Source organism: Streptomyces sp. NPDC007901 (assembly GCF_042959465.1).
GTDB lineage: Bacteria > Actinomycetota > Actinomycetes > Streptomycetales > Streptomycetaceae > Streptomyces.
This window is the reverse complement of sequence record NZ_JBIBKW010000015.1, coordinates 1-230,686: the sequence shown is the minus strand read 5'-3', so window position 1 is coordinate 230,686 and position 230,686 is coordinate 1. Positions and strand designations below refer to the sequence as shown.

Annotated in this window: 185 protein-coding genes, 8 pseudogenes and 1 riboswitch (1 of these 194 cut by a window edge); of the genes and pseudogenes, 130 read left to right on the top strand and 63 right to left on the bottom strand. The window is 70.2% G+C overall.

What is annotated here, in order from left to right:
• The 5 genes from rimO to ACFZDK_RS38530 all read left to right on the top strand — a co-directional run.
• Window positions 1-1,366, top strand: the 3' portion of a protein-coding gene (rimO, locus tag ACFZDK_RS38550) for a 30S ribosomal protein S12 methylthiotransferase RimO (protein WP_390979502.1). It extends 107 nt beyond the left edge of the window; the window shows 1,366 of its 1,473 coding nt (coding positions 108-1,473); the start codon falls outside the window, past its left edge; its stop codon occupies window positions 1,364-1,366.
• Entirely contained in the window at window positions 1,363-2,121 is a 759-nt protein-coding gene (gene pgsA, locus ACFZDK_RS38545) for a CDP-diacylglycerol--glycerol-3-phosphate 3-phosphatidyltransferase (protein WP_359223967.1), read from the top strand. Before rimO ends, pgsA begins: the two co-directional genes overlap by 4 nt.
• Complete coding sequence (locus tag ACFZDK_RS38540; RefSeq protein ID WP_390979500.1) at window positions 2,118-2,663, top strand: nicotinamide-nucleotide amidohydrolase family protein; 546 nt, start codon at window positions 2,118-2,120, stop codon at window positions 2,661-2,663. Before pgsA ends, ACFZDK_RS38540 begins: the two co-directional genes overlap by 4 nt.
• Before the next feature lie 109 nt (window positions 2,664-2,772).
• On the top strand, window positions 2,773-3,147 hold the full coding sequence (locus ACFZDK_RS38535; RefSeq protein ID WP_132894382.1) for a helix-turn-helix transcriptional regulator: 375 nt from the start codon (window positions 2,773-2,775) through the stop codon (window positions 3,145-3,147).
• A gap of 208 nt (window positions 3,148-3,355) precedes the next feature.
• Window positions 3,356-3,826, top strand: coding sequence for a ferritin-like domain-containing protein (locus ACFZDK_RS38530; RefSeq protein ID WP_390979497.1), 471 nt, complete (start codon window positions 3,356-3,358; stop codon window positions 3,824-3,826).
• Between the two features lie 327 nt (window positions 3,827-4,153).
• Here ACFZDK_RS38530 and ACFZDK_RS38525 read toward each other — a convergent pair whose 3' ends face one another.
• Genes ACFZDK_RS38525 through ACFZDK_RS38515 form a run of 3 tightly spaced genes read right to left on the bottom strand, consistent with a single transcriptional unit; the run spans window position 4,154 to window position 10,806 of the window.
• The gene (locus ACFZDK_RS38525; RefSeq protein WP_390979495.1) at window positions 4,154-4,918 is read right to left on the bottom strand and encodes an SDR family oxidoreductase; all 765 of its coding nucleotides are present in this window, start codon (window positions 4,916-4,918) and stop codon (window positions 4,154-4,156) included.
• A 32-nt stretch (window positions 4,919-4,950) separates the two neighbouring features.
• Window positions 4,951-5,787, bottom strand: a complete 837-nt coding sequence (locus tag ACFZDK_RS38520; protein WP_390979493.1) for a DNA-formamidopyrimidine glycosylase family protein — start codon at window positions 5,785-5,787, stop codon at window positions 4,951-4,953.
• A 48-nt stretch (window positions 5,788-5,835) separates the two neighbouring features.
• Window positions 5,836-10,806 carry an ATP-dependent helicase gene (locus ACFZDK_RS38515; RefSeq protein ID WP_390979491.1) on the bottom strand — a complete coding sequence of 1,657 codons (4,971 nt, stop codon included), beginning with the start codon at window positions 10,804-10,806 and terminating at the stop codon, window positions 5,836-5,838.
• 257 nt (window positions 10,807-11,063) lie between these two features.
• On the opposite strand from ACFZDK_RS38515, the pseudogene ACFZDK_RS38510 reads away from it, so the two are divergent.
• The 3 genes and pseudogenes from ACFZDK_RS38510 to ACFZDK_RS38500 all read left to right on the top strand — a co-directional run.
• Window positions 11,064-11,897 (top strand): annotated as a pseudogene (locus tag ACFZDK_RS38510) (AraC family transcriptional regulator); the annotation flags it as partial.
• Between the two features lie 28 nt (window positions 11,898-11,925).
• Window positions 11,926-12,765, top strand: a complete 840-nt coding sequence (locus ACFZDK_RS38505) for an AzlC family ABC transporter permease (protein WP_390979489.1) — start codon at window positions 11,926-11,928, stop codon at window positions 12,763-12,765.
• Window positions 12,765-13,073: an AzlD domain-containing protein gene (locus tag ACFZDK_RS38500; protein ID WP_390979487.1), complete on the top strand. Its 309-nt coding sequence runs from the start codon at window positions 12,765-12,767 to the stop codon at window positions 13,071-13,073. Before ACFZDK_RS38505 ends, ACFZDK_RS38500 begins: the two co-directional genes overlap by 1 nt.
• Before the next feature lie 8 nt (window positions 13,074-13,081).
• On the opposite strand, the gene ACFZDK_RS38495 is transcribed toward ACFZDK_RS38500, so the two are convergent.
• Window positions 13,082-14,026 carry a hypothetical protein gene (locus tag ACFZDK_RS38495; RefSeq protein ID WP_390979485.1) on the bottom strand — a complete coding sequence of 315 codons (945 nt, stop codon included), beginning with the start codon at window positions 14,024-14,026 and terminating at the stop codon, window positions 13,082-13,084.
• Between the two features lie 80 nt (window positions 14,027-14,106).
• Between ACFZDK_RS38495 and ACFZDK_RS38490 the strand changes: the two genes are divergently transcribed.
• Both ACFZDK_RS38490 and ACFZDK_RS38485 read left to right on the top strand, forming a co-directional pair.
• Window positions 14,107-14,301 (top strand): DUF3046 domain-containing protein, encoded by a 195-nt coding sequence (locus tag ACFZDK_RS38490; RefSeq protein ID WP_355721338.1) that lies wholly within the window; start codon window positions 14,107-14,109, stop codon window positions 14,299-14,301.
• A 60-nt stretch (window positions 14,302-14,361) separates the two neighbouring features.
• The gene (locus tag ACFZDK_RS38485; protein ID WP_390979482.1) at window positions 14,362-15,618 is read left to right on the top strand and encodes an AI-2E family transporter; all 1,257 of its coding nucleotides are present in this window, start codon (window positions 14,362-14,364) and stop codon (window positions 15,616-15,618) included.
• 23 nt (window positions 15,619-15,641) lie between these two features.
• On the opposite strand, the gene ACFZDK_RS38480 is transcribed toward ACFZDK_RS38485, so the two are convergent.
• The 4 genes from ACFZDK_RS38480 to ACFZDK_RS38465 all read right to left on the bottom strand — a co-directional run bounded on the left by ACFZDK_RS38480 (window position 15,642) and on the right by ACFZDK_RS38465 (window position 19,055).
• Window positions 15,642-16,433: a hypothetical protein gene (locus ACFZDK_RS38480; RefSeq protein WP_390979480.1), complete on the bottom strand. Its 792-nt coding sequence runs from the start codon at window positions 16,431-16,433 to the stop codon at window positions 15,642-15,644.
• A 90-nt stretch (window positions 16,434-16,523) separates the two neighbouring features.
• The gene (locus tag ACFZDK_RS38475) at window positions 16,524-17,684 is read right to left on the bottom strand and encodes an oxygenase MpaB family protein (RefSeq protein WP_390979478.1); all 1,161 of its coding nucleotides are present in this window, start codon (window positions 17,682-17,684) and stop codon (window positions 16,524-16,526) included.
• A 50-nt stretch (window positions 17,685-17,734) separates the two neighbouring features.
• Window positions 17,735-18,787 carry a polyprenyl synthetase family protein gene (locus ACFZDK_RS38470; RefSeq protein WP_390979476.1) on the bottom strand — a complete coding sequence of 351 codons (1,053 nt, stop codon included), beginning with the start codon at window positions 18,785-18,787 and terminating at the stop codon, window positions 17,735-17,737.
• Window positions 18,780-19,055: a polyprenyl synthetase gene (locus ACFZDK_RS38465; RefSeq protein ID WP_390979474.1), complete on the bottom strand. Its 276-nt coding sequence runs from the start codon at window positions 19,053-19,055 to the stop codon at window positions 18,780-18,782. Before ACFZDK_RS38465 ends, ACFZDK_RS38470 begins: the two co-directional genes overlap by 8 nt.
• A gap of 449 nt (window positions 19,056-19,504) precedes the next feature.
• Between ACFZDK_RS38465 and recA the strand changes: the two genes are divergently transcribed.
• The 3 genes from recA (at window position 19,505) to ACFZDK_RS38450 (ending at window position 24,203) form a co-directional block, all read left to right on the top strand.
• Window positions 19,505-20,635 carry a recombinase RecA gene (gene recA / locus ACFZDK_RS38460; RefSeq protein ID WP_390979472.1) on the top strand — a complete coding sequence of 377 codons (1,131 nt, stop codon included), beginning with the start codon at window positions 19,505-19,507 and terminating at the stop codon, window positions 20,633-20,635.
• A gap of 4 nt (window positions 20,636-20,639) precedes the next feature.
• Complete coding sequence (recX, locus tag ACFZDK_RS38455) at window positions 20,640-21,569, top strand: recombination regulator RecX (RefSeq protein WP_390979470.1); 930 nt, start codon at window positions 20,640-20,642, stop codon at window positions 21,567-21,569.
• Window positions 21,570-21,674: 105 nt separating this feature from the next.
• Window positions 21,675-24,203 (top strand): FtsX-like permease family protein, encoded by a 2,529-nt coding sequence (locus tag ACFZDK_RS38450; RefSeq protein ID WP_390979532.1) that lies wholly within the window; start codon window positions 21,675-21,677, stop codon window positions 24,201-24,203.
• Between the two features lie 15 nt (window positions 24,204-24,218).
• Here ACFZDK_RS38450 and ACFZDK_RS38445 read toward each other — a convergent pair whose 3' ends face one another.
• The gene (locus ACFZDK_RS38445; RefSeq protein ID WP_359223999.1) at window positions 24,219-24,608 is read right to left on the bottom strand and encodes a VOC family protein; all 390 of its coding nucleotides are present in this window, start codon (window positions 24,606-24,608) and stop codon (window positions 24,219-24,221) included.
• A gap of 100 nt (window positions 24,609-24,708) precedes the next feature.
• Between ACFZDK_RS38445 and ACFZDK_RS38440 the strand changes: the two genes are divergently transcribed.
• Window positions 24,709-25,494 carry a TetR/AcrR family transcriptional regulator C-terminal domain-containing protein gene (locus ACFZDK_RS38440; protein WP_390979468.1) on the top strand — a complete coding sequence of 262 codons (786 nt, stop codon included), beginning with the start codon at window positions 24,709-24,711 and terminating at the stop codon, window positions 25,492-25,494.
• Between the two features lie 56 nt (window positions 25,495-25,550).
• Here ACFZDK_RS38440 and ACFZDK_RS38435 read toward each other — a convergent pair whose 3' ends face one another.
• The 7 genes from ACFZDK_RS38435 to ACFZDK_RS38405 form a co-directional block, all read right to left on the bottom strand.
• Window positions 25,551-25,967, bottom strand: a complete 417-nt coding sequence (locus ACFZDK_RS38435; RefSeq protein ID WP_390979530.1) for a rhodanese-like domain-containing protein — start codon at window positions 25,965-25,967, stop codon at window positions 25,551-25,553.
• Window positions 25,958-26,509: a cysteine dioxygenase gene (locus tag ACFZDK_RS38430; protein ID WP_390979466.1), complete on the bottom strand. Its 552-nt coding sequence runs from the start codon at window positions 26,507-26,509 to the stop codon at window positions 25,958-25,960. The genes ACFZDK_RS38435 and ACFZDK_RS38430 overlap by 10 nt, the downstream gene beginning before the upstream one ends.
• A 230-nt stretch (window positions 26,510-26,739) precedes the next feature.
• Complete coding sequence (locus tag ACFZDK_RS38425) at window positions 26,740-28,356, bottom strand: FAD-dependent monooxygenase (RefSeq protein ID WP_390979528.1); 1,617 nt, start codon at window positions 28,354-28,356, stop codon at window positions 26,740-26,742.
• A gap of 234 nt (window positions 28,357-28,590) precedes the next feature.
• Window positions 28,591-29,499, bottom strand: a complete 909-nt coding sequence (locus tag ACFZDK_RS38420) for an ABC transporter permease subunit (protein WP_390979464.1) — start codon at window positions 29,497-29,499, stop codon at window positions 28,591-28,593.
• Window positions 29,496-30,161 (bottom strand): ABC transporter permease subunit, encoded by a 666-nt coding sequence (locus ACFZDK_RS38415; protein ID WP_390979462.1) that lies wholly within the window; start codon window positions 30,159-30,161, stop codon window positions 29,496-29,498. The genes ACFZDK_RS38420 and ACFZDK_RS38415 overlap by 4 nt, the downstream gene beginning before the upstream one ends.
• 75 nt (window positions 30,162-30,236) lie before the next feature.
• Window positions 30,237-31,073 carry a glutamate ABC transporter substrate-binding protein gene (locus ACFZDK_RS38410; RefSeq protein ID WP_355721301.1) on the bottom strand — a complete coding sequence of 279 codons (837 nt, stop codon included), beginning with the start codon at window positions 31,071-31,073 and terminating at the stop codon, window positions 30,237-30,239.
• Between the two features lie 47 nt (window positions 31,074-31,120).
• On the bottom strand, window positions 31,121-31,897 hold the full coding sequence (locus tag ACFZDK_RS38405) for an ATP-binding cassette domain-containing protein (protein ID WP_390979459.1): 777 nt from the start codon (window positions 31,895-31,897) through the stop codon (window positions 31,121-31,123).
• A gap of 266 nt (window positions 31,898-32,163) precedes the next feature.
• On the opposite strand from ACFZDK_RS38405, the gene ACFZDK_RS38400 reads away from it, so the two are divergent.
• Both ACFZDK_RS38400 and ACFZDK_RS38395 read left to right on the top strand, forming a co-directional pair.
• Complete coding sequence (locus tag ACFZDK_RS38400) at window positions 32,164-32,850, top strand: response regulator (protein WP_390979457.1); 687 nt, start codon at window positions 32,164-32,166, stop codon at window positions 32,848-32,850.
• Between the two features lie 9 nt (window positions 32,851-32,859).
• Window positions 32,860-34,266 carry an ATP-binding protein gene (locus ACFZDK_RS38395; RefSeq protein WP_390979455.1) on the top strand — a complete coding sequence of 469 codons (1,407 nt, stop codon included), beginning with the start codon at window positions 32,860-32,862 and terminating at the stop codon, window positions 34,264-34,266.
• A gap of 106 nt (window positions 34,267-34,372) precedes the next feature.
• Here ACFZDK_RS38395 and ACFZDK_RS38390 read toward each other — a convergent pair whose 3' ends face one another.
• Entirely contained in the window at window positions 34,373-35,371 is a 999-nt protein-coding gene (locus ACFZDK_RS38390) for a TAXI family TRAP transporter solute-binding subunit (protein WP_390979453.1), read from the bottom strand.
• A 94-nt stretch (window positions 35,372-35,465) separates the two neighbouring features.
• On the opposite strand from ACFZDK_RS38390, the gene ACFZDK_RS38385 reads away from it, so the two are divergent.
• Window positions 35,466-35,924 carry a MazG nucleotide pyrophosphohydrolase domain-containing protein gene (locus tag ACFZDK_RS38385; protein WP_390979451.1) on the top strand — a complete coding sequence of 153 codons (459 nt, stop codon included), beginning with the start codon at window positions 35,466-35,468 and terminating at the stop codon, window positions 35,922-35,924.
• 7 nt (window positions 35,925-35,931) lie between these two features.
• On the opposite strand, the gene ACFZDK_RS38380 is transcribed toward ACFZDK_RS38385, so the two are convergent.
• The 4 genes from ACFZDK_RS38380 to metE all read right to left on the bottom strand — a co-directional run bounded on the left by ACFZDK_RS38380 (window position 35,932) and on the right by metE (window position 39,643).
• The gene (locus tag ACFZDK_RS38380) at window positions 35,932-37,374 is read right to left on the bottom strand and encodes a hypothetical protein (protein WP_390979449.1); all 1,443 of its coding nucleotides are present in this window, start codon (window positions 37,372-37,374) and stop codon (window positions 35,932-35,934) included.
• A gap of 193 nt (window positions 37,375-37,567) precedes the next feature.
• The gene (locus ACFZDK_RS38375; protein WP_390979447.1) at window positions 37,568-37,927 is read right to left on the bottom strand and encodes a DUF6204 family protein; all 360 of its coding nucleotides are present in this window, start codon (window positions 37,925-37,927) and stop codon (window positions 37,568-37,570) included.
• An 85-nt stretch (window positions 37,928-38,012) separates the two neighbouring features.
• Window positions 38,013-38,564, bottom strand: a complete 552-nt coding sequence (locus ACFZDK_RS38370; RefSeq protein WP_390979445.1) for a histidine phosphatase family protein — start codon at window positions 38,562-38,564, stop codon at window positions 38,013-38,015.
• An 86-nt stretch (window positions 38,565-38,650) separates the two neighbouring features.
• Window positions 38,651-39,643 (bottom strand): 5-methyltetrahydropteroyltriglutamate--homocysteine S-methyltransferase, encoded by a 993-nt coding sequence (gene metE / locus ACFZDK_RS38365; protein WP_390979443.1) that lies wholly within the window; start codon window positions 39,641-39,643, stop codon window positions 38,651-38,653.
• 2 nt (window positions 39,644-39,645) lie between these two features.
• Here metE and ACFZDK_RS38360 point away from each other — a divergent pair.
• The 3 genes and pseudogenes from ACFZDK_RS38360 to ACFZDK_RS38350 all read left to right on the top strand — a co-directional run.
• Window positions 39,646-39,855, top strand: a pseudogene (locus ACFZDK_RS38360) (acetaldehyde dehydrogenase (acetylating)); the annotation flags it as partial.
• The gene (gene dmpG / locus ACFZDK_RS38355) at window positions 39,852-40,862 is read left to right on the top strand and encodes a 4-hydroxy-2-oxovalerate aldolase (RefSeq protein WP_390979441.1); all 1,011 of its coding nucleotides are present in this window, start codon (window positions 39,852-39,854) and stop codon (window positions 40,860-40,862) included. The pseudogene ACFZDK_RS38360 and the gene dmpG, both read left to right, overlap by 4 nt.
• Window positions 40,863-40,899: 37 nt before the next feature.
• Window positions 40,900-41,733 (top strand): isocitrate lyase/phosphoenolpyruvate mutase family protein, encoded by an 834-nt coding sequence (locus ACFZDK_RS38350; protein WP_390979439.1) that lies wholly within the window; start codon window positions 40,900-40,902, stop codon window positions 41,731-41,733.
• An 18-nt stretch (window positions 41,734-41,751) separates the two neighbouring features.
• On the opposite strand, the gene ACFZDK_RS38345 is transcribed toward ACFZDK_RS38350, so the two are convergent.
• Window positions 41,752-42,978 (bottom strand): hypothetical protein, encoded by a 1,227-nt coding sequence (locus ACFZDK_RS38345; RefSeq protein ID WP_390979437.1) that lies wholly within the window; start codon window positions 42,976-42,978, stop codon window positions 41,752-41,754.
• Window positions 42,979-43,360: 382 nt separating this feature from the next.
• On the opposite strand from ACFZDK_RS38345, the gene ACFZDK_RS38340 reads away from it, so the two are divergent.
• Genes ACFZDK_RS38340 through ACFZDK_RS38330 form a run of 3 tightly spaced genes read left to right on the top strand, consistent with a single transcriptional unit; the run spans window position 43,361 to window position 47,132 of the window.
• Window positions 43,361-44,245 (top strand): FAD binding domain-containing protein, encoded by an 885-nt coding sequence (locus tag ACFZDK_RS38340; protein WP_390979435.1) that lies wholly within the window; start codon window positions 43,361-43,363, stop codon window positions 44,243-44,245.
• Window positions 44,242-44,745 carry a 2Fe-2S iron-sulfur cluster-binding protein gene (locus ACFZDK_RS38335; RefSeq protein WP_390979433.1) on the top strand — a complete coding sequence of 168 codons (504 nt, stop codon included), beginning with the start codon at window positions 44,242-44,244 and terminating at the stop codon, window positions 44,743-44,745. The genes ACFZDK_RS38340 and ACFZDK_RS38335 overlap by 4 nt, the downstream gene beginning before the upstream one ends.
• The gene (locus ACFZDK_RS38330; RefSeq protein WP_390979431.1) at window positions 44,742-47,132 is read left to right on the top strand and encodes a molybdopterin cofactor-binding domain-containing protein; all 2,391 of its coding nucleotides are present in this window, start codon (window positions 44,742-44,744) and stop codon (window positions 47,130-47,132) included. Before ACFZDK_RS38335 ends, ACFZDK_RS38330 begins: the two co-directional genes overlap by 4 nt.
• A 4-nt stretch (window positions 47,133-47,136) precedes the next feature.
• Here ACFZDK_RS38330 and ACFZDK_RS38325 read toward each other — a convergent pair whose 3' ends face one another.
• Complete coding sequence (locus ACFZDK_RS38325) at window positions 47,137-50,007, bottom strand: SpoIIE family protein phosphatase (protein WP_390979429.1); 2,871 nt, start codon at window positions 50,005-50,007, stop codon at window positions 47,137-47,139.
• Between the two features lie 257 nt (window positions 50,008-50,264).
• On the opposite strand from ACFZDK_RS38325, the gene miaB reads away from it, so the two are divergent.
• The 3 genes from miaB (at window position 50,265) to ACFZDK_RS38310 (ending at window position 52,873) form a co-directional block, all read left to right on the top strand.
• The gene (miaB, locus tag ACFZDK_RS38320) at window positions 50,265-51,791 is read left to right on the top strand and encodes a tRNA (N6-isopentenyl adenosine(37)-C2)-methylthiotransferase MiaB (RefSeq protein ID WP_390979427.1); all 1,527 of its coding nucleotides are present in this window, start codon (window positions 50,265-50,267) and stop codon (window positions 51,789-51,791) included.
• A gap of 73 nt (window positions 51,792-51,864) precedes the next feature.
• Window positions 51,865-52,155, top strand: coding sequence for a hypothetical protein (locus ACFZDK_RS38315; protein ID WP_390979425.1), 291 nt, complete (start codon window positions 51,865-51,867; stop codon window positions 52,153-52,155).
• A 10-nt stretch (window positions 52,156-52,165) separates the two neighbouring features.
• Entirely contained in the window at window positions 52,166-52,873 is a 708-nt protein-coding gene (locus tag ACFZDK_RS38310; RefSeq protein WP_390979423.1) for a class III extradiol dioxygenase subunit B-like domain-containing protein, read from the top strand.
• Between the two features lie 127 nt (window positions 52,874-53,000).
• Here the strand turns inward: ACFZDK_RS38310 and ACFZDK_RS38305 are convergent, their stop codons facing one another.
• Window positions 53,001-53,288, bottom strand: coding sequence for an antitoxin (locus ACFZDK_RS38305; RefSeq protein WP_365686299.1), 288 nt, complete (start codon window positions 53,286-53,288; stop codon window positions 53,001-53,003).
• Window positions 53,289-53,321: 33 nt separating this feature from the next.
• A complete protein-coding gene (locus tag ACFZDK_RS38300; RefSeq protein WP_390979420.1) occupies window positions 53,322-53,618 on the bottom strand; it encodes a hypothetical protein in 297 nt (98 codons plus the stop codon).
• Window positions 53,619-53,797: 179 nt separating this feature from the next.
• Between ACFZDK_RS38300 and miaA the strand changes: the two genes are divergently transcribed.
• From miaA to hflX, 6 genes are all read left to right on the top strand, one after another.
• On the top strand, window positions 53,798-54,736 hold the full coding sequence (gene miaA / locus ACFZDK_RS38295; RefSeq protein ID WP_390979418.1) for a tRNA (adenosine(37)-N6)-dimethylallyltransferase MiaA: 939 nt from the start codon (window positions 53,798-53,800) through the stop codon (window positions 54,734-54,736).
• 107 nt (window positions 54,737-54,843) lie between these two features.
• Window positions 54,844-55,350 (top strand): hypothetical protein, encoded by a 507-nt coding sequence (locus ACFZDK_RS38290; protein WP_390979526.1) that lies wholly within the window; start codon window positions 54,844-54,846, stop codon window positions 55,348-55,350.
• A 109-nt stretch (window positions 55,351-55,459) separates the two neighbouring features.
• Window positions 55,460-56,323 (top strand): diaminopimelate epimerase, encoded by an 864-nt coding sequence (dapF, locus tag ACFZDK_RS38285; protein ID WP_390979416.1) that lies wholly within the window; start codon window positions 55,460-55,462, stop codon window positions 56,321-56,323.
• Window positions 56,324-56,609: 286 nt separating this feature from the next.
• Entirely contained in the window at window positions 56,610-58,739 is a 2,130-nt protein-coding gene (locus ACFZDK_RS38280; RefSeq protein WP_390979414.1) for an HD domain-containing protein, read from the top strand.
• Window positions 58,740-58,808: 69 nt separating this feature from the next.
• Entirely contained in the window at window positions 58,809-60,338 is a 1,530-nt protein-coding gene (locus tag ACFZDK_RS38275; protein WP_390979412.1) for a M1 family aminopeptidase, read from the top strand.
• Window positions 60,339-60,519: 181 nt separating this feature from the next.
• Window positions 60,520-62,013: a GTPase HflX gene (gene hflX / locus ACFZDK_RS38270; RefSeq protein WP_390979410.1), complete on the top strand. Its 1,494-nt coding sequence runs from the start codon at window positions 60,520-60,522 to the stop codon at window positions 62,011-62,013.
• Between the two features lie 148 nt (window positions 62,014-62,161).
• Here the strand turns inward: hflX and ACFZDK_RS38265 are convergent, their stop codons facing one another.
• Together ACFZDK_RS38265 and ACFZDK_RS38260 are read right to left on the bottom strand one after the other, a co-directional pair.
• Window positions 62,162-63,385, bottom strand: coding sequence for a trypsin-like serine peptidase (locus ACFZDK_RS38265; protein ID WP_390979408.1), 1,224 nt, complete (start codon window positions 63,383-63,385; stop codon window positions 62,162-62,164).
• A 99-nt stretch (window positions 63,386-63,484) separates the two neighbouring features.
• Window positions 63,485-64,744: an enolase C-terminal domain-like protein gene (locus tag ACFZDK_RS38260; RefSeq protein WP_390979406.1), complete on the bottom strand. Its 1,260-nt coding sequence runs from the start codon at window positions 64,742-64,744 to the stop codon at window positions 63,485-63,487.
• Between the two features lie 341 nt (window positions 64,745-65,085).
• On the opposite strand from ACFZDK_RS38260, the gene ACFZDK_RS38255 reads away from it, so the two are divergent.
• The 4 genes from ACFZDK_RS38255 to ACFZDK_RS38240 all read left to right on the top strand — a co-directional run bounded on the left by ACFZDK_RS38255 (window position 65,086) and on the right by ACFZDK_RS38240 (window position 72,345).
• A complete protein-coding gene (locus tag ACFZDK_RS38255; RefSeq protein WP_390979404.1) occupies window positions 65,086-66,711 on the top strand; it encodes a diaminobutyrate--2-oxoglutarate transaminase family protein in 1,626 nt (541 codons plus the stop codon).
• A 407-nt stretch (window positions 66,712-67,118) separates the two neighbouring features.
• Complete coding sequence (locus ACFZDK_RS38250) at window positions 67,119-69,122, top strand: IucA/IucC family protein (RefSeq protein ID WP_390979402.1); 2,004 nt, start codon at window positions 67,119-67,121, stop codon at window positions 69,120-69,122.
• Between the two features lie 173 nt (window positions 69,123-69,295).
• Window positions 69,296-70,165, top strand: a complete 870-nt coding sequence (locus ACFZDK_RS38245; protein WP_390979400.1) for a GNAT family N-acetyltransferase — start codon at window positions 69,296-69,298, stop codon at window positions 70,163-70,165.
• A gap of 203 nt (window positions 70,166-70,368) precedes the next feature.
• The gene (locus ACFZDK_RS38240) at window positions 70,369-72,345 is read left to right on the top strand and encodes a helicase C-terminal domain-containing protein (RefSeq protein WP_390979397.1); all 1,977 of its coding nucleotides are present in this window, start codon (window positions 70,369-70,371) and stop codon (window positions 72,343-72,345) included.
• 150 nt (window positions 72,346-72,495) lie between these two features.
• Here the strand turns inward: ACFZDK_RS38240 and lexA are convergent, their stop codons facing one another.
• Window positions 72,496-73,275: a transcriptional repressor LexA gene (lexA, locus tag ACFZDK_RS38235; protein WP_133028126.1), complete on the bottom strand. Its 780-nt coding sequence runs from the start codon at window positions 73,273-73,275 to the stop codon at window positions 72,496-72,498.
• A 504-nt stretch (window positions 73,276-73,779) separates the two neighbouring features.
• Here lexA and nrdR point away from each other — a divergent pair.
• Both nrdR and ACFZDK_RS38225 read left to right on the top strand, forming a co-directional pair.
• Complete coding sequence (gene nrdR, locus ACFZDK_RS38230) at window positions 73,780-74,331, top strand: transcriptional regulator NrdR (protein ID WP_359210730.1); 552 nt, start codon at window positions 73,780-73,782, stop codon at window positions 74,329-74,331.
• A gap of 163 nt (window positions 74,332-74,494) precedes the next feature.
• Window positions 74,495-77,383 (top strand): vitamin B12-dependent ribonucleotide reductase, encoded by a 2,889-nt coding sequence (locus ACFZDK_RS38225; protein WP_390979394.1) that lies wholly within the window; start codon window positions 74,495-74,497, stop codon window positions 77,381-77,383.
• Between the two features lie 75 nt (window positions 77,384-77,458).
• On the opposite strand, the gene ACFZDK_RS38220 is transcribed toward ACFZDK_RS38225, so the two are convergent.
• On the bottom strand, window positions 77,459-77,992 hold the full coding sequence (locus ACFZDK_RS38220; RefSeq protein ID WP_390979392.1) for a TerD family protein: 534 nt from the start codon (window positions 77,990-77,992) through the stop codon (window positions 77,459-77,461).
• A gap of 151 nt (window positions 77,993-78,143) precedes the next feature.
• Between ACFZDK_RS38220 and ACFZDK_RS38215 the strand changes: the two genes are divergently transcribed.
• From ACFZDK_RS38215 to ACFZDK_RS38205, 3 genes are all read left to right on the top strand, one after another.
• Window positions 78,144-78,749: a YdbC family protein gene (locus ACFZDK_RS38215; protein ID WP_355726427.1), complete on the top strand. Its 606-nt coding sequence runs from the start codon at window positions 78,144-78,146 to the stop codon at window positions 78,747-78,749.
• Between the two features lie 86 nt (window positions 78,750-78,835).
• A complete protein-coding gene (locus ACFZDK_RS38210) occupies window positions 78,836-79,495 on the top strand; it encodes a histidine phosphatase family protein (RefSeq protein WP_355726429.1) in 660 nt (219 codons plus the stop codon).
• Between the two features lie 10 nt (window positions 79,496-79,505).
• On the top strand, window positions 79,506-80,435 hold the full coding sequence (locus tag ACFZDK_RS38205; RefSeq protein ID WP_390979389.1) for an ADP-ribosylglycohydrolase family protein: 930 nt from the start codon (window positions 79,506-79,508) through the stop codon (window positions 80,433-80,435).
• A 341-nt stretch (window positions 80,436-80,776) separates the two neighbouring features.
• Here the strand turns inward: ACFZDK_RS38205 and ACFZDK_RS38200 are convergent, their stop codons facing one another.
• Window positions 80,777-82,324 (bottom strand): DHA2 family efflux MFS transporter permease subunit, encoded by a 1,548-nt coding sequence (locus ACFZDK_RS38200; RefSeq protein WP_390979387.1) that lies wholly within the window; start codon window positions 82,322-82,324, stop codon window positions 80,777-80,779.
• Between the two features lie 184 nt (window positions 82,325-82,508).
• On the opposite strand from ACFZDK_RS38200, the gene ACFZDK_RS38195 reads away from it, so the two are divergent.
• The 3 genes from ACFZDK_RS38195 to ACFZDK_RS38185 all read left to right on the top strand — a co-directional run bounded on the left by ACFZDK_RS38195 (window position 82,509) and on the right by ACFZDK_RS38185 (window position 84,611).
• The gene (locus tag ACFZDK_RS38195) at window positions 82,509-83,132 is read left to right on the top strand and encodes a TetR/AcrR family transcriptional regulator C-terminal ligand-binding domain-containing protein (protein WP_390979385.1); all 624 of its coding nucleotides are present in this window, start codon (window positions 82,509-82,511) and stop codon (window positions 83,130-83,132) included.
• A gap of 82 nt (window positions 83,133-83,214) precedes the next feature.
• Window positions 83,215-83,916, top strand: coding sequence for a ribonuclease HII (locus ACFZDK_RS38190; RefSeq protein WP_390979383.1), 702 nt, complete (start codon window positions 83,215-83,217; stop codon window positions 83,914-83,916).
• A gap of 68 nt (window positions 83,917-83,984) precedes the next feature.
• Entirely contained in the window at window positions 83,985-84,611 is a 627-nt protein-coding gene (locus ACFZDK_RS38185; protein WP_390979381.1) for a hypothetical protein, read from the top strand.
• Between the two features lie 368 nt (window positions 84,612-84,979).
• On the opposite strand, the gene ACFZDK_RS38180 is transcribed toward ACFZDK_RS38185, so the two are convergent.
• Together ACFZDK_RS38180 and ACFZDK_RS38175 are read right to left on the bottom strand one after the other, a co-directional pair.
• The gene (locus ACFZDK_RS38180; protein ID WP_355726446.1) at window positions 84,980-85,600 is read right to left on the bottom strand and encodes a hypothetical protein; all 621 of its coding nucleotides are present in this window, start codon (window positions 85,598-85,600) and stop codon (window positions 84,980-84,982) included.
• Between the two features lie 287 nt (window positions 85,601-85,887).
• On the bottom strand, window positions 85,888-88,053 hold the full coding sequence (locus ACFZDK_RS38175) for a RecQ family ATP-dependent DNA helicase (protein ID WP_390979378.1): 2,166 nt from the start codon (window positions 88,051-88,053) through the stop codon (window positions 85,888-85,890).
• Between the two features lie 131 nt (window positions 88,054-88,184).
• Here ACFZDK_RS38175 and ACFZDK_RS38170 point away from each other — a divergent pair, with 131 nt between their 5' ends.
• The 7 genes from ACFZDK_RS38170 to ACFZDK_RS38140 all read left to right on the top strand — a co-directional run bounded on the left by ACFZDK_RS38170 (window position 88,185) and on the right by ACFZDK_RS38140 (window position 99,967).
• The gene (locus tag ACFZDK_RS38170; RefSeq protein ID WP_390979376.1) at window positions 88,185-89,696 is read left to right on the top strand and encodes a DUF4192 family protein; all 1,512 of its coding nucleotides are present in this window, start codon (window positions 88,185-88,187) and stop codon (window positions 89,694-89,696) included.
• 375 nt (window positions 89,697-90,071) lie between these two features.
• Entirely contained in the window at window positions 90,072-92,183 is a 2,112-nt protein-coding gene (locus ACFZDK_RS38165) for a glycogen debranching N-terminal domain-containing protein (protein ID WP_390979374.1), read from the top strand.
• A gap of 199 nt (window positions 92,184-92,382) precedes the next feature.
• On the top strand, window positions 92,383-93,141 hold the full coding sequence (locus ACFZDK_RS38160; protein ID WP_355726456.1) for an NUDIX hydrolase: 759 nt from the start codon (window positions 92,383-92,385) through the stop codon (window positions 93,139-93,141).
• 80 nt (window positions 93,142-93,221) lie between these two features.
• Window positions 93,222-95,915: an ATP-binding cassette domain-containing protein gene (locus ACFZDK_RS38155; RefSeq protein ID WP_390979371.1), complete on the top strand. Its 2,694-nt coding sequence runs from the start codon at window positions 93,222-93,224 to the stop codon at window positions 95,913-95,915.
• 162 nt (window positions 95,916-96,077) lie between these two features.
• A complete protein-coding gene (locus tag ACFZDK_RS38150) occupies window positions 96,078-96,965 on the top strand; it encodes an FCD domain-containing protein (protein WP_390979369.1) in 888 nt (295 codons plus the stop codon).
• Between the two features lie 457 nt (window positions 96,966-97,422).
• On the top strand, window positions 97,423-98,967 hold the full coding sequence (locus ACFZDK_RS38145) for an RNA polymerase sigma factor (protein ID WP_390979367.1): 1,545 nt from the start codon (window positions 97,423-97,425) through the stop codon (window positions 98,965-98,967).
• Between the two features lie 130 nt (window positions 98,968-99,097).
• Window positions 99,098-99,967, top strand: a complete 870-nt coding sequence (locus ACFZDK_RS38140; protein ID WP_390979365.1) for a trypsin-like serine protease — start codon at window positions 99,098-99,100, stop codon at window positions 99,965-99,967.
• A 99-nt stretch (window positions 99,968-100,066) separates the two neighbouring features.
• On the opposite strand, the gene ACFZDK_RS38135 is transcribed toward ACFZDK_RS38140, so the two are convergent.
• Complete coding sequence (locus ACFZDK_RS38135) at window positions 100,067-100,297, bottom strand: hypothetical protein (protein ID WP_123973563.1); 231 nt, start codon at window positions 100,295-100,297, stop codon at window positions 100,067-100,069.
• Window positions 100,298-100,738: 441 nt separating this feature from the next.
• Between ACFZDK_RS38135 and ACFZDK_RS38130 the strand changes: the two genes are divergently transcribed.
• The 6 genes from ACFZDK_RS38130 (at window position 100,739) to ACFZDK_RS38105 (ending at window position 107,717) form a co-directional block, all read left to right on the top strand.
• Window positions 100,739-102,862: a DNA gyrase subunit B gene (locus ACFZDK_RS38130; RefSeq protein WP_390979362.1), complete on the top strand. Its 2,124-nt coding sequence runs from the start codon at window positions 100,739-100,741 to the stop codon at window positions 102,860-102,862.
• A gap of 283 nt (window positions 102,863-103,145) precedes the next feature.
• Window positions 103,146-103,679 (top strand): CcdC protein domain-containing protein, encoded by a 534-nt coding sequence (locus tag ACFZDK_RS38125; RefSeq protein WP_390979360.1) that lies wholly within the window; start codon window positions 103,146-103,148, stop codon window positions 103,677-103,679.
• Window positions 103,676-104,827, top strand: a complete 1,152-nt coding sequence (locus tag ACFZDK_RS38120; RefSeq protein WP_390979358.1) for a histidine kinase — start codon at window positions 103,676-103,678, stop codon at window positions 104,825-104,827. Before ACFZDK_RS38125 ends, ACFZDK_RS38120 begins: the two co-directional genes overlap by 4 nt.
• Complete coding sequence (locus ACFZDK_RS38115; protein WP_390979356.1) at window positions 104,824-105,501, top strand: response regulator; 678 nt, start codon at window positions 104,824-104,826, stop codon at window positions 105,499-105,501. The genes ACFZDK_RS38120 and ACFZDK_RS38115 overlap by 4 nt, the downstream gene beginning before the upstream one ends.
• Before the next feature lie 69 nt (window positions 105,502-105,570).
• Window positions 105,571-106,128: a DUF485 domain-containing protein gene (locus ACFZDK_RS38110; protein ID WP_390979354.1), complete on the top strand. Its 558-nt coding sequence runs from the start codon at window positions 105,571-105,573 to the stop codon at window positions 106,126-106,128.
• The gene (locus ACFZDK_RS38105) at window positions 106,125-107,717 is read left to right on the top strand and encodes a cation acetate symporter (protein WP_390979352.1); all 1,593 of its coding nucleotides are present in this window, start codon (window positions 106,125-106,127) and stop codon (window positions 107,715-107,717) included. The genes ACFZDK_RS38110 and ACFZDK_RS38105 overlap by 4 nt, the downstream gene beginning before the upstream one ends.
• A gap of 13 nt (window positions 107,718-107,730) precedes the next feature.
• Here ACFZDK_RS38105 and ACFZDK_RS38100 read toward each other — a convergent pair whose 3' ends face one another.
• The gene (locus ACFZDK_RS38100; RefSeq protein ID WP_390979350.1) at window positions 107,731-108,423 is read right to left on the bottom strand and encodes a response regulator; all 693 of its coding nucleotides are present in this window, start codon (window positions 108,421-108,423) and stop codon (window positions 107,731-107,733) included.
• A 158-nt stretch (window positions 108,424-108,581) separates the two neighbouring features.
• Here ACFZDK_RS38100 and ACFZDK_RS38095 point away from each other — a divergent pair, with 158 nt between their 5' ends.
• The 3 genes from ACFZDK_RS38095 to ACFZDK_RS38085 are packed head-to-tail and all read left to right on the top strand — an operon-like array spanning window position 108,582 to window position 111,365.
• Entirely contained in the window at window positions 108,582-109,397 is an 816-nt protein-coding gene (locus ACFZDK_RS38095) for an ATP-binding cassette domain-containing protein (protein ID WP_390979348.1), read from the top strand.
• Window positions 109,387-110,250, top strand: coding sequence for an ABC transporter permease subunit (locus ACFZDK_RS38090; RefSeq protein WP_390979346.1), 864 nt, complete (start codon window positions 109,387-109,389; stop codon window positions 110,248-110,250). Before ACFZDK_RS38095 ends, ACFZDK_RS38090 begins: the two co-directional genes overlap by 11 nt.
• A gap of 56 nt (window positions 110,251-110,306) precedes the next feature.
• Window positions 110,307-111,365, top strand: coding sequence for an ABC transporter substrate-binding protein (locus ACFZDK_RS38085; RefSeq protein ID WP_390979344.1), 1,059 nt, complete (start codon window positions 110,307-110,309; stop codon window positions 111,363-111,365).
• 17 nt (window positions 111,366-111,382) lie between these two features.
• Here ACFZDK_RS38085 and ACFZDK_RS38080 read toward each other — a convergent pair whose 3' ends face one another.
• From ACFZDK_RS38080 to ACFZDK_RS38065, 4 genes are all read right to left on the bottom strand, one after another.
• Entirely contained in the window at window positions 111,383-112,063 is a 681-nt protein-coding gene (locus ACFZDK_RS38080) for a response regulator (RefSeq protein ID WP_390979342.1), read from the bottom strand.
• Window positions 112,060-113,721, bottom strand: a complete 1,662-nt coding sequence (locus tag ACFZDK_RS38075) for an ATP-binding protein (protein WP_390979340.1) — start codon at window positions 113,719-113,721, stop codon at window positions 112,060-112,062. The genes ACFZDK_RS38080 and ACFZDK_RS38075 overlap by 4 nt, the downstream gene beginning before the upstream one ends.
• Before the next feature lie 113 nt (window positions 113,722-113,834).
• Complete coding sequence (locus tag ACFZDK_RS38070) at window positions 113,835-114,779, bottom strand: sucrase ferredoxin (protein WP_390979338.1); 945 nt, start codon at window positions 114,777-114,779, stop codon at window positions 113,835-113,837.
• Between the two features lie 90 nt (window positions 114,780-114,869).
• On the bottom strand, window positions 114,870-116,126 hold the full coding sequence (locus ACFZDK_RS38065; protein WP_390979336.1) for a citrate/2-methylcitrate synthase: 1,257 nt from the start codon (window positions 116,124-116,126) through the stop codon (window positions 114,870-114,872).
• A 120-nt stretch (window positions 116,127-116,246) separates the two neighbouring features.
• On the opposite strand from ACFZDK_RS38065, the gene ACFZDK_RS38060 reads away from it, so the two are divergent.
• On the top strand, window positions 116,247-117,413 hold the full coding sequence (locus ACFZDK_RS38060) for a citrate synthase (protein ID WP_390979334.1): 1,167 nt from the start codon (window positions 116,247-116,249) through the stop codon (window positions 117,411-117,413).
• A gap of 33 nt (window positions 117,414-117,446) precedes the next feature.
• Here ACFZDK_RS38060 and ACFZDK_RS38055 read toward each other — a convergent pair whose 3' ends face one another.
• Complete coding sequence (locus tag ACFZDK_RS38055; RefSeq protein WP_390979332.1) at window positions 117,447-118,094, bottom strand: DUF6082 family protein; 648 nt, start codon at window positions 118,092-118,094, stop codon at window positions 117,447-117,449.
• A gap of 87 nt (window positions 118,095-118,181) precedes the next feature.
• On the bottom strand, window positions 118,182-118,418 hold the full coding sequence (locus tag ACFZDK_RS38050; protein ID WP_390979524.1) for a hypothetical protein: 237 nt from the start codon (window positions 118,416-118,418) through the stop codon (window positions 118,182-118,184).
• Window positions 118,419-119,009: 591 nt separating this feature from the next.
• On the opposite strand from ACFZDK_RS38050, the gene ACFZDK_RS38045 reads away from it, so the two are divergent.
• Entirely contained in the window at window positions 119,010-120,074 is a 1,065-nt protein-coding gene (locus ACFZDK_RS38045; protein ID WP_390979330.1) for a GTP-binding protein, read from the top strand.
• On the opposite strand, the gene ACFZDK_RS38040 is transcribed toward ACFZDK_RS38045, so the two are convergent.
• On the bottom strand, window positions 120,071-122,527 hold the full coding sequence (locus ACFZDK_RS38040; protein WP_390979328.1) for a DNA topoisomerase (ATP-hydrolyzing): 2,457 nt from the start codon (window positions 122,525-122,527) through the stop codon (window positions 120,071-120,073). The genes ACFZDK_RS38045 and ACFZDK_RS38040 overlap by 4 nt on opposite strands.
• A 266-nt stretch (window positions 122,528-122,793) precedes the next feature.
• On the opposite strand from ACFZDK_RS38040, the gene ACFZDK_RS38035 reads away from it, so the two are divergent.
• The 4 genes from ACFZDK_RS38035 to ACFZDK_RS38020 all read left to right on the top strand — a co-directional run bounded on the left by ACFZDK_RS38035 (window position 122,794) and on the right by ACFZDK_RS38020 (window position 127,609).
• Complete coding sequence (locus tag ACFZDK_RS38035; protein ID WP_390979326.1) at window positions 122,794-124,197, top strand: insulinase family protein; 1,404 nt, start codon at window positions 122,794-122,796, stop codon at window positions 124,195-124,197.
• Window positions 124,194-125,582 carry an insulinase family protein gene (locus tag ACFZDK_RS38030; RefSeq protein ID WP_390979324.1) on the top strand — a complete coding sequence of 463 codons (1,389 nt, stop codon included), beginning with the start codon at window positions 124,194-124,196 and terminating at the stop codon, window positions 125,580-125,582. The genes ACFZDK_RS38035 and ACFZDK_RS38030 overlap by 4 nt, the downstream gene beginning before the upstream one ends.
• Before the next feature lie 202 nt (window positions 125,583-125,784).
• Window positions 125,785-125,948: riboswitch (cyclic di-AMP (ydaO/yuaA leader) on the top strand.
• 12 nt (window positions 125,949-125,960) lie between these two features.
• The gene (locus ACFZDK_RS38025) at window positions 125,961-126,716 is read left to right on the top strand and encodes a peptidoglycan DD-metalloendopeptidase family protein (protein ID WP_390979322.1); all 756 of its coding nucleotides are present in this window, start codon (window positions 125,961-125,963) and stop codon (window positions 126,714-126,716) included.
• Window positions 126,717-126,913: 197 nt separating this feature from the next.
• A complete protein-coding gene (locus ACFZDK_RS38020; RefSeq protein ID WP_390979320.1) occupies window positions 126,914-127,609 on the top strand; it encodes an FCD domain-containing protein in 696 nt (231 codons plus the stop codon).
• Between the two features lie 275 nt (window positions 127,610-127,884).
• Here ACFZDK_RS38020 and ACFZDK_RS38015 read toward each other — a convergent pair whose 3' ends face one another.
• Window positions 127,885-128,166, bottom strand: coding sequence for an HPr family phosphocarrier protein (locus tag ACFZDK_RS38015; protein WP_073492738.1), 282 nt, complete (start codon window positions 128,164-128,166; stop codon window positions 127,885-127,887).
• 177 nt (window positions 128,167-128,343) lie between these two features.
• On the opposite strand from ACFZDK_RS38015, the gene ACFZDK_RS38010 reads away from it, so the two are divergent.
• From ACFZDK_RS38010 to ACFZDK_RS37990, 5 genes are all read left to right on the top strand, one after another.
• Window positions 128,344-131,193, top strand: coding sequence for a GNAT family N-acetyltransferase (locus ACFZDK_RS38010; protein ID WP_390979317.1), 2,850 nt, complete (start codon window positions 128,344-128,346; stop codon window positions 131,191-131,193).
• Window positions 131,194-131,283: 90 nt separating this feature from the next.
• Window positions 131,284-131,871, top strand: coding sequence for a DUF5998 family protein (locus tag ACFZDK_RS38005; protein ID WP_390979315.1), 588 nt, complete (start codon window positions 131,284-131,286; stop codon window positions 131,869-131,871).
• Window positions 131,871-133,064 (top strand): alkaline phosphatase family protein, encoded by a 1,194-nt coding sequence (locus ACFZDK_RS38000; protein ID WP_390979313.1) that lies wholly within the window; start codon window positions 131,871-131,873, stop codon window positions 133,062-133,064. The genes ACFZDK_RS38005 and ACFZDK_RS38000 overlap by 1 nt, the downstream gene beginning before the upstream one ends.
• 48 nt (window positions 133,065-133,112) lie before the next feature.
• Entirely contained in the window at window positions 133,113-133,757 is a 645-nt protein-coding gene (locus tag ACFZDK_RS37995) for a thymidine kinase (protein WP_390979311.1), read from the top strand.
• 220 nt (window positions 133,758-133,977) lie between these two features.
• On the top strand, window positions 133,978-136,389 hold the full coding sequence (locus ACFZDK_RS37990) for an endonuclease/exonuclease/phosphatase family protein (RefSeq protein ID WP_390979309.1): 2,412 nt from the start codon (window positions 133,978-133,980) through the stop codon (window positions 136,387-136,389).
• An 87-nt stretch (window positions 136,390-136,476) separates the two neighbouring features.
• On the opposite strand, the gene ACFZDK_RS37985 is transcribed toward ACFZDK_RS37990, so the two are convergent.
• The gene (locus tag ACFZDK_RS37985) at window positions 136,477-137,280 is read right to left on the bottom strand and encodes a VOC family protein (RefSeq protein ID WP_390979307.1); all 804 of its coding nucleotides are present in this window, start codon (window positions 137,278-137,280) and stop codon (window positions 136,477-136,479) included.
• 314 nt (window positions 137,281-137,594) lie between these two features.
• On the opposite strand from ACFZDK_RS37985, the gene ACFZDK_RS37980 reads away from it, so the two are divergent.
• Window positions 137,595-138,437, top strand: a complete 843-nt coding sequence (locus ACFZDK_RS37980; RefSeq protein ID WP_390979305.1) for a rhodanese-like domain-containing protein — start codon at window positions 137,595-137,597, stop codon at window positions 138,435-138,437.
• A 65-nt stretch (window positions 138,438-138,502) separates the two neighbouring features.
• On the opposite strand, the gene sepH is transcribed toward ACFZDK_RS37980, so the two are convergent.
• The 3 genes from sepH to ACFZDK_RS37965 form a co-directional block, all read right to left on the bottom strand.
• Window positions 138,503-139,549 carry a septation protein SepH gene (gene sepH, locus ACFZDK_RS37975; protein WP_390979303.1) on the bottom strand — a complete coding sequence of 349 codons (1,047 nt, stop codon included), beginning with the start codon at window positions 139,547-139,549 and terminating at the stop codon, window positions 138,503-138,505.
• A 510-nt stretch (window positions 139,550-140,059) separates the two neighbouring features.
• Window positions 140,060-141,388 (bottom strand): D-arabinono-1,4-lactone oxidase, encoded by a 1,329-nt coding sequence (locus ACFZDK_RS37970; RefSeq protein ID WP_390979301.1) that lies wholly within the window; start codon window positions 141,386-141,388, stop codon window positions 140,060-140,062.
• A complete protein-coding gene (locus ACFZDK_RS37965) occupies window positions 141,348-142,586 on the bottom strand; it encodes an MFS transporter (protein WP_390979299.1) in 1,239 nt (412 codons plus the stop codon). Before ACFZDK_RS37965 ends, ACFZDK_RS37970 begins: the two co-directional genes overlap by 41 nt.
• A 166-nt stretch (window positions 142,587-142,752) precedes the next feature.
• On the opposite strand from ACFZDK_RS37965, the gene ACFZDK_RS37960 reads away from it, so the two are divergent.
• Both ACFZDK_RS37960 and ACFZDK_RS37955 read left to right on the top strand, forming a co-directional pair.
• Entirely contained in the window at window positions 142,753-143,880 is a 1,128-nt protein-coding gene (locus ACFZDK_RS37960; protein ID WP_390979297.1) for a ferrochelatase, read from the top strand.
• Between the two features lie 8 nt (window positions 143,881-143,888).
• On the top strand, window positions 143,889-144,704 hold the full coding sequence (locus ACFZDK_RS37955) for an inositol monophosphatase family protein (protein WP_390979295.1): 816 nt from the start codon (window positions 143,889-143,891) through the stop codon (window positions 144,702-144,704).
• 133 nt (window positions 144,705-144,837) lie between these two features.
• On the opposite strand, the gene ACFZDK_RS37950 is transcribed toward ACFZDK_RS37955, so the two are convergent.
• Window positions 144,838-145,011: a hypothetical protein gene (locus ACFZDK_RS37950; protein ID WP_165939545.1), complete on the bottom strand. Its 174-nt coding sequence runs from the start codon at window positions 145,009-145,011 to the stop codon at window positions 144,838-144,840.
• A gap of 419 nt (window positions 145,012-145,430) precedes the next feature.
• Here ACFZDK_RS37950 and ACFZDK_RS37945 point away from each other — a divergent pair, with 419 nt between their 5' ends.
• From ACFZDK_RS37945 to ACFZDK_RS37930, 4 genes are all read left to right on the top strand, one after another.
• Window positions 145,431-146,084: a response regulator transcription factor gene (locus tag ACFZDK_RS37945; protein ID WP_003993508.1), complete on the top strand. Its 654-nt coding sequence runs from the start codon at window positions 145,431-145,433 to the stop codon at window positions 146,082-146,084.
• Window positions 146,085-146,089: 5 nt separating this feature from the next.
• A complete protein-coding gene (locus tag ACFZDK_RS37940; protein ID WP_390979522.1) occupies window positions 146,090-147,340 on the top strand; it encodes an ATP-binding protein in 1,251 nt (416 codons plus the stop codon).
• A gap of 401 nt (window positions 147,341-147,741) precedes the next feature.
• Window positions 147,742-148,038 (top strand): DUF4193 domain-containing protein, encoded by a 297-nt coding sequence (locus tag ACFZDK_RS37935; RefSeq protein WP_005481602.1) that lies wholly within the window; start codon window positions 147,742-147,744, stop codon window positions 148,036-148,038.
• 13 nt (window positions 148,039-148,051) lie between these two features.
• Window positions 148,052-148,969: a hypothetical protein gene (locus ACFZDK_RS37930; RefSeq protein ID WP_390979292.1), complete on the top strand. Its 918-nt coding sequence runs from the start codon at window positions 148,052-148,054 to the stop codon at window positions 148,967-148,969.
• Between the two features lie 57 nt (window positions 148,970-149,026).
• On the opposite strand, the gene ACFZDK_RS37925 is transcribed toward ACFZDK_RS37930, so the two are convergent.
• Window positions 149,027-149,497, bottom strand: coding sequence for a DUF3093 family protein (locus tag ACFZDK_RS37925; RefSeq protein ID WP_390979290.1), 471 nt, complete (start codon window positions 149,495-149,497; stop codon window positions 149,027-149,029).
• Between the two features lie 58 nt (window positions 149,498-149,555).
• Between ACFZDK_RS37925 and ACFZDK_RS37920 the strand changes: the two genes are divergently transcribed.
• From ACFZDK_RS37920 to ACFZDK_RS37885, 8 genes are all read left to right on the top strand, one after another.
• The gene (locus ACFZDK_RS37920; RefSeq protein WP_390979288.1) at window positions 149,556-150,140 is read left to right on the top strand and encodes a hotdog domain-containing protein; all 585 of its coding nucleotides are present in this window, start codon (window positions 149,556-149,558) and stop codon (window positions 150,138-150,140) included.
• Between the two features lie 77 nt (window positions 150,141-150,217).
• Entirely contained in the window at window positions 150,218-150,763 is a 546-nt protein-coding gene (dut, locus tag ACFZDK_RS37915) for a dUTP diphosphatase (protein WP_390979286.1), read from the top strand.
• Between the two features lies 1 nt (window position 150,764).
• Window positions 150,765-151,526: a DUF3710 domain-containing protein gene (locus ACFZDK_RS37910; protein ID WP_390979284.1), complete on the top strand. Its 762-nt coding sequence runs from the start codon at window positions 150,765-150,767 to the stop codon at window positions 151,524-151,526.
• Between the two features lie 198 nt (window positions 151,527-151,724).
• Window positions 151,725-152,894, top strand: coding sequence for an alginate lyase family protein (locus ACFZDK_RS37905; protein WP_390979282.1), 1,170 nt, complete (start codon window positions 151,725-151,727; stop codon window positions 152,892-152,894).
• A gap of 150 nt (window positions 152,895-153,044) precedes the next feature.
• Window positions 153,045-155,588, top strand: a complete 2,544-nt coding sequence (locus tag ACFZDK_RS37900) for an ATP-binding protein (protein ID WP_390979280.1) — start codon at window positions 153,045-153,047, stop codon at window positions 155,586-155,588.
• Window positions 155,585-156,271, top strand: coding sequence for a response regulator (locus tag ACFZDK_RS37895; protein ID WP_359210871.1), 687 nt, complete (start codon window positions 155,585-155,587; stop codon window positions 156,269-156,271). The genes ACFZDK_RS37900 and ACFZDK_RS37895 overlap by 4 nt, the downstream gene beginning before the upstream one ends.
• A gap of 60 nt (window positions 156,272-156,331) precedes the next feature.
• Complete coding sequence (locus ACFZDK_RS37890; protein WP_390979278.1) at window positions 156,332-156,730, top strand: OB-fold nucleic acid binding domain-containing protein; 399 nt, start codon at window positions 156,332-156,334, stop codon at window positions 156,728-156,730.
• Window positions 156,731-156,733: 3 nt separating this feature from the next.
• Window positions 156,734-157,489 carry a DUF3159 domain-containing protein gene (locus tag ACFZDK_RS37885; protein ID WP_390979276.1) on the top strand — a complete coding sequence of 252 codons (756 nt, stop codon included), beginning with the start codon at window positions 156,734-156,736 and terminating at the stop codon, window positions 157,487-157,489.
• 63 nt (window positions 157,490-157,552) lie between these two features.
• On the opposite strand, the gene ACFZDK_RS37880 is transcribed toward ACFZDK_RS37885, so the two are convergent.
• Together ACFZDK_RS37880 and ACFZDK_RS37875 are read right to left on the bottom strand one after the other, a co-directional pair.
• A complete protein-coding gene (locus tag ACFZDK_RS37880; protein WP_390979274.1) occupies window positions 157,553-158,224 on the bottom strand; it encodes an NAD-binding protein in 672 nt (223 codons plus the stop codon).
• Entirely contained in the window at window positions 158,224-158,895 is a 672-nt protein-coding gene (locus tag ACFZDK_RS37875) for a TrkA family potassium uptake protein (protein ID WP_355709980.1), read from the bottom strand. Before ACFZDK_RS37875 ends, ACFZDK_RS37880 begins: the two co-directional genes overlap by 1 nt.
• A 363-nt stretch (window positions 158,896-159,258) precedes the next feature.
• Here ACFZDK_RS37875 and ACFZDK_RS37870 point away from each other — a divergent pair, with 363 nt between their 5' ends.
• The 3 genes and pseudogenes from ACFZDK_RS37870 to ACFZDK_RS37860 all read left to right on the top strand — a co-directional run.
• On the top strand, window positions 159,259-161,304 hold the full coding sequence (locus ACFZDK_RS37870; protein ID WP_390979271.1) for an amino acid permease: 2,046 nt from the start codon (window positions 159,259-159,261) through the stop codon (window positions 161,302-161,304).
• A gap of 200 nt (window positions 161,305-161,504) precedes the next feature.
• Window positions 161,505-162,833, top strand: coding sequence for a TRAM domain-containing protein (locus ACFZDK_RS37865; protein ID WP_390979269.1), 1,329 nt, complete (start codon window positions 161,505-161,507; stop codon window positions 162,831-162,833).
• Between the two features lie 122 nt (window positions 162,834-162,955).
• Window positions 162,956-163,454, top strand: a pseudogene (locus ACFZDK_RS37860) (IS5 family transposase); the annotation flags it as partial.
• A gap of 54 nt (window positions 163,455-163,508) precedes the next feature.
• On the opposite strand, the pseudogene ACFZDK_RS37855 reads toward ACFZDK_RS37860, so the two are convergent.
• Window positions 163,509-164,714 (bottom strand): annotated as a pseudogene (locus ACFZDK_RS37855) (IS110 family transposase).
• 324 nt (window positions 164,715-165,038) lie between these two features.
• Here ACFZDK_RS37855 and ACFZDK_RS37850 point away from each other — a divergent pair.
• Window positions 165,039-165,527: pseudogene (locus tag ACFZDK_RS37850) on the top strand (IS110 family transposase); the annotation flags it as partial.
• Window positions 165,528-165,570: 43 nt separating this feature from the next.
• On the opposite strand, the gene ACFZDK_RS37845 reads toward ACFZDK_RS37850, so the two are convergent.
• The 4 genes and pseudogenes from ACFZDK_RS37845 to ACFZDK_RS37830 all read right to left on the bottom strand — a co-directional run bounded on the left by ACFZDK_RS37845 (window position 165,571) and on the right by ACFZDK_RS37830 (window position 168,924).
• Window positions 165,571-165,843 (bottom strand): hypothetical protein, encoded by a 273-nt coding sequence (locus ACFZDK_RS37845; RefSeq protein WP_390979536.1) that lies wholly within the window; start codon window positions 165,841-165,843, stop codon window positions 165,571-165,573.
• Window positions 165,844-166,422: 579 nt separating this feature from the next.
• A complete protein-coding gene (locus tag ACFZDK_RS37840) occupies window positions 166,423-167,295 on the bottom strand; it encodes a helix-turn-helix domain-containing protein (protein WP_390979267.1) in 873 nt (290 codons plus the stop codon).
• Window positions 167,296-167,432: 137 nt separating this feature from the next.
• Window positions 167,433-167,712, bottom strand: a pseudogene (locus ACFZDK_RS37835) (integrase core domain-containing protein); the annotation flags it as partial.
• Window positions 167,713-167,724: 12 nt separating this feature from the next.
• Window positions 167,725-168,924, bottom strand: a complete 1,200-nt coding sequence (locus ACFZDK_RS37830) for an IS30 family transposase (protein WP_390979520.1) — start codon at window positions 168,922-168,924, stop codon at window positions 167,725-167,727.
• A gap of 362 nt (window positions 168,925-169,286) precedes the next feature.
• Here ACFZDK_RS37830 and ACFZDK_RS37825 point away from each other — a divergent pair.
• The 13 genes and pseudogenes from ACFZDK_RS37825 to ACFZDK_RS37765 form a co-directional block, all read left to right on the top strand.
• Window positions 169,287-169,769: pseudogene (locus ACFZDK_RS37825) on the top strand (transposase family protein); the annotation flags it as partial.
• Between the two features lie 384 nt (window positions 169,770-170,153).
• Entirely contained in the window at window positions 170,154-171,503 is a 1,350-nt protein-coding gene (locus ACFZDK_RS37820) for an ATP-grasp domain-containing protein (protein ID WP_390979265.1), read from the top strand.
• Window positions 171,500-172,789 (top strand): type III PLP-dependent enzyme, encoded by a 1,290-nt coding sequence (locus ACFZDK_RS37815; protein WP_390979264.1) that lies wholly within the window; start codon window positions 171,500-171,502, stop codon window positions 172,787-172,789. The genes ACFZDK_RS37820 and ACFZDK_RS37815 overlap by 4 nt, the downstream gene beginning before the upstream one ends.
• Complete coding sequence (locus ACFZDK_RS37810) at window positions 172,786-173,046, top strand: acyl carrier protein (RefSeq protein WP_020122423.1); 261 nt, start codon at window positions 172,786-172,788, stop codon at window positions 173,044-173,046. Before ACFZDK_RS37815 ends, ACFZDK_RS37810 begins: the two co-directional genes overlap by 4 nt.
• A 103-nt stretch (window positions 173,047-173,149) precedes the next feature.
• Window positions 173,150-173,560, top strand: a complete 411-nt coding sequence (acpS, locus tag ACFZDK_RS37805) for a holo-ACP synthase (RefSeq protein ID WP_390979261.1) — start codon at window positions 173,150-173,152, stop codon at window positions 173,558-173,560.
• Window positions 173,561-173,660: 100 nt separating this feature from the next.
• Window positions 173,661-174,521 carry a cupin-like domain-containing protein gene (locus ACFZDK_RS37800; protein ID WP_390979259.1) on the top strand — a complete coding sequence of 287 codons (861 nt, stop codon included), beginning with the start codon at window positions 173,661-173,663 and terminating at the stop codon, window positions 174,519-174,521.
• 47 nt (window positions 174,522-174,568) lie between these two features.
• A complete protein-coding gene (locus ACFZDK_RS37795; RefSeq protein WP_390979257.1) occupies window positions 174,569-175,510 on the top strand; it encodes a TauD/TfdA family dioxygenase in 942 nt (313 codons plus the stop codon).
• A gap of 733 nt (window positions 175,511-176,243) precedes the next feature.
• Complete coding sequence (locus ACFZDK_RS37790) at window positions 176,244-177,008, top strand: hypothetical protein (protein ID WP_390979518.1); 765 nt, start codon at window positions 176,244-176,246, stop codon at window positions 177,006-177,008.
• Window positions 177,009-177,085: 77 nt separating this feature from the next.
• Complete coding sequence (locus ACFZDK_RS37785; RefSeq protein WP_028808459.1) at window positions 177,086-177,853, top strand: endonuclease/exonuclease/phosphatase family protein; 768 nt, start codon at window positions 177,086-177,088, stop codon at window positions 177,851-177,853.
• Between the two features lie 66 nt (window positions 177,854-177,919).
• Window positions 177,920-178,642, top strand: a complete 723-nt coding sequence (locus ACFZDK_RS37780; RefSeq protein ID WP_390979254.1) for an FAD/NAD(P)-binding protein — start codon at window positions 177,920-177,922, stop codon at window positions 178,640-178,642.
• Between the two features lie 49 nt (window positions 178,643-178,691).
• Window positions 178,692-179,624: a sulfate adenylyltransferase subunit CysD gene (cysD, locus tag ACFZDK_RS37775; RefSeq protein ID WP_390979252.1), complete on the top strand. Its 933-nt coding sequence runs from the start codon at window positions 178,692-178,694 to the stop codon at window positions 179,622-179,624.
• A 131-nt stretch (window positions 179,625-179,755) separates the two neighbouring features.
• Window positions 179,756-180,940, top strand: coding sequence for an ATP-grasp domain-containing protein (locus ACFZDK_RS37770; RefSeq protein WP_390979250.1), 1,185 nt, complete (start codon window positions 179,756-179,758; stop codon window positions 180,938-180,940).
• Between the two features lie 128 nt (window positions 180,941-181,068).
• On the top strand, window positions 181,069-182,403 hold the full coding sequence (locus ACFZDK_RS37765; protein WP_390979248.1) for a GTP-binding protein: 1,335 nt from the start codon (window positions 181,069-181,071) through the stop codon (window positions 182,401-182,403).
• 158 nt (window positions 182,404-182,561) lie between these two features.
• Here ACFZDK_RS37765 and ACFZDK_RS37760 read toward each other — a convergent pair whose 3' ends face one another.
• The 3 genes from ACFZDK_RS37760 to ACFZDK_RS37750 form a co-directional block, all read right to left on the bottom strand.
• Complete coding sequence (locus tag ACFZDK_RS37760) at window positions 182,562-183,158, bottom strand: alpha/beta hydrolase (protein ID WP_390979246.1); 597 nt, start codon at window positions 183,156-183,158, stop codon at window positions 182,562-182,564.
• A gap of 50 nt (window positions 183,159-183,208) precedes the next feature.
• Window positions 183,209-184,282: a hypothetical protein gene (locus ACFZDK_RS37755; RefSeq protein WP_390979244.1), complete on the bottom strand. Its 1,074-nt coding sequence runs from the start codon at window positions 184,280-184,282 to the stop codon at window positions 183,209-183,211.
• A gap of 225 nt (window positions 184,283-184,507) precedes the next feature.
• Window positions 184,508-185,191 (bottom strand): sulfotransferase, encoded by a 684-nt coding sequence (locus ACFZDK_RS37750; RefSeq protein WP_390979242.1) that lies wholly within the window; start codon window positions 185,189-185,191, stop codon window positions 184,508-184,510.
• A gap of 629 nt (window positions 185,192-185,820) precedes the next feature.
• On the opposite strand from ACFZDK_RS37750, the gene ACFZDK_RS37745 reads away from it, so the two are divergent.
• From ACFZDK_RS37745 to ACFZDK_RS37725, 5 genes are all read left to right on the top strand, one after another.
• On the top strand, window positions 185,821-186,081 hold the full coding sequence (locus ACFZDK_RS37745; protein ID WP_390979240.1) for a phosphopantetheine-binding protein: 261 nt from the start codon (window positions 185,821-185,823) through the stop codon (window positions 186,079-186,081).
• A 33-nt stretch (window positions 186,082-186,114) separates the two neighbouring features.
• The gene (locus ACFZDK_RS37740; protein WP_390979238.1) at window positions 186,115-187,392 is read left to right on the top strand and encodes a condensation domain-containing protein; all 1,278 of its coding nucleotides are present in this window, start codon (window positions 186,115-186,117) and stop codon (window positions 187,390-187,392) included.
• Window positions 187,393-188,074: 682 nt separating this feature from the next.
• A complete protein-coding gene (locus tag ACFZDK_RS37735; protein WP_390979236.1) occupies window positions 188,075-189,355 on the top strand; it encodes an aminotransferase class III-fold pyridoxal phosphate-dependent enzyme in 1,281 nt (426 codons plus the stop codon).
• Between the two features lie 71 nt (window positions 189,356-189,426).
• Window positions 189,427-190,236 carry a hypothetical protein gene (locus tag ACFZDK_RS37730; protein WP_390979234.1) on the top strand — a complete coding sequence of 270 codons (810 nt, stop codon included), beginning with the start codon at window positions 189,427-189,429 and terminating at the stop codon, window positions 190,234-190,236.
• Window positions 190,237-190,482: 246 nt separating this feature from the next.
• Window positions 190,483-191,853, top strand: coding sequence for a hypothetical protein (locus ACFZDK_RS37725; protein WP_390979232.1), 1,371 nt, complete (start codon window positions 190,483-190,485; stop codon window positions 191,851-191,853).
• Between the two features lie 199 nt (window positions 191,854-192,052).
• On the opposite strand, the gene ACFZDK_RS37720 is transcribed toward ACFZDK_RS37725, so the two are convergent.
• Window positions 192,053-193,393 carry an FAD-binding protein gene (locus ACFZDK_RS37720; RefSeq protein ID WP_390979231.1) on the bottom strand — a complete coding sequence of 447 codons (1,341 nt, stop codon included), beginning with the start codon at window positions 193,391-193,393 and terminating at the stop codon, window positions 192,053-192,055.
• Between the two features lie 572 nt (window positions 193,394-193,965).
• A complete protein-coding gene (locus ACFZDK_RS37715; protein ID WP_390979229.1) occupies window positions 193,966-194,505 on the bottom strand; it encodes a GNAT family N-acetyltransferase in 540 nt (179 codons plus the stop codon).
• Window positions 194,506-194,807: 302 nt separating this feature from the next.
• On the opposite strand from ACFZDK_RS37715, the gene ACFZDK_RS37710 reads away from it, so the two are divergent.
• From ACFZDK_RS37710 to ACFZDK_RS37665, 10 genes are all read left to right on the top strand, one after another.
• Window positions 194,808-196,331 carry an AMP-binding protein gene (locus ACFZDK_RS37710; protein ID WP_390979227.1) on the top strand — a complete coding sequence of 508 codons (1,524 nt, stop codon included), beginning with the start codon at window positions 194,808-194,810 and terminating at the stop codon, window positions 196,329-196,331.
• A gap of 69 nt (window positions 196,332-196,400) precedes the next feature.
• Window positions 196,401-196,769 carry a cupin domain-containing protein gene (locus ACFZDK_RS37705; protein ID WP_390979226.1) on the top strand — a complete coding sequence of 123 codons (369 nt, stop codon included), beginning with the start codon at window positions 196,401-196,403 and terminating at the stop codon, window positions 196,767-196,769.
• A gap of 269 nt (window positions 196,770-197,038) precedes the next feature.
• Entirely contained in the window at window positions 197,039-197,851 is an 813-nt protein-coding gene (locus ACFZDK_RS37700; RefSeq protein ID WP_390979224.1) for a phenylalanine 4-monooxygenase, read from the top strand.
• Between the two features lie 22 nt (window positions 197,852-197,873).
• Window positions 197,874-198,818, top strand: coding sequence for an alcohol dehydrogenase catalytic domain-containing protein (locus tag ACFZDK_RS37695; RefSeq protein ID WP_390979222.1), 945 nt, complete (start codon window positions 197,874-197,876; stop codon window positions 198,816-198,818).
• Window positions 198,819-199,012: 194 nt separating this feature from the next.
• Window positions 199,013-200,290, top strand: a complete 1,278-nt coding sequence (locus tag ACFZDK_RS37690; RefSeq protein WP_390979221.1) for an aminotransferase class I/II-fold pyridoxal phosphate-dependent enzyme — start codon at window positions 199,013-199,015, stop codon at window positions 200,288-200,290.
• Between the two features lie 106 nt (window positions 200,291-200,396).
• A complete protein-coding gene (gene dpgA, locus ACFZDK_RS37685; RefSeq protein ID WP_390979219.1) occupies window positions 200,397-201,503 on the top strand; it encodes a 3,5-dihydroxyphenylacetyl-CoA synthase DpgA in 1,107 nt (368 codons plus the stop codon).
• Window positions 201,504-201,517: 14 nt separating this feature from the next.
• On the top strand, window positions 201,518-202,177 hold the full coding sequence (gene dpgB, locus ACFZDK_RS37680) for an enoyl-CoA-hydratase DpgB (protein ID WP_390979217.1): 660 nt from the start codon (window positions 201,518-201,520) through the stop codon (window positions 202,175-202,177).
• The gene (dpgC, locus tag ACFZDK_RS37675; protein ID WP_390979215.1) at window positions 202,174-203,481 is read left to right on the top strand and encodes a (3,5-dihydroxyphenyl)acetyl-CoA 1,2-dioxygenase DpgC; all 1,308 of its coding nucleotides are present in this window, start codon (window positions 202,174-202,176) and stop codon (window positions 203,479-203,481) included. The genes dpgB and dpgC overlap by 4 nt, the downstream gene beginning before the upstream one ends.
• Before the next feature lie 512 nt (window positions 203,482-203,993).
• Window positions 203,994-205,235, top strand: a complete 1,242-nt coding sequence (locus tag ACFZDK_RS37670) for an MFS transporter (RefSeq protein ID WP_390979214.1) — start codon at window positions 203,994-203,996, stop codon at window positions 205,233-205,235.
• 385 nt (window positions 205,236-205,620) lie between these two features.
• Complete coding sequence (locus ACFZDK_RS37665; protein WP_390979212.1) at window positions 205,621-206,607, top strand: class I SAM-dependent methyltransferase; 987 nt, start codon at window positions 205,621-205,623, stop codon at window positions 206,605-206,607.
• Window positions 206,608-207,114: 507 nt separating this feature from the next.
• Here the strand turns inward: ACFZDK_RS37665 and ACFZDK_RS37660 are convergent.
• A pseudogene (locus ACFZDK_RS37660) lies at window positions 207,115-207,221 on the bottom strand (transporter); the annotation flags it as partial.
• A 104-nt stretch (window positions 207,222-207,325) separates the two neighbouring features.
• Between ACFZDK_RS37660 and istA the strand changes: the two are divergent.
• On the top strand, window positions 207,326-208,582 hold the full coding sequence (gene istA, locus ACFZDK_RS37655) for an IS21 family transposase (protein WP_390979516.1): 1,257 nt from the start codon (window positions 207,326-207,328) through the stop codon (window positions 208,580-208,582).
• Window positions 208,582-208,758 carry a hypothetical protein gene (locus ACFZDK_RS37650; protein ID WP_390979210.1) on the top strand — a complete coding sequence of 59 codons (177 nt, stop codon included), beginning with the start codon at window positions 208,582-208,584 and terminating at the stop codon, window positions 208,756-208,758. The genes istA and ACFZDK_RS37650 overlap by 1 nt, the downstream gene beginning before the upstream one ends.
• Before the next feature lie 471 nt (window positions 208,759-209,229).
• Here the strand turns inward: ACFZDK_RS37650 and ACFZDK_RS37645 are convergent, their stop codons facing one another.
• Window positions 209,230-211,902: an ATP/GTP-binding protein gene (locus tag ACFZDK_RS37645; RefSeq protein WP_390979208.1), complete on the bottom strand. Its 2,673-nt coding sequence runs from the start codon at window positions 211,900-211,902 to the stop codon at window positions 209,230-209,232.
• 615 nt (window positions 211,903-212,517) lie between these two features.
• On the opposite strand from ACFZDK_RS37645, the gene ACFZDK_RS37640 reads away from it, so the two are divergent.
• Both ACFZDK_RS37640 and ACFZDK_RS37635 read left to right on the top strand, forming a co-directional pair.
• Window positions 212,518-213,996, top strand: coding sequence for a hypothetical protein (locus tag ACFZDK_RS37640; RefSeq protein ID WP_390979206.1), 1,479 nt, complete (start codon window positions 212,518-212,520; stop codon window positions 213,994-213,996).
• Window positions 213,996-214,391, top strand: coding sequence for a hypothetical protein (locus ACFZDK_RS37635; RefSeq protein ID WP_390979204.1), 396 nt, complete (start codon window positions 213,996-213,998; stop codon window positions 214,389-214,391). The genes ACFZDK_RS37640 and ACFZDK_RS37635 overlap by 1 nt, the downstream gene beginning before the upstream one ends.
• A gap of 261 nt (window positions 214,392-214,652) precedes the next feature.
• Here the strand turns inward: ACFZDK_RS37635 and ACFZDK_RS37630 are convergent, their stop codons facing one another.
• Window positions 214,653-217,202 (bottom strand): GH32 C-terminal domain-containing protein, encoded by a 2,550-nt coding sequence (locus ACFZDK_RS37630; RefSeq protein ID WP_390979202.1) that lies wholly within the window; start codon window positions 217,200-217,202, stop codon window positions 214,653-214,655.
• Window positions 217,203-217,493: 291 nt separating this feature from the next.
• Between ACFZDK_RS37630 and ACFZDK_RS37625 the strand changes: the two genes are divergently transcribed.
• From ACFZDK_RS37625 to ACFZDK_RS37590, 8 genes are all read left to right on the top strand, one after another.
• The gene (locus ACFZDK_RS37625; protein ID WP_390979200.1) at window positions 217,494-218,534 is read left to right on the top strand and encodes a substrate-binding domain-containing protein; all 1,041 of its coding nucleotides are present in this window, start codon (window positions 217,494-217,496) and stop codon (window positions 218,532-218,534) included.
• A gap of 212 nt (window positions 218,535-218,746) precedes the next feature.
• On the top strand, window positions 218,747-219,754 hold the full coding sequence (locus ACFZDK_RS37620; RefSeq protein ID WP_390979198.1) for a substrate-binding domain-containing protein: 1,008 nt from the start codon (window positions 218,747-218,749) through the stop codon (window positions 219,752-219,754).
• 493 nt (window positions 219,755-220,247) lie between these two features.
• Window positions 220,248-221,546: an extracellular solute-binding protein gene (locus ACFZDK_RS37615; protein ID WP_390979196.1), complete on the top strand. Its 1,299-nt coding sequence runs from the start codon at window positions 220,248-220,250 to the stop codon at window positions 221,544-221,546.
• 44 nt (window positions 221,547-221,590) lie between these two features.
• Window positions 221,591-222,574, top strand: a complete 984-nt coding sequence (locus ACFZDK_RS37610) for an ABC transporter permease subunit (protein WP_390979194.1) — start codon at window positions 221,591-221,593, stop codon at window positions 222,572-222,574.
• Window positions 222,574-223,467 (top strand): ABC transporter permease subunit, encoded by an 894-nt coding sequence (locus ACFZDK_RS37605; RefSeq protein ID WP_390979192.1) that lies wholly within the window; start codon window positions 222,574-222,576, stop codon window positions 223,465-223,467. Before ACFZDK_RS37610 ends, ACFZDK_RS37605 begins: the two co-directional genes overlap by 1 nt.
• A gap of 61 nt (window positions 223,468-223,528) precedes the next feature.
• Window positions 223,529-225,829: a glycoside hydrolase family 3 N-terminal domain-containing protein gene (locus tag ACFZDK_RS37600; RefSeq protein ID WP_390979514.1), complete on the top strand. Its 2,301-nt coding sequence runs from the start codon at window positions 223,529-223,531 to the stop codon at window positions 225,827-225,829.
• 67 nt (window positions 225,830-225,896) lie between these two features.
• The gene (locus ACFZDK_RS37595) at window positions 225,897-227,387 is read left to right on the top strand and encodes a GH32 C-terminal domain-containing protein (RefSeq protein ID WP_390979190.1); all 1,491 of its coding nucleotides are present in this window, start codon (window positions 225,897-225,899) and stop codon (window positions 227,385-227,387) included.
• Between the two features lie 27 nt (window positions 227,388-227,414).
• Window positions 227,415-230,339: a discoidin domain-containing protein gene (locus ACFZDK_RS37590; RefSeq protein WP_390979188.1), complete on the top strand. Its 2,925-nt coding sequence runs from the start codon at window positions 227,415-227,417 to the stop codon at window positions 230,337-230,339.
• Window positions 230,340-230,686: the final 347 nt, after the last annotated feature.

Here is a 230,686-nt window from a genome sequence, read left to right as displayed (position 1 = left end):
CGAGGACGCATCGGACGCGGATGTCGCCGTCGTCAACACCTGTGGTTTCGTCGAGGCCGCCAAGAAGGACTCCGTCGACGCCCTTCTGGAGGCCAATGACCTCAAGGGGCACGGCAGAACCCAGGCCGTCGTGGCGGTGGGCTGCATGGCCGAGCGGTACGGCAAGGAGCTCGCCGAGGCGCTGCCCGAGGCGGACGGCGTGCTCGGCTTCGACGACTACTCCGACATCTCCGACCGGCTGCAGACCATCCTCAACGGTGGCATCCACGCCTCGCACACCCCGCGCGATCGCCGCAAGCTGCTGCCCATCAGCCCGGCCGAGCGGCAGGACTCGGCCGCGACGGTGGCGCTGCCGGGCCACGGTCCGACCGATCTCCCCGAGGGCGTCGCGCCCGCCTCCGGCCCGCGTGCGCCCCTGCGCCGCCGTCTGGACGGTTCCCCGGTCGCCTCGGTGAAGCTCGCCTCCGGCTGCGACCGCCGCTGCTCCTTCTGCGCCATCCCGTCCTTCCGCGGCTCCTTCATCTCCCGCCGCCCGAGCGACGTGCTGAACGAGACCCGCTGGCTGGCCGAACAGGGGGTGAAGGAGGTCATGCTGGTCTCCGAGAACAACACCTCCTACGGCAAGGACCTGGGTGACATCCGTCTCCTGGAGTCCCTGTTGCCCGACCTCGCCGAGGTCGACGGCATCGAGCGGGTGCGGGTGAGCTACCTCCAGCCCGCCGAGATGCGCCCCGGCCTGATCGACGTCCTGACCTCCACCCCCAAGGTCGTCCCGTACTTCGACCTGTCCTTCCAGCACTCCGCGCCGGGCGTGCTGCGGGCCATGCGCCGCTTCGGCGACACCGACCGCTTCCTGGAGCTGCTCGACACCGTCCGGAGCAAGGCCCCGCAGGCCGGCGTCCGCTCCAACTTCATCGTCGGCTTCCCGGGCGAGTCCGAGTCCGACCTGGGCGAGCTGGAGCGCTTCCTGAACGGCGCCCGCCTCGACGCCATCGGTGTCTTCGGCTACTCCGACGAGGAGGGCACCGAGGCCGCGACGTACGAGAACAAGCTCGACGAGGACGTCGTCGCCGAGCGGCTCGCGCACATCTCCCAGCTCGCCGAGGAACTCGTCTCGCAGCGCGCCGAGGAGCGCGTCGGCGAGACCGTGCACGTCCTCGTGGAGTCGGTCGACGACGAGGACGGTGTCTACGGCCGCGGGGCCCACCAGGCGCCCGAGACGGACGGACAGGTGCTGCTCACGAGCGGCGAAGGGCTGTCCGTCGGTCGTATGGTCGAGGCGAAGGTGGTCGGTACGGAAGGTGTCGACCTGGTGGCCGAGCCGCTGCAGGGCTCGGCCGCATGGAGCGAGGAGGCCGGCAGATGACCGGAGTCCCGGCGTCCGCCGCGGGCGGCCCCTCCGGCGCGCAGGGCGCTCCGGGCTCCGCCGCCACCTCCGGTCCTCAGCGTGGTCCCCAGAGCGAGTCCCAGGCCGGCCCGCAGCACGACGAGAGGCCGCCGCGCGGCGGGAAGATCGCGGCGGCCGCCGTCAACCAGGCCAGCGTCTGGAACGTCGCCAATCTGCTGACCATGCTCCGGCTGGTCCTGGTGCCCGGCTTCGTCGCCCTGATGCTGGCCGGCGGCGGATACGACCCGGCGTGGCGCTCGCTCGCCTGGGCCGCCTTCGCCATCGCCATGATCACCGACCTGTTCGACGGTCATCTGGCGCGCACCTACGACCTCGTCACCGACTTCGGGAAGATCGCCGACCCCATCGCCGACAAGGCGATCATGGGGGCGGCGCTGATCTGTCTGTCCGCGCTGGGTGATCTGCCCTGGTGGGTGACGATCGTGATCCTCGCCCGGGAACTCGGCATCACGCTGATGCGTTTCGTGGTCATCCGCTACGGCGTGATCCCGGCCAGCCGCGGCGGCAAGCTCAAGACCCTCACCCAGGGCGTGGCCGTCGGGATGTACGTGCTGGCACTGACGGGATGGCTGGCGACTCTGAGGTTCTGGGTGATGGCCGCCGCCGTCGTCCTGACGGTCGTCACAGGCCTCGACTATGTGAGACAGGCCATTGTGCTGCGGCGGCAGGGAATCGCCGAGCGCGCGGCAGCGTCGGAGGAGACGGAAGCGTGAATTCCACGGCCGCCGAACTGGTGCGACTACTGACGGTGAGGGGTCAGACCCTCGCTGTCGCCGAGTCGCTGACCGGCGGTCTGGTAGCGGCCGAGATCACCACCGTTCCGGGGGCGTCCAAGGCGTTCCGGGGCTCGGTCACCGCCTACGCCACCGAACTGAAGCACGACCTGCTGGACGTCGACGCCACCCTGCTGGCCCAGCGGGGAGCGGTGGATCCGCAGGTCGCGGCCCAGATGGCGGCCGGAGCGCGGAAGGCGCTGGGCGCCGACTGGGGCCTCGCGACCACCGGAGTCGCCGGCCCGGAACCGCAGGACGGCCGGCCGGTCGGGACGGTCTTCGTGGCCGTGGACGGGCCGTTCGGCCCTGGTTCCGGTTCTGCCGCTGGCGGAAAAGTGGAGGCCCTGCGGTTGAACGGCGACCGCGAGGAAATTCGTAGAGAGAGTGTACGGAGCGTACTCGCACTGCTCCTGAGGGAGCTTGCGAGCGAACAGACCGGGAATGAGCGGACACAGGATACGGAACAGAACGGGGGGTTTTGATGTTTGCAGCCCTGAGTGAACACGACATCGCTCCCCGCACGGCCGCGGCGCAAGGCGGTACGGTGGGGCGTGAAGGATGCGGCTACGCGGTCCGAGGAGGGAGCCACCGATGATTCTGCTCCGTCGCCTGCTGGGTGACGTGCTGCGTCGGCAGCGCCAGCGCCAGGGCCGTACTCTGCGCGAAGTCTCCTCGTCCGCCCGAGTCTCACTCGGCTATCTCTCCGAGGTGGAGCGGGGGCAGAAGGAGGCTTCCTCCGAGCTGCTCTCCGCCATCTGCGACGCGCTGGACGTACGGATGTCCGAGCTCATGCGGGAAGTGAGCGACGAGCTCGCCCTCGCGGAGCTGGCCCAGTCCGCCCAGGCCACCGAGTCCGTTCCCACGCCGGTTCGGCCGATGCTGGGTACCGTCTCGGTGACCGGTGTGCCACCGGAACGGGTGACCATCAAGGCACCCGCCGAGGCAGTGGACGTGGTCGCCGCGTGACGCCTGCGCGAGCGTAGACCGATGCGGCGCCGACCCGGCGTCGAAGAAGTGTACGAGGCCCCGGCCGGGGCCTCTCCAGGGACACCTGGGGAGGTGTGGCCGGGGTCTTCGTGCGTCCGCGGGCGGTGTGCGTCCATTTGCCGGTGTCCGGCGGTGCGGTCATGGTGGGAGGGGCGTGACAGGGGGCCGACCGACCACCGGAGAGAGCATGTACGTCGTGAAGAGCCCGCTGTCCGACGCGGATCTGAAGGCCGTGGCCGAGGCGCTGCAGGGCGCCCTCGTCGATCTGGTGGACCTGGCGCTGGTCGCCAAGCAGATCCACTGGAACGTGGTCGGGCCCCGCTTCCGCTCCGTCCACCTCCAGCTCGACGAGGTCGTGGACACGGCGCGGGCACACTCCGACACGGTCGCGGAGCGCGCCTCGGCGCTCGGCGTCTCACCGGACGGGCGGGCGGCCACGGTGGCCTCCGGCAGCGGTATCGGTACGGCTCCCGGGGGCTGGGCCAAGGACGGGGACGCGGTGGGCACCCTGGTGGACGCGCTGGGCGCGGTGATCACCCGGATGCGCGACCGGGTGATGTCGACCGCGGAGGCGGATCCGGTGTCCCAGGACATCTTCATCGGGATCACGGCGGATCTGGAGAAACATCACTGGATGTTCCAGGCGGAGAACGTGTAGCGGTGGCCGGGGCGGGGCGACGGCCGTTGCATCGGTGAGCCCTCGGTGCGCCTTTCCGGCGGACCGGGCGGCGTTCTAGCGTCCGGCTGGAGGTGGCGGCCATGGTGGGGCGGATAGTGCGCTGGGGGGTTGCCCTCGGGCTGGCGGCGGTGTGGTGGTGGGCCGTGCTGCGGCTCGCGTTCGCCGACGGCGCCGGGGCGCTGGAAGGGACCGTGGCCGCCGGGGGATGGGGACTGAGCCTGCTGCCGGTGAACTGTGTGCCGAGGGTCCGGGCGGCGGGCGCCCTGGGACCGGGACGCTGGCGGACGGCCTGGCGGGCCGAGGAGGCTACCAGGGCATCGCCACCCCTCCGTTCGGGCGCAGGATCTGGCCCGTCGTGAACGAGGAGGCGTCGGAGGCCAGATAGAGCACGGCGTGCGCGATGTCCTCCGCCTCACCGACCCGGCCCAGGGGCGACATCCGGGCCATCCGTTCCTCGGTCTGCCGCTGTTCCTCGCCGTCGTCCCGGGCGGTCATGGGGGTGCGGGTCCAGCCGGGGGCGACCGCGTTGACGCGGATGCCCTGCCGGCCGACCTCGTTGGCGAGCGTTTTGGTCAGCTGGACCACGGCCGCCTTGGCCGCGCCGTAGCAGAGCAGACCGGGACCGCCGGTGTCGATCGCGCCGGACGCCATCGTGATGATGCTGCCCCCGGTCCGCCCGGCCAGCATCAGGCGGGCCGCCTCCTGACAGGCGTGCAGGACGCCCTTGAAGTTGACGTCCAGGACCCGGTCGAGGTCCTCGTCCCTGGTCTCCAGGACCGGGCTGCGGTGCATGATCCCGGCGATCGCCGCCATGACGTCGAGCCGCCCGCAGGACCGGACGGCCTGCCCGAGCCGCGCGCGGTCGGTCACGTCGAGGGTGTGGGTGTGGGCGGTGCCGCCCCGGTCCTTGATCAGCGTGGCGGTCTCGTGCAGGCCGTCCGCGTCCCGGTCGGCACAGTGCACGGTCGCGCCCGCCTCGGCGAGCAGCACGGCGGAGGCCCGGCCGATGCCGCCGGCGGCGCCGGTGACGAATGCGGTGCGTCCGGTGAGGTCGTACGCCTTGAGGGGCATGAGGGGACGGTACGAGTGTTTCTGACGGGTCGTCAATTAGTTGTGCGGGTTCTCCGGGTCCGAGACGGGCCCGCGGCCGGGGCGGGGCCGGTCTGGCAGGCGGGGCACCAGTAGGTGGGGCGCTCGCGGGAGCCGTCGCCCTGGTCGGCGACGCGGATCGGGGTGTGGCAGCGCAGACAGGGGCGGGGCGCGCGGCCGTAGACGAACAGGTCCTGGTCGCGCAGGCCGGTGGTCCGGCGCACCGGGCGGTCGCGGTTGGCCTCCAGGAGCCGCTGGGCGAGGGCGGGGAGCTTGGCGGCGCGGTCGGCGGGGAGCGCGCCGACCGGGAGCCAGGGGGTCGCGCCGATCAGAAAACAGAGCTCGCTCTTGTAGATGTTGCCGATGCCGGCCAGGTTGCGCTGGTCGAGGAGGGCCTCGCCGAGCGCGCGGGCGGGGTCCGCGAGCAGGTTGGCGAGGGCGCGGTCGGGGTTCCAGTCGGGGCCGAGCAGGTCGGGGCCGAGGTGGCCCACGGCGCGTTCCTCCTCGCCGGTGCGCAGGAACTCCAGGACCTGGAGGCGGTAACCGACGGCTGTGCGGTCGGCGGTGCCGAGGATCGCCCGGATCTGGTGCGCCGGGCCGCCCTTCCAGCGCTCGGCACTGCCGTAGACCTTCCACGCGCCCTCCATCCGCAGATGCGTGTGCAGGGTCAGACCGCCCTCGAAGCGGGTGAGCAGGTGCTTGCCGCGCGGGGTGGTGCCGAGGACGGTACGGCCGGTGAGGTCGACGGTGGCGTACTGGGGCACCCGGAAGTCGCTGCGGGTCAGCACCTGGCCGGCGAGCGCGTCGTGCAGGCGCCGCGCGGCCTGCCAGACCGTGTCACCTTCGGGCATGGGTCAAGGGTGACACGAGAGGGTGAGCGGTGCTGTTCTCACCGTGGTTCACGCCCGCAGGCGCAGGCCGCGCGGGGTCGCGATGAAGCCCGCTCCTTCCAGGAGGACGCCCAGGGGCGAGGTCAGGGCGGAGGCGCCGTTGACCCGCTCCACCGTCACCGTGCCGAGAGTGCCCGCGCGGGCGGCGGCCGCAAGAGCCTCGGCGGCCGTACGGAGGCGGGGGTCGTCGGTGGCGGCCGTGTCCGGGGCGGAGGGCCAGGCCAGCAGGGTCTTGCCGCCGCGTTCCATGTAGAGGGTCAGTTCGCCGTCCACCAGGACGACCAGCGAGCCCGCCTTGCGGCCCGGCTTGTGCCCGGCGCCGGTCGGGGGCTCGGGCCAGGAGAGGGCGGCGCCGTAGGCGTTCGCGGGATCGGCGGCGGCGAGGACCACGGCTCTGGGGTCGGGTCCGGCGGGGGTGCGGGTGTGGTGGTTGCCGTAGGTGTAGGGGCTGGCGGGACCGGCTCCGGGGCTGCCGCCTCGGGGGCCGCCGTAGCCGGGGGCCGTGAAGGGGTCGGCGGGGGCGAGGTCCTTGGGGGAGACGTAGTCGCCGGGGGCGGTGCGGGGCTCGGGGGGCCAGGTGAAGTCGTTGTCGAGGTCGGAGAGTTCGGTGAGTTCGGGGAAGTCGGCGCTGTCGAAGGGGCCGAGGGGCGTGAGGGGTGCCTCGGTGTCGAAGGCGGTGGGGGCCGTGGAAGCCGTGGGACGGCCGTTTCCGAAGCCGGTGCCGGGCAGGGACTCGCCGCGGTCGCGGGCGTTGGACACCGCGCGCAGCCGGTCGACCGCGCCGTCCATCGCGAACTGGGCCGCGCCGAGGCCCTCGACGACATAACCCCGGCGGGCCTGGCCGCTCTCCTCGAACGCCGACAGGATGCGGTACACCGCCGAGAAGCCGCCCTCGACGCCCTCCGCGGCGACCGCGCCCCGGGTGACCACGCCGTGCCGGTCGAGAAGGGTGCGGGCCAGGGCGTGGGCGCGCACGGTGGTGTCCGGCTCGCGCTGCGGTAGCAGGGACCAGCGTCCGGCGACGGTCGGCGGACCGGTCCGGGAGGCGGTGCGGGCGGCGGCCGTCAGGGAGCCGTAACGGCCGCGCGGGACGGTCCGCTTGGCGCGGTGGGCCGTGGAGCCCGCCGTCCGGCCCGAGCCCAGCAGGGAGCGCATCGGGGCCAGGGTGTCGTTGGTGAGGCGGCCGGACCAGGCCAGGTCCCAGAGGGCGTCGGCCAGTTGGGGGTCGGTGGCATCCGCGTGGGTGGTGGCACGGACCTGGTCGGCGATCTGGCGGAAGAACAGGCCGTAGCCGCCGGAGAGGGCGTCCAGGACCGACTGGTGGAGTGCGGTCAGTTCCAGGGGGTGCGGGGGCGGGAGGAGCACGGGGGCCGCGTCCGCCAGGTACAGGGAGACCCAGCCGTCCTTGCCGGGCAGGGCGCCCGCACCGGCCCACACGACCTCTCCGGCGGCGGTGAGCTCGTCGAGCATCGAGGGCGTGTAGCCCGCCACGCGGGACGGCAGGACCAGCTTCTCCAGGGCCGAGGCCGGGACCGACGCGCCCTGCAACTGCTCCACGGCGCGCACCAGTCCGTCGACACCGCGCAGCCCGTGCCCCTTGCCGATGTGCTGCCACTGCGGCAGGAACTGGGCGAGCGCGGCCGGTGCCACCGGCTCCAGCTCGTGCCGGAGCGCGGCCAGGGAGCGGCGGCGCAACCTGCGCAGGACCGCCGCGTCGCACCACTCCTGGCCGATGCCCGCCGGATGGAACTCGCCCTGCACGACCCGGCCGCTCGCGCCGAGCCGTTGAAGGGCGCCCTCGGTCACCGCCACCCCGAGGCCGAAGCGGGCGGCAGCGGTGGCCGACGTGAACGGGCCGTGGGTGCGCGCGTACCGGGCGAGGAGGTCGCCGAGCGGGTCCTTCACGGGCTCGGTGAAAGCCTCGGGGACGCCTACCGGCAGGGCGGTGCCGAGGGCGTCGCGCAGCCGGCCCGCGTCCTCGATCGCCGCCCAGTGGTCGGCGCCGGCGATCCGGACCTTGATGGCCCGGCGGGCGCCCGCCAGCTCCTTGGCCCACTGCGGCTCGGCGCCCCGCTCCACCAGCTCGGCGTCCGTGAGCGGCCCGAGCAGCCGCAGCACGTCGGCGACGCCCTCGGGGTCCTTGATCCGCCGGTCCTCGCTGAGCCACTGGAGTTCGCGCTCCAGCTCGGTCAGGACGTCCGCGTCGAGCAGTTCGCGCAGCTCCGCCTGGCCCAGCAGCTCGGCCAGCAGCCGGGAGTCCAGGGAGAGCGCGGCCGCGCGGCGCTCGGCGAGCGGGGAGTCGCCCTCGTACAGGAACTGCGCGACGTAGCCGAAGAGAAGGGAGCGGGCGAAGGGCGACGGCTCCGGGGTGGTGACCTCGACCAGGCGGACCTTGCGGGACTCCAGGTCGCCCATCAGCTCGACGAGGCCCGGGACGTCGAAGACGTCCTGGAGGCACTCGCGGACGGCCTCCAGGACGATCGGGAAGGAGCCGAACTCGCTCGCCACCTGGAGCAGTTGCGCGGCGCGCTGGCGCTGCTGCCACAGCGGGGTGCGCTTGCCGGGGTTGCGGCGCGGCAGCAGCAGCGCGCGGGCGGCGCACTCCCGGAAGCGGGAGGCGAACAGGGCCGAGCCGCCGACCTGGTCGGTGACGATCTGGTCGACCTCGCCCTTGTCGAAGGCGACGTCCGCCGCGCCGACCGGCGCCTGCTCGGCGTCATACTCCGTACCGGCCTTCAGAGGGGCCTGGTCGAGCAGGTCGAGGCCCATCAGGTCGGCGTCCGGCAGCCGCAGCACGATGCCGTCGTCGGCGTGCATGACCTGGGCGTCCATGCCGTACCGCTCGGACAGCCGGGCACCGAGGGCGAGCGCCCAGGGGGCGTGGACCTGGGCGCCGAAGGGGGAGTGGACGACGACCCGCCAGTCACCCAGTTCGTCGCGGAAGCGCTCCACGACGATCGTGCGGTCGTCGGGGACATGGCCGCAGGCCTCGCGCTGTTCGTCGAGGTACGACAGCACGTTGTCCGCCGCCCACGCGTCCAGGCCCGCCGCCAGCAGGCGCAGGCGGGCGTCGTCCTTGGGGAGCGCGCCGACCTCGCGCAGGAACGCGCCGACCGCGCGGCCCAGTTCGAGCGGACGGCCCAGCTGGTCGCCCTTCCAGAAGGGCAGGCGGCCGGGCACGCCGGGGGCGGGGGAGACCAGGACACGGTCCCGGGTGATGTCCTCGATACGCCAGGAACTGGTGCCCAGGGTGAAGACATCGCCCACCCGGGACTCGTACACCATCTCCTCGTCCAGCTCGCCGACCCGGCCGCCGCCCTTCTTGGGGTCGGCGCCGGCGAGGAAGACGCCGAAGAGGCCGCGGTCCGGGATGGTGCCGCCGGAGGTGACGGCGAGGCGCTGGGCGCCAGGGCGGCCGGTGACGGTGCCGGCGACCCGGTCCCAGACCACACGCGGGCGCAGCTCGGCGAACGCGTCCGACGGATAGCGGCCCGCGAGCATGTCGAGGACCGCCGTGAACGCCGACTCCGGGAGCGCGGCGAAGGGGGCCGCGCGGCGGACCATGGCGAGCAGGTCGTCGACCTCCCAGGTGTCCAGTGAGGTCATCGCGACCAGCTGTTGGGCGAGGACGTCCAAGGGGTTGGCCGGGACCCTCAGGGACTCGATGGAGCCGGTGCGCATCCGCTCGGTGACCACGGCCGCCTGCACCAGGTCGCCGCGGTACTTGGGGAAGACCACGCCGGTGGAGACCGCGCCGACCTGGTGTCCCGCGCGGCCGACGCGCTGCAGGCCGGAGGCGACCGAGGGCGGGGACTCGACCTGGACGACCAGGTCCACCGCGCCCATGTCGATGCCCAGTTCGAGGCTGGAGGTGGCCACCACGGCGGGCAGCCGACCGGCCTTCAGGTCCTCCTCGACCAGGGCACGCTGCTCCTTGGAGACCGAGCCGTGGTGCGCGCGGGCGATGACCGGCGGGGCGCCCTGGGCCGCGCCCGAACCGCCCATCAGCTCGGCGGGCGAGTGGTGTTCGTCCAGGGGCTCGCCGGTCACGCGCTCGTAGGCGATCTCGTTGAGCCGGTTGCACAGCCGCTCCGCCAGGCGGCGCGAGTTGGCGAACACGATCGTGGAGCGGTGCGCCTGGACCAGGTCGGCGATCCGCTCCTCCACATGCGGCCAGATCGACGGCTTCTCCGCGCCCTCGCCGCCGTCGGTGGCCGGGGACCCGCCCAGCTCTCCCATGTCCTGCACCGGGACGACGACGGAGAGGTCGAACTCCTTGCCGGACCTGGGCTGGACGATCTCCACCTTGCGGCGCGGTGAGAGATAACGGGCCACCTCGTCGACCGGGCGGACCGTCGCCGACAGGCCGATACGGCGGGCCGGCTTCGGCAGCAGTTCGTCCAGCCGCTCCAGGGAGAGCGCGAGATGCGCGCCGCGCTTGGTGCCGGCGACCGCGTGCACCTCGTCCAGGATCACCGTCTCGATGCCGGTCAGCGCGTCGCGCGTGGCCGACGTCAGCATCAGGAACAGGGACTCGGGGGTGGTGATCAGGATGTCCGGCGGGCGGGTGGACAGGGCGCGGCGCTCGGCGGCCGGGGTGTCGCCGGAGCGGATACCCACCCTGACCTCCGGTTCGGGGAGACCGAGGCGGACGGACTCCTGGCGGATGCCGGTCAGCGGGCTGCGCAGGTTCCGCTCGACGTCGACCGCGAGGGCCTTCAGCGGCGACACGTACAGCACCCGGCAGCGCTTCTTCGGGTCGGCCGGGGGCGGGGTGGAGGCCAACTGGTCCAGGGCGGCGAGGAAGGCGGCCAGCGTCTTGCCGGAGCCGGTCGGGGCGACCACCAGCACGTCCGAGCCCGCGCCGATGGCCTGCCACGCGCCCGCCTGGGCCGCGGTGGGCGCGGAAAACGCCCCCGTGAACCAGCCGCGGGTCGCGGGGGAGAAGCCGTCGAGGGCTCGGTGAGCGGATTTCGCCATGGGTCCATCCTGCACCCGGGCACTGACAATCGGGTCTGACCTGCTGCTTTCCCGCCCGCATCACCTGGGACGGTTGCGTTGTCGGGTGCGGGTGGCCCCTGTGGGGCGGACTGGCCGTCGGCGGTTGCAGGAAGGGGGCGGAGGGGGCTGGCGGCTGCCGGAAGGGGGTGAAGGGGGGACTGGCGGCTGCCGAGAGCCGGACGGGGTGTCGGCCGCGCCGGGCGGTCGGGTGGGGTGGGGCGGCTGACAATGGTCGTATGACCGGATCGGACGAGCGGGCGCGGCACTGGCGATATGAGGCGTTGCCCGGTGTCGATCTGCTGCGGGCCCGGTACATCAGGAAGACGTTCGTGCGGCACACCCACGAGAACTTCGTGATCGCCGCGATAGCGGACGGTGTCGAGGTCTTCCACCACCGGGGCTCCGACGTGTCCGCGGGAGCGGGGGCGCTCGCGCTGGTCAACCCGGACACCCCGCACACCGGGCGGGCCGGGGTGCCCGAGGGCTGGCGGTACGGGGCGGTCTACCCGGCGCCGGACGTCGTGGCGGGGATCGCCGCCGAGACCACCGCGATCCGGGGCACCCCCGGCTTCGTCGGTCCCGTGCTCGACGACCCGTACAGTGGCGCCCTCGTGCACCGGGTGCTGCGCGCCGCCGACGAGGGCAACGCGCTCGCCGCCGACACCCTGCTGCGGGTCGCGGTGACCCGGCTGCTCCGGTTGAACGGCGGCCCGCTGCCGCAGCGGCAGGTCCGCACCGCCGGCGCCCGGCTCGCCGCACGCGCGCGCGCCGTGCTGGAGGAGCGGATGGCCGAGCCGCCGACCCTGGAACGGCTCGCCGGCGACCTCGGCACCAGCCCGTTCGCGCTGCTGCGGGCGTTCCGGGACGCCTACGGCATGCCGCCGCACACTTGGCTGACCGACGCCCGGGTGCGCCGGGCCCGGCTGCTGCTGGACGCCGGCACGGCACCCGCCGAGGCGGCCGTCGCCGTCGGCTTCACCGACCAGCCGCACCTCAACCGGCACTTCGCGCGGATCGTCGGCGTCCCACCGGGCGCCTACCAGCGCGAGCGCAAGAACGTACAAGACGCGCGGGACGCCCGTCCGTAGCGTGCTGGGCGTGGCACAGCAGACAGCACTCGCAGACATACGCGGCGAAGGGGAGCCGAAGCCGGACTCCGCCGTCGTCCGGGACGCCCTCGGGGTCGGGGTCGCCGTGGGACTCTCCGGGTTCGCCTTCGGGGTGACCTCGGCCGGCAGCGGGCTCGGCCTGCTCCAGACCTGCGCGCTCAGCCTCCTGGTGTTCACTGGCGCCTCCCAGTTCGCCCTGGTGGGCGCGCTCGCGGCCGGGGGCAACCCGTTCACCGCGGCGGCCGGTGCCTTCTTCCTCGGGGTGCGCAACGCGTTCTACGGGCTGCGGCTGTCGCAGGTGCTCGCCCTCCCGCGCGCGGTGCGGCCATTGGCCGCCCAGTGGGTGATCGACGAGACCACCGCGGTGACCCTGGCCCAGCCGACGCGGCGCGCCGCGCGGATCGGCTTCACGGTCACCGGGCTCAGCCTGTACGTGCTGTGGAACCTCACCACCCTGCTGGGCGCACTCGGCGCCAAGGCCGTCGGGGACACCGACGCCTGGGGCCTGGACGCGGCCGGACCCGCCGTCTTCCTGGCGCTGCTCGCCCCCATGCTGCGGGGCACGACGGAACGCGCGGTCGCCGCCCTCGCCGTGCTGCTGGGGCTCGGTCTGCTGCCCGTGCTGCCCGCGGGCGTGCCGGTCCTGGTGGCCGCGCTGGCGGCGCCGGTCGCGCTCTTCGTCTCCGGCCGCCGCTCGGGCCGCGGCCGCGACGGCGCACCCGACGACGCGTCCGGCCAGGCACTCGACGACGCATCCGGTCACGCATCCGGCAAGGCATCCGGTCACGCATCCGGCAAGGCACCCGACGACACACCCGAGGAGACCTGATGAACGTCTGGATCGCGGTCGGCGCGACCGCCCTCGGCTGCTATGCCGTCAAGCTCGCCGGACTGCTGGTGCCCGCGGGCGTCCTGGAACGGCCGGTGGTGCGGCGGCTGGCCGCCCTGCTGCCGGTGGCCCTGCTCGCCGCCCTCACGGCCCAGCAGACGTTCGCCGACGGGCACGCGCTCGTACTGGACGCCCGGGCCGCGGGGCTCGGGGCGGCCGCCGTGGCGCTGGTGCTGCGCGCGCCCTTCCTGGTCGTCGTCGGCGTCGCCGTGGTGGTCACGGCGGGCCTGCGCGCCCTCACCGGCTGAGAGGTCCGTCACCCCACGAAACGGCCGTACGCCTTGAGGGTGCGCAGGGCGTCGATCGTCACCATGGGGCGGGCCTCCAGGGCGGCGGCCGGTGCCCACTGCCGCCAGCGGACGGGCCAGCCGCCGTCCGCCGCCTGCTCCGCGGCGAGGAACTCCAGCGAGCGGTCCATCTCCTCGTCGGTGAACCACGCGCGCGCGAGCGAGTTCGGGGTCCTCGCGAAGTCGTGCGGGAAGTGGTGCTCACCGGGCGCGTAGCCGGGCGCGACCGGGTACGCGCCCAGCCGCGCCGGGTCCAGCGCGGCCAGCCGGTGCTCGCGCACCAGGCGGCCCAGCCGGTCGGCGGCCGCCTCCGCGCGCGGCCGGTCGGGTGCCGTGTCCAGGAAGGCGACCGCGGCCTCGACCTCGTAGGGGTGCGACTTCTGAAGGGACTCCACCGCCTCCCAGCAGAAGTCGGTGGCCCGGAACAGCCAGGCGTGCCACACCTCGTTGCGGTGCAGCAGACCCACCACCGGACCGGTGGCCAGGAGCTCGCTGGGCGGGTCGTCGACGATCGGGATGAACGGGGCCGCCGGATAGCCGCGCTGACTCGGATGGATCGCCGGCAGCGCCCCGTCCACCGTGGAGACGGCCGTGAGGTAGCGGCACACGCGCTCCACCCGCTGGCCGCCGCAGCGCCCGATGGCGTCCAGGACGCGCAGCGCGTGCCCGGTGTGCAGCGGCTGGCTCACCGGACCGCGCAGATCGGGCTCCAGCGCGTGACCGTACCCGCCGTCCTCGTTGCGGTAGGCGTCCAGCGCCGTCTCCACCGGATCGGGGCCGCCGTTCAGGAAGTGGTACGAGAAGAGGCGCTGCTCCAGCACGCGTGCGGTGAGCCACATGAACTGCTCGGCGCGGAACAGCGGGGAGTGCGCCGGGGGCGTAGGGGGGAGTGGGGAAGCTCCGGTTTCGGCCATGCGAAAGACCGTAGGGCGGAAAGCGGTCTCGGCAAGCGCTCCCGGGCAGGGCCCACTCTCAGGGGCGGGATACTGGTGTCATGCGGTTGACGGTCTTCTGGCAGCGGATGGCGGAACACTTCGGTTCCGGGTACGCCGACACCTTCGCGCGCGATCATGTGATGACGGAGCTCGGCGGGCTGACGGTGCACGAGGCGCTGGACTCGGGCTGGGAGGCCAAGGACGTGTGGCGCGTGGTCTGCACGGTCATGAACGTTCCGGGGGAGAGGCGCTGACCGTGCACGGAGATCGGATACGGGCCACGCGTTGTCAGTGGCGTGGGCGAGACTTGCACCGTGGCACCCACTGACGACGACGGGCGCACCGCCCAGGACACCTCCCCGGTCGACACGACGCCGCCCGCCGCACCCCCGGCCGCCGGCGCCGCGCTGCCGGGTGCCCGCATGCCGCGCTGGCTGCCGCGCGCCATGGTGCTGGCGCTCGCCCTCGTCGCCGCGTTCCAGCTGGGCAGCTGGGCCTTCCACCAGCTCACCGGTCTGCTGATCAACATCCTCATCGCATTCTTCCTGGCGCTGGCCATCGAGCCCGCGGTGAGCTGGATGGCCTCCCGTGGCATGCGCCGCGGGTTCGCGACCTTCCTGGTCTTCCTCGGCCTGGCGATCGCCGTCGCCGGGTTTGTCACCCTGCTCGGCTCGATGCTGGCCGGCCAGATCATCAAGATCGTCGAAGACTTTCCGGACTACCTGGACTCGGTCATCAACTGGGTCAACCACACCTTCCACACCGAGGTGAAGCGGGTCGACGTCCAGGAAGGCCTGTTGCACTCCGACTGGCTGCGCAAGTACGCGCAGAACAGCGCGGCCGGGGTGCTCGATGTCTCCGGGCAGGTGCTCGGCGGCCTCTTCCAGCTGCTGACGATCACGCTGTTCGCCTTCTACTTCGCCGCCGACGGCCCCCGGCTGCGCCGCACCCTGTGCTCGGTGCTGCCGCCCGCCCGCCAGGCCGAGGTGCTGCGCGCCTGGGAGATCGCCGTCGACAAGACCGGCGGCTATCTGTACTCGCGCGGTGTGATGGCGCTGATCTCCGGCATCGCCCACTACATCCTGCTGGAGGCCCTGGGCGTGCCGTACGCGCCCGTGCTGGGCGTCTGGGTGGGACTGGTTTCGCAGTTCATCCCCACCATCGGCACCTATCTCGCGGGCGCGCTGCCGATGCTGATCGCGTTCACCGTCGACCCGCTGTACGCGGTGTGGGTGCTGGTGTTCGTCGTGATCTACCAGCAGTTCGAGAACTACATGCTCCAGCCCAAGCTGACCTCCAAGTCCGTCGACATCCACCCGGCGGTCGCCTTCGGCTCGGTCATCGCGGGCACCGCGCTCCTCGGCGCCGTCGGCGCGCTGATCGCCATCCCGGCGGTCGCCACGCTCCAGGCGTTCCTGGGCGCCTATGTGAAGCGGTACGACGTCACGGACGACCCCCGGGTACACGGGCACCGCCGTCGTGGCACCGGCAGTCCGGGGCTGCTCACACGCGCGCGACGGCTGATATGGCAGCGGCCCGTCGAGGAGTCCGAGGAGGCGTCCTCCGCCTGACGGCGGTCGTCATCAGGCCGCCGTCAGTACGTGAGCACCGCCCACACCCCGGCCGCGGCGACGGCGGCCGTGTAGCAGCCCACCGCTGTGGCCACGATCCGCCGGCGGACCTGTTCGCTCCATGCGGTGCGGGACAACAGCGAGGCGAGCGCGGGCAGGACCAGCACCGCGTGCAGGCTGACCCCGTGCAGCGGCTTGAGCGGGGCCGTCGAGCCGTAGGCCGCCTCCTGGTGCCCGGTCCGGACGAGCACCACCCCGCGCGCGATCATCGCGGCTCCCGAGACCAGCGCCACCAGCAGGATCGCGAACCCCGACCGCACCGCGAGCGCCATGCCGACGGGACCGGCCGGCCGCCGCCGGAACGATGCGACGGCGAAGACGGTGAGCAGCACCACCAGCACCCCGCCACCCACCGCGAGCGTCATCGACACCGCCGTGTCGAAGGGTGTCTCCATGTCGAGATGCGAGGGCACCCGCCGCCACGCCTGCAGGGTGATCCCGCCGACCTCCACCACGCAGTCGGCGGCGAACACGACGAGCAGCACGGTGCGCAGCCGCTCCCCGATCCTCAGATACGAGGTGACCCAGGTGACCGCGATCAGGGTCAGCCCGAAGGAGAGCCCGAACGTGACGGGCTTGCGCCAGGAGACCGGCCCGTACCAGGGGCCGCCGTCCACCGCGAACACCACCAGGTGCGCCAGGCCGGAGAGGACCAGGAGCGCACCGGTCGCGTGGCAGAGACGCTCGGCGGGACGGACCCCGGTCAGGGCGTTCGGCAGTGGTTCACGGGTCGGCGTCTTCACGGGCGAGGGCATGCGCCCAGCCTCCCGGGAGCAGCCCGCGCGGTCGTCGTCCGGCCGAAGACAGCCGCCGTACGCCTTGAGGAGTACGGGGAGCAGGGGCGATCAGGAGACCGTGGCGGCCGGCGGGGTCCACCGTCGGGTGCGCGGCACCGAGCCCGGGAGGCCGTAGTCCTTCTTGAGGTGTTCGGGGATGGCGTAGTGCATGACACGGCCGCGGGTGAGGCAGGACAGCTCGAGGACGGTGGTGAGGTGGCCGAGGCGGTCCAGGGCCCAGGCGCCCAGCGGGGAGCGGTCCTCGATGGTCTCCAGGACGCCGAGGAGGTGCGGTACGGCCTTGACGGCGGTGTCCCACGGGGTGCGCGGCACCTCCAGCCAGTCCGCGCAGGTGTCGCCGACCAGGTGGCGGATCAGGGCCGAGACGATCGGGTCGAAGAAGGTGCCGGGGGCGACTTCCTCGTAGAGGTCGATGAGCTGCCGGGTCAGGACCGCGCCCTCCTCGGAAGGGCCCATGTACCGGACCATGTACAGGTCGAGGAAGGCGCGCGCCTCGTCGAGGGTCTTCGGGACGGCCTCCTGGTCGACGCCGAGCATGGCGCCGACCGCCCGCCACGCGTAGTAGTACGCCTCCGCGCCCTCCGTGGACAGGTGGATGCCCAGCCGGTGCAGGCTGTCGAGGACCAGCAGCGAGAAGAACATCTGGCCGCCGATCATGTCCTCCTGGCAGATCGGCGTGCCGAGCGCCGCGGTGTCCCAGCGGTTCTCACGTGTGAGGTGATGCCGGATCGAGGCGTGCAGCAGCCGCACCTTCTGGGCGGCCGGGATGAAGCGGCTCCCGGCCTCGAAGGCGTCGGGCCGCATCAGATAGACGGTGAACTGGCCGGTCTCCGCCATCCGCTTGGAGGGGTACTTCAGCCCGTGGGCGGCCGACAGCAGCTTCGCCACGCGCGGGACGACGTAACAGGCGGGCATGGAGGCGAAGGAGAGCGCGGTCGAGATGTGCACGTTGTTGTCGATGAAGAACAGCCGGGCCTTCTCCATCTCGCCCCAGTCCACCCAGGACGGCGGGACCCGGGTGGCTTCCAGGTACTCCCGCGCGACGTCGGGCAGCCCGTCCGGCAGCGGCGCGCCGGCGGTGGAGACGTAGCGCATCAGGGTGTTGAACGTGCCCACCTCCCCGCGCTCGAAGAGGGCGGCGACCGTGGCATCGGCGAGTTCGTCACCGGCGTCCCGCAGGGCGTCCATCGAGGCCTCGGTGTGGATCACGGCAGGGCTCCTTGTCTTCGTCTTCGCGGGCGGGAGAAGGGGCAGCGGCGTCAGGACCGGCGGACCGTGGCCGAGTGGGCCAGCGCGGTCAGGGCGCCGGCGGCCGGGGGCGGCACGTCCAGTTCGTGCAGGGCGTCGAGCGCCGTCGCCACCCGCGCGCCGATCATGGCCTCGATCCGGTCGGGCGCCCCGAGCCGGCACATCACCTCGCGGACCGCGTCCAGGCCGTCCGCGTCCAGATCACGGCTGCCGAGCAGCGCGCCCAGCCGCTCCCGGTCGTCCTCGCGGGCGAGCCGCCAGGTCTCCGCGAGCAGGGCGGTGGGCCGGTGACCGCGCACGTCGTCGGCGTTGGCCTTGCCGGTGTGCTCCGGGGCCCCGAACAGGCCCAGCAGGTCGTCGCGCAGCTGGAACGCCTCGCCCAGCGGCAGCCCGTACGCGGAGTACCCCTCGCGCAGCCGGTCGCCTGCCCCGGCCAGGGCGCCGCCGATCAACAGGGGCTGCTCGACGGTGTACTTGGCGGTCTTGTAGCGGATCACCTTCAGCGAGGCCGTGGTGTCCGGGCCGGCCCCGGTGCGCAGGATCTCCAGGCACTCGCCGGCGATCAGCTCCCGGGCCAGCACCGACCACAGGGGGCGGGCCCGGGCGAGATAGGCGGCGGGCAGCCCGCAGGCCGCGAACAGCTGCCCGGCCAGCGACATCAGCAGATCGCCCACGAGCATCGCCAGCGCCCGCGCGGTGTCGTCGGCGCTCGCGCGGGCGCGTACGGCGGTCCGCAGGGCGATGTGTGCGGTGGGGCGCCCGTGCCGCAGTGGGCTGTCGTCGATGAGGTCGTCGTGTACGACGGCGGCGGCGTGCACGAGTTCCATGGAGGCCGCCGCCCGTACCAGCGCGTCGCTGTCCGGCTGGCCCACGGCACGCCAGCCCCAGTAGCAGAACGCCGCCCGCAGCCGTTTGCCGTCCGCGACCGCCGCCTCCAGCTGCTCGGCCACCGGGCCCAGCAGCGGGTCGACCGCCGCGAACTGGTCGGCCTCCTCGGCGACGAACCGGCGCAGTACCTCGTCGACACGGTTCTTGAAGACGGCCGGATCCCACCGGTCAGCCATCGGCGGAGGTCCGCCGGGCGAGGGCGTGCCGGGCGAGGATCTCCAGATGGGCCGGGGGGACGGTCGCGTACCGGTCCAGGACCAGGCGCCCCCGCGCGGTGAGGTCGTGCTCGGCCTCCGCCGCCAGTGCGGCGGTGTCCGAGCGGCGCAGCAACCCGCGTAACGTCCCGAAGGCGGTGCCCACCGTGCTCACCGCCAGGTCGGCGAGCCCCGCCGCCAGCAGCAGGGCCTGCTCGTCCAGGCCGCGTCGTCCCGTCTCACGTGTCATGCGTTCTCCCCACCCACGGCACACGGCGGCGGCGCCGCTCACCGGCCGCCTCTTCGAGCATCACGGCACGTAGGCCGCGGGCATGCGGAAACTCACGATCGGGTGAATGCCGTTTCGGGCACCGCGGGGCACGTGGCGAGCACACTGCCGTGCCGTGCGCCGTGAGCGCCCGCTCCCGACCCGTGCGCCGGGGGGTGCGCGGTGGGTGTGCGCGGTGCGGGGAAGTACGGGAGTACCGCGTGGTGCGCTTGACACGAAAATCGAACATCCATTCTTATGGAGGCTCCGGCGGAACTCGCGACGGGGATTTCAGCGGTAGTTGGGAACGGTTTCGTCCGTTATATCCCCGAGTTATCCACAGGCCGGACCGGCGGCGGGGCGCATTGTCAGTGGCAGGCGTTAGCGTCTTTGACGTGAAGCGATCGACTCAAGCAAACCGGGTGGAACCCATGGCAGGAACCGACCGCGAGAAGGCGCTCGACGCCGCGCTCGCACAGATTGAACGGCAATTCGGCAAGGGCGCGGTCATGCGCATGGGTGACCGGACGAAGGAGCCCATCGAGGTCATCTCGACCGGGTCGACCGCGCTCGACGTCGCCCTCGGTGTCGGTGGCCTGCCGCGCGGCCGCGTCGTGGAGATCTACGGACCGGAGTCCTCCGGTAAGACAACCCTGACCCTGCACGCCGTGGCCAACGCGCAGAAGGCGGGCGGCCAGGTCGCGTTCGTGGACGCGGAGCACGCCCTCGACCCCGAGTACGCGCAGAAGCTCGGCGTCGACATCGACAACCTGATCCTTTCCCAGCCGGACAACGGCGAGCAGGCCCTGGAGATCGTGGACATGCTGGTCCGCTCCGGCGCCCTCGACCTCATCGTCATCGACTCCGTCGCCGCGCTCGTCCCGCGCGCGGAGATCGAGGGCGAGATGGGCGACAGCCACGTCGGTCTCCAGGCCCGTCTGATGAGCCAGGCGCTGCGGAAGATCACCAGCGCGCTCAACCAGTCCAAGACCACCGCGATCTTCATCAACCAGCTCCGCGAGAAGATCGGCGTGATGTTCGGCTCCCCGGAGACCACGACCGGTGGCCGCGCGCTGAAGTTCTACGCCTCGGTGCGACTCGACATCCGCCGCATCGAGACCCTGAAGGACGGCACGGAGGCGGTCGGCAACCGCACTCGGGTCAAGGTCGTCAAGAACAAGGTCGCACCGCCCTTCAAGCAGGCCGAGTTCGACATCCTCTACGGCCAGGGCATCAGCCGCGAGGGCGGCCTGATCGACATGGGCGTGGAGAACGGCTTCGTCCGCAAGGCCGGCGCCTGGTACACGTACGAGGGCGACCAGCTCGGCCAGGGCAAGGAGAACGCGCGCAACTTCCTCAAGGACAACCCCGACCTGGCCAACGAGATCGAGAAGAAGATCAAGGAGAAGCTGGGCGTCGGTGTCCGCCCGGAGAAGCCCGCCGCCGAGCCGGGCGCGGACGCGGCCACCACCGCCGCGGCCACGGACGACGCGGCGAAGACGGTGCCGGCCCCGGCCGTCGCCAAGGTCACCAAGCCCAAGGCCGCCGCAGCCAAGAGCTGACGCCGTGACACGACGAACCGACTGGGCCGACCACGAGTACACGTCCCCCGGTGCCCCACGGGGGAGGGGCGCCGGGGGCGACCCGGGCTCCGCCGGGGACGGCGGCGAGGTCCATGGCACGGGCGGCGACGGGTACGGACGGGACGGCGTGGCCTACCCGGGGGCGCGCAGGCGCCGCCGCGGTGGTGCCGCACGGGGGAACGAGAGCTCATACGGGCGTGACGGCTCGTACGAGGACGACGGTCTGCCCGCTTCGTACGGCGGAGTGTACGAAGACGGCACGCACGACGGCCCGGACGGGCCCCGCGGACACGGATCACCCGGCCGTGGCCCGCGGAAGTCCGGGACGCGCCGTCGGCGTGGCTTCGGGGAGCCGTCCGGTGAGGACGGGGACTCCTCCTCCTTGTCGAGGGCCGAGCAGGGGGAGCCTCCGGCGGACCCGGCTGAGCGGGCGCGGGCGATCTGTCTGCGCCTGCTCACCGGGACGCCGCGCACTCGGAAGCAGCTCGCGGACGCCCTGCGCAAGCGGGAGATCCCGGACGAGGTCGCCGAGGAGGTGCTGTCGCGGTTCGAGGAGGTCGGGCTGATCAACGACAGCGCGTTCGCGGACGCCTGGGTGGAGTCCCGGCACCACGGCCGGGGACTGGCCCGGCGTGCCCTCGCCCAGGAACTGCGGACCAAGGGCGTCGACCCTTCGCTCATCGACGAGGCCGTCGGGCAGCTCGACTCCGAGCAGGAGGAGGAGACCGCGCGCGAACTCGTCGCCCGCAAACTCCGCTCCACCCGGGGCCTCGATCGGGACCGGCGCATCCGCCGCCTCGCCGGCATGCTCGCCCGCAAGGGATACGCCGAGGGCATGGCGCTCAGGGTCGTCCGGCGGGCCCTGGAGGAAGAGGGCGAGGACACGGAGTTCCTGGAGGGCGGGGACTTCTGACGGGCGGTCAGGCGGTCGGTCACGGCGGGGGTGGGGATAACCCCCTTCCAAGACGCCGGACCACCGCAGTGCCCGGGCACCGGTGGGTGGACGACCGTGTACGCCATGATGCTGCGCTACGCCCTCAAGACCGTCCGCGCCCGCAAGGCCGGGTTCCTCGGCGCCTTTCTCGCCCTGCTGTGCGCGGCCGCGCTGATCTCCGCCTGCGGCACCCTCCTCGACACCGGCCTGCGCGGCACGATCCGCACCGAGCGCTATGCGGCGGCCCCCGTCGTGGTCTCCGCCGACCAGTACGTCCACCGGATCACCGTCAAACACAAGCACGGCAAGACCAAGGTCAAGCACAAGGCGAAACCCATCGCCGAGCGCGCCTGGCTGCCGGCCGGGCTGGAGACCAGACTCGCCCGCACGCCCGGAGTCGCCCGGGTCGTGCCCGAACTGACCTTCCTCGCCCAGCCGTCGACCCCGGCCGGCACCGGCGGCCGTACCGCCTACGGGCACGCCTGGGAGTCCGCCGCGCTCACTCCGTACCGGCTGGTTTCCGGCGCCGCCCCGAGGGCCGCCACCGACCTGGTCGTCGACCGCGACCTCGCCGCGCGCGCCCACCTGGCGCCCGGTGACACGCTCACCGTGCAGTCGACGCGGACCCCGCGCGCCTACCGGATCACCGGGATCGCCGCCCCGGCCACCGGCGTCAGCCACCAGACGTCCCTCTTCTTCTCCGCCGCCGAGGCCCGCAGGCTGGCCGCGCACCCCGGGCAGGTCACCGCGTTCGGCGTGCTGCCCGAGCACGGCACCGACCCGGAGCGGCTGAAGCAGGCCGTGGCGCGAGCGCTGCGCGGCACCACCGCCCAGGTCTCCACCGGCGACGCCCGCGGCCCCGTCGAGTTCCTGGACGCCGCTGCCGCCCGGGTCCGGCTGGTCAGCATGGGCGCGGCCATGGGCGGGACCTCGCTGCTCGTGGCGATCCTGGTGGTCGTCGGCACCTTCGCGCTCACCGTCCAGCAGCGGCACCGCGAACTCGCCCTGCTGCGCGCCCTCGCCGCCACCCCCGGCCAGATCCGTCGGCTGCTCGGCCGTGAGGCGCTGATCGTCGGCGCGGTCGCCGGCACGGCGGGCGCTCTCCTCGGGCTGCCGCTCGGTGCCTGGCTGCACAGCAGGTTCGTCGCCCTGGGCGCCGTACCCGCCACGCTTCAGCACACCACCGGTGTCTTCCCGCCGTTCGCCGCGCTCGCCGCGACCCTGGCCGGTGCCTGGGCCGCCGCCCGGATCGCCTCCCGGCGCATCGCCCGGATCCGGCCGACCGAGGCGCTGGCCGAATCGCGGGTCGAGCCCGCCCGGGTCGCCTGGGGGCGGATCGCCGCCGGTCTGCTGCTGCTCGCCGGTGGGGTCGTGCTCGTCGTGCTGCTCACCTCCCTGCGTACCGAGCCCGCGTCGACCCCCGTCACCTTCCTCGCCGTCGTGGTCCTCTCCACCTCCGTCGCCCTGCTCGGCCCGCTGCTGGTCAGGGCGGCCGTGCTGCTGCTGGCCGGACCGCTGCGGCTCACCGGCCACGGCGGCCGGCTCGCCACCGCCAACCTGCGCGGGAACGCCGCCCGGATGGCCTCCGTCGTCACCCCTCTCACCCTGCTCATCGGCATGACCTGCACCGTGCTGTTCGTCCAGTCGACCCTCGGCGACGCCGCCCGCGCCCAGGCCCGCGCCGGAGTCACCGCCGACTGGGTCGTCGCCGCCCAGGGACCGGGCGTACCGGCCGCGGCGGCACGGCAGTTGCGCACGGACCACGACGCCGTCACCGAAGTGGTCCGCACGACCGTCCGCGTCGGACTCGACAAGTACCCGGCCCAGGGCGTCACCCCCGAGGGCCTCGCCCGCACCTGGGACCCCGAGGTCACCGCCGGCTCCCTGGACCGTCTCACCGACCGCACCGTCGCAGTCAGTGAAATCGCCGCCGATCAGCACCACTTGAAGCCGGGCAGCACCCTGAAGCTCACCCTCGGCGACGGCACGCCCGCCACGCTCACCGTCGCCGCCGTCTACGCCCGCGGTCTGGGCTTCGGCGACCTCACCTTCGCCCACGACCTCGTCGTACACCACGTGGACAACCCGCTCGCCTCCTCCGTCCTCGTCAGCACAGTCCGTACACAAGCACAACTCGCGATTACACTCCGTGAGTTCCCGGGGCTGCGGATTCTTTCGCCGGGCGCCGCCGACTCCCTCCAGGCCGACCGGCAGCAGGACAACGCCGAGGTCAACTACCTGGCCATGGGGCTGGTCCTGGCGTTCACCGCGATCGCCGTCGTCAATACGCTCGCGATGTCGGTCGCCGACCGGGTCCGCGAGTTCGCCCTGCTCAGGCTGGCCGGGGCGACCCGCCGCCAGGTGCTGCGGATGCTGCGCACCGAGGTGCTCTCGGTGCTGACGCTGGCCACGGCCCTCGGCAGCGGTATCGCGCTCGCCGTCCTGACCGCGTTCAGCGTCGGTATGACGGGCCGGGCCGCGCCGACGGTCACGCCCTTGCTGTACGTGACCGTCGTCGCGACCGCCGCACTGCTCGCGCTGGTGGCCGCGGCGCTTCCCGGGCGGCTGGCGCTGCGGGTGCCCGCGGTGACGGTGGCGACGGCGAAGGACTAGCGGCGCACCACCGACTCAGTGGCCGTCGGACGCGTTCCAGTCGACGAGCTGGACGATGACGCCGTTGGGGTCGGTGACCTGGAAGGCGCGTTCGCCCCAGGGCTCCTCGCGCAGCGGCATCGTGATCGTGACCCCCTCGGCGGTCAGGCGGGCCAGTTCGGCTTCGAGGTTGTCGACGACGAAGGCGAGGATCACCCCGTCGGCGTGGTCCTCGCGCTGGTCCTCGGGGAGCGAGGCCAGTCCGCGCCGCAGGTAGACGACGTTCATCCCGGCGTCGTCGCGGGCCAGTGACGCGAACCCGTCGGCGGCCGTCTCCTCGCGGAATCCGAAGTGTTCGGTGAGGAAGGCGCTGGAGGCCACGACGTCGTCGACGTTCAGGGAGACGGCGGAAGCGGTGATCGGCACAGGCACTCCTTGGTCGGGGAAATTACTCTGTACGCAGTACACTGTACTGCGTACAGAGTAATTGGCGAGGGGGCGACGCTTCGTGGGGGAGGATGACGGAATGCCTCTCGACCGCAGCGGTGCCGGTGATCCGGCCCGCTCCCTGGAACTGCTCTGGCGGGTCCCCGCCGCCCCGCGACGCGGACCGCGGCAGCGGCTGGACATCGACACGGTCGTCGACGTCGCCATCGGGCTGGCGGACGCCGAGGGCCTGGACGCGGTCACCATGCGCCGCGTCGCGCAGCAGCTGGGCGTGGTCCCGATGACGCTCTACACCTATGTGCCGGGCAAGGCCGAGCTGCTGGACCTCATGCTGGACACCGCCTACCTGCGGATGTCCCGGGCCGACACCGCCGGCCGGCCGTGGCGGGTCCGGCTGGCCGCCGTCGCGGAAGAGAACAGGGCGCTGTTCGACGCGCACCCCTGGGCCGCGACGGTCTCCACCGGCCGCCCGCCGTTGGGACCGGGGATGATGGCCAAGTACGAGCACGAACTGTCGGCGCTGGACGGACTCGGGCTCGACGACGTCGAGATGGACGCCGCGCTGACCTTTCTGCTCACCTTCGTCCAGGCCAACGCCCGCTCGGCGGCGGAGGCGCGCGCCGCCCGGCAGGACAGCGCGATGGACGACGAGCAGTGGTGGGCGGCCAACGCCCCTCTGCTGGAAAGGGTGCTGGACCCGCGTGCCTACCCCACCGCCGCCCGGGTCGGCACGGCGGCGGGCACCGCCCAGGGCGCCGCGTACAGCCCCCGGCACGCCTGGGAGTTCGGGCTCGACCGGGTGCTCGACGGCCTCGCCGCCCTCATCGACGGCCGCGCGTACCCGACCGGCACCGGAGCGTCGTAGACCCAAAAGCGGCCGGGCGCTCGACGACTCGACGGTGACCGGACGTTTCTCGACGACTAGAGGGCGACCGGCAGCCCTGCCGCCTTCCACGCCTGGAAGCCGCCTATCAGGTCCGTCGCCCGGTGCAGGCCCAGCTGGTGCAGGGAGGCGGCGGCCAGGCTGGACGCGTAGCCCTCGTTGCAGATGACGACGACCTGGAGGTCGTGGCCGGTGGCCTCGGGGGTCCGGTGGCTGCCCTGGGGGTCGAGCCGCCACTCCAGCTCGTTGCGCTCTATGACGAGGGCGCCCGGGATCACCCCGTCCCGCTCGCGCAGTGCCGCGTACCGGATGTCGACCAGCAGGGCGTCCCCGGCCCGCGCCGCCTCGTGCGCCTCCTGCGCCTCGACGCGCCGGTAGCCCGCGCGCACCCGGTCCAGCAACTCGTCGATGCCCACCGGCTGTTGCTCCGCCTGCTCCGTGCCGCTCACTGCCAGTCCTCCGGGCGCTCGACCTGCTCCAGGCGGAGCACCTGGCCGCTGCGGCTGTAGCGGCGGATCCGGGGCAGCGGCGGGTAGTAGGCGTGGACGGAGATCGCGTGGTGCTCGGCGGACTCGTTGAACACCTCGTGGACATGGTCGCGGCCGAAGGATCGGCCCTTTCCGGCGGGCAGCCGGCGCTCGCGGTCGACGCCTTCGGAGAGCTCCAGGGTCTTCCAGCCGTCGGTGGGCAGCCGGGTGGCGAGCGAGTTCTCGTGCAGCTCGCCGGCGGCGGTGAGGAAGGCGCCGACCGACTCCGCGTGGTCGTGCCAGCCGGTACCGGTGCCGGGTGGCCAGCCGATCAGCCAGGCCTCGCTGCCGGCGGGGCCGTCGAGCCGTACCCAGGTGCGGCCCTCGGGGTCGAGCGGGAGCGAGGAGATCAGCTCGGCGTCGGCGGCCGTGTGCCGCACGAAGTCGAGGAGGTCCGCCTGGGTGGGCGCGGCGCCGGGTGCGGAGGCGGAGGGAGAAACGGACGAGGAGAGAGAGGCAGACACGTGCACCGTTCCTGATGAGGGTTCGCAGAAAGGGGGCGCAGACGGCGCCCGCAGGGAGAGGTGAAATGCGAAATCAGCAGGACGGAAGACACACGCAGCCCGCATAGCGGACGAGGTCCACATGGACCTTCCGCCACAGGCGCACAGTGGTGTCGTTCACGATGCGGAGTACACCACGCCGGTCCACACCGGTCAACTCACCGTCAGCATGTGGACCGCGCGACCACCACGAGGGGTCACCGCGCGGTGGAACCGGCCTCCGCCTCCGCCTCCGTCTTCTCCGTGTCCTTCCCGCCCAGCGTCGCCTCGGCCGCCGCGTACAGATCGGCCGGGCGGACCCCGTTGAGCGCGGTGACCAGGTGGCCGTCGGGGCGTACGAGCAGCACGGTGTGCGCCGGTGCGCCCGGGTAGGCCTCGGCGACCAGCAGTTCGGCGCGGTGCGGCAGCGCGGTCACGGCCGCCGTCAGTCGGGGCATGATCCCGGCGGAGACCCAGTGCTTGCGGTCCCACACACCGGTGCCGGGCGCGATGAGGACGACGAGCAGCGCGCCCCGGCCGAGCCGCGAGCGGAGCTGCACGAAGGTGCCGTCCTCCGCGGTGACCCGGACGTCGGTGACCGGGGACCCGGGCGGGGTGTCGACCGGGAGCTCGTGCTCCAGGTGCCGGGGCGCCAGGGGCGAGTCGGCGTACGCCCCCGGCGCACCGAGCTGGCCGTGCCCCAGGTGACCGTCGATGAGGAGCGCGTCGTGCCCCCGTGATGCGCCGGGGACGAAGCCGCGCAGCCCGCCACCGCCGCGCAGCACCGGCAGCACCTGGTCGGCGGCGCGCAGCCGGGCCGCCACCACCGCCCGCCGCTCGGTCTGGTAGCTGTCGAGGAGCGCCTCGTGCGGGCCGTGGTGCCAGGCCGGGGCCAGCTTCCAGGCGAGGTTGTCGACGTCCCGCAGCCCCTCGTCCAGCCCGTGCGTCCCGAGCACACCGAGCAGGTGCGCCGCGTCCCCGGCGACGAAGACCCGGCCCACCCGCCAGCGGCGGGCCAGGCGGTGGTGCACGGTGTGGACTCCGGTGTCGAGCAGGTCGTACGGCGGTGTGGGGCCGCCCGTCCAGCCCGCGAGGGTCTCGCGGATCCGGGCCACCAGGAGCTCGGGCGTGACCAGGTCCTTGCCGGGCGGCAGCAGCCAGTCCAGGCGCCACACGCCGTCCGGGAGGGGGCGGGCGGTCACCTCCCCGGCCGGGGGCCCGGACATCCGCCACGGCGGGGTCCGATGGAGCAACGCCTGACCGGGCCAGGGAAGTTCCGCGCGCAGCGCGGCGACCGCGTGCCGCTCCACCGCCGTACGGCCCGGGAAGCGGATGTCCAGCAGCTTGCGCACGGTCGAGCGCGGGCCGTCGCAGCCCACCAGGTAGCTGCCCCGCCACCAGGTGGCCCGGGGGCCGCGGGTGTGCGCGGTGACGCCGGAGCGCTCCTGCTCGATCGTGTCCAGACGGCTGTCCGTGGCCACCTTGACCAGCGGTTCGTCGGCGATCGCGGCGCGCAGCGCGTTCGTCAGCACGTGCTGCGCGATGTGCAGCGGAGACGGTTCGGCGGCGTCGTCGAAGACGACCTCGCGCATCACCTGCCGGCGCCGCATCGACCGCCAGCCGGTCCAGCGGGCGCCCAGGTCGTCCAGCGGGGCGCCGCTCAGCCGGGTCACCAGGGCGGCGGTGTCCTCGCGCAGCACCACCGTGCGCGCGGGGCGCGGCTCGTCCTTGCCCGGGCCCTCGTCCAGGACGACGGACGGCACCTCCTGGCGGGCCAGCGCCAGGGCGAGCGTGAGCCCGACGGGCCCCGCTCCGACGATGATCACCGGGTCCACGGCGCGGCGCCCCCTGCCCGTACGCAAGTCCCGACGGACATGGATGAACAAGTGGGTGGAGCAGGGTGCACGATCACAGAACGTATGCAACAGACTGGGCGCCACCCGGTCAAGCGGCGCACCCGGGGACACGTCAGCATGGCGGGCGCGCGGACGCCGTGGTGCCGGGAAAACGGCGGAGGCAGCGGCCATACGACCACTGCCTCCGTGCGTGTCGCGCGGGTTGACCGAGGGTCAGGCGGACGCTCCGGTGCCGAAGGAGCCGCCGACCTCGGCCGCGTTGAGCTCGTCGACGTCCTCGGCGCCCAGCACCGCGCCGGTGCTGCGCTTGCTGCGCCGCAGCCGGCTCTCCAGCCAGCTCGCGAAGGTGGTGAGGGTGAAGTTGAGCGCCACGTAGATCACCGCCACGACCGTGAAGCTGGCGATGGTGTTCGCGCCGTAGTACGAGCTCATCGGGGAGACCGAGGCCAGCAGCTCGGGGAAGGTGAGGATGGCGCCGCCGAGCGCCGTGTCCTTCACGATCACGACGAGCTGGCTGACGATCGCCGGGAGCATCGCGGTGACCGCCTGCGGCAGCAGGATCGACGTCATGATCTGGGTCTTGCGCAGGCCGATGGCCTGGGCCGCCTCCGTCTGGCCCTTCGGCAGCGCGAGGATGCCCGCCCGGACGATCTCCGCGAGCACCGAGGCGTTGTACAGGACCAGGCCGGTGACCACCGCGTACAGCGGACGGTCGTCGGAGCTGACACTGGTGTACTCGGCGAACAGGGCGAGCCCGAAGATCATCAGGATCAGCACCGGGATCGCGCGGAAGAACTCCACGACCACGCCGGCCGGTATCCGCACCCAGGCATGGTCGGAAAGGCGTGCGATGCCGAAGACGGCGCCGAGCGGCAGCGCGACGAGCATGGAGAGAGCGGCCGCGATCAGGGTGTTCTTCAGACCGGGCAGGATGTACGTGGTCCAGGCCTCGGAACCGGAGAAGAAGGGCTTCCACTTCTCCCAGTCCAGCTGCCCCTTGTCGTCCAGGCTCCGGTAGACCCACCAGACCACGGCCGCGGCGGCGACCAGGAACACCGCGGTGTAGACGATGTTGCGCCGCTTGGCCCGCGGGCCCTGGGCGTCGTACAGCACGGAGGTCATCGCTTCACCGCCACCTTCTTGCCCACCCAGCCGAGGATCAGACCGGTCGGCAGCGTCAGGCACACGAAACCGAACGCGAAGACCGCGGAGATCAGCAGGAGTTGTGCCTCGTTCTCGATCATCTTCTTCATCAGCAGGGCCGCCTCGGCCACCCCGATCGCGGCGGCCACCGTGGTGTTCTTGGTGAGCGCGATCAGTACGTTGGCGAGCGGGCCGATCACCGAGCGGAACGCCTGCGGCAGCACCACCAGCGTCAGCACCTGGGTGAAGCTCAGCCCGATGGCGCGGGCCGCCTCAGCCTGCCCGACCGGCACCGTGTTGATGCCGGACCGGATCGCCTCGCACACGAACGCCGAGGTGTAGGCGATCAGACCGAGCACGGCGAGCCGGAAGTTGATGGTGTCGAACTTGTCGGCGCCGAGGCTGATGTTGAGCGTCTGGTTCAGGCCCAGTGAGGTGAACAGGATGATCACCGTCAGTGGGATGTTCCGCACCACGTTGACGTAGGCGGTGCCAAAGCCGCGCATCAGCGGCACCGGGCCGACGCGCATGCCGGCCAGCAGGGTGCCCCAGACCAGCGAACCGGCGGCCGAGAGCAGGGTGAGCTGAACCGTCACCCAGAAGGCCCCCAGCAGGTCGTAACCTTCAAGAAAGTCGAACACGATGTCCCGCGCTCCCGCTCGTGGTCGGCCCCGGCGCGCCGCCGTCCGGCGACGGCGCACCCGTCAGGCGCTGCTTCAGCTCTTGACGTCGCCGATCTTCGGCGCGGGCTCGTTCTTGTAGCCGGCCGGACCGAAGTTCTTGTCCACGGCCTTCTGCCAGGAACCGTCCGAGACCATCGACTCCAGGGCGGTGTTGATCTTCGCCTTGAGGTCGCTGCCCTTCTTGACGCCGATGCCGTAGTTCTCGTTGGTCATCTTGAGACCGCCGAGCTTGAACTTGCCCTTGAACTGCGACTGCGAGGCGTAACCGGCGAGGATCGAGTCGTCGGTGGTCAGCGCGTCGATGGCCTTGTTCTGCAGACCGGTCAGACAGGCCGAGTACGTCGGGTACTGCTGCAGGTCCGCCTTGGGCGCCAGCTTGTCCTTGACGTTCTGCGCCGAGGTCGAGCCGGTGACCGAGCACAGCTTCTTGCTGTTGAGGTCCGACGCCGACTTGATGGACGTGTCGTCGGTGCGGATCAGCACGTCCTGGTGGGCCAGCAGGTACGGGCCGGCGAAGTCGACCTTCTGCTGGCGCTCCGGGGTGATCGAGTACGACGCGGCGATGAAGTCCACGTCACCGCGCTGCAGCATGGTCTCGCGGTCGGCGCTCTTGGACTCCTTCCACTCGATCTGGTCCGCGCTGTAACCGAGCTTCTTGGCGACGTACGTGGCGACGTCCACGTCGAAGCCGGAGTAGCCCTGCGGGGTCTTCTGGCCGATGCCGGGCTGGTCGAACTTGATGCCGACGGTGATCTTCTTGCCACCGCCCGACGAACCGCTGTCGTCCTTGTCGTTGCCGCCGCAGGCCGTGGCGGACAGGGCGAGGGCGAGCACGGCGGCCGAGGCGGCGGTGACCTTGCGGAGCTGCATGATGAACATCCTTTGAGTGGTGAAAGGTTGCTGGATCGCCGTGTGGGTCAGTGGTGCAGGATCTTCGACAGGAAGTCCTTGGCCCGGTCGCTGCGCGGGTTGCTGAAGAACTGGTCGGGCGCGGCCTGTTCGACGATCCGGCCGTCGGCCATGAAGACCACCCGGTTCGCGGCCGACCGGGCGAAGCCCATCTCGTGGGTGACGACGATCATCGTCATGCCGTCCCGGGCCAGCTGCTGCATGACCTCCAGGACCTCGTTGATCATCTCGGGGTCGAGGGCCGAGGTCGGCTCGTCGAAGAGCATGACCTTCGGGCCCATCGCCAACGCACGCGCGATCGCGACACGCTGCTGCTGGCCACCGGAGAGCTGCGCGGGGTACTTGTCGGCCTGGGTGCCCACGCCGACCCGGTCCAGCAGCGCGCGGGCCTTCTCCTCGGCCTGCTTCCGCTCCGTCCTGCGGACCTTGAGCTGACCGAGCATCACGTTCTCGAGGACCGTCTTGTGCGCGAAGAGATTGAAGGACTGGAAGACCATGCCGACGTCGGCACGGAGCCGGGCCAGCTCCTTGCCCTCCTGGGGCAGCGGCTTGCCGTCGATCGTGATCGTCCCGGAGTCGACGGTCTCCAGACGGTTGATGGTGCGGCACAGAGTGGACTTGCCGGACCCGGAGGGCCCGATCACCACGACGACCTCGCCGCGGGCGATCGTCAGGTCGATGTCCTGGAGCACGTGCAACGCGCCGAAGTGCTTGTTGACGCTCTTCAGGACGACCAGTTCGCCGGTCGCGGCCACGTCTTCCTTGGCCACCGATACTTCGGTCATCGCTATCGGGCTCCGTCCTCCTCGGTTTCGGAGGAATGTAATGAGAGCCGATGACCTGCGTCATTACATCTGAGGGAGATCTGAGCATCACGATCCGATAGCATTCGGACACGTGTCGTAGCAGTTGCGACCTTGCCCGCATATCGGCCGCGTAACGGAAGTCGGCCCGCTGCCGGAACCCACTTGACGCCGTCGGCGTCCATCAGCGTGACTGCCCTGATGCACGCACGCGCGGGCGTACGACCGCTGAACCGGAGGGGGCCGGAATGAGACTGCTGCTCGTCGAGGACGACAACCACGTCGCCGCCGCACTCTCCGCGGTCCTGGCCCGGCACGGGTTCTCCGTCACCCACGCGCGCAGCGGCGAGGAGGCCCTGCAGGCCCTCGTCCCCGAGAGCGACGCCTACGACGTCGTCCTCCTCGACCTCGGCCTGCCCGACCAGGACGGCTACGAGGTCTGCGGCAAGATCCGCAAGCGCACCAGCACCCCGGTGATCATGGTCACCGCCCGCTCCGACGTCCGCTCCCGCATCCACGGCCTCAACCTCGGCGCCGACGACTACGTGGTGAAGCCGTACGACACCGGGGAGCTGCTCGCCCGGATCCACGCCGTCAGCCGGCGCTCCCTCCACGAGGACGGCCCGGCCGGCGGCGACAGCGCGCTCCGCCTCGGCCCCGTCCGCATCGAACTGCCCACCCGCCAGGTCAGCGTGGACGGCACGGTCGTCCAGCTCACCCGCAAGGAGTTCGACCTGCTGGCGCTGCTCGCCCAGCGGCCCGGCGTGGTCTTCCGCCGCGAACAGATCATCAGCGAGGTCTGGCAGACCAGTTGGGAGGGCACCGGCCGCACCCTGGAGGTGCATGTCGCCTCCCTGCGCGCCAAGCTGCGCATGCCCGCGCTCATCGAGACCGTACGCGGCGTCGGCTACCGCCTCGTCGCCCCGGCCGCGTAGCGGGGACGGGTGCGCACACGTCTCCTTCCGCTGCTCATCGTCCTGATGGCGGCCGTGCTGCTGGCACTCGGCGTCCCGCTCGCCGTCAGCACGGCCGCCGCCCAGCAGCAGAAGGTCGTCGTCGACCGGATCGACGACACCGCGCGGTTCGCGGCCCTCGCCCAGTTCGTCACCGACACACCCACCACCGCGCGGCCGATGCGCACGGACGACCGGCAGGAGACCCTCCGCCGCGAACTCGCCAGCTACTACGGCGTCTACGGCATCCGCGCGGGCGTCTTCTACCGCAACGCCTCCTCCATGGCCAACGCCCCCGACGACTGGGTGCTGCCGAGGACGGGCGAGGTCCGGGACGCCTTCGGCGAGGCGCTCCTCAGCCGCCGCAGCCACGACCCCGCACAGGTGTGGCCCTGGCAGCGCACCCGGCTCGTCGTGGCCTCTCCGGTGATCCGGGACGGTGACGTCGTCGCCGTCGTCGTCACCGACTCGCCCACCGGGCCGATGCGCTCCCGCACCCTGCGCGGCTGGCTGCTCATCGGCGCCGGCGAGATCGCCGCGATGCTGCTCGCCGTCGGCGCGGCGCTGCGACTCACCGGGTGGGTGCTGCGGCCGGTCCGGGTCCTCGACGCCACCACCCACGCGATCGCGAGCGGCCGCCTCAAGTCCCGGGTCGCGGCGGCCGGCGGTCCGCCGGAACTCAGACGGCTGGCCCGGTCGTTCAACGAGATGGCGGACAACGTCGAGGACGTGCTGGAGCAGCAGCGCGCCTTCGTCGCCGACGCCTCCCACCAACTGCGCAATCCGCTCGCCGCGCTGCTGCTGCGCATCGAACTGCTCGCCCTCGAACTCCCCGAGGGCAACGAGGAGATCGCCTCCGTCCGCACCGAGGGCAAGCGGCTCGCGCAGGTCCTCGACGACCTGCTCGACCTCGCGCTGGCCGAGCACGCCGAGGCGGACCTGATGCTGACCGACATCGGGCGGCTGGCGACGGAGCGGATCGCCGCGTGGGCGCCGGCGGCCACGGCGAGGGGGGTCCGGCTGACCGGAGGCTGCCCGCCGGTCACCGGGTGGGCCGATCCGGTCACGCTGTCCAGCGCGTTGGACGCGGTGATCGACAACGCGGTGAAGTTCACGCCGGAGGGCGGCACGGTGGAGGTCTCCGTGGCGGCCGACGGGGATCTGGTGACGGTCGTGGTGACCGACACGGGGCCGGGGCTGACCGACGAGGAGCTCGCGCGGGTGGGGGACCGGTTCTGGCGGAGCGGGCGGCACCAGAACGTGAAGGGGTCGGGGCTGGGGTTGTCGATCACTCGGGCGTTGCTGGCGGCGGGTGGGGGTGCGATTGCTTATGAGCACCATGAGCACGATGGGCAGAGGGGGCTGCGGGTGAGTGTTTCGGTGCCGCGGAGTGGGTGAGGGGAGGGTGAGTGCGGCTGTGTTTCGGGCGCGGGCTGGTGGGGGTTGATCGCGCAGTTCCCCGCCCCCCTGACGGGGCGCTGTGGTCACCGGTGTTTCACAGCTCTCAGGGTTTGACCGAGCGGTAGTAGCGGCGCGCGCCCTCCTGGAGGGGCAGGGGGTCTGTGTAGATGGCTGTGCGCAGGTCCACGAGTTGGGCGGAGTGGACGTGGGCGCCGATGTCGTCGCGGCTCTTGATGACCGTGCGGGTGAGCCACTCCGTGAGGCGTGGGTCCATGTCCTTGCGGGTCATGAGGAGGTTGGAGACGGCGATGGTCGCGACGGTCGTGCCCTGCTGCACGGAGGGGTACGCGGACTCGGGCATGTTGGTCGCCCGGTAGTAGAGCGCGGCCTCGCTCTCGGTGTGCAGCTTCGTGACGAGGCTCCCGTCGATCGGCACGAACGCGAAGCGGAACGTCTTCGCGAGGTCCAGCAGCCCCTTGGTGGGCAGTCCGCCCGACCAGAAGAACGCGTCGATCTTGTCCTGCCGCAGCTGGTCGGGACCGGTGTCTATGCCGTCGGCCACCGGCGTGATGTCCTTCGCGGGGTCTATCCCGGCCGCCCTGAGCACCCGGTTGGCGATGAGCCGCACGCCCGAGTTGGGCAGTCCTATCGCCACCCGCTTGTGCCGCAGCTGCGCGACGCTGGTGATGCCTGAGCTCTGGGGCACGACGAGCTGCACGTAGTCGTCGTAGAGCCGGGCCACCCCGCGCATCCGGTCCGCGCCCGGGCCGTCGTTCAGCTTGTACGTCTCCACCGCGTCGGCCGCCGCGATGGTGAAGTCCACCTTGCCGGTCGCGACCTTCCGCACGTTCTCGTACGACCCCGCGCTCTGGACCAGCTTCACCTTCAGCCCCGGCATGTCCTTGCCCAGCTCGGTGCGCAGCCGCTCGCCGTACTCCTGGTAGACCCCGCGCAGCGTCCCGGTGCTGAAGGTGATCGTCCCGGTCGGCGGCTTCTCGCCCAGCGGCAGCAGCCACCACAGCAGCAGGCCGAACGCGACGAAGCAGGCGGCCGCGCCCTGGAGCGCGCGGCGCCTGCCGATACGGGGGAACACCTTGGACATGCGCGCGATCCTGCCAGCCGGTCACCGTCCTGACCAGGGCGGGGGGCACGGTGGGGGAGCGGGACTGTCAGTGGCGGCCGCTAGAGTCGTTCGCATGACCAGTTCGACCACCGGTTCACCGGCCAGTTCGCCGGCCAGTCCCGAGGACGGGGCCTCGCCCGCCCGTCTCGTCCGGGAGTTCCACCGCGCCTTCGGCCTGGACGCCCGCACCGCGCCGACCGAGGTCTCCGCCGAACTGGCCGCGCACCGGGGGGAGCTGCTCGCCGAGGAGGCCGCGGAGGTCGCCGAGGTGGCGGTCCAGGGGCCCCTCGACCGGCTCGCGCACGAACTGGCCGACGTGGTCTATGTGGCGTACGGCACCGCGCTGGTGCACGGGATCGACCTCGACGCGGTCATCGCCGAGGTCCACCGTTCCAACATGAGCAAGCTGGGGCCCGACGGGCAGGTCGCCCGGCGGGCCGACGGCAAGGTCCTCAAGGGCGAGCACTACCGGGCGCCGGACGTCTCGGCGGAGCTGCGCCGCCAGGGCTGGATACCCGGCGGCGCGGCCTGACCCGGGGTCAGAGCGAGCCGCCCGCCAGCTTCCACTCGCGGTGCAGGGCGCCCAGCGGCACGGTCCGCTCCAGCACCGGTGTGCCGAAGATGGAGAGCTGGAGGCGCAGGGCGCCGGAGAGGTCGACGCCGCCGTAGAGGTTCCAGGTGCCCTGGGCGTCCGCGCCCGGGGTGGCCGAGGTGGCGGTGACCGTGCCGGTGGCCTCGCCGCGCAGATAGGGGGCCAGGTCGGCGGTGACGCCCACGCTGCCGTAGAGGCCGACGGAGGCCTCGGCGCCCAGCGCGGTCCTGACGTTTCCGCTGGTGGTCACCGAGGTGCGCACCGGGGTGCTCGTCATGTCGGAGCTGCTCACCGGCGTCCAGCCCTGGGCCGTGCCGAAGGTTCCGCCCGCCTTGAAGTCGCCCTTGAGACTCTGCTCCACGTCGACGGTGATCTTCCCGTCGCCGCTGACCTGGAGGTAGCAGGTGAGGTCGAGGTTGACGACGACGGGGACCGGGCCGACTTGGAGCACCGGATCGGCGTGCAGCTTGGCGAACGGGATGCGCAGCGGGGTGTCGGTGGCCGCCGCGACCCGGCCCTTGACCGCCCAGCCGGAGTCCCAGTCGCCGGACACGCCCAGGTAGGCGGAGCCGGGCGCGGCGCCGGTGCCCGCGCCGCCGTAGGCGAAGTCGACCTGCGGCGCGACCTGGACGAAGCCCGACACCGAGGCCGAGGCGGCGGCCGGGGCGCCCTCGGCGGTCGGCACCTCGGCGCTGACGTCCAGGCGGAGGCTGCCGAGCGGCACGGTGGCGCCCTCGGGGCCGACGTGCACGTCACCGGACTTGGACCAGGACACCTTGACGTCGGGCAGCAGCTTGTCGACGTCGAAGGCGGCCGGGTCGACCGGCACGGTGCCCTTCGCGGTGTCGTCGCCGAGCAGGGCGTCGAGGGTGGCCGGCTCGGTCTGCACCTCGGTGCCCGCGCCGGTCTCGCCGATCACCTTGGTGACCTTGGCGAGCAGTCCGTCCGGGGCGCCGGGCGCGGGGGCGCTGGCGATGACATCGCCGACGGCGGCCTGATGGGAGGAGGCCGAGGCCGATGGGGTGGGGCTGGGGGAGACGGCCGGGGAAGGGGAGGCCGGTGAAGTGCCCTCGCCCGCCTTGGATATGACGGCGCGACGGGTCTTGCTGTCGTACCTGCTGACGGTGAGCGTGGTGCGGTGGGCGGGCCGGCCCGAGCCCGCCGAACCGGCGGCAGCGGTCGTGGTGGCGGCGGGCGCGGCGGCGACGGCGAGCGCCTGGCCGTCGGTGCGGGCGGCGGCGGTGGTGTCGTCGGAGACCCGGGCGGTCTCCTGGGCGCGGTCCCCGGCGGAGGTCCGGTGCTGTGGTGAGGAGCAGCCGGCGGAGAGGAGGAGGGCGGTCACGGCGAAGGCGGGCAGCAGGGCATGCCCGGGCCTCGTGCGTCTGCGCAAGGTCAGTCCTGGGAGTGGTGGGGGGTGACGAAGAGGCACCGATCATGGCTACCGGCGGGTAGTACTGGCCGGTAACTCGGTGTGGCCCCGAGCATGCCACGCCCGTGGACACCTCTCCTCCACAATTCGGCCACCTCCCGACGTGACCTGAACCACGGCGACTTCAGGCCGCCGTGGCCGTTTCTGTGAGGGGTCAGCCCTGCTGCTGCGTGGCCGCCCTGCGCTGCCGCTTGCTCAGGGGCGCCTGGGAGAGGTCCTCCGCGCTGGACCGGAGGTTCTTGTAGCCGTACCCGCGCTCGTCGAGCCACGCCCGGGCCGCCTCCTCGGCGCGCTCGGTCGCCGCCAGGATGTCCTCCTCGTCCTCCCCGCCGTCCTGGAAGCGGAAGGTGAAGGCCGGGCGGGCGGCGATGTCGTAGCTGAGGTGGCCCTCGGGGGTGAAGGCCGCGTGCAGCACGTCGTGGTCGGCGGCCCGGACCAGCAGTTCGGCGCGCTGTTCGGCGCTGAGTCCGTCGAAGACGCCGCGGACAGTGACGCGGAAGGTGCGGGTGGTCATGGCGCGACCCTAGGCAGGGCGGAGCGTGTCGCTCCACCGCTTTTCCGGCGCCCCGCAGGCATCCCCGACGGAGAGTGCTGGACGGCTACCCGCCGACCTGGCCGAGCCGCAGGTTCCAGCGCCCGGGCCCGCCGGTGACCTCCGTAGCCGCCAGTGGCGGGACGTCCACGCGCCAGAACGCGGTCTCGGGTGCCCCGAGCGCGTGCAGCACCACCGCCCGCACCACCTCCGGCTCCACCACGGCGACCGTCCGACCGGCCGTCCGGCCCGCCGACTCCAGCCACTTGGCGACCCGCGCGCGGAACTCCCGTACCGATTCACCCCCGTGCGGAGCGGCCCCCGGGTCGGACATCCACCGGACCAGCGCCTCGGGCTCGGCGGCACCGACCTCCTCCAGCGTCCGCCCCCGCCAGCGGCCCGCGTCCAGGCCCGCCAGATCCGGCTCCGCCGAGGCGTCGAGGCCCAGCGCCATCGCCGTCTCCCGGCACCGCACGCTGGGCGAGCTGACCGCGCGGCCGGCGGCGGGCAGGTCCAGCGCCACCGCTCCCGGGTTCTCGATCGAGTCGCCGTCGTCGAAGCGGGCCCGCCGCAGCGAGGGGGTCATCGCCGGGGCTATGAGGATGACTCGGCAGGTCACGGGGGAGTTCCTCCTTGGACGTCCGTCGGCGGCGGGTGCCGGACGAGCCCGACAGTACGCGGTCCGGCACCCGCACCAGGATCCGGCTACAGCTCCGCGCGCACCGACCGCGCCGCCGCGACCAGGTTCTCCAGGGCGGCCCGCACCTCGGGCCAGCCGCGGGTCTTCAGACCGCAGTCGGGGTTCACCCACAGCCGTTCGGCGGGGATCGCCCGCAGCCCGGTCCGCACCAGGTCGGCGGCCTCGGCCGCGCTCGGCACCCGGGGCGAGTGGATGTCGTAGACACCGGGGCCGGCCTCGCGCGGATAGCCGTGCGCGGCGAGTTCGCGGGCGATCCGCATGTGCGAGCGGGCCGCCTCCAGGCTGATGACGTCCGCGTCGAGGTCGTCGATGGCCCGGACGATGTCACCGAACGCGGCGTAGCACATGTGCGTGTGGATCTGGGTGTCCGGCCGTACCCCGCCGGTCGTCAGCCGGAACGCCTCGGTCGCCCACGCCAGATATCCGGCCCGGTCGGCGGCCCGCAGCGGCAGGGTCTCGCGCAGCGCGGGCTCGTCCACCTGGATGACCGGGGTCCCGGCCGCCTCCAGGTCGTCCACCTCGTCGCGCAGGGCGAGGGCGACCTGCCGGGCGGTGTCGCCGAGGGGCTGGTCGTCGCGGACGAACGACCAGGCCAGCATGGTCACCGGGCCGGTCAGCATGCCCTTGACCGGACGGTCGGTGAGGGACTGGGCGTACGACGTCCAGCGCACCGTCATCGGCTCGGGGCGGGCGATGTCGCCGGCCAGGATCGGCGGGCGGACGTACCGGGTGCCGTAGGACTGGACCCAGCCGTGCCGGGTGGCGAGGTAACCGGTGAGCCGCTCGGCGAAGTACTGGACCATGTCGTCGCGTTCGGGCTCGCCGTGCACCAGGACGTCCAGGCCGGCCTTCTCCTGGAAGGCGATCACCTCCTGGACCTCGGCCCGCACCCGGTCCTCGTACCCGGCCGTGCCGATCCGCCCGGCCCGCAGGTCCGCCCGCGCGGTGCGCAGTTCGCCGGTCTGCGGGAACGATCCGATGGTGGTCGTGGGCAGCAACGGTGCGGTTCGAACGGGTCGCCACCGACGACCCGCTGGGCACCCTCGCCCCCGGCGGCGACGCCGTGAAGGTGTCCGCCTTCCTGGAGGTGGAGGGCGCCGCCCACTACCTGCCCGCCTACGCCGGCAACCTCGACATCATGACCTCGGCCGCGCTGCGCACCGCGGAGCGCATGGCCGCCCGCATCGCCCCGGAGGTGGCGTCCCGATGACCACCCGTCTGTACGTCCAGGACGTCACCCTGCGGGACGGCATGCACGCCGTCCGCCACCGCTACACCGTCGACCAGGCCCGCACCATCGCCGCCGCCCTCGACACGGCCGGGGTCCGCGCGATCGAAGTGGCCCACGGCGACGGCCTCTCCGGCTCCAGCGTCACCTACGGCGTCGGCACGCACACCGACTGGGAGTGGATCGAGGCGGTCGTCGCCGCTGTACGGCACTCCATCCCCACCACGCTCCTCCTCCCGGGCATCGGCACGGTCCACGACCTCAAGCAGGCCCACTCCCTGGGCATCCGCTCGGTCCGCATCGCCACCCACTGCACCGAGGCCGACATCTCCGCCCAGCACATCGCCGCCGCGCGGGAACTGGGCATGGACGTGGCAGGCTTCCTGATGATGTCCCACCTCGCCGAGCCCGCCGAACTCGCCCGCCAGGCCCGGCTGATGGAGTCCTACGGCGCGCACTGCGTCTACGTCACCGACTCCGGCGGCCGCCTCACCATGGACGGCGTCCGCGACCGCGTCCGCGCCTACCGCGACGTCCTCGACCCCGCCACCGAGCTGGGCATCCACGCCCACCACAACCTCGGCCTGGGCGTGGCCAACTCGGTCGTCGCCGTCGAGAACGGCGTCACCCGCGTCGACGCCTCCCTCGCCGGACAGGGCGCCGGGGCCGGCAACTGCCCGCTGGAGGCGTTCATCGCGGTCGCAGACCTCATGGGCTGGGAGCACGGCTGCGAGCTGTTCCCGCTGATGGACGCGGCCGACGACGTCGTACGACCGCTGCAGGACCGCGAGGTGCGGGTGGACCGCGAGACTCTCACCCTCGGCTACGCGGGCGTGTACTCCAGCTTCCTGCGGCACGCCCAGGCCGCTGCCCGCAGGCACGGCCTGGACACCCGGGCGATCCTGGTCGAGGTGGGCCGCCGCAAGCTGGTCGGCGGCCAGGAGGACATGATCACGGACATCGCCCTGGACCTCGCCGGGAGCCGCTGAGGCCTGGTTGTCAGTGGCGGCTGCCAGACTGGGCGGCGTGGACACAGAACGCCGCGAACTGGCCGCACGCTTCGTCGAACTGCACCAAGAAGGCTGCTTCCTGCTCCCCAACGCCTGGGACGCGGGAAGCGCCCGGATCCTGGAGTCGGCCGGGTTCCCGGCCGTGGCCACCACCAGCGCGGGCGTCGCCTTCTCCCTGGGCCGCCCGGACCACGACTACGGCGGTGACCGGGTCGACCGCGACACCATGGTGGGCCGCGTCGGCGAGATCGCCGGTGCACTACGGATCCCGGTGAGCGCGGACCTGGAGGACGGCTTCGGCGAGGCGCCCGAGACCGTGGCCGAGACGATCGCGCTGACCCTGGGGGCCGGGGCCGCGGGCGGCAACATCGAGGACTTCACCGGCGACCGCTCCCGGCCGCTGTACGAGCCGGAGCTCTCGGCCGACCGGATCCGTGCCGCCCGCCAGGTGGTCGACGCGGCCGGTGAGCCGTTCGTCCTGGTCGGCCGCACCGACGTGCTGCTGACCGGTGGCCCGCTGGCGGAGGCCGTGCGCCGGGCCAACGCCTGTCTCGCGGCGGGCGCGGACTGCGCGTTCGTACCGGGCGCGGCCGACGCGGAGACGATCGGCACCCTGGTGAAGGAGATCGACGGGCCGCTGAACGTGGTGATGGGACTGACGGGCAGTGCCCTGTCCCTGGCCGACCTGCGCGAACTCGGCGTGCGCCGGGTCACGGTGGGCGGCAGCATCGCCCGGGCGATGTACGCGCAGCTGCTGGGCGCGGCACGGGAGCTGGCGGAAAAGGGCACCTTCTCCTACGCCGAGAACCAGATCTCGCAGACGGACCTGAACGAGCTCTTCGGGAGATGACGGAGCTGCCGTCTGCCGTTACGACAGCTTGATCAGCGAGTAGTCGTCGCAGTAACCGGCCGCCGAACCGGAGTTCTTGTAGCAGTAGACGCCGGCGGAGGTGGTGGAGACGCCCGTGGTGAAGAAGATGGGCTGATGGGAGTAGGACGTGGTCGAGCCGCGCAGATACGTCTCCGTACCGCCGAAGCTCTTCACGCACACCGCGACCTCCTCACCGGCGGTGGCGACCTTGGCCCAGCCGACCACCAGGTTGGTGCCGCTGGAGGTGAGACCGCTGACGGTCCGGACGGCACCGCTGGCACTGACCCCGGTCTGGAGCGCGTAGGTGCCGGAGCGGGCGTTGGAGGCGACCACGCTGGACGCCGTACCGGTGGACTGGACCCACGGGGTCAGCGCGCCGGTCTCGTAGCCCGGGTCGGTGACGGCCTTGGCGGCGGAGGACAGGGGCTCCACCGCGAGGTCGTCGCAGTAGCCCGCGCCGCTGCCGCCGACGCCGAGCGGTTCGAGGAGGGCGATCACCCGGCGGGCGTCGTCGACGTCGAAGCCGCCGCGCTGGAAGTCGGCCGAGTTCAGCTTCACCGCGACCGCGAACTCCGGCGGCACCGCGGCCCGTACGGCCCGCACCACGTCCAGCAGCATCCGCGCCCGGTTCTCCAGCGGACCGCCCCACCGGTCGGTGCGCCGGTTGACCAGCGGGGACAGGAACTGCGACAGCAGGTAGCCGTGGGCCGCGTAAATCTGCACCCCGTCGAACCCCGCCCGCGCGGCCCGCTCCGCGGTGACCGCGAACCGCCGCACGGTGGCCTCGATCTGGTCCGGTGTCATGGCGCTCGGGCTGCCGAACCGCTTGCTGTGCCGGCCCATCTCGACGCCGACCGCCGACGGCCCCCACACCACGCCCGGCATCTCGGCCTGGACCTGGCGGCCGGGATGGTTGATCTGCATCCACACGGCCGCGCCCCCGGCCCGGCCGGCCTCGGCCCACGCGACGAACGGCTCCAGCGGGGTGGCCGCGTCGAGGACGACACCGCCCGGGCCGGTCAGCGCCTCGGCGTGCACCATCACCTTGCCGGTGATCAGCAGCCCGGCGCCGCCACCGCCCCAGCGCCGGTACAGGGCCAGGAGACGCTCGTCCGGGAGCTGCCCGGCGCCGGCCATCCCCTCCTCCATGGCCGCCTTCGCGATCCGGTTGGGCAGCACCTGCCCGGAGCGCAGTCGCAGGGGCGAGAACAAGGGGCTGGTCATCCGGGTCTCCTCTCCGGCCGCCGCAGAATGTGCGCGGCGCCAACAATGTGTACGGCGCCTACGAAGTCCGTACCTACGGGTGGTGACTTCCACAAACCCCTAGAGGTGTTCTGACCTCGTCTTTTCGTAGCGGCTTGCTTCCTGGTCCGCAGGTTGTCGGCGGCATCCGAAGGGCCGGCACCGGCCACCCGCCCGGACACTTCGCCGTCATCGTGTCGCGTGTGGTGCACTGGGAGGAGACCGGCCGCGACGCCGAGCCGGTGCGACGCCGGACACCGACTGCGCGATGCAACCTCAGGGCAACCGTCCGCAGCCGACCTCGGCCCAGGGCCCGGGCCCGGTCACCTGCTTCATTCCCGGGAGCCGCAACCTAGGACAGGCGATGAAGCCGCCTCCATTCACGTACTGTGATCCGGAATCCGTCGATGAGGCCGTCGCCCTCAAGAGCGAGTTCGGCGTCGGCGCCCTCGTCCTCGCGGGAGGACAGAGCCTGCTCCCGATGCTCAGCATGCGGCTGGTCAGGCCGCGGGCGCTGATCGACATCAACAAGATCGGTGACCTGCAGAGGATCGAGCACCGGGACGGCGTCCTGGAGGTCGGCGCCGGGGTCCGCCAGTACGAGTTGGAGGACCACACGACGGTCGGCGCGCTGGTCCCGCTGCTGCCGGAGGCCGCAGGCTGCGTCGGCCACATCGAGACCCGCCACCGCGGCACGGTCGGCGGCAGCCTGGCGCACGCCGACCCCGCCGCCGAACTGCCGTGCACGGCGGTCGCGCTCCACGCGGTGCTGGTCGTACAGGGGCGCTCGGGCACCCGCGCCCTCGCGGCCCAGGACTTCTTCCGGGGCCGGCTGACCACGGCCCTGGAGCCCGACGAGGTTCTCGTCGCCGTCCGCTACCCGGTGCCGCCGCCGACCGCGGGCCACGGCTTCGTGGAAGTGGCGCGACGCGCGGGCGACCTCGCGCTCGCCGGCGCCGCCGCGGTGGTGGACCTGGACGGCGACGGTCGTATCGCCGCCGCCTCCGTCGGCGCCCTGGGTATCGCCGACACACCGGTTCGCGCCGCCGAGGTGGAGAACGCACTGATCGGTGAGGCACCGGCCGAGGAGACCATCGCCAGGGCGGCCCAGCGGATCGTGCCCTCGGTGACCTCGCAGGACGACCTGCACGCCACGCTCGCCTACCGCCGCCACCTCGCCCCTGTCGTGGTGCGCCGCGCGGTCGCCGCGGCCGTGGCGCACGCCCGGGAAATGAGGAACGGGACGTGACGACCTTGACCGCCACCCCACACAGGACCGTGACCGTGTCCGTCAACGGGCGGGACGTGACCCGCGAGGTGTCGACGCGCACTACCCTCGCCGACTTCCTGCGCGACGAACTCGACCTGGTCAGCGTGCACCTCGGCTGCGAGCACGGCGAGTGCGGATGCTGCACCGTCCTGTTCGACGGCCACTCCGTGCGCTCCTGCCTGATGCTGGCCGTCCAGGCGGACGGGCACGCGGTCGAGACCGTCGAGAGCCTGTCCGCGAACCCGGCGCGGCTGCACCCGATCCAGGAGGCCTTCACCGAGGAGCACGCGGTGCAGTGCGGCTTCTGCACGCCCGCGATGGTGCTGCGGGCCAAGGAGATCATCGAGACCGGCCGTGAGCTGACCGACGCCGAGGTGCGCCGGGAGATCTCCGGGATCCTGTGCCGCTGCACCGGCTACCAGAACATCGTCCACGCGGTTCAGGCCGCCGGTGCCGAGCAGCGGGGTCGTCAGCGATGAGCTACACGTACATCGGCAAGAACCGCCGGCGGGTCGAGGATCCCAGGATGCTGGTCGGCCGCGGCGGATACATCGCCGACCTCAAAGTGCCGGGCATGCTGCACGCCGCGATCCTGCGCAGCCCCCTGCCGCACGGATGGATCAGGTCCGTCGACGCCACCGAGGCCGTGCAGCTCCCGGGGGTCGTCGCCGTGGTCACCGGAGAGGACTGCAAGACGGAACTGAACCCCTGCATGAGCTTCGGCCCGGTCGGCGTCACGCAGTACCCGCTGGCCGTGGACAAGGTCCGCTACGTCGGCGAGGCCGTGGCGGCCGTCGTCGCGGAGAGCAGGTATCTCGCCGAGGACGGCGTGGACCTGCTGAAGGTCGACTACGAGGAACTCCCGCCGGTCACCGATCCGATGGCGGCCATGGAGCCCGGCGCCGCCCTGCTGCACGAGGAACACGGCAGCAACATCGGCTACGAGCGGACCTTCGAGTTCGGCGACGTGACCGCCGCCTTCGCCAGAGCCGACCTCGTCGTCGAGGACACCCTGCACTGGGGCCGCTCCGCCGGGATGCCGCTGGAGACCACGGGCGCGGTGGCCCGCCCCGGCTTCAACGGCGAACTGGAGATCTACTGCAACTCGCTCAACTTCACCTACTTCGTCTTCCTGATCGCGGCCACCCTGCGCATCCCCTCCAACAAGCTGACGATGAAGCCGGTCCCGGCAGGCGGCAGCTTCGGCAGCAAGCTCGCCGCGCACAAGGTGCCCGCCCTTGCCGGCTTCCTGGCCCTGCGGACGGGGCGCCCGGTGTCGTACATCGAGGACCGCATCGACCACCTGATGAACTCCGACCACCACGGCTGCGACCGCTCCTACGAAGCCCGCATGGGTTTCCGCGCCGACGGCACGATCACCGGTCTCGACATCGACGTCGTCGACGACTACGGCGCCTACATGCAGTTCGGCATCGGGCACCACGGCAACGCCTTCTCCCAGGTCGTCGGCCCGTACCGGTTCCGGGACGTGCGCTACCGATTGCGGGCCGTGCTCACGAACAAGTGCCAGCAGGGCGCCTACCGCGGCTTCGGGTCCGAGGTGCACAACTGGGTGCTGGAACGGCTGGTCGACCAGGGCGCGGCCCGGCTCGGGCTCGCACCGGAGGAGATCCGCCGCCGCAACTTCATCCAGCCCGAGCAGTTCCCGTACAAGATCCCCGGCGGCAACCTCTACGACAGCGGCAACTATCCGGCCGTACTGGACAAGGCCCTGTCGATGATCGACCTGGACCGGTGGCGAGCCGAACAGAAACGGCTGTGGGAGGAGGAAGGCCGCTGCATCGGCATCGGTCTGGCCACGACGCAGGAGCGGAGCGTCTTCAGCGCCACCGAGTTCTGGTTCCTGGTGGACAAGCCCGCCTTCCCGCTCACCTCCAGCCCCGAGAGCGCGACGGTGACGATCGACCCCGCCGGGCAGTTCCAGCTTCTGCTGCACTGCCAGTCGATGTGGGGCAACAGTCCCGAGACGGTGGGCGCCACCGTGCTCGCGGAGGAGTTCGGGATCCCGCCGGAGAGCATCAGCGTCCGGTACGCCGACTCCGCGCACGCGCTGCCCAGCACCGGCCCGGGCGGCAGCCGCTACACCGTGATGGTGGCCGGCGCGATCCGCGGCGCCTCGCTCAAGCTGCGCGAGAAGCTGCTGCGCATCGCCGCGCACACCCTCGCCGTGGACGCGGACGACCTCGAACTCGTCGACGGGCGGGTGCAGCTCAGGGACGCTCCGGAAACCGGGCTGACCCTCGCCGAACTGGCGGGCAGCGCCTACTTCTTCGCGCTCAGCCTGCCCGAGGGGATGACCAGCGGACTGGAGGAGTCCTGCACCTACGACCACCCGTACACGACGCTTCCGGCACCGGACGGCTCCGACCTCGGCGTCTTCTACCCGATCATGGGCCATGCCTGCCACATCGCGGTCGTGGAGGCCGACCCCGACACCGGGATCGTCACCTTCCTCGATTACGTGGCCGTCCACGATGCCGGGACGATCGTCAACCCCCGGACCCTGGGCGGCCATGTCACCGGCGGCGCCACCCAGGGCATCGGGACCGCGCTCTATGAGGAACTGGCCTACGACGCGGACGGCCGGTTCAGGTCCTCGACCCTCAGGGACTATCTGATCCCCACTGCGGTCGAGGCCCCGGTGTTCCGTATCGGGCACGTCCAGACACCGTCGCCGTTCACCGAGTACGGCATCAAGGGCGGTGGCGAGGGCGGCCGCATGGTGGCCCCGGCGGCGGTGTCGGCGGCCGTCGACGACGCCCTGCGGGAATACGGGATGCGGGTACGACGGCTGCCGGTCAAGCCCGCGGACATCGTGGCGGCGGTGCGGGCTGCCGGTGCCTGATGGATCACTCGGCGAGCGGCATCTCCTGCTCGGTCCAGATGCACTTGCCCTCGTCGAGATGGCGGGTGCCCCAACGCTTCGAGAGAGCGGCCACCAGGTGCAGGCCCCGGCCGCTCTCGTCGTTGTACCCGGCACGCCGGATGCGGGGGCTGGTGAGGCTGCCGTCGTAGACCTCACAGATCAGCGACCGGCTGCGCAGCAGGCGCAGGCGGATGGGACCGCCGGCGTGCCGGATCACGTTGCCGACCAGCTCGCTCACCAGGAGTTCAGTGGTCATGACGAGATCGTCAAGACCCCAGACGGCCAGCTGGGTGCGGACGTATTCGCGGGCCTGGCCGGCGGCCCGCGGGTCCTCCGGAAGGCTGCACGAGGCGACGCTGTCGCGGGGCGTGCCGCAGGTGTGGGCCACGAGCAGGACCGCATCGTCATTGGTCTGCTCACAGTCGGGCAGCAACGCCGAGACGACGGCATCGCACAGGTCGTCGAGGCGCCCGGCGTCACCGTGCACGCTGCCGCTCGGGAAGTACGAGGTCCGCGCCACCGCCCCGGCCAGCGTCTGTCTGAGCTGAGCCAGTCCCTGGTCGATGTCCCGGGCATGGGATTCGACGAGACCGTCCGTGCAGAACACCAGAAGACTCTCCTCCGGCAGGTGCAGCTCGTGCGTCTCGAAGGGAGGTTCGGCGGCACCCAGCGGCGGGTCGCCGGCCAGCACCGGGCTCAGGACCGTCCCGTCGGGATGGACGATGGCGGGTGGGAGATGACCGGCCAGGGAGAGCGTGCAGGTACGGGTGACGGGGTCGAACACGGCGTACGAGCAGGTTGCGTACTTGTCCTGGCCGAGGTCGGAGACGAGTTCGTTCAGGTGGCTCATCAGCTCGTCCGGATCCAGGTCGAGGTCGGCGAGGGTGCGCACCGCCGTGCGCAGCTGCCCCATGACGGCGGCTTCGGCGATGCCATGGCCCATGACGTCGCCGATCACGATGGCGACCCGGTCGCCGGACAGCGGAATCAGGTCGTACCAGTCGCCGCCGACCGCTTCCCCTTTGCCCGCGGGCATGTAGCGGGCGGCGGCGCGGACGGCCGGCAGGGCCGGCAGCGTCCTGGGGAGCAGGCCGCGCTGGAGTTCCTGAGCGCGGGTGTGCTCCGCGTCGTACAGCCGGGCCCGTTCCAGTGCCTGCGCGATGAGCCCGCTCAGGGCTATCAGCAGGGTGCGCTCCTCCTCACTGAAGGAGCGGGACCGGGAGAAGGAGACCACACAGCAGCCGATCGCGTATCCGGAGGCGATGAGCGGAAGGAACGCCCAGGCGTTCTTGACCGACGCCGCGACGAACCCCTCGAACTTGGGATAGAGCCGGATGTACTCGGCGCGCGATTCGATGAACCCGGGAGTGCGGGTGCGCAGCGTCTGGGCGATCGCCATGTGGCTCGTGACCGGGATCCCGTCGATCTCGCGCAGGAATTCCTCGGTGTATCCGACGGCTCCGACCGCATGGAGCCAGCCACCCTCCAGCGCGTGGATCACCAGCCCGTCGGCGCCGAAGGGCGGCAGGACCCGGTCGGCGACGGCCTTGACCACGTCGCTCGACGTGACGGCCTCCGCCAGCGCCGCGGTCAGCTCGCTCATCCGGGCGCTCCGCTCGGCGATCCGCCCCCAGCCCTCGGCCGGGAAGACCCCCGCCTCACCACTCTCGTCGGCCGGTCCTTCGGCTCCCTGCGGCCGTATGTCGGTGATGTCGGCGAAGTAGATCGTCAGCCCGCCGCCCGGCACGGGAACCAGCCGGACATGGTAGACGCGCCGGTCGACCGGCCGGTGGAGATCGAAACCGATCGCCTTCCTCTCGGTGGCCGCCCGTCTGCACTGGGCCTCAAGACCGGGGATGCGTCCTGCGGGAATGTCCCAGAGACTGCTGCCCAGCAGCGTGCGGCCGGGGCCGAGGACACGCTCCGCCTCATCGTTGACGAAAGTGATCCGCCAGTCCTCGGCGATCGTCAGGAATCCGTCGCCCATGGTGCGCAGGGTGGCGACGACCGGATCCAACGGTGCTGGTGCCTGAGCCTGGTCCCACAGAGTGCCGGTCATACGGGCAGTGGTACCGCCCTCACCCGGTACGACGAGACCGCGCGCCCGCACCCGCCCGACGGTGCCGTCGGATCGGTGCACTTGGTATTCGGTGTCGTACGTGGTCCGGTTGTCGAACGCCGCACGGATGTCGGCCGTGAAGGTCGGCAGATCCCGAAGCGGCTCGTCGCGCATGTCGAGGACTGGTGGGGCGAAGGTCACGGCACGGGTCGTGGGGTCGTACTCCCAGTGCCTGATCGCGACCATGCGGGACGGCTCCCCGGGCGGTGGGACAGCGTCCGGGTGCGTGTCGGGACTGGTGGAACCGCCGGGATGTTGTTCCAGGCCACCGACCGTCCAGGCCGCCACCGAGCTCAGAAAGGACCGCTGTGCCGGATCCGGCTCGTCGGGGCCCGCCGTGAGAACGGAAAGGACACCGATGACACCGTCGATGCCGAGCAGAGGCACCGCCGCGGTACCGGAAGCGCCGATCCCCAGGCTGTCTCCGGCCACCCAGACGAAAGTACCGCCGCGCATGGCGCGTGCCGGGGCCGCGTTCGCGTCCTCGTGGAGATTCGTCCATGCCGCGGCGGATTCCGGTGCCACCTCGGCGGCCGTCACCATGCGCAACCGGCCGGAACCGGGGGCGCGCCAGTGCACGAAGCCGCCGAGGGCACCCAGGCCGGCGATCGCCTGCCGAAGTGCCACGCTCAGCGTCTCGGCCATCGACAGGCCACGGTGATCCGCACGCAGTCCCGGCAGCATGGCACACGGCTGTTCGGCGCCGTTCGAGAGCCGCGTGTCCCCAGCCGTCATCTCGTCCTCGGAACGTCGCGTATCGAGCCCCGGTCGTGCCATGAACATCACCGGTTACCGTGCGGCACTGCCGCCGTACGCATGGAGAATTCGCTTATCGCAGTAATGCCACTGTATCCCTGACAGACCCGGGTGCGATCAGAGCAGCGGACAACCCGGCAGCGGCCCGCACCGAACACACGCCGGGCCGCCGCCGGCCTTCCCGGCGTATGTGCGCGTGGGGACAGAGCCCGGAGTTCAGCGCCTACCCTTGACCCATGACCATCAGCAGCGACCGGAGCCCCGCAGTGGACGTGACGGCACCCAAGACCTACGAAGTCCGTACCTACGGGTGCCAGATGAACGTCCACGACTCCGAGCGATTGTCCGGGCTGCTGGAGGAGGCCGGCTACGTGCGCGCCCCCGAGGGCTCGGACGGCGACGCGGACGTGGTCGTCTTCAACACGTGCGCGGTCCGGGAGAACGCCGACAACCGGCTGTACGGCAACCTGGGCCGGCTCGCGCCCAGGAAGGCCTCCCGGCCCGGGATGCAGATCGCCGTCGGCGGCTGCCTGGCGCAGAAGGACCAGGACACGATCGTCAAGAAGGCCCCCTGGGTCGACGTCGTCTTCGGCACGCACAACATCGGCAAGCTGCCGGTCCTGCTGGAGCGCGCCCGGGTCCAGGAAGAGGCCCAGGTCGAGATCGCCGAGTCGCTGGAGGCGTTCCCGTCCACGCTGCCCACCCGCCGCGAGAGCGCCTACGCCGCCTGGGTCTCGATCTCCGTCGGCTGCAACAACACCTGCACCTTCTGCATCGTCCCGGCCCTGCGCGGCAAGGAGAAGGACCGCCGCACCGGCGACATCCTCGCCGAGATCGAGGCCCTGGTCGGCGAGGGCGTCTCCGAGATCACCCTGCTCGGGCAGAACGTCAACGCGTACGGCTCCGACATCGGCGACCGCGAGGCCTTCAGCAAGCTGCTGCGGGCGTGCGGGACCATCGAGGGGCTGGAGCGGGTGCGGTTCACGTCCCCGCACCCCCGTGACTTCACCGACGACGTGATCGCGGCCATGGCCGAGACCCCGAACGTGATGCCCCAGCTCCACATGCCGCTCCAGTCCGGCTCGGACACGGTGCTCAAGGCCATGCGCCGCTCCTACCGGCAGGAGCGCTACCTCGGGATCATCGAGAAGGTCCGCGCCGCCATCCCGCACGCGGCCATCACCACCGACATCATCGTGGGCTTCCCCGGCGAGACCGAGGCGGACTTCGAGCAGACGATGCACGTCGTGCGCGAGGCCCGCTTCACGCAGGCCTTCACCTTCCAGTACTCCAAGCGCCCCGGCACCCCCGCCGCGACCATGGAGGGCCAGATCCCCAAGGAGGTCGTCCAGGCGCGCTACGAGCGTCTCGTCGCCCTCCAGGAGGAGATCTCCTGGGAGGAGAACAAGAAGCAGGTCGGCCGCACCCTGGAGCTGATGGTCGCCGAGGGCGAGGGCCGCAAGGACGGCGCCACGCACCGGCTGTCCGGCCGCGCCCCCGACAACCGGCTCGTCCACTTCACCAAGCCCGAGCAGGACGTCCGCCCCGGCGACGTCGTCACCGTGGAGATCACCTACGCCGCCCCGCACCACCTCCTCGCCGAGGGCCAGGTGCTCGGCGTACGGCACACCCGCGCGGGCGACGCCTGGGAGAAGCGGCACGCGACGGAGGCCGCGAAGCCGGCGGGCGTCCTGCTGGGCCTGCCCAAGATCGGCGTGCCGGAACCGCTCCCGGCGGCCACCGGGGGCTGCGCGGCGCACTGAGCGCGCGCCATACTCCTCGCGTCGATCACGGGCGTCGATCACGGGCGCCGATCACGAGTGGGGGCGGCGGATCATGGCGCGGTGGGTGGTGGTCGTGCAGTTCGGCCACGGGGAGCAGTACAAGGTCGAGGAGGTCGTCCGTTTCGAGGCGACCCCCGAGCAGGCCCGGGCCAGTCTGTACGAGATCGCGTGTACCCACCGACCCCGCATGGGCCTGCGCCAGCAGCGCCGCGAGGTGTTCCGGACGGGGGACGGCGACGCGTACTACGTGCACATCGAAGGCATGATGTCCACCCACCGGGTCTTCTACCGCCTGGCGGAACTGGCGTGGAGCAGTGATTCCAGGGGCGGGTACCCGCACTAGGCTGCCGGTCGTGCTTGTCGCCGCCGCAGTCTGCCCCAGCCCGCCGCTCCTCGTCCCCGAGGTCGCCGCCGGCGCCGCCCCCGAGCTGGACGCCGCGCGTGCCGCCTGCACCGACGCGCTCGGGGTGCTCGCCGCCGCCCGGCCCGACCTCCTGGTGGTGGTCGGGCCTGCCGAGCAGCCCGGCCGGGGCGTGTTCCCGCAGGGCAGCCGGGGCTCCTTCCGGGGCTTCGGTGTCGACGTCGACGTACACCTGGGCGACGGCGAGGCGGGGGAGCGGGAACTGCCGACCTCGCTCGCCGTCGGCGCCTGGCTGCTGGAGCGCACCGGCTGGGCCGACGCGCCGATCGAGGGGCTGGGGGTGGGCGAGCCCCTGGAGGCCGAGCGGTGCGTCGAGGCCGGGCGGGAGGTCGCCGGCCGGGCCGCACGCGTGGCCCTGCTGGTGATGGGCGACGCCAGCGCCTGCCGCACGCTCAAGGCGCCCGGCTACCTCGACGAGCGCGCGGCCCCCTTCGACGCCGAGGTCGCCCGGGCGCTCGGCGCGGCCGACGTGTCGGCGATCAAGAACCTCGACGCGGCGCTGGCCCACGACCTCAAGGCCGCCGGCCGCGCCCCCTGGCAGGTCCTGGCCGGCGCGGCCGAGGACGCGGGCCTCGCCGGGGCGCTGCTCCACGAGGACGCCCCGTACGGCGTCTGCTACCTCGTGGCGACCTGGTCCTGAACGCCTCTTTCACACCCTTTTCCGAACGGCGGACCGGTCTCTTTCCGAACGGCGAACCGGAGAAACGGCGGACGGCCGGGAGTCGGGTGACTCTCGGCCGTCCGCCGATCTCCGCGGTCCGCCCCGCTCAGGAAGCCGACGGCGGACCCTCCGGCCGGGTCGGGGTGGTGGGGTCGGCCCCGGTGCCGCCCGTGGCGTCCGGGTGCACGAACCGGTCCATGGCGACCTTGGCCTTGCCCGTACCCGTCTGGATCTTGTCGCTGTACTTGCCCTTGGTCTTCTCGTCGACGACCCGCGCGGCCTTGTCGATGCCGTGCTGAAGCTTGTCGATCTTGTCCTCGTGCTGCTGCGCGAGGTGAGAGGCCTTGTCCTTGGCCGGGGCGAGCTTGGCCTTCAAATTGTCCAAAAGACCCATGGCTACCTTCCCTATGGCTTCCCTCGCGGGCCGTTATGTGCGGGCGCCCTCGCCGGCCTCGTTGTCGGCGGCCTCCTTGGCGGACTGCTGCCGGGGGATCTCGGTGCTCGCGACAGCGGACGCCGCGGCCGGCTCCGGCTCCGTAGCCGCCGCCGTTTCCGCGCTCCCGTCGTCGTCCTCGTCCGTCCCCTGGGCCGCTGTCGCCTCGGCCGCCTCCTCCGCCGCGTTCGCCGCCTCGGACCCGTCCGGCTCGGTGCCGGCCGGCGCCTCGACGTCCGGCTCCTCCGTCGCCTTCGGCTTCCTTCCGAGGAGTCGTGCAAAAACGCCCATATCCACTCCATACGTTACTCGTGTGAGCGAAATCCCGCGTCACCCGGTGCGTCCGATTGCGTCAGAACCGGTCACCGCCTCTCGGCGGCGGCGGGACCTCGCAACGGGCAACGAAGCCGGACACGGACTGTCACGTAACTCGTTCGAGACCCGCTGCCGAGGTTTGCGAGACTGGTGCGGTGAGCAGCGCACCCCCCGCCCCCCGTGTCATCGCCGTCGTCGGCCCCACCGCGGCCGGAAAGTCCGACCTCGGTGTCTTTCTGGCCCAACGGCTCGGCGGTGAGGTCGTCAACGCCGACTCCATGCAGCTGTACCGGGGGATGGACATCGGGACCGCCAAGCTGACGCCCGGGGAGCGCGCCGGTGTCCCGCACCACCTGCTCGACATCTGGGACGTGACCGTCACCGCCTCCGTCGCCGAGTACCAGCGGCTCGCCCGCGCCCGCATCGACGCCCTGCTCGCCGAGGGCCGCTGGCCGATCCTGGTCGGTGGCTCCGGCCTCTACGTCCGCGGTGCCGTCGACAACCTGGAGTTCCCCGGGACCGACCCCGAGGTCAGGGCCCGCCTGGAGGAGGAACTCGCGTTGCGCGGCTCCGGCGCGCTGCACGCGCGGCTGGCTGCCGCCGACCCCGAGGCCGGCCGGGCCATCCTGCCCAGCAATGGCCGTCGTATCGTCCGCGCCCTCGAAGTGATCGAGATCACCGGCCAGCCCTTCACCGCCAACCTCCCGGGCCACGACTCGGTGTACGACACCCTCCAGATCGGCGTCGACGTGGCGCGCCCCGAGCTCGACGAGCGCATCGCGCTGCGCGTCGACCGGATGTGGGAGGCCGGACTCGTCGACGAGGTCCGCGCACTGGAGGCGCACGGGCTGCGCGAGGGCCGCACGGCGTCGCGCGCCCTCGGCTACCAGCAGGTCCTGGCGGCGCTCGCCGGGGAGTGCACCGAAGCGGAAGCACGGACCGAGACCGTCCGTGCCACGAAGCGCTTCGCGCGCCGTCAGGATTCATGGTTCAGGCGCGACCCGCGGGTGCACTGGTTGAGTGGGGCCGCGGCGGACCGCGAGGAACTTCCGCGGCTGGCCCTGGCGTTGGTCGAACGACCGGTCACAGCCTGATCACGTCATGGCATCGGGATGCGCCACCGGTCATCGCGGCCTCCGGTGCCGTGCCATCATCGAGCTTCGATCGCAAGTGGAGTCCTAGGTTGGGAGGGCGCGTGGCGATGGAGGCCGGCCCTCGCGACACCGCACAAGACACCGAGCACGTCGCAGTCGGGCCCAGTGAGGCAGAAGAGGCCGAGGACAGGCTGAGCTCGGACGGTCCGGACGACACGGTGGGCGGCGGTGTGACCGCCGACGGCCCCGAGCCGGAGGAGATGTTCGCGAGCGGCCCCGAGGTCGAGGTCGAACTCCGCCCGCAGCGCCGACTGCGCCTGTGGCAGCTCGCCCCCATCGTCGGCCTGGCCGCGGTCGGCTCCCTGATGTTCGCCTTCCCCCTCGCCTTCGACTTCGGCGACAGCGGCGCGGTGATCGCCATGCTGGGCCTGCTGATCTGCTCCTGCGCGGCCGGCTGGGGCATGATGGCCGCCCGCAAGGTCGGTTACACGTGGCCCGGCCTCCCGCCCCGCGGCGCGGGCCGCCGCCCCGACTGGCGCGTGGTGATCGGCTACGTGGTCCTGGTGGCGATCGTGGTCGTCCTGGCCGTCTGGCGCGTGGCAAGACTGCGCTGAAAGGCGTCCCGAGCTGCGACGCGCCCCTTCAGGGGCGCGGGGAACTGCGCGACCAGCCCCCACCGGCCCGCACCCGAAGCGCCACGCAGCCCTCCATTACCCTCGAAGAATGAGCATCCCCTTCCTCAAGGGCCACGGCACCGAGAACGACTTCGTGATCGTCCCGGACCCCGAGAACACCCTGGACCTCACCCCGGCCGCCGTAGCCGCCCTCTGCGACCGCCGGGCCGGCCTCGGCGCCGACGGCGTGCTGCACGTCGTACGGTCCGCCGCGCACCCCGAGGCCAAGGGGATGGCCACCGACGCCGAGTGGTTCATGGACTACCGCAACGGCGACGGCTCGATCGCCGAGATGTGCGGCAACGGCGTCCGCGTCTTCGCCCGCTACCTCCAGCACGCCGGCCACGCCACGGAAGGCGATCTCACCGTAGCCACCCGCGGCGGCGTCAAGACCGTGCACATCGACAAGGCCGGCGACATCACCGTCGGCATGGGCCGCGCCCGCCTCCCCGAGGGCGACGTGACCGTGAGCGTCGGCGACCGCACCTGGCCCGCGCGGAACGTGAACATGGGCAACCCGCACGCCGTGGCCTTCGTCGCGGACCTCGCCGACGCCGGCGACCTCTACACCCCGCCCCCCTTCAGCCCCGCGTCGGCCTACCCCGAAGGGGTCAACGTCGAGTTCGTCGTCGACCGCGGCCCCCGCCACGTCGCGATGCGCGTGCACGAACGCGGCTCCGGCGAGACCCGCTCCTGCGGCACCGGCGCCTGCGCGGTCGCCGTGGCCACCGCCCGCCGTGACGGCGCCGACCCCGCGGCCACCGGCAACCCGGCCACGTACACCGTGGACGTGCCCGGCGGACGCCTCGTCATCACGGAACGCCCCGACGGCGAGATCGAGATGACCGGTCCTGCGGTGATCGTGGCCGAGGGCGAGATCGACGCCGAATGGCTGGAAAGCGCCGCCCGCTGAACGCGTGATCCCTGCATCCGGGTGCCCGCGAACCCCCGGATGCACGGCCCGCGTTGGCCTCGATGGCCAGAAACATCGGCCACCCCCCGAACAGGTGGCGCAAAATCGTAAACCTCCAAACCGTCGCTCGATTGGGTGATCCGTTTCACGCTCGGCGGGAGCCGGTCAATCGGGCCCGGTGAGCTCGATAGCATCAAGCACCGGCACGGACGGGGGAACGTCGCCAATCCCTGAGCCGCGTATGCCCTGGGGCTCCGTCCGCCGGTCCTGAGCCGGAGGTGTGCCCATGAGTGCGGAGGCCACGAACCCTGCGACGCCCGGTCCTGCAGCGCCCACGGCGGCGGTCCGCAGGAAGGCCCGCCCCCGGATCGACCTGCGCCGTCTCGGCCGCGCGGCGCTGCTCGGGAACGCCGCGCGCGGCAGACTGCCCGACGCCATCGGCCATGTCGTCGAGGCGCACCGCGCCCACTACCCCGACGCCGACCTCGAACCGCTGCGCCGCGCCTATGTGCTGGCCGAGTCCTCGCACCGCGGCCAGATGCGCAAGAGCGGCGAGCCGTACATCACGCATCCCCTCGCGGTCACCCTGATCCTCGCCGAACTCGGCGCCGAGACCACCACGCTGACGGCGTCCCTGCTCCACGACACCGTCGAGGACACCGAGGTGACGCTCGACCAGGTACGGGAACAGTTCGGCGAGGAGGTCCGTTATCTCGTCGACGGGGTGACGAAACTCGAGAAGGTCGACTACGGGGCCGCCGCCGAACCCGAGACGTTCCGGAAGATGCTCGTCGCCACCGGCAGCGACGTCCGGGTGATGTCGATCAAGCTCGCCGACCGGCTGCACAACATGCGCACCCTCGGTGTGATGCGCCGTGAGAAACAGGAGCGCATCGCCAAGGTCACCCGCGACGTCCTCATCCCGCTCGCCGAACGGCTCGGCGTGCAGGCCCTGAAGACCGAGCTGGAGGACCTGGTCTTCGCCATCCTCCACCCCGAGGAGTACGCCCACACCCGGGAGCTGATCGCCGAGAACGCGGCCCGCGGCGACGACCCGCTCGCCGAGATCTCCGACGAGGTGCGCGGGGTGCTGCGCGAGGCCGACATCCCCGCCGAAGTCCTGATCCGGCCCCGGCACTTCGTCTCCGTGCACCGCGTCAGCCGCAAGCGCGGCGAACTGCGCGGCGCCGACTTCGGCCGGCTCCTGGTGCTGGTGGGCGAGGACGCGGACTGTTACGCCGTCCTCGGCGAACTGCACACCTGTCTGACCCCGGTGGTCTCGGAGTTCAAGGACTTCATCGCCGTACCGAAGTTCAACCTGTACCAGTCCCTGCACACGGCGGTCGCCCGCGCCGACGGCCAGGTCGTCGAAGTCCTCATCCGCACCCACCAGATGCACAAGGTCGCCGAGGCCGGAGTCGTCGCCCTGGGCAACCCCTACGCCCCGGCCGCCGACGCCCCCGCGGCGGAGACCGCCGAGGACCCGGCCGACGGCGAGCGCGCCGACCCCACCCGCCCCGGCTGGCTCTCCCGGCTCCTCGACTGGCAGAAGGCCGCGCCCGACACCGACACCTTCTGGTCGACCCTGCGCGAGGACCTCGCCCAGGACCGCGAGATCACCGTCTTCCGCCCCGACGGCGGCGCCCTCGGCCTCCCCGAGGGCGCCACCTGCGTCGACGCCGCCTACGCCCAGTACGGGGAGGACGCGCACGCCTGTATCGGGGCCCGTGTCAACGGCCGCCTCGCCACCCTCAGCACGGTCCTGCGGGACGGCGACACCGTCCAGCTCCTGATGGGCCAGGACCCGGCCTCCGAGCCCTCCCGGGAGTGGCTGGAGCACGCCCACACCCCGGCGGCCCGGATCGCCATCCAGCGCTGGCTCACCACCCACCCGGACGCGGCCGAGGAGCCGCAGGCCCCCGCGGCCGCACCCACCCGGCCCGTCCCGGAGCCCCTGGCCCCCGCCCCCCGCACCGCCAGCGCCGTGGTCGTCGACCGCCCCGGCGCGACCGTACGGCTGGCCGGCTGCTGCACGCCCGTACCGCCCGACGAGGTCACCGGCTTCGCCGTGCGCGGGGGAGTGGTCACCGTGCACCGCGTGGAGTGCGCCGCGGTGGCGCACATGAAGGGCACCGGACGCCCGGAGTCCGCCGTGAGCTGGGGGGACAGCACCGCCTGCCGGGTCACCCTGGTCGCCGAATCGTTCGGCCGCCCCCATCTGCTCGCCGACCTCACCGAGGCGATGGCCCAGGAGGGCGCCGAGATCGTCTCGGCGACCGTGGAACCGCCCAGTCAGCAGCGGGTCCGCCACACCTACACGGTCGAGCTTCCGGACGCGGCCCACCTGCCCGCCCTGATGCGTGCGATGCGCAATGTGGCCGGTGTGTACGACGTGGGCCGGGCGCAACACCAGTGACCTACTCGTTCGAGTGGATCGGTCGCGAGTCGCCGCCGTGAGGTCGGGGTGCGCTGGTAGCGGTGGTTCATGCCGCTCACCCTGCGCACCCGCGCGTCACAGCGACCCGCCCGCCCGTCCGGACGCGGCACCGGCCCGCTCCGTCACCGGCGGGCCGCCGCCCTCCTCGCCTCCGCCGTCTCCGTCGCCGTGCTCGGCGCGAGCGCCCCGCCGGTCCCGCTCGGCCTCGGCGACCGGCTCTTCCCGTACCTCGGCAACCCGGGGTACGACGTGGCGTCGTACGACCTCTCCTTCACCTATCCCGGCAGCAACGACAAGCCGCTGCAGGCCGTCACCACCATCGACGCCTGGACCACCACCGCCCTGGACCGGCTCAACCTGGACTTCGCGCACGGCACGGTGGAGTCCGTCGAGGTCGACGGCCGGCGCGCCGCCTTCGACAGCGCCGGCGAGGACCTGGTCGTCACGCCCGAGAAGCCGCTGGGGCGGGGCAGCTGGACCCGGATCACGGTGCGGCACACCAGCGACCCGGTGTCCGCCAAGGGCCAGGACGGCGGCTGGGTGCGCACCACGGACGGCCTCGCCATGGCCAACCAGGCCGACGCCGCCCACCTGGTCTTCCCGTGCAACGACCACCCGTCCGACAAGGCGATGTTCACCTTCCACGTCACCGCCCCGAACGGCTACACCGTCGTCGCCAACGGACTGCCCACCGAGTCCGCCCGGGTCGGCTCCGCCACCACCTGGACCTACCGCACCCAGCACCCGATGGCCACCGAACTCGCCCAGGTCTCCATCGGACGCTCCGCCGTACTGCACCGCGCGGGGCCGCACGGCCTGCCCGTCCGCGACGTCGTCCCGAGCGCCGACGCCAAGAAGCTCGAACCCTGGCTGGCCAAGACCCCGGACCAGATCGCCTGGCTGGAGAGCAAGGTCGGCACCTTCCCGTTCGAGACGTACGGCGTGCTCATGGCGCAGGCGTCCACGGGCTTCGAGCTGGAGACCCAGACCCTCTCCCTCTTCGAGAAGGGCCTGTTCACCGAGCCCGCGTACCCCAAGTGGTACATCGAGTCGATCATGGTGCACGAGCTGTCCCACCAGTGGTTCGGCGACAGCGTCAGCCCGCGCGTCTGGTCGGACGTCTGGCTGAACGAGGGCCACGCCACCTGGTACGAGGAGCTGTACGCGGAGGAGAAGGGCAAGCAGCCCATGATCAACCGCATGAAGGCCGCGTACGGCGCCTCCGACCGCTGGCGCGCCGCCGGCGGACCGCCCGCCCTGCCCAAGCCCCCCGAGCCCGGCCAGAAGATCAGCATCTTCCGCCCGAACATCTACGACGGCGCCGCCCTCGCCCTCTACGCCCTGCGCCAGGAGATCGGCAAGCCCGTCTTCGAGCGCCTGGAGCGGATCTGGGTCCAGCAGCACAAGGACGCCACGGCGACCACCGCCGACTTCGTCCACCTCGCCTCCGCCGTCGCGAACCGCGACCTGACCGGCTTCTTCGACGCCTGGCTGTACGGCGAGAAGACCCCGCCGATGCCCGGCCACCCGGACTGGAAGCAGGTCCCGGCTCCGGCGAAGCAGAAGGCCCGGAAGTGACGGCGGGGCGGCCCCCGGAACAACGGCCCTCGGAATAACACGGTGCCGGGCCGGGGCGTGCCGTGCGACCATCATGGGGTCGGCGCGGCACGCGGCACGGGTCGCGGGGAATCTCCCGGGGTACTCGTACGTTGAGACAATGAGCGCCGGTTTCGGCATACCCATCGACGTAAAGGACCCAATGACCTCCTCTTCTTCCCCTTCCCAGGACACCAGGCGCCTCGCGCAGGACTACCCCGACGGTCTTCGGGCCGATGCCCTGATGGAAGAGGACGTCGCCTGGAGCCACGAGATCGACGGAGAGCGGGACGGCGACCAGTTCGACCGCTCCGAGCGAGCAGCCCTGCGCCGTGTCGCGGGCCTCTCCACCGAGCTCGAGGACGTCACCGAGGTCGAGTACCGACAGCTCCGCCTGGAGCGGGTCGTGCTCGTCGGGGTCTGGACCTCGGGCACCGTGCAGGACGCGGACAACTCCCTCGCGGAGCTGGCCGCCCTCGCGGAGACCGCGGGCGCGCTCGTGCTCGACGGCGTCATCCAGCGTCGCGACAAGCCCGACCCGGCCACCTACATCGGCTCCGGCAAGGCCCTGGAGCTGCGCGACATCGTCCTCGAAACGGGCGCCGACACCGTCATCTGCGACGGTGAGCTGAGCCCGGGCCAGCTGATCCAGCTGGAGGACGTCGTCAAGGTCAAGGTCATCGACCGGACCGCCCTGATCCTGGACATCTTCGCCCAGCACGCCAAGTCCCGGGAGGGCAAGGCGCAGGTCTCGCTCGCGCAGATGCAGTACATGCTGCCGAGGCTGCGAGGCTGGGGTCAGTCGCTGTCCCGTCAGATGGGCGGCGGCAAGGGCGGCGGCCTCGCCACCCGTGGTCCCGGTGAGACCAAGATCGAGACGGACCGGCGGCGGATCCGCGAGAAGATGGCGAAGATGCGCCGGGAGATCGCGGAGATGAAGACCGGCCGCGAGATCAAGCGCCAGGAACGCCGCCGCAACAAGGTGCCGTCCGTCGCCATCGCGGGCTACACCAACGCCGGCAAGTCCTCCCTGCTCAACCGCCTCACGGGCGCCGGTGTCCTGGTCGAGAACGCCCTGTTCGCGACCCTGGACCCCACGGTCCGCCGCGCGGAGACCCCGAGCGGCCGCCTGTACACCCTGGCGGACACGGTCGGTTTCGTCCGCCACCTGCCCCACCACCTGGTCGAGGCGTTCCGCTCCACCATGGAGGAGGTCGGCGACTCCGACCTGATCCTGCACGTGGTCGACGGCGCGCACCCGACCCCGGAGGAGCAGCTGGCCGCCGTGCGCGAGGTGATCAGGGACGTCGGCGCCACCGGCGTACCGGAGATCGTAGTGATCAACAAGGCGGACGCGGCGGACCCCCTGGTCCTCCAGCGCCTGCTGCGCAACGAGAAGCGCTCGATCGCGGTCTCGGCCCGCACCGGCCTGGGCATCGACGAACTGCTGGCCCTGATCGACAACGACCTGCCCCGCCCGTCGGTCGAGATCGAGGCCCTGATCCCCTACACCCACGGCAAGCTGGTCGCCCGCGCCCACAACGAGGGCGAGGTTCTCTCCGAGGAACACACGGCGGAGGGCACCCTCCTCAAGGTGCGGGTGCACGAGGAACTGGCGGCGGAGCTCGCGCCGTACGTTCCGGCTCCGGCTGCGTGACGCTGGGCGTAAGTGAAGGCCCCGCTCCCTTTCGAGGGAGCGGGGCCTTATGTCTTTTGTCTTTCAGGGGCGCGGGGAACTGCGCGACCAGCCACCGACGACCGTCAGTCGAAACGCGACAGTTCCCCCACGGCGCTGTCAGCCGCCCTCACTGATCAGCGAACTTCTTACTGACCGCCTCGTACACACCCTTCGCCACCGCACCGAACCGCGGCCCGGCCAACCACCCCGAACTCACCGGCCCGATCGACGTGTTGGACACCAGCGCCGCCTTGCCGTCGGCACCCGTCTCCACCCAGCCCCCACCGGACGCCCCGCCGGTCATCGTGCACCCGATCCGGTACATCGTCGGCGCCGACGCGTCGACCGACAGCCGCCCCGGCCTGTCCGCGCACTGGTACAGCAGCGACCCGTCGTACGGCTTGGCCGCCGGATACCCGGTGGCCGTGATGCTCGACACCTTCGGCACCGCGGGCGCGTCGAAGTTCACCGGCAGTGCCGAACCGACCGTCTCCTCAAGGGACTTGCCGCCGTTCCGCTGCTCCGGCGTCACATGGATCACGGCGTAGTCGTACGACGCCCCGTCGCCGCCCGTCTCACCGCCCTGGTCGATCCACTGCTGCGAGGTCTGCGCCCCGTCACCCCACCAGACGCCGTACGGCGCGATCTCCGGCCGGGTCGCCTTCGCCAGCGCCGTACCCGTCAGCCCCTGGTCGTTGTACGACGGCACGAACGCGATGTTCCGGTACCAGCCGCCCTTCTTGCCGGCGTGCACACAGTGCCCCGCCGTCCACACCAGGTTGGACTTGCCCGGGTGCGCGGGGTCCTCGACGACCGTCGCCGAGCAGACCATCGTGCCCTCGGGGGAGTCGAAGAACACCTTCCCGGAGGTGGCCGCGCTGTCGTGGTACGTCGGCCGGACCGCCTTCGCCCGGACCGGATCCGGTGTCGGGTCGGTCACGCCCTGGTCACCGGAGATGTCGTTGTCGTCGACACCCTTGTGCTTGTCCGGGTCGTTGGCGTCCCGCATCCGGTTCGGGTCCCACAGACCCTTGATGATGGGGTTGATGAAGTCGTTGGCCTCGCGCAGCCAGTCGTCCTTGTCCCAGTTCTTCCAGGCGCCGTTCTTCCACTTGTCGATGTCGATCCCGTGCTCTTTGAGCTTGTTCTTGATGTCGTCCGGGATCTTGATCTTGCCGTCACCGGTGTCGGCCGTGGCGGACGCGGACGCCGGGCCGCCCGCGTTGTCGTCGCCGGAGCCGCTGCAGGCGGTGGCGGTCAGCGCCAGCGCCGAGGCGAGGGCGACGGCCGCCAGCGCGCGGCGCGCGCCCCTTCGCCGGCGCGGGGCGGACGACGGCCGGATGGATCGCATGGTGGTGACTCCCCCTGTTGGCAAGGAACTTCAGCGCCACACACTATGCGCTCGCTGTGGGGGTCTTCCCCTGGAAGGGCAACGGTTTCGCTACGGGACTCACCAGCGGGGCAACCGCAGTTCGTAGCTGGGATCCACGCGCCGCATGTAGCCGGTGTCGTCGCGGGTGCGTACACCCGACTCCAGGTACAGCCGGTGCAGCCGGTCCAGCGCCTCGTGATCGAGTTCGACGCCGAGTCCGGGTCCGGTGGGGACCCGGACGGCGCCGTCCGCGAACTCCAGCACCCCGGGCCGGATCACGTCGTCGGCGCTGTTCCACGGGTAGTGCGTGTCGCAGGAGTGGTCCAGGTTCGGGATCGCCGCGGCGACATGGGTCATGGCCGCGAGGCTGATGCCCAGGTGCGAGTTGGAGTGCATGGACAGGGCGAGCCCGAACGCCTCGCAGACGGCGGCGAGTTCACGGGTGCGACGCAGTCCGCCCCAGTAGTGGTGGTCGGTCAGCAGCACCTGGATCGCGTTCTGCTCGATCGCGAGCCTCAGATGCTCCCAGGCGATCACGCACATGTTGGTCGCGAGCGGAAGCGGTGACTCCTTCGCCACGGCCGCCATACCCTCGATGGTCGCGGTCGGGTCCTCCAGGTATTCGAGGACGTCGGCGAGCTCACGCGCCACGTACCCCGACGTCTCCACCGTCCAGGCCACATTGGGATCGAGCCGCAGCGGCTGCCCGGGGAACGCCTCCGCCAGCGCCCGTATCGCCGCGATCTCCTCGTCCGGCGGGAACACGCCCCCCTTCAGCTTGAACGACCGGAAGCCGTACCGCTCCTGCATCAGCCGCGCCTGCTCGACGACCCCGGCCGGGTCCAGCGCCTCCCCCCAGTCGTCGCCGACCGCCGGGCGCCCGTCCAGGGCGGGGTGCTCCGCCCACTTGTAGAAGAGGTACGCGGCGAACGGCACCGAGTCCCGGACCGCGCCGCCGAGCAGGTCGCTGACCGGGCGGCCGAGCAGCTTGCCCTGCGCGTCGAGACAGGCCACCTCCACCGCGCTCGTGGTCCAGCCGCGCTCGTGCGAGCTCGGCACGGTCGGCAGCAGCGCCGCGTCGATCGCCGCCGCGACGGCCGTCGTGTCGAAGACGTCCATGCCCACGACCACCTTCGCGGCCGCTTCGAGCCGCTCCAGACGGGCCGTGCCACCGGGCGACTCGCCGAGCCCGACCGTGCCGTCCGCCAGGACGAGTCGCAGGACGATCCGCAGCGCGAGGGGTTCGTGCACGCCGTTGGAGTTCAGCAGCGGCGGGTCCCGGAAGGCGATGGGGGTGATGACCAGTTCGCGGATCTTCGTGCCCGCGGACGCGTTCATGCGGCGACTGCCTCCAGTCCGTGATCGATGGGTTTTCGGTCATATCCATGAACTGAAATCACGGATCTAAATGCTGAGCCAAGCTACGAATTGCTTTCTCCGCATGTCAAGACATGGCTGGGGGATTTTGTCGGGGGGCGGGCCCTCGTCCGGCGGGCCGAACGACGGGTGGGGCGCGAAGGGCACGGACGTGACAAGGGCGCGGCAAGGACGTGGCAAGGATCTTGAAGCCACCCGTAACCCGCCGGACGGTCCGGGGTTGGTAGCGGTGGGGTGCCCGCTGCCTGTGCCCGGTGCCCGCCGATCAACTCGCCTCTGGACAGCGGGGAGGACAGCGAGCCGTGGCCGTGACGGAGTCGGTGACCGGGGAGACGTCCGGGGGAGCGCACACGGCGCACGAGGGGATCCTGAGACGCCAGTCCGCACGCGAATCGCGCGCCCGCACCTACGCGCGCGCCCTCCCCATCGTGCCGGTGCGGGCCCGCGGCCTGACCATCGAGGGCGCCGACGGCCGCCGTTACCTGGACTGTCTCTCCGGCGCCGGCACCCTCGCGCTCGGGCACAACCACCCCGTCGTGCTGGAGGCCATCCGCAAGGTCCTCGACTCCGGAGCCCCGCTCTCCGTCCTCGACCTGGCGACCCCCGTCAAGGACGCCTTCATCACCGAACTGTTCCGCACCCTGCCACCCGGCCTCGCCGACCGCGCGCGCGTCCAGTTCTGCGGGCCCGCCGGCACCGACGCCGTCGAGGCCGCCTTCACACTCGTCCGGGCCGCGACCGGCCGCACCGGCATCCTCGCCTTCACCGGCGCCTACCACGGGATGACCACAGGCGCCCTGGCGGCCTCCGGCGGAGCCGGTGACGTCCGCGTCGCCCGGCTGCCCTACCCCCAGGACTACCGCTGCCCGTTCGGCGTCGGTGGCCCGCGCGGCGCCGAACTCGCCGCCCGCTGGACCGAGTCCGTCCTCGACGACCCCAAGTCCGGCGTCCCCCTGCCCGCCGGGATGATCCTCGAACCCGTCCAGGGCGAAGGCGGGGTCATCCCCGCACCCGACGACTGGCTCCGCCGGATGCGCCGGCTCACCGCCGACCGGTCCATTCCCCTCATCGCCGACGAGGTCCAGACCGGGGTGGGCAGGACCGGCGCCTTCTGGGCCGTCGAACACAGCGGAGTCACCCCCGACGTGATGGTCCTCTCCAAGGCCATCGGCGGCAGCCTCCCCCTCGCCGTCGTCGTCTACCGCGACGACCTCGACGTCTGGGAACCCGGCGCCCACGCCGGCACCTTCCGGGGCAACCAACTCGCCATGGCCGCCGGCACGGCCACCCTCGCCCACGTCCGCGAGAACGCCCTCGCCGAACGCGCGCGCCTCCTCGGCTCCCGCATGCTCACGCAACTCCGCACCCTCCAGTGCGAGTTCGCCTGCGTGGGGGACGTGCGGGGCCGGGGACTGATGATCGGCGTGGAACTGGTGGATCCCGAGGGAGACGGCCGTACGGGGCGGGGGGCGGCCCCGGGACTCGGCGATTCCGCGGCCGGTCTGACCGGGATGCCGGGTGACGTGGTGTGCGTCGGCCGGCGGGGTGGTGCGGCCGGTTCGGCAGAGACGGCGGGTGACGCGGTGTGCGCCGGCAGCCGGGACAGCGCGGCCGGTTCGGCGGGGAGGCCGGGTGCCGAGGCGAACGCCGCCTGGCCGGACGGTGCGGCCGGATCCGGGCCCCACCCCGCCGCTCCCGAACTGGCCTCCGCCGTGCAGCGCGCCTGCCTGGAACGGGGCCTGATCGTCGAACTCGGCGGCCGCCACGCCGGTGTCGTACGACTCCTGCCGCCGCTGACCATCACCGACGAACAGGCGACCGCCGTCCTGGACCGCCTCGCCGACGCCATCGCCGCAGTGGCCCGCGACCCGGCCGCCCACGGCGTCCGACGCCGACGCCCGGACGGCCGCGAGGAGCCGGCTGGGTAGCCGACGCATCCGGGAACGGCCGACGCCTCCGACGCATCCGGGAAGGTCCGGCCGCCCGACGCGGGTGACGCCTCCGAGGCGGACCGGTCGCCCGGAGCAGCCGGAGGGCCGGGGCGCGCCACAAGCACCGAGAGGCAACCGGCCCGCCGGACGGTCCGGAAGGCACTGGCCATCCGCCGAACACCAGGAGCAGACCGGTGGCCAGCCGCCCCCCCCGCGCCCCAGACCCGCCCTGACCTGACCCGACCCGGGCGAATCGGCCGACTCGCCCCGACCGCCTTCATCCGCATCCCGCCCTCCCCAGATCCTCCGGACCGACTGCACTCCACCCACCTCTCATCTCCCGACCAGCCCCGTTCGCCCGGCACGACGACGAACCCGCACCGCCCGAGCCCCGAGGAACCCCCTTGAACGCCACCCCCACCCCGGACGACCACGGAGACCAAGGCCCACAGGGACGCCCCGTTCCGCTCGCCGAGTCGGTTCCCCAGCAACGCGGCCGTACCTCCTCGTCCGAGAGCCCCCGCGACGACATCGGGGACCTCCTGGAACACCCCGATCCCCACACCGCGGCCCAATCCGCCGCCGTGGAGAACCTGCTCCGCTGCTGGGTACGCGAGACGAACCTCCCCGCGCCCGACACCGGCACCCTCCGCATCCCGCTGGCCGCCAGCGGCGCGGCCCTGCTCACCCCGGTCCGCCACTGGTCCCCGACCGGCTGGCACCGCTTCGGCCCACCCCGCCTGGCCAACGCCCCCCACACCGCACCACCGGTCGACGCCGTCACCCTCGCCGCCCTGCTCACCCGTGAGACGGCGGCCGGAGCCGGGGCCGGGGGCGCCGGAGCCGACGCCAGCCCTGGTCCCGCCGACAGCCCCCCTGGCGTCGCCGAACCCGTCCCCGCCGCCCCCGCCGATGTGATGCCGGCCGCCCGATTCACCGCAGACGACGGCGATCTCGTGGCCCGGGTCGCCGACTCCCTGCGCCGTACGGTCACCTTCGTCGCGGACCGGCGTGCCCACCCCGCCGACGGCCCCGACCGCTTCCTCGCCGCCGAGCAGGCACTCCTCCTCGGGCACCCGCTGCACCCGACCCCGAAGAGCCGCGAGGGACTCACCGACTCCGAAGCCCGGCTCTACTCACCGGAGCTGCGCGGCTCGTTCCGTCTGCACTGGATGGCTGTCGCTTCCTCCCTTCTCGCCACAGACTCGGCCTGGACCGAGCGCGGCCGCCCCGTCCCCGCGCCGGACCTCGTGGAACGCCTGGTCGGCACGGCCCTGCCGCTACCCCTGCCTGACGGCTACGCCGCCGCCCTGCCCCTGCACCCCTGGCAGGCCCGCGAGATCCGCCACCGTGAGGAGACGGCCGCCCTTCTCGACGCCGGGCTCCTCCGGGACCTGGGCCCGCTCGGCGCCCCCTGGCATCCCACCTCCTCCGTCCGAACCGTCCACCGCACCGGCGCCCCCGCCATGCTCAAACTGTCGCTGGGCCTGCGCATCACCAACTCCCGCCGGGAGAACCTCCGCAAGGAACTCCACCGGGGCGTCGAGGTGCACCGCCTGCTCCGCACCGGCCTCGGCAAGCACTGGCAGGCCGCCCACCCAGGCTTCGACATCGTCCGTGACCCCGCCTGGCTGGCCGTCGACGGCCAGGACGGCCGCCCCGTGCCCGGGCTCGACGTGGTGATCCGGCACAACCCGTTCACCCCGGCCGACGACGTGTCCTGCGTCGCCGGGCTGGTCACACCCCGGCCCCTCGACGCCCCGGCGGCGCCCGGCAGGCCCCGGCCGAACCGGTCACGGCTCGCGATGCTGCTCGCCCGGCTGGCCGAACGCACCGGCCGACCCGTCGACGCCGTCGGTGCCGAGTGGTTCCTGCGCTACCTGGAGCAGGTCGTCCGCCCGGTGCTCTGGCTCGACGGCGAGGCCGGCATCGCCCTGGAGGCGCACCAGCAGAACACCCTGCTCCTGCTGGACGCCGAGGGCTGGCCTGCAGGCGGACGCTACCGCGACAACCAGGGCTACTACTTCCGGGAGTCCCGGCGGGCCGACCTCGACGCCCGGCTGCCCGGCATCGGCGAGCACAGCGACACCTTCGTCTCCGACGAGGTCACCGACGAACGCTTCGCCTACTACCTCGGCATCAACAACGTGCTCGGTCTGATCGGCGCGTTCGGCTCCCAACGGCTCGCCGACGAACACCTGCTGCTCGCGGCGTTCCGCCGGTTCCTCACCGACGCGGCCTCCGGTCCCGCCCGGCTGCGCTCCGCCCTGCCCGGCCGCCTGCTCGACTCACCCGTCCTGCGCTGCAAGGCCAACCTGCTGACCCGGCTGCACGGCCTCGACGAACTCGTCGGCCCGGTCGACACCCAGTCCGTCTACGTCACCATCACCAACCCGCTCCACTCCTGACCCTTCCGATCCCACCGACGCCCGGACCGACCCACTCACCACCGGCCCCCTACCGCACTGCCCATCTCGCACCACACTTCCCGCACTGCCTATCTCGCACCGCCCATCCCGCACCGCCCTTCATCCACCGACCGAGGAACATGACTCACCTCGTCTCCTGAGAGGAGCGCACCGTGCCTCCCACCGACGCGAGCGCCGACGCAGGCCCCGTCCCGGTCCACCCCGTGCACCCCGTGCACCCTGTCCATCCCGGCCGCTCCGGCCACCCCGGACCCGCCGAGGACGTCCGGGACGGCGAGGACACCCTGGACCTCCGCCTTCCCTCCGAACTCCGCGCCCTCTTCGCCGGGCAGGCACCCGACGCCGACATCGGTGGGACGGCCGCCCCCGCCACCGAGACCCTCGCCCACCCCCCGATCGGTCCCTTCGACGCACCCGACGCACCCGATACGCCCGGTGCACTCGACACGGTCGACCTGCTCGACCAGGTCGGGACCTGGGGCCCCACCCGGACCCCCGTCGGCCTCTTCCGGCTCCAGCCGGTCCGCATCGAACGCGACCTGCCGGTCATCAGCCGCTGGATGAACGACCCCGCCGTGGCCGCGTTCTGGCAACTGGCCGGCTCACTGACGCAGACCGAGGACCATCTGCGCGCCCAACTCGCGGGAGACGGGCGCAGCGTGCCGTGTCTGGGCCTGCTCGACGGCACCCCGATGAGCTACTGGGAGATCTACCGGGCCGACCTGGACCCGCTCGCCCGCCACTATCCGGCCCGCCCGCACGACACCGGGATCCACCTCCTCATCGGCGATGTCGCCGACCGGCGACGGGGACTGGGATCCGCCCTGCTCAGAGCCGTGGCCGATCTCGTACTCGACCGCCGTCCCGCCTGTGCGCGCGTCGTCGCGGAGCCCGATCTTCACAACACCCCCTCCGTGGCCGCCTTCCTCAACGCCGGCTACCGCTACGCCGCCGAGGTCGACCTGCCCGCCAAACGGGCCGCCCTCATGATCCGAGACCGGTCCCTACGTCATCTGATGTAGCGCTGAGTGATTGTGCGTACACATGTAGTACGAAGCGGCGACCGATCAAGTTCCCGGCCGTCCGGAAGAATTCGGACCGGCCCGGTCTCCGGCCTGCCCTTCTCCCCCTTCGCCCGTCCGCCCAGGAGCCCCGGCGTGATCCCACCCCTCGTCCCCGCCTTGATCGCCCGATTGTCAGTGCCGGGTCGTAGGGTGGTCGCGCTATGACGAAGCCCTCACTCCCTGAACTCCTGCATGCCGCTGTCACAGCTGTCGGCGGTACGGAGCGCCCCGGCCAGGTGACCATGGCCGAATCGGTCGCCGGAGCGATCGACGACGGATCCCATCTGCTGGTCCAGGCCGGCACCGGCACCGGAAAGTCGCTCGGCTATCTGGTGCCCGCGCTCGCCCACGGGGAGCGGGTCGTCGTGGCGACGGCGACCCTCGCCCTGCAGAGACAGCTCGTGGAGCGGGACCTGCCCCGCACCGTCGACGCCCTGCACCCGCTGCTGCGCCGGCGCCCGGAGTTCGCGATGCTCAAGGGCAGGTCGAACTATCTGTGTCTGCACCGCCTGCACGAGGGCGTCCCGCAGGACGAGGAGGAGGGCCTCTTCGACCAGTTCGAGGCGGCCGCGCCCACCAGCAAACTGGGCCAGGACCTGCTGCGGCTGCGGGACTGGGCCGACGAGACCGAGAGCGGCGACCGCGACGACCTCACCCCGGGCGTCTCCGACAAGGCCTGGGCGCAGGTGTCGGTCTCCTCCCGGGAGTGCCTCGGCGCGTCCAAGTGCGCCTACGGCCCGGAGTGCTTCGCCGAGATGGCCCGTGAGCGCGCGAAGCTCGCCGAGGTGGTCGTCACCAACCACGCCCTGCTCGCCATCGATGCCATCGAGGGCGCCCCGGTCCTCCCGCAGCACGAGGTGCTGATCGTGGACGAGGCGCACGAGCTGGTCTCGCGGGTCACCGGTGTCGCCACCGGCGAGCTCACCCCGGGCCAGGTCAACCGCGCCGTCCGGCGCGCCGCCAAGCTGATCGACGAGAAGGCCGCCGATCAGCTCCAGACCGCCGCCGAGGGCTTCGAGCGGCTGATGGAGCTGGCTCTGCCGGGCCGTCTGGAGGAGATCCCGGAGGATCTCGGCTATGCGCTGGCGGCCCTGCGGGACGCCGCCCGCACCGTTATCTCCGCGATCGGCACCACCCGCGACAAGTCCGTCCAGGACGAGGACGCGGTCCGCAAGCAGGCGCTGGCCTCCGTGGAGACCGTGCACGACGTGGCCGAGCGGATCGTGAACGGCTCCGAGTGGGACGTCGTCTGGTACGAGCGTCACGATCGGTTCGGCGCCTCCGTCCGTGTCGCGCCGATGTCCGTGTCGGGCCTGCTCAGGGAGAAGCTCTTCGCGGACCGCTCGGTCGTCCTCACCTCGGCGACCCTCAAGCTCGGCGGCGACTTCAACGGCGTCGGTGCCTCCCTGGGCCTCGCCCCGGAGGGCACGGAGGGCGAGGACCTCCCGCAGTGGAAGGGCGTCGACGTCGGATCCCCCTTCGACTACCCGAAGCAGGGCATCCTCTATGTCGCCAAGCACCTGTCCCGCCCCGCGCGGGACGGCGACCGCGCCGACATGCTCGACGAACTGACCGAACTGATCCAGGCCGCCGGCGGCCGCACCCTCGGTCTCTTCTCCTCGATGCGGGGTGCCCAGCAGGCCGCTGAGGAACTGCGGGTCCGGATCCCCGAGTTCCCGATACTCCTGCAGGGCGAGGAGACCCTCGGTGAGCTGATCAAGAACTTCGCGGCCGACCCGAAGACCTGTCTGTTCGGCACGCTGTCGCTGTGGCAGGGCGTGGATGTCCCCGGCCCCAGCTGCCAACTGGTCGTCATGGACAAGATCCCGTTCCCGCGCCCGGACGACCCGCTGATGAGCGCCCGGCAGAAGGCGGTCGAGGACGCCGGTGGCAACGGCTTCATGGCGGTCGCCGCCACTCATGCCGCGCTGCTGATGGCCCAGGGCGCCGGCCGGCTGGTCCGGGCGTCGGGGGACCGGGGCGTGGTCGCCGTCCTCGATCAGCGGCTGGCCACCGCGCGGTACGGCGGGTATCTCAAGACGTCACTGCCCGACTTCTGGTACACCACGGACCGTAATCAGGTCCGGAAGTCGCTGGCGGCGATCGACGCGGCGGCGCGGCAGGCGGAGGCGCAGTGATCTCGGGTTGGCCTGGCCGACGTCGGCCAGGCCAACCCGAGATCCGTGGCAGGCGGTCTGCGGGGTCCGGACAGTACAAGACCCCGGAACCGGCGCAGGGGTCCCGGGGCCCGATCGGAGGGCGGGCGAGATGATCGCCCGCCGCAGGCGTCACACGCGCCGCAGTACCGCGACGACCTTGCCCAGGATGGTCGCGTCGTCGCCGGGGATCGGCTCGTAGGCCGCGTTGTGAGGAAGGAGCCACACATGGCCGTCCTCGCGCTTGAAACGCTTGACCGTGGCCTCGCCGTCGAGCATGGCGGCGACGATGTCGCCGTTCTCGGCGACCGGCTGGCGGCGGACGGTGACCCAGTCGCCGTCGCAGATCGCGGCCTCGATCATGGAGTCACCGACGACCTTCAGCACGAACAGCTCGCCGTCGCCGACCAGCTGCCGGGGCAGCGGGAAGACGTCCTCGACCGACTCCTCGGCGAGGATCGGCCCACCGGCGGCGATCCGGCCGACCAGCGGGACGTACGACGCGGCGGGCTTGCCGGCGGTGTCCGTGGGCTGCACGGTCACGGCCTGGTCGGAGCCGCGCACCTCGTACGCGCGCGGGCGGTGCGGGTCGCGGCGCAGGAAGCCCTTGCGTTCCAGTGCCATCAGCTGGTGCGCCACGGAGGAAGTGCTCGACAGGCCGACGGCCTGGCCGATCTCCCGCATCGACGGCGGGTAGCCCCGCCGCTGCACCGAATCCCGGATCACCTCGATCACCCGGCGTTGCCGGTCGGTCAGGCCCGAGCTGTCGGCCCGGATGCCTGGAGGTCGGCCCGGTAGGGAGCGCTTGTGTCCCTCGGGATTCACGGCTTCGTTCATGGCATGCACCGGGTCGAGTCGGCCCTGGGAGCGGTCCTGGGCGGTGATGGTGGCACTGTCTGCGGTCGTGGTCACGTCGGCCCCTCTCGATGGTCTCCCTGCTGGACAACGGTAGTTGCTTTCGAAAGGTTGCGCCAAACACACGTTCGAGTGAAAAAACGCGATTCACCGCACGCGATCACATGTCTGGGTGTATGGCTTACGCGGTACCCGGCGGGCAAAAGGGCCCATTGTTGTACTCTTCACCGCCGGGCTGATGGCCTTGTGGGTGTGCCCAGTCTGCCATCCGGACCGCCGTCGACCGGGACTGACGTCCCCATCTGCGCCGGAGTCGCACGCGACCTCCGTGCGGCGCCCACCGTATCTCCGTATCCGCCGTAGCGGTATGTGTGCGACACGCGCAACCTGGCGATGTATCAGCCAATCACCACATCTAGTGGTTGGATTGCTACAGCAGCCCACAAGTTGTGTTCCCCTGGGTCTCTCGGGCTTCTGAGATCGCCTATGCTTGGGGCTGCTTCGAGGGGCCCATGTGGCCCGGCGAAGCCATTGAGTCTGCTGTGAGGAGGGTTGGAGATCATGCACTGCCCCTTCTGCAGGCACCCCGACAGCCGCGTGGTCGACAGTCGTACGACCGACGACGGCACGTCGATCCGCAGGCGCCGCCAGTGTCCGGACTGCTCCCGTCGTTTCACGACCGTGGAGACGTGCTCGCTCATGGTGGTCAAGCGGTCCGGAGTCACCGAGCCATTCAGCCGTACCAAGGTCATCAACGGCGTGCGCAAGGCATGCCAGGGGCGACCTGTCACCGAGGACGCACTCGCCCAGCTCGGCCAGCGGGTCGAGGAGGCGGTGCGGGCCACCGGAAGCGCCGAGCTGACCACCCACGACGTGGGGCTGGCCATACTCGGTCCGTTGCAGGAGCTCGACCTCGTCGCCTACCTGCGATTCGCCTCCGTCTACCGGGCGTTCGACTCGCTCGAGGACTTCGAGGCGGCGATCGCGGAGCTCAGGCAGGCGGCGCAGGACCCCGTCGCGGACGACGAAGACGCGGGAGCGGGGAGCCAGGAGGACGATCACGGGCCGGGCGGAACCACTCGGGTGCCCGCGCCCGTCCATATCGCCGGCTGACAGGCGGACCGGAACCGGGCGGAGGCCCCGGATCCGGTTGTCGGACGGCGATCCAGGACTTGTTGCGGGGGCGGCTCAGCGTGCCCGCGACGCGCAAACAGAACAGCGTGCCACGGGAACATCGTGGCATTTCAGGGCGTTTTTGCCCGTAGAGGGAGGCGGCATGACAGAGACGGCGAGCGGCCCGGCACGGAGTTCCCGCGCGAAGGGAACGAAGGCCACCAAGGGGCTGCGCATCGAGCGCATCCACACCACCCCCGGCGTACACCCGTACGACGAGGTGAGCTGGGAGCGCCGTGACGTCGTCATGACCAACTGGCGCGACGGCTCGATCAACTTCGAGCAGCGTGGCGTCGAGTTCCCCGACTTCTGGTCGGTGAACGCGGTCAACATCGTCACCAGCAAGTACTTCCGCGGTGCCGTCGGCACCCCGCAGCGCGAGACCGGCCTCAAGCAGCTGATCGACCGCATCGTGAAGACGTACCGGAAGGCCGGCGAGGACTACAAGTACTTCGCGACGCCCGCCGACGCCGAGATCTTCGAGCATGAGCTGGCGTACGCCCTCCTGCACCAGATCTTCAGCTTCAACAGCCCCGTGTGGTTCAACGTGGGCACCCCGCAGCCCCAGCAGGTCTCCGCCTGCTTCATCCTGTCCGTCGACGACTCCATGGAGTCGATCCTCGACTGGTACAAGGAAGAGGGCATGATCTTCAAGGGCGGCTCCGGTGCCGGCCTGAACCTCTCCCGGATCCGCTCCTCCAAGGAGCTGCTCTCCTCCGGTGGCAACGCCTCCGGCCCCGTCTCCTTCATGCGCGGCGCCGACGCCTCGGCCGGCACCATCAAGTCCGGCGGTGCCACCCGCCGCGCCGCCAAGATGGTCATCCTCGACGTCGACCACCCCGACATCGAGGACTTCATCGAGACCAAGGTCAAGGAAGAGGAGAAGATCCGCGCGCTGCGCGACGCGGGCTTCGACATGGACCTGGGCGGCGACGACATCACGTCCGTCCAGTACCAGAACGCCAACAACTCGGTCCGCGTGAACGACGAGTTCATGAAGGCGGTCGAGCAGGGCGGACAGTTCGGTCTGCGCGCCCGCATGACCGGCGAGGTCATCGAGGAGATCGGGGCCAAGTCCCTCTTCCGCAAGATGGCCGAGGCCGCCTGGGCCTGCGCCGACCCGGGCATCCAGTACGACGACACGATCAACCACTGGCACACCTGCCCGGAGTCCGGCCGGATCAACGGCTCGAACCCCTGCAGCGAGTACATGCACCTGGACAACACGTCCTGCAACCTCGCCTCGCTGAACCTCATGAAGTTCCTCAAGGACGACGGCAAGGGCCACCAGTCCTTCGAGGTCGAGCGCTTCGCCAAGGTCGTCGAGCTGGTCATCACCGCGATGGACATCTCGATCTGCTTCGCGGACTTCCCGACCCAGAAGATCGGCGAGAACACCCGCGCCTTCCGCCAGCTCGGCATCGGCTACGCCAACCTCGGCGCCCTGCTGATGGCGACCGGCCACGCCTACGACTCCGACGGCGGCCGCGCCCTCGCCGGCGCCATCACCTCCCTGATGACCGGCACGGCGTACAAGCGCTCCTCGGAGCTCGCCGCGGTCGTCGGCCCGTACGACGGCTACGCCCGCAACGCCGACGCCCACAACCGCGTCATGAAGCAGCACGCCGACGCCAACACCACGGCCGTCCGCATGGACGACCTGGACACCCCGGTCTGGGCCGCCGCCACGGAGGCCTGGCAGGACGTGCTCCGCCTCGGTGAGAAGAACGGTTTCCGTAACTCCCAGGCGTCGGTCCTCGCCCCGACCGGCACCATCGGTCTCGCGATGTCCTGCGACACCACCGGCGTCGAGCCGGACCTCGCCCTGGTCAAGTTCAAGAAGCTGGTCGGCGGCGGCTCGATGCAGATCGTCAACGGCACGGTCCCGCAGGCCCTGCGCCGCCTGGGCTACCAGGAGGAGCAGATCGAGGCGATCGTCGCCCACATCGCCGAGAACGGCAACGTGATCGACGCTCCCGGCCTGAAGCAGGAGCACTACGAGGTCTTCGACTGCGCCATGGGCGAGCGCGCCATCTCCCCGATGGGCCACGTCCGCATGATGGCGGCGATCCAGCCGTGGATCTCCGGTGCCATCTCCAAGACGGTCAACATGCCGGAGACGGCGACCGTCGAGGAGGTCGAGGAGATCTACTTCGAGGCCTGGAAGCTCGGCGTCAAGGCGCTCGCGATCTACCGCGACAACTGCAAGGTCGGCCAGCCCCTCTCCGCCAAGACCAAGGAGAAGGAGAAGGAGGAGGTCGCCGAGAAGGCCGAGGCGACCATCCGCGAGACGGTCGAGAAGGTCATCGAGTACCGCCCGGTCCGCAAGCGCCTCCCGAAGGGTCGTCCCGGCATCACCACGTCCTTCACCGTCGGCGGTGCCGAGGGCTACATGACGGCCAACTCCTACCCGGACGACGGCCTGGGCGAGGTCTTCCTGAAGATGTCCAAGCAGGGTTCCACCCTCGCGGGCATGATGGACGCCTTCTCGATCGCGGTCTCCGTCGGCCTCCAGTACGGCGTGCCGCTGGAGACGTACGTCTCGAAGTTCACCAACATGCGTTTCGAGCCGGCCGGTATGACGGACGACCCGGACGTGCGGATGGCGCAGTCGATCGTCGACTACATCTTCCGCCGCCTGGCGCTGGACTTCCTGCCCTTCGAGACGCGCTCCGCGCTCGGCATCCACTCCGCCGAGGAGCGTCAGCGCCACCTGGAGACGGGTTCGTACGAGGCGGCCGAGGACGAGGTCGACGTCGAGGGCCTGGCCCAGTCGGCGCCGCGCGCTCAGGAGCTGAAGGCCGTCGCCATCCCGAAGCCCGAGGTGGTCAAGCCCGCCCCGAAGCAGGCCCACACCAGCGCCGAGCTGGTGGAGATGCAGCTGGGCATCCAGGCCGACGCCCCGCTCTGCTTCTCCTGCGGTACGAAGATGCAGCGGGCCGGTTCCTGCTACATCTGCGAGGGCTGCGGCTCGACCAGCGGCTGCAGCTGACGAGTCGGTGAAGTGAGGTAAGGGGCGCCGGTCCATACCGGCGCCCCTTACCTTTGCGCGTTGTCGTGTTCGCCGTCAGGGGCGGCCGAGGGCGCCCATGGACCGGTGGAAGACGACCGGATCGTCCTCGAAGCCGTGCAGGCCGGGGCGGAAGCTCCAGTCGCCGGCCGCGTCGCGCACGAACTCCGCGATGGCGGCCGCCGTCGCTCCGAGGACCGAGCCGAAGTCGTCCTGGGCCAGCACGTTGTAGCCCTCCCGGACGCGCAGCTCAGGGTTCAGGACATTCACGAACGTCCGGTGCGCGGAGCGCTGTTGGATGACGACTCCGACGACCACGCGCGTGTAGCGGCCGTCGAGGCGGTCGAGTTCGAGCGTCATCACCTCGTCCCAGCCGAAGCCCTTGCCGTCCTGGCTGTCCCGGTTGAGAAAGATGGTGCCGTCGGGCGAGCGGCTGTCGAAGTGCACCAGATAGGCCGGAGTTCCGTACGGGTCGGCCCCCGTGAACGTCCCGGCGACGATGTCGAGATCGGTGGGCGGCTGTCCGGACGGGCTGGGATCCCACTTCACCGCGACCTCGACCTTCCGGATCGCCTTGCTGAAACCGCTCACCACGCGTCCCCTTCCCCCTAGAGGTCCACTGCCCCAACTGTTGGGTTGTCCACGCTCTTTGTCCATCGTGCCACGCGCGCGGGGGCGCATGCGCGGGTGATCTCGGCCGGAGCGTGACCGGCGCCACGCCCCGTGGCCTTACGATGGCGCGGTGCTGGTCAAGTGGATTCGCTGCACCGTGGTGGACCGCCGGGGCTTCGAGCGGGCGCAGCGAAAATGGGCGGGGCTTCTGGGGGAGCCGGGATTTCGGGGACAGGGCGGGGGCTGGAGTCGGCAGCGGCCGGGAGTGGCGCACATCTTCGCCTTCTGGGAGAGCCGTGCCTTCTACGACTCCTTCATGGCGCGTTCGCACGACCGTCTGGCCGCGTCCCAGTCGGGCACCTACAAGGATCAGCAGGTCAAGCTGTTCGAGTACCGTTTCGACGTGAAGACCGGTTTCGAACCGCGGTTCACGGACAGCGACCTGGTCCGGGTGGCCCTCTGTCGCGTGCACGAGGAGCGCGTCGAGCACTTCACGCTGATGCAGGAGAAGGTCTGGAACCCCGCGATGGCCGGCTCGCCCGGCATGATCCGCGGCATGTTCGCGGAGGCTCCCGAGCACGAGTTCATGATCCTCTCGATGTGGCGGTCGGCAGCCGAACACGGCAAGTACCGCACGGAACGGGTGGAGCGGCTGGCACTGCGTGCCCAGACAGAGGCCGACATCGCGGCGCTCACGGGGGACATCGTGGAGCTGGAACCGAGCTGGATCGTTTGAATATCCAACCCGTGATGTATGTGATGTGCGCTGTATGGGGCCCATCCAAGTGCTCGATTTTTCGTCACTCGATCTAGGGTTTTGGCATGGCACGACCACGGCGCATCGTCCTTGTCCGGCACGGCGAGTCAACCGGCAATGTCGACGACTCCGTGTATGAGCGGGAACCCGACCACTCGCTGGCTCTCACCGAGCGGGGCTGGCGGCAGGCCGAGGAGACCGGAAAGCGCATCCGGGAGATCTTCGGCCAGGAGCGCGTCAGCGTGTACGTCTCCCCGTACCGCCGTACGCACGAGACCCTCCGCGCCTTCCACCTCGACCCGGACCTCATACGCGTGCGCGAGGAGCCCCGGCTGCGCGAACAGGACTGGGGAAACTGGCAGGACCGCGACGACGTACGCCTGCAGAAGACGTACCGGGACGCCTACGGGCACTTCTTCTTCCGGTTCCCCCAGGGCGAGTCGGGTGCCGACGTCTACGACCGCGTCGGAGGCTTCCTGGAGAGCCTGTTCCGCAGCTTCGAGGCGCCGGACCATCCGCCCAACGTGCTCCTGGTGACCCACGGCCTGGCAATGCGGCTGTTCTGCATGCGCTGGTTCCACTGGACGGTCGCGGACTTCGAGTCGCTCTCCAATCCCGGGAACGCCGAGATGCGGATGCTCGTTCTCGGGGACGACGGCAAGTACACCCTCGACCAGCCCTTCGACCGCTGGCGGGACCCGGAGCCGAACTGGATGAGCGGCTAGGCTGGCCGCGATGACCTTCTCCTTCGACTCCTCGACCCCCGGGCGCCTGGACCGCGCCCTGGCCAGCCTGCGCGGACTCGCCGTCGGCGACGCGCTGGGCTCGCAGTTCTTCGTACCGGTGAACTACCCGCTGCTGAAGCGGCGCGAGCTGCCACCGGCCCCCTGGCAGTGGACAGACGACACGGAGATGGCCGGCTCCGTCGTCGCCGTCCTCGCCGCCCACCACCGCATCGACCAGGACGCGCTGGCCCGCTCCTTCGCCGCGCACCACGACTTCGACCGGGGCTACGGCCCCGCCGTCAACCGGCTGCTCCGCCTCGTCCGGGAGGGTGGCGACTGGCGCGAGCTGGCCGCCGGGCTCTTCAACGGGCAGGGGTCATGGGGCAACGGCGCGGCGATGCGCATCGCCCCCCTGGGCGCCTGGTACGCGGACGATCCGGAGCAGGCGACCCACCAGGCCGAGATCTCGGCCTACCCCACGCACCAGCACCGTGAGGCGGTGGTCGGTGCCATGGCCGTCGCCGCGGCAGCGGCACTGGCCGCCGCGCCCGGCGGACCCCCGAGCCCCGGAGCCCTCCTCGACGGGGTCGTCTCCCTCGTCCCGAAGAGCGCCGTCGGCCAGGGCCTGCGACGCGCCCGGGACATGCTCGACTACGCCGACGCGGGCACCGTCGCGGCAGTCCTCGGCTGCGGACGGCGTACGACCGCCCATGACACCGTCCCCTTCGCCCTCTGGTCGGCGGCCCGCTCCCTCGGCGACTACGAGACCGCGTTCTGGACGACCGCCCAGGTGGGCGGTGACGTGGACACCACCTGCGCCATCGTGGGCGGCGTACTCGCGGGCGGCAAGGCGGGAGCGCCGCCGGTGGCGTGGCTGGAGCGTACGGAGGCGCTGCCGGAGTGGGTGCCGACGGGGACGGGAACCGCTGTCCGCGGCTGACCTTCGGCCTGGGGTCTTCTCTGGCGCCGGCCCGGTCTGCCTGTCCTGAAGTGCCCCTGGCCGCTTTCGAAACTCTCCGTGTCCGATGGGAACTCTCCGTGACCGTCGGGCGTTTTCCTGGCATCCGCTCCGCGCTCCGTCCGAGTGCGGACGGCGTTGAGACGCGGAGTCGCTGGGGGTGGGTGTCGGTGGTGCGGTTGGGATCGGCTCTTCTGACGGTGGTCGCGGCGCTGAGCGCCGTGCTGCGCGTGGCCGGACCGCTGTCGCTGCCGTTCGCCCCTCGGCGATGGCAGCGGCGGCAGCGGTCCGGCCGTCATCGACTCCGCGGGGATCCGGTCGGGTCAGCCCATGCCGTGGCCGGCCGTGCCGGCGAGCGCTTCGAGGTCGCTCTTGCTGATCTTGATCACCAGCAGGGCGGTGAGCAGACCGACCCCGGCCATCGCGGCGGCGGGCACGAACGCGGTCGCGATGCCGTGCGCGAGCACCTCGTGCCCCCAGGGCGCGGGCAGCTGGTGGGACTTGGCGAACTCCGCCTTCTGCTCCGGCGAACCGTCGGCGAGGAACTTCGGCAGCTGCTTCTTCGCCTCGTCCTTGCTGGCCGAGCCGAAGACCGTGGTCAGGATGGACAGGCCCAGCGCACCACCCACCTGCTGCATGGCGTTCAGCAGCCCGGACGCCGCGCCCGCCTCCTGCGGCGCGACCCCGGAGACCGCCGTACTGGTCACCGTCACGAAGTTCAGGCCCATACCGAAGCCGAAGACCAGCATGGGCCCCAGCACGCCGCCCGCATACGAGCTGTCCGGCTTGATGAAGGTCAGCCAGACCAGTGCCACGATCACGACCGCCGCTCCGGCGATCATGAACGGCTTGGGTCCCAGGGCGGGCAGGAACCGCTGCGACAGCCCGGCGCCGGCGGCGATCGCCACGCTGATGGGGAGAAAGGCCAGCCCGGCCCTGATCGGGCTGTAGCTCAGCACGTTCTGCACGAACAGCACGATGTAGAAGAACATGCCGAACATCGCGGCGGCCAGGCTCAGCATGATCACGTAGGTGCCGGAGCGGTTGCGGTCGGCGAACATCTTCAACGGGGTGATCGGTTCCCTGGCCCGGCGTTCGATGAAGACGAAAGCCAGGAGCAGGACCACCGAGGCGCCGAAGGAGCCGAGGGCCGGACCGTCGTGCCAGCCCTGTTCCGAGACGCGGATGAAGCCGTACACGAGGGATGCCATCCCGGCCGTCGAGGCCAGCGCGCCCGCGATGTCGAACCGCCCCGGCTGCCGCTCGGACTCGTTGATGTACTGCGGGGTGAGCACGGCGATCAGCAGGCCGATCGGCACGTTGACGAAGAACACCGACCGCCAGTCGAGCCAGTCGGTGAGCAGGCCGCCGGAGAGCAGACCGAGAGCGCCGCCGCCCGCGGAGACCGCGGCGAACACACCGAACGCCCGGTTCCGCTCGGGTCCTTCGGGGAAGGTGGTGGTGATCAGCGCCAGCGAGGTCGGCGACGCGATCGCGCCGCCCACGCCCTGGACGGCGCGCGCGGCCAGCAGTTGCCAGGGTTCCTGCGCGAGTCCGCCGAGGAACGAGGCCACGGTGAACAGCAGGATGCCGGTCAGGAAGACCCGGCGGCGGCCGAGGATGTCGCCGGCCCGCGCGCCGAGGAGCAGCAGACCGCCGAAGGTGAGCGTGTAGGCGCTGACCACCCAGGTGAGGTCCGTGGTGCTGAAGTCGAGCGCTTCCTGAATATGGGGGAGGGCGATGTTCACAATCGTCGCGTCGAGTACGACCATGAGCTGACAGGCCGCGATGACGGTGAGCGCGATGCCGGGATGCCCCTCCCGGCGGGCCGCACCGGGTTTCTGATCCTGAGACAGTTGAGAGGTTGTCACTATGGGTCTCCCACAAAGGATTTAGTGAACGGTAGCGTTCACTGCTGCGTCAACCGTAGTGAGCCCTCAGTAGTGAACGCAAGCGTTCACTTTGCCGCGCATCGGATACCGTGCCCCTTGTCGGCGCAACCCGTGCGCCCCGTCCTGGAACGTCCGCCTCCCCTTGCTCGCTGGAGAGACTCAGATGGTGACCTCGCGCCCGACGGCCGGTCCGGTTCAGACGGCAACCCCCCGTCGGCGCGGCGCGGTTCTGGAGCGCGCGATCCTGGACGCCGCCCTGGAGATGCTCAGTACCGTCGGCTGGAGCGGCCTCACCATGGAGGGCGTCGCCGCCGTCGCCCAGACCGGAAAGGCGGCGGTCTACCGCCGCTGGTCCTCCAAGGAGGACCTGGTCGCCGACGCGCTGCAGGCCGGTCTGCCCCGTTTGGAGGAGGCCCCCGACCTCGGGAGCGTGCGCGACGACCTGCTCGCCCTGTGTCGGCAGGCCCGCGACGCGATGTTCTCGCGCCCCGGCTTCGCGTTGCGCTCAGTGATTCACGAATGCGATCACATGCAGGTCGAGCGCTTCCATGGCGTGATCTTCGAGGGGGTCGTCGGCCCGACCACCCGACTGATGAGCCAGGTCGTCACGCGAGGAATAGAGCGGGGAGACGTGCGTGCCGACGCGGCCAACGGCTATGTCCTCGACGCCATTCCGGCGATGATGATGTACCGCTCCAAGATTTCTGCGAGCGAATGGAGCGACGGGGACATCGAAGAGATGGTCGACCAGTTGATGCTTCCGCTGCTGTCCCCGCGAGGGGTCTGAGGCGCCGCCCGTGCACGCCCCTGGTCCGTCCGGGAGACCGGGGTGTCGCTCGGGGATCGGTGCGGCGTACCCTAAGGGCGCCATGCCGTACGAACCGCCTACTCACACCGTCGAGCGCTCCCTTCGCGCCACGACCGGAGCGAAGATCATTGCCGGTGTCGACGAGGTGGGGCGCGGCGCCTGGGCCGGGCCCGTCACCGTCTGTGCCGCGGTCACCGGTCTTCGCCGGCCGCCCGAGGGCCTCACCGACTCCAAGCTGCTGACCGTCAAGCGGCGTACGGAACTTGCCGAGGCGCTGCGGACGTGGGTCACCGCCTACGCCCTGGGCCATGCCTCGCCGGAGGAGATCGACGACCTCGGGATGACGGCCGCGCTGCGGCTCGCGGCGGGCCGCGCGCTGGAGGCCCTGCCGGTCCGGCCCGAGGCGGTCATTCTCGACGGGAAGCACGACTACCTCGGTGCCCCCTGGCAGGTGCGCACGGTCATCAAGGGTGACCGTTCGTGTGTGGTTGTCGCGGCGGCCTCGGTGATCGCCAAAGTTCAGCGCGACAAAATGATGGCCGAACTGGGTATCGACCATGCAGACTTCGGATTTGCGGACAACGCCGGGTACCCGTCGCCCGTGCACAAGGCCGCACTGGAGGAGCGGGGACCCACCCCGTACCACCGGTTGTCGTGGGCGTATCTTGATGCGCTGCCCCAGTGGCGGCATCTCAAGAAGGCCCGCAGCTGGGCGGAGGGAAGCACTTCGGAGATCGAGGGACAGCTCGGCTTCGATTTCTGACCTTCCAGTCGCACTGTTGTGCCACCCGGTTCACCTGACCTGCACCAACGTTTGATAAAAATCAGCTCATGCCTCTCATTCCCGAGGAGCCTCAGATTCACGAGAGTGCCCAGGGTCCCCGCGCCACTCCGGCCAGTGGCCGTACCGCGCCGACCCCCCGTCCCGTACCCGGCCCCCGCCCCGCGGCCCCGCCGCGTCCCGGTCGTCCCGGCCCTCTGCGGCCCACGCCGCCGGTGCAGCGCACACCGCGTGAGGTGGCCAAGCCAGGCCCGTCCGGCCCGGCCGTGTCCGTCGCGGCAGCGGCGGCCCCGCAGATCCAGCTGATCCCGGCCACCGTCGAGAGCGCTCTCGACGCGGCCGAGGAGGCAGTGGACCTGCTCCTCGAGTCGGGCCGGGCCCCGGGTGAGGTGCTGGTGATCACCACCGGCGCGCAGCACCCGTGGGCCGACCACGAACTGTCCTTCGGCGAAGCCGCCTACTGGGCGCAGCACGACGCGGGCGACGACGTCTTCTACACGGACGCCGCCGTCGCCTCCCGTGCCGCGACCCGCCCCGTGGTCGTCGTCGCCGTCAACGGCGGTGCCGACACTGTCGCTGCCACCGCCCTGCCGCTGGCCCTCTCCAGGGCCGGTGCCCTGCTGATCGTCTGCGGCGACCCGCAGCGGATCAACTCGGTGCTGGGCGCGGGCGTCTGAGCCACCTCCGGCGCCTCGGGGACTCCCGGAGGCATCGAAGGAGCCGCGGCGGCGGTACCGGCACGGTGGTGACTTCGGCGTGCCCGCACGCCGGTGGTGGCAGCCGTCCGGCGTGGAGCGGCCGTGGGGCAAACCCTCGGCAGAAGGTCTGCGGACGTTCGGCAGCGGAGGATCCGGAACGCGGGTACCGGGCCGGATCCGGCGGGGTGGCCGCACGGCGGGCCGCCCTCCGCCGTGCCGTGCTGTCGTGCCGTGCGGCCGTGTGGCCGTGCCGACGGGAGACCCCGCCGGGCGCCTCGTACGGCGGTTTCAGGGTGCCGTGCCCGGCGTTGTGCGCCTGGCGGGTGCCCCCTCGCGGGGGCCGGGGTTCAGCGCGCGGCCGCGCGACGCAGCACCTCGGAGACGGCGCCCCCGGTGCGCGGTGACAGCGGCGGGGCCTCCGACAGGGCGAAGGGTTCCGGAGGCGAGTCCGCGTTGGGACGCCGTCCGCCGCGGCCCTCGCCGAGTACCTGCCAGCCGTCGTGCGTCAGCGTGATGTACGCCCCGCAGCGCAGCCCGTGCAGTGTGCAGGCGTCCCGCAGCCCCCACATCCAGGCGCCGTCCTCCTCCGTCCAACGCGCGTCCCCCTCGCGGCAGTAGAGCAGTACGGCGGTCCGCACCGGGGTGCGGCGGCGCAGGTCGTGCGGGATCACCCGGCGCAGCTGGGCCAGCAGCGTGTTGCGGAACATCCAGCCGTCGGCAGGGGCCGAGCGCCGGCCGAAGGACGCGCTGGCACACAGCCGTTCCTCGGGGTCGAGAACGGCCACCACGGCCGTGCCCGGCCGGGGCCGGTGGCGGGTGTGCAGCCCGCTGACGACCTCACGGGGGTTGCGCAGCAGCGGTATTCCGGCGTCGGCCCACTCCGCGGGCTCGAGCAGACGGCTGGCGGAAGCGGCGGACGCGGACGTCGACAACGATGCCGCCGAGGACGGAGCGAATCCGAAGGTCACGTTCCTCCCTTCGGCTACGCGCCCACACTGCGGGCGAGATCGGATTCGGGGGAGCGCGCACCGCAGTAAGGCCCAACCGGATCACGGCCGAGCCGCGCGGGGAGCGGACTCCAATTCTTCCTGTCGAACTGGAATGCGGCAACGAGCAAATGGGGCCACCGACTGTTATCTGGTGGTGCGTGGCTTATATCCCTACCCAGTGAGGCGATCCGGGACCCCTGGGACGTTCGCGTACGACACGTGCGTACGCCGCGCCCGGCGTACGCAGTCGGGCAACACCCAGACGATCAGCCCTGAACGGCCAGGACCAGCGGCAACACCCCCCGCGCTCCGGACCTCCGGAGCAGGCGCGCCGCGACCGCCAGAGTCCAGCCGGTCTCCGTGAAGTCGTCCACCAGCAGCACCGGCCCCTGCGCCTCGGCGAGGGCGGCGGCGAGGGCGGGCGGCACGGTCAGCGCACCGTCGAGGGCCTTCAGGCGTTGGGCACTGTTGCTGCGCGACACCCGGGACGCCTCGCCCGTGTACTCCACGAAACCCAGCAGGGGCAGTCGGCCGATCTCCGCGATGCGGGCGCCCAGGGAGTGGACCAGCAGGGGCCTGGAGCGCGAGGCGACGGTGACGACACCCACCGGGCGCGGCTGCGCGTCGGCCGCGCCCGGGGCCCAGCCGCCGGGGCCCTTCGCCCAGTCGGCCAGTACCTCCACCACGGCTCGGGCCACGTCGTCCGGCACGGGCGCGTCCGGGGTACGGGGCGCGAGCAGCGGTCGTAGCCGATTGCCCCAGCCGATGTCCGACAACCGTCCCAAGGCCCGCCCGGCCGACGCCTGTTCACCGGCCGGAATGCGTCCCTTGAGGTCGATGCCGATGGCCGGCAGGCCGGTCGGCCACATCCGGCGGGGCTCCACCTCGACGCCCGCCCGGCCGAGGTCGACCCGCGCGGCGTCCACCGCGGCCGAGGTGGTGTCCGCCGTGAAGCGCGGACGTGTGCAGTTGTCGCAGCGACCGCAGGGCTTCGCGCCCTCGTCGTCCAACTGGCGCTGCAGGAACTCCATCCGGCAGTCCGCCGTGGCCGTGTACCGGCGCATCGCCTCCTGTTCGGCCTCGCGCTGCCGCGCCACCCAGGCGTACCGCTCGGCGTCGTACGTCCACGGCTGCCCGGTCGCGATCCAACCGCCCTTGACCCGCTTGACCGCGCCGTCCACGTCGAGGACCTTCAGCATGGTCTCCAGCCGGGAGCGGCGCAGCTCCACCAGCGGCTCCAGCGCGGGCAGCGACACGGGGCCGTCGGCCCGGGACAGCACGTCCAACGTGCGGCGCACCAGGTCCTCCGACGGGAAGGCGAGCGAGGCGAAGTAGTTCCAGATCGCCTCGTCCTCCCGGCCCGGCAGCAGCAGGACCTCGGCGTGCTCGACACCGCGCCCGGCACGGCCCACCTGCTGGTAGTAGGCGATGGGGGAGGAGGGCGAACCCAGGTGCACCACGAACCCGAGGTCGGGCTTGTCGAAGCCCATACCGAGGGCCGACGTGGCGATCAGCGCCTTGACCCGGTTGCCGAGCAGGTCGTCCTCGGCCTGCTGCCGGTCGGCGTTCTCCGTCTTCCCCGTGTACGACGCCACGGTGTGCCCGCGTTGCCGCAGGAAGGCCGTGACCTCCTCGGCGGCGGCCACGGTCAGCGTGTAGACGATGCCGGAACCCGGCAGTTCGTCCAGGTGGTCGGCGAGCCACGCCATACGGTGCGCGGCGTCCGGCAGCCGCAGCACACTCAGGCTGAGGCTCTCCCGGTCCAGCGGGCCACGCAGCACCAGCGCGTCCGAGGCGCCACCGGTGCCGAGTTGCTCGGCCACGTCGGCGGTCACGCGCGCGTTGGCCGTTGCGGTGGTCGCCAGCACCGGCACGCCCGGCGGCAGGTCGGCCAGCATGGTGCGCAGCCGCCGGTAGTCGGGCCGGAAGTCGTGACCCCAGTCGGAGATGCAGTGGGCCTCGTCCACGACGAGCAGTCCGGTCGCCGCGGCGAGCTTGGGCAGGACCTGGTCACGGAAGTCGGGGTTGTTGAGGCGCTCCGGGGACACCAGGAGGACATCGACCTCCTCGGCCGCGATCTCCGCCTGGATCACGTCCCAGTCCTCGGTGTTGGAGGAGTTGATGGTGCGGGCGTGGATGCCTGCCCGGGCGGCGGCCTCCACCTGGTTGCGCATGAGCGCGAGCAGCGGGGAGACGATCACCGTCGGGCCGCTGCCGCCGGCGCGCAGCAGCGAGGTCGCCACGAAATACACCGCGGACTTGCCCCACCCCGTGCGCTGGACGACCAGGGCCCGGCGCCGGTCGGCCACCAGCGCCTCGATCGCCCGCCACTGGTCCTCGCGCAGCCGGGCCGTGCCGGTGTCGTCCCCGACCAGACGGGCGAGGACGGCGTCCGCCCGTGCCCGGAGTTCCGCGTTGCTCGTGTGCTCCATGCGTCCCATACAACAGGACGGGACCGACAGCCGGGCGGGCTGTGGACGGCGGAGGACGGCTTTGGCGTGTCCCTGATTCGACTTATCCACAGGCCCAACCGGAATCACAAGATCCGCGAGATCGTCGACGCATGACGAATCACAGCGAAACCACCGAACCCTCTGAAAACGGCGACTTCACGGGAGGCGCGGCGGCCCCCGGCCGGTCCGTCCACGACACCCAGATCACCCTGCGCACCCCGGCCGAACTGGCCGACGCGCTTCCCTACCTGCTCGGGTACCGCCCCGAGGACAGCATGGTGCTGGTCGCCCTGCACGACCGGGGCGGCCGCGGCCGCTTCGGCGGACGGGCCCGGCTCGGCATCCCCGCGAACGAGGACGACTGGGAGTCCGCCGCCCGCCAGCTGGCCCAGGGACTGACGACCGGCGGCGAGCGCCGGGGAACCCGGCCCGAGCAGATGGTCGCCTACGTCTGCCAGGAGCCGGCGCCCGGCGAATCGGGCCAGGACGTCATGCGCAGGCTCTCCTCGCTCGCCCAGCTGCTGCGCACCGAGTGCGGCCGGCTCGACGTGCCCGTGATCGAGGCGCTGTGCGTCTCGGACGGCCGGTTCTGGTCGTACTGCTGCCCGACAGAAGAGTGCTGTCCGCCCGACGGCACTCCCATGGGCCTGCCCGGCACCTCCGTCCTCGCGGCCGCCGCCACCTACGCGGGGATCCAGGTGCGCGGCACCCTGCGCGAACTGCGGGCCAGGCTGCTCCCCTGGGAGACCGGCGCCGCTCCGGAACAGGAGATCGCCCTGGACCGCGCCGGAATGGCACTGGTGCCCCGGATCCTCGACGACACCTTCCGCGCGCAGGTGGCCGAGGAGACCCTCGCCCTCGCCGAGCGGATCATCGGCCGGTACGCAGCCGCCCCACCGGAGCCCGGCAACCACCAGGCGGACCGCCGCGACGACGACCTGCTCACCCACGACGAGGCCGCGACCGTGATCCTCGGCCTGCAGGACCGCACGACCCGCGATCGCGCGGCCGCCTGGATGGAGGGTGACGAGGCCGGACCGGCCCTGCGCCTGTGGCGCGCCCTGGCCCGCCGCTGCGTCGGCCCGTACGGCGAACACGCGGCCGCTCCCCTGACACTGGCCGGCTGGGTCGCCTGGTCGACCGGCGACGACCTGGAGGCGCGGGAAGCCCTGGCGATGGCCCTGGGCGCGGACCCCGACTACCTCTTCGCCCGCCTGCTGCACCAGGCCTGCAACGAAGGACTGGACCCGGAGGCGATCCGCCGCTGCCTGCGTACGGAACGCACGGGCCACGCCGGGGCGAACAGCGCGACGATGGACAGCGCGACGGCCGTCGGCGACACGGGTGGCCGGACCGATCCGGGCGTCGGACGCATGCCACCCGCCTCCTCCGGCCCCCGTCGCAGGCGCGGTCCACGCGCTGGAGGCGGTGCCGACGGCCGACGGCCGCACCCGGAGGGCACCCGCCCGCGACAGACCAGCGGGGAGCACACCCGCCCCGGTTCGTCCAAGCCGAGCGGCGGCACACGCGCGCGGGTCGGGGAGAGCAGGGACGGGCGAGGCGGCCGAGCCGCGCGGGAGGGGACGCGATCCGGGAACGGTCGCGGCGAGGGGGACGAATGAACGAGGGTTCGTCCCTGCGGGGGCGGCCCTGGACAGCCTACGGACGGACCTGGGCCGGCGCTGTGCGCCACTGGGCCCGCAGCCTGGTCGGACGGAAGCGGCGCGGTGCGTGCCCGCCCATCGGTCCGTGGCTGACCGGTCTCTCGGTCCCGGCCGTGCGAAGGCCCGGGCCGGACGGGCCGAAGGACACCGTCCCCTGTCGCCGTTCGGTCGGCTTCGGCGGGTCGGGGCGTGACCAGGAGGAGTCCGTCTCCGTTCACCTGAGTGGCGGAACGCCTGGACGGGCCGTGCCGCCACCCGTCCGCTGTCCCTCCGGGGCTGTCCGTCAGGCGCCCAGCACGTCCCAGGCGCACAGAGCGCAGAAGAAGCCTTCCCATGCATCAGCCGAGTCCGCCCTCCACCGCCGACGACAACCGCCGACTCAGGGACGGCCCGCCCTGGCTCCCGCCCGCGGAGGCCGTCTCGGGGCCGTCACGCGACCGAGCCCCACGGCTCAAGCCCGCACGACCGGCGCCCGGCACCCCGCCCCCGGGCCGCCCCGGCGGGCTGCCGCCCACACACACCGCCCTGATCTGTGTCGCGCTGCCCGGCCTCGCCATCTCCGCGGACCACGGCCAGTTGACCGGCCGTGGTCTGGAGGGCTTCTACCGCGCGGGCCGGCGGCTGCTCGCCCGCTGCCAGGTCCGGGTGGCCGGCCGCGAACCGCTCCCCGTGCAGGCCCGGATGACAGGAGCGGACACTGCCCGCTTCGTCGGCACGCTCCGGGCCTCCCCGGCGGCCGGCCCCGATCCGGACGTGGTCGTGGAACGCACCCGGCACGCCGATGGCACCGAGCGCATCACCCTGCACAGTTCCGCTCCCCACCTCCTGCGCCTGCCGCTGGAGGTGGCCCTCGGCACGGACCTCGCGGACCTGGGCGCCATCGCCTCCGGCACCACGGGCCCCGAACTCCCGGCCAGCGTCCACGACTCCGGCCTGCGCTGGGCCACCCCGACCGGCAACGCGTCGATCACCGCGGACCCGCCACCCGCGGACGCGCTGGCCTCCGCCGGCCTGCTGCGCTGGGAGTTCGACCTGCCACCGGGTGGAACGGCGAGCGTGGAGCTGCGGGTACGCGCGGACGGCGCGGCTCCCCTGCGAGCCGTGGGACGCGCCGCGACCAGTCCCCTGGCGCCGGCCAGGGCCGCAGGCGACGACCCGAGGGTTCCGGCACTGCTCAGAACGAGCATCGACGACCTCCAGGCGCTGCTGCTCCGCGACCCGGCGCACCCCTCCGACACCTATGTCGCGGCCGGGGCACCCTGGCGCTGCGGCCTGGCCCCGGCCGAGGCCCTCGCCGCCGCCCGGATGACCCTGCCCCTGGGCACCCGGCTCGCCGCCGGCACCCTGCGCGCCCTGGCCCGCACCCAACTCCGCGGCCCGGGACCGCGGACCGGCATGATCCCCGGACCGCGCCGCGACGCCGGAGCACATCTGCCACCGGGCTGCACCGGGACGGAGGCCACCCTGCTCTTCCCCGCCCTGCTGGCGGAGGCCCGCCGCTGGGGGCTCCCGGAACAGGAGACACGGGAACTGCTCCCGGCCGCCGAGCGCTGCCTCACCTGGCTTCGCACCACGGTGGGCGGGCACACCTACCTCCGCGACCCGCAGCCCGGCGGCCCCGCGCGCGGCGAGACCCAGGCCCACGCCCACCGGGCCGCGCTGCTCGGCGCCGACCTCCTCGACGCGTACGACCGGCCCGGCGGTGCCGGACTGCGGCAGTGGGCGGGGGAGCTGAGGACGGCGTTCCGGGCGGACTTCTGGGTCGAGGACCGGAGCGGTGGGCGTCCGGCGGCGGCTCTGACCCCGGACGGCCGCCCCCTGACCCACCTCGGCTCCACCGCCGTCCACCTGCTCGACACCGGTCTGCTCGGCGCGGGCGCACTGGCCGTCGGTCTGCTCGACAAGGCGCAGACCGGGCAACTCGCCCGGCTGCTGGGCGGCCCGGCCATGGACTCCGGTTGGGGGCTGCGCGGGCTGGGGGCGAAGGAGGCGGGACACAACCCGTTCGGTCACCGTGCCGGAGCCGTCCGGGTGCAGGAGACGGCGCTCGCCGTCGCCGGGCTGGCCGCCGCGGGATACGAGAAGGAGGCCGGCGGGCTGCTGCGCGGCCTGCTGGCGGCGTCCGAGCACTTCGGTCACCGGCTCCCCGAGATGTTCGCCGGCGCGCAGCGCTCCGACGGGAGCGCTCCTCTTGCGCATCCGGCGGCCTGCCGTCCGGCGGCCACGGCCGCCGCCTCCGGGGTCCTGCTCCTCACCGCGCTCGCGGGCATCCGCCCCGATTCCCCGGCCCGGACCGTCACCCTCCGTCCGGTCCACAGCGCACCCCTCGGCGAACTCGGTCTGACCGGACTGCGGGTCGCCGGTGCGCCGTTCTCGGTGCGCGTCAGCCGGCTCGGTGTGGCCATGGTCGAGGAGGCGGCGGACGGCCTGCAGTTGGGGGCGTGACCCCGCGGCCCGGGGACGGTGATCCGGTACGGCGTGACGGCCGGACGAAGGGGCGGCCGGCTGCCGGACGCCTACCGGCACGAGTCGCGGGGTGCATACCGGAGCGAAGTGGATCAGCCCTGGAAGCGCGTATGGATCAGTCCTCGAAGCGAGTGACGAAGGGAGTGTTTATCGTCAGGCAGACGACTATGATCACCGCATGCCCTACGACCCGTCAGCCTTTCCGCCCTTCGCCGTCACCGTGGACCTGGTCGTGCTGACCGTGCGCCGCCACGCCCTGTGCGCGCTGGCGGTCCGCAGAGGCGAGGCGCCGTTCCAGGGGCGCTGGGCGCTGCCGGGCGGCTTCGTACGGGCCGACGAGGATCTTTCGCAGGCGGCGGCGCGGGAACTGGCGGAGGAGACCGGGCTGCGCGCCCACGACCCCGACGCCCCCGCCCAGGACGGCGGGGCCCACCTGGAGCAGCTGGCGACCTACGGCGACCCCAAGCGGGACCCGCGGATGCGTGTGGTCAGCGTCGCCCACCTCGCCCTCGCCCCCGACCTCCCCGCACCGCGGGCGGGCGGCGACGCGAGCAACGCGCGCTGGGCCCCGGTCGAGGAACTGCTCGCACAGGGCGGCTACGGCCGGGACGGCGAGCCGGTCGCGCCGCTCGCCTTCGACCACGCCCAGATTCTGTCCGACGGCGTGGAGCGGGCCCGCTCCAAGATCGAGTACTCCTCCCTGGCCACGGCGTTCTGCACGCCCGAGTTCACCGTCGGTGAACTGCGCCGGGTCTACGAGGCGGTGTGGGGTGTGGCGCTCGACCCGCGCAACTTCCACCGCAAGGTGACCGGGACCCCCGGCTTCCTCGTCCCCACCGGTGGTACGACCACCCGCCAGGGCGGCCGTCCGGCCCAGCTCTTCCGCGCCGGCGGAGCGACCCTGCTCAACCCGCCGATGCTGCGACCCGAGGTCTGAAGGTCCGACAGCGCGAACCCGGACAAGGTTAAAACCTTCTATACCCGGAAAAACGGTCATTCCGCGCTATCTTCCCTAAGGTGATCGAGGCCTTCGGACTGACCAGCAATCCCCGCAAGGCGCACCCGCCCGCCGTCGACGACGTGACCTTCGAGGCGCACGCGGGCCGCGTCACCGCACTCCTCGGCGAGGCGCACGCGGGCAAGACCACCGTGCTCAGACTGATGCTCGAGCTCCAACAGGGCCGCGGACTCACCTACTTCAGAGGCCGCCCGCTGCATCGCATCGCCCATCCCGCGCGCGAGATCGGCGTCCTCCTCGGCGACGTCCCCGGTCATCCGTCCCGCTCGGTCCGCGGCCATCTGCGCATGCTGTGCGCGGCCACCGGAGTCCCGGCCCGGCGCGCCGACGAGGTTCTCGAAGCCGTCGGCCTCGTCAGTCTGCGCGAGGAACGCCTGGGCACGCTGTCGCGCGGCATGGACCGCAGGCTCGGCCTGGCCTGTGCCCTGCTCCCCGACCCGCACACCCTCGTCCTGGACGAACCCGCGAACGGTCTCCCCGCCCGTGAGGTCCACTGGCTGCACCGGATGCTCCGGGCGCACGCGGAGCAGGGCGGCACGGTGCTCTTCACCACCGCCGATCCCAAGGAGGCCGTCCGCGCCGCCGACCGGGTCGTCACCCTGCAGGGCGGCAGGCTCGTCGCGGACCAGGAGGCCACCGAGTTCGCCCGGACCCGGCTGCGCCCGCGCGTGGCCGTCCGCAGCCCCCACGCCGCCCGGCTCGCCGACCTCCTCACCAAGGAGGCCCGCGCCGACCATCGCTCCGTGGAGGTCGTACGAGAAGGTGGCAACCGCCTCTCGGTGTACGGCAGCACGACCGCCGAGGTCGGTGACGCCGCGTTCCGGCACGGCATCCTCGTCCACCAACTCGCGGACGAGACCGGCGACATGGGACCGGGCGCCGGGACGGAGCCACTGGCGGACGAGGAGCCGGAGACGGTACGGCAGCAGCCGGACCACGGTGAGCCGGCCCCGGCGGCCGGGGCTCGGCCGGCGCACGAGCGGCGACTCGGTGAGAGCGAGGACAGGAGTACCGAGGCGGACGCCGACCGGCCCGCCTCCTCGCAGGGAACCGTGGAAGAGGTGCCTGCCGCCGGACGGCCTGAAGCGCTCCGCGCGGAGCGGCGCCAAGGCGCGGGCGCGGCCCCGGTGACCCCCCAGCCGCGGGCGGAGTCGGGATGGCCTCGGCCGACGACCGCGCCGACGCCCGCCGATGTGACCGAACCGCCGCACCCCGCCTCGGCCGCAGGGCTCACCGGCAACCCGCCGCCCGCGTCTCAGTCTTCGCCCCAGAACGCGGAGCCCGTCACCCACGCGCGTCCCGCCGAGCCGGGCCCGGCCCCGGTCAGGCCGTCGACCGCCCCCGCCGTCGGCAACCCCTCGGCCGCCCCTGTCCCTGCCACCCCGTCGGCGGCCATCGAGTCCCCCGAGCCCTCCGGCCACGCCACGTCCACCAGGACAGCGGCCGCCGTACCTGCCCAGCCGCCCGCCGCCGCATCCGTCCAGCCGGTGACCGCGGCCGTATCCGCGCAGTCGTCCGCGCGGCCCGCGCCCGCGCATCCGTCGGCCCCCGCCGCCTCGCCTCAGCCGCCGACCCGAGCGTCGGCCGCCGAAGCCTCCGACGCTCAGTCGTCTCCCCGCGCCGTACCCGACGAAGCCCCCGCACCTCAGCCCCCCATCCACTCCGTAGCGGCCGAAAACCCCGCCGTCGAACGCCTCACTACCGAGCACCCCGCCGTTGAGCTCCCCGTCACCGAGCGCCCCACCGCCGAGGCCCCCGCCAAGCAGCCTCAGCAGCAGCCACAGCCGAAGTCACAGCCCCGCAAACCCACCACCGCGCCAGATGGCGGGCCCGTCCCGTCCCTGGCCGGTCGCGTGCACCGCGCCGAAGCCGCCGCCCTGGACACCATGTCCCCGCTGCCGCCTCCCATCTCCGTCCGCTCGGCCCCCAGCCCGCTCCGTCCGCTGCGCTACGAACTGCGTCGGGCCGCCGGGATCGGGGCGGGCTTTCTCACCTGCGGCGCCGTTCTGCTGGTGTCCGCGCTCACCGCCGTCCTGCTCGCCCGGCTCGGGCACACCCCACAGGCCCGGCTGTTCGCGGCCTGGCCGCGGGAGCTGCCGCTGCCCCCGGCGGCGCTCGGCGCGGGGCTGCTCGGGGCGCTGTCCTTCGGAGACGAGTTCCGTCACCCCGCGCTGGCGGCGGACCGCGGCACCGTGCCCCGCCGGCTGGGGCTGCTCACCGCGAAGCTGCTGGTATCCGGAGCCACCGCGGTCCTGCTCTCGTTCCTCACCCTGGGCTGCGACGCCGAAGTGCTCTATCTCGTCTACGGACGGGAGCTCGCACAGGTTCCCGGCGACTGGATTCCGCTGACCGCGAGTTGGTTCGGGCTGGTCGTCGGCTGCGCCTGGGCCGGTGTGCTGGCGGCGGGAGTCTTCCGGTCCACCACGGCCGGACTGGCCGCGGTGCTCGCCGTACCCGTGGTCGTCGTACCCGTCGTACACAAGGCACTGGAGGGATCGAGTGTGCGGATGGCCGCCGGACTCCCCGTGCGGATGCGGGAGCTGTTCCTGCTGCGGTGGCCCTTCGGAGGGGAGCGCTATCTGGTCGGAGCGGCCCGGGTGCTCGCCCAACCCGTGGGCGGGGCACTGGCGTTGTCACTGACCGCGCTGCTCTGCGCGTATGTGTTCACCACACTGCGAACCAGGCTCCGGTGACCACGGACCGGGCGCTTCCGATCCTCCAGTGCCCACAACTCCCTGAAGTACGCCCATTTCTTTCCGATAAGGCGTCAATTGCGACGAGGTGAGCGATCACCCTTTCGTGTGCTTTTCACCAAAGACCTCAAGGGAGTTGGAGGCAACGCCGACAAAGGATCCGTGAGTACCCTTGCGCACACCATGATGACCGCCGCCCGCTCCGCAGACTCTGGTCTGGTCGGCCCGGGCGAACTCGACCGCTACCCCTACGCGGAGGCCTCCGCCGTCGATCGCGTCGGCGCGCCCTCCTGGGAGGGCGCGGATCCGGAGCTGGGCCGTGTGGGACGGCGCGCCGCGGGCAGCCGCGGCCGCGGACTGCACGGTCAACTCGTCCAGCAGCTGGGTCAGATGATCGTCTCCGGCGACCTGGGCGCGGACCGCCCGCTGGTCCCCGAGGAGATCGGCCAGCGATTCGAGGTCTCCCGCACCGTCGTCCGTGAGTCCCTCCGGGTCCTGGAGGCCAAGGGCCTGGTCAGCGCCCGCCCGAACGTCGGCACGCGCGTGCGTCCCGTCAGTGACTGGAACCTGCTCGATCCGGACATCATCGAGTGGCGGGCCTTCGGGCCGCAGCGCGACGACCAGCGCCGTGAGCTCAGCGAGCTGCGCTGGACGATCGAGCCGCTCGCCGCCCGCCTCGCCGCCGGGCACGGCCGCGAGGACGTCCAGCAGCGTCTGAGCGACATGGTCGAGATCATGAGCCACGCGATGGCGCAGGGCGACGCGCTGACGTTCTCGCGCGCGGACGCCGAGTTCCACTCGCTGCTCATCCAGATCGCGGGCAACCGCATGCTGGAGCATCTCTCCGGCATCGTGTCGGCCGCCCTCCAGGTCTCCGGTGGCCCGGTCACCGGCTGTGAGCGGCCCAACGAGACCTCCCTGGCCCAGCACGCGCGGATCGTCGACGCGCTGGGCACCGGTGACAGCACGGCGGCCGAGTCGGCGATGCGCCAGCTGCTCACCATCCATCCCGAGGTCGAGCGCGTGGTGCCCGCCCCGCGCGAGCACTGACCGCGCCCAGAGAGTGCGCTCGGTCAGTGCCGCGTGCTCGGGGCACCGCAGGCCCGGGACCCGCTTCCGCCGGACCCCGCCGGATCCCTCGGGGCTCCGGCGGGGTCCGGCGGCGCGGCGGTGGTGCGCGGCGGGGTGCCCGGGGCGGTCGCACGACGTGCTGAGGGCGGTCCGGACGGTCGCGGAGATCGCTGACGACAATATCTGCCCACGTCTGACCGTTTTTGAGTGCTTACGGGGTGTGACTCGGGCCACGTAGATTGGGCGTAACGCTCTTGCGAACAACGCGATGACCTAAGAGGTGACAGTCGCGGAGGGAATACGGACGCCATTCATGGCGCTGTGCCTCTTCCCGGCCCCCCGCCCGCGCCGTCGGCCCATCCCCAAGCCGGCGGTCGGCTCCAGTCCTTCCCGGACGGGGCCGGAAGCCGTTTTCCAACGTTCCGAGAGGTTGTTCGTGTCGGCCAGCACATCCCGTACGCTCCCGCCGGAGATCGCCGAGTCCGTCTCTGTCATGGCTCTCATTGAGCGGGGAAAGGCTGAGGGGCAGATCGCCGGCGACGATGTGCGTCGGGCCTTCGAAGCTGACCAGATTCCGGCCACTCAGTGGAAGAACGTACTGCGCAGCCTCAACCAGATCCTTGAGGAAGAGGGTGTGACGCTGATGGTCAGTGCCGCGGAGCCCAAGCGCACCCGAAAGAGCGTCGCAGCGAAGAGTCCGGCCAAGCGCACCGCCACCAAGACGGTCGCGGCCAAGACGGTGACCACCAGGAAGGCCACCGCGACGGCAGCCCCCGCCGTATCGCCCGCCGTGGCCGACGATCCGGCCGAAGAGGCATCCGCCAAGAAGGCCGTCGCCAAGAAGGCCCCCGCCGCGAAGAAGGCGGTCGCGAAGAAGACCGCGACCGCGGCCAAGAAGACGGTGGCCAAGAAGACCGCCGGCAAGAAAGACGACGCCGAGATCATCGAGGACGAGGTCCTCGAGGAGGCCAAGGCCGGTACCGAGGAACCCGAGGGCACCGAGAGCGCGGGCTTCGTCCTGTCCGACGAGGACGAGGACGACGCGCCGGCGCAGCAGGTCGCCGCCGCCGGTGCCACCGCCGACCCGGTCAAGGACTACCTCAAGCAGATCGGCAAGGTCCCCCTGCTCAACGCCGAGCAGGAGGTCGAGCTCGCCAAGCGCATCGAGGCGGGTCTCTTCGCCGAGGACAAGCTGGCCAACGCCGACAAGCTGGCCCCGAAGCTCAAGCGCGAGCTGGAGATCATCGCCGAGGACGGCCGCCGCGCCAAGAACCACCTCCTGGAGGCCAACCTCCGTCTGGTGGTCTCCCTGGCCAAGCGCTACACCGGCCGCGGCATGCTCTTCCTGGACCTCATCCAGGAGGGCAACCTCGGTCTGATCCGCGCGGTCGAGAAGTTCGACTACACCAAGGGCTACAAGTTCTCCACGTACGCCACCTGGTGGATCCGCCAGGCGATCACCCGCGCCATGGCCGACCAGGCCCGCACCATCCGTATCCCGGTGCACATGGTCGAGGTCATCAACAAGCTCGCGCGCGTGCAGCGCCAGATGCTCCAGGACCTGGGCCGTGAGCCCACCCCGGAGGAGCTGGCCAAGGAACTCGACATGACCCCCGAGAAGGTCATCGAGGTCCAGAAGTACGGCCGTGAGCCCATCTCCCTGCACACCCCGCTGGGCGAGGACGGCGACAGCGAGTTCGGTGACCTCATCGAGGACTCCGAGGCCGTCGTCCCGGCCGACGCCGTCAGCTTCACCCTCCTCCAGGAGCAGCTGCACTCGGTGCTGGACACCCTGTCCGAGCGCGAGGCCGGCGTCGTCTCCATGCGTTTCGGTCTCACCGACGGTCAGCCGAAGACCCTCGACGAGATCGGCAAGGTCTACGGGGTGACGCGTGAGCGCATCCGCCAGATCGAGTCCAAGACCATGTCGAAGCTGCGCCACCCGTCGCGCTCCCAGGTGCTGCGCGACTACCTCGACTAGGTCGCGGCGCGTCGCACGCCTGACGTCGAAGGCCCGGTCTCCCCGCGGGGAGACCGGGCCTCCGTGCTGCGGGTCGCGGTCCGCTGGATGACTCTGGGTTTCCCGATACCACCCAGAGTGAGGAGGGTGCATGCGTCGTCCTGTTGCCCCGGTCCTGATCAGGTCGCTGATCCTGGCGGCCGTCGCCACCGCCATACCGCTGACCACCACGTCTACCGTCGCCGCGGACAGTGTCGTCGTCGGCGGCTTTCCCGTTGATGTCTCCCAGACCCCCTGGACGGTCGCGCTGTCCAGCCGTGACCGGTTCGGGGGTACGCGGGCCGGTCAGTTCTGCGGGGGAGTGGCGATCGGCCGGACCACGGTGCTGACCGCCGCCCACTGCATGGCCGACGAGGTGATCGGGGGGCCGTCCGACCGGGTGCGCGACCTCAAGGTCATCGCGGGCCGCACGGATCTGCTCTCGACGCAGGGCCAGGAGATCCCCGTGACCGCCGTCCGCGTCAATCCGCGCTACGACGCGGCCGCGAACACCGGCGACTTCGCCGTCCTCACCCTCGCCCAGCCCGTGCCGGCCGAAGCGGTCGTCAAGATGGCCGCCAAGGCCGACACCGCCTACACGCCCGGTACCGCCGCCCTGGTCTCCGGTTGGGGCGACATCACGGGCGGCGGAGACTACACGCGGCGGCTGTACGCGGCGAACGTCCGTGTGCTGCCCGACGAGATGTGCGAGCAGGCCTATCCCGGCGGCGCCGCCGACGGCACCTACCGGGCCGGCTCCATGGTGTGCGCCGGAGAGGCCCTGGGCGGCCCTGACGCCTGCCAGGGCGACAGCGGAGGGCCCCTGGTCGCAAAGGGACGGCTGATCGGGCTCGTGTCGTGGGGCAGCGGCTGCGGACGCCCGGGCAGCCCCGGCGTCTACACGCGCGTCTCCGAGGTCGTGCGGGCCCTGGGCCGGGGCGATGCCCCCAGCGGCGCACGCCGGCCTCACAAGGCCTCCTGAGGGCCGTTACGGGGATACGACGAAGGGCGGCCGCTCCCTGGAGAAGCGGCCGCCCTTCACCGGCCTGTGCCGGAGCTGGCTCGTCGTGGATGCGAGAGGTCAGCGCTCATCTTCGGAGGCGGTGGCAGGAGCGGTCGTCAGCCGCTCCGTCTCGTCCTGTATCTCAGCGGCGATCTTCTTGAGTTCCGGCTCGAACTTGCGACCGTGGTGGGCGCAGAAGAGCAGTTCTCCGCCGCTGAGCAGCACGACGCGCAGGTATGCCTGGGCGCCGCAGCGGTCGCAGCGATCGGCGGCCGTCAGGTGGCTCGCGGGGGTCAGAACAGTAGTCACGTCGCCTCTTCTCTAGCTCGACGAGCTGTCGTACCAGGGTCAACATCCAACCAGCCTGAAAACGTTCCCGCTCTGGGCTTCTCCTCGAAAAAAATCTTTCGAGGTGGCTGTCTGCTGCCGGTTGGCGGCGAATGTGCCGTATTGCGTCGTCTTCGGTGCTTACGGGTTCGCGCGGTTCATCGGTCTCATCCTCCCGGCCGGGTTGCCGGTTGTTTGTGAGGACGTGCCCGGAGCCTAAATGGTTCATGCCTCGAAGGGAACGTGATATGTACTTCACTCCATCGAGGGATCGAACACGCATGCGACGCTGGACTAGTGTGAGTTCTCGACGAGGGTGGCGTTACAACGGCTCTACCAGGCCTCGGTACCCTCTGAGCGGCGACCGAAGCCGGCCCCTTACCCAAAAGGGGCTCCACTGAAATTCAGCGAGGAGCGAACCGCGTGACCGCCGATACGTCCGTGCCGTCCACTGCGCTGCTGGCAGGAGCAGACCGGGACGGCTCCAACTACACCGCGCGGCACCTGCTCGTCCTTGAGGGCCTCGAAGCCGTGCGCAAGCGCCCCGGCATGTACATCGGATCGACCGACAGTCGCGGTCTGATGCACTGCCTGTGGGAGATCATCGACAACGCCGTGGACGAGGCCCTCGGGGGCTACTGCGACCACATCGACGTCATCCTCCACGACGACGGATCCGTCGAGGTCCGGGACAACGGCCGTGGCATCCCGGTGGACGTCGAGCCCAAGACCGGCCTGTCCGGCGTCGAGGTCGTCATGACCAAGCTGCACGCCGGCGGCAAGTTCGGCGGCGGCTCCTACGCGGCCTCCGGCGGTCTGCACGGCGTCGGCGCCTCCGTGGTCAACGCGCTCTCCGCGCGTCTCGACGTCGAGGTCGACCGCGGTGGCAGTGTGCACGCCATCAGCTTCCGCCGCGGTGTGCCGGGAGCCTTCACCGGCACCGGTCCGGACGGCAAGTTCGAGGCCGGGAGCGGGCTGCGCAAGACCAAGCGGGTACCCAAGACCCGCACTGGCACGCGCGTGCGCTACTGGGCCGACCGCCAGATCTTCCTCAAGGACGCCAAGCTCTCCCTGGACACGCTCCACCAGCGTGCCCGCCAGACCGCGTTCCTGGTGCCGGGTCTGACCATCGTCGTCCGTGACGAGTACGGCCTCGGCGAGGGCGGCAGCAAGGGCGAGGAGTCGTTCCGCTTCGACGGTGGCATCAGCGAGTTCTGCGAGTACCTCGCCACCGACAAGCCGGTCTGCGACGTCCTCCGCTTCTCCGGGCAGGGCACCTTCAAGGAGACCGTTCCGGTCCTGGACGAGCATGGCCAGATGACCCCCACCGAGGTCACCCGTGAACTCGGCGTCGACGTCGCGATGCGCTGGGGCACCGGTTACGACGCGAACCTGAAGTCGTTCGTCAACATCATCGCCACCCCCAAGGGCGGCACCCATGTGGCCGGCTTCGAGCAGGCCGTCCGCGAGACCCTCAACGAGGTGCTGCGGGCCAAGAAGCTGCTGCGCGTCGCCGAGGACGACATCGTCAAGGACGACGCCCTGGAGGGGCTCACCGCCGTCGTCACCGTCCGGCTCGCCGAACCGCAGTTCGAGGGCCAGACCAAGGAGGTCCTCGGCACCTCGGCGGCCCGCCGGATCGTGAACAACGTGATCTCCAAGGAGCTGAAGGGGTTCCTGACCTCCACCAAGCGCGACGCGGCCGCCCAGGCCCGTGTGGTCATGGAGAAGGTGGTCGCCGCCGCGCGGACCCGCATCGCGGCCCGCCAGCACAAGGACGCGCAGCGCCGGAAGACGGCTCTGGAGTCCTCGTCCCTGCCGGCTAAGCTCGCCGACTGCCGCAGCGACGACGTCGAGCGCAGCGAGCTCTTCATCGTCGAGGGAGACTCCGCGCTCGGTACCGCGAAGCTGGCCCGGAACTCCGAGTTCCAAGCCCTGCTGCCGATCCGCGGCAAGATCCTCAACGTGCAGCGGTCCTCGGTCACGGACATGCTCAAGAACGCCGAGTGCGGTGCGATCATCCAGGTCATAGGGGCGGGCTCCGGCCGCACCTTCGACATCGACGCGGCCCGCTACGGCAAGATCATCATGATGACCGACGCCGATGTCGACGGCTCCCACATCCGCTGCCTGCTGCTGACGCTGTTCCAGCGCTACATGCGGCCGATGGTGGAGGCCGGCCGGGTCTTCGCCGCGGTGCCGCCGCTGCACCGCATCGAGATCGTCCAGCCCAAGAAGGGCCAGGACAAGTACGTGTACACGTACTCGGACCGGGAGCTGCGCGACAAGCTCATGGAATTCCAGAGCAAGGGTGTCCGGTACAAGGACTCCATCCAGCGCTACAAGGGTCTCGGCGAGATGGACGCCGACCAGCTGGCCGAGACGACGATGGACCCGCGCCACCGCACCCTGCGCCGCATCAACCTCTCCGACCTGGAGGCGGCGGAGCAGGTCTTCGACCTCCTGATGGGGAACGACGTGGCTCCCCGCAAGGAGTTCATCTCCGGCTCGGCGGCGACCCTGGACCGGTCGCGGATCGACGCGTAGCCGTCACACGGGGCTCGGCTCCGGGCTGAGGGCACATGGGTGTGACGGGGAGCCCCGGCGGATGCCGGGGCTCCCTGGCGTTGCGGGGCCGAGCCTCTCTCCCCGCACCTGGTGCGGTGCGCGTCACCGGTGTCTCTCCACCCGCGGGTGGAGAGAACCCGCCTGTCGGATTCCACCCGCGATCCACCCCCGCTCCGATCTGCTGACCTGCGCCTTTCCGTAGCGTCGTAGGCGTCGGCAGCTCCCGCTCCCGACACCACCCCTTCCGCTCACGGAGGCTCTGATGTCCGGGCTCGTCAACGCGCTGCTGATCGTGGCCGTCGTCGTCGTGGTGATCGTCCGCCAGTTCCGCGCCCGCCCGATCAACACAGGCCGGCGCTGGTGGCTGCTGCCCGTGATCCTCGCGGTCGTCGCGCTGCGCGAACCTGCCGTGCTCGACGCCCACCACCGCACCGAATCCGCCCTGCTGCTCGGTACCGAGATACTGGTGGGACTGGTCATGGGCGCCGCGTGGGCCTGGACCACCCGGTTGTGGACCGAACCCGACGGCGTGGTGTGGACGAAGAGCACCAAGGCCAGCGGGATGGTCTGGATCGGCGGCCTGGTCGTGCGCGTCGGTCTCTTCGCCCTGGGAGCCCTGCTCGGCATCCATCAGGACAGCTCGGCCCTGATGCTCGGCCTGGCGGTCCTGCTCCTCGTCCGTTCCGGCATCCTCGTCTGGCGTGTCCAGTCGCTCCCCTCCGCTCCGTCCACGAGCGGCCCCGGCCGGGCGTACGGTGACGACATGGCCCGGGTCACCAGGAAGGAAGGCGTGTGACCGAGAACGCCTGGACGCGCTGGCCCTCTCGCGAAGCGCTGAGCCGCGCGGGGATCTCCCGGCCCCGGCGTCTGCTCGCCTGGGCCGTGCGGCTGGTCGTCCTCGCCCTGCTGCTCTGGAGCGCCTTCCACCAGTCGCACGTCCACGGCTGGGGCGTGGCCGCCGCCGTGGCCGGTGTCCTGGCGACCGCCGGGGCCTCCTGGGGCTTCTACCGGACCACCTACGCCCACCGGCTCGTGCCCTCCCTGGTCCTCATCACCGTCCTGCTGGCCCTCGCGGTCGTGGCGCAGACCGCGGGATTCCACGGACCGGCCCTCGTGATCTGGTGCGGCTGCGGCATCACCGCCCTGGAGCGGCTGCCGGTCGCGATCGCACTGCCCGTCGCGTCCGTGGGCCTGGCCTCGTACTCCGCGTTCAACAACGACGTATGGCTGACCACTGCGGCCACCGTCGTCGGAATGGCTCTCGCCGGTTACGTCATGAGACTCGACGCCGAGGCCAGGGGCCACGCACAGCGACTGCTCGCCCAGGAGCGTGCCGCGAGAGCCGCCGAGGCCGAGTCGGCGGCGCTGGGGGAGCGGACACGGATTGCCCGGGAGATCCACGATGTGCTGGCGCACAGCCTCTCGGCCCAGATGGTGCACCTGGAGGCGGCGCGGCTGCTGATCGAGCGGGGCGCCGACCGGGAGCAGATCCTCGAACGGGTCGTCGCCGCCCGGGCGATGGCGAGGGACGGACTCGCCGAGACCCGGCAGGCGCTCTCCGCCCTGCGCGGCGAGCTGACCCCGCTGGAGGACTTCCTCACCGAGATCGTGGCTTCGACCGACGGCGCCGAGGTCACCGTCACGGGTGAGCGCCGGGCCCTGTCCGCCGAGGCGTCGCAGACCGTCCGGCGCGTCGCCCAGGAGGCGCTGACGAACGTCCGCAAGCACGCCTACGGCGCCAAGGTGCGGATACGGCTCGACTACAGCGAGCGTGAAGTGACGCTGCACGTACGTGATTCGGGAGGCCGTCCCGGCGAACTCAGCGGCGCCGGCAGCGGGTACGGTCTGCTGGGTATGCGGGAGCGGGCCGAACTGCTGGGCGGGTCGATGGAGGCAGGGCGTGACGACGAGGGGTTCGCGGTGACGTTGAGGGTGCCCGTATGACGGAGGGGGAGAAGACGCCGGCGCGGGTGGTGGTCGCCGACGACCAGACCGTCGTCAGGGAGGGCATCGTGATGCTCCTCGGACTGCTTCCCGGCGTGGAGGTCGTCGGGGCCGCGGGCGAGGGCGAGGAGGCGGTACGGCTGGTCGCCGAACTCTCTCCGGACGTGGTGCTGATGGACCTGAGGATGCCGCGCTGCGACGGGGTGGAGGCGACCCGGCGGATCAGGTCGGAGTATCCGGGGACCCAGGTCGTGGTGCTCACCACGTTCGCGGACGACGAGTCGCTGTTCCCGGCGCTGCGGGCCGGTGCTCGTGGCTATCTCACCAAGGACGCGGGCGGCGACGAGATCGTGCGCGCCGTGGAGAGCGTGCTCTCGGGAGACGCCGGGCTGTCGCCCAGCATCCAGCGCCGGCTGCTGGAGAGGCTGTCGCACCCCGAGCCGGCGGCGGTGGCCGCCGAGGCGCCCGACGGGCTGACCGCACGGGAGACCGAGGTCCTGGTGCTGATCGCCGAGGGGCTCACCAACCAGGAGATCGCCCGCAAGCTGCACGTCTCCACCGCGACGGTGAAGACGCACATCAACAACCTGTTCGCCAAGACGGGCCTCAAGGACCGCGCGCAGGCGGTGCGTTACGCCTACGGCAAGGGATTGGTGCGGCCACCAGCGGATTGAGTCACCTGATGGGGTGAAGAGCCAGGGGAAGAAGAGTCGGGGATCTTCCCGATCTGTCCATCCTTGGGCATGCAGTCAAGCAACGGTCGTCACCGCGACGGCGGGGGCGGTCCCGAGAGTTCGGCCGGGAAGCACGAGGACCAGGGCGAGTACGGCACCGCCTCCCGGGAAATCAGGTACGAGGACCCCTGGTACGACGCCCTGGCCTCCGGTTGGGGCGAGCTGGACGGCACCGCCGCGCCGCCTCCCGCCGTACCGGGCGCCCGAACAGATCCGGAGGACGCGGCTGTTCGCGCCCGCGACGTGTACCTGGAGGTGCAGCGCAGCGCGGCCTTCCAGGAGGTGCGCAGCCGCTACCGAAGGTTCGTGGTGCCGGGCTTCGCCGTCTTCTTCACCTGGTACGTGGGGTACGTGGTGACCGCGACGACGGCGCCCGGGCTGATGGCCCGGCCCGTCGTCGGAGCGGTGAACGTGGCGATGATCGCGGGCCTCGGGCAGTTCCTCACCACCTTCCTGCTCACCTGGGCCTACGCCCGGCACGCCCGGCTGCGCAGGGACCGTGCCGCCCTGGAACTGCGCTGGGACACGCAGGAGCTGACGCGTGGAGTCCGGGGCGGTGAGTCATGACCGGCCAGCATCAGACCCTGGCGCTGCTGCTGTTCAGCGCGTTCGTCGCCGTGACGCTCGGCATCACGACATGGGTGAGCCGGAGACGACATGGTTCCGCGGAGGAGTTCTACGCCGGCGGGCGGCTCTTCTCCCCGATGGAGAATGGTTTTGCCATTGCGGGCGACTACATGTCGGCGGCCTCCTTCCTCGGCGTCACCGGACTCATCGCGCTCTTCGGCTACGACGGGCTGCTCTATGTGGTGGGCTTCCTGGTCGCGTGGCTGGTCGTGCTCTTCCTGGTGGCCGAACTGGTGCGCAACTGCGGTCGGTTCACGCTCGCCGATGTGATCGCCGCGCGGATGCGGGAGCGGCCGGTGCGGATCGCGGTGGGAACTTCGTCGGTCACCGTGTCCGTTCTCTATTTGGTGGCGCAAATGGTGGGCGCGGGCAGCCTGGTGGCGCTGCTGCTGGGGCGGACCAGCCAGGCCGCGCAGGCGTGGACGGTCATCGGGGTCGGCGCGCTGATGGTGATCTATGTGTCGTTGGGAGGGATGCGGGCCACCACCTGGATCCAGATCGTGAAGGCGGTCCTGCTGCTGAGCGGGACGGTCGCGCTGACCGTGCTGGTGCTGCTGCGGTTCCACGGCGACATCGACCGGCTGTTGCTCACGGCCGCCGAGCGCAGCGGTCACGGGCAGGCCTTCCTGGCGCCGGGACTCAAGTACGGCGGCAGCTGGAGCGCGCGGCTGGACTTCATCAGCCTGGGGCTGGCGCTGGTGCTGGGGACGGCGGGGCTGCCGCACATCCTGTCGCGCTTCTACACGGTGCCGACCGCGCGGGCGGCCCGGCGTTCGGCGGTCTGGTCGATCGGGCTGATCGGCGGCTTCTACCTGATGACGATCGTGCTCGGCTTCGGGGCGGCGGCCCTGGTCGGGCCGGACGCGGTGCGCGCCTCCAACGCGTCGGGGAACACGGCGGTCCCGCTGCTCGCCCTCGACCTGGGCGGCGGCGCCGGCTCCACCGGGGGGACGGTGCTGTTCGCGGTCGTCGCGGCCGTCGCCTTCGCGACGATTCTCGCGGTGGTCGCCGGGATCACCCTCGCCTCCTCGGCCTCGGTCGCCCACGACCTGTACGCCTCACTGCGCCGCCCCCGTGCCAGGCCGCGCAGCGAGGTGGCGGTGGCGCGGACGGCGGCCGTCGGGATCGGTGTCGTCGCCATCGCCCTCGGTCTGCTGGCCAAGGATCTCAACGTAGCCTTCCTGGTCGGCCTGGCCTTCGCGGTGGCCGCCTCCGCCAATCTGCCGGTGCTGCTGTACTCGCTGTTCTGGCGGGGCTTCACGACCCGCGGGGCCGTGTGGGCCGTATACGGCGGACTCGTCCCTGCCCTGGGACTGGTCGTGCTGTCCCCGGTGGTCTCGGGAAGCCCGGGCGCGCTGTTCCCGGGGGTGGACTTCCAGTACTTCCCGTTGCAGAACCCGGGGCTCGTCTCCATCCCGCTCGGCTTCCTCGCCGGCTGGCTGGGCACGGTCACCTCGGACGAGGTCGCGGACGAGGCCCGGCACGCGGAGACCGAGGTGCGGTCGCTGACCGGGGCGGGCGCGGTCTGAAGCGGCGCAGGCGCTACGGCGCCACCCAGGCGTACCGGTGCTCCGGGCGGCCCGTGTCGCCGTACTTCAGGGAGAGGCGGAGGCGGCCGGCCTGTTCCAGGTGGCGCAGGTAGCGCTGGGCGGTGGAGCGGCTCAGGCCGGTCTCGGCGGCCACCTCGTGGGCCGAGAGCGGGTGGTCCGCCCGGTGTAGGACCCCGCAGATGAGGTCGGTGGTGGGTTCGGAGTGGCCGCTGGGCAGCCCGGGCGCGGACGGCGGCGCCGAGGTGCGCAGGGCGCCGAAGATCCGGTCTACCTGCTCCTGGCCCGTCAGGCCCCGGCCGCCGACCCGGTCGACGGTGCGGCGCAGGGCCGCGTAGGAGTCCAGGCGGGTGCGCAGCGCGGCGAAGGTGAACGGCTTGACCAGGTAGTGCAGGGCGCCCAGACGCATCGCCTTCTGGACGGTGGTCACATCGCTGGCCGCCGTGATCATGATGACGTCGGTGCCGTGGCCCTGCTCCCGCATCCGGTGGACGAGTTCCAGGCCGGTCTGGTCCGGCAGATAGTGGTCCAGCAGGACCAGGTCGATGGTGCCGCGTTCCACGGCGGCCAGGGCCTGGGCGGCGCTGTGCGCGCGGGCGGCCACCCGGAAGCCGGGAACCTTTCCCACGTACTTGGCGTTTATCTCAGCGACGCGGAAGTCGTCGTCGACCACCAGGACGTCAATCATCAGGCCTCTCCTTCAAGGCCGGCGAGCGTTAAGCCCGTGTTTCGTCTGCGCAGTTGTAGCGCGAGCAAAAAGAGCACAACAGGTGCTTGCGAGCAAAAGAACGGCTTGCGCCCAGAAGACTGCTGTTGTGGCACGGGCCACACCTACCGTCCCGGCCCATGAGCGCAGACATCAGCCCCGCCATCGAGCTACGGGGCGCGAGCAAGATCTTCAAGACCCCGTCGGGGGGTCTGCACACGGCCGTCCGCGACCTCGACCTCACCGTGGGGCGCGGCGAGTTCGTGGCCGTCGTAGGGCCGACGGGTTGTGGCAAGTCCACCACGCTGACCCTGGTCAGCGGGCTGGAGGAGCCCAGCGAGGGTGAGGTGCTGGTGGCCGGTACGCCGGTGGCCGGCGTCGGCGACAAGGTCGGCTTCGTCTTCCAGCAGGACGCCACCTTCCCCTGGCGGACCGTGCTGTCCAACGTGATGGCGGGACCCCGCTTCCGGGGCGTGCCCAAGGCGGAGGCGAAGGACAAGGCCCGTGCCTGGCTGGCCAAGGTCGGTCTCGCCGCCTTCGAGGACCGTTACCCGCACCAGCTCTCCGGCGGTCAGCGCAAGCGCGTGGCGCTCGCCGCGACCTTCGTCAACGACCCCGAGATCCTGCTCATGGACGAGCCGTTCTCCGCGCTCGACGTGCAGACCCGGGCCCTGATGTCGGACGAACTCCTCGAGCTGTGGGAGGGCACGGGCGCCTCGGTCGTCTTCGTCACCCACGACCTGGAGGAGTCCATCGCGCTGGCCGACAAGGTCGTCGTCATGACCGCCGGGCCCGCGACCGTGAAGCAGGTCTTCGAGATCGACCTGCCCCGCCCCCGCAAGGTCGAGTCGGTCCGTCTGGAGCCGCGGTTCATCGAGATCTACCGCGAGATCTGGGAGTCCCTCGGCGAAGAGGTCCGCATCACCCGTGAGAGGGGCGCCGCCCATGTCGCCTGACGTCCTCAGCACACCGGTCGTCGACACGGCCAAGACCCAGGACCGCGCCCAGTCGCGGGCCCAGGCCGCCCGCAGACGCAAGGTGATCGTGTTCGCCGTCCGCGTCCTGCTCCTGGTGGCCGTTCTCGGCCTGTGGGAGGTACTGTCCCGGGCCGGTGCCATCGACCCGTTCAACTTCTCGATGCCCTCGAAGATCTGGGACCAGATCTGGACCTGGGTGACCCACGGCACCGCCCTCGGCTCCCTCGGCGAGCAGATCTGGTACACGCTCTACGAGGCCCTGCTCGGCTGGGTCATCGGTGTCATCGCCGGTGTGGTCTTCGGTATCGCCCTCGGGCGGATCGCGTTCCTCGCCGATGTCCTCGGTCCCTACATCAAGGTGCTCAACTCGATCCCCCGGATCGTGCTCGCGCCGATCTTCGTGATCTGGTTCGGGCTCGGCGCCTCCTCCAAGGTCGCCTCGGCCGTGGTCCTGGTGTTCTTCCCCGTGTTCTTCAACGCGTTCCAGGGCGCCCGCGAGGTCGACCGCAACCTCGTGGCCAACGCCCGGATCCTGGGCGCCAGCGACCGCCGGGTGACCCTCCAGGTCGTCATCCCGTCCGCCACCTCGTGGATCTTCACCAGCCTCCATGTCAGCTTCGGCTTCGCCCTCATCGGCGCCATCGTCGGCGAGTACATCGGCGCCACCAAGGGCATCGGCCTGCTCGTCGCGCAGTCGCAGGGCACCTTCAACGCGGCCGGTGTGTACGCCGCGATGGTCATCCTCGCCGTCGTCGCGCTCGCCGCCGAAGGGCTGCTCACCTTCGCGGAGCGCCGCATCTTCCGCTGGAAGCCGTCGGACTCCGACAGCTGATCCCGGCCCCTCCACTTCCCCGCCCCGCACCGCCTTCTCACAAGGACGTGAACGTCATGCGCAAGTCCGCCAGATACGGCACCCTGGCCGCCGCCGGCCTGCTCGCCCTCTCCTCCCTCACCGCGTGCGCCAACGACGCGGCCAGCACGGCCTCCACCGGCTCCGGCAGCAAGAGCGACGGCAAGGGCACCAAGGTCAAGATCATGGTCGGCGGCCTGGACAAGGTCATCTACCTGCCGGCGATGCTCACCCAGCGACTGGGCTACTTCGACGCCGAGGGCCTGAACGTGGAACTGCTGACCGAGCCGGCCGGTGTGCAGGCCGAGACGGCGCTCGTCGCCGGGCAGGTGCAGGGGACGGTCGGTTTCTACGACCACACGCTGGACCTCCAGACCAAGGGCAAGGCCGTGGAGTCCGTCGTGCAGTTCTCGCGGGCGCCCGGCGAGGTGGAGATCGTCTCCACCAAGGCGGCCGGTGACATCACCTCGCCCAAGGACTTCAAGGGCAGGAAGCTCGGCATCACCAGCCTCGGATCGTCCACCGACTTCCTCACCAAGTACCTCGCCGTCAAGAACGGGGTGAAGGTCAACGAGTTCTCGCCGGTCGCCGTCGGCGCGGGCGCGACCTTCATCTCGGCCCTCCAGCAGGGCTCCATCGACGGCGGTATGACGACCGACCCGACCGTCGCGACCATCCTGGACAAGAAGGCCGGCAAGATCCTCCTGGACATGCGGACGCCGGAGGGCTCCCAGGAGGCGCTCGGCGGCCCCTACCCGTCGTCGAGCCTGTACATGCAGACGGACTGGGTCAACGGTCACAAGGAGACCGTCCAGAAGTTGGTCAATGCATTCGTCAAGACGCTCAAGTGGATGTCCACGCACAGTGCCGCCGAGATCGCCGCCAAGATGCCCGCCGACTACGCCCAGGGCGACAAGGCTCTCTACACGGAGTCCATCAAGAGCACGCTGCCGATGTTCACCGACGACGGTGTGATGCCCGAGAACGGCCCGGAGACCGTGGAGAAGGTGCTCAAGGCGTTCAACACGAACATCCAGAACGCCGACGTCGACCTGAGCAAGACGTACACGACGGAGTTCGTCGAGGCCGCCAAGTGACGGCCCGTTAAGAGGACTCAGCCGCGGGTCGCCCACACGTAACGGTGTTCGGGCCGGCCCGCGTCGCCGTACTTGAGGGTCAGCCGGGCCCGTCCGGTACGCTCCAGGAGCTTCAGATAACGCTGGGCGGTCTGCCGGCTCACTCCGGTCCGCTCGGCGATCTCCTGGGCGGACAGCGGCCCCTCGGCGTTCATCAGGCACTGCCGGACCAGCTCGGCGGTGGTGGGGGAGTGCCCTTTGGGCAGCTGCGGCTCGGACGGCGCGGACAGGGCGCCGAAGATGCGGTCCACCTCGGCCTGTTCGGCCTCGCCGCCGCCGTCCAGGGTGCGCCGCAGCCGCGCGTACGCCTCCAGCTTGGCCCGCAGTCCCGCGAACGCGAACGGCTTCACCAGGTACTGCAGGGCGCCCTGGCGCATGGCCGCCTGCACGGTCGACACGTCCCGGGCCGCCGTCACCATGATCACGTCGGTCTGGTGGCCGCGCCGGCGCATCTCCTGGACCACCGAGAGGCCCGTGTCGTCGGGCAGGTAGTGGTCCATCAGGACCAGGTCGAGATGGGGCAGCGTCTCCAACTGGCGCAGCGCGTCGGCCGCGTTGTGGGCCTCGCCGGCCACCTGGAAGCCCGGCACCTTCTCGACGTAGGCGGCGTTGACCCGGGCGACCCGGGTGTCGTCGTCCACGACCAGGACCTGGATCATCGTGTCTCCTCGTCCGCCGGGGTGAGCGCCGCGTCCAGCTCCAGCTCCGGTTCGGTCAGCGCCTCGGGGAGCACGACCGTGAACTGCGCGCCCCCGCCCTCCGCCTCGCCCACGGTCGCGCTGCCGCCCTGCCGTTCGGCGAACCGCCGCACCAGGGGGAGCCCGATGCCGCGCTTGCCGTGCGCGGGCGGCTTCTTGGTGGACCACCCCTCGGTGAAGACCACCTCCCGCTGCTGTGCCGGGATCCCGGGCCCGGTGTCGTGCACCCTGAGGACGATCGTGCGGCCCTCGGCGCACAACTCGACCTCCACGCGCGCGTGCGGCGTACCGGCGACCGCGTCCAGCGCGTTGTCCACGAGGTTGCCCACGACCGTGACCAGACCCCGCGGATCGACCAGCCGGTCCGGGAGCCGGGTGCGGTCCGAGACCCACAGGGCGACCCCGCGCTCGGCGGCGACGGTGGCCTTGCCGACCAGCAGCGCGGCCAGCAGCGGATCCTGGATCTTCTCCGTGACCTGCTCGGCGGTGACCCGGTGGTCGCCGACCACCTCGCCGACGAACTCCACGGCGTCGTCGTACATCTCCAGCTCCAGCAGCCCGAGCAGGGTGTGCATACGGTTGGCGTGCTCGTGGTCCTGGGCGCGCAGGGCGTCGATGAGACCGCGCGTGGAGTCGAGTTCGCGGCCGAGCTGCTCCAGCTCGGTGCGGTCGCGCAGGGTGGCGACGGCGCCGCCGTCGTCGGTAGGCATGCGGTTGGCGACCAGGACCCGCTGGCCGCGCACGGTGAGCAGATCGGTGCCGGCCACCCGGCCGGCCAGGACGTCGGTCGTACGGCCCTCGCCGAGCGCCTCGTCCGGGGGCAGGCCGACGGCCTCGTCACCGATGCCGAGGAGCCGTCTCGCCTCGTCGTTCAGCAGCCGGATGCGGCCGCCGCGGTCCAGGGCGACGACGCCTTCCCGGATGCCGTGCAGCATCGCCTCGCGCTCCGAGAGTAGCGCCGAGATGTCGGAGAAGGCCAGGTCACGGGTCTGTCGCTGGACCCGTCGGGAGATCAGCCAGGCGGCCAGCGCACCGACCGCGAGCGCGCCGCCGGCGTACGCGAACAGCCCCGGGATCGCGCTCAGCAGCCGGGCCCGCACGCTGTCGTAGGCGATACCGACCGAGACCGCCCCGATGATCCGGTGCTTCGCGTCGTACAGCGGCACCTTGCCCCGCGCGGAGCGGCCCAGGGTGCCGTTGTCGATCTGCATGACCTCCTTGCCGTCCAGTGCCTCCGTGGGGTCGGTCGAGACATGGCGGCCGATCTCCGAGGGCGTGGTGTGGGACCAGCGGAATCCGCCCCGGTCCATCACCACGATGTACTCGGCGTGGGTGGCCTTGCGGATCCGCTCGGCCTCCTTCTGCACCGGCCCGTTCACGCTGGGCGGGGTGGTCAGGACGCCCTCGGCGATCTGCGGGTCCTGCGCCGTGGTCTGGGCGATGGCCAGCGCTCTGCGCATCGCCTCCTGGTCCAGCTGCTTGCTCAGCGGCGCCAGGAAGAGCCCGGTCGCGAGCACCGCGACCCCGGCGGCTATCGCCACCTGCATCAGCAGGACCTGCGAGAACACCTTCCGGGGCAGCCGGGGGCGCAGACGGCGCGCGGGGGGCGTGGGGCTCATACCCACGACGGTACGTGCGCGGGGGCGCCGCACCGTAGGGGTGTGGCATGGATCTCTTGACCATTCCTTGGGAAAAGCGCCTCGAAGATCGGAAAACCGACTCCAGGGCCGGGTCAGCTCGCCAGCGCCGTCGTCGTGCGCACTTCCCTGAGCGACACCACGTCCATCCGGGCCGGCGATCCCAGCACCGACACCCCGCAGCTCTCCGGGCGGGGCGGCAGGGAGGAGCCCTGGTCCACGCCGACCTGCCAGCGGCGGCCGTCGGTGTGGGCGACGGTGACGTCCCAGTGCGGGGCCGCGCCCTCGGTCCGTACGACGCTCAGCACGTCCGCCGCGTACTCGCCCACCGCCTCGCGGACGGCCAGCTCGGCCGCCTGGGCGGGCCGTTCCCAGGCGGAGCACCCGCGGCACCCCTCCAGCACCACACGGCCCTCCTGGGCGCCGTGCAGGATCTCCTTGACGGCGTGGGCCTCGGCGCGGCCGTACGCGTAGCCGTACGGCAGGACGAGCACCGTCGGCGAGAAGCGATGACCACCCAGATGGGTGACCTCCCAGGTGCCCTGTACACCGGACGCGGCCAGCTCCGCGGCGAGCGGGCGGCCCAGCAGGGCGCAGCAGCGGTCCCGCTTGCCGTTGGTGCAGACGAGCGCGAGCGGGCCGCCCTGGTGCGGGCGGCCGCCGAGCGCGGCGCCGAACGAGCGGTGGTCGCCCGCGCCCAGCGCGGCGAAGTCCAGCCCGAGCAGCTGCCGGGGATCGCGCGTGGTGGCGCTGTGCAGCCAGACGTTCCCGGGGACCGTGTGGGCCACGTACACCTGTCGTACCGCGGGGGTGCCGGGGTCCGCATGCCGGCCGGGGCGGCGGATGAGCGCGACCCGAACGCCGGTCCCCTTGGCGGCGGCCTCCAGGGCGCGGCCCAGCGCGGGGTCCAGATGGCTCGAAGTGAGCGCCTTGGCACCCCACGGGCCGGGCTGTTCCAGCAGCAGCCACGTCGTCGCGGTGGCGGCGGTGCCGGAAACGGGCTCGTCGAGCATCCGGGAGACGGTTGCGCACCTACTCACAGAGGTGAGCCTAACCTGACTTTGCCCGGGGCGACTTCCGGCCCCGCCCGTCCACCCCGTCCGACTCGCCCGCCCGGCCCGCCGAGAGGGTCACTCCGGCAGGGGCTGCGGGGGCTTCGGGCCCACGTAGTGGCCGCTGGGGCGCATGCGCAACGGGCGTTCGCCGTACTCCTCCAGGGCGTGCGCGATCCATCCCGCCGTCCGTGCGACGGCGAAGATCGTCTCGCCCGCGGTGGCCGGCATGCCGCAGGAGGCCGTGAACACGGCCAGCGCCAGGTCCACGTTGGCGTGCAGCGGAGTGTGCCGGGCGGTCGTGGCGACGATGTCCCGGGCCGCGAGCAGGGCGGGCTGCGCGCGCGGGAGGTCCTCCAGGAGCGCGAACAGGACCCGCGCACGGGGGTCCTCGCCCTGGTACAGGCGGTGGCCGAGTCCGGGGATACGGCGGCCCGCGCGGAGCTCGTCCGCGATCACCGTGACGGCGGTGCCCTGGTCGAGGACGTCGAGCAGCATCCGGTGGGCGAGGCCGCTGGAGGCGCCGTGCAGGGGGCCTTCGAGCACACCGAGCCCGGCCGACACGGCCGCGTACGCGTGGGCGCGTGCGGAGGCGGCGACCCGGACGGCGAGCGTGGAGGCCGCCAGGTCGTGGTCGACCAGCAGCGCGAGCGCCGTGTCCAGGACGCGCAGCGCGGCGTCCTCGGGATCGATACCGGTCAGCCTGCGCCACAGCCGGTGGGCCAGCGGGCCGTCGTCCTGCCGGCCGCGGTGCTGCACCGGCAGCGCGGCGACGAGCGTGGGGATCAGCACCCGCGCGGTGCCGAGCACGGCCTCCTCGGACAGGTCGAAGCGCAACGGGTCCTCGGCCGCCGCGGCGATCGTCGCGACCCGCAGCCGGTCGGTGGGGGTGGTGTGTTCCGGCAGCGCGTCGACGGCACGGCGGGCGACGGCGACGGTGGCCTCCGGGGCGGTCAGGGCCACGCCCCGGTTCATCCGGCCCGTCCACAGCCACTCGGCCACCTCCTCGTAGGAGTGGCGCGTGGCGAGTTCGGTGGCGTCGACGCCCCGGTAGAAGTACCGGTCCTTGTCGATCAGCGTGATCCGGGTGCGCACCGACAGATCGCCGCCGGACCCCGGACTCCCCACGGCCTCCCGCCTGTTGCGCCGGGCGAGTGCCTCCACCTCCCTGGCGTCGAAGGTGCTGGCGCGGCCGCCGGGCTCACGCCTGCTGCTGAGCTGACCGCGGCTCACATAGGCGTACACGGTCTCGGGCTTCACGCCGAGCAGTTCGGCGGTCTCCTTGGTGCTCAGCCGTCGCGCGGGACTGCCGGGAGCGGGTTGTTGATCGCGCATGGCGCCACCGTAGTGGGCTCCGGGACATATCGATGGGACATTGATTCAATCAATGTTGACACATCTAAAGTCAATAATGGACAGTCAAGTCAAGTTCAGGGAGGAAAACGGAGGCACATCATGGCCGTCAACCGAACCGCGTCGACCCTTGTCGAGGTGCCGCGCGGGCTCGCCGGCGTCGTCGTCACGGACACCGAGGTCGGTGATGTCCGGGGCAGTCAGGGCTTCTACCACTACCGCCAGTACTCGGCCGTCGAACTCGCCCGCACCCGGGGCTTCGAGGACGTCTGGCACCTCCTGGTCCACGGCGAACTGCCGGACGCGGAGCGCGCCGCCGCCTTCGCCGCCGAGACCGCGGCGCTACGGCGGCTGCCGGACGGGGTCCGGGCGGCCCTGCGCGCGGTGGCCCCGGCGAGCGGGGCGTCCGGCCCGCTCGCCGGGATGCGCACGGCGCTCTCGCTGCTCGGCGCCGCCCAGGGGTTCCGGCCGGTGTACGACATCGACGCGGACGGGCGGCGGGCCGACACGGTCGCCGCCTGCGCGGCCGTCCCGACGCTCCTCACGGCGCTGTACCGGCTCGGGCGGGGGCTCGAACCGGTGGAGCCGCGCGAGGATCTGTCGTATGCGGCCAACTACCTGTACATGTTGACCGGTTCGGAGCCGGACGCCCGGCGGGCGCGTGCGGTCGAGCAATACTTGATCTCGACCATTGACCATGGATTCAATGCATCAACATTCACGGCTCGGGTCATCGCGTCGACCGGCGCGGATGTCGCGGCCTGTCTCGTCGGGGCGGTCGGTGCGCTGTCCGGGCCGCTGCACGGGGGCGCGCCCAGCCGGGCGCTGGACACCCTGGACGCGATCGGGACGCCGGACCGGATCGACCCGTGGATCCGCGAAAGGGTCCTCGCCGGCGACCGCGTGATGGGCTTCGGGCACGCGATCTACCGCACGGAGGACCCGCGTTCCCGCATGCTGCGTGAGATCGCCGAGGGGTTCGGCGGTCCCCGGGTCGAGTTCGCCGTCGAGGTCGAACGCCACGTCGAACGCATCCTCGCCGAGCTGAAGCCCGGCCGCGAGCTCCACACCAACGTGGAGTTCTACGCGGGCGTGGTCATGGAACTGTGCGGCCTGCCCCGCGAGATGTTCACCCCGACGTTCGCGGCGGCCCGCGTGGTCGGCTGGAGCGCCAACATCCTGGAACAGGCGGCGGACTCGAAGATCATCCGCCCGGTGGCGCGGTATGTGGGACCGGAACCGGAGATCGCGGTCCCAGCCGCCGGATGACCTGATGCGGCTTGTAGCGGAACCGGCTGACGATCAGTCGGTGAACGGCAGGAAGTAGGCCGAGGTGGGTACGGGGGCGCCGGCCGCGACGGCGGACCTGTATGCCTCCTCGGCGAGGCCCAGGAACTCCCGCTCGTGTTTGTCCCGGCTGTTGGCGAAATACCGATGCCAGGACGGCCCGCTGTTGTGCCAGTACGCGCGGCCGACTTCGCCGCGGAAATAGTCCTGAAGAACCGATCGGGCCAGATGGCTGTCCATGAGGCCGAGTTTGTAGTCGGTGCTCCACATGCTGACGATCAGGTTGGCGACCAGCAGTTGTTTCCACTTCTCACGCGTCATGGAGGTGTTGGGCGGTTCCCAGCACACCTCGTAGGCAGGGTCGCTGAGAGTGAGGAGTACCAGTTCCCGATGGGCGGACCGATGCGCTTCCTCGTTCTGTATGCGGGTCTGGCGCCCCTGATAGGCGAGCGACACGGCAACACCGACCAGTGCTGCGGCGGAGATGAGAACGGACACAGCGCCGTATGTCTGACTTACGGCGCTGAGTCGCTCCCAATCCGTTCCCTTGGGGGCGAGGGAACGGAGAGTGAATGGTGTCGCGAGGATGGTGCCGAGTGAAGCGAGGACGCCGACACTCCAGATGGCTCCTCGTCGGGCGACGGCGCGGCGATCGACGGTCATCAAATCCCCCTCGTCCACAGCTGTTTGCAGTCCGCGGGCGTCATTTTCGCCGGTGTGCACGGCCGCCACAACCGCCGCCAGGGCTTCTCACTGGTCCGGGATGTCCCCCTTGGCGCGGAGAAGAGTTTCCCGGGTGATGACCACGATCCGCTCATAGTCCGCTCGGCTCGCGTCGGGCGGCAGCTTGTGCTCCAGCTCGTTTGTGCGGTCAGTGCCGATCACGGCGAAGCTGCCGTCATTCAGTTCAAAGATGTCGGGGCAGGTCTGCCCGTTCCGGCTTCCTCGCTGACGAGGTGACGCACCCACACGCCGGACGATCTTCAAATTGTTCAAGACTCCTGCTCAATCGGTCCAGGGCTGCTGTACGCGTGATCCGACAGTAAAAGGGTGGGGCTGTCGGGCACGGCGTTAGGCGCACTGCGGGGAAGGGGATGAGGCCCGGCAGGCGTGCAAAAGCTAGCGTGATGTCCCGTTCGCGTGGGCGTGTTTACTCGGGTCAGTTTCTCGCCGTTGAAACGTTGTCTGGTTGAGGGTTCGTGAGCAGTCAACCCGCCGGCCGGTCGAAGTCCGCCTCCTTCGATCCCTCCCGCAGACCCCCGCGGTGATGGCGCGTGGCATCCCATAGGAGCGCGCCGCGGCCCTGCTCAGCGGGCCGAGGGCCACGCCAACCCCCGAATTCATGCGGACCGTCCGCCGGGCGGCGCAGAACGGCACACGGGAGGCCGAGAAGAGGCGCGCAGAAGGAAGGGAGGGCCGCACGAACCGGCGCCTTCTCCAACGTCTGCCCCACACGTGCCGCTGACAATCGTTCACTTCGAGAGGTTCGTGCCGCTCGTATCCTGGCGTGGTACCCGAACCCCGGGGACGCGTCCTCCCGCGAGCCGGTGTGCGCGTCCGCGTCAGAAAGGCCCCCCGTTGGAGCACCACCGCAGCCCCCGGCAGATCCCCGTCGTCGTCCTCGCCGGATTCCTGGGCTCCGGCAAGACCACGCTCCTCAACCACCTGCTGCACCGCAGTGGGGGCAGCCGCATCGGGGCGATCGTCAATGACTTCGGGGCCATCGAGATCGATGCCATGGCCGTCGCCGGAGCTCTCGGCGACTCGACCGTCTCGCTCGGCAACGGGTGCCTGTGCTGCGCCGTCGACGCCAGTGAGCTGGACGTGTACCTGGAGCGGCTCGCGAACCCGGCCACCGGTCTCGAAGTCATCGTCATCGAGGCCAGCGGTCTCGCCGAACCCGAGGAACTCGTCCGGATGCTGCTCGCCAGCGAGCATCCCGGCATCGTCTACGGCGGTCTCGTCGAGGTCGTCGACGCCGCCGAGTTCGACGCCACGCGCGCGAAGCACCCCGAGATCGACCGGCACCTCGCCCTCGCGGACCTCGTCGTCGTCAACAAGCTCGACCGGGCCGGTGACCGCGACGGTGTGCTCGGGCTCGTGCGGTCGCTCGCCGACCCCGGGGCCGCCGTCGTACCGGCCACCTACGGCCGTATCGACCCCGAGTACCTGTTCGACTGCCGGCCCGGCGAGGAGCGCATCGGGCAGCTGTCCTTCGACGACCTGCACGATCATGACGCCGACGGCGGGCACGAGGGGCATCTGCACACCGCGTACGACAGTCTGTCCTTCGTCTCCGAGATGCCGGTGGACCCCCGTCGGCTGATGACCTTCCTCGACAGCCGGCCCGAGGGGCTCTACCGGATCAAGGGGCACGTCGACTTCGGGCCTTACGACACCGGGAACCGGTACGGCGTGCACGCGGTGGGGCGGTTTCTGCGCTTCTACCCGGAGGCCTGGGGGCCGGGCGAGGAGCGGCTCACGCAGCTCGTGCTCATCGGCTCCGGCATCGACGCGCCTGCCCTGCGCAAGGAGTTGGAGGCGTGCACGAACGACGCCCCACACGCCGACGAGCACGGCATGTGGGGCGTCCTGCGGTACGTACAGGGCGACGACTACGACGAGGCCGAGACCGGGGCCTAGACCGGGCCCGCCACCACCGACACCGTCTTCTGCAGCGACACGCCGGAGCCGTCGCGGCGCGGGTCGATCTCCGGGAGCTCGGCCGGGGTGCCGTTCTTCTGCGCCGCCTTCGCCGGGACCGGGCCCGCCCAGGCGAAGGACAGGCAGTCCTCGCCCTTGAGGAAGCGCTGGCAGCGGACGCCGCCGGTGGCGCGGCCCTTGCGCGGGTACTGGTCGAACGGGGTCAGCTTGGCCGTCGTCTGGACGGAGTCGTCGAGCGTGCCGCGCGAGCCGGCCACCGTGAAGACCACCGCGTCGGCCGCCGGATCCACGGCCGTGAAGGAGATGACCTTCGCGCCGTCCGTGAGCTTGATGCCCGCCATACCGCCCGCCGGGCGGCCCTGCGGACGCACCTGGGAGGCCTGGTAGCGCAGCAGCTGCGCGTCGTCGGTGATGAAGACCAGGTCCTCCTCGCCGGTGCGCAGCTCCACCGCGCCGACGATCCGGTCGCCCTCCTTGAGCGTGATGACCTCCAACTCGTCCTTGTTGGACGGGTAGTCGGGGACCACGCGCTTGACCACTCCCTGCTCGGTGCCGAGGGCGAGACCGGGCGAGGACTCGTCCAGCGTGGTCAGGCAGACCACCGCCTCGCCGTCCTCCAGGGAGAGGAACTCGGACAGGGGCGCGCCGCCCGCGAGGTTGGGGGCGGTCGCCGTGTCCGGGAGCTGCGGGAGGTCGACCACGTTGATCCGGAGCAGCCGGCCCGTCGAGGTCACCGCGCCGACCTCGCCGCGCGCGGTCGCCGGGACCGCCGAGACGATCACGTCGTGCTTGGCGCGCCTGCCGTCGGCGTCCTCCGGGAACGGCTCGCCGTTCGTCGTACGCGCCAGCAGGCCCGTCGAGGACAGCAGCACCCGGCACGGGTCGTCGGCCACCTGGAGCGGCACCACGGCCGCCGCAGCGCCCGAGGCCTCCAGCAGGACCGTGCGCCGCTCGGTGCCGAACTTCTTGGCGACCGCGGCCAGTTCGGCCGAGACCAGCTTGCGCAGCTCCGCGTCCGACTCCAGGATCCGGGTCAGCTCGGCGATCTCCGCGGTGAGCTTGTCCTTCTCCGACTCCAACTCGATGCGGTCGTACTTGGTGAGGCGACGCAGCGGCGTGTCGAGGATGTACTGGGTCTGGATCTCCGAGAGGGAGAAGCGCTCCATCAGGCGCTGCTTGGCGTCCGCGCTGTTCTCACTGGAGCGGATCAGACGGATGACCTCGTCGATGTCGACCAGGGCGGTGAGCAGGCCCTCGACCAGGTGGAGGCGGTCGCGGCGCTTGGTGCGGCGGAACTCGCTGCGCCGGCGGACCACCTCGAAGCGGTGGTCGAGGTAGACCTCGAGGAGCTCCTTGAGGCCCAGGGTGAGCGGCTGCCCGTCCACCAGGGCCACGTTGTTGATGCCGAAGGACTCCTCCATCGGCGTGAGCTTGTAGAGCTGCTCCAGGACCGCCTCCGGCACGAAGCCGTTCTTGATCTCGATGACCAGGCGCAGCCCGTGCTCGCGGTCGGTGAGGTCCTTGACGTCGGCGATGCCCTGCAGCTTCTTGGCGTTGACCAGGTCCTTGATCTTGCCGATGACCTTCTCGGGGCCGACCGTGAAGGGCAGTTCGGTGATGACCAGGCCCTTGCGGCGGGCCGTGACCGTCTCCACCGCCACGGTGGCCCGGATCTTGAAGGTGCCGCGGCCCGTCTCGTACGCGTCCCGGACGCCCTCCAGGCCGACGATCCGGCCGCCGGTGGGCAGGTCGGGGCCCGGCACGTGCTTCATCAGCGTGTCCAGGTCCGCGTTCGGATAGCGGATCAGGTGGCGGGCGGCGGCGATCACCTCGCCGAGGTTGTGCGGCGGCATGTTGGTCGCCATGCCGACCGCGATGCCCGACGAGCCGTTCACCAGCAGGTTCGGGAAGGCGGCGGGCAGCGCCACCGGCTCCTGCTCCTGGCCGTCGTAGTTGGGCGAGAAGTCGACCGTGTCCTCGTCGATCGACTCGGTCATCAGGCTGGTCGCCTCGGCCATCCGGCACTCGGTGTACCGCATCGCGGCCGGCGGGTCGTCGTTGCCCAGGGAGCCGAAGTTGCCGTGGCCGTCGACCAGCGGGACGCGCATCGAGAACGGCTGCGCCATGCGCACCAGCGCGTCGTAGATCGACGCGTCGCCGTGCGGGTGCAACTTACCCATCACTTCGCCGACCACGCGCGCGCACTTCACGTAGGCGCGGTCGGGACGCACGCCCATCTCGTTCATCTGGTAGACGATCCGGCGGTGCACCGGCTTGAGACCGTCGCGGGCGTCCGGCAGGGCGCGCGAGTAGATGACCGAGTACGCGTACTCGAGGTAGGAGCCGCGCATCTCGTCCACGACGTCGATGTCGAGGATTCTCTCCTCGAACGAGTCGTCGGGCGGCGGGGTCTTCGTGCTGCGGCGGGCCATCGCTGCCGGCTCCTTGCTCATGCGTGAACGGATCTGACGCGGACCATTGTGGACCGCGGTACTGACAACGCGGGCCAGGACCCGGTCTCCGCGGCCCGCCCCGGTGCCTCGGCGGCGTTCGGGAGCGGGTGGGACGCAGGCTACGCGATCCGCTCTGGGCGTACGTCGTGCGGGAACTTCGCCGGGTCCCCGCACGCTTGCATACAGTGGCAGGACCGGCAGAAAAACCGCGGTTCTACACCGCTTCCGCGAGCGAAGGGACGTACATGCCCATGGGTCACACGACCACGGCCGAGGCAGGCTCCGGAGGCCTGACAGCGACCGAACACCGCTTGGCCAACGGTCTGCGCGTGGTGCTCTCCGAGGACCACCTGACCCCGGTCGCCGCGGTCTGCCTCTGGTACGACGTCGGTTCCCGGCACGAAGTCAAGGGCCGTACCGGCCTGGCTCACCTTTTCGAGCACCTGATGTTCCAGGGCTCCGCCCAGGTGAAGGGCAACGGCCACTTCGAACTCGTCCAGGGCGCCGGCGGCTCGCTCAACGGCACCACGAGCTTCGAGCGCACCAACTACTTCGAGACCATGCCCGCCCACCAGCTGGAGCTCGCCCTCTGGCTGGAGGCCGACCGGATGGGCTCCCTGCTCGCCGCCCTGGACGACGAGTCGATGGAGAACCAGCGCGACGTCGTCAAGAACGAGCGCCGCCAGCGCTACGACAACGTGCCCTACGGCACGGCCTTCGAGAAGCTGACCGCCCTCTCCTACCCGGAGGGTCACCCCTACCACCACACGCCGATCGGCTCGATGGCCGACCTGGACGCGGCCACCCTGGAGGACGCCCGCGCGTTCTTCCGCACCTACTACGCGCCCAACAACGCCGTCCTGTCCGTCGTCGGCGACATCGACCCGCAGCAGACGCTCGCCTGGGTCGAGAAGTACTTCGGCTCCATCCCGGCGCACGACGGCAAGCCCACCCCGCGCGACGGCTCGCTGCCCGAGACCATGGGCGAGCAGCTGCGCGAGGTCGTCGTGGAAGAGGTCCCCGCGCGGGCGCTGATGGCCGCCTACCGGCTCCCGGAGGACGGCACGCGCGCGTCCGACGCGGCCGACCTGGCCCTCACCGTCCTCGGCGGCGGCGAGTCCTCCCGCCTGTACAACCGCCTGGTCCGGCGCGACCGTACGGCCGTCGCGGCCGGGTTCGGCCTGCTGCGGCTCGCCGGGGCGCCCTCCCTGGGCTGGCTGGACGTGAAGACCTCCGGTGACGTCGAGGTGCCGGTCATCGAGACCGCCATCGACGAGGAGCTCGCCCGGTTCGCCGCGGAGGGCCCCACGCCCGAGGAGATGGAGCGCGCCCAGGCCCAGTTGGAGCGCGAGTGGCTGGACCGGCTGGGCACCGTCGCGGGCCGCGCGGACGAACTGTGCCGCTTCGCCGTCCTGTTCGGCGACCCGCAGCTCGCCCTGACCGCCGTCCAGCGCGTCCTGCAGGTCACCCCCGAGGAGGTCCAGGAGGTCGCCAAGGCCCGCCTGCGCCCCGACAACCGCGCGGTGCTCGTCTACGAGCCGCTGTCCGCGGAGTCCGCGGAGCACACCCAGGAGGCGGGGCGCGGCGAGGACCCGGAGCAGGAAGCGACCGTAGAGGCCGGCAACGAGAACGAGGAGACGGCCAAGTGACCGAGCTCGCCAGCATGGACTTCCACCCGCAGCCCCAGCCCGGCGAGGCCAGGCCCTGGGCCTTCCCGGCCCCCGACCGCGGCACCCTGGACAACGCCCTGACCGTGCTGCGCTGCCACCGCCCCGGCCAGCAGGTCGTCGCCGTCGAGGTGCTCCTGGACGCGCCCCTGGACGCCGAACCAACCGGCCTGGACGGCGTGGCCACGATCATGGCGCGCGCCTTCTCCGAGGGCACCGACAAGCACTCCGCCGAGGAGTACGCCGCCGAGCTGGAGCGGGCCGGCGCCACCCTCGACGCGCACGCCGACCACTCCGGCGTCCGGATCAGCCTGGAGGTCCCGGCCTCCCGCCTCGCCAAGGGCCTTGGGCTGCTCTCCGACGCCCTCAGGGCGCCCGCCTTCGCCGACAGCGAGGTCGAGCGGCTGGTCCGCAACCGCCTCGACGAGATCCCGCACGAGCTGGCCAACCCCAGCCGCCGTGCCGCCAAGGAGCTCTACAAGGAGCTCTTCCCGTCGACCGCGCGGATGTCCCGTCCGCGCCAGGGCACCGAGGACACCGTCGAGAAGATCGACGCGGCCGCCGTCCGCGCGTTCTACGACCGCCATGTGCGGCCCGCCACGGCCACCGCGGTCGTCGTCGGCGACCTGACCGGCATCGACCTGGACGAGCTGCTCGGCGAGACCCTGGGCGCCTGGAGCGGTTCCACCGCGCAGCCCCGCCCCGTGCCGCCGGTCACCGCCGACGACAACGGCCGCGTCGTCATCGTGGACCGCCCCGGCGCCGTCCAGACGCAGCTGCTCATCGGCCGCGTCGGCCCCGACCGGCACGACCGGGTCTGGCCCGCCCAGGTGCTCGGCACCTACTGCCTGGGCGGCACCCTCACCTCCCGCCTGGACCGCGTCCTGCGCGAGGAGAAGGGCTACACCTACGGCGTCCGCTCCTTCGGCCAGGTCCTGCGCTCCGCCCCCGACGGCACCGGCGCCTCGATGCTCGCCATCAGCGGCTCCGTGGACACCCCGAACACCGGCCCCGCCCTCCAGGACCTGTGGACGGTGCTGCGCACCCTCGCCGCCGAGGGCCTCACGGACGCCGAGCGCGATGTGGCCGTGCAGAACCTCGTCGGCGTGGCGCCGCTCAAGTACGAGACGGCGGCGGCCGTCGCGGGCACCCTGGCCGACCAGGTCGAGCAGCACCTGCCCGACGACTTCCAGGCCACGCTCTACCGGCAACTGGCCGCCACCGGCACCGTGGAGGCCACCGCGGCCGTCGTGAACGCCTTCCCGGTGGACCGCCTGGTGACCGTCCTCGTCGGTGACGCGGCGCAGATCAAGGAGCCCGTCGAGGCCCTCGGGATCGGCACCGTCACGGTCGTCGCCGCCGAGTAGCCGGACGGCGGGCACACGCGCGTGCGAGGGCCCTGGTGACCGTGGTGTCGCCAGGGCCCTTAAATGTCCGAATTGGGGCGGAGGTTGCCTGTCTGCCCTGTGGGATGCGCTACAAAAGCCGCGATCCGTTTGGGCATTGAAAGCCTGCCCTCATAGGTTCTTCCGGGCTGTCCGTCAGGCAGTGCGCCGCGTCCGCGGCACCGGACAGCCATCGCCGAGTCCCCGTACGGCGCGAGCCAGGGGAGCCGGGGACCCACGTCGTCCCTGGGGTGAATCGGGCGCCCGCGCGAGTCGCGAGGGGGCCCGTAGGAGACCTTCCTGCTCCGAACCCGTCAGCTAACCCGGTAGGCGAGAGGGAAGGAAAGGACCAGCCTCTACATGGCGTTCATGTGCGCCTCCGGGAAGCACCGTCGTCCCGGCCGGGTGAAGCGCACCACCGCGCAGGCCGCCGGTATCGCGGCCCTCACCACCACGGGTGTCATCGGCACCGTCTCCGCCGCCCCGGCGCTCGCCGCCGAGAACTCCGTCGAGCAGACCGGCCTCACCCCGGTCATCACGGTCAGCGACACGGTCGCCGATCAGATCGCCGCCCAGGCCGCCGCGCAGCAGGCCGCCGCCGAGCGCAAGGCCGCCGAGGAGGCCGCGCGCAAGAAGGCCGTCGCGGAGGTCAAGAAGGAGCGCGCGGCCAAGGCGCGCGCCGCGCGGGAGGCCGAGCGCAAGCGCCTCAACGCCTTCGTCGCGCCGATCTCCGACTCGTACGTCTCCACCGGCTACAAGACCGGCGGCTCCCTGTGGTCCTCCGGCGCCCACACCGGCATCGACTTCCATGCCGCCAGTGGCACGGTCGTGCACGCCGTCGGCACCGGCACGGTCGTCTCCACCGGCTGGGGCGGGGCCTACGGCAACCAGATCGTCGTCAAGATGGCCGACGGCATGTACACCCAGTACGGCCACCTGTCGTCCATCGGCGTCTCGGTGGGCCAGAAGGTCACCCCGGGCCAGCAGATCGGCCTCTCCGGGTCCACGGGCAACACGACCGGCCCGCACCTCCACTTCGAGGCCCGCACCACCCCCGAGTACGGCTCCGACGTCGACCCGGTCGCCTACCTCCGCAAGCACGGCGTGAACGTCTGACGCGGACGGTGTGAGCACCGCGAGATCTTCCGAAGCCCCGGCTCCCGAGCCGGGGCATTCGCCGTTTTCGTGCCCTTGCTGTCCAAAATATATCCATGGAATCCGGCCCGCCGTCGGAAATTCCCGCTCATTGCAATAGAGTCACGGAACGAGCGCCACTCGGCGGCGTTTCACGGGGATTAAGGCGGAGGTCGGACATGCGTATTCCGGCGCACTCGGTATGCACGGCGATCCGGGACGACATCGTCGCGGGTGTCTACGAGCGCGGCAGCCGGCTCACCGAGGAACTCCTGGCCCGCCGCTACGGCGTCTCGCGGGTCCCTGTCCGCGAGGCCCTGCGCACGCTGGAGGCCGAGGGCTTCGTGGTCACGCGCCGGCACGCGGGCGCGTGCGTCGCCGAACCGAGCGAGCAGGAGGCCGCCGACCTGCTGGAGATGCGCCTGTTGCTGGAGCCGCTGGGCGCCTCCCGGGCCGCCCAGCGCCGCACCGAGGCCCACCTCAAGGTGTTGCGCGGACTCGTCAGGCTGGGCCAGGAGCGGGCCCGCCGGGGCAGCAGCGAGGACCTGCGCTCGCTGGGCGGCTGGTTCCACGAGACGCTCGCCCAGGCCACCGGCAGCCATGCCCTGACCTCGACGCTCACCCAACTGCGGCACAAGATCGCCTGGATGTACGCCGTCGACGCGCCCGCCAACCCCGCCGAGTCGTGGGCCGAGCACGGCGCCATCGTGGACGCGGTCACCCGCGGCGACGGCGAGCGCGCGCGGGCGATCACCGCGCTGCACACCGAGCGCTCGACGGCCGCCCATCGGCTGCGTTTTTCCGGCGGCGCCGAACGGGCGAACGGTGTGAGGACTTCGCAACACCCCGTAAACATGTCGGGCCTGCGGCATTAACACGCGCGCCGTATACAAAGAGGTGTTATTCGGTGGAGGCGTATTTCCGCTGCCCGAATTCACGCGCTCCGGGAATTCCGGTGGCGCGTCGTCGGCGTGCCCGCCGAAATGACCGAGGGCAAGCTCCTGAATGAACAGGTGCGCAGCCGTCGTAAAGTCGCAGGCGGCTGTCATGAATTCCCGGCACATGCCGTCGGCGGGCCGATTCGGAAACGACGAGGCCGCGCCGCCCCCGCAGGGGTGGCGCGGCCTCGGCCGTGCGGGCGCCATGGCGCTCAGACGGTCTCGGGGAGCTCCTCGAGACCCTCGGCGACCAGCTTGGCCAGGCGGTCGAGGGCGGCGTCCGCGCCCTCGGCCTCGGAGGCGAGCACGATCTCCTCGCCGCCCTGGGCGCCCAGGCCAAGGACGGCCAGCATGGAGGCCGCGTTGACGGGGTTGCCCCCGGCCTTGGCGATCGTCACCGGGACGCCTGCGGCCGTGGCGGCTCGGACGAAGATGGAAGCGGGGCGGGCGTGGAGGCCCTCGGCCCAGCCGACGTTGACGCGGCGCTCAGCCATGTGATGCTGCCCTTCGGTTTTCAGGGTTGTCTAGACCAGTTTCCCATATCGTGAAGCATCCCCGGAGCGGGCGTGGGCCCCCTCCGGGTGTGTCGTCGGACCGCGGCCTCGGTCCGACTTCCGTCCTGCACAGACTGCCTCGCGCCGTTGTCGTACGCGAGCCGTACTCTGGGGCCCATGCAGACCCCGGCGGACCCGCAGGACCGGCACGAGTACCCGTCCCACTGGGAGGCGGACGTGGTACTGCGCGACGGCGGTACCGCGCGCATCCGGCCCATCACCGCCGACGACGCCGACCGGCTGGTCAGCTTCTACGAGCAGGTCTCGGACGAGTCGAAGTACTACCGCTTCTTCGCGCCGTATCCCAGGCTCTCCGCCAAGGACGTCCACCGCTTCACGCACCACGACTTTGTGGACAGGGTGGGACTCGCGGCCACCATCGGCGGCGAGTTCATCGCAACCGTACGCTATGACCGCATTGGCACCGACGGCATGCCCGCGTCGGCCCCCGCCGACGAGGCCGAGGTCGCCTTCCTCGTCCAGGACGCCCACCAGGGCCGCGGGGTCGCCTCCGCCCTCCTGGAGCACGTCGCCGCCGTCGCGCGCGAGCGCGGCATCCGCCGGTTCGCGGCCGAGGTGCTGCCCGCCAACTCCAAGATGATCAAGGTGTTCACGGACGCCGGCTACACCCAGCAGCGCAGCTTCGAGGACGGTGTCGTCCGCCTGGAGTTCGACCTGGAGCCCACGGACCGCTCCGTCGCCGTCCAGCGGGCGCGCGAGCAGCGAGCGGAGGCCCGTTCGGTACGACGGCTGCTGGCGCCCGGCTCCGTGGCGGTGATCGGCGTCGGCCGCGCGCCCGGCGGGGTCGGCCGCAGCATCCTCGGCAACCTCCGGGACGCCGGCTTCACCGGCCGCCTGCACGCCGTGAACCAGGCCTTCCCTCAGGACCTCAAGGAGGTCGACGGGGTGCCCGCGCACCGCTCCGTGCGGGACATCGACGGGCCGGTCGACCTCGCCGTGGTGGCCGTCCCCGCCGAGCACGTCCCCGGCGTCGTCACCGACTGCGGCGAACACGGCGTCCAGGGCCTGGTGGTGCTGGCCTCCGGATACGCGGAGAGCGGCCAGGACGGCCGCGCACGCCAGCGCGAGCTCGTCCGGCAGGCGCGCACGTACGGCATGCGGATCATCGGACCCAACGCCTTCGGGATCATCAACACCGCGGACGACGTCCGGCTGAACGCCTCCCTCGCGCCCGAGATGCCCCGCCCCGGCCGGATCGGCCTGTTCGCCCAGTCCGGCGCCATCGGCATCGCCCTGCTCTCCCGGCTGCACCGGCGCGGCGGGGGCGTCACCGGGACCACGGGCGTCTCCACCTTCGTCTCCTCCGGCAACCGCGCGGACGTCTCCGGCAACGACGTCATCCAGTACTGGTACGACGACCCCGACACCGACGTCGTCCTCATGTACCTGGAGTCCATCGGCAACCCGCGCAAGTTCACCCGCCTCGCGCGGCGGACGGCGGCGGCGAAGCCGCTGGTCGTGGTGCAGGGGGCCGGATCCGCTCCGCAGGGGCACGCGGTACGGGCGACCCGGCTGCCGCACGCCACGGTGTCCGCGCTGCTGAGGCAGGCCGGGGTGATCCGCGTCGACACGATCACGGAGCTGGTCGACGCGGGGCTGCTGCTCGCGCGGCAGCCGCTGCCGGCCGGGCCGCGGGTGGCGATCGTCGGGAACTCGGAGTCGCTGGGGCTGCTCACGTACGACCGGTGCCTGGCGGAGGGGCTGCGGCCCGCGCGGCCGCTCGATCTGACGACCGGGGCGACGGCGGCGGACTTCCACGGGGCGCTGGCCGGGGCGCTGGCGGACGAGTCGTGCGACGCGGTCGTCGTGACCGCCATTCCGACGATCGGGGAGGGGGCGGTCGGGGACGCGGAGCTGGCGGAGGCGCTGCGGTCGGCGGCCGAGGAGGTTCCGGGCAAGCCGATTCTCGTGGTGCACGTGGAGCTCGGGGGGCTCGCGGAGGCGTTGTCGGCCGCGGGCCGTACCGCACCGCAGGCCTCGGCTCCGCCCGAGCGGGGGGATCTCCCTCGCCCTGCGGAACGCCCGCCCACCGCGCAAACGGCAGCCGACAGGACACCGCCGCCCACCACTCTCCACCCCTGCTCCCGCCTCATCCCCGCCTACCCCGCCGCCGAACGCGCCGTACGCGCCCTGGCCGAGGCCGTGAAGTACGCGCAGTGGCGGCGGGAGGCCGCCGAGCCCGGAAAGGTGCCCGAGTACGACGACATCGACGAGAAGGGGACCGCCGAGCTGATCGGGGCGCTCCTGGAGCGCGGGGAAGGGCTCGCCCTCGGCGTCGAGGAGACCTGCGCGCTGCTCGGCAGGTACGGCATCGACGTGCACCGCGCCCTGCCCGCCCCCACCCCCGATGCCGCCGCCGGGGCCGCCCGCGACCTCGGCTACCCCGTCGCGCTCAAGGCCACCGCCCCGCACCTCCGCCACCGCGCGGACCTCGGCGGAGTGCGGCTCGACCTCGCGGACGAGGAGCAACTGCGCCGGGCGTACGCCGAGTTGACCGAGCTGTTCGGATCGCCGGAGGAGCTGCGCCCGGTGGTGCAGCGGATGGCGCCCCGGGGCGTCGACACCGTCGTACGGGCCGTGATCGACCCGGCCGCCGGGGCCGTACTGTCGTTCGGGCTCGCGGGGGCCGCGTCCCAGCTGCTGGGGGACATGGCGCACCGGCTGGTTCCGGTCACCGACCGGGACGCGACCTCGCTGGTGCGGTCGATCCGGACCGCCCCCCTGCTGTTCGGCTGGCGCGGCTCGACCCCGGTCGACACGCCCGCCCTGGAGGAGCTGCTGCTCAGGGTGTCCCGGCTGGTCGACGACCATCCCGAGGTGGTCGCGGTCACCCTGGAACCGGTCGTGGTCGCCCGGCACGGCCTCAGCGTCCTTGGCGCCACCGTCCGCCTCGCACCCCCGCCCGCGCGCGACGATCTCGGCCCGCGCACCCTTCCCGCGTACTGAGCGGAGCGAACGCCCGCCCCCGGCGACGGCGTTCGAAGCGGGCCTCCCGACTGGCCCGGGTCCCCTTGCCCACGGATTAAGATGGACGCCATGGCCAAGACCAGTACGACGACCCAGGGGCTGCGCGTCGCGATCGAGCGCAGCGGCTACTACCCGGCCCTCGTGGCCGAGGCGGTGGAGGCCGCCGTGGGCGGCGAGCCGATCCGGTCGTACCTGGTCCACCAGGAGACGACGTTCGACCAGAACGAGGTCCGGCGGCATGTGACCGTGCTCGTCCTCACCGGCAACCGCTTCATCGTCAGCCACACCGACGAGCAGGCCGCCGACGACACCTCCCCGACCCCGTACGCGACCACCTCCACGGAGTCGGTCAAGCTCGGCCGGATCTCGTCGGTCGTGCTCAGCCGAGTCGTGGCCAATCCGGAGCAGTACACGCCGGGCACCCTGCCCCGCGAGATCGTGCTGACCATCGGCTGGGGCGCGGTCTCCCGCATCGACCTGGAGCCGGCCGCCTGCGGCGACCCCAACTGCGAGGCCGACCACGGCTACACGGGCAACTCCACCGCCGACGACCTCAGCCTGCGCGTCAGCGAGGCGGGGGACGGCCCGGAGACGGTGCGCCAGGCGCTCGCCTTCGCCCAGGCCATCTCCGAGGCGACCGCGGACGTCACGCGCTGATGGCGTACGCCGCCTGGGACCACCCGGAACCGCTCGCCCTGGACTCCGCGCCGCTGCCCGAGTACGGCAGCGGCTCCCTCGCCGACCTGCTGCCCACCCTGGCCGCGGGCATGGCCGTCCCCGGAATGACCGCGTCGATCACGGAACTGACCGCGGCCGACCGCAACTGCGTGTTCCTGATCGACGGGCTGGGCTGGGAGCAGATCAAGGCCCACCCCGACGAGGCGCCCTTGCTGACCTCGCTGCTCGGCAGCTCGCGCGGCGGGACGGGGCGGCCGATCACCGCCGGTTACCCGGCGACCACCGCGACCTCCCTGGCCTCCGTCGGCACCGGCCTGCCGCCGGGCGCGCACGGCCTGCCCGGCTACACCGTCCGCAATCCGGCCACCCGCGAGCTGATGAACCAGCTCCGCTGGCAGCCCTGGACCGACCCGGCCGCCTGGCAGCCGTACCCCACCGTCTTCCAGCTCGCTCAGGACGCCGGGGTGCACGCCGCCCAGGTGTCCTCCCCGCACTTCCAGCACACCCCGCTGACCAAGGTCGCGCTCAGCGGCGGAACGTTTCACGGGCGGCTGACGGGCGAGGAGCGGATGGACCTCGCGGCGGAGCAGCTGGCCGCCGCCGACCGTTCCCTGGTGTACACGTACTACGCCGAGCTGGACGGCGCCGGGCACCGCTACGGCGTCGACTCCGACACCTGGCGTGGCCAGCTCATGCACGTCGACCGGCTCGTCCAGCGGCTCGCCGAGCAGCTCCCGCCGCGCAGCGCGCTGTACGTCACCGCCGACCACGGCATGGTCGACATCCCGTTCGACGAGCAGCACCGCATCGACTTCGACGAGGACTGGGAGCTGCGGGCCGGGGTCGCCCTGCTCGGCGGCGAGGGCCGGGCCCGGCACGTCTACGCGGTGCCGGGCGCCGAGGACGACGTGCTGACCTGCTGGCGCGAGGTGCTCGGTGAGCAGTTCTGGGTGGCCTCGCGGGACGAGGCGATCGCGGCCGGCTGGTTCGGCCCGCCGGACCGGTTCGACCGGCGGGTCCGCGAGCGGATCGGCGACGTGGTCGCGGCCGCGCACGACGACGTGCTGATCATCGCCTCCGAGCGGGAGCCCAAGGAGTCGGCCATGGTCGGCAACCACGGTTCGATGACCCCCGCCGAGCAGCTCGTCCCGCTGCTCGAAGTACGCTCCTGACACCCTCGTCCCTACGCCCCACCGAAACCGAAAGGTGCTCAACTTCCCATGCCCGAGCTGGTGTTCTTCTCCGGAACGATGGACTGCGGGAAGTCGACCCTGGCTCTGCAGATCGAGCACAACCGGTCGGCCCGCGGCCTGGTCGGCATGATCTTCAGCCGCGACGACCGCGCGGGCCACGGCAAGCTGTCCTCCCGGCTGGGCCTGGTCACGGACGCCGTCGAGGTCGAGGACGGGCAGGACCTGTACGCCTACCTGGTCGACCACCTCTCCCAGGGCGGCCGCGCGGACTACGTCATCGCCGACGAGGCGCAGTTCCTCGTGCCGGAGCAGATCGACCAGCTCGCGCGCGTGGTCGACGACCTGGGCCTGGACGTCTACGCGTTCGGCATCACCACCGACTTCCGCTCCAAGCTGTTCCCCGGCTCCCAGCGGCTGGTGGAGCTGGCCGACCGGGTCGAGGTGCTCCAGGTGGAGGCCTTGTGCTGGTGCGGCGCCCGCGCCACCCACAACGCCCGTACGGTCGACGGCGAGATGGTCGTCGAGGGCGCCCAGGTGGTCGTCGGAGACGTCAACGGCTCGGCCGGGAAGGTCGGTTACGAGGTGCTGTGCCGACGCCACCACCGCAAGCGGATGACGAGCGCGACGGCCCGGGCGGCGGCCCTCTCGCCCGACGTGCTGCCGGTCCCGTAACCCCGGCCGCCCGGGCGGCCGTTGGCGGCTGCGTCGCCAACCACCCCTCCGTTTCCTGGATTTAACCCAGGACACCTTGGCGATCAGGTCTCTACGCGCGTAACTTGAGCCGACTCCCCCCACACGACCGGTCCGAGCGCCGTCGGTCGGCGGCGCGTAGCAGCATCCGACGTCCGAGGAGACCGCCAGCGTGTCCAGACCCGCAGGGAGCAGATCCCGCATGCGCCGCGCCGCCTACCCGCTGATTTCCGTGAGCGCGGCGAGCGCCTTCGCGATCACCGCCCTCCCCGCCGCGTACGCCACCCCGTCCGCCACGGCGGTGATCGCCGAGGTGTACGGCGGCGGCGGCAACTCCGGCGCGACCCTGACCCGGGACTTCGTCGAGCTCGGCAACGCCGGGTCCGGCGCGTACGACCTGGCCGGCTACAGCGTGCAGTACCTGCCCGGTTCGCCGTCCTCGTCCTCGCAGTGGCAGGTGACCCAGCTCAGCGGCTCGATCGCCCCCGGCGGCCGCTTCCTGGTCGCCGAGTCGCAGGGCACCGGCGGCACCACGGCCCTGCCGACCGCGGACGCGACCGGGTCGATCGCGATGAGCGCGACCGCCGGCACCCTCGCCCTGGTCTCCGGCACCACCGCGCTGACCTGCAAGACGGCCGCCGACTGCGCGGCCGACAGCCGGATCGTCGACCTGGTCGGCTACGGCACCGCCGTCGTCCGCGAGGGCAGCGGCCCGGCCACCGGCGCCTCCAACACCGCCTCCGTGGCGCGGGCCGCCACCCTGGCCGACACCGACGACAACGCGGCGGACCTCACCGCCGGCACCCCCTCGCCGGTCAACTCGGCCGGTCAGACGCCCGGTTCGGGTGGCGGCGACGGCGGAGGCGACGACGACCCGACCCAGCCGGGCACCGTCCGCGTCCACGACATCCAGGGCACGACCCGGCTCTCCCCGCTCGCCGGGCAGACCGTCCCCAAGGTGCCGGGCATCGTCACCGGCGTCCGTACCTCCGGCTCGAAGGGCTTCTGGATCCAGGACCCGACGCCCGACGCCGACCCGCGCACCAGCGAGGGCGTCTTCGTGTACACCGGCTCGGCCGTCCCCACCGTGGCGGTCGGCGACTCGGTGCTGGTCAGCGGCAAGGTCAGCGAGTACTACCCGAGCAGCACCAGCCAGTCGGTCACCGAGATCGGCGGCCCGACCACGACCGTGCTCTCCAGCGGCAACGCCCTGCCCGCGGCCGTCACCCTGGACGCGGCCGCCGTACCGGACGCCTACATCCCGACCGCCGACGGCGCGAGCATCGAGTCGCTCGCGCTCCAGCCGGCCGTCTACGCCCAGGACTTCTACGAGTCCCTGGAGGGCATGCGGACCACGTTCTCCGACGCCCGCGTGGTCGGCGCCTCCGACGCGTACGGCGAGCTGTGGGTCACGGTCAAGCCCGACGAGAACCCGACCCCGCGCGGCGGCACCCTCTACTCCTCCTACGATCAGCCGGGCACCGGCCGCATCGAGGTGATGTCCCTCGACACCACCACCGCCTTCCCGGCGGCCAACGTCGGCGACGAGCTGTCCGGCGCCACCACCGGCCCGCTCGACTACTCCACCTACGGCGGCTACAACGTCCAGGCCACCCAGCTCGGCACCCTGGTCGCGGGCGGCCTCCAGCGCGAGGTGACCCGCCGCCAGAAGGGCGACGAGCTGGCGGTCGCCACGTACAACGTGGAGAACCTGGACGCGCTGGACGACCAGGAGAAGTTCGACCGGCTCGCCGAGGGCGTCGCGGTCAACCTCAACTCGCCCGACGTCGTGGCCCTGGAGGAGATCCAGGACGACAACGGCGCGACGGACGACGGCACCGTCACCGCCGAGGCGACCCTGAAGCGGTTCACCGACGCCATCCGCGCGGCCGGCGGCCCCCGCTACTCCTGGCGCTACATCTCGCCCCAGAACGACCAGGACGGCGGCGAGCCCGGCGGCAACATCCGCCAGGTCTTCCTCTTCAACCCCAAGCGGGTCTCCTTCACCGACCGGCCCGGCGGCGACGCGACCACGGGCACCAGCGTGGTCAAGACCCGCAAGGGCGCGCAGCTGACGTACTCCCCGGGCCGGATCGACCCGACCAGCGACGCCTGGGACAGCAGCCGCAAGCCGCTGGTGGGCGAGTTCGTCTTCCACGGCGAGACCGTCTTCGTCGTCGCGAACCACTTCACGTCCAAGGGTGGCGACCAGCCCCTGCACGGCCGCTACCAGCCGCCGGCCCGCAGCTCGGAGACCCAGCGCGCGGCCCAGGCCGCCGAGGTCAACACGTTCGTCAAGTCCCTGCTCGCGGCCGACAAGAACGCCAAGGCCGTGGTCCTCGGCGACCTGAACGACTACGAGTTCTCCCGGACGGTGACCACCCTCACCGACGGCGGCGTCCTCAAGCCGCTGATCACCACCCTGCCCGCCGACCAGCGCTACACCTACGTGTACGACGGCAACTCGCAGACCCTGGACCACATCCTGACGAGCCCGGCGGTGACCCACCTCGACTACGACGTGGTGCACATCAACGCCGAGTTCGCGGACCAGGCCAGCGACCACGACCCGCAGATCGTGCGGATCGACGTCAACAAGTGCGGCAAGCACTGACCGGTGCGAGTGAGGCGTGGGGCGGCGGCGCGGTCCGTACCGTCCCACGCCGGACCGGCCGCCGGTGAACCGGCCGGGGGCGCGGGCTCAGTGCGGGCTCTGGATCACCGAGAAGACCGCGCCCTCCGGGTCGGCCACCGTGGCCACCCGCCCGTGCGCGCTGTCCCGGGCCGGCTTCAGCACCCGGCCGCCCAGCGCGGTCACCCCGCGCAGCGTGGCGTCCACCTCGGCCACCTCGAAGTACGTCAGCCAGTGCGGCCCCCGGTCCCGGGGCAGCGAGAGGCCGACGCCGTGGATGCCGGCCACCGGGTGGCCCCCGACGTGCAGGGTGACGTAGTCGAAGCCGGCGGAGACCACCGGCTCCTCCTCGTAACCGAACACCGTCTCGTAGAACTTGGCGACGCTTCCGGTCTCGAAGGTGAGCAGTTCGTTCCAGGCGGGTGTGCCGGGGACGCCGGTGACGGCGGTGCCGAGGTGGGCCGAGGCCTGCCAGATGCCGAACACCGCTCCCGAGGGGTCGGAGCCGATGGCCATCCGCCCGGCCTCGGCCGCGTCCAGCGGGCCGACGCCCAGGGTGCCGCCGCACAGCCGTACCGTCTCGGCCGTCAGGTCCACGTCGTCCGAGGCGAAGTACGGCGTCCAGGCGATCGGCAGATGCAGGTCCGGCGGCAGCTGCCCGATCCCGGCGACCTCCCGGCCGTCGAGCAGGGCCCGCGCATAGGTGCCGAGCTGCTGGGGCCCGGGCTGGAACTCCCAGCCGAACAGCGCTCCGTAGAACTCCTCGGTCGTGGTCAAGCCGTGCACCATCAGACTCACCCAGCAGGGGGTGCCGGGCGCGCGCCGGGCGTGTGTGCCGCCGTTCGCGCCCGCCGATCCCCGTACCTCGGTCATCGTCACTCTCTCCTCGGCCCCTCGCGGTGGCCGTGTCGCTTCCGCTCCCCGGACCGGTCCTGCCGCAGCCCCGTGCACACCCCGTGCCGGTTCCCGCACCCTCCGTGGCGTCCGGTGTCCACGCCCGTGCGGGCGGCTTCGCCGCGAGGATGCCTGGTCTGCCGCTTCTCGCCCGTTTCCGGTCGATTGCCGTCGGGTGTCCATCGGCTGTACAGCATGTGCCCGATCCCGTACGCCCGGTGATCGAGGCTGTCCGGCCGAGCAGAGTAGTCGTACCTGGACGTTGCGGCCACCCCTGGCGTAAGGATGGGGCCATGGAAGCCATCATCACCGCAACCGAACTCGCCGACGACCTGACCGGGCCGAACCCGCCCGTACTGCTCGACGTCCGCTGGCAGCTGACCCCGCCCGGGGTGCCGGCCTTCGACGGCCGGGCCGCGTACGCGGCCGGGCATCTGCCGGGCGCCGTCTTTGTGGACCTGGACGGGGAACTGGCCTCGGCGCCCGGCGAGCGTGGCCGGCATCCGCTGCCCGACCTGGCCGTCTTCGGTGCGGCGATGCGCCGCGCGGGCGTCTCGGCGGGCCGGCCGGTCGTCGTCTACGACGGCGGGCAGGGCTGGGCGGCGGCCCGCGCCTGGTGGCTGCTGCGCTGGACGGGTCACCCGGATGTGCGGGTGCTCGACGGCGGGTTGCCGTCCTGGGAGGGCGCTCTTTCGACTGACCTGATCGAGCCGGTCCAGGGTGACTTCGAACCGGCGCCCGGCGCCGTGCCGTTGCTCGACGCGGACGGTGCGGCCGGGCTGGCTCGCTCGGGTGTGCTGTTCGACGCCCGCGCGGGGGAGCGGTACCGGGGTGACGTGGAACCGATCGACCGGGTCGGCGGCCACATCCCGGGTGCCGTGTCGGCGCCGACCACCGAGAACGTCGGCCCGGACGGGCGCTTCCTGCCCGCCGCCGAACTCCAGGGCCGCTTCAAGGGCCTGGGCGCCTCGGAGGGGGCCGAGGTGGGCGTCTACTGCGGCTCGGGCGTCTCCGGCGCCCACGAGGTGCTGGCGCTGGCCGTCGCGGGCATTCCGGCGGCGCTGTACGTCGGTTCGTGGTCGGAGTGGTCGTCCGATCCGTCCCGCCCGGTCGCGGTCGGTCCCGACCCGCAGTAGCTCACGACGAGGACGGGAGGCACGCGCACGTGCCTCCCGTCCTCGTACGGTCGTACGACCTGTTCCTACTCCTGCTTCTTGCGCCGCGTGCCGAAGACGATCTCGTCCCAGCTCGGCACGGCGGCCCGGCGGCCGGGGCGGACGCCGTCGGCCTCGGCCTGGCGGTCGGTGGCGCCGATCAGCCGGTCGCGGTGGCTGCCGACCGAACGGGGCATCAGGACGTCCGCGTAGGCGGAGCCGGCCGAGGCCGCCGGGGCGGGGGGCTCCTCCTCCGCCGGTTCCGTGACGGGCTCCTCCGGCTGGGGTTCCGCCGGGCGCTCCGGGACCACCATGTCGCCCCGGAAGCTCGGCACCGCCTCCAGCAGGCTGGTCAGCGAGTCGCGTTCGCCGGTCGTCTCCTCGACCGGCTCGGACGACTGCGCGGGCAGGCTCGGCCGTTCGCGCTCGCGGTCCCGGTCGCCGGAGCGGTCCAGCGGCCGGTCGCGCGGCAGTCGCGCGATCCGCGGTACGAACGGAAAGCTGGGCTCCGGTACGGCGAGGTCGTCGGACTCGCCGATCAGCGAGCGCGCCTCGTCGTCGACCGCCTGGACGAGCCGCCGGGGCGGGTCGTAGGTCCAGCTCGCCGAGTGCGGTTCGCTCGCGACCCGGTAGACGAGCAGGACCTCCCAGGTGCCGTCGTCGCGGCGCCAGGAGTCCCACTGGACGGTGTCCTTCTCGGCGCCGCGCAGCACCAGTCGCTCCTGCACGGCCTCGCCGAGCAGCGGACCGGAGTTCTCGCCGGGCCGGCGGACGGGTGTCTTGCGGGCTCGTTCGGCCATGAAGGCGCGCTCGGCCAGTACCGGACCCTCGAAGCGCCGCACCCGGTCGACGGGGATCCCGGCGAGCTGCGCGACCTCTTCCGCGCTGGCGCCCGCCCGTATCCGCGCCTGGATGTCTCGGGGCCGGAGATGACTCTCGACCTCGATCTCGATCTGCCCGAGCCGGGGCCGGTCGCCGCGCACGGCGGCACGGAGCCGTTCGTCGATCGGAAGGGTGTACTCCGTCGAGTCGGCAGCCTTGAGCACCAGCCGTGTGCCGTCATTGGAGACGGCCACGACACGCAGTTCGGGCATGGGGACCTCCCGGGTGGTGCCTGCCGACGTCACGTGCGTCGCTGCTTCCGCTAGTCGAGTGTGGCCTGCCCGGGTGCAGCCTGCCACAACCTTGCCGAGTTGCCCGGCGTGTCGGGCACAGGCCCGGGAACGCCGTTATGGCACGGTTACCAATTCGCAACGCTAAGTGACCAACTCCGTCACCCTGTGCAACTAGCCCCCTCCCGGCGGTCCTGCAAGGCTCCGGACGCCCTGGCGGGAGACCGGACCCAGGGCTCGAAACAGTACTCCATTCGGGCCACGTGCGTGGATTGGCGCGCCGCCCAACTTCTGGCAACAACCGCTCTTCGGCCGCTGGTTGCCCGCTTCGGGGGATCTTGCACGTGGCGTACTTCACGCAATCCACCGAAACGGAACTAATGGTTTTCGTCCGTACGTCCCCTCCCGGAACCGGTACGGGGGAGGAGGCGAAGGGAAGTTCGAAGGGGGCCGGCGGACGCCGGGAGCAATCGCCCCCGGCGCCGGGCGAGTTCACTGACCCAGTACCCGCCGCAGGTAGTCGTTCTGGAACAGCCGGTCCGGGTCGAGCCGGTCCCGCAGCGCCGTGAACTCGCCGAAGCGCGGGTAGACCTCGGCGAAGTACTCCGCGTCCCGGGTGTGCACCTTGCCCCAGTGCGGGCGCCCCTCGTGGGCGGTGAAGATGCGCTCGGCGGCGGTGAAGTACGCCTGGTAGGGCGTGCCCCGGAACATGTGCACGGCGACATAGGCGCTGTCCCGGGCGGAGGCGGTGGACAGGGCGATGTCGTCGGCCGGGGCGGTGCGGACCTCGACCGGGAAGTTCACCCTGAGACCTGAACGGTCGACCATCGCCTTCAGTTCCCGCAGCGTGTCCACCAGCGCCTCGCGCGGAACGGCGTACTCCATCTCCACGAAGCGCACCCGGCGCGGGGATGTGAAGACCTTGTACGGGATGTCCGTGTAACTCCGCGCGGACAGCGCCGTGCTGGAGATCCGGGCGATCGTCGGTACGACGGCGGGCGCCGCGCGGCCGAGCAACTGGGCCGCGTGGAAGGCGCCGTTGGAGAGGAACTCGTCCTCGAACCAGCCGGCCAGCTGACCCACCGGCTGCGCCGGCCCCGCGCTGCGGTTGTTGCGCTTGGTGTTGGTGTTGCCGGTGTGCGGGAACCAGTAGAACTCGAAGTGCTCGTTCTCGGTGTGGAGCTGGTCGAACTCGGCGAGCACCCGGTCCAGCGGCATCGGCTCCTCACGCGCGGCGAGCAGGAAGACCGGCTCCACCGCGAAGGTGATCGCGGTGACGATGCCCAGGGCGCCGAGGCCGACCCGGGCCGCCGCGAACACCGCGCGCTCTTCTTCGGTCCCCTTCTCCGAACAGGTGAGCACCGAGCCGTCGGCGGTGACCAGTTCGAGCGCCTTGATCTGGGCGGCGAGCGAGGCGGACTCACGGCCGGTGCCGTGGGTGCCGGTGCTGGTGGCGCCGGAGACCGTCTGCTCCATGATGTCGCCCATGTTGGTCAGCGACAGACCCTCGCGGGCCAGGGCCACATTGAGTCTCTTGAGCGGGGTACCCGACTCGACCGTGACGGTCATGGCCTGGCGGTCGATGTTGCGGATGCCGGTCAACAGTTGAGGGCGGATCGAGACACCGTCGGTGGCGGCGATGGCGGTGAAGGAGTGCCCGCTGCCGACCGCCTTCACCTTCAGGCCGTCCTCGGCTGCCTGCCGTACGGCCGCGGCGAGCTCGTCCACGGAGGCGGGCGTGACCTCCCGCGCGGGGCGGACGGTGACATTCCCTCCCCAGTTACGCCACGTGCCGCTCTTCCCGCTCGCTGTGCTGCCCAACGATGCCTCCCCGACCCGTGACCGGCCTGCTGAGCCGGCGGTACCCGAGGAAACCGACCGCGACCGCGACGGCCCCGGACACGGCCGGGACCCCGTACCCGGCACGGGCCCCGGCAGCGTCGATCACCCAGCCGGCGACCGAGGAGCCGAGCGCCACCCCGACCGCGAGGCCGGTACTCACCCAGGTCATGCCCTCGGTGAGTTTCGCGCGAGGTACGTGCTCTTCGATGAGGGACATCGTCGTGATCATCGTCGGCGCGATGGACAGACCCGCAACGAACAGCGCCACGGCCAGAAGCGGCAAGTTTCCGACCAGTAGGAGGGGGATCATACTCACGGCCATCGCGCATATGCCCAGCAGCCACCGGCGTTCCGGCTTCCCCGCGAACCGCAACAGGCCGAAGACCACCCCGGCCAGGCAGGAGCCCGCCGCGTACAGCGCCAGGACCACGCTGGAGGCGCCCTTGTGCCCGCGTTCGTCGGCGAAGGCGACGGTCACCACGTCGACCGCCCCGAAGATCGCCCCCGTGGCCACGAAGGTCGCCACCAGCACCTGGAGGCCGGGGGCGCGCAGCGCCGAACCGCCGCCGTGGTGCTCGCGCGGGTGCGGCTCCGGCTCGGTGGCCCGCTGGGCGGTCAGCCAGAAGACGCCGGCGGCGAGGAAGCAGGCGGCCAGCAGCGGGCCCGCCTCCGGGAACCAGGCCGTGGACAGGCCGATGGAGATGATCGGCCCGAAGATGAAGCACACCTCGTCGACGACGGACTCGAAGGAGTAGGCGATGTGCAGCTGCGGGGTGCCCCGGTAGAGGGCGGCCCAGCGGGCCCGGATCATCGCGCCCAGGCTCGGCACCGCGCCGATGCCGGCCGCGCACACGAACAGCACCCAGTCCGGCCCCCCGTAGCGGGCGGCGAACAGCAGTCCGGTCGCCGCCGCGAGCGCGAGCAGGGTCGCGGGGCGCAGGACGCGCCGCTGGCCGTGCTGGTCGACCAGCCGGGACACCTGCGGGCCCAGTGCGGCGGCGGAGAGCGCGATGGTGGCCGAGAGCGCGCCCGCGAGACCGTACCGCCCGCTGATCTGGGAGATCATCGTGACGACCCCGATGCCCATCATCGACAGCGGCATCCGGCCGACGAAGCCCGCGGCGGAGAAGCCCTTGGTGCCGGGTGCGGCGAACAGGGCGCGGTAGGGGCTGGGCACGGGGGTCTCCGACGGCTCGGTACTCGGTAAGGCGTGATTGCGGCTGATACAGCTTACGAGTAAGGGGACCCTCATGCACCCGCTGGGCACTGGGGATAAACCTCCCGAATCCGACTCTTCACGCTCCTGTTTCCGGGCTGTCAGCGCCGGGTGGCAGGATCGGCACATGTCAGACGCGCTCGATGCCACCCCCTACGACGCCCTGCTCCTGCTCTCCTTCGGCGGCCCGGAAGGCCCGGACGACGTGGTCCCGTTCCTGGAGAACGTGACGCGCGGGCGCGGTATCCCGAAGGAACGTCTCAAGGAAGTCGGGCAGCACTACTTCCTGTTCGGCGGGGTCAGCCCGATCAACGACCAGAACCGCGCCCTGCTGGACGCCCTGCGCAAGGACTTCGCCGAGCACGGCCTGGACCTGCCCGTCTACTGGGGCAACCGCAACTGGGCGCCGTATCTGACGGACACCCTGCGCGAGATGGTCGCCGACGGCCGCCGCCGCGTCCTGGTGCTCGCCACCAGTGCCTACGCCTCCTACTCGGGCTGCCGCCAGTACCGCGAGAACCTGGCGGACTCGCTGGCCGCGCTGGCGGCCGAGGGCCTCGACCTGCCGAAGGTCGACAAGCTGCGGCACTACTTCAACCACCCCGGCTTCCTCGAGCCGATGATCGACGGGGTGCTGGCGTCCCTCGCCGACCTCCCCGAGGACGTCCGCGCGGGCGCCCACATCGCCTTCACCACCCACTCCATCCCGACGGCGTCCGCCGACACCTCCGGCCCGGTCGAGACGCACGGCGAGGGCGGCGCGTACGTCGAGGAGCACCTGGACGTGGCCGAACTGATCGCCGAGGCGGTGCGCGAGCGCACCGGCGTCGACCACCCCTGGCGGCTCGTCTACCAGTCCCGCTCCGGCGCCCCGCACATCCCGTGGCTGGAGCCCGACATCTGCGACCACCTGGAGGAGCTGCACGGCGCCGGCGTCCCGGCCGTCGTCATGGCCCCCATCGGCTTCGTCTCCGACCACATGGAGGTCCTCTACGACCTCGACACGGAGGCCAGGGCCAAGGCCGAGGAGCTGGGGCTGCCGGTACGGCGGTCCGCGACCGTCGGGGACGACCCCAGGTTCGCCGCCGCCATCCGTGACCTGGTCCTGGAGCGGGCCGCCGCGGAGAGCGGTCGGGAGGTCACGCCGTGCGCCCTCGGCGCGCTCGGCGCGAGCCACGACCTCTGCCCGGTCGGCTGCTGCCCGGCCCGCGCCCCCCGCCCGGCCGCGGCCGGCGTCGACAGCCCCTACGCGTGAGGAGCCCCGTGACCGACGCCCCGTACACGGACCTGCTGGACCTCGCGCTGGAAGCGGCCGCCCGCGCGGGCGCGCTGCTGCGGGACGGCCGCCCCGCCGACCTCGCGGTCGCCCGGACCAAGTCCAGCCCGATCGACGTCGTGACCGAGATGGACATCGCGGCGGAGAAGCTGATCACCGACCTGATCTCCGGGCACCGCCCCGACGACGGCTTCCTCGGCGAGGAGGGTGCCTCGTCGGAGGGCACCAGCGGGATCCGCTGGGTGATCGACCCGCTCGACGGCACCGTCAACTACCTCTACGGGCTGCCGACCTGGGCGGTCTCCATCGCGGCCGAGCAGGACGGGGAGACCGTGGTCGGCGTCGTCGCGGCGCCGATGCGCGGCGAGACGTACCACGCGGTGCGCGGCCGCGGGGCCCGGGCGACGGGGGCGTGGGAGGGCGAGCGCGAGCTGCGCTGCCGGCCCGCCCCGCCGCTGGACCAGGCCCTGGTCTCCACGGGCTTCAACTACGTCACCGCGGTCCGCACCCACCAGGCCGAGGTCGCCGCCCGGCTGATCCCGCTGCTGCGCGACATCCGGCGCAGCGGCTCGGCGGCGGTCGACCTGTGCGACGTGGCCTGCGGCCGGCTGGACGGCTACTTCGAGCGCGGGCTCAACCCGTGGGACTGGGGAGCGGGGGACCTGATCGCCCGTGAGGCGGGCGCCCTGACCGGTGGCCGCCCCGGAGGGCCCCCGTCCCGCGATCTGACCGTCGCCGGTACACCGGGCGTCTTCGAGCCCCTCCAGGGCCTGCTGGAGGACTTCGGCGCCTGGCACGACTGAGGAACCGCCGCAACCGCCGCCGGGGACCGGCGTCCGGCAGGAATCGAACGCGGTCGCGGCGGGCAGGGGTCAGGTACGGGCAGGGCCCCGGCGCTGGATTCGCCGGGGCCCTGTTCGTGCGCTGTGGGCTGGATCAGACGCTGGTCGCGCCGACTTCCACACCGTGTTCGGCGGCGAGGCGGCGCAGGTCGTCGAGCTCGGCCTGTTCCACTTCGACGAGGAAGTCGTCGCCCTCGTCACGAGCCCGGGTGATGTCGGACTCGGTCGCCTTTATGCGCTGCAGAAGTCCCGTCGTGAATGCGTCCATGCTGCGCCCCCTCGTCCAGGGTCGTGGGTCGGTGGCACGGGGGTGTGCCGTTCGAAAGGGGCGATCACGTCTCTCGCGGGTGCCCAGCGCTGCCCTGCTGGGCGGCGACGGTGCCGGACACCCCCATCGTCCACTCTGCTGTAGCGGCGGTGTACGTACCGCATGGTGTTGCGGCACATGCAGAGCGTGATCGCGGGGTGTACATGCCGTCCTCCCCCCGCTCCCTTCCGTGGAAACCTCAACCGCAGGAGAAAATCTCGCATTCCCGCCCGGCGGCCTCCGATCCGGCCGTCCCCACCCCCGTCTTACTGCCGACTTATGGCCGAAAAGGGCAGGATGGAGGTCACACATCCCGTGGAGAACCCTGCCCGTGTGCGCCGGTGCGCGCTACGCGGGTGGACAGAGGAAGGACAAGCGACGTGCGCGTACTCGTCGTCGAGGACGAGCAACTGCTCGCCGATGCGGTGGCCACCGGACTGCGCCGGGAGGCCATGGCCGTCGACGTCGTGTACGACGGTGCGGCCGCCCTGGAGCGCATCGGCGTCAACGACTACGACGTGGTCGTCCTCGACCGTGACCTCCCCCTCGTGCACGGCGACGACGTCTGCCGCAAGATCGTCGAGCTGGGCATGCCCACGCGCGTCCTGATGCTGACCGCGTCCGGCGACGTCAGCGACCGCGTCGAGGGCCTGGAGATCGGCGCCGACGACTACCTCCCCAAGCCCTTCGCCTTCAGCGAGCTCATCGCGCGCGTGCGGGCCCTCGGCCGCCGTACCAGCGTGCCGCTGCCCCCCGTCCTGGAGCGCGCCGGCATCAAGCTCGACCCGAACCGCCGCGAGGTCTTCCGCGACGGCAAGGAGGTCCAGCTCGCGCCCAAGGAGTTCGCCGTCCTGGAGGTGCTGATGCGCAGCGAGGGCGCCGTGGTCTCCGCCGAGCAGCTCCTCGAGAAGGCGTGGGACGAGAACACGGACCCGTTCACCAACGTCGTGCGCGTGACCGTGATGACCCTGCGCCGCAAGCTCGGCGAGCCCCCTGTCATCGTCACCGTCCCCGGTTCGGGATACCGGATCTGATGACTGTGGCGACCACTCCCGCACCCCCGCAGGCACCCCCGAAGCCGACCTGGGACCCGAGGAGGCCGCAGCCGGTCTTCCCGTGGCTGCGCCCCACCATCCGCATACGGCTCACGTTGTTGTACGGCGGCATGTTCCTGATCGCCGGCATCCTGCTGCTGTCGATCATCTACCTGCTGGCCGCGCAGGCGATCAGCACCGGTAACCAGCCGTTCTTCAAGATCGTCAGCGGCTCCGACATCAAGGTCTCCAGCGACAAGTGCGCGGCGATCACCGGCATGCCCAACGTGCCGATCACGGACTTCAACTCCGCGATCGCCCAGTGCGTGGACCACCAGCGCCAGGCGGCCCTGGACAACCTGCTCAGCCGCTCGCTGCTGGCCCTCCTCGGCCTCGCCGTGATCGCCTTCGCGTTCGGCTACGCCATGGCCGGCCGGGTGCTCTCCCCGCTCGGCCGGATCACCCGCACCGCCCGCGCGGTGGCCGGCTCGGACCTGTCCCGCCGGATCGAGCTGGACGGTCCGGACGACGAGCTCAAGGAACTCGCGGACACCTTCGACGACATGCTGGAGCGGCTGCAGCGGGCCTTCACCGCCCAGCAGCGCTTCGTCGGCAACGCCTCCCACGAGCTGCGCACGCCGTTGGCGATCAACCGCACGCTCCTGGAGGTCCACCTCTCCGACCCGAACGCGCCGATGGAGCTGCAGCAGCTCGGCAAGACGCTGCTGGCCACCAACGAGCGCAGCGAGCAGCTCGTGGAGGGACTGCTGCTGCTCGCCCGCAGCGACAACCAGATCATCGAGCGCAAGCCGGTCGACCTGGCCGAGGTGGCCTCCCAGGCCGTCGACCAGGTGCACGCCGAGGCGGAGGCCAAGGGTGTGACCATCAGGGGCCAGCGGAAACCGGCGGTCGTCCAGGGCAACGGCGTGCTGCTGGAGCGGATCGCGCTCAACCTGCTGCAGAACGCGGTGCGCTACAACGTGCCCGAGGACGGGTGGGTCGAGGTCAGCACCGAGATCCAGCACGGCCAGGCGGTACTGTCCGTCGCGAACACCGGACCGGTGGTGCCGGCGTACGAGATCGACAACCTCTTCGAGCCCTTCAGACGGCTCCGTACCGAGCGCACGGGCAGCGACAAGGGCGTCGGCCTCGGCCTGTCCATCGTGCGGTCCGTGGCCCGGGCGCACGGCGGCCATATCGCGGCCCAGCCCCGTGAGGGCGGCGGGATCGTGATGCGGGTCACTCTGCCGGTCTGAGCCAGTTACAAGATCGGGACACACGCGGGGGATGTTCGCTTTGCGCGGAATTTTCGGGCGGCGTGGCGCGTACCCCCGTGTGTGATCGATCACATGGGCGGATTTCCGGCCATCTACGCTCCGTGATCATGGCTAGGGGAATAAAGCCGGGAAAATCCCTGTTTTCAGGGGTCTTGATCACGGGAAGTACAGGATGAGGCGCTTTTGAAGTGCCTCGACAGGACCGTGTACGGTCCCCATCGCCATTCAACCCGATCACTCTTGAGGGGTCCGGTTGGGTGTCGATTGAGTAACAGACCTTGATGTGAGGCAAAATCTCCGCCTCGGGTCGGGCACAAGTCCGGCCTCTCACGCGTTACGTGCGCTGGAGACACCGCAGACACCCAGAGGGGGAGAGCGACATGGCAACCGATTACGACACTCCACGCAAGACCGACGACGACGTCGACTCGGACAGTCTTGAAGAGCTGAAGGCCCGGCGGAACGACAAGTCCACGTCCGCCGTGGACGTCGACGAGTTCGAGGCGGCGGAGGGCCTGGAGCTGCCCGGCGCCGACCTCTCGAACGAGGAGCTGGCCGTCCGGGTGCTGCCCAAGCAGCAGGACGAGTTCACCTGCATGAGCTGCTTCCTGGTGCACCACCGCAGCCAGCTGGCCCGGGAGAAGAACGGTCAGCCGATCTGCCGCGACTGCGACTGAGGGCGGGTCGGGCATGACTGGCTCGACCCCACCTCGGAAGCGCCGTTTCCCCTCGCGGGGAGCGGACTCCGGGCCGTCCGACGGCCCGCGCGCGCGTGACGCCGAGCGAGGCTCGCCCGATCCGGGAGCCTCGCTCGAACCGGCTGCCGGCCGGGGTGACCTCCCGGTGCCGGCGGACCCGGCCGCGCCCGTCGCCAGGCGGCGGGTCGCGGTCATCCGTGACAAGGCCGTGGACTTGGCCCGGGAAGGCGCCCGTATGGGCGGCAGCCGGGCGAAAGCGGGGCTCGGCTACCTCGCTGACCGGATCATCGAGATCGCCCCGCGTGTCCCCGTACGTGACCTCGCGTCCCTGCGCCGCCAGTTCCCGGGTCTCGGGCCCGAGCAGCTCGCCGACAAACTGGTGGCGGGTGCCGCGGGCGCGACCTCGGCGGTCGGGGCCGGGGTCGGTGCGGCGGCGATGCTGCCGGTGCCGCCGGCCATGCCGACCGAGCTGGCCGCGGAGATCACCGGGGTCGCCGCGATCGAGCTGAAGCTGATCGCCGAGCTGCACGAGGTGTACGGCGTACGGCCGCCGGGGAACCTCAAGGCCCGCAGCACCGCGTACCTGGCCTCCTGGTCGGGGGAGCGCGGCATCGACGTGATGAAGCCGTCGACGATCAACAACGCCCTCGGCGGGCAGATGAAGCGCGAGCTCCGGCAGCAGATCATGAAGCGCATGGTGCGGGACCTGCCCAACCTGATGCCGTTCATGGTGGGCGCCGCGGTGGGGGCGGTCATGAACCGCCGGGACACCAAGAAGCTGGCGGCGCGGATCCGGACGGACCTGAGGAAGATCCAGGTGCCGTGGGACGAGCTCCCGGAGCTGCCGCCGCTCGAGAAGCCCGCCGAGCCCCTGCCGATCGCCGAACTCCCGGAGGACTTCGGCGCCTGACCGCCGCCGCGCCGGAAACCGGGCCGGGCGGCGGAGCGGAACGCCGGTCGGCGGTGCCTACGGCTGCGTGGTCGCGGTCTTCGCCGATTCGATGGCTGTCGCCAGCGCCTCCGGCTCACGCGTGGAGAGGTACAGGTAGGGCGTCGGGTCCTGCGGGTCCGTGACCTCCACGCGGAGGGCGGTGGGGATGTAGGAGCGCAGCAGCAGGAAGGCGCGGACGTCGGCCTTGTACGTGCGCCAGGCGCGCGCCTCCTCGGGGTCGAGGATGTGCGACTCGCCCAGGGCCGACACCGGGATCTTCGCCTCGCCCGCGATCAGCGAGTCGCCCACGACCCGGATGCGCGGGGAGCCGTACGAGCTGGCCACCACCGCTGCCGCCGCCGTGCCGCCGGCCAGGCCGCCGAGCATCGGCAGGGTGCCGAAGGGCAGCAGGATCAGGGCGAACGAGACGCCGACCAGGAAGCTGACGAACCACCACGACCGGGGGGCGGTGAGGCGTTCTTCGTACGGGGTGGCGGAGAGCTGCATGGGCCCAAGCTTGGCACGGTGTCCGGATTCACCGGACGCGCGGGTAAGGTCTGCGGCTGTGAGTGGTAGTTCCGCAGCTCTTCAGCCCCCCGCCTACGCCGAGAAACCGGTGCGGCATCCCGATGCTCCCGCGCCCGGTGAGTTCATCGGTGCCCACTACGAACACTGTTTCGGGTGTGGCCATGGGCAGTCGCACGGGCTGCATCTGGAGGTGCGGGCCGGCGAGGGAGTCTCCCTCACCGCCGAGTTCACCGTGCGCCCCGCCCACCAGGGCGCCCCGGGCCTTGCCCACGGCGGAGTCCTGGCCAGCGCCCTCGACGAGACGCTCGGCTCGCTGAACTGGCTGCTGCGGAAGATCGCCGTCACCGGACGGCTGGAGACCGACTTCGTGCGGCCGGTGCCCGTCGGCACCACGCTCCACCTGGAGGCCGAGGTCGTCGCCGTGGCCGGCCGGAAGATCTACTCGACCGCCACCGGACGCGTGGACGGCCCCGAGGGCCCGGTCGCGGTCCGGGCCGACGCCCTCTTCATCGAGGTCCCGGTCGAGCACTTCGTCGACAACGGTCGTCAGACGGAGATCCAGGCCGCCATGAGCGACCCGGACCAGGTCCGGCGCGCCCGCGCCTTCGAGGTGAACCCGTGAACCCCGCAAGCCGGACGCAGCCCGCAAGCCCGCCGCACCCCGAAAGCCCTCCGCATCCCGTGAGCCCCGCCCGTACCGTGAGCCCTCTCGGCGTCCTCATCCGCCGTGTCGACCCCGACGTACCGCTTCCGGCGTACGAGCACCCCGGTGACGCGGGAGCCGATCTGCGCACCACCGAGGCGTGCGAGCTGAAGCCCGGAGAGCGGGCCGTACTGCCCACGGGGGTGTCGATCGCCCTCCCGGACGGGTACGCGGCCTTCGTGCACCCTCGTTCGGGGCTCGCCGCCCGGTGCGGTGTGGCCCTCGTGAATGCCCCGGGGACGATTGATGCCGGGTACCGTGGAGAGATCAAGGTGATCGTGGTGAATCTCGACCCGCGCGAGGCCGTGCGGTTCGAGCGCTTCGACCGGATTGCCCAACTGGTCGTCCAGCAGGTCGAGAGGGTCCGCTTCCAGGAGGTCGCGGAGCTTCCCGATGCGGCGCGGGCCGAAGGGGGCTTCGGGTCCACCGGCGGGCACGCCGCGGTGGGCGACGCGAGCGGCACAAGCGGTCAGGCCGCCGAGGGCGGTCGGACGGGTGGGAATCGATACGCTTCGGTCGTATCCGACCGGGAAGGACAGTGACGTGTTCGGACGTCGCAACAAGAAGGGTGCCGCCGAGGACGCGGCCGGCGAGGCCGAGCAGGTCGTCGACAGCGTCGACACCGAGGCGGACGAGGAAGAGGGCGAGCGCGAGCGCGTACGCCTGGAGCCGGAGCCCCGGCCCGACGGGCCGTGGGACGCCACCGAGGTGCGCGAGCCCGGCGAGGGCCGGGTGGACCTCGGCGGTCTGTTCGTGCCCGGCGTGGACGGCATGGAGCTCCGGGTCGAGGTCGCGGGCGACGCGATCGTCGCGGCGACCGTCGTGCTGCGCGACAGCGCGGTCCAGCTCCAGGCCTTCGCCGCGCCCAAGCGCGAGGGCATCTGGGGCGAGGTGCGCGAGGAGATCGGCTCCGGCATCACCCAGCAGGGCGGCATCGTCGACGAGGTCGAGGGTCCGCTGGGCTGGGAGCTGCGCGCCCAGGTGCCAGTGCAACTGCCGGACGGCACCGGCGGCTTCCAGGTCGTCAGGTTCGTGGGTGTGGACGGCCCGCGCTGGTTCCTGCGCGGGGTGATCTCCGGGCAGGGCGCGGTGCAGCCGCAGGCCGCCGGGCTGCTGGAGCAGATCTTCCGGGACACCGTCGTGGTCCGCGGTGAGGGCCCGATGGCACCCCGCGACCCGATTGTCCTGAAGCTGCCGAACGACGCCCAGATGGTGCCCGAGGGCGTTCAGCAGGAGGAGTCCTCGCGCTTCTCCGGTGGCATGGGTCAGCTCCAGCGCGGACCGGAGATCACCGAGGTCCGGTAGCGGGAGCGGGAAGCGACAAGGGCCGTACCCCCTGTGGGGTGCGGCCCTTTCACATGCCCGCCGCCCCCGGTGTGAATGCCCGCCCCTTCCTTCACATCTTGACGGAAGTCTGGTCCGTACCTACGGTCTCGGGTCAACGCCTCTGTTCACAAAGGCGCTCCAGGTTCACATACGAGAACGTACGAGAACGGAGCCGCTGTGCGTCGCATCCCCCTGCTCGCGGCCGTGGGAGCCCTGCTCCTGGGCGTCTTCACGGCGCCCGCCGCCCACTCCGCCCCGAGCACCTTCGTGCACCCCGGAGTCACCGTCTCCAAGGCCCAGCTGGACTTCGCCCGCACCGAGGTGCTGGCCGGCGCCCAGCCCTGGAAAGCGGCCTACGACCAGATGATGGCGAGCAAGTACGCCGACCTGAACCGCACGCCCGCGCCCCGGGCGACGGTCGAGTGCGGGTCGTACTCGAACCCGAACTACGGCTGCACCGACGAGCGCGAGGACGCGATCGCCGCGTACACCGACGCCCTCGCCTGGTACATCACCAAGGACGCCCGGTACGCCCAGAAGGCCATCCAGATCATGGACGCCTGGTCGGCCACCATCACCAGCCACACCAACAGCAACGCGCCCCTGCAGACCGGCTGGGCCGGCTCCTCCTGGCCCAAGGCCGCCGAGATCATCAAGTACACCTACACCGGCACCTGGGCCAACCAGGCCCGCTTCGCCACCATGCTGCGCAACGTCTACCTCCCCACCGTCATCAAGGGCTCCAACTCCAACGGCAACTGGGAGCTGACGATGATGGAGGCCGCCGTCGGCATCTCCGTCTTCCTGGAGGACAAGACGTCGTACGACACGGCCATGGCCAAGTTCCGCACCCGCGCGGCCGCTTATGTCTACCTGGCCTCCGACGGGTCGGTGCCGAAGACCGTGCCCAGCCAGAACCTCGACACCACCGCCAAGATCGTCTCCTACTGGCAGGGCCAGTCCACCTTCGTCACCGGCCTCACCCAGGAGACCTGCCGGGACTTCACGCACACCGGGTACGGCATCTCCTCGATCTCGCACATCGCCGAGACCAGCCGGATCCAGGGCGAGGACCTGTACGGCACGGACGTCGGCGAGCGGCTGCGCCAGGCGCTCGGCTTCCAGGCCAAGTACCAGCTGGGCACCGCCGTCCCCAGCTGGCTCTGCGGCGGCTCCCTCACCCTCGGCCTCGGCCCCGTCACCGAGGTCGGCTACAACGCCCTCCACAACCGACTGGGCATCGCCATGACCAACACCCAGACACTCACCCAGAACAACCGCCCCGCGGGCACCAACAACCTCTTCGTCGCCTGGGAGACGCTCACCCACGGTGACAACCCCAACTGAGCCACCGGCAGGGCGCCGGACCCGCTGTACCGGCGCCCATCAGGGTTGTGTCAAAGATGCCCGCCGCCCGGCTTCCCGCCCCGTTCACCGGGATTGTCGGCCGTAAGGTCGACGCTGCGTATACGGCAGTCACGGGAAGACAATGGGGCCATGGCACGCGGCAAGCTTCGGATCTACCTCGGCGCGGCACCGGGCGTGGGCAAGACCTACGCCATGCTCGCCGAGGCGCACCGGCGCGTGGAACGGGGCACCGACTGCGTGGTCGCCTTCGTGGAGCACCACGACCGGCCGCGCACCGAGGTGATGCTGCACGGCCTGGAACAGGTCGCGCGCCGGGCACTGGAGTACCGGGGCGCCGCCTTCACCGAGATGGACGTGGACGCCGTACTGCGCCGCGCCCCTGCCGTCGCCCTGGTGGACGAACTCGCGCACACCAACATCCCGGGCTCCCGCAACCCCAAGCGCTGGCAGGACGTCGAGGAAATGCTCGCCGCCGGGATCGACGTGGTCTCGACCGTCAACATCCAGCACCTGGAGTCCCTCGGTGACGTCGTGGAGTCCATCACCGGTGTGCGCCAGCGCGAGACCGTGCCCGACGAGGTGGTACGGCGCGCGGACCAGATCGAGCTGGTCGACATGTCGCCCCAGGCGCTGCGCCGGCGCATGGCGCACGGCAACATCTACCAGTCGGACAAGGTCGACGCGGCCCTGTCCAACTACTTCCGGCCCGGCAACCTCACCGCCCTGCGCGAGCTGGCGCTGCTGTGGGTGGCCGACCGGGTCGACGAGTACCTGAAGCAGTACCGCAGCGAGCACCGGGTGTCGGCGATCTGGGGCTCGCGGGAGCGGATCGTCGTGGGCCTGACCGGCGGTCCCGAGGGACGGACGCTGATACGACGGGCCGCGCGGCTCGCCGAGAAGGGCGCCGGCGGCGAGGTGCTCGCCGTCTACATCTCCCGGAGCGACGGGCTGACCTCCGCCTCCCCGAAGGAACTCGCCGTCCAGCGCACCCTGGTGGAGGACCTCGGCGGCACCTTCCACCACGTCGTCGGCGAGGACATACCGGCCGCCCTGCTCGACTTCGCGCGCGGCGTCAACGCCACCCAGATAGTGCTCGGTTCCTCGCGCCGCAAGGCCTGGCAGTACGTCCTCGGGCCCGGCGTCGGTGCCACCGTCGCCCGCGAGTCGGGGCCCGACCTGGACGTCCACATCGTCACCCACGACGAGGCCGGGAAGGGGCGCGGGCTGCCCGTGGCCCGGGGCGCACGGCTGGGGCGCGGCCGGATCATCGCGGGCTGGATCGTCGGCCTGGCCGGCCCGGCCGCCATGGCGGTGCTGCTGAACACCGTCGCCCTCGGCCTCGCCAACGACATGCTGCTGTTCCTGACCTTCACGGTCGCGGCCGCGCTGCTCGGCGGGCTCTTCCCGGCGCTGGCCTCGGCGGCCCTCGGGTCGCTGCTGCTGAACTACTTCTACACCCCGCCCCTGCACCGGCTGACCGTCGCCGACCCGAAGAACATCGTCGCCATCGTGATCTTCTTCGGGGTCGCGCTGTCCGTCGCCTCGGTCGTGGACCTCGCCGCCCGCCGCACCCACCAGGCGGCCCGGCTGCGCGCCGAGTCGGAGATCCTCTCCTTCCTCGCCGGCAACGTGCTGAGAGGCGAGACGAGCCTGGACGCGCTCCTCGAACGGGTCCGGGAGACCTTCGGCATGGAGTCCGCCGCCCTGCTGGAGCGGGCGAGCGACGTGGAACCCTGGACCTGCGCGGGCCGGGCCGGCTTCGGGCCCGCCCTCGGCCGGCCCGAGGACGCCGACGTCGACATGCCCGTCGGCGACCACATGGCCCTCGCGCTGACCGGCCGGGTGCTGCCCGCCGAGGACCGCAGGGTGCTCGCCGCCTTCGCCGCCCAGGCCGCCGTCGTACTGGACCGCAGACGCCTGAGGGAGGAGGCCGAGCAGGCCCGCGCCCTCGCGGAGGGCAACCGGATCCGCACGGCACTGCTGGCCGCCGTCAGCCACGACCTGCGCACCCCGCTCGCCGGCATCAAGGCGGCCGTCACCTCGCTCCGCTCGGACGACGTGGCGTGGTCCGAGGAGGACCAGGCGGAATTCCTGGAGGGCATCGAGGAGGGCGCCGACCGGCTCGACCACCTCGTGGGCAACCTCCTCGACATGTCCCGGCTGCAGACCGGCACCGTCGTCCCGATCGTCCGCGAGTTCGACCTCGACGAGGTGGTCCCGATGGCGCTGGTGGGGGTGCCGGACGGCAGCGTGGACCTCGACGTCCCCGAGAGCCTGCCGATGGTCGAGGCCGACGCCGGGCTGCTGGAGCGGGCGGTGGCCAACCTGGTCGAGAACGCCGTCAAGTACAGCCCGTCCGACCGGCCCGTGCTCGTCTCCGCGAGCGCCATCGCCGACCGGGTGGAGGTGCGGATCGTGGACCGCGGGCCCGGCGTGCCCGACGACGCCAAAGAGCGCATATTCGAACCCTTCCAGCGCTACGGTGACGCTCCGCGCGGCGCCGGGGTCGGACTCGGGCTCGCGGTCGCCCGGGGCTTCGCGGAGGCGATGGGCGGCACCCTCAACGCCGAGGACACGCCCGGCGGCGGGCTCACCATGGTCCTCAGCCTCCGCGCGGCAGGATCGGTCACCGCGCCGCAAGCAGCGGCAGAACCGGAAAGGCAGGCCTCATGACCCGGGTGCTCGTGGTCGACGACGAGCCGCAGATCGTGCGCGCCCTCGTGATCAACCTCAAGGCGCGCAAGTACGAGGTCGACGCGGCCCCCGACGGCCGTACCGCCCTCGAACTGGCTGCCTCCCGCCACCCCGACGTGGTCGTCCTCGATCTCGGCCTGCCCGACATGGACGGCGTCGAGGTGATCAGGGGGCTGCGCGGCTGGACCCGGGTGCCGATCCTGGTGCTGTCCGCCCGGCACTCCTCCGACGAGAAGGTCGAGGCGCTCGACGCGGGCGCCGACGACTACGTCACCAAGCCCTTCGGCATGGACGAGCTGCTGGCCCGGCTGCGGGCCTCCGTGCGCCGTGCCGAGCCCGTCGCCGGGGGCGGCGAGGACGACGTCCTGGTGGAGACCGACGGGTTCACCGTCGACCTGGCCGCCAAGAAGGTCAACCGGGCCGGCAAGGACGTCCGGCTCACCCCGACCGAGTGGCACCTGCTGGAGGTGCTGGTCCGCAACACCGGCCGGCTGGTCAGCCAGAAGCAGCTGCTGCAGGAGGTCTGGGGGCCGTCGTACGGGACGGAGACCAACTACCTGCGCGTGTACATGGCCCAGCTGCGCCGGAAGCTGGAGGCGGACCCGTCGCACCCGAAGCACTTCATCACGGAGCCGGGGATGGGGTACCGGTTCGAGAAGTGAGCCGGGTCGCGAAGTGAGCTGGACTACGGCGGTGTCGGCGGGCCCCGGTACGCTTCAGACATGAGTGCTGTTCCTCGTTCCGAAAAGCCGGCCGGCCGGTTCCGGCGCATGCTCGACCGGCTCTCCACCTCCCAGGAGGACCTGGAGTCGGAGGAGCTGCGCGAGGAAGCCGACACGGCGGGCTGCACCAGGATCGGCGACTGCCACGACCGGCAGATCGTCACCGTTACTGGTACCTTGCGCACGGTCACCCTGCGGCCGCGCGCCGGAGTCCCGGCCCTGGAGGCCGAGCTGTTCGACGGCTCCGCCGCGCTGGACGTGGTGTGGCTCGGCAGGCGCTCCATCGTGGGCATAGAACCGGGGCGCAGGCTGATCGCGTCTGGCCGGATCTCGATGAGCCGGGGCCGCCGGGTGCTGTTCAATCCCAAGTACGAACTGAGACCCCTCGGTAGGGAGTAGCCGGTGACGTCGCTCGACAAGCCGACCGAAGACACGCAGGCGCGGGACGATGCGCGGGCGGTGACCGAGGCCGCGCTGTTCGAGGCCTTCGGCGGCGTGCGCGGCATGGTCGAGACCGTCCTGCCGGGCCTGCTGTTCGTCACGATCTTCACCATCAACAAGGACCTGCACTGGTCGGCGATCGCCGCCCTCGCGGTCTCCGTGGTGCTGGTCGTGGTGCGCCTCGTCATGAAGGACACCGTGAAGCACGCCTTCAGCGGTGTCTTCGGCGTCGCCTTCGGTGTGGTCTTCGCGATGATGACCGGCAACGCCAAGGACTTCTACCTGCCCGGCATGCTCTACACGCTGGGCCTGGCGCTGGCGTACATCATCACGACCCTGTGCGGGGTGCCGCTGATCGGCCTGATCCTCGGCCCGGTCTTCAAGGAGAACCTCTCCTGGCGCACCCGCAACCCCGGCCGCAAGAAGGCCTACGCCAAGGCCAGCTGGGCGTGGGGCCTGATCCTGCTCGCCAAGTGCGCGATCCTCTTCCCGCTGTACTGGTGGGCCAACACCGCGCAGCTCGGCTGGGTGCTGGTCGCGCTGAAGATCCCGCCGTTCCTGCTCGCCGTGTGGCTCACCTGGGTCTTCCTGGCGAAGGCGCCGGCTCCGATCGACGTGTTCGCGGAGATGGAGGAGGCCGAGAAGGCCGAGGAGGAGCGCAAGGCGGCGCCGGCCGCGGAGCACGGCGAGGCCGCCGGCGGTCGCCACCGCAAGTAGCCACCGGTACGACGGAAGGGGCGCTCTCCGCGCGGAGAGCGCCCCTTCCGCATGCGCGGTACGTCAGCCGTCCTCGCGCCGGACCGACAGCAGGTCCTCCAGCTGCTCCTCGCGGGCCTGGGCGGCGACGAAGAGAAGTTCGTCGCCCGCCTCCAGGGAGTCCTCGCGGGACGGCGTCAGGACCCGGGTGCCGCGGATGATCGTGACCAGCGAGGTGTCCTCGGGCCACTCCACGTCGCCGACCTGGGTGCCGGCCAGCGCCGACTCCTCGGGCAGGGTGAGCTCGACGAGGTTGGCGTCGCCGTGGCTGAAGCGGAGCAGGCGGACCAGGTCGCCGACGCTCACCGCCTCCTCGACCAGCGCCGACATCAGCCGCGGGGTGGACACGGCCACGTCCACGCCCCAGGACTCGTTGAACAGCCACTCGTTCTTGGGGTTGTTGACCCGGGCGACGACGCGCGGAACGCCGTACTCCGTCTTCGCGAGGAGCGAGACGACCAGGTTCACCTTGTCGTCGCCCGTCGCGGCGATCACGACGTTGCAGCGCTGCAGCGCCGCCTCGTCGAGGGAGGTGATCTCACAGGCGTCGGCGAGCAGCCACTCCGCCTGGGGGACCCGCTCGACCGAGATGGCGGTCGGGGCCTTGTCGATCAGCAGGACCTCGTGGCCGTTCTCCAGCAGCTCGCCCGCGATCGAGCGGCCGACGGCGCCGGCACCGGCAATGGCGACCCTCATCAGTGACCGCCCTCCTCTTCCGGACCCCCGGCGAAGGCGGCCTCGACCTTGTCGACGTCGTCCGTCCGCATCATCACGTGCACCAGATCGCCCTCCTGCAGCACCGTCTGCGAGGTGGGCAGCATCGCCTCGCCGAGCCGGGTGAGGAACGCGACCCGGACGCCGGTCTCCTCCTGCAGCTTGCTGATCTTGTGGCCGACCCACTTCGGGGAGACATGCACCTCGGCGAGCTGGACCCCGCCGGTGGGGTCGCGCCACAGCGGCTCCGCGCCCGAGGGCAGCAGCCGGCGCAGCATCTGGTCGGCGGTCCAGCGGACCGTGGCGACGGTCGGGATGCCGAGACGCTGGTAGACCTCGGCGCGCCGCGGGTCGTAGATCCGGGCCGCGACGTTCTCCACACCGAACATCTCGCGGGCGACCCGCGCGGAGATGATGTTCGAGTTGTCACCGCTGGAGACGGCGGCGAAGGCGCCGGCCTCCTCGATGCCCGCCTCGCGCAGGGTGTCCTGGTCGAAGCCGACCCCGGTGACCCGGCGGCCGCCGAATCCGGGGCCCAGCCTGCGGAAGGCGGTGGGGTCCTGGTCGATCACGGCGACCGTGTGCCCCTGTTGCTCCAGGGTCTGGGCGAGAGCGGAACCCACTCTGCCGCAGCCCATGATGACGATGTGCACGACCGTCCTTCCGGTGTCCCAAAGTTACTGCTCAGCCCCATCAGGGTCTCAGACCGAGCCCCAAGCTACACACGCACCGTCCCGGCCGGGCACCCCTTGGCGACGCTCATCGCCGAGTGATGCTGCGCACGCTCCAGACGGTGAGGATTCCGAGGCCGACAAGGGCGACCGCGGCACCGATCAGCTCTGCGGTTGCGGGCACGGAACCTCCGAAGTGCGACGACAGGCGGGGTCTGCCATCTAGGCACGGATCGGGCGTAAGCTGCGGAATCCGCAGTTCCATACGTCATCTTTTTCACCCGTGAGGCAGATCCGGCACTGCGGCTGGAGACCTGCCAGGTGGAAGGCCTACGATCCTCTCTCGTGTCCAAACTGACCGACGTGCCCAAACGGATCCTGATCGGGCGCGCACTGCGCAGTGACCGGCTGGGCGAAACGCTCCTGCCGAAGCGCATCGCCCTCCCCGTCTTCGCCTCCGACCCGCTGTCCTCCGTCGCGTACGCGCCGGGGGAGGTCCTGCTGGTCCTGTCCATCGCGGGCGTGTCGGCGTACCACTTCAGCCCCTGGATCGCGGTCGCGGTCGTGGTGCTGATGTTCACGGTGGTCGCCTCCTACCGGCAGAACGTGCACGCCTACCCGAGCGGCGGTGGCGACTACGAGGTCGCCACCACCAACCTCGGCGCCAAGGCCGGCCTCACCGTCGCCAGCGCCCTGCTCGTCGACTACGTCCTGACCGTCGCCGTCTCCATCGCCTCCGGCATCGAGAACCTCGGCTCCGCGGTCCCCTTCGTCGTCGAGCACAAGGTCTTCTGCGCGGTCACCGTGATCGTGCTGCTGACGCTCATGAACCTGCGCGGGGTGAAGGAGTCCGGCAAGCTCTTCGCGATCCCGACGTACGTGTTCGTCGGCGGCGTCTTCATCATGATCGCGTGGGGTGCGTTCCGGGGCCTGGTCCTCGGGGACACGATGCGCGCCCCGACGGCGGACTACCACATCAAGGCGGAGCACCAGGGCCTGGCCGGCTTCGCCCTCGTCTTCCTCCTGCTGCGCGCCTTCTCCTCCGGCTGTGCCGCGCTCACCGGCGTCGAGGCCATCTCCAACGGTGTGCCGGCCTTCCGCAAGCCGAAGTCGAAGAACGCGGCGACCACGCTGGCCATGATGGGTCTGCTGGCGGTCACGATGTTCTGCGGGATCATCGCGCTCGCCGCCGTCACCAAGGTCCGCATGGCCGAGAACCCGGCCAGCGACCTGCTCCACAACGGCGTCCCGATCGGCTCCGGCTACGTCCAGAACCCGGTGATCTCCCAGGTCGCCGAGGCCGTCTTCGGCAAGGGCAGCTTCCTGTTCGTGCTGCTCGCCGCCGCCACCGCCCTGGTCCTCTTCCTGGCCGCCAACACCGCGTACAACGGCTTCCCGCTGCTCGGCTCGATCCTCGCCCAGGACCGCTACCTGCCCCGCCAGCTGCACACCCGCGGCGACCGGCTCGCCTTCTCCAACGGCATCGTGCTGCTCGCCGGCGCCGCCGCCCTGCTGGTGGTCATCTACGGCGCCGACTCGACCCGCCTGATCCAGCTCTACATCGTCGGCGTGTTCGTGTCCTTCACACTCAGCCAGACCGGCATGGTCCGGCACTGGAACCGCCACCTGGCGGTGGAGAAGGACCCGGCCAAGCGCAGCCACATGATCCGCTCCCGCGCGATCAACGCCTTCGGCGCCTTCTTCACCGGCCTGGTGCTGGTCGTCGTCCTGGTCACGAAGTTCACCCACGGCGCCTGGGTGGCGCTGCTCGGCATGTGCATCTTCTACGCCACGATGACCGCGATCCGTAAGCACTACGACCGCGTCTCCGAGGAGATCTCGGCCCCCGAGGAACCGGACGACGACCTCGTCCGCCCCTCGCGCGTCCACTCGGTCGTGCTGATCTCCAAGATCCACCGCCCCACCCTGCGCGCCCTGGCCTACGCCAAGCTGATGCGCTCGGACACCCTGGAGGCGCTCACCGTCAACGTCGACCCGGCCGAGACGAAGGCGCTGCGCGAGGAGTGGGAACGGCGCGGGATAGACGTGCCGCTGAAGGTCCTCGACTCGCCCTACCGCGAGATCACCCGGCCGATCATCGAGTACGTCAAGAGCCTGCGCGCCCAGTCGCCGCGGGACGCGGTCTCCGTGATCATCCCCGAGTACGTCGTCGGCCGCTGGTACGAGCACATCCTGCACAACCAGAGCGCGCTCAGGCTCAAGGGCCGGTTGCTGTTCACGCCCGGCGTGATGGTGACCTCCGTGCCCTACCAGCTGGCGTCCTCCGAGGCGGCCAAGATCCGGGCCCGCAAGCGGCAGGAGTGGAACGCGCCGGGTGCGGTACGGCGTGGTCCGGCGGAGGCACGGCCGAAGGAGCCCAGCAGCAGCTGAGCGGGACGGGGCCGAGCGGCGGCTGGGCGGGACGGGGCCGAGCGGCGGCTGGGCGGGACGGGGCCGAGCGGCGGCTGGGCGGGACGGGGCCGAGCGGCGGCTGGGCGGGACGGGGCGCGGCGCGGACCACGTAGACTGGTGGGCTGTCGTCGGCCCTCGCCCGGGCCGTTCCCCTCCCCTCGATCTGGAGTCACCCCGCCATGCAGGCAGAACCGAAGAAATCGCTGGTGGGGACGGAGTACGAGGTCGAGGTCGGCCCGGTCGCGCACGGCGGGCACTGCATCGCCCGCACCGCCGAGGGCCAGGTGCTGTTCGTCCGGCACACGCTGCCCGGCGAGCGGGTCGTGGCCCGGGTGACCGAGGGCGAGGAGGGGGCCCGCTTCCTGCGCGCCGACGCGGTCGACATCCTCGACGCGTCCAAGGACCGGGTCGGGGCCCCCTGTCCCTACGCCGGCCCCGGCCGCTGCGGCGGCTGCGACTGGCAGCACGCCAAGCCGGGTGTCCAGCGCCGGCTCAAGGGCGAGGTGATCGCCGAACAGCTGCGGCGGCTCGCGGGCCTCACGCCCGAGGAGGCCGGCTGGGACGGCACGGTGATGCCCGCCGAGGGCGACAAGCTGCCCGCCGGCGAGGTACCGCAGTGGCGCACGCGCGTCCAGTACGCGGTCGACGCCGACGGCAACGCCGGACTGCGCCGGCACCGCTCGCACGAGGTGGAGCCGATCGAGCACTGCATGATCGCGGCGCCGGGCATCAGCGAGCTGGGCATCGAGGAGCGCGACTGGTCGGGCATGGTCTCGGTCGACGCGATCGCCGCGACGGGCTCCCAGGACCGCATGGTCATCCTGGAACCGCGCCCCGGCGCCCGCCTCCCCCTCGTCGAACTCGACCGGCCCGTCTCGGTCATGCGCGTCGACGAGCACGACGGCGGCATCCACCGCGTCCACGGCCGCGCCTTCGTCCGCGAGCGCGCCGACGGCCGTACCCACCGCGTCGGCAGCGGCGGCTTCTGGCAGGTCCACCCGAAGGCGGCGGACACCCTGGTCACGGCCGTCATGCAGGGCCTGCTCCCGCGCAAGGGCGAGATGGCCCTGGACCTCTACTGCGGCGTCGGCCTCTTCGCCGGCGCCCTCGCCGACCGCCTCGGCGAGAAGGGCGCGGTCCTCGGTATCGAGTCCGGCAAGCGCGCGGTGGAGGACGCCCGGCACAACCTCGCCGACTTCCCGCGGGTCCGCGTCGAACAGGGCAAGGTCGAGTCGGTCCTCCCGCGCACCGGCATCACCGAGGTCGACCTCATCGTCCTCGACCCGCCCCGCGCGGGCGCGGGCCGCAAGACGGTCGAACACCTCACCTCCCTCACCGCCCGCCGCATCGCCTACGTCGCCTGCGACCCGGCGGCCCTCGCCCGCGACCTGGCGTACTTCCGGGACGGGGGGTACCGGGTGCGGACCCTGCGGGCGTTCGATCTGTTTCCGATGACGTCGCACGTGGAGTGCGTGGCGATTTTGGAGCCTGCTGCAAAGGGGCTCTGACCTGCGGCTTTCTAACGCTCTGCCTCAACTCTGTAAGAGACGGGTTCCGGAGATGTCTTGACGCTCGTTCGACGCTGTGTCTGACGGAGCGTGAGGTGGTCGTCCTGGATCAGGTAGCGCGGATCAATCGAGTTTTCGGTTGGATTGTTCCGGCCGGGCTGTGGGAGATTGCGAAGCCGTTCATCCCACCGTCGAAGGTACGGCCGCAGGGCGGAGGGACGCAGGACACGCCTGATGAGACGCTGGTCGCGGCGATCGTCTACGTGCTGATGAGCGGCTGTGCCTGGCGGTCTCTGCCGCCGTGCTTCGGGATTTCGAAGTTGGCGGCCCACCGGCGGTTCCTGATCTGGTCGCGGGCAGGGGTGTGGGGCCAGCTGCACGAGGCGGTCCTGCATCGGCTCGACGACGCCGGCCTCATCGATGTCTCCCGCGTCGTCCTCGACTCCGCACACGTGCGCGCTAAAAAGGGGGCAACACACAGGCCCGAGTCCCGTGGACCGGGGCAAGCCGGGTTCCAAGATGCACGTCCTGTCGGACGCGAACGGACTGCCTCTGGTCGTCGGCGTCTCCGCCGCCAGCGTCCACGACAGCGAGGGGCTGAAGCCCATGGTCGAGGGTCACTAAACGATTCCCAATGGGCTTGTGAAGCCCGACTGGTGACTCGCTGTGAGTAGGTCAGACCAGCACGGTGGGGTTCGGCGGTGCGGTGATCTCAATTGTGCGGCCGTCTCGTATGAGGGCCCACAAGACGTTCAAGCGGCGGCGTACAAGGGCGATGACGGCCTGCTTGTGACTCTTCCCTTCGACTCGTTTGCGCTCGTAGAACGCCTTCGAAACGGGACAGCACCGGGCAGCGACCATGGCGGACATGTAGAAAACCCGCAGTAGGCGTCGACAGTAGCGCCGTGGCCGGCGCATGTTGCCGCTGATGCGACCGGAGTCCTTGGGGACCGGGGCCAGTCCCGCAACACCGGCGAGGCGATTGGAACTGCCGAAGACGCTCAAGTCACCGCCGGTATGAGCGATGAACTCGGCCCCCAGGATGGGCCCGAGGCCGGGCATGATCAGAATGACCTCGGCGTAGGGGTGGTCGCGGAACCGGCCTTCGATCAGTGAGTCGGTCTCGGCGATTTCCTCGTGAGGGCCAGCACTTCTTTCGCAAGCTTGGCCACTATGAGGGCGGCCAGGTTCTCTCCCGGGACAGAAGTGTGCTGAGCCTCAGCAGCCTCGATCGCAATGGCCGCGACAGGTCCGGAATTGCGGACCTTGCGGTTCTTCAGCCAGCTCGCGAGCCGGTTCTTCCCGATCCGGCGCAGGCCGGCAGGGGTTTGGTAACCCGTCAGCAGCACCAGTGACGCTTTGGAGGTCTTGTAGTCGAAGGCTCGCTCCAGGGCGGGAAAGTACTCCAGCATCTGGGTCCGCATCCTGTTGATCGCCCGGGGTGCGGTCCGCGGCCAGATCCAAGCGGCGCGAGGTGAGGATCCGCAGGTCGACGGCGATCTCGTCGCCTCGGCGCATCGGCTGAAGGTCGCGGCGTATGCGCGCCTGGTCGGCGATGACGAAGGCGTCCTTCGCGTCCGTCTTCCCGTCGCCCCGGTAGGAACCGGAGGCGTGGTGGACGGTGCGTCCGGGGAGGTAGAGGACATGCTGCTCGTGGCCGGTCAGCAGCGCGATCAGCAGGGCGGCCCCGCCGGCGTTGAGGTCGATCGCCCAGGTCACAGGCTTGTCCTCGCTGAGTGCGAGGACATCGGCGATCAACTGCAGCAGTGCAGTCTCGTCGTTGGCCACCCGTCGCGACAGCTTTCGCTTGCCGTCGGCGTCGATCACCACACAGTGATGCTCGGCCTTGCCCGCGTCCGTACCAGCCCAGAGTTCGGGCACCCCCACCTCTGAAATCGCTCCTGCACTTGTCCGAGCAGACGACCTCGCCAGCGTGTCCTTACCAAGCGATCTTGTCGCGCGCATCCCAATGAGCAAGCCGGACGCCTGTCGGCGTCGCCCCGAGGGCGGGAAAATCGGGTGTGACTGTCCGGCTGACGTCGTGGCCACTTGGCGTGTCCGAGCCCGTCAATCAGCAGGACGCCGGGGACCCGCTCGTCAGGCGCTCGGAAGTGTTGCTTCGAGCACGCGTATCAGACTCTTTCGCCTCCTGGGACCCCGCCGGACGGTCGTGCCCCGTTGGGACGCACGAAGGGGAGGCCGGCGGTGGACGTCGTCTATGAACGCTGCGCCGGGATCGATATCAGCAAAGCGGACGTGAAGGTGTGTATCCGAGTCCCGGGACGGGGGAAGGGGACCAGGCGCCGCGGAGAGGTGAGGACCTTCCCGGCCATGACGTCGGGGCTGCTGGCGATGCGGGACTGGCTGCTCGCCGAGGGCGTCACGGTCGTGGGTATGGAAGCCACCGGCTCGTACTGGAAGCCGGTGTTCTACCTGCTGGAGAACGACATGGAGTGCTGGCTGCTCAACGCCCGCCACATGAAGGCCGTTCCCGGCCGCAAGACCGATGTGAAGGACTCGGAGTGGATCGCGAAGCCGGTCGAACACGGTCTGGTCCGTCCCTCGTTCGTGCCCCCGCGACCGATCCGGCAGTTGCGGGACCTGACCCGGTACCGGACTGGCGTGGTGCGCGAACGGGCCCGGGAGGCCCAGCGGCTGCAGAACCTGCTGGAGGACTGCGGGATCAAACTGACCTCGGTGGTCTCCGACTTCCTCGGCGTCTCTGGGCGCCGGATGCTCAAGGCGCTGACGCCAACCCCACGTCCGGATCGACGTCTCCTTCGAACTCGAGGGCTTCTGCCGGGATCGGGAATCTCTCGATGTCCGCCCTCTGCAAGGACGGAAGCGTCATGCCCCGCAAGAATTTGCGCCTCCTGGTCTGCCCCTCGCGCCCGTTCAGGAAGTGCGCGAGCGCAGGTCCTTGTGACTGGTCATGCAGCCGGAGGACGAAGATGCCCGGATCCGCGACGGCCGGGCGTTGCGCGACGGTGGCGTACGAGTACTCGTCCATGCGGGCGATCAGGAGGTCGCCCGGGGCGATGAGGGTGACGGTGGTGGACGACGTCGCGGCCCATCGCCAGGTAGGACGGCCCCCAGGACACTCACGTCCACGACCGGAAGCGTGCCCAGCAGTGCCGCCGGCACCTCGAAGCCGCGGGTTGAGCGGGACGGCTTCATCTCCCGTACGAAGGAACCGAGCGGTTCGCCGTCCTCCAGGAGCTCGGGACGAGGAGTGCCGAGCATGATCCCCCAGTCGTCCCGGAGCCGAAGGTCAGCTGTGACCCACCACGTTGACTCCGACGGCTCCTCCTCGCGATGCGTTCCCGCCTCGATCGAAGCCAGCGCTCCGTCGAGCCGCTGGACCTCCACAAGGGGCGGCAGGGGCACGGGCATCTCCAGCAGACTCCGGCATCTTCACGGACGCCATGGTGGTACCTGTCGCCGGCGACGCCCGACGAGCCTGTCCCGCCCGCGAGTTCAACACGGCGCAGATCCACCGGGAAAGCACCGGGTCGAGAGGCCGGAGCGCTGGCTTAGCGCGGCGTGAAGGGCGGGGGCACAGAATCAGTCGACCGCCTGGGCTCGGCCCTCATTGCATGCCCGTGCCGGGATCCACGGCCTCGCCCGCGGTCCAACTCGCCAACATACTCAGCGTATCCGCTGAGGCGGAGCCGGGCTTGGCGTGATAAGTCACGATCGACTGGTCGTGGTCGTCGGGCAGTCTCAGGGTTTCGTATGACAGGATCAAGTCGCCCACCAGCGGGTGGTGCATGTGTCTGCTGCCGTGGCTCTTCTCTGCAGTCGTGTGTGCGGCCCACAACCTGCGGAAGTCATTGCTCTTCACAGACAGCTCTCCGACAAGCGAGTGGAGCTGGCGGTCGTGCGCGTGATGGTCGGCATATATCCGGAGCGCGTTCACCGTCTCGGCGGCCTTCGCTTCCCAGTCCAAGTACAGTTCTTGCGCCTCTGGGTCGAGGAAGATAAGCCGGGCCATGTTTCGCTCGGTGGGCGGCAGCGTCGCGAAGTCCTTGATCAGGACGCTTGTCAGCCGATTCCATGCCAGGATGTCCAGCCGGCGGCCGAGAACGAGGGCCGATACCTTGTCCATCGAGTCGATGAACTGCCACACCGTCGGCCGCACCTCTTGCGGCTGGGACATTCGACACTGCGTGAACGTCATTTCCGCCAGATGTCTGAGATAGGTATGTTCGGCGTTGGTCAACCGCAGTGCGCGAGCAATTGCGTCCAGCACCTCGGCAGAGACGATCCGGCCGTAACCTTGCTCTAGCCGCGAGTAGTAAGTTGTGCTGACCTCGGCGAGCTGGGCCAACTCCTCGCAGCGCAGTTCGGCTCCTTGGCCCGCGTGGCCCTTGGGCGGGAGGCCCACGTCCTCAGGCCGCAGGCGGGCACGGCGCGAGCGCAGGAATCCACCCAGTGCGGCGTGCCTATCAAGTTGATCCATGCAGACAGTATGATTGGGCTCGTTCTTCGCGGTTTGCCTGTGCCAGGGATTCCCTACGAAGCTTGTCAAGCCGCGTGAGCGGTGGGCGGAGCGAGTTCGTAGGTCTGAGACTTCCCCCGAAGCGTGGACACCGTTTGCTATGCGGTAGCGGCCAGCGTAACTGATCGCTGTTCGAAGGCCATCGGGCCGATGTAGCCAAGCCTCGAGTGCCTGCGTCTGCTGTTGTAGCGGGTGACCCGCCGGAACCCCGCGAGACCGACCGCATACGTCCCTGACCAGCGTTTTCCCCTGTAGGGTCTCTTTCTTGAGGGTTGCGTTGAACCTCTCCGGGGCGGCGTTGTCCGCGCTGGTGCCGACCGCTCCGCGCGAGCGGATCACGTCGAGTAGGCGGCACACCTTCGCGAACTCTTTCGACGCTACTGGGTGAGTTCAACCAGTCGTTGCAACACCGGGCTGTTGCAGCGAGCGTAGCTGTTCTTCGAAGACCTCGGCCGGCGTCCGCCAACCCAGGACTTTGCGGGGCCGGTTGTTGATCGCCATGGCGACGGCTTCGAGGTCCGTGAACGACCAGCGGGAGAGATCGGTGCCCTTCGGGAAGTACTGGCGTAGCAGCCCGTTCGTGTTCTCGTTCGTCGGTCGTTGCCAGGGCGAGTGCGGATCGGCGAAGAACACCTTCGTACCGGTATCGAGAGCGAACTGAGCATGACCGGAGAGTTCCTTCCCACGGTCCCAGGTGAGGGTCTTACGTAGCTGCTCAGGCAATTGCGTCATCGACGTGGTGAGCGCCGCGTTCATCGCGATCGCGCCATAGCCCCCGAGCGAGGGGCCGTTCTTCACGGGCGGATTCTCGCCCCAGCCCTCCAGACGGGGCAGGTGCACCAGGAGCGTGGAGCGGCTGCTGCGCTCGACAAGCGTGCCGATCGCGGAGCGGCCCGTCCCGATGATCAAATCGCCTTCCCAGTGTCCGGGGACCGCGCGGTCCGTGGCCTCGGCGGGGCGTTCGCTGAGGACGACGTCCGCGGTGACATGCCCCTGCGGCTTGTTCTGCGACCGTGCGCGGGGAGCCCGCAGCGCCCGGCCGGTGCGCAGGCACGTCACCAGTTCCCGCTTGAGCGCGCCACGGCCTTCGATGAACAGCGCCTGGTAGATCGCTTCGTGGCTGATGCGCATGGACTCATCATCGGGGAAGTCGACACGGAGTCGGTGCGAAATCTGCTCCGGACTCCATGCCGTCGCCCAACGTCTGTCCTGACGGTGCGGCTTGTTCAGCCCTTTCCATGCGGGCGTCTTGGGCCCGGTGACGGTCATGTTGTCGGGGCGACGGATGCTGCCGGCGAGCCGGTCCTCTACGTACTCACGCAGCCGGTCGTTGCCCAGGAGTTTCGCGGTCTTCGGGCGCTTGGCCGCCTGCTGAGCCTTCCACTGGGCGACCGTCGCGCGGTATTCCTGCTTGCCGCCGCGTGTGGCGGCGTTGCGGCGCAGTTCGCGAGAGATTGTCCCGGGGTCTCGCCCCAGGGCGCGGGCGATCTCGCGCACGCTCTTGCTCATCGCCATGAGGATCGCGATCTCCTCGCGCTCTTCGCACGTGAGGTACCGGCCCGAGGGCTCGGCCAACGAGATCGGAGGCATGCCGCCAGCGTGACGAAACCACCTCGCACCCACCGGCCACGACACGCCGACCGCCAACGACGCCTCCACCGTCGTGACCCCCGTGGCGATCAGTCGCCAGAACTGGCGCTGCACGACCCGAGACGGATCAGGCTGCCCCGGCGAACGCATCGCCGGCCGCAACGCACGGTCAGCGCGCCACTGCCGACGCCGCCCCTCCGGGACATCGCTGGTCTTCAAACTCCAGTTCGCCGTAGCCACGTCGCACACCTCCGAGATCAGGGTGTTGCGACGACCAGTTGAATCCACCCTGCGCTCCGTTGTCACTATGGAAGACCGCTCCGTCCAGGCCGCCACCCCGGGTATGGGCGGCGGCTTCGAGGCGCGAGGCGGATCCGGACTACGTGCTGCTGGACGGCGCCCTGGCGTCGGTGACCGGGGCGGCGACAGCCGCGCCGACTATTCCCACAAGCACCGTCGGCGCCGAGTGAACGTGCAGGTGGAGACCGACCCCGTCAGGCGGTTGCTGTGGATCTCGTCCGCGCTACCGGGCCGCGCCACGACCTGAGGGCCGCCCGCGCCCATCGGATCATCCGGGTCTTGCAAACGGCGGGGTGTCCCGGTCCTCGCCGATCCCGCCTACATTGGGGCCGGCGCAGGGTGGTGACACCCCTCAGACGACCGCCGGGCCGCGAGCTCACGCCGACCCAGCAAACCGTCAACCGCGCGCTGTCCGCGGCATGGGCACCGGTCGAGCGCGGCGACACACGGTTGAAGTCCTGGCGCATCTTCCGCAGATCCAGGTGCAGCCCCATCGAATGACGTCAGTCGCCGCGGCTGTCCTCACGCTGGAGCGGCAACGCTGAAAGACCTCAGTGTCCAAGGCTGGCCACGCTCAGAGGGAGAGGCCCAGCGTTGGGGACCCCCTCTTGGGTCACCGCGTCGTACTGATCGCGCACCTACGCCGGTCGTTAGGCGGCTCCGGTGACCGCCGCACTCAGATGATCTCCGCCTACGGAAATCTTGCCATAACCACGCTCACTCGTACGCTGACAACAGGCTCTGAAAAAGGAACGAAGCGACATGAACGGACTGTTCTCTGCCCACCGTTGCCGTGAAGACCGAGGACGGTCACGGCAGGCTGACGTACTGACAGGTGCCAGTACCGGATGCCATCTTTACGCTGCATTGTCGACACAAGTGTGCGGTGCCATGGCTTGCAGGAACTATCGCGGTACCGAGGAGTCGCAGTGGGTTTCGCCGAACGATTGAAGCGCGATCTCGTCCAGGACGAGAATGCGCGATTCGTATATATCAATAATTTTGAAGTGGAACGCAGCTGGGCTGTCGGTGAACCCAAACTGCCGGGCGCGGGCATCTCCTTCGCCTCGGCGACGGTCAACCGTATGGAGGAGATGGGCGTCCTGCTCGCCGAGAGCGCGGACATCGTGCTCCTGAAGGCGCCGATGGACAGTGACTATGCCGCGTACCTGCGTGCGGTCGACGCCTCGGCCGGTGAAGTGGTCGCGGTCGAGGCGTCCCTGCCCTCACGCACCGTCACGGAGGACGCGCTGGAATCGCCCCGGACGCTGGACTTCCTGCGCGGGCTGGCGGACGGCCGTACGTACCTTATGCCGATGGGAATTTCCGCAGCCGAGGAACAGCTCTCCCAGGCGGTGGGCCTGCCACTGGCCGGCCCACGTGCAGAGGTCTGCAAGCGGGTGAACGGCAAGATCTACAGCCGTCGTCTGGTCGACTCGCTCGGGCTGGCCGCCGTACCGGGTGTGGTGTGCGAAACGGTTGCCGACCTGGCCGCAGCGGTCGAGGCGCAATGCGCCCGCGGCGGCCGGGTGGTGGTGAAGGAGTCGCTGGGTGTATCGGGGCGGGGCATGGTGGTGCTGCCGGACCGGGCGGCCGCTGACCGGCTGCTCCGGCTGATCGGCCGCCGCGGGCAGCAGACGCGGGTGGACATGGTGGTCGAGTCCTGGATCGAAGATGTCACGGATCTCAACTACCAGTTCCTGGTGAGCCGTTCTGGGCAGGTCCGGTTCGAGGCCGTGAAGGAGGCGGTGCTGCACAACAACGTGCACCAAGGACATCGTTTCCCGGTGGATCTTTCCGAGGAGCATCTCGGCACGCTGCATGAGTCGGCTCTTCTGATCGGCCGCGCGCTGCACGCGGACGGCTACTATGGAATTGTCGGCGTGGACGCCATGATCGGCCCGGACGGGGTGTTGTACCCCTGCTTGGAAATCAACGCGCGATTCAACATGTCGACCTATCAGAGCCGAATTGCGGAGCGCTTTCTCTCAGCAGGACGTCACGCCATCGCGGCAACCTTCAACCTCAAACCCTCGCGGGCCCACTCCTTTGCCGAGGTTGCCGCCGTCCTTGGCCGATCCATATTCGACGGAACCCATGTTCCGGGCGTTCTCGTCAACAATTTCGCCACGCTGAACGCGGGCATCGGTCCGGGGGACGGTCCGTTCCACGGGCGCATATACGGAATCTGCATCGCCGCCGACGCCGGCTCGGCGCTCGCCTTGCGGAGCCGGACCGAGGAACGTCTGCGCACTCTGGTGGCAAGGGGGAGCTCATGAGCATCCAAGGGATCACCTACACAGAGCTGGCGGAGCGCTTCGGCACGCCTCTCTATGTCTACGACGGTGATGTTCTGCTGCGGCGCCTGCGCGAGTTGTCCGAGGCGCTGCACCCCGCACTCGAAATCCTCTTCTCGCTGAAGTCCAACCCTAATGTCAGCGTCTTCAGCACACTCAGGGAGGGCGGCGCGCACGCGGAAGTGTCCTCACTGGTCGAGCTGCGCACCGCGCTGCTGGCCGGAGCTCAGCCGCAGGACATCATCTTCCTCGGGCCCGGCAAGAGCGAGGAGGAACTGAATGCCTGCCTGCGGGCAGGCATCTACGCCATCGTCGCCGAGTCGCTCGACGAGGTGGACCGCATCGAGCGGCTCGCGTCCGAGAGCGGTGTCCGGCAGCGGGTCATGCTCCGGATCAACCCGGCCTTCCTTGCCAGCGGATCCCGGCTGACCATGGGCGGCAAGCCGCGGCAGTTCGGCATCGACGAGGCCCAGGTGCTCGCTGCCGGGGACCTGACGTCGCGTTACCGCCATGTCGAGTTGGCGGGGATCCACGTCTACATGGGCACCCGGATACTCGAGGCCGAGGTGGTCGCGAAGAACACGCGTTACATCCTGGAACTCGCCGATCGCGTCGCGGCGGCCACCGGAATCCGCATGGCGGCCGTCGATATCGGCGGCGGCCTGGGGGTGCCCTACTTCGAGGGTGAGGACGACCTCGGTGCGGCGGAGCTGGCCAAGGAACTCAACCCGCAGATCGAGGAGTTCACGCGGAGCCACCCAGGTACGCGGCTGCTGATGGAGTCAGGCCGCTATCTGACCGCCCCGGCAGGCATCTACATCGTGTCGGTGCGCTACGTGAAGGAATCGATGGGCGAGATGTTCGCGGTTGCGGACGGCGGCACCAACCACCACATGGCCGCGGTAGGCATCGGCTCGTTCGCCAAACGCAACTTTCCCGTGCGACTGCTCAACCGTGACTCCGGTGACGAGCTGCAGAGCTGGAACGTCACCGGCCCCCTCTGCACGCCCAACGACACCCTGCTCAAGCGTGCCGCGTTGCCGCCGCTGCACGTGGGTGACCTGCTGGGCGTCGAACGGTCGGGTGCCTACGGTCCCTCGGCCTCACCCGGGTTCTTCCTCGGACACGGCTTTCCCGCGGAGGTTCTCGTCCGGGACGGCGAGGCGCACCTCGTGCGCAGCCGTGATCTGCCTGATGACCTGTTGCGTCAACAACACCTGTACAGCCGACGCGCGTCGTCGGCCGGCACGCGAAATGAGGTCTCGTGAACCGCGAGCAGATTGTCGAGCACATCCGGATCGCGCTCTCCAGCGTACTCAACAGGGAGATCGGACAGCTGGAGGAGAACGTCCGCCTTGTCGAGGACCTTTCACTGGACTCCACCAGCGTCATCGAACTGCTGATGGCCCTGGAGGACACCATGGGCCTGGAGCTGGACGTGGAAGACCTGCAGCCCGAGGTGTTCCAGACCGTCGGGAGTCTGGCCGACTACCTGGCCGCCGAGGTTTCGGGCCTGGTGTCCTGAAGCCGACGGAGGGGCGTCAGATGACCGTGATCACTGCTGCCGCAGCGGAGGCGTCCTCGTCCTCGGCGACGGGGACCGCCGGGTGCTGGCGGAGGGAGCCGGTATGAGGGTCGGTGTCGACCTGCTCTCCGTCCAGCGGTTCTCCCCGATCGCACGGCACGACCGCTACCGCTCGCTGGTCTTCACCGAGGACGAGCTCGCCCAGGCCTGCACTCTGGGGCCGGAACGCAGCGTGGAGCGGCTGGCGGGCCGATTCTGCGTCAAGGAGGCGACATGCAAGGTCCTCGGACGGGGATTCTGGCAGGGGGTCCGTTGGCGGGACATCGAGGTGCGCGGCGACTCCTGGGGGAGACCCGTCGTCACGCTGAGCGGCGGCGCCCGGCGCATCGCCGACGAACTGGGATTGAGTGGCCTGGAAGTCACGCTCACTCATCAAGCGGAGCTTGTGGTGGCGGTGGCGATAGGGGTGGCCGAGAGGCCGGGGGACTGCGACGCACGGTCGCGGAGCTCATGAACGGCAGCGGCCCTGCCCACTCACATGGCCTGCGACGGACCTGCGCGTCCGCCGCGTCCCGGCCGGCTTCCAGCTGTTCTCTCGCGTTAGGGGGTCTTGAGTGACTGATCGCGACTCGACATCAGAGGTTGATCAGAACGAATTTGTAAACACCTACCTTGCCAAGAACACGCCGTTCGTGGCCAGGAACTGCTTCACGCGCAGCGGGCCGCTGGCTTCGCCGTGGGACCTGGAGCCCTTGGCAGAGAAATTCGGCGCGTACCACGTTCCTGTCTTCGACACCCTGTTCGAGATGCAGCGCTCGATGAGGTTCAGCGACTATGTGTCGGCGATAGCATCCGAACGGACCGGTGCGAAGCCCGTGTCGTACGTACGTTGGTACGCCCGCCAGCGCCACTTCCAAATGATATGTGCAGACGAGGCGTTCGCAGAACTCGCGGAAAGCTGGACAGCTCCGTCATGGGTCCCGTCGGGGGGCTATGTGTTCCCGCCCATCAAGGAGAATGCTGATCCGGTAAGGGACAGATTTCCCGCGAAGGGCTTCTTCGTCTGCGCCGCAGGAGGCCGTACTCGGCTGCACGTGGATCCATGGGCCAGCGATGCTGTGCTCTGTCAGGTCACCGGGGCGAAGCGCTTTGTGATGTACCCCCCGAGCGCGGGCGAGTTCCTGTCGGACGGAGATGCCGTCGTCGACCTGGAGGAGCCGGACGACGAGCGGTTTCCCACCTGGAGAGCAGTCCGACCCGCTGTGGACGTCACCCTTTCCCCCGGTGACGCCATCTATATCCCTGCCGGGTGGCTTCACGCGGCTGTCGCTCTCGCGCCCAGCGTCTCGATAACGTGGAACTTCGTCCATGAAGTAAATGCCGCCCGTTTTGCGGCATATCTTGAGTCCGGCGGCTCTACGGATGCCACGGTCAAGTACTTTCACGCCACCCACGAGGTCGCGCCGGCCTCCTGAACGGCGGGATCGAGCGCGGCAGGGCCGGATCCAGGAGGAGGAGTCACGTGAGCAAGAACGCCCCCATGCTGAAGGAGGAAATATCCATCCCGACCTTCGAGGCCCCGGTCGACTCCCCGTTCTCGTGGCTGCGGGAGACGACGGCGGCCATTCGTGACCAGCTGCTGGTCCACGGAGCGGTCATGGTCCATGGCCTGCCGATAGACGGACCAGACGGTCTGGCCGAGGCACGGAATTCCCTGGGGGTCGACAACTTCACACCTACTGAGGCGTTCAACCACCGGAGCGACTTCGGCAACCACATCCTTTCACCCATCAGCTGGCCGCTGGACCGGCACATTTGCCCGGTGCAGGAGAGTTCCTTCAGCCGCACGTTCCCCTCGGTGGTGCTCACTGCGTGCGTCACGCCGCCGGACGGCGACGGGCGAGCCTACCTCGGTGACGCCCGTCGGATAGGCCAGCACTTGCCCGCGCACCTCGCCGACCGGGTACGGACGGACGGTTGGACCATGGCCCGGACCTTCCACGCTGGATTCGGCATTTCGTGGCAGGAGGCATTTTCCAGGACGGATCGCGCATCCCTTGAGGAGCTTCTCAAGACGGAGGGAATCGAATCCGAGTGGCTCCCCAACGGTGCCCTGCACACCGTGCGGCACCTGCCCGGCTTCATCGACCATCCGGTGACCGGCGATGTCTGCTGGTTCAATCAGCTCTCCTTCCTCAATGCCGGCAGCCTGGAGCCTGCGGAACGCCGGTTCATGGCCAGGGCGTTCGGGAAGTACCTCCCGATGGACTCCTTCTTCGGTGACGGGTCGCCACTGTCGGAGGAAGATGTGAAGGCCATAGACCATGCCTACGACTCCTCGCGGATCGACGTTCCGTGGCGCCGCGGAGATTTGCTGATCACCGACAACGTCTCCATGGCCCTGGGTCGATCGCCGATCGCGGGCGCCCCTGAATTCCTCGTTGCCCTCGGACAGGGCCACTGAATCCGCTCATTGTCGCGCGAACATGGATGATCAAGACACAGAGGGCAAAATTCACCCGCCGCCGAACAGCATGCGTCGAATCTGTCAACTAGGCCTCGGCGGCATAATACATACACGTGCGTACCGAACTCGCCGCGAATATCCCTGCCGGCGTTTTCGGGTGGGTTGCGCCCTCGTTTCATGAAGCACCGAATTTATCCGTTCTTGATTGCTACGGTTCTCGGCGCTCGATAGGTTAATCTCGATCGCGATACGGGGAGGGTTCCTGCATGATGAACCTAAGGCTCGCGAACCCCGGGCTGCACACGGTTCCGGTGGCTGCGGGGGTGCAAGCTTTCGACGCCAAGGTCCGTCCTCGCGTAACGACACGGGTGCTTCGGTCGTCGGGATATGGTCCGAGCCCCTTGCAGTAGGGGACATCTGTGACACAGGGGCGATGCTCTGATGCGCGACAGCCAACCTGCCGACTCAGTCGGCCGTTCGACGGGATTTTGCGTGAGAGGCCACTTCGAGGCATGCCTCCTTCAATAGATACAGTCGATGACTTCTGCCGTGGACTGGTGCTGACGATAGCGAACCGGTTCGAGCAGCTTGAAGGACTTTCATCCGCTTGATCCGATCCGCGTCGGCCGCGCGGAAATTTCAAGCGTCCACGAAAAGCTGCTCGATGCCGGGTCAACTTTCGCATTCCCCCAGGGGAACAAGACGAGGAAGGCTCTCTCGCGTGCGCACTATGGTTGAAGCTGATATAGAAGTGATTGTGAGCTGGTCCAACCCGCGCCACCCCGACGGTCCCCAGTTCGCGGAGCAGAGCAGACTGAGGGCCGGCGATCGACTGAGTTTCGGCAGGGTGAGTGGTACCGAAAAACTGCAACCCGGCGCCGCGCCCGGCATTGGAGCGTTCGAGGTTTCCGACCGGCACCTCCTCTTCTCGAACCTCACCGCAAGCACTACCTTCGCGATCGAGAACCTGGAAGGCGGCACGGAACTCGTAAAAGCACGTCCCCGTCAATTGGACATGGTAATCCCGTTCGAGATGTCACGCATCCTGATACCTACCGGTACGAGCGTAAGTGAAATCACCGTCTTCGCTTCCCCGCCGGTCCTGCTTCGGTCCGACCAGGCCACCACGTTTTCCGCCTCCGCTGTATCCAAGCTGGATACGTCAAGTAAGTATTTCGCCGTTCTCGTCGCGCTGTGTGAGCCACGGTTGCGCGGTTCGTCCATGGCGGCCGTACCGTCCGTTCAGGAGGTGGCCGAAAGACTCAAGCGGACCAAGCAATTCAGGGGCGCGAACCGGAGCAGCATCAACTACCACATCGACTATCTGGCCGACCGGAAGCTCCCGGTCAGCCAGTGGGCCAAATATGTGGACGAGGGTCGCATGCATTCCAAGCGCGAAGCCCTGGTCGCGTTCGCACTCCGCTTCGACCTGGTGCGAGAGGAACATCTCAGCCTGCTCCCCGACCTCAAATACGCGAGGGTCCTGCGTCGGTGAACCGCGGGTCTCCCTGTCAGCCGGTCGCCGGCCACGCGCGATTCCATGAAGGTTCTTCACCCAGATAGGATGCGTTTATGGAGCCTGCACCTCTGAAGGTCGGGACCTGGAATATCGGGGGAGGGATCCTCGGCGAGTCCCATCAGCGAGGCGTGGATCCATCACTCGATCGTTATGCGTCAGTCCTGGAGGAATGTGGGCCCGACGTGCTGTGTCTGCAGGAGGCGCACGATTACCACGGACGTCAGGTGGGCCAGGCGGAATGGCTGGCGAAGCATCTGGGGTATCCGTACTTCGCGTCCTTCCCGACAAGCAGGTCTCACATGGTGGAGGACGCTTCCCTGGCGCTGGGGATCGTGTCCCGGTTCCCCATCCGGGATGCCGTGTACAAGCAGTTCCCGAATCCCCGGCTCCGGGTCGTCGGCCCGAACGGCGAGAACTGGGAGCTGCACGACAAGGGTTATGTGGTCGGCCAGTTGGATCTGGGCTGGGGAACGCTCGGACTGGTCAATGGGCACTGCTTTCCGCTCCAGCACTTCGGAATAAGCCCGACCGAGCCGGTTTTTGCGCAGATGTGGCGCATGCTGACGGCCGACCTGCTGGCCGTCGGCGCCGCCGGTCCAGCACTCGCCGCCGTCGACCTGAACTACGCGCGGATCAGGGACCTGCTGGTCGATGTTCTGCGTCCGGGTCGTTATTTCAACGCATTCGACGGCACCCCCACAACGCCCCAGGGCGTACAGAAGGACTACATTCTCTACGGGGAATCGATCCGGTTGCTCACCACCACGGTGGCGTCGACCGGTTCGGACCATTCATATTGCCAAGCAAGTTTTCTGATGTAGCTCGGGCGGGACGTACGGCTTCATGACTGCACGTGACATGAGCAACCGGCTGCGAGAGGGATCTGAATGGGAATGCACGATGCGCGAAGTCACCGGCCTGTCGTCGCTGTCGTAGGACTTGGCATAGCCGGTTCGCTTGCGGTAGTGCATCTGTGTGATGGATCGTCGAGCCATCCTCAGAATGGGCCGATAGAACTGCTCCTCATAGATCCGGGCGTTGTGGCCGGAGACCTTCGACCTCATCGAGACTCGGCGCAGCGCCTGCTGAGCGCGCGTGTCGAGGACATGAGCTGCTATGAGAGAGAAGCCGACCACTTTGCGCGTTGGCTGTGCCGGCGTGGTGAATGCCCGTCGGAGACCGGTCTGACGCCCACCTGGTATCGCTACCAGAATTACCTTGCGCACACCGTCGGCGAGTCGATCATCCAGGCGACTGGCTCTGCGACTGTGCGGAGAATCAAGAACCGTGTGGAGCAGATCGAAAAAACGGATGAGTCCGGGTATGTCCTCTATTTGGACAACGGTGAGCTCTGTCGTGTGGATTCCGTGGTCATGGCGACCGGACTGAGATGCGCCTGGGAGCCGAAGGACGGTGATCGGTGGGCATCGCGGTCCGTCGACGGTGACGTTTCTGAGTCCCGTGGCAGCGAGATGGGATGGGGACCTCACGCGCACTTCCTGCCGGATCACCGTGAAATGCGATCGTCCACTCCCGTGGACTATGTGCCGCTTCTACGTCGAGAAGCGGCGAAGGTTGCCGCTTCGGTACTCGCGGTCCGGGCGTCGTGAAGAGGACCGGATGGAGCGTCAGTCCTCGGCGTCCGCGGGAGGGTGATCAATGAGCGGCGTGCACTCCTCTCCAGAGGTGCGTGTTGTCGGTCGGGACCCCCATCTGGACGTACTCGAGTCGGAAGGCGTACATATCTTCCGCGAGGTGGCGGGCGAGTTCGAGCGGCCGGTGATCCTCTTCTCGGGTGGCAAGGACTCCATGGTCATGCTGCACCTCGCGTTGAAGGCCTTCAGGCCGGCCCCGCTGCCGTTCGGGCTGCTGCATGTCGACACGGGGCACAATTTTCCCGAGGTGCTGTCCTTTCGGGACGGTGTCGTCAAGCAACACGGGTTGCGGTTGCACGTCGCCTCCGTACAGGAGTTCATCGATCGCGGAGAACTGCGGGAGCGCCCGGACGGCACCCGTAACCCGCTGCAGACACAGCCGCTCTTGGCCGCCATAGAGACGGCCCGGTACGACGCGGTGTTCGGCGGCGGACGGCGCGACGAGGAGAAGGCCCGGGCGAAGGAACGGGTGTTCTCGCTGCGCGACCAGTTCGGCGGCTGGGATCCCCGCAGGCAGCGCCCAGAGCTGTGGCAGCTGTACAACGGACGGCACGCTCCCGGCGAGCACGTACGGGTCTTCCCGCTGTCCAACTGGACCGAGCTGGACGTGTGGCAGTACATCGCCCGCGAGGGCATCGAGCTGCCTCGGATCTACTTCGCGCATGAACGTGAGGTGTTCCGGCGCTCGGGGATGTGGCTGACCGCGGGCGAGTGGGGCGGCCCGAAGGAGGGCGAACCGACAGAGGTCCGACTGGTGCGCTACCGCACCGTCGGCGACATGTCCTGTACCGGTGCCGTGGACTCCGCGGCCACCACGCTGGACGCAGTGATCGCCGAGATCGCGGCTTCCCGGCTCACCGAACGGGGTGCGACGCGTGCCGACGACAGACTTTCCGAGGCCGCGATGGAGGACCGCAAGCGTGACGGCTACTTCTGACCGGCCACGCTACGGCGCCGAGGCCGACGCTGCTGGCGCTCCTTGCGTACAAGCCCCATCCACGCGATAAGTCTCGTCTTTTGGGGAGTGCTGATATGCAGCAAGCGCCGGCTGTCCTCCACCTTGGCTGGATGTACCCGGCCATCGCCGCGCTCATCCGTTCCGGGGCGGCCGTGACCTGCGCGGTGAATCCCGCCGACGCACCGGCCGTCCGCGCGATGGGCGCACGCGCGGTGGTGGTGTCCGATCCGGCCCGCAGCACCGATGTGCTGGCCGGACTCGACCGGGCCGGCCTGGCCCCCGATGTCTTCGACGTCGTGTGCAGCGGGATGGAGTTCTGCCTCCTCGACGCGGCGGCGGTGTCGGGCGACGCGACGGCGATCGCCCGGGCGCTGGCGATGCGCGACAAATTCATCCAGAAGCGTGCCGTCCGGGAGGCCGGGGTGCGGACCGCCGACTGCGCCGTGCTGGAGGCGCCCGGTGCCGCTGCCGTACTGCCGTCGTTCCCACAGGTGCTCAAGCCACTGGACGGCGCCGGGGCCCAGAACACGTTTCTGGTCGCCGACGAGCAGGACCTGACCGCCGTCCTCCGACAGCCGGTGGTCGCCGCCAGCGGCGGGCCCTGGCTGTTGGAGGAGTACGTGCCCGGCGTCGAGTTCCAGGTCGACGGGTTCGTGGAGGGCGGGGAGCTGCGGCTGTTGTCGATCTCCCGGTACGTGCAGAACCTGATCGAGGTGCACAGCGGCGGGCTGGTGGCCAACATCGTGCTGCCGCCACGCGCTCACCCGGAGCTGTACGCGAAGGTCGGGGCGCTGGCCAAAACGGCTTTCAAGGCGCTCGGGCACCACGACGGGATCTTCCACCTGGAGGTTTTCCAGCACGCCGAGGACGGAGACATCGTATTCGGCGAATGCGGGGCGCGCGTGGGCGGAGGCCGGACCGACGAGGTCATCGAGCGTGCCTTCGGCGTCCGGCTGCACGACGTGTGGGCCAGGCTGGCGACCGGCCGCGCCTCCGGCGTCACCGGTTCCCCCGGCCACGTCGACGGCACAGTGTTCGGCGGCATGCTCCTGTCCGCGCAACCGGGCCTCATACGCGCCGTGCCCTCCGACCGCGAGGTCCTGGACCGGCCCGGCGTGGTGTACGCCGAAGTCACCGCCGGTCCCGGCACGGTCCTGCCCGACACCACCGAGGGCACGCATCTGTGGGCTGGTCTCGCGGTCGTCTCCGGGGCGGATGAACAGGAGGTCGAGGACCGCATGCGACGGCTCGCCGACTGGTTCACCGCGCGGGTCGTCTACGAGGCGGCCGACTGAGCGAGCCGCGCCCTTCACTGGGGGCCTCCACGTATCGGCGGCCGAGGGGCGCGTCGATGAGCGCGCCACCGCGCTGCCCATGGTTCGCAGACGGTGGCGGAAGACCACAACTGCGAAGGACCTTTCTGATGTCCAGGACCACCGTGGCCGAGCAGCTTCCGGCCACCACCCTGCTGCGGTTCGCCACCGCGGGCTCCGTCGACGACGGCAAGTCCACCCTCGTGGGACGGCTGCTGCACGACTCCAAGTCGGTCCTCGCCGACCAGTTGGAGGCCGTCGAGCGCGTCTCGAAGAGCCGCGGTCAGGAGGCCCCGGACCTGGCGCTGCTCACCGACGGCCTGCGCGCCGAGCGCGAACAGGGCATCACCATCGACGTGGCCTACCGCTACTTCGCCACCCCGAAGCGCCGGTTCATCCTCGCCGACACCCCCGGCCACGTGCAGTACACCCGCAACATGGTCACCGGCGCCTCCACGGCCGAGCTGACCGTGATCCTCGTCGACGCCCGCAACGGCGTCGTCGAGCAGACCCGCCGGCACGCCGCGATCGCCGCGCTGCTGCGGGTGCCGCACGTGGTGCTGGCCGTGAACAAGATGGACCTCGTCGGCTACGAGGAGGCCGTCTTCGCGGCGATCGCCGAGGAGTTCACCGAGTACGCCTCGGCGCTGGGGAGCCGCGAGATCACGGCGATCCCCATCTCGGCTCTGGTGGGCGACAACGTGGTGGAGCCTCACGCCCACATGGACTGGTACGACGGTCCGACCGTGCTGGAGCACCTGGAAACGGTGCCGGTCAGCGACGGCCTGACCGCCTGCCAAGCACGGTTCCCCGTGCAGTACGTGATCCGCGCGCAGACCAGCGAGCACCTCGACTATCGCGGCTGCGCCGGCCAGATCGCCACCGGCACCTTCCGCATCGGCGAGGCCGTCACCCTGTTGCCCTCGGGACGTACGACGAAGATCATGGGCATCGACCGGCTCGGCGAGGCGGTCGACGTGGCGTGCGCCCCGCAGTCGGTGACGCTGCTCCTGGAGGACGACATCGACGTCTCGCGCGGCGACCTCATCGTGCCCACGGCGGATGCGCCAGCCCTCACCCAGGACATCGAGGCCACCGTCTGCCACGTCGCCGACACCTCACTGACGGTAGGACAGCGGGTGTTGCTCAAGCACGCGACTCGCGTCGTCAAGGCGATCGTCAGGGAGATCCCCTCCCGGCTGACCCTGGAGGACCTCTCCGACCACCTCAGCCCGAGGCTGCTGAGGGCGAACGACATCGGCCGGGTGCATGTGCGCACCGCGGAACCACTGCCCATGGACGCCTACGCCGACTCCCCCCGGACCGGATCCTTCCTGCTCATCGATCCGGCCGACGGCACCACGCTCACCGCCGGCATGGCGGGCACCGCCTTCACGGCCCCTGCCGCGCAGACCGTACAGGGCGACGAGGGGTGGGGGTTCTGAGCTGAGCCGGGGCGCGTTCGCCGCCCTCGCCGACGTGGCCGCCGGCACGGCTCAGGGGGCGATGCGGTGCGTCGGCCGGTCGGCGGCGGGGCGGTCTCGGTTCGGGGCGGTGGTCCAGACCGTCTGGCGCCAGCCGGTGGGTCACGTGCCCTTCGGCGTCAGCGGGTCGCAGGCCAGGCGACGTTGTCGAGGAACTGCTCCACCGCTGTCGCCACCTCGCCGAGCACATCGGCGGATTCCTTGAGGGGACGACCGGGCACGAACATGCTGTGATCGGCGCCCGCGACCTCGACCACATGCGGAGTGAGCGACCGGGCGATGTCACCGTCCCAGAACTCGTCGGCTGTCCCGCCGACGAGCAGGAAGGGCGCGGCGCTCTGCTCCAGCCCCTTGATGATCTTCGCAGCGACCGGTGAGTTGGCCAGAAACGGCGTGAACCAGATGGCGGGCAGAGTGTATTCGGCCGCCACGGGTGCCGCTCGACAGCCGAGCGATTTGGCGATGATCACCGTATCGCCGGCGCCGACTGCGGTCAGTTCTTTGACCGCTGAGGTCACCCGCGCGATGATCATTGCGTCTACGTCATCGGAGTCCAGGTCCCCGGCGCCGAGGTCCCACTCGACCGGGTACATGAACGCCTTGCGGCGTGCCGCCGCCTCCCGGTTGAACATCAGCAGGGACGTGCCCGGACCGTAGACCCTGCCGGGCGCTATGACCACAGACCGCCTGTTGGGCTTGCTGTTCTCGTCCGTCATTTCCTCATCCTGTTTCTACGCGATGGCTCGGGTTCGACAGGGGCGGGTGGTCAGCCATCTGGGCCCCGGCGGGCGAGCCGCTTCGTTTCGTCGATGCCGAGCACACCATTGGAATTCTCCGTGAAAACGGCGCCCCGGATGGCTTTGGGCGCCTCCGACGTCCTGCCGTAGCGTAGGTGGTTGATTCCCCGGGCCTGTGCGTACTGGAACGGTTGGTGGAAACCCACGCTGATGTACACCGCAAGGTGTTCTTCATCGTTCTCGCCGGACAGCCCGAACTCGCACACCTCCATCTCGTCCGCCCACACCACGGCTGTCGCCACACCGCGCAAGGTGGGCGACCGAGCGGTGAACACAATCACGTCGACGTCAGGATTTTCCTGCAGATCGGAATAGCGGAAATCCACGAACTCGGGTGGCTCAGGGTCGCCTTTGGCGGTGTGCTGGCGGGAAATCAGTTCGGCAGCCCAGGGGCGGGCTTCGTCCCAGGACAACGCCCCGCCGCCCGCCACTCCATCTGTCACCGGTGTCGCCGCGATCTTGCGTCGGTCCTGGCGGAACGTCCTCCGCACCCGGCGGGGAAGTCTGTTCTCCCACTCAGGATCGGCCAGACCGAACACGTGGGCCTCACGTGGCAGTTCGACCCAGGCGATGCGGTCGTCGGTAGCCGCGTCCAGCGCGTTCCTGGCATCGGCGTGCATGTAGGGGAACACCAGACAGCGGTCTTCGTCCGCGGCGATCCGGGCGAGTTCGACCAGGAGACTTCGCAGAGTGTCCGGTGTCCTGGACTCCACGTCGACGTGAAGACCGGTGCGCCGGTCACCGCATCCGCCAACCAGCAGCGACGCCTGGGGTGTGCAGTCGTCTCCGGCTCCGTCCGGGAGGCCCCATGAACGCGGGTCGTATCTGGGGTCCGGCCATGAGCTCATGCGGGACCGGTAGACCGGGATGGCCGCCCTCAGCCGGTCGTCGTCGGTCCACCAGAGGTAGCGGCTGATCCACCTGGGGTCCTGCTCCTTCTGAAGCAGGCGGGTGTACGAGGAAGCGAAACCAGCGGTTCTGTCGAGAGCGTCGAACTGCTTCTGGTCGAAGTCCGCGACAGTCGAGGTGAAGCCGATCGCCATGTATCCAGCCCTCCGTGATCCGGTGTCCAAGGTGCCGGCACACCCGTTCCCCGGCCGTTCTGGAGGCGCCGTCGGGGCGTGAACCCCGCCTGCCACCGCGCCGAGGGGTGTTGCCGAGAGACGGCCAGGCCGGCCGGCGACGGCAGGCAGTTCGGACAGGAAGAGCCCAAGAGCACTCTGCAAGAGGATTGGCTGCGGGTGTGACTCTGCTCCGGGGCGGCGGGGCTACAGGTTCATCTTCTGAAGGACGTGCAGCGACCCCTCGATATGCTGCTCGTTGAAGACCGCGGAGCTGTTGACGTGCGGCAGGGGCGTCTCCGGGACGGGAACGTCCAGGAAGGCGCAGAGCGGCTCCCAGCCGTCCTTCGGCGACCATTCCAGCAGTCGCTCGGCTGGAATGTGTGCGCGCACCTCCTTGATGTGCCGCTCCATAACCGCGGCCACGACGTCCTCGTCGAAGACCTCCGGGTTGGGGCCGAACAGCTCGGCCCGGTTGTACATGCCCCGCAGCATCGCCGTATGCCGACGGATGTCGGGATCGGCGGCCTCCACAGCCGCTGCCAGGTGACGGCCCACCGTGTCGCCGTACGTGAGGCCCCAGATCGTGTCCCGGATGCTGCGGGCCCACGAGTGCCCGTCTCTCACACTGAGCAGGACCTTCGCTTCCGGATAAGCCTCGGCCAATTCCCGGTAATAAAACGATGCCGGGTAATCCACCGCCGCCGAGAATCCGGAGAATATCGCTTCCCAGTCCGGGTCGCCCTCGTAGGCGGATATCCACTTGGACATGTGGTTGTGGTCGGTGGGTATCGAGACCATGTGATAGCAGGGGCCGAATCCCAGCATTTCAAGCGCGATCTTCTGAGTGAGCGTCGCAGTGCGCGGCAGGCCCGCCCCGATTATCTTCATGTAACCTACTCACACTCGGCGTGAATGATATGGTCATGATCTACTCCTGCGCCAAGCACAATAGACGACGCGCATGAAATGGTGTACTGACAGGTGCCAGTACCGCAGTGCTTCCTATTCGCTCCGCGGAGAACAGAAACGCGTCGCATTTCGCAGGAGCGGTTCTGAAAACCGAAGATTCAGGCCAGGTTTCGCCGGTCGAGAACCTGTGACGCGCCCAACCGGTCGGGACTCAGATTTCCCCAAGTGGCCGGAGAAATCCACGCAGAACGCCTTCACCGGCGGGTGGCCGACGCGGTCCACGGCGGCGGCCGCCGGAGAACCGGACTTCGCCGCCACGGAAGACGATCTCGCGGCGGATCTGGTCGACGGGCCCCGGGGAAGACGCCGAAGCCGTCGCGGATCTCGTCGCGGCCGGCATCACCGGCCCAGAGCTGCCGCACTGGCCGAGGACGCGAGTCGACCGGTTGTCCGCGCGGGCGCGCGGCGTCGGCAAGTCCTGACTGCTGTCAGTACACGCACATCGTGCCGACCGCTAACTTGCATTCCGCCGCCGTGAACGACGTGCACACCGGAGAGCACGCAGCGATGCTGTGGAGTTCCGGCAGGAATCTACGTTATGGGGAGAGATGTCAGAACGTACTGTAATCCTGACCAACATATGGCAGCAGGTTCTCGGCAACCCCAACCTCACTGAGAACTCTGATCACTTCGAGAGCGGTGGGACGTCGCTGCACATATTGCAGATCATCGGTGAAATCCACCGAGCTTTCGGTGTCGAGGTGAAGCTGCGTGACGTATTCTCCCACGCTTCGCCGCGAAGCCTCTCGGATTTCCTGGAGGGCAAGTTGGTACCGGAATCGGCAAGCGGGCCTGATATCAACCGCTGACGCACTCAAGCGTCACCCACCCGAAGGTCAGATGTGACAGTATCTCATGTCGGGGCCTCCCTGGGACCGACTTCGCTCGCAGAAAAGGCAAGACTGACCGGAGACTTCGCCGACTGGCACAATCTGTTTTACCGGACCGTGTGGATAACCGGGACATTGGACATAGCTGCGGTCCGTGCTGCCTGGCGGCGGGTCTGTCGGCATCACGACGCCCTCCGCAGGACATATGTCTCGGCGGACGAGGCTCGCACGCACGCCGACGCTCTGAGCGAGGTGGAGTTCCACACGGCGGAGACGGACGACGAGGCGATCGAGCTGATGCGCAGCTTCCTCGGCACTCCCTTCAGTCTGGACGGCCCGGGGTTCTCGCGCATCGCCATCGTGCAGCGCAGCGAGCGAAGGTACCTCCTCGGTGTCGCGATGGACCACATCATGACCGATCTGCTCTCTTGGAATCGTATCCGGGCGGATTTCAAGGAATTTTACGACCGGGCCCTGGCCGGAGATACCGGCGATGTGACGGGCGTGAACGGCTATCACATGTTCGCTGCGGAGCAGCGCCGTCTGTTCTCCGGCGGTTGGGGAGAAGAGCGCAAAGAATTCTGGCGCTCATACACTGATGAGTTCGGGGCGTACCCCCCGCCCTTTCTGGCCGACGCCAAACACACCGGAGAATACCAATACAAGGTAATCGACCGCGCCCTCCCTGCGGATGCCAAGGCACGGGTGGACGCGCTCTCGCGGCAAGCCCGGGTGACGCCCTTCGCAGCGGTATCCACCGGCATTCTTGCGGGGGTTCGGGAAGTCGCCGACGATCCCACGGCGGGGATCTCCGTCACCCATCACGGTCGCGGTCTGCCAGGTACCTCGGAGACGCCTGGGCTGTTCGCCCAAACCGTTCCGCTGCATCTCGGACGCCGGGTCACGAGTCCCCTTGAATCGGTCCGGGAGGTGTTCCAGCGAACCCATGACGTCTTCGAGTACGCACTTCCGCTCACCGTTGCAGGGAGGGCCTGGAACGAAGTGCTGACGGGGGTCGGCCGAGCGGCCGCCGGACTCTATCTCGAACTGAACGAGCGCCCGAGGTCCACGTACTACACGCCGTGGTTCACCGGCACCGAGGTGGAGTACGTCGAACTCAGCTTTCCCGGCGACAAGGTCTGGGACGAGACCGTGATCGTCTCGTGGAACCTGTACGAGACGGGTCCACGGCTCGTTGCGGAGTACAACGGCAACTACTTCCCGGACGCGGCTGTGGAGGAACTCCTCGAAGCAGCCCAGAGGTTCGTCCTCTCGGCAACCACCGCCTAGCCTGTCCGTCGCGAAGCGCAGGCTGGACCCCGGACGACGGCAGACCGACCGGCCCGCAGCCGCGGCAAGTCCATGACCTGCCGCAGAACGGCCAACGAGGCACACGGCCGCGATCGCGCCGCCGATCGGGCCCGGGGCGGCGGTCGTGCAGACCGGCGGCCGCAAGTACGGAGGGTCGACGGTGTCAAGCCGATGAACGGTGACCGGAGGCGATCGAGGCGGTGCTGATGGTGTGCCGATCCCGCAGCCGCCGAGGACCGGGCCACAACGCCTCTGAGTTCCGAAATCCCGCGGTTTTCTGCCGGGCCGCCCGAGCGGGCGTGATCGATACGGTTGGCCAAGGTCGCCGATCCTGTTACTTGTTGGGACTCACGGGGCCAGAGCTCTGGCAAACTGATTTCGAGTTCTAACAGGCACGAGTGCGGTGCCGTTTCTGACTCTCATAATCGAGTCGGCTTGATGCTGCAGATATGGGACCGGCGATCGAAGCGGGGGGAATTTTGACTGACTGCGTCAAATTCCGTACTCGTCGCCGCGGCCCGGCTGTTGACACCGTCCCCCACGAATCGAACATATCGGCCACGAAGCCGCAGGGGTGGTGCCAGTGGCTCGGCCGGGCAATGTCGAGTGTTCCGCCACGGACCCTGAAAACCCGATGATCCGTCTCCTGGAGTGTTCAGACATGCAAAAATCCACTGCACCGAGTTCGCTGTGGCGGCCTTGGACGCCGATCACCCAACAGGCCCACTCGTTGCGGATCGTCGAAGCAAAGGGCAATCGCGTCCGCGATGCGGAGGGCAACTGGTACCTCGACGGCATCTCCGGTGTGCTGAACGCTTCCTGCGGGCACGGACATCCGCGGCTGATCGAGGCCGCGACCCGGCAGCTGGAGCAGCTCGTCCACTACGACCCCATGGTGTCCAGCCACGATCCCGCCGAGACACTGGCCTCCAGGCTGGCGGAGACCCTGCCGGGTGAGCTCAACGAGACGGTGCTGCTCAACAGTGGCTCGGAGGCCACAGAGGCGGCCCTGCGGATCGCTCTGCAGTTCTGGCGCAACAAGGGCGAGGACCGCGACCGAGTCATCACTTTCGAGGCCGCGTACCACGGCACCACCTACCTGGCCCAGCAGCTCTCGGGGCTGCCGTTCACGGTCAGTGAGTGGGCCCCGCCCTTCCCGATCGACCACGTCTCCCTGCCGGCGACGCCTCGCGACATGCGTACCCAGGAGGCTGCCGACGCGCTGATCGGGCTGTTCGCCGCTGCACTGGAGGCCGGCCCGCCCGCTGCGGCGGTCATGGTCGAACCGCTGCTCGGTCTCGGCGGGTGCGTCGTCTTTCCCGAGGGATTCCTCGCCAGGCTCCGGCAGTTGTGCGACCAGCACGGAGCACTGCTCATCCTCGATGAGGTGTTCTGTGGATTCGGCCGCACCGGCCGGATGTTCGGATTCGACCACGACGGGATTACGCCGGACATCGTCACCATGAGCAAGGGCATCAGCGGCGGGTACCTCCCGCTGGCCGCCGTGACGGTCACCTCGTCGATCAAGGAGACCTTTGTCCGGGAGCCGATCGCCCAGGGGCTCCGCTACGGGCACACGACGGGCGGTCACGCCGTTGCGGCCGCCGTCGGGAACACCGTGCTCGACGTCATGGCCGACGAGAAGCTGGTGGAGAACTCGGCCGCCCAGGGCGCCGCGCTGCTGGAGGGCCTGAGCGAGTTGGCGTCGAGCCCGCTCGTCACCGACGTCCGCGGACTCGGGCTGGTGGTCGCCATCGAGGCGGACAGTCCCGAGTCCGGCGACGCCATCGCGGCGGCCATGGCCCGAGCAGGTGTCCTGGCACGCCACGAGCGTGGCGTGATCCGGATCGCGCCCCCGCTGACGCTCACCGGCGCCGATACGGAGGAGATCCTCCAGGCGATCGGGACCGCTGTCGACGTCACCGCCGCGGCCCGTGATTGACCCGGAATCCCTGACCGCTTTCCGGACGGAGTAGCTCCCGGCCGGCAAGCGGGTCGAGGGAGGAGGGAAACGTGCTGAACAGGGTTCACTTTCCTATGCATATCGAGTCACAGGATCGTCAGTATCCACAAAGGGAGACACAGGCCATGGTGCGGGTTTCGTCGGAGGCGACCCTGCAGGATATAAAGGACGAGCTGGAACTGGTCGTGGGTAGCGGAGACGGCTCGACCTTCCAGGGGTCGGAGTCGGTGGTCCGTCAACTTTCCGAGCCCGGAGAGCTGCGATCTCTGATCGGACAGATCATCTCTGACGACGCTGCCCTTGCCGACGTCGCCGCGCGTTCGTACTACCACGCAAACAATTTCCTGAAGGTCGTGCTGCTCGCCGGGGACAAGAATCCCTGGAAGCTGCGCCTCCATGTGTGGCATCCGCAGCCGAACGCCTCGGGAATCATCACCGAGGACATCCACTCGCATCGGTGGGACTTCACGACCGCGCTGGTGATCGGCGAGTACTTCGCTCAGGAGTTCAAGATCGGTCCCGGGGTCGAGTACTGCCACTTCAAGTACCGGCCGATCGGACAGGGCAACACCTTCTCCCTGGAGGAGCAGGGCAAAGAGCAGCTGTACGCCGCGTTCGAGGCGGTCATGCCGGCGGGAACGGTTTACCACATCAATCACGAGATTCTGCACTGCATCTCTCGGTCTGCCGGTAAGGCCGCAGCGTCGCTCGTCCTTCAGCAGCCCGCCGCGGAGGAGTTCACGAACGTCTACCGGACCTCACCGGTCGGCGATCAGGCCGTGACCGAGATCGAGGTGGAGCGACCGTCCGTGGTCCAGTTGCGGGAAGAGCTGACGACCTTCCTGAGCTGGCTGGACTGACCCGACAGGCCGGTTGCCCAGTCAACGACGGTTGCTCTCCCGGCTGAGGCCGAGGGGGCACCACGGCGGGGAGCGCCTCGCCGGCTCTGCCCGGCCGGACTCTTCGGATCACCTGTGCATCAGCCTCGGCCGATCGGATGCCGTCATCTGAGGAGTCCGGTCGTCGGTCACGGATGGTCTCCACTCGACGGAGCACGGGTGTCGACAACGCTCAGTCCCTGTCTCCAGCCCGAGGAGAGTGTGCACATGCAACAGTCACGCGAGATGTCTTCTGTTCCACGACCGCTTGCCGCCGGTGATTCAGAGAGCCTGGTTCAGTGGAACTCCGACGGGTACGACCGGCGAGTGACGGCGGAGCTCGGTCGGGCACCCGGCACCGAATCGACGCACCTGTTCAAAGAGGCCGCACAGCGTCGGAACCTCTCCGGGGACGAGCTGGCCGCTGCCGGTGCGGCGCGCGAGGAAATCAAGCGGCGCGCACACAGGATTTCCGAGTTGCTCGGACACGTGGAGAGCCTGCCGCTGACTGCCGATGAGCGTTCTCTTCTGCGGCCACCGTACGGTCGGGCCAACCATCTTCCCAGCCCCAATCGCCCCTACGCTCACCTCGCCGTGCACACAGGGCAGGGCGCCGTGAGCGTCACACCCGTCTGGGCGACCACGACCGGCGGCAACGTGGTGATGAGCACGGTGGAGAACAGGATCAAGGCAAGGGCGACGGCTCTTGACCCGATGGTCGCGCTGTCCGTGTCGGCCGGCATCGGGAACGAGATGTCCTTCGAAGTGGGTGGATTTGCAAGGCAGTCGCCGGACGCCGACCGCGAACTGATACGAGCCTTGGCCGGGATGTACAGCAAGCCGAAGATCGGCGAGCACGTGGACGGCAACTACACGAGCTGGGACCAGCGGGAACGGAACGAGCGAATTCGGCTGGAAATCCTGGCCTACCGTGTGCGCAATGAGCTCGGGGACCACCCCGTGCATCGATCCGCCCCTTACGTCCAGGAGCTGGCGCCGAGATACAGCGATGCCGATCTCTCCCAGCTGCCCGGACGGAAATCCCACGATCGCTTCTTGACGACGGACGAAGATTCCCCGGAGGGTGAGTCCGATCCGCGTGAGGCCCGTGACGAGCTGGCCATCCTCGGTATGACGCGCCGTGCCAAGGAGAGCGAATATCGCTCAGTGCACCCCACCTACGGACACTTTGCCTGCTTCGACGAGCACGGCCTCCTGCGCTGCTGCCACATCGGGTTCGATCTCATGGACGTCGAAGGGGAGGCTCGAATCTCCTTCCTCGTCAGGAAGCGTGACTCCATAGTCCTGCGAAGGAACCCCGCCGGTGCCCTGTCCGTGACGAAGTACAGCAGCGGGAGCGTGTGGCTGCAGTCCCAGGGGCGGATCCACTTCCATGAGGATCCGGATATGCTCCGGGCCGCGCTCCGACGCCTTGAGAGCCGGTACAACCGCGTTCACCAGCGGTTGGCGCTCGACCTGGGCATGAGCGAGCGTCCTTCTGAGGACTACATGCTGGCGACCCTGTCCCGGCAGACGGTCAGCAGTCGCTACCGCGAGACGGAGCGGTCACTGCGTTCCGCCGGCGTGCACAGGCGGTGATGCCCGGCCAGGGCGGTGGCTGACACGACCAGGGCCGACCCGAGGTCGTGGTGATCTTGTGGGGTACCTGGTCGCGGCGGTGGGTCCGCGACGTACCCGACGCAACCCCGGTCGCGGACGGAGACGTGCCGGGTGTCAGCGGCCGTCTGCTTCAACAGGCTGCCCGTGTGTCAGCGCCTCGCCCCGGACGATCGGCCGCTCATGATTGCGACGGGGCGCCGAGGTAGCCGGGAAAACGGCCTTCAGGGTCGCGGGTGTCGCGGATCTGCTGGTATTTCGACCAGGCCGCGTCGGACATTACGCGGTCGGGCCGCGCCGTGAAGTCGCTGTCGCCCAGGTAGCAGCCCGCGGAATACGGTGCTACGCGGTTCATCGTGCCGTCCAACCACGAACGGCACCGGGCGTCCTCCTCCGGGATTTCGCCGATCACGTACGCGGCGAAATACAGATCGGTCTGCACGGACAGGGCTATGTCCGGCGGACGGCGGGACAGCAGCGGGGTGAAGTCTCCCAGGACCGTGAACGTCCTGGCCGTGGGCAGGGCGGTGAAGGCGGGTACCAGCGCCGGCAGCAGCTCGGGGGCGGGACCGGCCAGGAAGGCGTTGTCCGCGAAGTAGCGATGGAGTTCGGGGTTGGCCCGCAGTTGCTCGGTCTGCAGATCAGCGAAGTCCACCGGCTGGGCGACCTGGGACGTCATGGCCTTGTCGGCCACGGGGCAGGTGCTGAGCGGGGCCAACGAGGTGGGACCGCCGTCGAACGAGAGCGCGTCGATGACCAGCACCGGGGAGTCGGATCCGGGGGGAGTGCAGCTGACTGCGCACAACTCGACGGACGGGGGCAGGTCGTGGCGTGCCGTGAGGTACCAGCTGAGCACCTCCGCAGTGAGTTCGACAGGGAAGACGTAGCTGGATTTGGTCAGTTCTCGGAACCGGGGGCGGGTGCGCAGTCGGAATTCGGTGACCACGCCGAAGAAGCCGGGGCCCGAGCCGCGAGCCGCCCAGAACAGGTCGGCGTTCTCCGTCTCCGAGCACCGCACCAGTTCGCCGTCGGCGGTGATCACGTCCATCGACTCGATGGACTCCGCCGCCCAGCCCCAGCCGCGGGTGTTCCAGCCAATGCCCCCCTGCAGGAGGAAGCCGCCCAGGCCCACGGTGGGGGAGTGGCCTACAGGGAAGAAGCGGTCGTACCCGGCCAGGTAGGGGTCCAGGTCCAGGCCGCCGCGTACCGCCGGACCGGTCGCGACGATCCCGCTGGTGGGGTCGTAGGATATCCCGGTGAATCGGGCGAGGTCGATGAGCAGGGTGTTCTCGCGCAGCGACCAGGCCGGCCAACTGTGCCCGCCTGAGCGGACCGCGACCTGCCAGCCCTCTGCTGCGGCCATTTTCACTCCCGCTGCCACATCCGCGGCATGAGCGGCACGCAGCACCGCCGCCGGCCGCCGGGCCGGCCGTCGTTGGTTGAAGACGCGCGAGGTCGCGGCGTCGGCGAAGCCATGGTCGTCGGACCACCAGAAGGCCCCGGTGAAAGCAGCGGTCACCATGCAATTCCCCCATCGGTCTGCAGCAGAGCACAGAGCGGATCGGATCAGGTCGGACCAGCGGATGCCTTCAGAACGGGCCGGCTGCCTGCGAGCGGTGCTGTCTGCGCGTACCGGTCTGCCGGGGGCGCGACCCGGGGCCTCAACGACCGGGCACGCCCCGTCGGGAGGCTGGGTTCAGGATTCTGCCGATGATCCGCGGCTGGGTGCCGACCACTCTTCGATTGCTGCTCTGTCCGTCGGCGGCGGCCTGAAGCGTGCCGCAGGGCAGTAGGTTATTGACGAGGGGGATGTATCCACACTGACAGCGGTCAGGATCACTCCCCGCGATGCAGACGATTCTCCGGACGGGCGATGCCGGGACCGCATCGCGGGTCTGAGGCCGCAGACCGATGGACCTGGGCCGTGTCGTGACCGTCCACGGGGTGTTTTAGGGCGCAGCACAGGCCGGCGCGGCCGGGGCATGCCGTCGAGTGCGGTGTCAGCCGGCCGAAGCAGCACGGGGCCGTGGCCACATGAGGAAGGCAGGGTGTCCCGGGTCTCTCCCGGGACACCCTGCCTCAGGGATCTCGGGCTCAGGCGGCCGGCGTGGCCGGGGGCCGCATGCCGAGCCACTGCTCGGCGTCCCAGGCCTCGAACCGCTCCACCTCGGTGAACCCCAGCTTCGCGGCGAGGCGCATCGAGGCGACGTTGGCGCTCTGGGTGGTGAGTACCACCGGCTCGCCGGGCAGGACACCGTCGAACCAATCGAGTGCGGCCGTGCACGCCTCGGCGGCGTACCCGAATCCCCATGCCTGCGGCATGAACAGGTAGCCGAGATCGGCCTTCCCCGCGGCGGCCGGCCGGCGGTGCTCCGTCGCCCTCCTGAGCAGAATCTGGCCGATCATGGCCCCGTCGAGCTCGACGACGAAACTCCCGGGCCAGCGCTCGGGCACCTCAGGCGTCTCGCGCTCAAGTTTGTCACGCGCGTGGGGGCCGCCGAGATAGGTGTGCACTTCCGGCGACGCCAGCAAATCGATGAACGCCGCACGGTCGCGCGCCTCGGACTCACGGAGTACGAGTCTTTCGGTCTTGATCGGCTCAGGCGGCCAGGCGATGGGTCCCAGATGTGACATGCGCGTAGGCTAACATCCCAAGTCGCCCTGGAAATAGGTTCTTTCCCGCCTGCGCCCAGCTCGGCGCCGCGCGGATCGGGCGGTGCGGCCAATCGCCCGGCCGACGACATCCGCCCCGGAACTCCGTTCCGTCCGTCGCGGAGCTCATGCGAACAGTCCGATCGCGGCGGAACTCCGCCGGGCCCTGGCATATGTCAGTACAGATTGCTACACCGATCGGTAATCTACCGGTTTGAGGATAATAATAGGCCGCCGTGCGGAATAACACTTCCGCGATCCGGGGACAGGGAATGGAAAAGCTTATGCCTCTCACGCTGGTCGAGCGATTCTTGCATGGACTGAAAATATCCCCGGACCGTCCCGCCGTGCGCATCGGAGCAGAGGTCATCACCTATCGGCAGGTGCACGAGAAGGCCTTGCGATGGGCAGGATCGCTGGTGGCGGACGGCGCGCCCTGTGCGGTAGGAGTCCTGGCGGGCAAGAGCGTGACGGGCTATGTGGGCCTACTGGCAGTCCTGTACTCGGGCGGCACCGTTGTCCCGCTGCAGCCCAGCTTTCCCGCTGCCCTCAGCCGCCGGATGATCAAGGTGGCCGGGGTGGACACGGTGATCGCCGACGAGTCCGGTCTGGCGGCTCTGTCGGAGATCACCGATGAGGACACCCCCGTTCGAGTACTCGACACCGATGGTCTCGCCGACGGTTTTCCGACGATTCCGGTGACTTCGCATCCGGAATTTACGGCGCCGATCGAAGTGGTTTTCTCGGACCGGGCATACATTCTCTTCACGTCGGGTTCGACCGGTATCCCGAAGGCTGTCCCGGTTTCGCACGGCGGGTTCGCGCACTATTTCGATCAGCTCCTCAGGCGGTGCGACTTCGGACCGGATGACGTGCTCGCCCAGACCTACGACCTCAATTATGACCCCGGCATCCACGACGTGTTCGCCGCGTGGGGCTCGGGTGCAACGATCCAGGTAGTACCGTCGTCGGCATATCGGGATCTTCCCGAGTTCATCGCGGAAAACGCAATCACTATCTGGCACTCCACGCCGAGCGGTATCTGGATGGCCCGCGAGATGGGCGGGCTGGAGAAAGGCGCACTCGACGGCCTGAAGTGGTCGATCTTCGGCGGCGAAGCGTTGCGCGTTCAGGACGTCAAGGACTGGCTGGCGGCCGCACCGGGATCAAAGCTGGAGAACCGTTACGGACCGACCGAGCTTTCGATCGGCATCTCCTACCACCGCTGGTCGGGCGAGGAGTCGGTGGAGCGCAGTGTGAACGGTACGGTGCCGATCGGGAAGGTGCATGGCGGCCATGACTTCCGCCTGGTGACCGAGCAAGGGGAACAGTCGTCGGTAGAGGGTGAGTTGTGGGTCACCGGCCCGCAGATGACGGAAGGTTATCTCGATCCGGCCGACGACGAAGGGCGGTTCGTCGAACTGGAGGGTCGGCGCTGGTACCGCACGGGCGACCGGGTCCGCGCGAATCCGGACGGCGAACTCGCCTATATCGGGCGCATGGACTCGCAGGTGAAGGTGCATGGGTGGCGCGTCGAACTGGCGGAAGTAGACCACGTGGTACGCGCCTGCGACGGAGTACGCGACGCGGTCACTGTCGTGAGGGCTGCGATGCACGGCACGGAGCTGGTCGTGTTCTACACCGGCAGCGAGGTGTCGGAGACGGCGCTGGCAGATGCTGTGCGCGCCGTGCTGCCCGGTAGCGCGGTCCCGCGCCGGTACATTCACCTGGACAAATTTCCTCTGAATCCCAACCGAAAGGTCGACCGACTGGCACTGCGGAAGCGGGCCGAGGAACTTCTTGCTTGAGTGGGGTGCCGGTCCAGGGAAACAGAGAAATCGGCGCCCGGCTCTCCGCCGGCCAGGAGGAATCGATCGATGAACGAGTACAGGCATACGGTCGAGGAAGCGGAAAGGTTCCGCAAGCACGGTATCGACCTGACTGTCTACCGGCAGAACGATCCGTCGGCGACAGTTGTCCACGTGCATGTCGAGCGGGGACACTTTCAGGAATTCTACAATGTAAGAAGTTCCTACATCTACTACATCGTCGACGGGCAGGGGACATTCTACCTGGATGGCGAAGCGGTCGAGGTCGGCGCCACCGACCTGATCTCGGTCCCACCGGGCATCCGCATTTACTATCTCGGAAGGATGGAGATGGTTCTGACCGTTGCGCCGGCATTTGACGAACGCGACGAACGGCATGTCAGGTTCATCGGCGAAGGCGAGAACACCGGGCCGTGATCGGCTGAGACCGCCCCTCGCATCGCGCTGATCTGCTCCGGTCGCGAGCTGTGACGCCGTCCGGCGCACCAGGGTCCTGCGCGCCGGACCCCGGTGTCCACCGGGGGTGACGCGGCCGGTACCTCGGATCTGAAGCCCCAACAGGTAACAGGACCGAGGTCTGACGCGCCAAGGCTATGGTGTCCGGCATGGATCAAGTTGCTGACGCGATAATGCGGACGAGTCGACCGGGCCCTGCGGTTATCGAAATTCGCAATGGCGATATATCAGTGACCCTGCCCGAAGGTCATCCCGGGTACGGCGATGAGCGGTACATCGAGCGCCGCGAGTGGATTGCCGCCGCGGCGATATACGCCCGGTCCGGAGACCCGGCTCCCCACGTCGTGTACTCGGACAACGACCGTCAGGTCTGGCAGCTGGCCACCGAGGAACTGCGCGACCTGCATCGGCGCCACGCAAGCGCGCTGTATCTCGAATCGGTAAGCGCACTCAACCTTCCGTCGCACCGGCCGCCGCAACTTCGTGAAGTTTCGGACGCGATCGAGAAAGAGACCGGCTTCAAGATGATTCCGGCCGCAGGGAGCGTCGCGGTCAGGACCTTCTACGGAAGCCTCGCGGACCGGAACTTCCACGCCACCCAGTACATTCGCCATGTTTCGCGACCCGAGTTCTCTCCGGAACCCGACATGATTCACGAAGTCATCGGACATGGCCCGCATCTGGTGAACGAGCGCTGGGCGCATCTGTATCAGCTTGCCGGAGATGCCGTACGGCGCCTGCGCAGGCCCGAGGCCGTAGAGCTCGTCTCGCGGATCTTCTGGTTCTCCATCGAGTGCGGGCTCGTGGCTGAAGGCGGGGAGCCGAAGGTGTGGGGGGCGAGCCTGATGTCTTCCACCAAGGAGCTCACACATTTCCAAAGTGCTGACATCAGGCCTCTGGACCTCGCTGACATGGCCAAGCAGGACTACAACTCACACGCTCGTCAGCCTGTGCTTTTCATGGCCAACTCGCATGCGCATCTAGAGGATTTCCTCGGCGAGTTCTTCACCACGATCGACGACGATTCTCCTTACGCGGTATGAGCCAGACGACGGGATCTCTTCAATGAAGGCTGTCATTCGGAACTCGGAGAGCGCCGAGATCGGCGACATCCCTGCGCCGCCGCGTCCACCCGGCTGGGTCAGGCTCCGGGTGCTGATGGCGGCGATCTGCCGCACGGACGTACAGGCGGCGACCGGGCTCCTTCCGCTCGGCGGCAGGAGAGTCCTCGGCCACGAGATGGTCGGGGAGGTGGTCGAAGCCGACTCGACGAGCAGTTACCGGCACGGGGATCGTGTGGCGGTGGCGCTGCCGCTGATTTCGTGTGGGCAATGCAAGGCGTGCGCGGACGGCGACCGCTGTGCTCACAGGCTCATGCTCGGTGTAGACACCGACGGTGCGTTCGCCGAGCAGGTCGTCGTGCCCGAGGCGAGCCTGTGCGCCGTGCCGACCGACCTGGCGCTGACGCGGGCCGCGTGCGTGGAACCGATCGCAGCGATGTCCGCGGTTCTGAACGCACCGATCAGGCCCGACGAGCGGGGGCTCGTGCTGGGCTCGGGCCGCATCGCCGACCTCACGACCCGTGTCCTGCGCGCCCGCGGCTTCGACGGCGTCGAGACCGCCCCCGCCCTGGACAGCCCGGAAGGCGAGGATTTGGGAGGGAGGGCGGAGAACGGAGCCACCTGGGAGTCTTACGACTTCGTGGTCGAGGCGGCCGGGACCGACAGGGCGCTCGACTTGGCAATCCGGTCGGTCCGGCCCGGCGGAGTGGTTGTGCTCAAGAGCCGCCCGGCAGTGCCGATCGCTACGGACGTGACCCGGGCCGTGCGCAACGACGTGACGCTGGCCGCCGTTTCCTACGGACCGCTCGACGACGCGGTGCGGCTGGCCGGTGAACTGGAGATCGACGACCTTCTGGGCCCGGTGTACCCGCTGGCCAGGTTCGGCGAGGCACTGGCCCTCAGCCTGGACCGGCCGCTGGGGCCCAAGATCTTCCTTGTCACCGAGTAGGACCTGGTCCAGCCGGACGACGCAGCTGCGGATCATGCTGCCCTGCTCCTCGCGGCTGGTGTGGTCGGTGCCGTCGAGATGCACGTCGGAGGTGATCCGTTTCCGTGTCCATGCCCCTGCCCAGGTCGCCGAACTGCCGTCCGCTGCGCAGGAAAGACCTGCACGCCTGCGTTCATGATCCCGTTCTGGACACCATGACGTTCCTGAACGAGATCACCCACCGCTATCCCGATGCCATCTCGTTCGCGCCGGGCCGGCCCTACGACGGCTTCTTCGACATCGAGCAGATCTTCGTCCATCTCCGCGCCTATATCGACCACTTGGCCGCCCAGGGCCGTACCCCCGCCGAGGTGCGCACCGCTCTCTACCAATACGGCCCCACCGCCGGTCAGATCCGCGACATCATCGCCGACTCGCTGCGCGCCGACGAGGGCATCGACGTGCCGGCCGAGTCGATCGTCGTCACGGTCGGCGCCCAGGAGGCCATGCTGCTGGTGCTGCGCGCCCTCGTCGCCGGCCCCGAAGACGTCGTCCTGGTGACCAGCCCCTGCTACTCGGGCATCACCGGCGCCGCTCGGCTGCTGGGCGCCCGCGTGGTCCCCGTCGACGAGGACGAGGACGGTCTCTCCCTGGCCGTCCTCGAGACCGTGATCGCTCGCGAGCGGGCGGCGGGACGGCGGCCCCGCGCCCTCTATGTCATCCCGGACCACTCCAACCCCTCGGGGAACACGCTGGACAGGGACACCCGCGACCGCCTGCTGGCCGCCGCGGAGCGTCACGGCATCCTGATCATCGAGGACAGCCCCTACCGCCGGGTGAGCCCCGGCCCCCCGCTGCCCACACTCAAGTCCCTGGACCGCTCCGGTACCGTCGTCCACCTCGGTTCCTACTCCAAGACGATCTTCCCCGGAGCCCGGGTGGGCTTCGCCGTCGCCGACCAGGAGGTCGTGGACGAGGACGAGCACACCGGCCTGCTCGCCGACGAACTCACCCGGATCAAGAGCATGGTGACGGTCAACACCTCCTCGCTGAGCCAGGCCGTCGTGGCCGGTGCCCTGCTCGCGGCGGACGGCCGGATCTCCGCACTCAACGCCCAACCGGCCGCCTACTACCACGATGCCCTGGGCACCGTACTGCGCTGCCTCGAAGCCTGCCTCCCGGTCGCCCGCCGCGAGGCACTGGGGATCCGCTGGAACCGGCCCACCGGCGGCTTCTTCGTCACCGTCAAGGTGCCCTTCCGGGCCGACAACACGGCGCTGGCCCGCTCCGCCGAGAAATTCGGAGTGCTCTGGACACCCATGAGCTATTTCTATCCGGATGGCGGCGGCGATCGCGCTCTCCGGCTCTCCACCAGCTATCTGACCTCGGCTGACATCGAAGAGGGCACGGCGCGGCTCGCGGAGTTCATCGAGGCCGAGAGCGCAGTGGACGAGAACATCCCGGCGGACACAGCAAGAATCCAGAACGACTGATTCGCCTCATTCCTGAAAGGCTGGTACTCGTGCACGACTTCGACAGGATCTGGCGAATACGCCAACGGCCGCGCAGTAAGCGCCGGATGTGGGGGTGGACCTTCCGATGACCATCACCCTCGAAGCCGGCAACGGCGTTCTTGTCGCTGAGCATCGTCCGCGCATCATCAGTGTCGGCACCGCGGTGCCTCCGGTCTCCTACTCCCAGCAGGAGGTCCTGGACGCCTTCGCGATCAGCGACCCGAAGATCACCTCCGTCTTCCGCAACAGCGCCATCGACCGGCGCCACCTCGTCCTGCCCGAGCCCGGTCCCGACGGCATCCGCAGTGCCGAGGAACAGGGCGACCTCCTCGACAAACACAGGAGATCGGCCGTCGAGACGGGCGCCGAGGCGCTTCGCACCTGCCTCAAGCGGGCCGGCGCCGACCTGTCCGACCTGCGCCACCTCTGCTGTGTCACCTCCACCGGCTTTCTCACCCCCGGCATCAGCGCGCTGCTCATCCGCGAGCTCGGCATCGACCGGCACTGCTCGCGCAGCGACATCGTCGGCATGGGCTGCAACGCCGGGCTCAACGCCCTCAACCTGGTGTCGGGCTGGTCTGCCGCCCACCCCGGGGAGCTGGCCGTGATGCTGTGCACGGAAGCGTGCTCCGCCGCCTACGCCATGGACTCCTCCATGCAGACCGCGGTTGTCAACAGCCTCTTCGGCGACGGTGCGGCCGCGATCGCGCTCGTCTCCGGCCCCGACGACATGGGTGCCGTCGGCGGCGAGGGACCCACCCTCCTCAAGTTCGCCAGCTGCATCATCCCCGAGGCCGTCGGCGCGATGCGCTACGACTGGGACCGCGACCTGGGGCGCTTCAGCTTCTACCTCGACCCCCAGGTGCCCTATGTGGTCGGCGCGCACGCGGAGATCGTCGTCGACCGGCTGCTCTCCGGTACTGGGCTGCGCCGCAGCGAGATCCGGCACTGGCTGGTGCACTCCGGCGGCAAGAAGGTCATCGACTCGGTCGTCGTCAACCTCGGCCTCACCCGCCACGACCTGCGGCACACCGTCGGTGTGCTGCGGGACTACGGCAACGTGTCGAGCGGGTCGTTCCTCTTCTCCTACGAGCGGCTGCTCGACGAGAAGACCGCCGAGCCCGGCGACTACGGGGTGCTCATGACGATGGGTCCGGGGTCCACCCTCGAGACGGTACTGGTGCAGTGGTGAGGGGAGACGTGTCCGTGGACGAAGCACTGACTCTGGCAGTGGACGGCCGCCGGCCGCCGACACCGGGGGCCGTGAAGGAGCTCGCGGCGCTCTGCGACCGGGTGGAGGACGGCGGCCCCGGCGTTGCCGTGCTGCGGGTGAGCGGTGCGCCCGCCCCCGGCTGGACGAACGACCTCGACACGGCCCTTGTCACCAAGTGGGAGCGCACCCTGCGCCGATTCGAGCGCCTCCCCGCCGCGACCGTCGCCGTCGCCGTCGGCGACACCGGCGGCACCGCCCTCGACGCCTTCCTCGCCGCCGACCTGCGCCTGGCAGCACCCGGCACCCGGCTGGTGCTGCCCTTTGACGGTGAGGCCACCTGGCCCGGCATGGCCGCCTTCCGGCTGGTCCGCCTGCTCGGCGCGGGCGCCGCGCGCCGGGCCGTCCTCTTCGGCGACCCCATCGGCGCCGAGCAGGCCCTTGCCCTCGGCCTCGCCGACGAACTGGCGGACGACCCGGATGCCGCCCTGGCCGACCTGGTCCTCCGCTACGGTGACGGCGGCGGCAGCGAACTCGCCGTCCGCCGCCAGCTCCTCCTGGACGCGTCCACCACGCCGTTCGAGGACGCGCTCGGCTCCCATCTGGCCGCCTGCGACCGCGCCCTGCGCCGTGCCGTCGCCCGGGAGTCGGCGTGACCAACGCCCTGAGCGCCGGGGCGCCAGATCTGCCGGGCCTGCGGGCCGTCACGGAGGCCGCCGACGCGGCGGACCGCGTGCTCGCCGGGCTTCCGCGCCCGGCGAGCCGCGGCCCCGCCGCGCGGGAGGCGGCCGAGGCGGCGAAGGACGCCGCCCGGGCCGAGCGTTTCCGCTTCCTGGAGTCCCATGCCGAGGCCGTGTACGGCCATCTGACCGGGGGCGGCACCCGTGCCCTCCGCCTCGACGAGCTGGTCGAGGCGGCGGCCGCCGCCTACCCCGGCCTCGTCCCCGGCCCCGGGCGGATCGCCGAGGAGCGCACCCGGCCACAGGCCGACAAAGAGGGCCACGAGATCGACCAGGGCATCCTGCTGCGCGCGGTGCTCCGCTCGCCGGTCGCGGGCCCGCACTTGCTCGACGCGATGCTCCGTCCCACCGCCCGCGCGATGCGGCTGCTCCCCGAATTCCAGCGCACGGGCGTACTGGAGACGGAGTCCGTCCACGTGGAGCGCCGCGACGGCGTCGCCCGCCTGACGCTCTGTCGGGGCGACCGGCTCAACGCCGAGGACGAACAGCAGGTCGACGACATGGAGACCGCCGTCGATCTCGCCCTGCTCGACCCCGACATCCGGGTCGGCCTGATACGCGGCGGTGAGATGACCCACCCCCGCTACCGGGGCAGGCGCGTCTTCAGCGCCGGCATCAACCTCAAGAGCCTCAGCTCCGGCGACATCCCACTGGTCGGCTTCCTGCTCCGCCGCGAACTCGGCTATCTCCGCAAGATCGCCCACGGCCTCTCCCTCGGTGACACCGCGACCTGGCACACCCAGCACGCCGGCAAGCCCTGGCTGGCCGCGGTCGACGGGTTCGCCATCGGCGGCGGGATGCAGGTATTGCTCGTCATCGACCATGTCGTCGCCGCCTCGGACGCGTACTTCAGCCTGCCCGCCGCCAAGGAGGGCATCGTTCCGGGGGCCGGCAACTACCGCCTCGCACGCTTCACCGGCCCCCGGCTGGCCCGCCAGATCATCCTGGGCGGCCGGCGCATCAGGGCGGCGGAGCCGGAGGCCCGGCTGCTGGTCGATGAGGTCGTCGAGCCCGAGGAGATGGACGCCGCGATCGAACGCGGCCTGGACGGTCTCGACGGCGAGGCCGTCCTCGCCAACCGCCGGATGCTCAACTTCGCCGAAGAGCCGGAGGCCGGATTCCGCACCTACATGGCCGACTTCGCCCTCCAGCAGGCCCTGCGGATCTACGGCCAGGACGTCATCGGCAAGGTCGGCCGGTTCGCGGCGGGGAGTGCGTGAGCCGCCGACAGCGCCGGACCTACCGCGCAACCGGGACCCGGGTCACCTCAGTACGACGCGGCCCGGCCGGTTCCGGTGATCCGCCCGGCGGCGCCACGAACCGACCCGGGCCAAGGCCCGTCATAGCCCTTCGCGACCTCGACGAATAGCCCGGTAACCCAGAAAAGGTGGTCAGCACAGAAGAGTTGGTATCCACCACGAGATCGTGATGCCGCTCGCGGCGTCACCTGCCCGGAAATGCCCGCAAGTTGCCATTTGCGGTCTTCGGTGAGCGGCTCATTCCATCTTGTGGCTCCGGCGGGGCTGCAGGGGCGGCGAATGGAACCCGACCACCACTTCTCCAGAGGCAACCCTGTTCGCGACGCCCGAGCCCTGTCCTATGTCAGGAGACGGCCATCAACCGGTTGGCTAGCGTACGCCACATGCCCCGAGCCACATCAGCCGCCCCGCCGCCTGCCCCTCGGAAACCGTTCGCACGCCTGCTCCGCCGAGTGGCCCCGCCGTCTTCGGCGGTGGGGCGAGTCAGCGCTCAGGCTCTGCTCTACGGAATAGGCACCGGCAGCTTCTTCACCACAAACGCAGTCTTTTTCACCAAGGTTGTCGGCCTCTCCGCCGCCGCTGTCGGGTTGGGCCTGACCATTGCCGGGATCGTCACCTTCGTCGCCGCCGTGCCGCTGGGCCGTCTCGCCGACCGGGTCGGTCCCAAAACCGCGTGGGCCGTGGCGTCCCTCGCGGAGGCGGTCTGCTTCCTGGCCTATCCGGCGGTTCGCGGATTTTCCGCCTTTCTGGTGGTCGTCATGGCCCTCAGACTCATCAACGCCGCCGGAGGCGCGGGTTATGGCGCGTATCTGCTCAACCTCTACCCCGGAAAGGAACGGACCGCGGGGCTCGCCTACAACCGGAGTGCCTTGAACGCCGGGTTCACCATCGGCGCGGGGCTGGGGGGCCTGGCCCTTGCCACCGGCAGCGACACCGCCATCCGCATGCTCCCCTTCTTCGTCGGTGTGGTGCTGCTCATCAACTCAGTGGTGATCTTCAGGCTGCCCAAGGCGGCCGGCCCCGTCCAGGCTCCCGCACAGCCGGAAGGGCGCGAGCGGCGGAAGTGGGGCGGCGCGCTCGGCAACCGGCCGTTTCTCGCCGTCTCCGTTCTGAGCGGTGTGCTGTCCACGAATCAGGTGATCCTCTCCGTGGTCATCCCGCTCTGGCTGGTGGAGGACACCAACGCCCCTCGTGTGCTTCTGGCGGGGCTGCTCGCGACCAACGCCGTCATGGTGGTGACCCTGCAGACCATGGCTGCCCGCGGCACCGACACACTGTCGGGGGCGGTCCGGGCGCAATACCGGAGCGCCGCCTGCTTCGCGGCCTCCTGTGTGATCGTCGTGTTCACCGACGGCAGCGTCGAGTGGCTGACCATCACCCTGGTCTGGTTGGCCCACATCCTGCTGACCGGTGCCGAGCTCTTCCAGGCAGCGGCGGGCTGGGGATTCACCGCGCTCTTGTCCGACCCCCTCCGACGCGGCGAATACCAGGGCGTCACCCAGGTCGGCCAGACCGTCGGCACCGTATGGGCGCCGGCGGCCTACACCTACCTCGCCATGGAGTGGCAGACCGCGGGCTGGCTGACCATCGCCGCCATCGTGCTCCTCGCGGCCGTCGTCACCCCGCCCGCCGCCCGCGCCGCCGAGCGTTCCCTCGCCAAGGCGGTCGCCGGTACCGCATCCAGCAGCGTTCACCCTGTTGACGAGCTTGCCTGACCGAATGCAGTGCCCGGCGCCCTGCTCGCACGTCGCCGGGTCAGCGGCGCTGCCCGGCCCGACGGGATACCCGGCGGCGGTTGCGACAAAGTTCTTGGCAATGCAGGTCCGGCAGAGCTGTAACGGTTTCCGGAGTTTCTGATCTCGGCATCCGTTTTTTTACCGATGCCGTGAGTTGCTTCAATCCTGGTACCTATCAGGACCTCAAGATCTGAGGTTCGTGCAGACTAATTCCGTGTTCTTGCACCATCGTTCTTCATGCCCGGCGAAAGGCAACAGTGCCCCTCTGTACAGCTCTGCGGGCGTTGCCGACAGTGAAACACCTCTATCGCGGCCGGACGGGCTCGTAGGCGCAGCACAGTTGCCATATCGAAGAGAGGGCACGATGAGTACGCAGACCGGCAAGGCCGAAGTCGTGGTGTCGCCGAGCGAGTTCTTTCAGATCGAGGCAACGGAGCGAATCAGGTCCTCCGTCGAACTCGAGCTCTCGGACCACACGTACCTTCCGAAGTCGGATTTCCTGCGTGCCGACTGGGTCGCGAGCGTTGCCGTCCCTGCGTTCAAGACGCTTGCTGAGCGGGGCTTCCTTGCTCCGCGCTTTTGCACGATCGGCACGGGCGTCGGCTTGGACGCCCTGGCGGCCGTGGAGATTTTGCAGGCACGTACCGTCGGCTTCACCGATATCCACGACGACGTCGTCGAATGCGCCCGGAAAAACATTCAGAGCAACCTCCTGGCAGAAGACGTCGAACTCTTCGGAGGCGCCGGCGATCTCCTCTCCCCGCTGGTCGGCAAGTTGTCTCAGGTCGATGTGATCTACGAGAACCTGCCCAACATCCCGATGGCCCAGAGCGACGACCTCGCTCACGGCCAGACGAGTTCGACGTTCATCGCGGAGCGCAGCGAAGAGATTCCCGGATTCGCCGAGAAGAACCTCGTCACACTGCACTACCTGGCTCTGCAGCAGGCGTACCCGGTCCTGCGGGTCGGTGGCCGCGTGTTGTCGTCGATCGGTTCACGCATTCCGATATCTGAGATTCTGGCTCTTTCCGGAGCCGCCGGCTACGACGGCCGCGTGCTGACCTACACATGGAAGGTCCAGTCCGAGCCGGACGAGGTGGTGGGCGGATTCGCCCGGTGGGAACGAAAAGGTCTCGGTCCATTCCACTTCTACCCGGTGCGCGTTCTGCAGGAGGCGTTCGAAGGCTTGTCGCCGACGGCGGCTGGCGCACAGGCGCTGCAGATGGAGAACGATCTGTCGCCGCACGAGATCTCAGCGGTAGATGCCATGGCCCTGGTGGAGAAGGGCGAACAGGTCGGGCATACGGTGGCGATTCTCGATTCCGTCAAGGTTGCCGCCTCCGCGCTCTGACGGCCAGGCGTGATGCGTGCTCACTTCGTGAGACGCCGTCGGCGGGCAGGAACGGGTGAACGCCGAAGGGCGCGACCGTTCAAGGTCACGTTGATACCACTCGGCACGATCGTGAAGGCCGCGCCCGCAGGCCATCCTGCTCGACCCCGCCCGATTCGAGGCAACTCGCCGGCCGACTCGGCGTCGTGCAGGTGAACTGTGCACCCGAGACCGGCTCCCGTCACCGCTGGAAGCGGTCCGGGACCTGCCAACCTGCGCACGCCGCAGTGCGGGGTCCGCTCGGTGTGCGGCGTGATCCGCCGGGCGCACGCCCAGGGCGCCGGTGTCCTCGCGGCGCAGCCGGCCGCTTCGTGCAGACGCACGCGATCGACCCGCTCGGCGGCGTCGCCCGGCCGACGAGGAGCACATCTCATTCTCCCCGGATTCTCCCCAGCGGCCTCGGTGGGCCTTCCGGCGGCTGCCTCGGCTCCCGCGAGGCCCTGGCGTGGGGCCTCGCCGGCCGGTTGCTCAGAGCCAGTCCTTGCGCTTGAAGATGAAGTACAAAGTGGTGCACACGATCGCCATCAGGACGATTGCGAAGGGTTTCCCCACACCCAGTGCAACTCCGGCATCTCCTCTCGACGGCGGCCGAACGCTGACCCTCTGACGGCGGATCAAAAGTGACCCACTTGGTGATCTTCGTCTGACTCTGGCCTTGGTGATCAAGGTCAGGAGGGAGGTGATCCTCGTGGAGGACTGGGCAGAGATCCGCCGGCTGCACCGGGCCGAGCAGATGCCGATCCGGGCGATCGCCCGGCATCTGGGCATCTCGAAGAACACCGTCAAGCGGGCCCTGGCCAACGACCGGCCGCCGCAGTACCAGCGGCCGGCCAAGGGCTCGGCGGTCGACGCGGTCGAGGTGCAGATCCGGGAACTGCTGCGGGAGACACCCACGATGCCGGCGACGGTGATCGCCGAGCGGATCGGCTGGGACAGGGGCATGACCATCCTCAAGGACCGGATCCGGGAACTGCGGCCGGCCTATGTTCCCGTCGATCCGGTCTCGCGCACGGCCTATCGGCCCGGCGAGCTGGCCCAGTGCGACTTGTGGTTCCCCGACGTGGACGTCCCCCTCGGCTATGGGCAGAGCGGACGCCCGCCGGTCCTGGTGATGGTGTCCGGCTACTCACGCGTGATCGCCGCCCGGATGCTGCCGTCCCGCAGGACCGGCGACTTGATCGACGGGCACTGGCGGCTGCTGACCGAATGGGGCGCCGTCCCCAGGACGCTGGTCTGGGACAACGAGGCCGGCGTCGGCCGTGGCCACCCGACATCGGAGTTCGCCGCGTTCGCGGGCCTGCTCGCCACCAGGATCTACTTGTGCCGTCCGAGGGATCCGGAGGCGAAGGGACTGGTGGAACGGGCGAACGGCTATCTGGAGACGTCGTTTTTGCCTGGACGGCACTTCAGCGGACCGGACGACTTCAACACCCAGCTGCAGGCATGGCTGAAGGTCGCCAACCGGCGTGTCCACCGCACTCTCGGGGCCCGTCCGGCCGACCGGTGGGAAGCGGACCGGGCCCAGATGCTCACCCTGCCCGCGGTCGACCCGCCGACCTGGTGGCGGTTTTCGACCCGGCTGGGCCGGGACCACTATGTCCGCGTCGACACCTGCGACTACTCCGTCGATCCCGCCGCGATCGGCCACCAGGTCACCGTGCTGACCGACAACGAGCAGGTCGTCGTGCTCACCTCTGGCGGCGAGATCGTCGCCCAGCATGCCCGCTGCTGGGCCCGCCACCAGACCCTGACCGATCCCGAACACGCCGAGGCCGGGCAGGCGATGCGTCAGGAAGTACGCCGCCGGCCCACCGGTCAGATCCACGCCGTCGGCTCCGCCTCCGGCCCGCTCATCGAGGTCGAACAGCGCGAGCTGGGCTCCTATGACCGGTTGTTCACCGTCATCGACGGCGACGCCGGCAAGGAGGCCGGCTGATGCCCCGCACCACAGCCGTTGACGGCGAACCACCCGCACCGACTGCGACCACGAGCCGCAGGACCGGCCAGCAGACCGCATCCGACCTGGCCTTCCTTGCCCGGGCGATGAAGGCCCCGGCCCAGTACTTTCTGGGGGCGGCCATGGTCGATGTTCCTCTCATGAGTCCCATCTGACCCTCTGTCAACACATTCCGCATCTCGGGGGAACCTCAGATCGTCGTCATGGCTGGAGCGTGGTTGTACCGCAGTACGGTCAGCGCTGGTCTGGCTGTCGTGACGACACTGCTACCGGTGATCTTCCCAGGCAAATAGGTGCCTGCGAAGTGAGGCGGGCGGCCGCTGCCGTCTCAGCGCCGAAATCCACATGCCAGCTCCGGTTAGCCACGGTGGATCCGGAGGCCATTCATGAGGGGCCGACCCTGAGTTCAAGGTTAGTCGGGAAGTGTGATCTCGATGGCCAGGGCGCCGAGTGTAGGGGGCATTGTCGAGTGCATTGAATAGGACCTCGATGGGGATGCGAAGCGGTCGCCCAGGCGGGCGGCACTCGCGAAGGCCAGGGACAGCACGAGCGAGGTGCCGAGGGGCGGGGCGGGGTGCCTTGTGGAGAGCTGGGCAATCTCCTGGCAGCAGACCCATTGCTGCGGCTCAACGAACCGTACCGACGTGATCGCGGCGTCCCAGCACCATGTTGCGCCATCGCTCCCGGGTCTGTCGTTCTCCGTCGATCCACCGTGCTCGTAAGGTGTTCGGGGAGAGTGGGAGGTCGCCCATGAAGTGCGCGATTTCGACGTAGTAGGCGTAGTAGCCGTTTTGTGTGAGCTCACTCAGGCGGGCGATACCAGCCGCGAGGTGGTCCTGGGCATCAAGGACCGCGTGGTGGAAGCACAGGGCCAGTTGCAGTTTGGCCGCGGCGTAGGAGATGCCGGAGACGCCGATTTCTGCCAACTGGACGGCCGCTCGGTCAGGCAGGTCTTCGACGAATCCGGCGTCGCGCACGAGTGCGGCGATGCGAGCGGTCATCTCGTTGGAGCGCAGGCTCAGGGGCGACAACAGCCGGTCCGCGAGGTCGAGTTCGTCATCGGCCCGAAGCGGGTCGACGAAGGATACGGCAAAGGCGAGATGTGCCTGGGCCACGGCGGTCTCGCCGACCACACCGTGTTCTTCGGCATCGCTCCGGCCCGCCAGATACGCGGCTGCCGCCCGCTCCATGTCTCCCTGAACCCACCACACGTCCCCCAGCACCCGATGGCGGCGCCCGGCCCAGCCCAGGCTCCCGGCAGCCTCCAACGCCGCAGGGAAATCTCCGGACACGCGGCTCAGGTGCGCCAGGCCCCGTCGAGCGGCGGACGCGAGCCGGCCGCCGGCGGACGCGACACGCTGCATGCCGTGGCGAGAGTCATCGGTTAACCCGAGGTCCCGTTGGGCCTTTGCTTGGTAATACGCGGCCAGTTCGACCAGGCCATCGGGGAGCAATCCCGATGCAAGGATGGCGGAGAGCCGACTGACGGTGCGTTCACGGTGTTCGTACTGGCGCCGGGCGATGGCACTGAGCGTTTCGACCAGGGCATCCGCCGCAGTCCGTACGCCCCCGGACGATGCGGTATCGGCGGCGGGGAGCACCAGCGGTTCCCAGATCGAGTCGCTGACGTACTGGAATGCGGCATCGGCGAGCCAGCCGAGATCGAGGTGGAAGTCCCGTGCGAGGAGCAGCCCTTGTTGGAGGCAGCTGACCAGGATGGCGCGGTTGCGCCGTAGGTCCTGGCGCCACTGGGATTCCAGTGCGTGGAAGGCGCGTTGGGCCGCGCGCTGCCAGTCCTGCTCCGACCAGCGGTCGTCACTGGCGTCGTCCGGGTTGCGGATGGCGGCGCGGATCAGGTCGTGGACGTGGAAGGGCCACACGCCGGAGGAGGACTGCCGAATGAAGGGGCGCTCGGTCAGCCGTAGGGCTGGCGCGTCGTGCTGCATGCCTGCGGCCTGGGTGGCCAGGGGTACGGAGAAGGCGCTGAGCAGGCTGACTGAGCGGAGTACGTGGCGTTCCTCTGCGGTCAGGTCTCTGAGAGTACGGGCGATCAGGGCGGGGAAGTCGTGGTCGAAGTCCGTGGCCTGTGGCTGTCTGCCGCTGCGCCGCAGTTCCAGGTAGCGCATGACCGACAGGTCCAGGTACAGGGGCAGCCCGTGGGAGCGCTCGGCGATGATCCGGCGGACCGGTTCGTCGATCAGCGGGTGCCCGTTGCGGCTGAGCCTGCGGGACAGGTAGTCCTCGCAGTCTTCCGGGGAGAAGTCGCCGATCAGGATGTGGCGGCCGGATACGCCTGACCCGGTATGGGGCGTGTCGGAGACGAGGCCGGGCCACGCATTCGGACCGGTCCAGTCGAGTTGCCCTTCCAGGCTGCTCTCTGCCCACTGGAGGCGATTGCGTCCGGTGACGACGAAGAACGCGTTGGGCATCAGCCACACGATGCGCTGGAGCAGGCGCTCGAAATCGCGGTGGGTGCGGTCGCCGGTGTCCTCGAAGGTGTCCAGCAGGATCACGGGCAGCGCGCTCTTGGCGCCCGGGAGTTGGGCCAGGTCCCGGGCGAGCAGATGTGGGTAGAAGCTGAGGGCTTCCAGGTCGGGCTCGGCCTCCAGGAGGTCAGCCAGGCGGGAGCAGTCGGCGAGGGCGCGTACGGACTGGCGCCGCTCGCGTAATGCCTTGACGAGCGCCCCGGCCCCCTGGCCGAGCGCACTTCCGACGGTGCCGGGCAGGAGCAGGGCCTGGGCGACGTCGCTGAGGGCGGACTGCATCTGCTGGGGCAGCGCGGCAGCGGCGCTGAAGCGGCTCAGCAGCCCGCCCCGGCGCAGGTATTCCTCGATCGGTTCGCCCGGGTGGTTGTGCTCCCAGTAACGGCGCAGGGCGAGGTCGAAGGCGAGCATTGGCTGGCCGAGCGCGGCGACGGCAAGACGGATGGTGAGGACGACGCGCTCGAAGTCCATGCCCGCGGCGCGTGCGAGGTCGATGCGGACCGGCAGTATCCGCTCCTGGGCGTGAGATGGTGATTCCCATTGCACGGGACGGTGCTCGCTACTGGAGAGCGACGCCTCGATCTTGCGGGAGAGCGTGGACTTGCCAATTCCGCCCACGCCGTGGAAGACCAGGATGTTGCGGCGTGGAGCTTCCAGATCCTCCACGTCGAAGTCCGCGCGGGTCACGTGCCGTATGTGTTCGGCGAAGTGGGTCGTCACGGCCTGCCACTGTGCCTGGCGGTTCGTGAACGCCTCACTGGCGGAGATGCTCCGGTCGTTCGAGCTGAACAGCGTTCGAAGGTCTCGCCCCGTCACCGGCTCCCCCCTGATGATCAACTGGCTCCAATCTACGCTGTCTTGAGGTTGGCCTGGCAAGACCACATTCAGGCAGGTCTGCCGCGCGCATCCGACAGACCGCAACCGAGCATTGGTCCCTGTCGCTGTCACCTTGTATGGCCCAGGCGGGCGTTGTTTCGTGGGTCGAGTTCACCCGCAGTCCCTTTCTGAGGGAGCGGGATTCGGTCGATTCTCGTTCTACCCAGGGAGGTTGAGGGCATTGTCTTGTTTGCGATCTGGTGGTTTTCGAAGTTCACCGTGAGGATGCCCGCCTGATCGACGAGCGGGGGCGGAATGGCGTTGGGGTGGGGGCTGCGTGCTCGGGACCGGTCCGATGGAGGGATGGTCGAGGGGCCGGCGGTGCCGATTCAGGTTGGTCCCGCGACCTCCGATGCGCGTGGCCCTGGGGAGGTTGATCCGACCTCTTCGGAAGTGACCAGGCTGCTGTGCCAAGCCGTGTACGCACGCCCCGACCGGGTGAAAGCCGTCAAAGCGTGGTGGCGCAAGTTCAGAGGCAGGGGGAAGAAGCCGGACAAGCCCCGCCGCAGTACCCGGAGGCGTATCTACCTGGAAGGCAGTGACGACTGTCCGCCCATGGGCGAGCCCATGGCGCAGTGGGTTGTGGATCACGTCCTGCACGGCCCGCCGTTGCCTGTGCCGTCGTACGCGTTCGACCTCGTACCAGTGGTGGCGCACAGCCTGCGTGCACGGCGACGCCGGTGGGCCCGACGTGTGGCGGGGCTGCTCGTGGCTGCCCTCGTGGCGTACGCGGCACCCAGGGCGGCCGTTGTCTGGGGAGCGGTCGTCTTCGTGGCTCTGTTGATGCGGTGGGCCGCCTACCGGGCGTTACGCAAGGGCAGGACATCGCGGCTGGCGAGGTCGCCTCGTGCGGCGTATCTCATGCTGTGCGTGCCATGGCTGCTCGCGGTCGTGCCGTACCAGCCCGTCAGCGGCGAGGTCGTCGCACTGCGCATCGGGCTGGTGCTGTTGCCGTTCGCGCTGCTGGCCGGGGCCGCGCTGATGTGTGCCGGCGACCGTCTCGCAGCGCGCGCGGCGCTGGCCCGGCTCGTCCGGGAGGGGGTGTCGTCCGACCGGCTGCCCCGGGCCGCGGCGAAAGGCGAGCGCCGGATGACGCATATCGGCAGCGAACAGGCGAGGCGGGAGTTGCCGTACGACGAGCCCGAGTGCTTCGTGGGAGCCGGGCGTGATGTGTGGGGCGTCGCCGATATTGACATCCCGCTGAAGCCGAAGGACCCGGAGGAGTCGGTCAAATCGTTCGGGGAGGCGGAGCTGTTGCGGCGGATGGGCGGGGCGCTGCGGGAGCTGGGGCGCGGGGCACGGGAGATCACCGATCCCCTGCCCGGCTTCTCCGTCACGGAGGTGAAGGGTCTGCCGTCGGCGCTGTGGCTGCGGCGCACCCGTGCGCCGAAGCTGGAACTGCCAGACCTGCGCGGCCGGGGGCGCCGGTCGCCGTCCAGCGTGCCGGACCGGCTGTATCTGCGGGCGCAGTGCGTCAGCTGGGACGGCCAAGTGGTGGTGAGCGTGTTCGTGCATGCCGCGCTGGAGGCGGGCGAACTACGGCTGACCGTTCGCCCGCACGTGATGACGCCGCTGTACAACGAACTGCGGGTAGCCGACGCACCCGTCGCCAAGCGAGGAACACGGCTGCTCGGTTGGATCGTGACGCAGTCGCTCTTGGACGCTGCTGCGGGCCCGCTCGCGCTGTGGCGCTTTGTGGCGCGGCTCGGGCTTGGAGAGCAGGCGGAGGACGGCCGCGCCGAGGAGAAGGAACCTGTCAGTCTGCGCGATCGGTATTCCACCGAAGAGGTCACCGACATGCACCAGAGCGACGACGCCAAACGGCACGTCGTGCTGATGCAGACCTGCATTTTCCGGACCGTCGCCGAGTACCTCGACGAACTGGGCGTCGACACCGCTCAGTACGAGCGCCAGGTAGCCGCGGTCATCACCAACATCCAGGTGTACGGGGACAACAACGCGCCCATCCAGAACGTCGCGGGCAGCGACATCCGCAATGTGGGCCAGGGCAACGGCAACCAGGGAGGCAAGTGATGATGGTGGGACGGCGTCGCCCCGAATCGGAGCAGGGACATGGCTCGGGCATCAGTATCGGTGGCAACAACAACGCCCCGAACCAGAACGTCGTGGGGCAGAACATCTCCCACGTGTACCAGTCCGCGTCGGTCCAGGGTGCAGTCGACATCGAGGCCGTACGAGACCTTCTCGCCTCGTTCCGTGCCGACGTGGAGCGCAACGAGGCGGGCCTGGCCAATGTGGCGGTGCTGCGGGCGATGGCGGACACCGTCGACACCTCTCTGGCGGCGTCCGACGCACAGGCCGGCACGCTTCGCCAGATCGCCCAGGCACTTCCCGCCCTGGTGGCGGGAACCGTTGTGCAGCACGGCGGTGACGCCCTCGCCAACGCCATTGCCGGATGGCTGAGTTGATGCGTTGAACGCTGGCCAAAGGGCACAGCGGACAGGGCAGTTCGCCGTTGGTACCTCTGTTCACGCTGAATGACCCCCCGCTGGGGGTGCTCGACACTGCCTCGCGGTGCTGTTTCACGTGGTGAGCACCACGAGGCTTCTTGCTTGATCTCGCTCGTTACGCCTCGTGCTGGACGGTCCGCTTACGCATCGCTCTCGTACGACGATGGAGAGCCGTGCGCCGGAAGCCGATGATGCCCGGCGCGGTGAGGTAAGGGCTGGTCACGGCCAGATGGACTTCAGCCGCCACGCCTGCATGTGGTCGAGGGTGGCGGTGCCGCCTTCGGCGAAGGCGCCGACACCTGTGTTGGACGGGTCCGGGAAGATCTGGTCGGTGAGGGTGACCTGTTCGCCACGGCTGTTCTGGGCGTAGACCTCGACGGAGGAGGCGTCGACGAGGACGCGCAGGCTCAGCCGGCCGCCGTGGAGATCGAGCGGAGCTCGCTGGACGCCGGTGAAGGTCGGGTCGAAGCCGGTGTCGCCGGAGGCGGAGCGGTCGATGTAGACCTCGCCGGTGGCGGTGTCGTAGCCGATGCGGGTGCGCTGCCCGGCGCCGGTGCGGACGTCCAGGCCGGAGCGGTCGGCGGTGCCCGGGGTGAGGTCGGCCTGAAGGTCCAGGGTGCTGGCGTGCACCGAGAGCGGGGTGGTGGTGTTCGTGACGCCGGTGCTGGGCACCCGGGTGCGGGCTCCGCGCAGGGTGGCCAGTTCACCGACCGGCTGCTGGATCAGCTGGACCTTGCTGTTCACGGTCTGCAGGGAGAGCTGGCGGGGGAACGTGTCGGCGCTGCGCCACGGGGTGGTGGGGATGGCCTGCCCGTAGTTCCAGTTGTTCATCCAGGCGATCATGACGCGGCGGCCGCCGGGTGCGTCGGTCCAGGTGTTGGCGGCGTAGAAGTCTGCGCCGTAGTCGAGCCAGTGGGCGCGCTGGGTGGTGTTCAGGGCGGGCTTGTCGGCGGTGGTGAACTGGTCGGCGAGGACGTGTCCCCAGCCGTCGGGGTTGGCGTCCACGATCTGGATCTGGGCCTTCTTGCCCTTGTAGGCCATGGTGTTGAAGGAAGCCCAGTCGAGGTTCTCGGAGTCGGCGCCGGTGGCGCTCTGAACGACCTTGCCGTCGACCAGCAGGTTGACGCCGGTCTCGATGGAGGGGGGCTTCGCCTGGGTGTCGGAGAGGACGACCTGGTCGAGGTTCAGGTGACCCCAGCCGCCCGTGTTGTCGTCCACGACCTTGATCTGGGCCTGCTTGCCCTGCAGGTCGGACAGGTCCCACGACGCCCAGTTCAGGGCTTCGCCGTTGGATCCGGTGGCCGAGCGCACGACCTTGCCGTCCACGATGAGCTCGACCGCGGTGGGGGCGTCGGAGCTTGCGGGGTGGTAGCCGCCGCCGATGAGGAAGTTCAGGTATTTCTTGTCGATGGTGAACGTCGGGGAGGTGAGGGTGCCGGTGCCGGCGTCGCCGCCCAGGAAGGTGTTGGCCAGGCCGTTGCCGAGGTAGCCGGTGACCTGCTGCTGGCCCGGGAGGGTGCCCTGGGCGGGTCCGGTGCCGAAGGCGTCGCCGGTGGTGGTCCAGTCGCCGATGGGGCTGGTGTAGGTGGTGCCCTCGAAGTCGGCGAGGGTTTCACCGGTGGGTGTCGGCTGGTCACCCAGGACGGTGCCGGGTTGGTACGGGTGGTTGCCGCCGCCGACCTTGAAGTTGATGTAGTTGCCGGTCACCGTGAACTCGGGCGAGGTCAGGGTGCCGGTGGAGGCGTCGCCGCCGTGGAAGCTGTTGGCGAAGGCTTTGCCCTCGATGCCGGTGACCTGTGACTGCCAGTCCACCGCCCCGGTCGCCGGTGCGCTGCCGAACGCGGTCCCGGTGGCCGTCCAGTCGCCGAACGAGCCGGACTCGAAGTCCTGCATGACGGTGCCGCTTGGCGGGGTGTAGCTGCCGTCGTCGTCGGAGGTGAATTTCTTGCCGTTGAAGTCGCCGACGAAGTACTGGGCGCCGGAACCGCCCGCTATGCCGCCGGGGTTGAGGTTGACGGCCAGTACCCACTTCGTCTTCTTCGGATCGCCGTCGACCGGGAGCGGGAACAGGTCCGGGCACTCCCACACCCCGCCGGTGGCGCCGGCCGGGCCGAAGTCGCTCTGGTGGGTCCAGTGCTTGAGGTCTGCCGAGCTGTAGAAGGCGATCTTGTGCTGGTCGGCGAGGGAGACCGCCATCAGCCAGCGCTGCGTGGGGGCGTACCAGAAGACCTTGGGGTCGCGGAAGTTGTTCGAGCCGATGTCGAGCACCGGGTTGTCGTCGTACTTGGTCCAGGTGGTGCCGCCGTCGGTGCTGTAGGCAAGGGCCTGCTGCTGCTTGCCGGAGGCTTTCTGCGCGCTGGTGTAGACGGCGACGAGCGGAGGGTTCTTCTTCGTCCCGAAGCCGGTGGTGTTGTTCCTGTCCAGCACCACGCTGCCGGAGAAGATCATCTCCTGGTCGTCCTGGGGGATGGCCACGGGGAGTTGCTTCCAGTGCACCAGGTCTGCGCTGACCGCGTGGCCCCAGGACATGTTGCCCCAGGTGTTCCCGGACGGGTTGTACTGGAAGAACAGGTGGTACTTGCCCTTGTAGTAGATGAGGCCGTTGGGGTCGTTCATCCAGTTCTGGGCCGGGGTGAAGTGGAACTGGGGGCGGTACTGCTCGTGGTAAAGCGTGTCGGCCATGGCGGGAGAGGCGGCGACCAGGCCGAGCCCGGACAGGACGGCCAGTGCGGCCAGGAGTCTGCGGCGCGGACGAAGGGTTCTGGACATGGCGCTCCTTGCAGGCGGGCGGGCTTCGGCTCAGCCGTAGGGGACTGACGCGTGACGAGTGACGCGTGTCGAGTGCGGGTACGGGCGGCGGCTCCGCTCGTGACCTCGTCCAAGGCCACGGGCGAGCCCGGCTGTGGGGGCAGCACGGCACCGGCAGCTCCAGCCAGGGCTGGAAACGTTTCGCAGAACGTACGGGCAACATGTCGCCGAAGTCCAGACCCTGTGCGGGAAAACTCCTGAATGCGAGGATGAAGGCGGCTGCACGGTGCCAGTGATCCCCGGGAGAAAACGTTGTCCAGCGAGCAGAACGACACAGGTCGGCGAGCGGCGACCATACGCGACGTCGCGACCATGGCCGGGGTCGGCATTGCCACTGTCTCGCGGGTCATCAACGGCAAGCCCGTCACCCCTGACCTGGCGGAACGGGTGACGCGCGCCGCCGAGCAGCTCGGTTACCGCCAGGATCTGACGGCCAGCAGCCTGCGCCGGGCCGACCGCCGCACCCACACCCTCGGCCTGGTCCTGGAGGACGCGGCCAACCCCTTCTCGGCCGCGCTGCACCGGGCGGTGGAGGACGCTGCCGCCGAGCGCGGCATGCTGCTCCTGGCGGGGTCCACCGACGAGGACCCGGTCCGCGAACGCGGCCTGCTGAAGACCTTCACGGCCCGCCGGGTCGACGGCCTCATCGTGGTGCCCACCGGGCAGAACGACACCGACCTCGACGCGGCCCGCCGCGCCGGCACACCCGTCGTCTGTGTGGACCGCCGCACCACAGCGCCGCAGGTGGACACCGTGACGGTGGACAACCGGGCGGGCGTACGGGCAGCGGTGAAGAGGCTGCACGAGGCGGGTCACCGGCGCATCGCCTTCCTCGGCGACCTCCGCTCGATCTGGACCGCCGAAGAGCGCTACGCCGGGTTCGTGGAGGGGCTCGCCTCGGTGGGCTGCGTCCTGCATCCCTCTCTCGTGAGGCGCGACCTGCACGGCGCGGACGCCGCCCAGGAGGCCACCCGCGCACTCCTGGCGCTCGCCCATGCGCCCACGGCACTCGTCTCCGGCCAGAACCTCCTGACCATCGGGGCCCGCATGGCCCTGCAGCAGCGTCAGCTGCAGCGCCGCGTCGCGCTGGTCGGCTTCGACGACCTTCCCCTCGCCGACCTGCTCGAACCGGGCATCTCGGTGATCACCCAGGATCACTCCGCCATCGGCCGGGAGGCCGCGGACCTGCTGTTCGACCGGCTCGACGGCGAGGGCGGGCCCGCCCGTCACCGCGTGCTGCCCACCCGCTACCTCGCCCGCGGCTCCGGCGAACTCCCCGCCCCCGGGCGCTGACGACTTCCCCGTGAACGAGTTGTTTCCGGTGTGTTGACGGGTCGGGCTTCTCGGTGCTTCACTGCCGGAACCGGTACCGAAACCGGTACCGAAACCGGTACCGAAACCGGTTCCGGAACCGCTGCCGGTACCGGTTCCACCGATCTCTGTACGATCGGCTCTTCGGTGCGGGAGAACGTCTTCCGCCTCTGCGTGGAGTGAGAGGAGGTGGCATGGGAGTCACCATCGCCGACGTGGCCTCACGGGCCGGCGTCAGCAAGACGACGGTCTCGCGAGTGCTGAACGGCAAAGGCGAGATCAACGAGAACACCGTCCTGAAGGTCCGCAAGGCGATATCGGAGCTGGGCTATGTGCCGAGCGCCGGAGCAGTCGGGCTCGCACGCGGCACCACCCAGATGATCGGCATGCTGGTCCCGGACATGGCCTGGGCCTGGGCGGGAATCGTGCAGGCGGTCGTCGAAACGCTGGAGGCCGAGGGCTTCGGGCTGCGCATGCTGACCTGGAACCGCGGTGAGGAGTCACTGCGCAGGCTCGGTCTGCAGGTCGCCGCCAAGTCGTTCGACGGTCTGCTGGTGATAGAGCCCGAGGGTGCCATGGGGTACATCACGGAGCTGCACGAAGCGGGGCTGCCGGTCGTGCTGATCGACGATCGCTTCCAGCGGCCGGGATTCCCCTACGTGGCCACCACCAATCGGGAGGGGGGTGCGCAGGCGGCGCGGCACCTGCTGGAGATCGGGCGCCGTCGTCCCCTGGTGATCACCGGTCCCGAGACGTTCGGCTGTACCCGGGAACGGCTGGACGGCTTCGTCGAGGTGTACGCCGAAGCCGGGATCGAGATCGGCCAACGCAGCATCATCCCCGGCGACTTCGACTTCGAACGCTGCCGTAGCGCAGTGGCGCGCGCTCGTGCGGACGGCGTGGAGTTCGACTCGGTCTTCGCGCACAACGATCCCTCGGCGGCCGGCGTGCTGGCCGCACTGCACGAGGCCGGTCTGTGGGTTCCGCAGGATGTTGCCGTGGTGGGCTTCGACGACCTTGAGATGGCGTCGTACACCTACCCGGCACTGACGACCATCCGCCAGCCGATGCGGGAGATGGGTGAGGCGGCGGCGCGGCTGCTGCTGGACCACGTGCGCGGATCGCCGAAGGCCGCCCCCTCGTGCATCGTCCCCACCAGCCTGGTGGTCCGTGGCTCGACGTTAAAGCCGGGCCTGAACTGACGCAGCGTCATCCAGATGTGTACGGCGTCGCCGTCTCACCAACTGTCCGTCTCCGCCGCTCCTGCCCAGCCCCGCAGGCGGGGACGGACCCCATCCGCCCAATGAACTGACCTACCGGCTCTCGGGCAGGGCGGTGAGTCGCCCAGCTCCACCTGAGCTCAATCGAAAGCCGCTCCACGCAGCGGACCCGACCGGCCTGTTCGCCTGCCGGCCGACTTCATCACCCTCCACGCGGAACCGTGTTCACGCGTCACCACCGAGGTGCAGTTTCCCTCGGTGCCTTCCTGATCCGGCACACGAACGGTACGCCGGGCACACCCCGCCCGGACGCTGCCCACTCCGGGTCGGACGTTCCAGCCGCGACCCGCGGCTGACGGCCGATGCCGCTGCAGACGAACTCACCTCTTGGGCCGGCCCATTCGGGTGCCTGCCCGCCTCCACCTCTTCGCCGCCCCCCGCGCCCTTTTTTCGTTCAACGGCAAGGAGCCGCCCCATGCGTACGTCTACTCGTCACACCGTCAGAACCGTCCAGGCCCTGTGCATCACCGTCACGGCCGCCCTGGTGGCCACCGGCTGCGGCCGCAGTGCCGACTCCGGGCCCGGCAAGGACGCGCCCGCGAAGATCGGCAGCGGCAAGGCCACGGGGAAGGTCGTCATGTGGTCCATGGGCGACACCGACCCGGCCCTGTTGAGCCTGGCCAAGAAGTTCGAGAAGGAGAACCCCGGCGTCAAGGTCCAGATCACCCCGATTCCCTGGGCCTCCGCCCACGACAAGCTGACCACCGCGATCGCCGGCGGCAACACCCCGGACATGTCCGTGGTCGGATCCACGTGGATGGCCGAGATGGCCTCCATGAACGCCTTCCAGGCCACCCCGACGACGTTCAAGTCGTCGGACTTCTACGCCGGCCAGTGGGACACCACCAAGTACAAGAACACCGCCTACGGCGTGCCGTTCGTCGCCGACACCTCGGCGGTCTACTACCGGACCGACCTCACCGAGAAGGCCGGCATCAAGGGCCCCCTGGCCAGTGACCGTGAGGGATACATCAAGGACCTCAAGGCCATCCAGGCGACCGCCGGCAAGCAGAACCCCAAGCTGCGCTATGCCAGCGGGTGGTTGATCGGCTTCAACTCCTGGCTCTTCTGGGTGCCGATGGTCTGGCAGCAGGGCGGTGACATCTACGACGCCAAGACCAAGAAGTTCACCTTCGACACGCCGGAGGTCGCCAAGGCGCTGGAGTACTACGCGAGCGTCCCCCAGCAGCACCTGGCGCCGACCGACAAGGAGGACAACGTCCAGGGCTTCCAGGACGGGCTGATCGCCGTTTACCAGGAGGCTGCCTGGGCCGGCGGTGCCTTCCACAAGGACTCCCCGAAGCTGGACGGCAAGTGGAAGACCATGCCGGTGCCGTACAGCAAGCAGCCCGCCGGGTTCGCCGGCGGCAGCGACCTGGCTGTGTTCAAGGGCGCCAAGAACTCCAAGGCGGCATGGAAGTTCGCCCAGTTCCTCACCGAGCCCGCCAACCTCGCCGCCTACAGCAAGGCCACCGGCAACCTGCCCCCGTCGCCCGCCGCCTGGTCGGAGGGGAAGCTGAACGAGGACGAGACGAAGAAGGCGTTCGAGGAGCAGCTGAAGGTCAGCAAGGCGCCCCCCGCGATCACGACTTGGCAGCAGATCGCCGACGCCATCGACTCCGAACTGGAGAAGCTGTCCCTCGGCAAGGCCACCGTCGCCCAGGTGCAGCAGGCGCTGCAGTCCAAGGCCACCAGCATCGGCACCGGCCGCTGAGCGCTGGCCCGTGTGCAGTCCTCTAGCAGCCTTCTTACGGACGGATGACATCCATGTCCACGAAAACGCTCCCTGGGCGGGGCGACGTCCATGAGCTGAGCGCTGGGCGGCCGGACGGGAGTGCCGGCCGCCGGTACTCCCCGGTCCGCCGCACGGCGCGGGCGCAGGCCCGGGCCGCCTGGATCCTCGGCCTGCCCTTCCTCGTGTTGTTCGCGGCCTTCATGGTGTTGCCGGTGGTCTGGTCGCTGCTGATGAGCATGACCGACACCGAGAGCGCAGACCTGCGTACTCCGCTGAACGTGTCGTTCATCGGCTTCGACAACTACGTACGGCTCTTCGAGGACGAGCAGTTCGTTCACGCCCTGCGCAACACCGGCGTGTTCGTCCTGGTCGGCCTGCCCCTGACCCTGGCCGCGGGGCTCGCCGCGGCGGTCGCCCTCGACCGTGGCATCCGACGCTTCCGCGCCGTCTTCCGGGTCGGCTTCTACCTGCCGGTGATCACCAGCGTCGTGGCCGTCGCCGTGATCTGGAAAACGCTCCTGGACCCGCGCGCGGGACTGGTCAACACCGTCCTGGCCTGGTTCGGGATCAACGGCCCGGCCTGGCTGGCGGACACCCGGTTCGCGCTGCCCGTCATGATCCTGATGGCCGTGTGGCGCAACCTTGGCACCGTCATGATCATCATGCTGGCCGGGCTGCAGTCCGTACCCCAGTCCCTGATGGAAGCGGCCCAACTCGACGGAGCCGGGGCCTGGCAGCGGTTCTGGCGGGTCACCCTCCCGCTCCTGCGCCCCGCCCTGCTGCTCACCGCGGTGACCACCGGCATCAACTATCTGCAGTTCTTCGACGAGCCGTTCGTGATGACCAACGGCGGGCCGCTGGACTCGACCCTGTCGGCCACGTTGTACAGCTACAACCAGTTCGGCAACGGCAACTACGACATGGCGTCGGCCGCCGGCTACGTCGTCTTCGTCCTCATCGTCGCGCTGACCGTTCTGCAGTTCCGCGTGCTGCGAGACAAGGACTGATGACCATGAGCACCCTCTCCACCCTTCAGACGGCCGGGCCGGACACGGACCGGTCCCTGAGACGCCGCCGCATCCGGCAGAACTGGGGCAACCCATGGCTGTATCTGCCGCTCACCGGCTGCCTCCTGCTGATGATCGCGCCGTTCCTGTGGATGCTGTCCGGCTCCTTCAAGCCCGAGGCCGACATCCGCAGACTGCCGCCCGTTCTGATCCCCACCGCACCCACGACCGCCAACTACAGCCAGCTGTTCCGCAGCCTCGACTTCACGAGCATGTTCGCGAACTCCGTGATCGTCTCCCTGGCCATCACCGCGGGCAACCTGCTCTTCTGCTCGATGCTTGGCTACGCCCTGGCCAAGCTGGACTTCCGCGGCCGACGCGTCGTGTTCAGCCTGGTCATCGGCACCCTCATGGTCCCCGCCCTGGTCACCTTCGTACCGCTGTACGTGCTGGTGGCCAATATGAAGCTGACCGGCTCGCTGGTCGGACTGATCCTGCCGTTCCTGGCCGGCCCGTTCGGGGTGTTCCTGATGCGGCAGTTCATCTCCACCCTGCCCGACGAACTCATCGACGCCGCCCGGGTCGACGGCTGCGGCGAACTGGCCATCTTCTGGCGGATCATCCTGCCGCTGACCAGGCCGGCCCTCGCCACCCTGGGGATCATCACCTTCCTGGGCTCCTGGAACAGCTTCCTGTGGCCCCTGGTCGTGGCCCAGAACCAGGACCAGTACACGCTGCCGGTCGGCCTGGCCCTGGCCAGCAGCGGTCAGTCCTTCACCCGCTACGGCATCCTGCTCGCCGGCGCTGTGGTCGTCCTGCTGCCGGTGATGATCGTCTTCCTTCGCTTCCAGCGCCAGTTCGTCGCCGGAATCGCCACCACCGGCCTGAAGTGACCTCCGTCGCTCGCCCTCATCAACTCTCTGACCTGCAATGACTCATGACTTGGAGACCACAGTGGGACAGCCGGTCCGCGCCGCCGTGTACCTGGATCCGGACGCCTCCGTGGAAGCGAGAACCGAGGACCTGCTGTCCCGGATGACCCTGGCGGAGAAGGTCGGGCAGTTGCTGATGCTCGACGCCCAGCACGGGGACCTCGAGGACATCATGTCGGCCAAGCTGGCCGGGTCGGTCCTGCATGTGATGCCCGAGCGCATGCCGGAGGCCATGGAACGGGCCCGGCGGACACGGCTCGGCATTCCGCTGCTGACCGCCGACGACTGCATCCACGGCCACTCCTTCTGGCCGGGCGCGACCATCTTCCCCACACAGCTCGGCATGGCCTGCACCTGGGATCCCTCTCTGATCCACCGGGTCGCCCGTGCGTCCGCGATCGAGATCTCGACGACCGGGATCCACGGGACGTTCTCCCCGGTGCTGTGCATCACCCGGGACCTGCGCTGGGGCCGGATCAACGAGACGTTCGGCGAAGACCCTTACCTGATAGGCGAGTTGGGGGCCGCGATGGTGCGCGGCTACCAGGGTGAGGGCCTCGGCGACCCGACCGCCGTGCTGGCGTACGCCAAGCACTTCGCGGGCTACTCCGAGACCCTGGGCGGACGCGACGCCAGCGAGGCGGATCTCAGCCCGCGCAAGCTGCGCTCGTGGTTCCTCCCCCCGTTCGAGCGGGCGGCCCGGGCCGGCTGCCGCGCCTTCATGCTGGGCTACCAGTCGATCGACGGGGTGCCCATCACCGCCAACGAGTGGCTGATCAACGACGTGCTCAAGGGTGAGTGGGGCTTCACCGGCACGCTGGTGACCGACTGGGACAACGTCGGCAGGATGGTTTACGACCAGCGGACCTGCGCCGACTACGCCGAGGCGGCGGCGGTCGCGGTCAACTCCGGGAACGACCTGATCATGGCCACGCCGGGGTTCTTCGAGGGCGCCCAGGAGGCGGTCGCCCGCGGCCTGGTCGAGGAGAAGCAGATCGACGACGCGGTACGGCGGGTGTTGCGGCTGAAGTTCGAACTCGGGCTCTTCGAGGACCCCCGTGCCCCCGACCCCGAGCGGCAGGCGCAGGTGATCGGCTGCCGCGAACACGCCGACCTCAACCTCGAGACCGCCCGACGTTCCCTCGTACTGCTGCGCAACGAGGGGATCCTGCCCCTCGAAGGCGGGCTGACCGCGGACGGAACCGGCCGTGCCACAGGCCGGGGCACGCCACGCACCATCGCGGTCATCGGCCCCAACGCCGACAGCCCGGAGGCCATGCTCGGCGACTGGGCGGGTGCCACCGGCCAGGTGCCGTGGATGCCCGAAGGACATCCACGTGAGTTGGTGGAGACGGTGCTGGACGGCCTGCGCGCCGTCGTCCCCGCCGACTGGACCGTCACACACGCCCGCGGAGCCGACATCGAAAGCCCCGCCTTCGACCCCGACCGGTGGGTCGCCGGGCCCGACGGCCAGCCGCAGCCGCCCGTGTTCCTTCCCGCCCCGGTCGATGAGGCACAGCTTCGGGAGGCCACCGCCGCTGCCGAGGCCGCGGACTACGCCGTCGTGGTCGTGGGGGACACCATTGCCCTCACCGGCGAGGTGCGCTCCACGGCCACCCTCGACCTCCAGGGGGGCCAGATCGCGCTGCTGGACGCGGTCGCCGCCACCGGCACGCCCATGATCGTCGTACTGCTGCAGTCCAAGCCGAGCACCCTCCCCGACTCGGCACTGAACGCGGCAGCGCTCATCGAGGCGTTCAACCCGGGCATGCGCGGTGGCCGTGCCGTCGCCGAACTCCTTCTCGGACTCACCGAACCCAGCGGCCGGCTCCCGGTTTCCTTCGCACGCCACGTCGGGCAGCAGCCGGTCTACTACAACCAGGTGCGGGGCCAGCACGGTGACCGCTACGCGGACCTCACCCAGGACCCCCTGTTCGCGTTCGGCGAGGGCCTGAGCTACACCACCGTCACCTACTCCGACCTCACCGTGCACGAGGACGAGGTCTCCGCCGACGGCACCGTCCACGCCACGGTGCGGCTCACCAACAGCGGAAGTCGTCCGGCCCTGGAGACGGTCCAGGCGTACGTCAGTGACCTGACCACCAGCGTCACGTGGGCCGAGCAGGAGCTGAAGGCGTTCACCCAGGCCGAAGTCCCGCCCGGTGAAACCCTCGCCGTCGGCATCAGCGTCCCCGCCGGACACTGCTCACTCGTCACCGCCGACAACCGTCGCGTGGTCGAACCAGGCGAGTTCATGCTCCGCGTCGGCCCCAGCTCACGACGGGAGCACCAGCTCAGCGCGGGATTCCGCATCCGGGCCTGAGGGCCGGCGCCCGGCTGCCCCCAGGGGCAGCCGGCGGGCCCTGCCTGACATACCGAAAGGCACGCGTGTGTCCACTCCACCCCTCGATCCGTACTACCCCGTGGCGCACCTGCGCCCGCCCCGCAACTGGCTCAACGACCCCAACGGGCTGGCCTTCCACGACGGCTACTACCACGTCTCCTACCAGTACAACCCGTACGGCGCGACACACGCGAACCTGCACTGGGGCCACTTCCGCAGCCCCGACCTGATCAGCTGGGACCCGCTGCCGATCGCCCTGGCCCCCACGCCCGGCGGCGTGGACAGCGACGGCTGCTTCTCCGGCAACGCCGTCTCCGACGGCGACCGGCTCGTCGCCTTCTACTCCGCGCACCGCGTGGCGCGCTCGCCCCAGCACCAGCCGGTCACCTGCGCCGTCTCCCACGACGGCGGCACGACCTTCAGCCCGCGAGGCGAACTGCTCATCCCCGAGCTGCCCGAGGGCTGCACCATGTACCGCGACCCGTACGTCTGGCGGGACGGCGACGGCTGGCGGATGCTGGTCGGCGCCGCTCTCGCCGACGGCCGCGCCGCCACCCTCCTGTACGACTCACCCGATCTGGAGACCTGGGCCTACCGAGGGCCCTTCGCGGCCCGTCACCCGGAGCCCATCGGCGGCACCGAGGAGCTCACCGGTGACGGCTGGGAATGCCCCCAGTACCTCCCGGCAGCCGGCGGACAGGCCGCCCTCATCTTCAGTACCTGGACCGAACCCACTGGCCCGATGCGCGTCGCAGCCCTGATCGGCGAAGAGCACGACGGCCACTTCAAAGCCGGCGCACCGGTGTGGGCGGACCACGGCCCGGACTGCTACGCACCCGCCCTGCTGCGTGCACCTGGGGGCACCTCCCACGCCGAAGGCAGTGGGGGAGGCAGATGGCTGCTGTGGGGCTGGTCCTGGGAAGCCCGCGACCAAGCCTGGGCCGTCGCCGGCGGATGGGCCGGCGTCCTCACCGTGCCCCGCGAGATCCATGTCGGCGGCGACGGCACGCTGCGTCAGCGACCCGCCACCGAGCTGCTCGCGCTGCGCGGTGAGCGCACTGTGCAGGCCGAGGGTGCGACCCATGGCCCGGAGCCGGTGGAACTGGGCAGCGTGGGACGGGCCTTCGACCTGACGGCCCGTCTGGAGCCGACCGGGACCGCCGGCCTGCGGCTGCTCACCACCCCGGACGGATCCGAGTACCTCGACATCCGCCTCGATCCGGACGCGGGCGAACTGGTCGTCGACCGCTACCACGCCTCCTTGGACACGCGGGCGCACGGCGGCGCCTACCGGATGCCCTGCCCCACCGGACAGCCGGTCGACCTCCGCGTGGTCGTCGACCACTCCATCGCCGAGGTCTTCCTGACCTCTACCGGCCAGGTCCTCACGCTGCGGTTCTACCCGACAGGGCAGGGCGCGTGGCGACTTCAGGCCCGCACCGCCCCGGGCACGCGCGTCGGCTTCACGGTCGACGCGTGGGAGCTGCACCCGCTGGTGATCAAGACGCCGACCGTCGGCGCCGCAGAGCAGTACTGAACCAACCGGTCTGAAGGAGGATCCTCAATGAGCTCGTACGGTTTTGGACGACGTCAGTTCCTCACCACCGCCATCGGCGTCGCCGCAGCCTGGCCCCAGGTTTCCGGCAACGCTTCCGCCGCCACCTCGTCGCGCAATTCTTCCGTGCAGGTCTGGCTGACCGACATATCGGCCAAGAAGTGGGTCGTCGGCCAGAGCGGTGTGCTGTTCCGGACGAAGAGCACCAGCAACCCGCTCACCATCAAGGTCGACGACAGCGTCAAGTACCAGAAGATCCAGGGCTTCGGGGCGGCCATGACGGACTCTTCCGCGTGGCTCATCGACAAGCTGTCCACCGCTGACCGAGCGAAGCTGCTGCAGAAGCTGTACGACCCCTCCAAGGGCATCGGCCTCAGCCTGATCCGTACGCCGATGGGCGCCACGGACTTCAACGCGTCCGGCAACTACTCCTACGACGACATGCCGGCGGGACAGACGGACCAGACGCTGTCCAACTTCTCGGTCCAACACGATGAGAAGTACATCATTCCGGTCTTGCGGCAGGCTCTCGCACAGAACCCGTCCGCCAAGATCCTGGCCAACCCTTGGAGCCCGCCAGGCTGGATGAAGACCTCGGACTCCATGATCGGCGGCACCCTCAAGAGCGACTACGCCTCCACGCTGGCCGACTACTTCGTGAAGTTCATCAAGGCTTACGACAAGGCCGGTGTGCCCATCTCCTACATCACGCCGCAGAACGAGCCCATGGGCACGCCCAGTTGGCCCGGCATGTTCCTGTCCGCCTACCAGGAATCCGCCGCGATCCAGGAGATCGGCCAGGCGTTCGCGGCCAACCGCATCTCCACAAAGATCCTGGCCTGGGATCACAACTGGGATGTGCCCTCGTATCCCGAGACGATCTTCAGCGACCCCGCCGCCTCCCAGTACACGGCCGGCACCGGATGGCACATCTACAGCGGCAACCCGACCTACCAGACGCTGGTCCACAACGACTTTCCGGGCAAGGAAACCTACATCACCGAGGCCAGCGGAGGCGTCTGGCAGGGCGAAGACGAGACGGCGTTCAACGACGCACTCGGCACATGGATCATCAAGGGCATGCGCAACTGGGCGAACGGTGTGATGCTCTGGAACACCGCGCTCGACCCCAAGCTGGGGCCTCTCAACAGCGACACCAACGGCATCCCCATGTGCCGGGGACTGGTCACGGTCGATCCGGACAGCGGGCAGGTGTCCTACAACGTGGACTACCACGCACTCGCTCACGCCAGCCGGTTCGTGAAGCCCGGAGCGCATCGCATCTACTCGAACACCTTCGGGGAAGGAAGCATCGAGAGCGTCGCGTTCCAGAACCCGGACGGCTCGAAGGTCCTGATCGCCTACAACTCGGGGAGCGCCGCGAAGAACTTCAGCGTGGCGGACGGAACGCAGTCCTTCGACTACACCCTGAACGCCGGCGACGCCGTCACGTTCACCTACACGGGCCGGCGCAGCGGCGGGACCCCCGCTGCGACCAATGTCTTCGACCCGACCCATGACTTCACGTTCAAGTCGTCGCTGGGGCCGATGACGGTCACGTACGACCCGGTACTCCTGCAGTACCAGAACGCCGTCCGCACCGGAAGCAAGCTGCTCACGTACTCCCTGCCGATCGGAGCGTCCATCAAGACACCCGGAACGTCACTGAGCCGTGGCAAGTGGACCGCCACGGCCTCGACGAGCCCGGACTGGGGTGCGGCCTCGAACGCGATCGACGGCGACATCAACAGCCGGTGGAATCTCGGCCAGGGGACCACCAGCGGCGCCTGGTTCCAGATCGATCTGGGAAGCCCGACAAGCTTCAACAAGATCGTCTTCGCCACCGGAGAAAGCAACTCCTTCGACTACGTCACCAAGTACCAGATATACGTCTCGGACGACGGGGCCGACTGGGGCAGCGCGGTCGCGAACGGCAGCGGGAACATAGGGAAGACAGCCGTCACGTTGCCGGCCCAGACGGCTCGGTACATTCGCATCGTCTGCGTCGCGGCATCCGGTTTCTGGTGGAGCATCGCCGAAATCAACGTATACGGATCCTCGAGCGACACCGGTTCCATCGCAGCCCCGACAGCAGTCCCCAAGGGCCTCCAGCTGAAGACCTGGAGCAGCCCGGAAGGGGCACAGGTCACCGCGGTGTTCAACGGCACCGCCGGCAGCCGGAGCTTCCCGGTGTCCGCCGACGGCTCGTACACCTACACCCTGCCGAGCGGAACGTCGGCGATGTTCACCACGCAGAAGCTGTCCAGCTTCCCCGCGCCGGTCTTCGGAAGCCTGAAGCCGAAGCAAGGCATACCGCGCGCCAAGTTCACGATCAGCGGTTCTCACTTCGGTGACGCGCAGGGGCTGGGTACGGTGCGCTTCGGGAAGCTCTTCGCCGAAATCGACAGCTGGTCGGACACGAGCATCAGCGCGTACGTGCCGAGCGGGCTTCCGGTGGGCACGTACAAGGTCTCGGTGAACGGCGCCGGAGGAGCGGACGCGGGTTCAGCATCGTTCGACGTCATAGACCTGGGACCCGCGCTGTCGCGCACGGGCTGGACCGCCACGACATCCGACACAAGCCCGTACAACGACGGTCCCGCGAACATGCTGGACGGCGATTCCGGCACCCGGTACAGCTCCGGAAGGGGCCAGTACGACGGCCTGTGGATCCAGGTCGACATGCAGCAGACCCAGACGTTCGACAAGATCCTGCTGGATTCCGGCAGCAGCACCGGCGACTATGCGCGAAGCGCGGGCGTCTACGTCTCCACGAACGGTACCGACTGGACCAAGGTCTCTTCCATAGAGGAAGGTCAGCGAGTCGAGCTGATCTCCTTCCCGACCCAGACGGCCCGCTACATCAAGATCGTCAACACGGGCGATGTCGCGAGTAACTGGTGGTCGATCGCAGAACTGACCGTCTACAGCTGACGTCGGCTGTCGCGTGGAGTGAAGGCCGTCCGGCGTCGCCCTGCTCGCCCAGATCCGCCGTGTCGAGCCCCACCCAGTGCGCCGCTCCGCAAGCGGCGCATGGGGGCGTCGTGTCCTGATCGCGCGGGACTGGCGGGTGGCTCTACCGGCCTGAGTTCCGGAAGAGGCACCGACTGGCTATGCCTCTGCAGAGCCCCTGTGCGGCGATCGGTGTCCAGAGAGTGTGACATGACAAGCCCCGAGTCCAGGACATCTGTCGGCGACGGCTGAAAAGTGGTTCTGGATCACTTTTGGTGCCGGAGCAACGGAGGGTCACCACCTCCGCGATCATGAGCGGTCGTGACCCA

Bases quoted from the DNA above. Each gene is read 5' to 3' on its own strand.
- ACFZDK_RS37830 (WP_390979520.1), bottom strand. From the start codon at position 168,924: ATGCCTCCGATCTCGTTGGCCGAGCCCTCGGGCCGGTACCTCACGTGC.
- ACFZDK_RS37865 (WP_390979269.1), top strand. From the start codon at position 161,505: ATGCAGGCAGAACCGAAGAAATCGCTGGTGGGGACGGAGTACGAGGTC.
- ACFZDK_RS37720 (WP_390979231.1), bottom strand. From the start codon at position 193,393: ATGGTGACCGCTGCTTTCACCGGGGCCTTCTGGTGGTCCGACGACCAT.
- ACFZDK_RS38160 (WP_355726456.1), top strand. From the start codon at position 92,383: ATGCCCTACGACCCGTCAGCCTTTCCGCCCTTCGCCGTCACCGTGGAC.
- ACFZDK_RS38170 (WP_390979376.1), top strand. From the start codon at position 88,185: ATGACGAATCACAGCGAAACCACCGAACCCTCTGAAAACGGCGACTTC.
- ACFZDK_RS38385 (WP_390979451.1), top strand. From the start codon at position 35,466: ATGACCAGTTCGACCACCGGTTCACCGGCCAGTTCGCCGGCCAGTCCC.
- ACFZDK_RS38535 (WP_132894382.1), top strand. From the start codon at position 2,773: ATGATTCTGCTCCGTCGCCTGCTGGGTGACGTGCTGCGTCGGCAGCGC.
- ACFZDK_RS38005 (WP_390979315.1), top strand. From the start codon at position 131,284: ATGGCCAAGACCAGTACGACGACCCAGGGGCTGCGCGTCGCGATCGAG.
- ACFZDK_RS38390 (WP_390979453.1), bottom strand. From the start codon at position 35,371: ATGTCCAAGGTGTTCCCCCGTATCGGCAGGCGCCGCGCGCTCCAGGGC.
- ACFZDK_RS37630 (WP_390979202.1), bottom strand. From the start codon at position 217,202: ATGTCCAGAACCCTTCGTCCGCGCCGCAGACTCCTGGCCGCACTGGCC.
- hflX (WP_390979410.1), top strand. From the start codon at position 60,520: ATGACCTCCTCTTCTTCCCCTTCCCAGGACACCAGGCGCCTCGCGCAG.
- ACFZDK_RS38465 (WP_390979474.1), bottom strand. From the start codon at position 19,055: ATGACACGTGAGACGGGACGACGCGGCCTGGACGAGCAGGCCCTGCTG.
- ACFZDK_RS38525 (WP_390979495.1), bottom strand. From the start codon at position 4,918: ATGCCCCTCAAGGCGTACGACCTCACCGGACGCACCGCATTCGTCACC.
- ACFZDK_RS37690 (WP_390979221.1), top strand. From the start codon at position 199,013: ATGACGTTCCTGAACGAGATCACCCACCGCTATCCCGATGCCATCTCG.
- ACFZDK_RS38025 (WP_390979322.1), top strand. From the start codon at position 125,961: ATGGCGTTCATGTGCGCCTCCGGGAAGCACCGTCGTCCCGGCCGGGTG.
- ACFZDK_RS37780 (WP_390979254.1), top strand. From the start codon at position 177,920: ATGGGAATGCACGATGCGCGAAGTCACCGGCCTGTCGTCGCTGTCGTA.
- ACFZDK_RS37725 (WP_390979232.1), top strand. From the start codon at position 190,483: ATGCAACAGTCACGCGAGATGTCTTCTGTTCCACGACCGCTTGCCGCC.
- dmpG (WP_390979441.1), top strand. From the start codon at position 39,852: ATGACCACCCGTCTGTACGTCCAGGACGTCACCCTGCGGGACGGCATG.
- ACFZDK_RS37765 (WP_390979248.1), top strand. From the start codon at position 181,069: ATGTCCAGGACCACCGTGGCCGAGCAGCTTCCGGCCACCACCCTGCTG.
- ACFZDK_RS38190 (WP_390979383.1), top strand. From the start codon at position 83,215: ATGCCGTACGAACCGCCTACTCACACCGTCGAGCGCTCCCTTCGCGCC.
- ACFZDK_RS38290 (WP_390979526.1), top strand. From the start codon at position 54,844: ATGGAGGCCGGCCCTCGCGACACCGCACAAGACACCGAGCACGTCGCA.
- ACFZDK_RS37695 (WP_390979222.1), top strand. From the start codon at position 197,874: ATGAAGGCTGTCATTCGGAACTCGGAGAGCGCCGAGATCGGCGACATC.
- ACFZDK_RS37815 (WP_390979264.1), top strand. From the start codon at position 171,500: ATGAGCATCCAAGGGATCACCTACACAGAGCTGGCGGAGCGCTTCGGC.
- ACFZDK_RS38260 (WP_390979406.1), bottom strand. From the start codon at position 64,744: ATGAACGCGTCCGCGGGCACGAAGATCCGCGAACTGGTCATCACCCCC.
- ACFZDK_RS38075 (WP_390979340.1), bottom strand. From the start codon at position 113,721: ATGAGCCCCACGCCCCCCGCGCGCCGTCTGCGCCCCCGGCTGCCCCGG.
- ACFZDK_RS38105 (WP_390979352.1), top strand. From the start codon at position 106,125: ATGACCGGCCAGCATCAGACCCTGGCGCTGCTGCTGTTCAGCGCGTTC.
- ACFZDK_RS38195 (WP_390979385.1), top strand. From the start codon at position 82,509: ATGGTGACCTCGCGCCCGACGGCCGGTCCGGTTCAGACGGCAACCCCC.
- ACFZDK_RS38330 (WP_390979431.1), top strand. From the start codon at position 44,742: ATGAGCTACACGTACATCGGCAAGAACCGCCGGCGGGTCGAGGATCCC.
- ACFZDK_RS38010 (WP_390979317.1), top strand. From the start codon at position 128,344: ATGCAGACCCCGGCGGACCCGCAGGACCGGCACGAGTACCCGTCCCAC.
- ACFZDK_RS37960 (WP_390979297.1), top strand. From the start codon at position 142,753: ATGTCAGACGCGCTCGATGCCACCCCCTACGACGCCCTGCTCCTGCTC.
- ACFZDK_RS38060 (WP_390979334.1), top strand. From the start codon at position 116,247: ATGGCCGTCAACCGAACCGCGTCGACCCTTGTCGAGGTGCCGCGCGGG.
- ACFZDK_RS38165 (WP_390979374.1), top strand. From the start codon at position 90,072: ATGCATCAGCCGAGTCCGCCCTCCACCGCCGACGACAACCGCCGACTC.
- ACFZDK_RS38520 (WP_390979493.1), bottom strand. From the start codon at position 5,787: ATGCCCGAAGGTGACACGGTCTGGCAGGCCGCGCGGCGCCTGCACGAC.
- ACFZDK_RS37590 (WP_390979188.1), top strand. From the start codon at position 227,415: ATGAGCTCGTACGGTTTTGGACGACGTCAGTTCCTCACCACCGCCATC.
- ACFZDK_RS38305 (WP_365686299.1), bottom strand. From the start codon at position 53,288: ATGGGTCTTTTGGACAATTTGAAGGCCAAGCTCGCCCCGGCCAAGGAC.
- ACFZDK_RS38240 (WP_390979397.1), top strand. From the start codon at position 70,369: ATGACGAAGCCCTCACTCCCTGAACTCCTGCATGCCGCTGTCACAGCT.
- ACFZDK_RS37990 (WP_390979309.1), top strand. From the start codon at position 133,978: ATGCGCCGCGCCGCCTACCCGCTGATTTCCGTGAGCGCGGCGAGCGCC.
- ACFZDK_RS37760 (WP_390979246.1), bottom strand. From the start codon at position 183,158: ATGACGGACGAGAACAGCAAGCCCAACAGGCGGTCTGTGGTCATAGCG.
- dpgA (WP_390979219.1), top strand. From the start codon at position 200,397: ATGACCATCACCCTCGAAGCCGGCAACGGCGTTCTTGTCGCTGAGCAT.
- ACFZDK_RS37790 (WP_390979518.1), top strand. From the start codon at position 176,244: ATGGTTGAAGCTGATATAGAAGTGATTGTGAGCTGGTCCAACCCGCGC.
- ACFZDK_RS38410 (WP_355721301.1), bottom strand. From the start codon at position 31,073: ATGCAGCTCCGCAAGGTCACCGCCGCCTCGGCCGCCGTGCTCGCCCTC.
- ACFZDK_RS37980 (WP_390979305.1), top strand. From the start codon at position 137,595: ATGGAAGCCATCATCACCGCAACCGAACTCGCCGACGACCTGACCGGG.
- ACFZDK_RS37610 (WP_390979194.1), top strand. From the start codon at position 221,591: ATGACATCCATGTCCACGAAAACGCTCCCTGGGCGGGGCGACGTCCAT.
- recA (WP_390979472.1), top strand. From the start codon at position 19,505: ATGGCAGGAACCGACCGCGAGAAGGCGCTCGACGCCGCGCTCGCACAG.
- ACFZDK_RS38210 (WP_355726429.1), top strand. From the start codon at position 78,836: ATGGCACGACCACGGCGCATCGTCCTTGTCCGGCACGGCGAGTCAACC.
- ACFZDK_RS37750 (WP_390979242.1), bottom strand. From the start codon at position 185,191: ATGAAGATAATCGGGGCGGGCCTGCCGCGCACTGCGACGCTCACTCAG.
- ACFZDK_RS37840 (WP_390979267.1), bottom strand. From the start codon at position 167,295: ATGGATCAACTTGATAGGCACGCCGCACTGGGTGGATTCCTGCGCTCG.
- sepH (WP_390979303.1), bottom strand. From the start codon at position 139,549: ATGCCCGAACTGCGTGTCGTGGCCGTCTCCAATGACGGCACACGGCTG.
- ACFZDK_RS38095 (WP_390979348.1), top strand. From the start codon at position 108,582: ATGAGCGCAGACATCAGCCCCGCCATCGAGCTACGGGGCGCGAGCAAG.
- ACFZDK_RS38340 (WP_390979435.1), top strand. From the start codon at position 43,361: ATGAAGCCGCCTCCATTCACGTACTGTGATCCGGAATCCGTCGATGAG.
- miaB (WP_390979427.1), top strand. From the start codon at position 50,265: ATGACCATCAGCAGCGACCGGAGCCCCGCAGTGGACGTGACGGCACCC.
- ACFZDK_RS37605 (WP_390979192.1), top strand. From the start codon at position 222,574: ATGACCATGAGCACCCTCTCCACCCTTCAGACGGCCGGGCCGGACACG.
- ACFZDK_RS38265 (WP_390979408.1), bottom strand. From the start codon at position 63,385: ATGCGATCCATCCGGCCGTCGTCCGCCCCGCGCCGGCGAAGGGGCGCG.
- ACFZDK_RS38470 (WP_390979476.1), bottom strand. From the start codon at position 18,787: ATGGCTGACCGGTGGGATCCGGCCGTCTTCAAGAACCGTGTCGACGAG.
- dapF (WP_390979416.1), top strand. From the start codon at position 55,460: ATGAGCATCCCCTTCCTCAAGGGCCACGGCACCGAGAACGACTTCGTG.
- ACFZDK_RS37890 (WP_390979278.1), top strand. From the start codon at position 156,332: ATGAGTGCTGTTCCTCGTTCCGAAAAGCCGGCCGGCCGGTTCCGGCGC.
- ACFZDK_RS38020 (WP_390979320.1), top strand. From the start codon at position 126,914: ATGCGTATTCCGGCGCACTCGGTATGCACGGCGATCCGGGACGACATC.
- ACFZDK_RS37995 (WP_390979311.1), top strand. From the start codon at position 133,113: ATGCCCGAGCTGGTGTTCTTCTCCGGAACGATGGACTGCGGGAAGTCG.
- ACFZDK_RS38325 (WP_390979429.1), bottom strand. From the start codon at position 50,007: ATGACGGCTGGGGACACGCGGCTCTCGAACGGCGCCGAACAGCCGTGT.
- ACFZDK_RS38085 (WP_390979344.1), top strand. From the start codon at position 110,307: ATGCGCAAGTCCGCCAGATACGGCACCCTGGCCGCCGCCGGCCTGCTC.
- ACFZDK_RS37635 (WP_390979204.1), top strand. From the start codon at position 213,996: ATGATGGTGGGACGGCGTCGCCCCGAATCGGAGCAGGGACATGGCTCG.
- ACFZDK_RS37755 (WP_390979244.1), bottom strand. From the start codon at position 184,282: ATGGCGATCGGCTTCACCTCGACTGTCGCGGACTTCGACCAGAAGCAG.
- ACFZDK_RS38225 (WP_390979394.1), top strand. From the start codon at position 74,495: ATGACAGAGACGGCGAGCGGCCCGGCACGGAGTTCCCGCGCGAAGGGA.
- ACFZDK_RS37735 (WP_390979236.1), top strand. From the start codon at position 188,075: ATGCAAAAATCCACTGCACCGAGTTCGCTGTGGCGGCCTTGGACGCCG.
- ACFZDK_RS37620 (WP_390979198.1), top strand. From the start codon at position 218,747: ATGGGAGTCACCATCGCCGACGTGGCCTCACGGGCCGGCGTCAGCAAG.
- ACFZDK_RS38065 (WP_390979336.1), bottom strand. From the start codon at position 116,126: ATGCGCGATCAACAACCCGCTCCCGGCAGTCCCGCGCGACGGCTGAGC.
- ACFZDK_RS38110 (WP_390979354.1), top strand. From the start codon at position 105,571: ATGCAGTCAAGCAACGGTCGTCACCGCGACGGCGGGGGCGGTCCCGAG.
- ACFZDK_RS37705 (WP_390979226.1), top strand. From the start codon at position 196,401: ATGAACGAGTACAGGCATACGGTCGAGGAAGCGGAAAGGTTCCGCAAG.
- ACFZDK_RS38015 (WP_073492738.1), bottom strand. From the start codon at position 128,166: ATGGCTGAGCGCCGCGTCAACGTCGGCTGGGCCGAGGGCCTCCACGCC.
- ACFZDK_RS37745 (WP_390979240.1), top strand. From the start codon at position 185,821: ATGTCAGAACGTACTGTAATCCTGACCAACATATGGCAGCAGGTTCTC.
- ACFZDK_RS38315 (WP_390979425.1), top strand. From the start codon at position 51,865: ATGGCGCGGTGGGTGGTGGTCGTGCAGTTCGGCCACGGGGAGCAGTAC.
- ACFZDK_RS38420 (WP_390979464.1), bottom strand. From the start codon at position 29,499: ATGACCTCCGTGCTGTACGACGCCCAGGGCCCGCGGGCCAAGCGGCGC.
- ACFZDK_RS38490 (WP_355721338.1), top strand. From the start codon at position 14,107: ATGCGGTTGACGGTCTTCTGGCAGCGGATGGCGGAACACTTCGGTTCC.
- ACFZDK_RS37615 (WP_390979196.1), top strand. From the start codon at position 220,248: ATGCGTACGTCTACTCGTCACACCGTCAGAACCGTCCAGGCCCTGTGC.
- ACFZDK_RS37785 (WP_028808459.1), top strand. From the start codon at position 177,086: ATGGAGCCTGCACCTCTGAAGGTCGGGACCTGGAATATCGGGGGAGGG.
- ACFZDK_RS38090 (WP_390979346.1), top strand. From the start codon at position 109,387: ATGTCGCCTGACGTCCTCAGCACACCGGTCGTCGACACGGCCAAGACC.
- ACFZDK_RS38115 (WP_390979356.1), top strand. From the start codon at position 104,824: ATGACGGAGGGGGAGAAGACGCCGGCGCGGGTGGTGGTCGCCGACGAC.
- ACFZDK_RS38480 (WP_390979480.1), bottom strand. From the start codon at position 16,433: ATGCCCTCGCCCGTGAAGACGCCGACCCGTGAACCACTGCCGAACGCC.
- ACFZDK_RS38300 (WP_390979420.1), bottom strand. From the start codon at position 53,618: ATGGGCGTTTTTGCACGACTCCTCGGAAGGAAGCCGAAGGCGACGGAG.
- ACFZDK_RS38345 (WP_390979437.1), bottom strand. From the start codon at position 42,978: ATGACCAGCCCCTTGTTCTCGCCCCTGCGACTGCGCTCCGGGCAGGTG.
- pgsA (WP_359223967.1), top strand. From the start codon at position 1,363: ATGACCGGAGTCCCGGCGTCCGCCGCGGGCGGCCCCTCCGGCGCGCAG.
- ACFZDK_RS37985 (WP_390979307.1), bottom strand. From the start codon at position 137,280: ATGACCGAGGTACGGGGATCGGCGGGCGCGAACGGCGGCACACACGCC.
- ACFZDK_RS38055 (WP_390979332.1), bottom strand. From the start codon at position 118,094: ATGACCGTCGATCGCCGCGCCGTCGCCCGACGAGGAGCCATCTGGAGT.
- ACFZDK_RS37715 (WP_390979229.1), bottom strand. From the start codon at position 194,505: ATGTCACATCTGGGACCCATCGCCTGGCCGCCTGAGCCGATCAAGACC.
- ACFZDK_RS38515 (WP_390979491.1), bottom strand. From the start codon at position 10,806: ATGGCGAAATCCGCTCACCGAGCCCTCGACGGCTTCTCCCCCGCGACC.
- ACFZDK_RS38450 (WP_390979532.1), top strand. From the start codon at position 21,675: ATGATGCTGCGCTACGCCCTCAAGACCGTCCGCGCCCGCAAGGCCGGG.
- ACFZDK_RS37650 (WP_390979210.1), top strand. From the start codon at position 208,582: ATGCCCCGCACCACAGCCGTTGACGGCGAACCACCCGCACCGACTGCG.
- ACFZDK_RS38035 (WP_390979326.1), top strand. From the start codon at position 122,794: ATGCCCATGGGTCACACGACCACGGCCGAGGCAGGCTCCGGAGGCCTG.
- ACFZDK_RS37665 (WP_390979212.1), top strand. From the start codon at position 205,621: ATGAGTACGCAGACCGGCAAGGCCGAAGTCGTGGTGTCGCCGAGCGAG.
- ACFZDK_RS38080 (WP_390979342.1), bottom strand. From the start codon at position 112,063: ATGATCCAGGTCCTGGTCGTGGACGACGACACCCGGGTCGCCCGGGTC.
- ACFZDK_RS38100 (WP_390979350.1), bottom strand. From the start codon at position 108,423: ATGATTGACGTCCTGGTGGTCGACGACGACTTCCGCGTCGCTGAGATA.
- ACFZDK_RS38375 (WP_390979447.1), bottom strand. From the start codon at position 37,927: ATGACCACCCGCACCTTCCGCGTCACTGTCCGCGGCGTCTTCGACGGA.
- ACFZDK_RS38405 (WP_390979459.1), bottom strand. From the start codon at position 31,897: ATGACCGAAGTATCGGTGGCCAAGGAAGACGTGGCCGCGACCGGCGAA.
- ACFZDK_RS37895 (WP_359210871.1), top strand. From the start codon at position 155,585: ATGACCCGGGTGCTCGTGGTCGACGACGAGCCGCAGATCGTGCGCGCC.
- ACFZDK_RS38400 (WP_390979457.1), top strand. From the start codon at position 32,164: ATGAGACTGCTGCTCGTCGAGGACGACAACCACGTCGCCGCCGCACTC.
- ACFZDK_RS37880 (WP_390979274.1), bottom strand. From the start codon at position 158,224: ATGAGGGTCGCCATTGCCGGTGCCGGCGCCGTCGGCCGCTCGATCGCG.
- ACFZDK_RS38175 (WP_390979378.1), bottom strand. From the start codon at position 88,053: ATGGAGCACACGAGCAACGCGGAACTCCGGGCACGGGCGGACGCCGTC.
- ACFZDK_RS37640 (WP_390979206.1), top strand. From the start codon at position 212,518: ATGGGCGAGCCCATGGCGCAGTGGGTTGTGGATCACGTCCTGCACGGC.
- ACFZDK_RS37930 (WP_390979292.1), top strand. From the start codon at position 148,052: ATGACTGGCTCGACCCCACCTCGGAAGCGCCGTTTCCCCTCGCGGGGA.
- ACFZDK_RS37845 (WP_390979536.1), bottom strand. From the start codon at position 165,843: ATGGACGAGTACTCGTACGCCACCGTCGCGCAACGCCCGGCCGTCGCG.
- ACFZDK_RS37770 (WP_390979250.1), top strand. From the start codon at position 179,756: ATGTACCCGGCCATCGCCGCGCTCATCCGTTCCGGGGCGGCCGTGACC.
- ACFZDK_RS38495 (WP_390979485.1), bottom strand. From the start codon at position 14,026: ATGGCCGAAACCGGAGCTTCCCCACTCCCCCCTACGCCCCCGGCGCAC.
- ACFZDK_RS38500 (WP_390979487.1), top strand. From the start codon at position 12,765: ATGAACGTCTGGATCGCGGTCGGCGCGACCGCCCTCGGCTGCTATGCC.
- ACFZDK_RS37950 (WP_165939545.1), bottom strand. From the start codon at position 145,011: ATGGACGCATTCACGACGGGACTTCTGCAGCGCATAAAGGCGACCGAG.
- acpS (WP_390979261.1), top strand. From the start codon at position 173,150: ATGAGGGTCGGTGTCGACCTGCTCTCCGTCCAGCGGTTCTCCCCGATC.
- ACFZDK_RS38440 (WP_390979468.1), top strand. From the start codon at position 24,709: ATGCCTCTCGACCGCAGCGGTGCCGGTGATCCGGCCCGCTCCCTGGAA.
- ACFZDK_RS38205 (WP_390979389.1), top strand. From the start codon at position 79,506: ATGACCTTCTCCTTCGACTCCTCGACCCCCGGGCGCCTGGACCGCGCC.
- ACFZDK_RS37710 (WP_390979227.1), top strand. From the start codon at position 194,808: ATGCCTCTCACGCTGGTCGAGCGATTCTTGCATGGACTGAAAATATCC.
- ACFZDK_RS38000 (WP_390979313.1), top strand. From the start codon at position 131,871: ATGGCGTACGCCGCCTGGGACCACCCGGAACCGCTCGCCCTGGACTCC.
- ACFZDK_RS38275 (WP_390979412.1), top strand. From the start codon at position 58,809: ATGCCGCTCACCCTGCGCACCCGCGCGTCACAGCGACCCGCCCGCCCG.
- ACFZDK_RS38140 (WP_390979365.1), top strand. From the start codon at position 99,098: ATGCGTCGTCCTGTTGCCCCGGTCCTGATCAGGTCGCTGATCCTGGCG.
- ACFZDK_RS38185 (WP_390979381.1), top strand. From the start codon at position 83,985: ATGCCTCTCATTCCCGAGGAGCCTCAGATTCACGAGAGTGCCCAGGGT.
- nrdR (WP_359210730.1), top strand. From the start codon at position 73,780: ATGCACTGCCCCTTCTGCAGGCACCCCGACAGCCGCGTGGTCGACAGT.
- ACFZDK_RS37935 (WP_005481602.1), top strand. From the start codon at position 147,742: ATGGCAACCGATTACGACACTCCACGCAAGACCGACGACGACGTCGAC.
- ACFZDK_RS38040 (WP_390979328.1), bottom strand. From the start codon at position 122,527: ATGGCCCGCCGCAGCACGAAGACCCCGCCGCCCGACGACTCGTTCGAG.
- ACFZDK_RS38125 (WP_390979360.1), top strand. From the start codon at position 103,146: ATGTCCGGGCTCGTCAACGCGCTGCTGATCGTGGCCGTCGTCGTCGTG.
- cysD (WP_390979252.1), top strand. From the start codon at position 178,692: ATGAGCGGCGTGCACTCCTCTCCAGAGGTGCGTGTTGTCGGTCGGGAC.
- ACFZDK_RS37925 (WP_390979290.1), bottom strand. From the start codon at position 149,497: ATGCAGCTCTCCGCCACCCCGTACGAAGAACGCCTCACCGCCCCCCGG.
- ACFZDK_RS38530 (WP_390979497.1), top strand. From the start codon at position 3,356: ATGTACGTCGTGAAGAGCCCGCTGTCCGACGCGGATCTGAAGGCCGTG.
- ACFZDK_RS38280 (WP_390979414.1), top strand. From the start codon at position 56,610: ATGAGTGCGGAGGCCACGAACCCTGCGACGCCCGGTCCTGCAGCGCCC.
- ACFZDK_RS37900 (WP_390979280.1), top strand. From the start codon at position 153,045: ATGGCACGCGGCAAGCTTCGGATCTACCTCGGCGCGGCACCGGGCGTG.